Source organism: Galenea microaerophila (genome assembly GCF_054657255.1).
In genome coordinates, this window is the sequence record NZ_BAAHWZ010000001.1 from 1 (window position 1) to 230,686 (window position 230,686).

215 protein-coding genes, 6 tRNA genes, 3 rRNA genes, 1 other RNA gene and 1 riboswitch (1 of these 226 cut by a window edge) are annotated in these 230,686 nt (G+C 45.2%); of the genes, 155 read left to right on the forward strand and 70 right to left on the reverse strand.

Annotated features, from left to right (window positions below):
* The 6 genes from ACYQ05_RS00005 to ACYQ05_RS00030 form a co-directional block, all read left to right on the forward strand.
* Window positions 1–1,064: ribosomal RNA gene (locus ACYQ05_RS00005) — 16S ribosomal RNA — on the forward strand; the annotation flags it as partial.
* Between the two features lie 92 nt (window positions 1,065–1,156).
* Window positions 1,157–1,233: transfer RNA gene (locus ACYQ05_RS00010), tRNA-Ile, on the forward strand.
* A 1-nt stretch (window position 1,234) separates the two neighbouring features.
* Window positions 1,235–1,310, forward strand: a tRNA-Ala gene (locus tag ACYQ05_RS00015).
* Window positions 1,311–1,773: 463 nt separating this feature from the next.
* Window positions 1,774–4,629: ribosomal RNA gene (locus ACYQ05_RS00020) — 23S ribosomal RNA — on the forward strand.
* A 199-nt stretch (window positions 4,630–4,828) separates the two neighbouring features.
* Window positions 4,829–4,943: ribosomal RNA gene (rrf, locus tag ACYQ05_RS00025) — 5S ribosomal RNA — on the forward strand.
* A gap of 389 nt (window positions 4,944–5,332) precedes the next feature.
* Window positions 5,333–6,202, forward strand: a complete 870-nt coding sequence (locus ACYQ05_RS00030) for a GIY-YIG nuclease family protein (protein WP_459817381.1) — start codon at window positions 5,333–5,335, stop codon at window positions 6,200–6,202.
* Window positions 6,203–6,305: 103 nt separating this feature from the next.
* On the opposite strand, the gene metE is transcribed toward ACYQ05_RS00030, so the two are convergent.
* A complete protein-coding gene (gene metE, locus ACYQ05_RS00035) occupies window positions 6,306–8,621 on the reverse strand; it encodes a 5-methyltetrahydropteroyltriglutamate--homocysteine S-methyltransferase (protein ID WP_459817383.1) in 2,316 nt (771 codons plus the stop codon).
* A gap of 105 nt (window positions 8,622–8,726) precedes the next feature.
* On the opposite strand from metE, the gene ACYQ05_RS00040 reads away from it, so the two are divergent.
* Window positions 8,727–9,623 carry a LysR substrate-binding domain-containing protein gene (locus tag ACYQ05_RS00040; RefSeq protein WP_459817385.1) on the forward strand — a complete coding sequence of 299 codons (897 nt, stop codon included), beginning with the start codon at window positions 8,727–8,729 and terminating at the stop codon, window positions 9,621–9,623.
* On the opposite strand, the gene ACYQ05_RS00045 is transcribed toward ACYQ05_RS00040, so the two are convergent.
* Window positions 9,624–10,295: an NAD(P)H-dependent oxidoreductase gene (locus ACYQ05_RS00045; protein ID WP_459817387.1), complete on the reverse strand. Its 672-nt coding sequence runs from the start codon at window positions 10,293–10,295 to the stop codon at window positions 9,624–9,626.
* Complete coding sequence (locus ACYQ05_RS00050) at window positions 10,292–11,221, reverse strand: DMT family transporter (protein WP_459817389.1); 930 nt, start codon at window positions 11,219–11,221, stop codon at window positions 10,292–10,294. Before ACYQ05_RS00050 ends, ACYQ05_RS00045 begins: the two co-directional genes overlap by 4 nt.
* 33 nt (window positions 11,222–11,254) lie before the next feature.
* Here ACYQ05_RS00050 and ACYQ05_RS00055 point away from each other — a divergent pair, with 33 nt between their 5' ends.
* Window positions 11,255–11,779: a DUF3087 family protein gene (locus tag ACYQ05_RS00055; protein ID WP_459817391.1), complete on the forward strand. Its 525-nt coding sequence runs from the start codon at window positions 11,255–11,257 to the stop codon at window positions 11,777–11,779.
* Between the two features lie 12 nt (window positions 11,780–11,791).
* Here ACYQ05_RS00055 and queE read toward each other — a convergent pair whose 3' ends face one another.
* Window positions 11,792–12,433, reverse strand: a complete 642-nt coding sequence (gene queE / locus ACYQ05_RS00060; RefSeq protein WP_459817393.1) for a 7-carboxy-7-deazaguanine synthase — start codon at window positions 12,431–12,433, stop codon at window positions 11,792–11,794.
* A gap of 68 nt (window positions 12,434–12,501) precedes the next feature.
* Here queE and leuC point away from each other — a divergent pair, with 68 nt between their 5' ends.
* The 15 genes from leuC to ACYQ05_RS00135 all read left to right on the forward strand — a co-directional run bounded on the left by leuC (window position 12,502) and on the right by ACYQ05_RS00135 (window position 27,530).
* Window positions 12,502–13,923, forward strand: a complete 1,422-nt coding sequence (gene leuC / locus ACYQ05_RS00065) for a 3-isopropylmalate dehydratase large subunit (protein WP_459817395.1) — start codon at window positions 12,502–12,504, stop codon at window positions 13,921–13,923.
* Between the two features lies 1 nt (window position 13,924).
* Complete coding sequence (leuD, locus tag ACYQ05_RS00070; RefSeq protein WP_459817397.1) at window positions 13,925–14,578, forward strand: 3-isopropylmalate dehydratase small subunit; 654 nt, start codon at window positions 13,925–13,927, stop codon at window positions 14,576–14,578.
* Between the two features lie 2 nt (window positions 14,579–14,580).
* On the forward strand, window positions 14,581–15,654 hold the full coding sequence (gene leuB, locus ACYQ05_RS00075) for a 3-isopropylmalate dehydrogenase (protein WP_459817399.1): 1,074 nt from the start codon (window positions 14,581–14,583) through the stop codon (window positions 15,652–15,654).
* 28 nt (window positions 15,655–15,682) lie between these two features.
* Window positions 15,683–16,645: a M23 family metallopeptidase gene (locus ACYQ05_RS00080; RefSeq protein ID WP_459817401.1), complete on the forward strand. Its 963-nt coding sequence runs from the start codon at window positions 15,683–15,685 to the stop codon at window positions 16,643–16,645.
* Window positions 16,642–17,058: a polymer-forming cytoskeletal protein gene (locus ACYQ05_RS00085; RefSeq protein ID WP_459817403.1), complete on the forward strand. Its 417-nt coding sequence runs from the start codon at window positions 16,642–16,644 to the stop codon at window positions 17,056–17,058. Before ACYQ05_RS00080 ends, ACYQ05_RS00085 begins: the two co-directional genes overlap by 4 nt.
* A 20-nt stretch (window positions 17,059–17,078) precedes the next feature.
* A complete protein-coding gene (locus ACYQ05_RS00090; RefSeq protein WP_459817405.1) occupies window positions 17,079–18,101 on the forward strand; it encodes an aspartate-semialdehyde dehydrogenase in 1,023 nt (340 codons plus the stop codon).
* Window positions 18,102–18,169: 68 nt separating this feature from the next.
* Window positions 18,170–19,027 (forward strand): tRNA pseudouridine(38-40) synthase TruA, encoded by an 858-nt coding sequence (truA, locus tag ACYQ05_RS00095; RefSeq protein WP_459817407.1) that lies wholly within the window; start codon window positions 18,170–18,172, stop codon window positions 19,025–19,027.
* Window positions 19,012–19,689, forward strand: coding sequence for a phosphoribosylanthranilate isomerase (locus ACYQ05_RS00100; RefSeq protein ID WP_459817409.1), 678 nt, complete (start codon window positions 19,012–19,014; stop codon window positions 19,687–19,689). Before truA ends, ACYQ05_RS00100 begins: the two co-directional genes overlap by 16 nt.
* Before the next feature lie 24 nt (window positions 19,690–19,713).
* Window positions 19,714–20,919, forward strand: a complete 1,206-nt coding sequence (gene trpB, locus ACYQ05_RS00105) for a tryptophan synthase subunit beta (protein ID WP_459817411.1) — start codon at window positions 19,714–19,716, stop codon at window positions 20,917–20,919.
* A complete protein-coding gene (trpA, locus tag ACYQ05_RS00110; protein WP_459817413.1) occupies window positions 20,919–21,746 on the forward strand; it encodes a tryptophan synthase subunit alpha in 828 nt (275 codons plus the stop codon). Before trpB ends, trpA begins: the two co-directional genes overlap by 1 nt.
* Window position 21,747: 1 nt before the next feature.
* The gene (gene accD, locus ACYQ05_RS00115) at window positions 21,748–22,605 is read left to right on the forward strand and encodes an acetyl-CoA carboxylase, carboxyltransferase subunit beta (RefSeq protein WP_459817415.1); all 858 of its coding nucleotides are present in this window, start codon (window positions 21,748–21,750) and stop codon (window positions 22,603–22,605) included.
* Between the two features lie 21 nt (window positions 22,606–22,626).
* The gene (locus ACYQ05_RS00120; protein WP_459817417.1) at window positions 22,627–24,033 is read left to right on the forward strand and encodes a bifunctional folylpolyglutamate synthase/dihydrofolate synthase; all 1,407 of its coding nucleotides are present in this window, start codon (window positions 22,627–22,629) and stop codon (window positions 24,031–24,033) included.
* Window positions 24,026–24,712 carry an SPOR domain-containing protein gene (locus tag ACYQ05_RS00125; protein ID WP_459817419.1) on the forward strand — a complete coding sequence of 229 codons (687 nt, stop codon included), beginning with the start codon at window positions 24,026–24,028 and terminating at the stop codon, window positions 24,710–24,712. Before ACYQ05_RS00120 ends, ACYQ05_RS00125 begins: the two co-directional genes overlap by 8 nt.
* Window positions 24,713–24,792: 80 nt before the next feature.
* A complete protein-coding gene (gene purF, locus ACYQ05_RS00130; protein WP_459817421.1) occupies window positions 24,793–26,322 on the forward strand; it encodes an amidophosphoribosyltransferase in 1,530 nt (509 codons plus the stop codon).
* Entirely contained in the window at window positions 26,322–27,530 is a 1,209-nt protein-coding gene (locus tag ACYQ05_RS00135; RefSeq protein WP_459817422.1) for an O-succinylhomoserine sulfhydrylase, read from the forward strand. The genes purF and ACYQ05_RS00135 overlap by 1 nt, the downstream gene beginning before the upstream one ends.
* 17 nt (window positions 27,531–27,547) lie before the next feature.
* Here the strand turns inward: ACYQ05_RS00135 and yhbY are convergent, their stop codons facing one another.
* Entirely contained in the window at window positions 27,548–27,850 is a 303-nt protein-coding gene (gene yhbY / locus ACYQ05_RS00140) for a ribosome assembly RNA-binding protein YhbY (RefSeq protein WP_459817424.1), read from the reverse strand.
* A gap of 51 nt (window positions 27,851–27,901) precedes the next feature.
* On the opposite strand from yhbY, the gene rlmE reads away from it, so the two are divergent.
* The 32 genes from rlmE to glnE all read left to right on the forward strand — a co-directional run bounded on the left by rlmE (window position 27,902) and on the right by glnE (window position 62,840).
* Window positions 27,902–28,555, forward strand: coding sequence for a 23S rRNA (uridine(2552)-2'-O)-methyltransferase RlmE (rlmE, locus tag ACYQ05_RS00145; protein ID WP_459817426.1), 654 nt, complete (start codon window positions 27,902–27,904; stop codon window positions 28,553–28,555).
* An 87-nt stretch (window positions 28,556–28,642) separates the two neighbouring features.
* The gene (ftsH, locus tag ACYQ05_RS00150) at window positions 28,643–30,637 is read left to right on the forward strand and encodes an ATP-dependent zinc metalloprotease FtsH (RefSeq protein WP_459817428.1); all 1,995 of its coding nucleotides are present in this window, start codon (window positions 28,643–28,645) and stop codon (window positions 30,635–30,637) included.
* Window positions 30,638–30,698: 61 nt separating this feature from the next.
* Window positions 30,699–31,526 carry a dihydropteroate synthase gene (gene folP / locus ACYQ05_RS00155; RefSeq protein ID WP_459817429.1) on the forward strand — a complete coding sequence of 276 codons (828 nt, stop codon included), beginning with the start codon at window positions 30,699–30,701 and terminating at the stop codon, window positions 31,524–31,526.
* The gene (gene glmM, locus ACYQ05_RS00160; protein WP_459819012.1) at window positions 31,526–32,857 is read left to right on the forward strand and encodes a phosphoglucosamine mutase; all 1,332 of its coding nucleotides are present in this window, start codon (window positions 31,526–31,528) and stop codon (window positions 32,855–32,857) included. The genes folP and glmM overlap by 1 nt, the downstream gene beginning before the upstream one ends.
* Window positions 32,858–32,927: 70 nt before the next feature.
* Complete coding sequence (tpiA, locus tag ACYQ05_RS00165; protein WP_459817430.1) at window positions 32,928–33,692, forward strand: triose-phosphate isomerase; 765 nt, start codon at window positions 32,928–32,930, stop codon at window positions 33,690–33,692.
* A complete protein-coding gene (gene secG, locus ACYQ05_RS00170) occupies window positions 33,693–34,013 on the forward strand; it encodes a preprotein translocase subunit SecG (protein ID WP_459817431.1) in 321 nt (106 codons plus the stop codon).
* Window positions 34,014–34,028: 15 nt separating this feature from the next.
* Window positions 34,029–34,113, forward strand: a tRNA-Leu gene (locus tag ACYQ05_RS00175).
* A 58-nt stretch (window positions 34,114–34,171) separates the two neighbouring features.
* Window positions 34,172–34,528, forward strand: coding sequence for an NADH-quinone oxidoreductase subunit A (locus ACYQ05_RS00180; RefSeq protein WP_459817432.1), 357 nt, complete (start codon window positions 34,172–34,174; stop codon window positions 34,526–34,528).
* Window positions 34,519–34,995, forward strand: coding sequence for a NuoB/complex I 20 kDa subunit family protein (locus tag ACYQ05_RS00185; protein ID WP_459817433.1), 477 nt, complete (start codon window positions 34,519–34,521; stop codon window positions 34,993–34,995). The genes ACYQ05_RS00180 and ACYQ05_RS00185 overlap by 10 nt, the downstream gene beginning before the upstream one ends.
* Before the next feature lie 23 nt (window positions 34,996–35,018).
* Complete coding sequence (locus ACYQ05_RS00190; protein WP_459817434.1) at window positions 35,019–35,690, forward strand: NADH-quinone oxidoreductase subunit C; 672 nt, start codon at window positions 35,019–35,021, stop codon at window positions 35,688–35,690.
* Window positions 35,691–35,699: 9 nt separating this feature from the next.
* Window positions 35,700–36,953 (forward strand): NADH-quinone oxidoreductase subunit D, encoded by a 1,254-nt coding sequence (locus tag ACYQ05_RS00195; protein ID WP_459817435.1) that lies wholly within the window; start codon window positions 35,700–35,702, stop codon window positions 36,951–36,953.
* On the forward strand, window positions 36,950–37,450 hold the full coding sequence (locus ACYQ05_RS00200; RefSeq protein WP_459817436.1) for an NADH-quinone oxidoreductase subunit NuoE family protein: 501 nt from the start codon (window positions 36,950–36,952) through the stop codon (window positions 37,448–37,450). Before ACYQ05_RS00195 ends, ACYQ05_RS00200 begins: the two co-directional genes overlap by 4 nt.
* A 5-nt stretch (window positions 37,451–37,455) precedes the next feature.
* Window positions 37,456–38,736: an NADH-quinone oxidoreductase subunit NuoF gene (nuoF, locus tag ACYQ05_RS00205; RefSeq protein WP_459817437.1), complete on the forward strand. Its 1,281-nt coding sequence runs from the start codon at window positions 37,456–37,458 to the stop codon at window positions 38,734–38,736.
* Window positions 38,737–38,784: 48 nt separating this feature from the next.
* The gene (gene nuoG / locus ACYQ05_RS00210) at window positions 38,785–41,076 is read left to right on the forward strand and encodes an NADH-quinone oxidoreductase subunit NuoG (protein ID WP_459817438.1); all 2,292 of its coding nucleotides are present in this window, start codon (window positions 38,785–38,787) and stop codon (window positions 41,074–41,076) included.
* Between the two features lie 11 nt (window positions 41,077–41,087).
* The gene (gene nuoH / locus ACYQ05_RS00215) at window positions 41,088–42,149 is read left to right on the forward strand and encodes an NADH-quinone oxidoreductase subunit NuoH (protein WP_459817439.1); all 1,062 of its coding nucleotides are present in this window, start codon (window positions 41,088–41,090) and stop codon (window positions 42,147–42,149) included.
* A gap of 11 nt (window positions 42,150–42,160) precedes the next feature.
* Window positions 42,161–42,652 (forward strand): NADH-quinone oxidoreductase subunit NuoI, encoded by a 492-nt coding sequence (gene nuoI / locus ACYQ05_RS00220; protein WP_459817440.1) that lies wholly within the window; start codon window positions 42,161–42,163, stop codon window positions 42,650–42,652.
* A gap of 20 nt (window positions 42,653–42,672) precedes the next feature.
* Window positions 42,673–43,308, forward strand: a complete 636-nt coding sequence (locus ACYQ05_RS00225) for an NADH-quinone oxidoreductase subunit J (protein WP_459817441.1) — start codon at window positions 42,673–42,675, stop codon at window positions 43,306–43,308.
* Window positions 43,305–43,610: an NADH-quinone oxidoreductase subunit NuoK gene (nuoK, locus tag ACYQ05_RS00230; protein ID WP_459817442.1), complete on the forward strand. Its 306-nt coding sequence runs from the start codon at window positions 43,305–43,307 to the stop codon at window positions 43,608–43,610. Before ACYQ05_RS00225 ends, nuoK begins: the two co-directional genes overlap by 4 nt.
* Window positions 43,611–43,673: 63 nt before the next feature.
* A complete protein-coding gene (gene nuoL / locus ACYQ05_RS00235) occupies window positions 43,674–45,602 on the forward strand; it encodes an NADH-quinone oxidoreductase subunit L (RefSeq protein WP_459819014.1) in 1,929 nt (642 codons plus the stop codon).
* A gap of 32 nt (window positions 45,603–45,634) precedes the next feature.
* A complete protein-coding gene (locus ACYQ05_RS00240; RefSeq protein WP_459817443.1) occupies window positions 45,635–47,146 on the forward strand; it encodes an NADH-quinone oxidoreductase subunit M in 1,512 nt (503 codons plus the stop codon).
* A 31-nt stretch (window positions 47,147–47,177) separates the two neighbouring features.
* Window positions 47,178–48,614 carry an NADH-quinone oxidoreductase subunit NuoN gene (gene nuoN / locus ACYQ05_RS00245; protein WP_459817444.1) on the forward strand — a complete coding sequence of 479 codons (1,437 nt, stop codon included), beginning with the start codon at window positions 47,178–47,180 and terminating at the stop codon, window positions 48,612–48,614.
* An 8-nt stretch (window positions 48,615–48,622) separates the two neighbouring features.
* The gene (locus ACYQ05_RS00250; protein ID WP_459817445.1) at window positions 48,623–48,949 is read left to right on the forward strand and encodes a DUF2818 family protein; all 327 of its coding nucleotides are present in this window, start codon (window positions 48,623–48,625) and stop codon (window positions 48,947–48,949) included.
* 61 nt (window positions 48,950–49,010) lie between these two features.
* Window positions 49,011–49,087, forward strand: a tRNA-Met gene (locus ACYQ05_RS00255).
* Window positions 49,088–49,221: 134 nt separating this feature from the next.
* On the forward strand, window positions 49,222–50,631 hold the full coding sequence (locus ACYQ05_RS00260; protein ID WP_459817446.1) for an ExeA family protein: 1,410 nt from the start codon (window positions 49,222–49,224) through the stop codon (window positions 50,629–50,631).
* Window positions 50,632–50,696: 65 nt separating this feature from the next.
* Window positions 50,697–52,349, forward strand: a complete 1,653-nt coding sequence (gene mshL, locus ACYQ05_RS00265) for a pilus (MSHA type) biogenesis protein MshL (RefSeq protein ID WP_459817447.1) — start codon at window positions 50,697–50,699, stop codon at window positions 52,347–52,349.
* A gap of 8 nt (window positions 52,350–52,357) precedes the next feature.
* On the forward strand, window positions 52,358–54,370 hold the full coding sequence (locus tag ACYQ05_RS00270) for a tetratricopeptide repeat protein (RefSeq protein ID WP_459817448.1): 2,013 nt from the start codon (window positions 52,358–52,360) through the stop codon (window positions 54,368–54,370).
* On the forward strand, window positions 54,371–56,047 hold the full coding sequence (locus ACYQ05_RS00275) for a GspE/PulE family protein (protein ID WP_459817449.1): 1,677 nt from the start codon (window positions 54,371–54,373) through the stop codon (window positions 56,045–56,047).
* Window positions 56,047–57,246 (forward strand): type II secretion system F family protein, encoded by a 1,200-nt coding sequence (locus ACYQ05_RS00280; protein WP_459817450.1) that lies wholly within the window; start codon window positions 56,047–56,049, stop codon window positions 57,244–57,246. The genes ACYQ05_RS00275 and ACYQ05_RS00280 overlap by 1 nt, the downstream gene beginning before the upstream one ends.
* A complete protein-coding gene (locus ACYQ05_RS00285) occupies window positions 57,247–58,800 on the forward strand; it encodes a hypothetical protein (RefSeq protein ID WP_459817451.1) in 1,554 nt (517 codons plus the stop codon).
* Window positions 58,797–59,474 carry a hypothetical protein gene (locus ACYQ05_RS00290; RefSeq protein ID WP_459817452.1) on the forward strand — a complete coding sequence of 226 codons (678 nt, stop codon included), beginning with the start codon at window positions 58,797–58,799 and terminating at the stop codon, window positions 59,472–59,474. The genes ACYQ05_RS00285 and ACYQ05_RS00290 overlap by 4 nt, the downstream gene beginning before the upstream one ends.
* On the forward strand, window positions 59,471–60,025 hold the full coding sequence (locus ACYQ05_RS00295) for a hypothetical protein (RefSeq protein ID WP_459817453.1): 555 nt from the start codon (window positions 59,471–59,473) through the stop codon (window positions 60,023–60,025). The genes ACYQ05_RS00290 and ACYQ05_RS00295 overlap by 4 nt, the downstream gene beginning before the upstream one ends.
* A gap of 10 nt (window positions 60,026–60,035) precedes the next feature.
* Window positions 60,036–62,840 carry a bifunctional [glutamate--ammonia ligase]-adenylyl-L-tyrosine phosphorylase/[glutamate--ammonia-ligase] adenylyltransferase gene (gene glnE, locus ACYQ05_RS00300; RefSeq protein ID WP_459817454.1) on the forward strand — a complete coding sequence of 935 codons (2,805 nt, stop codon included), beginning with the start codon at window positions 60,036–60,038 and terminating at the stop codon, window positions 62,838–62,840.
* A gap of 62 nt (window positions 62,841–62,902) precedes the next feature.
* Here the strand turns inward: glnE and pstB are convergent, their stop codons facing one another.
* From pstB to glnA, 5 genes are all read right to left on the reverse strand, one after another.
* Window positions 62,903–63,688 (reverse strand): phosphate ABC transporter ATP-binding protein PstB, encoded by a 786-nt coding sequence (gene pstB / locus ACYQ05_RS00305; RefSeq protein WP_459817455.1) that lies wholly within the window; start codon window positions 63,686–63,688, stop codon window positions 62,903–62,905.
* The gene (pstA, locus tag ACYQ05_RS00310; protein WP_459817456.1) at window positions 63,689–64,501 is read right to left on the reverse strand and encodes a phosphate ABC transporter permease PstA; all 813 of its coding nucleotides are present in this window, start codon (window positions 64,499–64,501) and stop codon (window positions 63,689–63,691) included.
* Window positions 64,498–65,583, reverse strand: coding sequence for a phosphate ABC transporter permease subunit PstC (gene pstC, locus ACYQ05_RS00315; RefSeq protein ID WP_459817457.1), 1,086 nt, complete (start codon window positions 65,581–65,583; stop codon window positions 64,498–64,500). The genes pstA and pstC overlap by 4 nt, the downstream gene beginning before the upstream one ends.
* 212 nt (window positions 65,584–65,795) lie before the next feature.
* A complete protein-coding gene (pstS, locus tag ACYQ05_RS00320) occupies window positions 65,796–66,785 on the reverse strand; it encodes a phosphate ABC transporter substrate-binding protein PstS (protein ID WP_459817458.1) in 990 nt (329 codons plus the stop codon).
* A 331-nt stretch (window positions 66,786–67,116) separates the two neighbouring features.
* The gene (glnA, locus tag ACYQ05_RS00325; protein WP_459817459.1) at window positions 67,117–68,523 is read right to left on the reverse strand and encodes a type I glutamate--ammonia ligase; all 1,407 of its coding nucleotides are present in this window, start codon (window positions 68,521–68,523) and stop codon (window positions 67,117–67,119) included.
* Window positions 68,524–68,842: 319 nt separating this feature from the next.
* Here glnA and phoU point away from each other — a divergent pair, with 319 nt between their 5' ends.
* The 12 genes from phoU (at window position 68,843) to ACYQ05_RS00385 (ending at window position 81,546) form a co-directional block, all read left to right on the forward strand.
* On the forward strand, window positions 68,843–69,580 hold the full coding sequence (phoU, locus tag ACYQ05_RS00330; RefSeq protein WP_459817460.1) for a phosphate signaling complex protein PhoU: 738 nt from the start codon (window positions 68,843–68,845) through the stop codon (window positions 69,578–69,580).
* A gap of 15 nt (window positions 69,581–69,595) precedes the next feature.
* Window positions 69,596–70,330: a phosphate regulon transcriptional regulator PhoB gene (gene phoB / locus ACYQ05_RS00335; protein WP_459817461.1), complete on the forward strand. Its 735-nt coding sequence runs from the start codon at window positions 69,596–69,598 to the stop codon at window positions 70,328–70,330.
* A gap of 20 nt (window positions 70,331–70,350) precedes the next feature.
* Window positions 70,351–71,685 carry a phosphate regulon sensor histidine kinase PhoR gene (gene phoR / locus ACYQ05_RS00340; protein WP_459817462.1) on the forward strand — a complete coding sequence of 445 codons (1,335 nt, stop codon included), beginning with the start codon at window positions 70,351–70,353 and terminating at the stop codon, window positions 71,683–71,685.
* Window positions 71,686–71,758: 73 nt separating this feature from the next.
* Window positions 71,759–71,860: riboswitch (TPP riboswitch) on the forward strand.
* 42 nt (window positions 71,861–71,902) lie between these two features.
* Window positions 71,903–73,774, forward strand: a complete 1,872-nt coding sequence (gene thiC, locus ACYQ05_RS00345; RefSeq protein ID WP_459817463.1) for a phosphomethylpyrimidine synthase ThiC — start codon at window positions 71,903–71,905, stop codon at window positions 73,772–73,774.
* A gap of 156 nt (window positions 73,775–73,930) precedes the next feature.
* Window positions 73,931–75,862, forward strand: coding sequence for a threonine--tRNA ligase (gene thrS / locus ACYQ05_RS00350; protein WP_459817464.1), 1,932 nt, complete (start codon window positions 73,931–73,933; stop codon window positions 75,860–75,862).
* Between the two features lie 36 nt (window positions 75,863–75,898).
* Window positions 75,899–76,459 carry a translation initiation factor IF-3 gene (gene infC / locus ACYQ05_RS00355; protein WP_459819016.1) on the forward strand — a complete coding sequence of 187 codons (561 nt, stop codon included), beginning with the start codon at window positions 75,899–75,901 and terminating at the stop codon, window positions 76,457–76,459.
* A 182-nt stretch (window positions 76,460–76,641) separates the two neighbouring features.
* Complete coding sequence (gene rpmI, locus ACYQ05_RS00360) at window positions 76,642–76,839, forward strand: 50S ribosomal protein L35 (protein ID WP_459817465.1); 198 nt, start codon at window positions 76,642–76,644, stop codon at window positions 76,837–76,839.
* 15 nt (window positions 76,840–76,854) lie between these two features.
* A complete protein-coding gene (rplT, locus tag ACYQ05_RS00365) occupies window positions 76,855–77,211 on the forward strand; it encodes a 50S ribosomal protein L20 (protein ID WP_459817466.1) in 357 nt (118 codons plus the stop codon).
* A 291-nt stretch (window positions 77,212–77,502) separates the two neighbouring features.
* Complete coding sequence (pheS, locus tag ACYQ05_RS00370) at window positions 77,503–78,501, forward strand: phenylalanine--tRNA ligase subunit alpha (RefSeq protein ID WP_459817467.1); 999 nt, start codon at window positions 77,503–77,505, stop codon at window positions 78,499–78,501.
* Between the two features lie 9 nt (window positions 78,502–78,510).
* Window positions 78,511–80,883, forward strand: coding sequence for a phenylalanine--tRNA ligase subunit beta (gene pheT, locus ACYQ05_RS00375; RefSeq protein WP_459817468.1), 2,373 nt, complete (start codon window positions 78,511–78,513; stop codon window positions 80,881–80,883).
* Window positions 80,884–80,894: 11 nt separating this feature from the next.
* A complete protein-coding gene (locus tag ACYQ05_RS00380) occupies window positions 80,895–81,191 on the forward strand; it encodes an integration host factor subunit alpha (RefSeq protein WP_459817469.1) in 297 nt (98 codons plus the stop codon).
* Window positions 81,172–81,546, forward strand: a complete 375-nt coding sequence (locus ACYQ05_RS00385; protein ID WP_459817470.1) for a MerR family transcriptional regulator — start codon at window positions 81,172–81,174, stop codon at window positions 81,544–81,546. Before ACYQ05_RS00380 ends, ACYQ05_RS00385 begins: the two co-directional genes overlap by 20 nt.
* A 305-nt stretch (window positions 81,547–81,851) precedes the next feature.
* On the opposite strand, the gene soxA is transcribed toward ACYQ05_RS00385, so the two are convergent.
* The 5 genes from soxA to ACYQ05_RS00410 all read right to left on the reverse strand — a co-directional run bounded on the left by soxA (window position 81,852) and on the right by ACYQ05_RS00410 (window position 85,619).
* The gene (soxA, locus tag ACYQ05_RS00390; RefSeq protein ID WP_459817471.1) at window positions 81,852–82,679 is read right to left on the reverse strand and encodes a sulfur oxidation c-type cytochrome SoxA; all 828 of its coding nucleotides are present in this window, start codon (window positions 82,677–82,679) and stop codon (window positions 81,852–81,854) included.
* Between the two features lie 81 nt (window positions 82,680–82,760).
* Window positions 82,761–83,072: a thiosulfate oxidation carrier complex protein SoxZ gene (gene soxZ, locus ACYQ05_RS00395; protein ID WP_459817472.1), complete on the reverse strand. Its 312-nt coding sequence runs from the start codon at window positions 83,070–83,072 to the stop codon at window positions 82,761–82,763.
* Window positions 83,073–83,128: 56 nt separating this feature from the next.
* Entirely contained in the window at window positions 83,129–83,599 is a 471-nt protein-coding gene (soxY, locus tag ACYQ05_RS00400) for a thiosulfate oxidation carrier protein SoxY (RefSeq protein ID WP_459817473.1), read from the reverse strand.
* A 39-nt stretch (window positions 83,600–83,638) separates the two neighbouring features.
* A complete protein-coding gene (gene soxX / locus ACYQ05_RS00405) occupies window positions 83,639–84,025 on the reverse strand; it encodes a sulfur oxidation c-type cytochrome SoxX (RefSeq protein ID WP_459817474.1) in 387 nt (128 codons plus the stop codon).
* Between the two features lie 232 nt (window positions 84,026–84,257).
* Window positions 84,258–85,619 carry a M48 family metalloprotease gene (locus tag ACYQ05_RS00410; RefSeq protein ID WP_459817475.1) on the reverse strand — a complete coding sequence of 454 codons (1,362 nt, stop codon included), beginning with the start codon at window positions 85,617–85,619 and terminating at the stop codon, window positions 84,258–84,260.
* Window positions 85,620–85,741: 122 nt separating this feature from the next.
* Between ACYQ05_RS00410 and ACYQ05_RS00415 the strand changes: the two genes are divergently transcribed.
* From ACYQ05_RS00415 to rimI, 8 genes are all read left to right on the forward strand, one after another.
* Window positions 85,742–85,972 carry a sulfurtransferase TusA family protein gene (locus ACYQ05_RS00415; RefSeq protein WP_459817476.1) on the forward strand — a complete coding sequence of 77 codons (231 nt, stop codon included), beginning with the start codon at window positions 85,742–85,744 and terminating at the stop codon, window positions 85,970–85,972.
* Between the two features lie 34 nt (window positions 85,973–86,006).
* Complete coding sequence (gene galU / locus ACYQ05_RS00420; RefSeq protein ID WP_459817477.1) at window positions 86,007–86,882, forward strand: UTP--glucose-1-phosphate uridylyltransferase GalU; 876 nt, start codon at window positions 86,007–86,009, stop codon at window positions 86,880–86,882.
* 15 nt (window positions 86,883–86,897) lie between these two features.
* Window positions 86,898–88,562, forward strand: coding sequence for a glucose-6-phosphate isomerase (pgi, locus tag ACYQ05_RS00425; protein WP_459817478.1), 1,665 nt, complete (start codon window positions 86,898–86,900; stop codon window positions 88,560–88,562).
* Window positions 88,559–89,869, forward strand: coding sequence for a UDP-glucose dehydrogenase family protein (locus ACYQ05_RS00430; RefSeq protein ID WP_459817479.1), 1,311 nt, complete (start codon window positions 88,559–88,561; stop codon window positions 89,867–89,869). Before pgi ends, ACYQ05_RS00430 begins: the two co-directional genes overlap by 4 nt.
* Before the next feature lie 108 nt (window positions 89,870–89,977).
* On the forward strand, window positions 89,978–90,790 hold the full coding sequence (gene pssA / locus ACYQ05_RS00435; protein WP_459817480.1) for a CDP-diacylglycerol--serine O-phosphatidyltransferase: 813 nt from the start codon (window positions 89,978–89,980) through the stop codon (window positions 90,788–90,790).
* A complete protein-coding gene (locus ACYQ05_RS00440) occupies window positions 90,783–92,348 on the forward strand; it encodes a 2-isopropylmalate synthase (RefSeq protein ID WP_459817481.1) in 1,566 nt (521 codons plus the stop codon). Before pssA ends, ACYQ05_RS00440 begins: the two co-directional genes overlap by 8 nt.
* Before the next feature lie 9 nt (window positions 92,349–92,357).
* On the forward strand, window positions 92,358–93,074 hold the full coding sequence (locus ACYQ05_RS00445; RefSeq protein WP_459817482.1) for a hypothetical protein: 717 nt from the start codon (window positions 92,358–92,360) through the stop codon (window positions 93,072–93,074).
* Entirely contained in the window at window positions 93,074–93,526 is a 453-nt protein-coding gene (gene rimI / locus ACYQ05_RS00450) for a ribosomal protein S18-alanine N-acetyltransferase (protein ID WP_459817483.1), read from the forward strand. The genes ACYQ05_RS00445 and rimI overlap by 1 nt, the downstream gene beginning before the upstream one ends.
* A gap of 6 nt (window positions 93,527–93,532) precedes the next feature.
* Here rimI and ACYQ05_RS00455 read toward each other — a convergent pair whose 3' ends face one another.
* A complete protein-coding gene (locus tag ACYQ05_RS00455) occupies window positions 93,533–94,333 on the reverse strand; it encodes an inositol monophosphatase family protein (protein ID WP_459817484.1) in 801 nt (266 codons plus the stop codon).
* 61 nt (window positions 94,334–94,394) lie between these two features.
* On the opposite strand from ACYQ05_RS00455, the gene ACYQ05_RS00460 reads away from it, so the two are divergent.
* The 11 genes from ACYQ05_RS00460 to ACYQ05_RS00510 all read left to right on the forward strand — a co-directional run bounded on the left by ACYQ05_RS00460 (window position 94,395) and on the right by ACYQ05_RS00510 (window position 107,147).
* Entirely contained in the window at window positions 94,395–95,177 is a 783-nt protein-coding gene (locus tag ACYQ05_RS00460) for an RNA methyltransferase (RefSeq protein ID WP_459817485.1), read from the forward strand.
* Window positions 95,170–95,982, forward strand: coding sequence for a serine O-acetyltransferase (gene cysE / locus ACYQ05_RS00465; RefSeq protein ID WP_459817486.1), 813 nt, complete (start codon window positions 95,170–95,172; stop codon window positions 95,980–95,982). The genes ACYQ05_RS00460 and cysE overlap by 8 nt, the downstream gene beginning before the upstream one ends.
* Before the next feature lie 78 nt (window positions 95,983–96,060).
* Window positions 96,061–96,489, forward strand: coding sequence for an Rrf2 family transcriptional regulator (locus tag ACYQ05_RS00470; RefSeq protein WP_459817487.1), 429 nt, complete (start codon window positions 96,061–96,063; stop codon window positions 96,487–96,489).
* 9 nt (window positions 96,490–96,498) lie between these two features.
* Window positions 96,499–96,825: a HesB/IscA family protein gene (locus ACYQ05_RS00475; protein WP_459817488.1), complete on the forward strand. Its 327-nt coding sequence runs from the start codon at window positions 96,499–96,501 to the stop codon at window positions 96,823–96,825.
* Window positions 96,826–96,957: 132 nt separating this feature from the next.
* Window positions 96,958–97,386 (forward strand): nucleoside-diphosphate kinase, encoded by a 429-nt coding sequence (gene ndk, locus ACYQ05_RS00480; protein ID WP_459817489.1) that lies wholly within the window; start codon window positions 96,958–96,960, stop codon window positions 97,384–97,386.
* 9 nt (window positions 97,387–97,395) lie between these two features.
* Window positions 97,396–98,556 (forward strand): dual-specificity RNA methyltransferase RlmN, encoded by a 1,161-nt coding sequence (rlmN, locus tag ACYQ05_RS00485; protein WP_459817490.1) that lies wholly within the window; start codon window positions 97,396–97,398, stop codon window positions 98,554–98,556.
* Between the two features lie 21 nt (window positions 98,557–98,577).
* On the forward strand, window positions 98,578–99,864 hold the full coding sequence (gene hisS, locus ACYQ05_RS00490) for a histidine--tRNA ligase (protein ID WP_459817491.1): 1,287 nt from the start codon (window positions 98,578–98,580) through the stop codon (window positions 99,862–99,864).
* Entirely contained in the window at window positions 99,858–100,499 is a 642-nt protein-coding gene (locus tag ACYQ05_RS00495) for a YfgM family protein (protein WP_459817492.1), read from the forward strand. Before hisS ends, ACYQ05_RS00495 begins: the two co-directional genes overlap by 7 nt.
* A complete protein-coding gene (bamB, locus tag ACYQ05_RS00500; protein WP_459817493.1) occupies window positions 100,499–101,779 on the forward strand; it encodes an outer membrane protein assembly factor BamB in 1,281 nt (426 codons plus the stop codon). The genes ACYQ05_RS00495 and bamB overlap by 1 nt, the downstream gene beginning before the upstream one ends.
* The gene (gene der / locus ACYQ05_RS00505; protein ID WP_459817494.1) at window positions 101,772–103,220 is read left to right on the forward strand and encodes a ribosome biogenesis GTPase Der; all 1,449 of its coding nucleotides are present in this window, start codon (window positions 101,772–101,774) and stop codon (window positions 103,218–103,220) included. Before bamB ends, der begins: the two co-directional genes overlap by 8 nt.
* A gap of 75 nt (window positions 103,221–103,295) precedes the next feature.
* Window positions 103,296–107,147, forward strand: coding sequence for a DUF3683 domain-containing protein (locus tag ACYQ05_RS00510; RefSeq protein WP_459817495.1), 3,852 nt, complete (start codon window positions 103,296–103,298; stop codon window positions 107,145–107,147).
* A 69-nt stretch (window positions 107,148–107,216) separates the two neighbouring features.
* Here ACYQ05_RS00510 and argF read toward each other — a convergent pair whose 3' ends face one another.
* The gene (gene argF / locus ACYQ05_RS00515) at window positions 107,217–108,119 is read right to left on the reverse strand and encodes an ornithine carbamoyltransferase (protein ID WP_459817496.1); all 903 of its coding nucleotides are present in this window, start codon (window positions 108,117–108,119) and stop codon (window positions 107,217–107,219) included.
* Window positions 108,120–108,123: 4 nt separating this feature from the next.
* Window positions 108,124–109,299, reverse strand: a complete 1,176-nt coding sequence (locus ACYQ05_RS00520; protein WP_459817497.1) for an acetylornithine transaminase — start codon at window positions 109,297–109,299, stop codon at window positions 108,124–108,126.
* A 232-nt stretch (window positions 109,300–109,531) separates the two neighbouring features.
* On the opposite strand from ACYQ05_RS00520, the gene ACYQ05_RS00525 reads away from it, so the two are divergent.
* Both ACYQ05_RS00525 and ACYQ05_RS00530 read left to right on the forward strand, forming a co-directional pair.
* Window positions 109,532–110,461 carry a branched-chain amino acid transaminase gene (locus ACYQ05_RS00525; RefSeq protein WP_459817498.1) on the forward strand — a complete coding sequence of 310 codons (930 nt, stop codon included), beginning with the start codon at window positions 109,532–109,534 and terminating at the stop codon, window positions 110,459–110,461.
* 15 nt (window positions 110,462–110,476) lie between these two features.
* Entirely contained in the window at window positions 110,477–110,716 is a 240-nt protein-coding gene (locus ACYQ05_RS00530) for a zinc-finger domain-containing protein (RefSeq protein WP_459817499.1), read from the forward strand.
* Window positions 110,717–110,804: 88 nt separating this feature from the next.
* On the opposite strand, the gene ACYQ05_RS00535 is transcribed toward ACYQ05_RS00530, so the two are convergent.
* Genes ACYQ05_RS00535 through ACYQ05_RS00545 form a run of 3 tightly spaced genes read right to left on the reverse strand, consistent with a single transcriptional unit; the run spans window position 110,805 to window position 114,218 of the window.
* Window positions 110,805–111,812, reverse strand: coding sequence for a lysophospholipid acyltransferase family protein (locus ACYQ05_RS00535; protein ID WP_459817500.1), 1,008 nt, complete (start codon window positions 111,810–111,812; stop codon window positions 110,805–110,807).
* Window positions 111,813–111,814: 2 nt separating this feature from the next.
* Entirely contained in the window at window positions 111,815–113,554 is a 1,740-nt protein-coding gene (gene msbA, locus ACYQ05_RS00540) for a lipid A export permease/ATP-binding protein MsbA (RefSeq protein WP_459817501.1), read from the reverse strand.
* A 1-nt stretch (window position 113,555) separates the two neighbouring features.
* Complete coding sequence (locus ACYQ05_RS00545; RefSeq protein WP_459817502.1) at window positions 113,556–114,218, reverse strand: fused DSP-PTPase phosphatase/NAD kinase-like protein; 663 nt, start codon at window positions 114,216–114,218, stop codon at window positions 113,556–113,558.
* A gap of 246 nt (window positions 114,219–114,464) precedes the next feature.
* Here ACYQ05_RS00545 and rfaD point away from each other — a divergent pair, with 246 nt between their 5' ends.
* A complete protein-coding gene (gene rfaD, locus ACYQ05_RS00550) occupies window positions 114,465–115,433 on the forward strand; it encodes an ADP-glyceromanno-heptose 6-epimerase (RefSeq protein ID WP_459817503.1) in 969 nt (322 codons plus the stop codon).
* A gap of 108 nt (window positions 115,434–115,541) precedes the next feature.
* Here the strand turns inward: rfaD and ACYQ05_RS00555 are convergent, their stop codons facing one another.
* The 6 genes from ACYQ05_RS00555 to uvrA are packed head-to-tail and all read right to left on the reverse strand — an operon-like array spanning window position 115,542 to window position 122,908.
* Window positions 115,542–116,474, reverse strand: a complete 933-nt coding sequence (locus tag ACYQ05_RS00555) for a glycosyltransferase family 2 protein (RefSeq protein WP_459817504.1) — start codon at window positions 116,472–116,474, stop codon at window positions 115,542–115,544.
* The gene (locus tag ACYQ05_RS00560) at window positions 116,471–117,553 is read right to left on the reverse strand and encodes a polysialyltransferase family glycosyltransferase (RefSeq protein ID WP_459817505.1); all 1,083 of its coding nucleotides are present in this window, start codon (window positions 117,551–117,553) and stop codon (window positions 116,471–116,473) included. The genes ACYQ05_RS00555 and ACYQ05_RS00560 overlap by 4 nt, the downstream gene beginning before the upstream one ends.
* On the reverse strand, window positions 117,550–118,719 hold the full coding sequence (locus tag ACYQ05_RS00565) for a capsular polysaccharide export protein, LipB/KpsS family (protein WP_459817506.1): 1,170 nt from the start codon (window positions 118,717–118,719) through the stop codon (window positions 117,550–117,552). Before ACYQ05_RS00565 ends, ACYQ05_RS00560 begins: the two co-directional genes overlap by 4 nt.
* Window positions 118,712–119,605, reverse strand: a complete 894-nt coding sequence (locus ACYQ05_RS00570; RefSeq protein WP_459817507.1) for a DUF535 family protein — start codon at window positions 119,603–119,605, stop codon at window positions 118,712–118,714. Before ACYQ05_RS00570 ends, ACYQ05_RS00565 begins: the two co-directional genes overlap by 8 nt.
* 44 nt (window positions 119,606–119,649) lie before the next feature.
* Window positions 119,650–120,093 (reverse strand): HIRAN domain-containing protein, encoded by a 444-nt coding sequence (locus ACYQ05_RS00575; RefSeq protein WP_459817508.1) that lies wholly within the window; start codon window positions 120,091–120,093, stop codon window positions 119,650–119,652.
* The gene (uvrA, locus tag ACYQ05_RS00580; RefSeq protein WP_459817509.1) at window positions 120,074–122,908 is read right to left on the reverse strand and encodes an excinuclease ABC subunit UvrA; all 2,835 of its coding nucleotides are present in this window, start codon (window positions 122,906–122,908) and stop codon (window positions 120,074–120,076) included. The genes ACYQ05_RS00575 and uvrA overlap by 20 nt, the downstream gene beginning before the upstream one ends.
* A gap of 146 nt (window positions 122,909–123,054) precedes the next feature.
* Between uvrA and ACYQ05_RS00585 the strand changes: the two genes are divergently transcribed.
* The 3 genes from ACYQ05_RS00585 to ACYQ05_RS00595 are packed head-to-tail and all read left to right on the forward strand — an operon-like array spanning window position 123,055 to window position 126,003.
* Window positions 123,055–123,870: a hypothetical protein gene (locus ACYQ05_RS00585; protein ID WP_459817510.1), complete on the forward strand. Its 816-nt coding sequence runs from the start codon at window positions 123,055–123,057 to the stop codon at window positions 123,868–123,870.
* Window positions 123,870–124,766, forward strand: coding sequence for a type II secretion system protein (locus ACYQ05_RS00590; protein ID WP_459817511.1), 897 nt, complete (start codon window positions 123,870–123,872; stop codon window positions 124,764–124,766). Before ACYQ05_RS00585 ends, ACYQ05_RS00590 begins: the two co-directional genes overlap by 1 nt.
* 10 nt (window positions 124,767–124,776) lie before the next feature.
* On the forward strand, window positions 124,777–126,003 hold the full coding sequence (locus tag ACYQ05_RS00595) for a type II secretion system protein (protein WP_459817512.1): 1,227 nt from the start codon (window positions 124,777–124,779) through the stop codon (window positions 126,001–126,003).
* A 667-nt stretch (window positions 126,004–126,670) separates the two neighbouring features.
* Here ACYQ05_RS00595 and ACYQ05_RS00600 read toward each other — a convergent pair.
* The 3 genes from ACYQ05_RS00600 to ACYQ05_RS00610 form a co-directional block, all read right to left on the reverse strand.
* Window positions 126,671–127,240, reverse strand: coding sequence for a prepilin-type N-terminal cleavage/methylation domain-containing protein (locus ACYQ05_RS00600; RefSeq protein WP_459817513.1), 570 nt, complete (start codon window positions 127,238–127,240; stop codon window positions 126,671–126,673).
* A 100-nt stretch (window positions 127,241–127,340) separates the two neighbouring features.
* Window positions 127,341–128,417, reverse strand: coding sequence for an ATP-binding protein (locus ACYQ05_RS00605; protein ID WP_459817514.1), 1,077 nt, complete (start codon window positions 128,415–128,417; stop codon window positions 127,341–127,343).
* Complete coding sequence (locus ACYQ05_RS00610; RefSeq protein ID WP_459817515.1) at window positions 128,418–129,023, reverse strand: response regulator; 606 nt, start codon at window positions 129,021–129,023, stop codon at window positions 128,418–128,420.
* Between the two features lie 131 nt (window positions 129,024–129,154).
* On the opposite strand from ACYQ05_RS00610, the gene miaB reads away from it, so the two are divergent.
* Genes miaB through lnt form a run of 5 tightly spaced genes read left to right on the forward strand, consistent with a single transcriptional unit; the run spans window position 129,155 to window position 134,510 of the window.
* Window positions 129,155–130,570 carry a tRNA (N6-isopentenyl adenosine(37)-C2)-methylthiotransferase MiaB gene (gene miaB / locus ACYQ05_RS00615; protein WP_459817516.1) on the forward strand — a complete coding sequence of 472 codons (1,416 nt, stop codon included), beginning with the start codon at window positions 129,155–129,157 and terminating at the stop codon, window positions 130,568–130,570.
* Between the two features lie 14 nt (window positions 130,571–130,584).
* Window positions 130,585–131,601 carry a PhoH family protein gene (locus ACYQ05_RS00620; protein WP_459817517.1) on the forward strand — a complete coding sequence of 339 codons (1,017 nt, stop codon included), beginning with the start codon at window positions 130,585–130,587 and terminating at the stop codon, window positions 131,599–131,601.
* Window positions 131,598–132,083, forward strand: coding sequence for an rRNA maturation RNase YbeY (ybeY, locus tag ACYQ05_RS00625; protein WP_459817518.1), 486 nt, complete (start codon window positions 131,598–131,600; stop codon window positions 132,081–132,083). The genes ACYQ05_RS00620 and ybeY overlap by 4 nt, the downstream gene beginning before the upstream one ends.
* A complete protein-coding gene (locus tag ACYQ05_RS00630) occupies window positions 132,076–132,924 on the forward strand; it encodes a CorC family transporter (protein ID WP_459817519.1) in 849 nt (282 codons plus the stop codon). Before ybeY ends, ACYQ05_RS00630 begins: the two co-directional genes overlap by 8 nt.
* The gene (lnt, locus tag ACYQ05_RS00635; protein WP_459817520.1) at window positions 132,921–134,510 is read left to right on the forward strand and encodes an apolipoprotein N-acyltransferase; all 1,590 of its coding nucleotides are present in this window, start codon (window positions 132,921–132,923) and stop codon (window positions 134,508–134,510) included. The genes ACYQ05_RS00630 and lnt overlap by 4 nt, the downstream gene beginning before the upstream one ends.
* Before the next feature lie 66 nt (window positions 134,511–134,576).
* Here lnt and ACYQ05_RS00640 read toward each other — a convergent pair whose 3' ends face one another.
* Together ACYQ05_RS00640 and ACYQ05_RS00645 are read right to left on the reverse strand one after the other, a co-directional pair.
* Window positions 134,577–135,224: a protein-L-isoaspartate O-methyltransferase family protein gene (locus ACYQ05_RS00640; protein WP_459817521.1), complete on the reverse strand. Its 648-nt coding sequence runs from the start codon at window positions 135,222–135,224 to the stop codon at window positions 134,577–134,579.
* 42 nt (window positions 135,225–135,266) lie between these two features.
* Window positions 135,267–135,989 carry a VIT1/CCC1 transporter family protein gene (locus ACYQ05_RS00645; protein ID WP_459817522.1) on the reverse strand — a complete coding sequence of 241 codons (723 nt, stop codon included), beginning with the start codon at window positions 135,987–135,989 and terminating at the stop codon, window positions 135,267–135,269.
* A 61-nt stretch (window positions 135,990–136,050) separates the two neighbouring features.
* On the opposite strand from ACYQ05_RS00645, the gene ACYQ05_RS00650 reads away from it, so the two are divergent.
* A complete protein-coding gene (locus tag ACYQ05_RS00650) occupies window positions 136,051–138,918 on the forward strand; it encodes a PD-(D/E)XK nuclease family protein (protein ID WP_459817523.1) in 2,868 nt (955 codons plus the stop codon).
* A gap of 37 nt (window positions 138,919–138,955) precedes the next feature.
* Here the strand turns inward: ACYQ05_RS00650 and ACYQ05_RS00655 are convergent, their stop codons facing one another.
* Window positions 138,956–139,387: an Hsp20/alpha crystallin family protein gene (locus ACYQ05_RS00655; RefSeq protein ID WP_459817524.1), complete on the reverse strand. Its 432-nt coding sequence runs from the start codon at window positions 139,385–139,387 to the stop codon at window positions 138,956–138,958.
* Window positions 139,388–139,616: 229 nt separating this feature from the next.
* On the opposite strand from ACYQ05_RS00655, the gene ACYQ05_RS00660 reads away from it, so the two are divergent.
* From ACYQ05_RS00660 to ACYQ05_RS00700, 9 genes are all read left to right on the forward strand, one after another.
* Entirely contained in the window at window positions 139,617–140,261 is a 645-nt protein-coding gene (locus ACYQ05_RS00660) for a peroxiredoxin (protein ID WP_459817525.1), read from the forward strand.
* 127 nt (window positions 140,262–140,388) lie between these two features.
* Window positions 140,389–140,464 (forward strand) — tRNA-Asn (locus ACYQ05_RS00665).
* A 171-nt stretch (window positions 140,465–140,635) separates the two neighbouring features.
* Window positions 140,636–141,406, forward strand: a complete 771-nt coding sequence (gene modA, locus ACYQ05_RS00670) for a molybdate ABC transporter substrate-binding protein (RefSeq protein WP_459817526.1) — start codon at window positions 140,636–140,638, stop codon at window positions 141,404–141,406.
* Window positions 141,406–142,104, forward strand: coding sequence for a molybdate ABC transporter permease subunit (gene modB, locus ACYQ05_RS00675; RefSeq protein WP_459817527.1), 699 nt, complete (start codon window positions 141,406–141,408; stop codon window positions 142,102–142,104). The genes modA and modB overlap by 1 nt, the downstream gene beginning before the upstream one ends.
* On the forward strand, window positions 142,104–143,180 hold the full coding sequence (gene modC / locus ACYQ05_RS00680; RefSeq protein WP_459817528.1) for a molybdenum ABC transporter ATP-binding protein: 1,077 nt from the start codon (window positions 142,104–142,106) through the stop codon (window positions 143,178–143,180). Before modB ends, modC begins: the two co-directional genes overlap by 1 nt.
* A complete protein-coding gene (locus ACYQ05_RS00685; protein ID WP_459817529.1) occupies window positions 143,177–143,959 on the forward strand; it encodes a heme ABC transporter ATP-binding protein in 783 nt (260 codons plus the stop codon). The genes modC and ACYQ05_RS00685 overlap by 4 nt, the downstream gene beginning before the upstream one ends.
* Before the next feature lie 61 nt (window positions 143,960–144,020).
* The gene (locus ACYQ05_RS00690) at window positions 144,021–144,536 is read left to right on the forward strand and encodes a sigma-70 family RNA polymerase sigma factor (protein ID WP_459817530.1); all 516 of its coding nucleotides are present in this window, start codon (window positions 144,021–144,023) and stop codon (window positions 144,534–144,536) included.
* A gap of 1 nt (window position 144,537) precedes the next feature.
* Window positions 144,538–145,404 carry a DUF3379 family protein gene (locus ACYQ05_RS00695; protein WP_459817531.1) on the forward strand — a complete coding sequence of 289 codons (867 nt, stop codon included), beginning with the start codon at window positions 144,538–144,540 and terminating at the stop codon, window positions 145,402–145,404.
* Between the two features lie 78 nt (window positions 145,405–145,482).
* Complete coding sequence (locus ACYQ05_RS00700) at window positions 145,483–145,866, forward strand: rhodanese-like domain-containing protein (RefSeq protein WP_459817533.1); 384 nt, start codon at window positions 145,483–145,485, stop codon at window positions 145,864–145,866.
* 49 nt (window positions 145,867–145,915) lie between these two features.
* Here the strand turns inward: ACYQ05_RS00700 and ACYQ05_RS00705 are convergent, their stop codons facing one another.
* From ACYQ05_RS00705 to hslU, 8 genes are all read right to left on the reverse strand, one after another.
* The gene (locus tag ACYQ05_RS00705; RefSeq protein WP_459817534.1) at window positions 145,916–146,812 is read right to left on the reverse strand and encodes a GAK system ATP-grasp enzyme; all 897 of its coding nucleotides are present in this window, start codon (window positions 146,810–146,812) and stop codon (window positions 145,916–145,918) included.
* Window positions 146,813–146,816: 4 nt separating this feature from the next.
* The gene (locus ACYQ05_RS00710; RefSeq protein WP_459817535.1) at window positions 146,817–148,517 is read right to left on the reverse strand and encodes an aminoglycoside phosphotransferase family protein; all 1,701 of its coding nucleotides are present in this window, start codon (window positions 148,515–148,517) and stop codon (window positions 146,817–146,819) included.
* A 22-nt stretch (window positions 148,518–148,539) separates the two neighbouring features.
* On the reverse strand, window positions 148,540–149,673 hold the full coding sequence (nrdB, locus tag ACYQ05_RS00715) for a class Ia ribonucleoside-diphosphate reductase subunit beta (protein ID WP_459817536.1): 1,134 nt from the start codon (window positions 149,671–149,673) through the stop codon (window positions 148,540–148,542).
* Between the two features lie 129 nt (window positions 149,674–149,802).
* On the reverse strand, window positions 149,803–151,419 hold the full coding sequence (gene ubiB / locus ACYQ05_RS00720; protein WP_459817537.1) for a ubiquinone biosynthesis regulatory protein kinase UbiB: 1,617 nt from the start codon (window positions 151,417–151,419) through the stop codon (window positions 149,803–149,805).
* Window positions 151,420–151,428: 9 nt separating this feature from the next.
* Window positions 151,429–152,094 carry a ubiquinone biosynthesis accessory factor UbiJ gene (locus ACYQ05_RS00725; protein ID WP_459817538.1) on the reverse strand — a complete coding sequence of 222 codons (666 nt, stop codon included), beginning with the start codon at window positions 152,092–152,094 and terminating at the stop codon, window positions 151,429–151,431.
* A gap of 18 nt (window positions 152,095–152,112) precedes the next feature.
* A complete protein-coding gene (ubiE, locus tag ACYQ05_RS00730) occupies window positions 152,113–152,868 on the reverse strand; it encodes a bifunctional demethylmenaquinone methyltransferase/2-methoxy-6-polyprenyl-1,4-benzoquinol methylase UbiE (protein WP_459817539.1) in 756 nt (251 codons plus the stop codon).
* Window positions 152,865–153,221: a gamma-butyrobetaine hydroxylase family protein gene (locus ACYQ05_RS00735; protein ID WP_459817540.1), complete on the reverse strand. Its 357-nt coding sequence runs from the start codon at window positions 153,219–153,221 to the stop codon at window positions 152,865–152,867. The genes ubiE and ACYQ05_RS00735 overlap by 4 nt, the downstream gene beginning before the upstream one ends.
* 10 nt (window positions 153,222–153,231) lie before the next feature.
* Complete coding sequence (gene hslU / locus ACYQ05_RS00740; RefSeq protein ID WP_459819018.1) at window positions 153,232–154,551, reverse strand: ATP-dependent protease ATPase subunit HslU; 1,320 nt, start codon at window positions 154,549–154,551, stop codon at window positions 153,232–153,234.
* A gap of 75 nt (window positions 154,552–154,626) precedes the next feature.
* Between hslU and dapF the strand changes: the two genes are divergently transcribed.
* Together dapF and ACYQ05_RS00750 are read left to right on the forward strand one after the other, a co-directional pair.
* Window positions 154,627–155,463: a diaminopimelate epimerase gene (dapF, locus tag ACYQ05_RS00745; protein ID WP_459817541.1), complete on the forward strand. Its 837-nt coding sequence runs from the start codon at window positions 154,627–154,629 to the stop codon at window positions 155,461–155,463.
* Window positions 155,460–156,149 carry a DUF484 family protein gene (locus tag ACYQ05_RS00750; protein WP_459817542.1) on the forward strand — a complete coding sequence of 230 codons (690 nt, stop codon included), beginning with the start codon at window positions 155,460–155,462 and terminating at the stop codon, window positions 156,147–156,149. Before dapF ends, ACYQ05_RS00750 begins: the two co-directional genes overlap by 4 nt.
* A 53-nt stretch (window positions 156,150–156,202) precedes the next feature.
* On the opposite strand, the gene nrdA is transcribed toward ACYQ05_RS00750, so the two are convergent.
* The 5 genes from nrdA to ACYQ05_RS00775 form a co-directional block, all read right to left on the reverse strand.
* Window positions 156,203–158,470: a class 1a ribonucleoside-diphosphate reductase subunit alpha gene (gene nrdA / locus ACYQ05_RS00755; RefSeq protein ID WP_459817543.1), complete on the reverse strand. Its 2,268-nt coding sequence runs from the start codon at window positions 158,468–158,470 to the stop codon at window positions 156,203–156,205.
* 463 nt (window positions 158,471–158,933) lie between these two features.
* Window positions 158,934–159,794, reverse strand: a complete 861-nt coding sequence (locus tag ACYQ05_RS00760) for an SDR family oxidoreductase (protein ID WP_459817544.1) — start codon at window positions 159,792–159,794, stop codon at window positions 158,934–158,936.
* Window positions 159,795–159,918: 124 nt separating this feature from the next.
* Complete coding sequence (locus ACYQ05_RS00765; RefSeq protein ID WP_459817545.1) at window positions 159,919–161,211, reverse strand: OmpP1/FadL family transporter; 1,293 nt, start codon at window positions 161,209–161,211, stop codon at window positions 159,919–159,921.
* Between the two features lie 310 nt (window positions 161,212–161,521).
* Window positions 161,522–162,109, reverse strand: a complete 588-nt coding sequence (locus tag ACYQ05_RS00770; protein ID WP_459817546.1) for a DUF302 domain-containing protein — start codon at window positions 162,107–162,109, stop codon at window positions 161,522–161,524.
* Between the two features lie 164 nt (window positions 162,110–162,273).
* Window positions 162,274–163,407 (reverse strand): 4-phosphoerythronate dehydrogenase, encoded by a 1,134-nt coding sequence (locus ACYQ05_RS00775; RefSeq protein ID WP_459817547.1) that lies wholly within the window; start codon window positions 163,405–163,407, stop codon window positions 162,274–162,276.
* 48 nt (window positions 163,408–163,455) lie between these two features.
* Here ACYQ05_RS00775 and ACYQ05_RS00780 point away from each other — a divergent pair, with 48 nt between their 5' ends.
* The 7 genes from ACYQ05_RS00780 to ACYQ05_RS00810 all read left to right on the forward strand — a co-directional run bounded on the left by ACYQ05_RS00780 (window position 163,456) and on the right by ACYQ05_RS00810 (window position 172,277).
* Window positions 163,456–164,085, forward strand: a complete 630-nt coding sequence (locus tag ACYQ05_RS00780; protein WP_459817548.1) for an alpha/beta hydrolase — start codon at window positions 163,456–163,458, stop codon at window positions 164,083–164,085.
* A 132-nt stretch (window positions 164,086–164,217) separates the two neighbouring features.
* Complete coding sequence (locus ACYQ05_RS00785) at window positions 164,218–165,591, forward strand: TolC family protein (RefSeq protein ID WP_459817549.1); 1,374 nt, start codon at window positions 164,218–164,220, stop codon at window positions 165,589–165,591.
* A 15-nt stretch (window positions 165,592–165,606) separates the two neighbouring features.
* Window positions 165,607–166,722 carry an efflux RND transporter periplasmic adaptor subunit gene (locus tag ACYQ05_RS00790; protein WP_459817550.1) on the forward strand — a complete coding sequence of 372 codons (1,116 nt, stop codon included), beginning with the start codon at window positions 165,607–165,609 and terminating at the stop codon, window positions 166,720–166,722.
* A 12-nt stretch (window positions 166,723–166,734) separates the two neighbouring features.
* Window positions 166,735–170,037, forward strand: a complete 3,303-nt coding sequence (locus ACYQ05_RS00795; RefSeq protein ID WP_459817551.1) for an efflux RND transporter permease subunit — start codon at window positions 166,735–166,737, stop codon at window positions 170,035–170,037.
* Between the two features lie 53 nt (window positions 170,038–170,090).
* On the forward strand, window positions 170,091–171,107 hold the full coding sequence (locus ACYQ05_RS00800; RefSeq protein ID WP_459817552.1) for a tyrosine-type recombinase/integrase: 1,017 nt from the start codon (window positions 170,091–170,093) through the stop codon (window positions 171,105–171,107).
* Window positions 171,108–171,157: 50 nt separating this feature from the next.
* Window positions 171,158–171,691: an ATP-dependent protease subunit HslV gene (gene hslV / locus ACYQ05_RS00805; RefSeq protein WP_459817553.1), complete on the forward strand. Its 534-nt coding sequence runs from the start codon at window positions 171,158–171,160 to the stop codon at window positions 171,689–171,691.
* A 19-nt stretch (window positions 171,692–171,710) separates the two neighbouring features.
* Window positions 171,711–172,277 carry a YqhA family protein gene (locus ACYQ05_RS00810; RefSeq protein WP_459817554.1) on the forward strand — a complete coding sequence of 189 codons (567 nt, stop codon included), beginning with the start codon at window positions 171,711–171,713 and terminating at the stop codon, window positions 172,275–172,277.
* Window positions 172,278–172,374: 97 nt separating this feature from the next.
* Here ACYQ05_RS00810 and ACYQ05_RS00815 read toward each other — a convergent pair whose 3' ends face one another.
* Complete coding sequence (locus tag ACYQ05_RS00815) at window positions 172,375–173,217, reverse strand: YdcF family protein (RefSeq protein ID WP_459817555.1); 843 nt, start codon at window positions 173,215–173,217, stop codon at window positions 172,375–172,377.
* Window positions 173,218–173,335: 118 nt separating this feature from the next.
* On the opposite strand from ACYQ05_RS00815, the gene clpB reads away from it, so the two are divergent.
* Window positions 173,336–175,897 (forward strand): ATP-dependent chaperone ClpB, encoded by a 2,562-nt coding sequence (clpB, locus tag ACYQ05_RS00820; RefSeq protein WP_459817556.1) that lies wholly within the window; start codon window positions 173,336–173,338, stop codon window positions 175,895–175,897.
* 234 nt (window positions 175,898–176,131) lie between these two features.
* On the opposite strand, the gene yrfG is transcribed toward clpB, so the two are convergent.
* Complete coding sequence (gene yrfG, locus ACYQ05_RS00825; protein ID WP_459817557.1) at window positions 176,132–176,821, reverse strand: GMP/IMP nucleotidase; 690 nt, start codon at window positions 176,819–176,821, stop codon at window positions 176,132–176,134.
* A 142-nt stretch (window positions 176,822–176,963) separates the two neighbouring features.
* On the opposite strand from yrfG, the gene nudE reads away from it, so the two are divergent.
* Complete coding sequence (gene nudE, locus ACYQ05_RS00830; protein ID WP_459817558.1) at window positions 176,964–177,521, forward strand: ADP compounds hydrolase NudE; 558 nt, start codon at window positions 176,964–176,966, stop codon at window positions 177,519–177,521.
* Here nudE and ACYQ05_RS00835 read toward each other — a convergent pair.
* The 5 genes from ACYQ05_RS00835 to ACYQ05_RS00855 form a co-directional block, all read right to left on the reverse strand.
* Entirely contained in the window at window positions 177,518–177,766 is a 249-nt protein-coding gene (locus ACYQ05_RS00835; protein WP_459817559.1) for a hypothetical protein, read from the reverse strand. The genes nudE and ACYQ05_RS00835 overlap by 4 nt on opposite strands.
* A gap of 2 nt (window positions 177,767–177,768) precedes the next feature.
* Entirely contained in the window at window positions 177,769–178,521 is a 753-nt protein-coding gene (locus ACYQ05_RS00840) for a sulfite exporter TauE/SafE family protein (protein WP_459817560.1), read from the reverse strand.
* Between the two features lie 3 nt (window positions 178,522–178,524).
* A complete protein-coding gene (locus ACYQ05_RS00845; RefSeq protein ID WP_459817561.1) occupies window positions 178,525–178,890 on the reverse strand; it encodes a rhodanese-like domain-containing protein in 366 nt (121 codons plus the stop codon).
* 15 nt (window positions 178,891–178,905) lie between these two features.
* Window positions 178,906–179,289, reverse strand: a complete 384-nt coding sequence (locus tag ACYQ05_RS00850; RefSeq protein WP_459817562.1) for a rhodanese-like domain-containing protein — start codon at window positions 179,287–179,289, stop codon at window positions 178,906–178,908.
* Between the two features lie 165 nt (window positions 179,290–179,454).
* The gene (locus tag ACYQ05_RS00855) at window positions 179,455–180,648 is read right to left on the reverse strand and encodes a pyridoxal phosphate-dependent aminotransferase (RefSeq protein ID WP_459817563.1); all 1,194 of its coding nucleotides are present in this window, start codon (window positions 180,646–180,648) and stop codon (window positions 179,455–179,457) included.
* 91 nt (window positions 180,649–180,739) lie between these two features.
* On the opposite strand from ACYQ05_RS00855, the gene uvrB reads away from it, so the two are divergent.
* Complete coding sequence (gene uvrB / locus ACYQ05_RS00860) at window positions 180,740–182,767, forward strand: excinuclease ABC subunit UvrB (RefSeq protein WP_459817564.1); 2,028 nt, start codon at window positions 180,740–180,742, stop codon at window positions 182,765–182,767.
* A 3-nt stretch (window positions 182,768–182,770) separates the two neighbouring features.
* Here uvrB and ACYQ05_RS00865 read toward each other — a convergent pair whose 3' ends face one another.
* The 4 genes from ACYQ05_RS00865 to ACYQ05_RS00880 are packed head-to-tail and all read right to left on the reverse strand — an operon-like array spanning window position 182,771 to window position 186,937.
* A complete protein-coding gene (locus tag ACYQ05_RS00865) occupies window positions 182,771–183,925 on the reverse strand; it encodes a PilT/PilU family type 4a pilus ATPase (RefSeq protein ID WP_459817565.1) in 1,155 nt (384 codons plus the stop codon).
* Window positions 183,925–184,962, reverse strand: a complete 1,038-nt coding sequence (locus ACYQ05_RS00870) for a type IV pilus twitching motility protein PilT (protein WP_459817566.1) — start codon at window positions 184,960–184,962, stop codon at window positions 183,925–183,927. Before ACYQ05_RS00870 ends, ACYQ05_RS00865 begins: the two co-directional genes overlap by 1 nt.
* 11 nt (window positions 184,963–184,973) lie before the next feature.
* Window positions 184,974–185,426, reverse strand: a complete 453-nt coding sequence (locus ACYQ05_RS00875; protein ID WP_459817567.1) for a DNA polymerase III subunit chi — start codon at window positions 185,424–185,426, stop codon at window positions 184,974–184,976.
* A gap of 8 nt (window positions 185,427–185,434) precedes the next feature.
* Entirely contained in the window at window positions 185,435–186,937 is a 1,503-nt protein-coding gene (locus ACYQ05_RS00880) for a leucyl aminopeptidase (RefSeq protein ID WP_459817568.1), read from the reverse strand.
* A gap of 60 nt (window positions 186,938–186,997) precedes the next feature.
* Between ACYQ05_RS00880 and lptF the strand changes: the two genes are divergently transcribed.
* The 3 genes from lptF (at window position 186,998) to ACYQ05_RS00895 (ending at window position 190,968) form a co-directional block, all read left to right on the forward strand.
* Window positions 186,998–188,089, forward strand: a complete 1,092-nt coding sequence (gene lptF, locus ACYQ05_RS00885; protein WP_459817569.1) for an LPS export ABC transporter permease LptF — start codon at window positions 186,998–187,000, stop codon at window positions 188,087–188,089.
* Window positions 188,089–189,219: an LPS export ABC transporter permease LptG gene (lptG, locus tag ACYQ05_RS00890; RefSeq protein WP_459817570.1), complete on the forward strand. Its 1,131-nt coding sequence runs from the start codon at window positions 188,089–188,091 to the stop codon at window positions 189,217–189,219. Before lptF ends, lptG begins: the two co-directional genes overlap by 1 nt.
* A 66-nt stretch (window positions 189,220–189,285) precedes the next feature.
* The gene (locus ACYQ05_RS00895; protein ID WP_459817571.1) at window positions 189,286–190,968 is read left to right on the forward strand and encodes a putative bifunctional diguanylate cyclase/phosphodiesterase; all 1,683 of its coding nucleotides are present in this window, start codon (window positions 189,286–189,288) and stop codon (window positions 190,966–190,968) included.
* Here ACYQ05_RS00895 and ACYQ05_RS00900 read toward each other — a convergent pair.
* Window positions 190,969–191,044: transfer RNA gene (locus tag ACYQ05_RS00900), tRNA-Arg, on the reverse strand.
* Between the two features lie 59 nt (window positions 191,045–191,103).
* A complete protein-coding gene (locus ACYQ05_RS00905; RefSeq protein ID WP_459817572.1) occupies window positions 191,104–191,571 on the reverse strand; it encodes a thioredoxin family protein in 468 nt (155 codons plus the stop codon).
* A gap of 141 nt (window positions 191,572–191,712) precedes the next feature.
* Between ACYQ05_RS00905 and ACYQ05_RS00910 the strand changes: the two genes are divergently transcribed.
* The 4 genes from ACYQ05_RS00910 (at window position 191,713) to ACYQ05_RS00925 (ending at window position 195,986) form a co-directional block, all read left to right on the forward strand.
* A complete protein-coding gene (locus ACYQ05_RS00910; protein WP_459817573.1) occupies window positions 191,713–193,740 on the forward strand; it encodes a methyl-accepting chemotaxis protein in 2,028 nt (675 codons plus the stop codon).
* Between the two features lie 109 nt (window positions 193,741–193,849).
* Window positions 193,850–194,653, forward strand: coding sequence for a prolipoprotein diacylglyceryl transferase (gene lgt, locus ACYQ05_RS00915; RefSeq protein ID WP_459817574.1), 804 nt, complete (start codon window positions 193,850–193,852; stop codon window positions 194,651–194,653).
* Entirely contained in the window at window positions 194,650–195,483 is an 834-nt protein-coding gene (locus tag ACYQ05_RS00920) for a thymidylate synthase (RefSeq protein WP_459817575.1), read from the forward strand. Before lgt ends, ACYQ05_RS00920 begins: the two co-directional genes overlap by 4 nt.
* On the forward strand, window positions 195,483–195,986 hold the full coding sequence (locus tag ACYQ05_RS00925) for a dihydrofolate reductase (RefSeq protein ID WP_459817576.1): 504 nt from the start codon (window positions 195,483–195,485) through the stop codon (window positions 195,984–195,986). The genes ACYQ05_RS00920 and ACYQ05_RS00925 overlap by 1 nt, the downstream gene beginning before the upstream one ends.
* A 10-nt stretch (window positions 195,987–195,996) precedes the next feature.
* On the opposite strand, the gene ACYQ05_RS00930 is transcribed toward ACYQ05_RS00925, so the two are convergent.
* Both ACYQ05_RS00930 and ACYQ05_RS00935 read right to left on the reverse strand, forming a co-directional pair.
* Window positions 195,997–196,809, reverse strand: coding sequence for a metal ABC transporter permease (locus ACYQ05_RS00930; protein WP_459817577.1), 813 nt, complete (start codon window positions 196,807–196,809; stop codon window positions 195,997–195,999).
* An 11-nt stretch (window positions 196,810–196,820) separates the two neighbouring features.
* Window positions 196,821–197,612, reverse strand: coding sequence for a metal ABC transporter ATP-binding protein (locus ACYQ05_RS00935; protein ID WP_459817578.1), 792 nt, complete (start codon window positions 197,610–197,612; stop codon window positions 196,821–196,823).
* Window positions 197,613–197,638: 26 nt separating this feature from the next.
* Between ACYQ05_RS00935 and ACYQ05_RS00940 the strand changes: the two genes are divergently transcribed.
* The 11 genes from ACYQ05_RS00940 (at window position 197,639) to recR (ending at window position 207,683) form a co-directional block, all read left to right on the forward strand.
* A complete protein-coding gene (locus tag ACYQ05_RS00940; RefSeq protein WP_459817579.1) occupies window positions 197,639–198,553 on the forward strand; it encodes a zinc ABC transporter substrate-binding protein in 915 nt (304 codons plus the stop codon).
* A 40-nt stretch (window positions 198,554–198,593) separates the two neighbouring features.
* Window positions 198,594–199,412 carry a hypothetical protein gene (locus ACYQ05_RS00945; protein WP_459817580.1) on the forward strand — a complete coding sequence of 273 codons (819 nt, stop codon included), beginning with the start codon at window positions 198,594–198,596 and terminating at the stop codon, window positions 199,410–199,412.
* 47 nt (window positions 199,413–199,459) lie between these two features.
* Window positions 199,460–200,941, forward strand: coding sequence for a Fe-S cluster assembly protein SufB (gene sufB / locus ACYQ05_RS00950; RefSeq protein ID WP_459817581.1), 1,482 nt, complete (start codon window positions 199,460–199,462; stop codon window positions 200,939–200,941).
* A gap of 12 nt (window positions 200,942–200,953) precedes the next feature.
* On the forward strand, window positions 200,954–201,712 hold the full coding sequence (sufC, locus tag ACYQ05_RS00955) for a Fe-S cluster assembly ATPase SufC (RefSeq protein WP_459817582.1): 759 nt from the start codon (window positions 200,954–200,956) through the stop codon (window positions 201,710–201,712).
* A complete protein-coding gene (gene sufD / locus ACYQ05_RS00960; RefSeq protein WP_459817583.1) occupies window positions 201,678–203,039 on the forward strand; it encodes a Fe-S cluster assembly protein SufD in 1,362 nt (453 codons plus the stop codon). The genes sufC and sufD overlap by 35 nt, the downstream gene beginning before the upstream one ends.
* Before the next feature lie 26 nt (window positions 203,040–203,065).
* Window positions 203,066–204,307: an aminotransferase class V-fold PLP-dependent enzyme gene (locus ACYQ05_RS00965; protein ID WP_459819020.1), complete on the forward strand. Its 1,242-nt coding sequence runs from the start codon at window positions 203,066–203,068 to the stop codon at window positions 204,305–204,307.
* Window positions 204,308–204,361: 54 nt separating this feature from the next.
* The gene (locus tag ACYQ05_RS00970; protein ID WP_459817584.1) at window positions 204,362–204,523 is read left to right on the forward strand and encodes a hypothetical protein; all 162 of its coding nucleotides are present in this window, start codon (window positions 204,362–204,364) and stop codon (window positions 204,521–204,523) included.
* 115 nt (window positions 204,524–204,638) lie between these two features.
* Window positions 204,639–204,735, forward strand: an RNA gene (gene ffs / locus ACYQ05_RS00975) — signal recognition particle sRNA small type.
* A 99-nt stretch (window positions 204,736–204,834) separates the two neighbouring features.
* The gene (dnaX, locus tag ACYQ05_RS00980; protein ID WP_459817585.1) at window positions 204,835–206,724 is read left to right on the forward strand and encodes a DNA polymerase III subunit gamma/tau; all 1,890 of its coding nucleotides are present in this window, start codon (window positions 204,835–204,837) and stop codon (window positions 206,722–206,724) included.
* A gap of 10 nt (window positions 206,725–206,734) precedes the next feature.
* Window positions 206,735–207,064 carry a YbaB/EbfC family nucleoid-associated protein gene (locus ACYQ05_RS00985; RefSeq protein ID WP_459817586.1) on the forward strand — a complete coding sequence of 110 codons (330 nt, stop codon included), beginning with the start codon at window positions 206,735–206,737 and terminating at the stop codon, window positions 207,062–207,064.
* Between the two features lie 10 nt (window positions 207,065–207,074).
* Window positions 207,075–207,683 carry a recombination mediator RecR gene (gene recR, locus ACYQ05_RS00990; RefSeq protein ID WP_459817587.1) on the forward strand — a complete coding sequence of 203 codons (609 nt, stop codon included), beginning with the start codon at window positions 207,075–207,077 and terminating at the stop codon, window positions 207,681–207,683.
* A gap of 57 nt (window positions 207,684–207,740) precedes the next feature.
* Here the strand turns inward: recR and ACYQ05_RS00995 are convergent, their stop codons facing one another.
* The 4 genes from ACYQ05_RS00995 to ACYQ05_RS01010 form a co-directional block, all read right to left on the reverse strand.
* Window positions 207,741–208,037 (reverse strand): c-type cytochrome, encoded by a 297-nt coding sequence (locus ACYQ05_RS00995; RefSeq protein ID WP_459817588.1) that lies wholly within the window; start codon window positions 208,035–208,037, stop codon window positions 207,741–207,743.
* Between the two features lie 110 nt (window positions 208,038–208,147).
* Window positions 208,148–208,459 (reverse strand): c-type cytochrome, encoded by a 312-nt coding sequence (locus tag ACYQ05_RS01000; protein ID WP_459817589.1) that lies wholly within the window; start codon window positions 208,457–208,459, stop codon window positions 208,148–208,150.
* Window positions 208,460–208,651: 192 nt separating this feature from the next.
* Window positions 208,652–209,221, reverse strand: coding sequence for a DUF6691 family protein (locus tag ACYQ05_RS01005; protein WP_459817590.1), 570 nt, complete (start codon window positions 209,219–209,221; stop codon window positions 208,652–208,654).
* Between the two features lie 2 nt (window positions 209,222–209,223).
* Window positions 209,224–209,823: a YeeE/YedE thiosulfate transporter family protein gene (locus tag ACYQ05_RS01010; protein WP_459817591.1), complete on the reverse strand. Its 600-nt coding sequence runs from the start codon at window positions 209,821–209,823 to the stop codon at window positions 209,224–209,226.
* 114 nt (window positions 209,824–209,937) lie between these two features.
* Between ACYQ05_RS01010 and ACYQ05_RS01015 the strand changes: the two genes are divergently transcribed.
* A complete protein-coding gene (locus ACYQ05_RS01015) occupies window positions 209,938–210,120 on the forward strand; it encodes a hypothetical protein (RefSeq protein ID WP_459817592.1) in 183 nt (60 codons plus the stop codon).
* 3 nt (window positions 210,121–210,123) lie between these two features.
* On the opposite strand, the gene rsgA is transcribed toward ACYQ05_RS01015, so the two are convergent.
* The 3 genes from rsgA to ACYQ05_RS01030 are packed head-to-tail and all read right to left on the reverse strand — an operon-like array spanning window position 210,124 to window position 212,730.
* A complete protein-coding gene (gene rsgA / locus ACYQ05_RS01020) occupies window positions 210,124–211,104 on the reverse strand; it encodes a ribosome small subunit-dependent GTPase A (protein WP_459817593.1) in 981 nt (326 codons plus the stop codon).
* 2 nt (window positions 211,105–211,106) lie between these two features.
* Window positions 211,107–211,442 carry a 4a-hydroxytetrahydrobiopterin dehydratase gene (locus tag ACYQ05_RS01025; protein WP_459817594.1) on the reverse strand — a complete coding sequence of 112 codons (336 nt, stop codon included), beginning with the start codon at window positions 211,440–211,442 and terminating at the stop codon, window positions 211,107–211,109.
* Entirely contained in the window at window positions 211,435–212,730 is a 1,296-nt protein-coding gene (locus tag ACYQ05_RS01030; protein ID WP_459817595.1) for a M48 family metallopeptidase, read from the reverse strand. The genes ACYQ05_RS01025 and ACYQ05_RS01030 overlap by 8 nt, the downstream gene beginning before the upstream one ends.
* 66 nt (window positions 212,731–212,796) lie before the next feature.
* Between ACYQ05_RS01030 and orn the strand changes: the two genes are divergently transcribed.
* The 4 genes from orn to ilvC all read left to right on the forward strand — a co-directional run bounded on the left by orn (window position 212,797) and on the right by ilvC (window position 216,655).
* Window positions 212,797–213,357, forward strand: coding sequence for an oligoribonuclease (gene orn / locus ACYQ05_RS01035; RefSeq protein WP_459817596.1), 561 nt, complete (start codon window positions 212,797–212,799; stop codon window positions 213,355–213,357).
* Between the two features lie 74 nt (window positions 213,358–213,431).
* Window positions 213,432–215,129 carry an acetolactate synthase 3 large subunit gene (locus ACYQ05_RS01040; RefSeq protein WP_459817597.1) on the forward strand — a complete coding sequence of 566 codons (1,698 nt, stop codon included), beginning with the start codon at window positions 213,432–213,434 and terminating at the stop codon, window positions 215,127–215,129.
* A 4-nt stretch (window positions 215,130–215,133) separates the two neighbouring features.
* Window positions 215,134–215,628, forward strand: coding sequence for an acetolactate synthase small subunit (gene ilvN, locus ACYQ05_RS01045; RefSeq protein WP_459817598.1), 495 nt, complete (start codon window positions 215,134–215,136; stop codon window positions 215,626–215,628).
* Between the two features lie 10 nt (window positions 215,629–215,638).
* A complete protein-coding gene (gene ilvC, locus ACYQ05_RS01050) occupies window positions 215,639–216,655 on the forward strand; it encodes a ketol-acid reductoisomerase (protein WP_459817599.1) in 1,017 nt (338 codons plus the stop codon).
* A gap of 79 nt (window positions 216,656–216,734) precedes the next feature.
* On the opposite strand, the gene ACYQ05_RS01055 is transcribed toward ilvC, so the two are convergent.
* Window positions 216,735–217,139 (reverse strand): zinc ribbon-containing protein, encoded by a 405-nt coding sequence (locus ACYQ05_RS01055; RefSeq protein ID WP_459817600.1) that lies wholly within the window; start codon window positions 217,137–217,139, stop codon window positions 216,735–216,737.
* Between the two features lie 61 nt (window positions 217,140–217,200).
* Between ACYQ05_RS01055 and leuS the strand changes: the two genes are divergently transcribed.
* Genes leuS through ACYQ05_RS01085 form a run of 6 tightly spaced genes read left to right on the forward strand, consistent with a single transcriptional unit; the run spans window position 217,201 to window position 224,481 of the window.
* Window positions 217,201–219,669: a leucine--tRNA ligase gene (gene leuS / locus ACYQ05_RS01060; protein WP_459817601.1), complete on the forward strand. Its 2,469-nt coding sequence runs from the start codon at window positions 217,201–217,203 to the stop codon at window positions 219,667–219,669.
* Window positions 219,670–219,673: 4 nt separating this feature from the next.
* Window positions 219,674–220,252: an LPS-assembly lipoprotein LptE gene (locus tag ACYQ05_RS01065; RefSeq protein WP_459817602.1), complete on the forward strand. Its 579-nt coding sequence runs from the start codon at window positions 219,674–219,676 to the stop codon at window positions 220,250–220,252.
* Complete coding sequence (gene holA / locus ACYQ05_RS01070) at window positions 220,189–221,286, forward strand: DNA polymerase III subunit delta (protein ID WP_459817603.1); 1,098 nt, start codon at window positions 220,189–220,191, stop codon at window positions 221,284–221,286. Before ACYQ05_RS01065 ends, holA begins: the two co-directional genes overlap by 64 nt.
* Window positions 221,287–221,310: 24 nt before the next feature.
* Window positions 221,311–222,621: a DUF3422 family protein gene (locus ACYQ05_RS01075; protein WP_459817604.1), complete on the forward strand. Its 1,311-nt coding sequence runs from the start codon at window positions 221,311–221,313 to the stop codon at window positions 222,619–222,621.
* A 24-nt stretch (window positions 222,622–222,645) separates the two neighbouring features.
* Window positions 222,646–223,218: a PhnA domain-containing protein gene (locus ACYQ05_RS01080; RefSeq protein ID WP_459817605.1), complete on the forward strand. Its 573-nt coding sequence runs from the start codon at window positions 222,646–222,648 to the stop codon at window positions 223,216–223,218.
* 9 nt (window positions 223,219–223,227) lie between these two features.
* Window positions 223,228–224,481: a glutamate-5-semialdehyde dehydrogenase gene (locus ACYQ05_RS01085; RefSeq protein WP_459817606.1), complete on the forward strand. Its 1,254-nt coding sequence runs from the start codon at window positions 223,228–223,230 to the stop codon at window positions 224,479–224,481.
* On the opposite strand, the gene ACYQ05_RS01090 is transcribed toward ACYQ05_RS01085, so the two are convergent.
* Complete coding sequence (locus ACYQ05_RS01090; RefSeq protein ID WP_459817607.1) at window positions 224,475–225,128, reverse strand: DNA-J related domain-containing protein; 654 nt, start codon at window positions 225,126–225,128, stop codon at window positions 224,475–224,477. The two genes, ACYQ05_RS01085 and ACYQ05_RS01090, sit on opposite strands and share 7 nt — an antisense overlap.
* A gap of 56 nt (window positions 225,129–225,184) precedes the next feature.
* On the opposite strand from ACYQ05_RS01090, the gene nadD reads away from it, so the two are divergent.
* The 7 genes from nadD to ileS all read left to right on the forward strand — a co-directional run.
* Window positions 225,185–225,811, forward strand: a complete 627-nt coding sequence (gene nadD, locus ACYQ05_RS01095) for a nicotinate-nucleotide adenylyltransferase (protein WP_459817608.1) — start codon at window positions 225,185–225,187, stop codon at window positions 225,809–225,811.
* A 5-nt stretch (window positions 225,812–225,816) separates the two neighbouring features.
* A complete protein-coding gene (gene rsfS, locus ACYQ05_RS01100) occupies window positions 225,817–226,158 on the forward strand; it encodes a ribosome silencing factor (RefSeq protein ID WP_459817609.1) in 342 nt (113 codons plus the stop codon).
* Window positions 226,159–226,167: 9 nt separating this feature from the next.
* Window positions 226,168–226,638 carry a 23S rRNA (pseudouridine(1915)-N(3))-methyltransferase RlmH gene (gene rlmH, locus ACYQ05_RS01105; protein ID WP_459817610.1) on the forward strand — a complete coding sequence of 157 codons (471 nt, stop codon included), beginning with the start codon at window positions 226,168–226,170 and terminating at the stop codon, window positions 226,636–226,638.
* 415 nt (window positions 226,639–227,053) lie between these two features.
* Window positions 227,054–227,317: a 30S ribosomal protein S20 gene (gene rpsT / locus ACYQ05_RS01110; RefSeq protein WP_459817611.1), complete on the forward strand. Its 264-nt coding sequence runs from the start codon at window positions 227,054–227,056 to the stop codon at window positions 227,315–227,317.
* Window positions 227,318–227,423: 106 nt separating this feature from the next.
* A complete protein-coding gene (murJ, locus tag ACYQ05_RS01115; RefSeq protein ID WP_459817612.1) occupies window positions 227,424–228,962 on the forward strand; it encodes a murein biosynthesis integral membrane protein MurJ in 1,539 nt (512 codons plus the stop codon).
* A gap of 33 nt (window positions 228,963–228,995) precedes the next feature.
* A complete protein-coding gene (gene ribF, locus ACYQ05_RS01120; RefSeq protein WP_459817613.1) occupies window positions 228,996–229,976 on the forward strand; it encodes a bifunctional riboflavin kinase/FAD synthetase in 981 nt (326 codons plus the stop codon).
* Window positions 229,977–230,042: 66 nt separating this feature from the next.
* Window positions 230,043–230,686, forward strand: partial view of an isoleucine--tRNA ligase gene (ileS, locus tag ACYQ05_RS01125; protein ID WP_459817614.1) — the beginning only. Its footprint extends 2,185 nt past the window's final position; 644 of the gene's 2,829 nt are visible here — the first part of the coding sequence; the start codon lies at window positions 230,043–230,045; the stop codon falls past the right edge of the window.

Sequence of the window (230,686 nt, forward strand, 5' to 3'; positions counted from 1 at the left end):
TTGACGTTACCCACAGAAGAAGCACCGGCTAACTCTGTGCCAGCAGCCGCGGTAATACAGAGGGTGCAAGCGTTATTCGGAATTACTGGGCGTAAAGCGCGCGTAGGCGGAATGTTAAGTCAGTTGTGAAATCCCCGGGCTCAACCTGGGAACTGCATCTGATACTGGCATTCTAGAGTTTAGTAGAGGGAAGTGGAATTCCAGGTGTAGCAGTGAAATGCGTAGATATCTGGAGGAACACCAGTGGCGAAGGCGACTTCCTGGACTAAAACTGACGCTGAGGTGCGAAAGCGTGGGGAGCGAACGGGATTAGATACCCCGGTAGTCCACGCCGTAAACGATGTCAACTAGCTGTTGGCCCTATTAAAAGGGTTAGTAGCGAAGCTAACGCGATAAGTTGACCGCCTGGGGAGTACGGTCGCAAGATTAAAACTCAAAGGAATTGACGGGGGCCCGCACAAGCGGTGGAGCATGTGGTTTAATTCGATGCAACGCGAAGAACCTTACCCTCCCTTGACATCCTGCGAAGGCGCCAGAGATGGCGCTGTGCCTTCGGGAACGCAGTGACAGGTGCTGCATGGCTGTCGTCAGCTCGTGTCGTGAGATGTTGGGTTAAGTCCCGCAACGAGCGCAACCCTTATCATTAGTTGCTACCATTTAGTTGAGAACTCTAATGAGACTGCCGGTGATAAACCGGAGGAAGGCGGGGACGACGTCAAGTCATCATGGCCCTTATGGGAGGGGCTACACACGTGCTACAATGGGAAGTACAAAGAGCAGCCAACTGGCGACAGTGCGCAAATCTCAAAAAACTTCTCGTAGTCCGGATTGGAGTCTGCAACTCGACTCCATGAAGTCGGAATCGCTAGTAATCGCGAATCAGAATGTCGCGGTGAATACGTTCCCGGGCCTTGTACACACCGCCCGTCACACCATGGGAGTGGGCTGCACCAGAAGTGGCTAGGCTAACCTTCGGGAGGCCGGTCACCACGGTGTGGTTCATGACTGGGGTGAAGTCGTAACAAGGTAGCCGTAGGGGAACCTGCGGCTGGATCACCTCCTTTAAGATAAAAAAGAAAGCGAGCTTAAGGCAGCTTCCACATAAATTCTCTCTGAATTACCGAAGACACGAAAGTGTTGTAGAAGGAAAAGAACCGGGTCTGTAGCTCAGTTGGTTAGAGCGCACCCCTGATAAGGGTGAGGTCGGTGGTTCAAATCCACCCAGACCCACCATGGGGCTATAGCTCAGCTGGGAGAGCGCCTGCCTTGCACGCAGGAGGTCTGCGGTTCGATCCCGCATAGCTCCACCAATAACAACCGCTTATAAGTTCTTGTATCAAAGCAAAGAATCTATAAGCGGTTCTTATTGAGAACAAGAAGTGTGAATGCTATAATTCCTCTTCTCAGTTCATTAAGACTGAAAGCAAAGTGATCAAAGCCTTTAAGCTTTGAAAACAAAAAGCTCTTTAACAATTTGGAATAGATTCACCCAGATGAAAATCAAAGACAACAGTCCGAGACAACCATCTGAGTGAAGTGCTTAAATACCGACATATTTAAGCATGTAAAGTCGCATATCATCTGCTCCAACGGATGATATGCAGTAAAGATATAGGTAACAATGTATCTTACAGAGTTCAAAACAATCAAGTAAGAACATGTCAGCGAAACTTTTAATCACAGCAACCTCAAAAAACAAAGCATGATTGAGCGCAAGCTCAACACAAAAGGTCATGCCAGCCAAGCGCAAGCAAGGTTATTTTTGAGTTGTATAGTTAAGTGATTAAGCGTACACGGTGGATGCCTAGGCGGTAGAAGGCGATGAAGGACGTGGTAGCCTGCGATAAGCCTCGGTAAGGTGGCAAACAACCTATGACCCGAGGATTTCCGAATGGGAAAACCCAACCAGCACCAGCTGGTTATCCCCTAGTGGGAGGCAAACCCGGAGAACTGAAACATCTAAGTACCCGGAGGAAAAGAAATCAACCGAGATTCCCTAAGTAGCGGCGAGCGAACGGGGACTAGCCCTTAAGCCGATAATAAGTTAGTAGAATGGTCTGGAAAGTCCAACGATACAGGGTGATAGTCCCGTATACGAAAACTTATTATGGGTGAAAACGAGTAGGACGGGACACGAGAAATCCTGTCTGAAGATGGGGGGACCACCCTCCAAGGCTAAATACTCTCTACCGACCGATAGTGAACCAGTACCGTGAGGGAAAGGCGAAAAGAACCCCTGGAGGGGAGTGAAATAGAACCTGAAACCGTGTACGTACAAGCAGTGGGAGCCCCTCGGGGTGACTGCGTACCTTTTGTATAATGGGTCAGCGACTTACTCTATGTTGCGAGGTTAACCGAATAGGGGAGCCGTAGGGAAACCGAGTCTTAACTGGGCGCAAGTAGCATGGAGTAGACCCGAAACCGGGCGATCTATCCATGGCCAGGCTGAAGGTTGGGTAACACCAACTGGAGGGCCGAACCCACGTATGTTGAAAAATGCGGGGATGAGCTGTGGATCGGAGTGAAAGGCTAATCAAGCTCGGAGATAGCTGGTTCTCCTCGAAAACTATTTAGGTAGTGCCTCATGTCTCACTGTTGGGGGTAGAGCACTGTTATGGTCTAGCGGGCCGTCAAGGCTTAGCAGCCCATGGCAAACTCCGAATACCAACAAGTGCAATCATGGGAGACAGACTGCGGGTGCTAACGTCCGTAGTCAAGAGGGAAACAACCCAGACCGCCAGCTAAGGTCCCTAAACACTACTCAGTGGGAAAGGATGTGGGAAGGCTTAGACAGTCAGGAGGTTGGCTTAGAAGCAGCCACCCTTTAAAGAAAGCGTAATAGCTCACTGATCGAGTCGGCCTGCGCCGAAGATTTAACGGGGCTAAGTAGTGTACCGAAGCTGCGGATGCCGTAAGGCATGGTAGAGGAGCGTTGTGTAAGTCTGCGAAGGTAAATCGAAAGGTTTACTGGAGATATCACAAGTGCGAATGCTGACATAAGTAGCGATAAAGGGAGTGAAAAGCTCCCTCGCCGAAAGACCAAGGGTTCCTACGCAACGTTAATCGACGTAGGGTTAGTCGGCCCCTAAGGCGAGGCCGAAAGGCGTAGTCGATGGGAAACAGGCTAATATTCCTGTACTTCTATATACCGCGATGGAGGGACGGAGAAGGCTAGATCATCCTGGTGATGGTTATCCAGGTTCAAGCCAGTAGGGAGATTCGCTAGGCAAATCCGGCGAATCAATCCTCAGAGGTGATGACGAGCCCATTATGGGCGAAGTGATTGATGCCATGCTTCCAAGAAAAGCTTCTAAGCTTCAAGTATATAGAAACCGTACCCCAAACCAACACAGGTGGTCAGGATGAGAATTCCAAGGCGCTTGAGAGAACTCGGGTGAAGGAACTAGGCAAAATGACACCGTAACTTCGGGAGAAGGTGTGCCTAAAGTAGGTGAAGCCCCTTGCGGGTGGAGCCGAACTAGGTTGCAGAGACCAGGTGGCTGCAACTGTTTACTAAAAACACAGCACTCTGCAAACTCGAAAGAGGAAGTATAGGGTGTGACGCCTGCCCGGTGCCGGAAGGTTAAGTGATGGGGTGCAAGCTCCTGATCGAAGCCCCGGTAAACGGCGGCCGTAACTATAACGGTCCTAAGGTAGCGAAATTCCTTGTCGGGTAAGTTCCGACCTGCACGAATGGCGTAATGATGGCCACACTGTCTCCACCCGAGACTCAGCGAAATTGAACTCGCAGTTAAGATGCTGCGTACCCGCGGCTAGACGGAAAGACCCCGTGAACCTTTACTACAGCTTTGCACTGGACTTTGACACGACCTGTGTAGGATAGGTGGGAGCCTGAGAAACCGAGACGCCAGTCTCGGCGGAGGCGTCCTTGAAATACCACCCTGGTCGTGTTGAGGTTCTAACCTAGATCAGTGAATCCTGGTCAGGGACAGTGTATGGTGGGTAGTTTGACTGGGGCGGTCTCCTCCCAAAGAGTAACGGAGGAGCGCGAAGGTACCCTCAGCACGGTCGGACATCGTGCAATGAGCGCAAGAGTAGAAGGGTGCTTGACTGCGAGACAGACACGTCGAGCAGGTGCGAAAGCAGGTTCTAGTGATCCGGTGGTTCTGTGTGGAAGGGCCATCGCTCAACGGATAAAAGGTACTCCGGGGATAACAGGCTGATACCGCCCAAGAGTTCATATCGACGGCGGTGTTTGGCACCTCGATGTCGGCTCATCACATCCTGGGGCTGAAGTCGGTCCCAAGGGTATGGCTGTTCGCCATTTAAAGTGGTACGCGAGCTGGGTTTAGAACGTCGTGAGACAGTTCGGTCCCTATCTGCCGTGGGCGTTGGAGAATTGAGGGGGGCTGCTCCTAGTACGAGAGGACCGGAGTGGACGAACCTCTGGTGTTCCGGTTGTCACGCCAGTGGCATTGCCGGGTAGCTAAGTTCGGAAGAGATAACCGCTGAAAGCATCTAAGCGGGAAACTTGCCCCAAGATGAGTTCTCCCTGAGACTTTAAGTCTCCTGAAGAGCCGTTCAAGACTAGGACGTTGATAGGCCAGGTGTGGAAGCTCAGTAATGGGTGAAGCTAACTGGTACTAATTACTCGTGAGGCTTAACTATACAACTCAAAAGTAACCTTAAGCAGTGGGCTTAAGCGAAGGTTGAGTGATTAAAAGAAGATGACAAGTTCTAAAGATTGAATAAAACTTGTAAGGACATTGACCTGACGTTACAACTTTACAAAAGACTTAAAAGTGAATCTATTCCGAATTCAGTGCAGTGTGCATTTAGCATTTACACACTGTACATAACCCAATTGCTTGGGGACCATAGCGAGATGGAACCACCTGATCCCATTCCGAACTCAGAAGTGAAACGTCTCAGCGCCGATGGTAGTGTGGCAGGTGCCATGTGAGAGTAGGTCATCCCCAAGCTTATCTATTCCAAAAACCCAGCTGGCTGATGTCGGTTGGGTTTTTTTATATTTAGAATTCCTAAGCATTTATATCATTTCCCTAAATCGATTTGTAATACCGCTTTGTTTAAGGGCTGTGCAATAGGCGCTTCTGTCGGTTATAAATTATGTAACCAAATCTTGGCCTATCTTAAAAAACTATTCATCTATGATTGAATAGGATACTAAGTTTTCTGTCTTAAGTGAGATGAGATGTTCGTTTTAAACCCTAAATTATCTGAGTTCCATTAAAGGTTATAATTATTAAGGTTAGCTAATGATCGTGCTGACCTGAGTTATTAGGGCGATTTAGATTTATATAATGGAAAAAACTACAACCTTTTTAAAGCTTTTTATGAAGGCCATTAAATGACTTCTCCGAAAACAATCCAAATTTTCTTGCCTGATGGGGATCCAACAGGCATTCGCATTGCGGAAATGACAACCAGTATTATGCAACTGATTGAGTTTCCAAGAGTTCAGTTTTCCCAATTTTGTCAGATGCCTGCGTCTTCTCAAGTGGGTATCTACTTTCTATTTGGTCAAGATGAGGAGACAGGAGAAGAACTGCTTTATATTGGGCAGTCAGGTGAGTTAAAAAAACGGCTGACAAATCATGCTAAGAAAAAAGAATTTTGGACAAAGGCTGCTGTTGCAGTGTCATTAACGCAGAACTTGACACAAACTCATGCACTTTACCTTGAGTGGCTGGCCATTCAGAAAGCGAATGAGGCTGAGCGTTATCACCTTCATAATGAAAACAGTGGTTCTAAACCTCATGTGCCGCCTCCATTAGAGGCAGATTGTCATGAGATATTTTCTATTTTAACAACTTTGCTGGGCACTTTAGGGCATCCAGTATTTCGAAAAATTTCCACCTATGCAGAAGATACACATTCTGATAATGTCAATTCAACTCAGCCAGAATACTTTTATCTGAATCGCGGACATGCTGAGGCAAAAGGGGTGATGACTAACGAAGGGTTTCTTGTATTGGCGGGTTCAAAGGCGCCTTATGATAATACATATAAATATAAAAGGCGTACTAAACATAGAGATGCTTTGATTAACCAAGGTGTGGCCAAGATTGAAAATGGAGATTTTATCCTGCTTAAGGATCATCTATTTAAAAGTCCATCAGGTGCTGCGGCGACAATTGTAAATATGTCGATTAATGGCTGGACAGATTGGAAAAATGAGAAAGGTCAATCTTTGGATGAGGTTTACCGAACGGAATAAAAGCTATTGATTCTTATTTCAATATGATGTCCATTTGACTGTTTACGGAAGGCAAACGATTGAGTGAAATGTCCCCCGATTTGAATCGGGAGACAGTTAGGGTTTATGATTGATATTTTTCGCGGAGGGTTTTAGCGGCTTTAACCATATTTTCTAATGAAGGAATGGTTTCTGCCCAGGCACGTGTTTTCAGTCCGCAGTCTGGATTGACCCATAGTCTTTCGACTGGAATCGATTCTGCCGCTTTTTCTAGAAGTGTCACCATCTGCTCGACCGTTGGAATATTGGGCGAGTGAATGTCATACACACCAGGTCCAATTTCATTAGGATAGTTAAAGTCCACAAAGGCTTTCAGCAATTCCATATGAGACTTTGAGGTCTCAATGGTGATAACATCAGCATCCATCGCAGCGATATCTTCAATAATGTCATTGAATTCTGAATAGCACATATGGGTGTGAATTTGAGTGCTGTCTTGAACGCTGGAGGTACAAAGACGGAAGGTATTCACCGCCCAGTCTAAATACTCACGCCATTGAGATTTTTTCAGTGGCAACCCTTCGCGTAAGGCAGGTTCATCAATTTGGATAACGGTAATCCCTGCTGCTTCAAGGTCTTGAACTTCGTCTAAGAGTGCAAGCGCAATTTGTTCGCAAGTGGTTTGACGAGGTTGGTCATCACGCACGAAAGACCATTGCAACATGGTAACAGGCCCGGTAAGCATCCCTTTCATTGGGCGCTCTGTTAGGCTTTGTGCATAAGTGGACCAGAAAACGGTCATCGCTTTGGGTCGTGCGACATCACCATAAATAATGGGTGGTTTTACGCAGCGAGATCCATAGGATTGAACCCAGCCAAATTGGGTAAAGGCGTAGCCATCCATCTGCTCTCCAAAGTACTCAACCATATCGTTACGTTCTGGCTCACCATGGACCAGTACATCAATATCCAGTGCTTCCTGCTGTTCAACAACATAGGCGATCTCTTTTTTCATCGCTTCAATATAGGTCGCCTCATCAATATCGCCATTTTTAAACGCACGGCGAGTTTGACGTATTTCTTGTGTTTGTGGGAAAGAGCCAATGGTGGTCGTCGGTAGCAGTTTTTGCTGATGTTTTTCATGCTGCAGTGGTGCACGTTCGGCATAAGGAGTAGCACGGCGGTTAGGAACCGTATCGATTTTAGCCATGCGTTCAGCGACAGCCGGATTGTGAATCAGCGTTGAGTTTTTACGCGCTTCGATACAAGCAGCCTGCGCATCCAATTTCGCTTCAACGGCTTGTCCAGCGAGTGCTTTTTGCAATAAGGCAACTTCATTGAGCTTCTGCTTGGCAAAGCTTAAGTAAGATTTGATTTCCGTATTCAGTTTTTCTTCGGAATCCAGATCGACGGGCACATGCAAGAGGGAGCAGCTGGGTGCAAGCCATAGGTTTTCGCCGCGTTTCTCGGCGACGGGTTTTAAGATGTCTAAGGCAGCATTAAGATCTGTTTTCCAGATATTTCGACCTTCAACCAAACCAAGTGAAAGAACTTTGTCTTCAGGATATTGCGCAATGACTTCTTGAAGTTGTGCGGCACCTCTGACGCCATCATAATGAAGGCCGGCAACTGGGAGCTGTTTGACCAGCACAAGATTTTCCCCTAAGGTGTCAAAGTAGGTGGCTAAAAGTAGCTTAACTGGAGACTCTGCAAGCTGTTGATAAGCGGTGTTGAAGCCAGCTTGCCATGCATTGTCGAGTTCAAGGGTTAAAATGGGCTCATCAATTTGTACCCATTCAATGCCTAATTGAGCCAATTTCCCCAGAATCTGTTGATAGACGGGCAATAATTTAGGCAGTAAATCGAGTTTTTGGCCTTCATAACCGAATTTTTTCCCAAGATAGAGGTAGGTTAAAGGTCCAATAAGGACGGGTTTCAGTTGAACTTCGCCTTGCGTATCTAGGGCTTGCGCTTCTAAGATTTCATCAAAAAGTCGCGTGTCGGTTATTTTAAATTCGGTATCGGCTTCAAATTCAGGCACAATATAGTGATAGTTGGTGTCAAACCATTTTTTCATGGTGCACGCTGAGCTATCTTGATGGCCGCCGCTACAGCAGTGTTGTTCATCATCACTCGGTGCTTGACCACGTGCCATGCGGAAGGCTATGTCTAGATCATAGGTGTCTTGACGAAAACGGCTGGGAATACAGCCAAGAAGGGTGCTCATATTGAGCATTTGATCATAATAAGCAAAATCATTCACAGGGAGCAGTTCAATGCCCGCTTCCAGTTGGGTTTGCCAGTTTTGTTGGCGTAAGTTTTTGGCGGTTGCATCTAATTCAGCACGTGAAATTTCTTTACGCCAGTATTTTTCGAGTTGGAATTTGAGTTCCCGTTTCGCCCCGATTCTGGGGTAGCCAAGGTTATGTAAGGTTGTCATGATGTGTTCCTTTTGTGGGTTAAATCTAAATTTGACAGCATTATCATAGTGGGGCTTTAATATGAAAACAAACGAATTAAATTCAACTAAATATGAGAAAAATTAATGATAGAGTTGAAACATCTACAAGCTTTGCAAGCCATAGAAAATTATGGCTCGGTGAATCGTGCAGCAGAAGCGCTGTTTATGACGCAATCGGCTCTGTCGCACCAGTTGAAGCAGCTGGAATCGCAGTTGACGTTAAAATTATTTGAGCGTAAAACGCAGCCGGTTCAATGGACGCCGGCGGGTGAAGAGCTTTTACAGCTGGCGGAACAAGTTTTGCCGCAAGTGGTACAGGCAGAGAACAATCTGCAACGCCTCCGCACGGGTCATCTGGGAAGGCTTTGGTTAGGCGTGGAGTGTCACACCTGTTTTGAGTGGTTACTGCCGGTTTTACGACGTTATCAGCAGCAATTTCCAGATGTTGAAGTCGATATCGTGGCGCAACTGGTGCGTCCGAGTTTGGATGCATTGAAAAAACATGAAATTGATTTGGTGATCACTTCGGAAACAACAGAGGCGCTTGAAGTTGAGTTTATTGCGTTATTTGAATATGAAGTGGTGCTGGTGGTAAGTCCAGAACATGCACTCGCGGCAAAATCTTTTTGTCAGCCACAAGACTTGGCGAATGAGACCTTATTAACCTATCCCGTTAATTATAATAAATTGGATATTTTTAAAGATTTTCTCTGGCCGGCGAAGGTGCAGCCCAAAGCGATTCGTCACTCAGAGATGAGTTTGATGCTGTTACAGTGGGTGGAAGCGAATAAAGGCGTGGCGGCGTTACCGGTTTGGTTGTTGGACTCTCAGCCTGAATTTAATCACCTTAAACGCCTGCGTTTGGGAGAAGCGGGTGTCAAAGCGAAGCTTTTTGCAGCCATTCGCGAAAGCGAACAGCCACAACCCTATTTACAAGCGTTTATTCAACAGGTCAAACAGTTAATGGAGGTTTCACCTTAGCTATTTCCATTCGACAATGTCAGCTAAAGGTTGGCGTGTTTTCGGTTTGGGTTCATAGACGCGATAACCAAAGGCACACATCACACTGATTTGAAAGAGTTCCGTGTCTACCCCTAGATCCTCGGCTAGAAATTGATTGGTTTCCTGCATTTTAAAGCCTTCGATGGCACAGCTATCAATGCCCAGGCTGGCAGCCAAGGTCATCATATTGGCCAGCAAAATATAGGTTTGTTTGCTTGCCCAATCAAACATCGCACGGTCAGATTCCAGAAGGTTAAAATCTGATTCCTGAAAAGTGCGATAGAACGCTTGGCGTTTCACCCTATGTTCTTCCGGTAAATGGTGAATATCGCGCATCATATGCTCAATATAGTCGCTGTCATAGCGCATGGATTTGGCAGTGCGAGATAAAATAAGGATAAAGTGACTGGCGGTATCGAGCGTTTTTTGTGCGCCCCAAGTGATTGGCTTTAGCTTTTGCCTCAACTCTGGGTCTTGCAGCACGATCAGTTTCCAAGGCTCATAGCCAAAGGAGCTGGGGCTTAATCTGGCCACTTCAAGCAGGGTTTGAAAGGTGGTATCAGGAATTTTTTTATCCGCATCCATCACCTTGCAGGCATGACGTTCATTCATCACCTCTAAAACTTGTTGTTCTGTACAGATGGTTTTCATGGTTTCTCCTCAGTTTGGTTGGCTGACAAACGTATTTTAGCAGAAGCTTGGCGTGTCAGAAGCAGGCTGCCGAGAATAATAGGAACGGCACCTAAAATTTGTGAATGCGTTGGTGGGGTACCTAATAGCCAATAAGAGAGTAGCAGGGTTAAGGCCGGTGCAAATGCATAGAGCGCGTTCACCTTGGTAATTGGCAGCAGGCGAATCGCTTCAATCCACCATACTTTGCCGACCACAAAAGCCAATCCTCCGATGAGCAGTAACCATATGCCTTGTTGTTGAATGGCGTGCCAGCTGGGTGTGGGCTCAAGCAGCGTAGCCAGTAGATAGAGAAAGGGCAGGGCGATGGCTGAGCGCACAAAAAGAATGGTCAAGCTACTCACCTGCTGACGTGCTCGCTTTTGATAAAGGTTGGCGAAGGGCGCAATCAGTGCCGCCATCAGCACCCATAAATCCCCTTTATTGATTTGTAAGTCTTCGGGAAAAAGAATAATGACGGCGCCTAAGCTCATTAACATCACGCCCCATTTATGCATGGATGAGAGCTGTTCTTCAGGCTGTCGTCCAAAAAATAGATAGGCAAACAGCACCTGTAAAAAGAGAATCAGCGCGACATGGTTGGGGGAAGTGGTGCGTAAAGCTAAAAATACCAAAATATACAGAGAAGTGATCGTCAAGCTGACCATAAACAGATTCCACCACGCCTTGCGCAGTTTGAGTTCCGTCACTTTACCCTGTTGCCAGAGCAGAAGGCCTAAGAGAGTGGCTGCGATGACTAAGCTATAAAAGTAGGTGTGAATCGCGCCTAAAGCGGTGACACAATAGAGCGCCAAAATGGGAAACCAAGCATCAATAAAGGTTAAACTGATGGCGTAGAGCTCGCCTTTGGTCGAGTTTTTTAACTGCAGGACTGGGACTTTTGGCATAATTGTCGCAATAATTGAGTGTGGAGTTAAAGTATGATTTTCCAGTTACAAACGGTAGATATTAAGCATCATAATCAAATGGCGCGCAAGGCACTTTTTCGGATTATGGGACTTTTCTTTTTGATTGGCTTGTCAATGTCGATGGGATTTACGGCGCTGTTTGGTCAGTATTTTGATAATCATTATATCTCAGATTTTATTGGCGCCTTTATTGGCTTGGTGATCACCATGACCTTGGTGTACACGGTGTTCAAAGAGAAGGATTGGGTCAAGCCGCTGCTCTATAGTTGGGCTTTGAAGCGGGCGGTGATGAAAGTGTATAACCGTTTGCAGCGCATTGAACGCTTAGCGGAAGAAGGAGATGCGTCTGCTTTGGAAGTGATGGCGTTTTATTTTAATGCCTTAGAGCAGATGCACCAGCTGGAAGGCAATAGCCATGAGCTGTTGGAAATTCAAGGTAAAAAACGCGAATGGCGTGAGCGCTTTGAGCAAGCCGGCATTGATCCGGATTTACGGGTGTTGGATTTGGATAAAATTGAGCAGTTTAATCCAGTTTGAGACCTTTGCTGTTTAATCAATCTCCAATAGTTTATGGGTTTGCAAACTCAGCCGCCATTGCGGGTGTTGTAAGCAGTAGTTGAGCGTTTGTTGCAAATACTTTTGATTCAATTCCGTCTCACTGACTGCCATCGGTTGTAAATAAAACAAATCAAATGCTAGGTCGGCCACTTGGTGGGGCATCAGGTCGGCTTGGGGGTAAACCAATTTAAGTTCATTACCTTCGGTGAGTTTCAATGGAGCGCCGGCTTTAGGGCTGACGCAAATCCAGTCAATATCAGCGGGAGGCAAATAGGTCCCATTGGTTTCCACGGCGATTTCAAACCCAAAGGTATGCAAGGTATCCACCAAAACTTGATCCACCTGCATCAGCGGCTCCCCACCGGTCAGAACGACAAAAGGGGGCACTGGATCATCCGGCCAAAAAGTGCGCAGATGGAGAGCTAACGCTTCGGCGCTGGCAAATCGTCCGCCATTTTGACCATCTGTGCCGACAAAGTCGGTATCACAAAAGGGACATACCGCTTTGGCACGATCTGCTTCACGTCCTGTCCACAGATTGCACTGACTAAAACGACAGAAAATTGCTGGACGGCCGCTGTGAAAACCTTCGCCTTGCAAAGAGTAAAACACTTCTTTTATTTGGTAGCTCATTTTTCCTTTTTCGCTGCGGGGTAAAACGCTATAATTTACTATTAAATTTATAAAACAGGATTATAGCAATGTCCAAGACCTTGTATGATAAATTGTGGGAACAGCATGTGGTGCGCCAGGAAGAAGATGGCACGGCTTTGATCTATATTGATCGCCATTTGTTGCATGAAGTGACCTCTCCGCAAGCGTTTGAAGGTCTGCGGTTAGCCGGGCGTAAACCTTGGCGAGTGGATGCCAATCTGGCAACGCCTGATCACAATGTGCCCACTACGGAATATCACAGCATTGAAGATATTCAAGATCCCATCTCTCGTATTCAAGTGCAGACTTTGGATAACAATGCCAAGGCATTTGGCATTACGGAGTTTGGCATTGGGGATATTCGTCAAGGGATTGTACATGTGGTGGGACCAGAAGAGGGCGCTACGCTCCCTGGGATGACAGTGGTTTGTGGCGACTCACATACGTCCACCCATGGGGCTTTGGGGGCTCTGGCACACGGGATTGGGACCTCAGAAGTGGAGCATGTGCTCGCGACCCAGTGTTTGATTCAGAAAAAAATGAAAAATATGCTGATCAAAGTGGATGGTGAGCTCCACCCCGGCGTGACCCCAAAAGATGTGATTCTGGCAATTATTGGTGAAATTGGAACTGCAGGCGGCACAGGTTATGCCATTGAGTTTGGTGGCGAAGTGTTCCGCAATATGTCTATTGAAGGTCGGATGACAGTCTGTAATATGGCGATTGAAGCCGGTGCGCGAGCAGGAATGGTCGCGGTGGATGAGAAAACCATTGAATATGTTAAAGGGCGTCCATTTGCGCCAAAAGGTGAGTTGTGGGCGCAAGCTGTGGAGGCTTGGCAGGATTTGAAATCGGATCCAGATGCGCATTTTGATCGTGTTGTGGAGATAGATGGCAGTCAAATTCAGCCGCAAGTGACTTGGGGCACTTCCCCAGAAATGGTGGCGCCGATTGAGGGCAAGGTACCAAATCCAGCGCATGAATCTGATCCTGTGAAGGCCGATAGCATTCAACGCGCATTAGATTATATGGGACTTGAGCCCGATATTGCGATGACAGAAATTCCGGTGGATTATGTCTTTATTGGTTCCTGTACCAATTCACGCATTGAAGATTTGCGCGCTGCGGCCAAAGTCTTAGAGGGTCGCAAGATCGCAGACAGCGTCGAACAGGCTTTAGTTGTACCAGGTTCCGGTTTGGTGAAAAAACAAGCGGAAGAGGAAGGGTTGGATAAAATCTTTATCGAAGCCGGTTTTGAATGGCGTAACCCAGGATGTTCCATGTGTTTGGCGATGAATGCGGATAAGCTCCCGGCGGGTAAACATTGCGCCTCCACCTCCAATCGTAACTTTGAAGGGCGGCAAGGCGCTGGCGGACGGACGCATTTGGTGAGTCCTGAGATGGCAGCTGCCGCTGCGGTTGCAGGGCATTTTGTGGATGTTAGAGAAATGTTGGCGCAGGAGGCTTAAGATGGAAAAGTTTGAAAAGTTAACGGCCATAGTGGCGCCATTGGATCGTGCCAATGTTGATACTGATGCCATTATTCCTAAGCAGTTTTTAAAATCGATTAAGCGTACAGGATTTGGTCCTAATCTGTTTGATGAGTGGCGTTATTTAGATGTGGGTGAGCCTGGACAAGATTGTTCTCAACGGCCGTTGAGCCCTGAGTTTGTGCTAAACCAACCACGTTATCAAGGGGCTAAAATTTTATTGGCACGCGAAAACTTCGGTTGTGGATCCAGTCGTGAGCACGCGCCCTGGGCCTTAAAAGATTATGGCTTTGATGTCATTATTGCCCCCAGTTTTGCAGAGATTTTCTTTAACAACAGCTTTAAAAATGGCATTCTGCCCATTACGCTGGATGAGAACATTGTAGATGAGCTGTTTAAGGAGGTTGAGGCCAATGAAGGTTATCAACTGACAGTGGATTTAGAAGCGCAGCAGATTGTGAAGCCCAATGGTGAAACCATTCATTTTGAAGTGGACAGTTTCCGTCGTCACTGTTTGCTCAACGGTTTGGATGATATCGGGTTGACCCTGCAACATGCAGATGAGATTCGTGCCTATGAAGCGCGACGTAAACAAGAAGCCCCTTGGTTATTTACCCATTTAGAGGAAGCATAAGTATGACAAAACAAGTGTTGGTCTTGCCCGGAGATGGCATCGGTCCTGAAATTACTGCTGAAGCGGTTAAGGTATTAGAAGCGCTGAAGCAATCGGATCATTTAGATATTGAGATGACAGAAGATTTGGTGGGCGGTGCAGCCTATGATGCGCATGGGGTGCCGTTGGCCGATAGCACCATGGCCAAGGCTAAGATGGCGGATGCGATTCTTTTAGGCGCTGTCGGTGGTTATAAATGGGAATCTTTGGACATCTCTGTGCGTCCGGAAAAAGGGTTGTTGCGCTTACGTTCGGAGTTAGAATTGTTTGCTAACTTACGTCCAGCTTATCTGTTCCCTCAATTGGCCGATGCCTCAACGCTTAAGCCAGAAGTGGTGGCAGGTTTAGATATTTTGATTGTGCGAGAACTGACAGGGGGGATTTATTTCGGTCAACCACGCGGTATTCGCACTTTGGAAAATGGTGAACGTCAAGGTTTTAATACCTATGTCTATTCTGAATCAGAAATTAAACGCATTGCTCGTGTGGCTTTTGAAGCGGCGATGAAGCGTAATAAAAAACTGTGTTCAGTGGATAAGGCGAATGTACTCGAAGTGACTGAGTTATGGCGCGAATTGGTCGATGAGATGGCTAAAGATTATCCTGAAGTCGAAGTGCAGCATATGTATGTGGATAATGCCGCCATGCAGCTGATTCGAAATCCGAAGCAGTTTGACGTGATGGTGACCGGCAATATGTTTGGGGATATTTTGTCAGATGAGGCCTCAATGCTGACAGGTTCAATTGGTATGTTGGCCTCTGCTTCACTCGATGCCAATAATAAAGGCATGTATGAACCTTCACATGGCTCTGCGCCCGATATTGCCGGACAAAATATTGCGAACCCCATTGCTACGATTCTTTCCGCCGCGATGATGCTGCGCTATAGTTTAGAACGTGAAGATTTGGCAGACAAAATTGAGCAGGCGGTCAGTCGTGTGCTTGATCAGGGTTACCGTACTGTGGATATTATGCAGGAGGGCATGAAACAGGTCTCCACCTCTGAAATGGGGGATGCGATTGTGGCTGCGCTGTAAGCATACTGGCAAGGCTGAGCGAGTTTAAATGCGCAATAAATTTACCCTCACCATTAGTGATGTTCATGGGGTTAAAGAGTACTCTTTTAACCAGTTTGTGCGTCGCTTTGCGTGGATGTTTGTGTTGTTTTTGCTGTTAACCCTGTCCATTGGCGGAACAACTATTTGGTGGCTCTCGAAAGAGGTCAAACAGCTTGAAGCGAAGCGTGCCGCTGAAGAGTTGCACTATGCACAAACAGTGAAACAAAATCAGGAAGAATTTTTGCGCTTACAGGCTGAGCGTCGTGCCATTCAGAATGAGCTGCTGGATAAAACAAAACAGCTGAGCTTTCTTAACCAAACGCTGGAAGGATTGGAAGAGCTGGTTGGCGTTCAACCAGAAGAAGCGCTCTCAATTGAGGAGCGGGTTAAAAAGGTTCAGCTGACCACCCTTGAAAAAAAGTTTATGCTCTCGGAATATCCCAGTGGACGGCCGGTTCAGTTCTTTAAAGGGGTTACCAGTGGCTATGGTTGGCGAATTCATCCGATCACAGGAAAAAAAGAGTTCCATCGAGGTATAGATTACCGTGGGGAAGAGGGCGATCCTGTGATTTCAACGGCAGATGGCGTGATTGAATATGCCGGCTATTTAAAAACAAGCGGTTTTGGTAATTTGATCTTAATTGATCATGGAAATGGTTTTCGCACGCTCTATGGGCACCTCTCCAAAACCTTAGTGAAAACCGGTCAGGTGGTTAAAAAGGGGCAGATTATCGGTCAGATAGGTTCTACTGGCATCTCTTCAGGGCCTCATCTGCATTATGCTGTTTCATTTGTACAACGAAAACTGGATCCAACGCCTTTTGTGCAATGGCGATTGGATAACTTCGATGAGATACAAACTAAGGTGAAGGGGGTACCATGGGGTTCTTTAGCTCAAGTGATCAAAAATCGCGTCCACCAGGTGGAAAAACAATTATTGCTGCGGGGTGTCGCCTCCGAGGAGAAGTGAGCCGCATTGAAGGCGATATTTTGTTCGAGGGGGAATTTGAAGGGGTGATCGAATCTGACTATGACCTAGCAGTTGCTTCTAAAGGCTTGGTCAAAGGGTTGATTAAGTCGAAGCATATTGTGGTGTCGGGTGTGCTAGAAGGTAAAGTGATTTGCGACCATCTTGAGGTGCTCAATGGAGGAAAGTTTATTGGTGAAATTGTCGCAGAAAATATTTCCATCGAAAAAGGCGGTAAATTTATTGGTCAAAGTCATGAAATGACAGAAACAGGCACCGCAATTGCCTTTAATGAGGCTGAAAAAAGAGCAGTGACTGAGGCGCCTGAAACGATCGCGCAGCTAGAGATCGATCAAGTGGTGGAGATGGTTGTAATTAAACCTGAAAAAAATGAGCAAGTACAAAATTTAAAATAAAATTAAATTGAGAGTCAAAAATGTCAAAACAGTATGATGTTGCCGTAGTGGGCGCCACAGGTGCCGTGGGTGAAACCATTTTAAAAGTGTTACAAGAGCGTCACTTTCCGGTGCGCAATCTCTATCCTTTGGCCAGTAGTCGTTCTGCAGGGAAAAAAGTGGAGTTTAATGGTGAGTGGGTAGAAGTGTTGGATTTGGAAACTTTTGATTTTTCCAAAGCACAGATTGGACTCTTCTCGCCCGGCGCCAGTGTTTCGCGCGTCTATGCCCCCAAGGCCGCTGAAGCTGGCTGTGTGGTGGTGGATAATACTTCGCAGTTCCGCTATGACGATGACATTCCATTGGTGGTGCCAGAAGTGAATCCCGGTGCCGTCGCTGGCTACACAAATCGTGGCATTATTGCCAATCCAAACTGCTCCACCATTCAGATGTTAGTGGCACTTAAACCGATTTATGATGCGGTCGGCATTCGTCGTATCAATGTGGCTACTTATCAAGCGGTCTCCGGATCGGGGAAAGCGGCCATTGATGAATTGGCCACGCAAACGGCTAATCTGCTCAATATGAAGCCGATTGAATGCAATGTTTATCCCAAGCAGATCGCATTTAATGTGATTCCACAAATTGACGTCTTTATGGATAACGGCTACACCAAAGAAGAGATGAAGATGGTGTGGGAAACGAAAAAGATTATGGGGGATGAGACACTTTTAGTGAATCCGACTTGTGTGCGTGTGCCAGTGTTTTATGGTCACAGTGAAGCGGTGCATATTGAAACGGATCGCAAAATCACTGCATCAGAAGCGAAACAGCTGTTTGAAGAGGCTGAAGGGATTGTGCTGATTGATGAGCATGTGGATGGTGGTTATCCTACAGCGGTCACCGATGCCGCCGATACAGATCCGGTCTATGTGGGCCGCGTGCGGGAAGACATTTCCGTAGAAAATGGCTTAAACCTTTGGGTGGTGGCAGATAATGTCCGTAAAGGCGCAGCGACCAATACGGTGCAAATAGCCGAGTTGTTGATTCGGGATTACATTTAGGGTGAAAGTGTTGATTAAGGTTGAGCCGCCCCTATGACTTGGTCACTGTTGCGCACGGTTTACCCAGCATGTCAGACATGATTTACCGGATTGCGCTAAAGATAGAGTATCAAGGCACGGCTTATTGCGGCTGGCAGTATCAGCCGCATTGTGATTCCGTTCAGGGGCAGTTGCAGCGGGCTTTAACGCAGATTGCCAACGAGCCAATAGAGTTGGCGTGTGCGGGACGGACCGATACCGGCGTACATGCGATCGGTCAGGTGGTGCATTTTGATACCCAAGCTGTACGCCCGCTGAAGGCTTGGATTCAGGGGGTGAATACCCAACTGCCTAAAGATATTCGAGTGGTCTGGGCGCAGCAGATGGCGGCTTTAACCCCCGAGCAGTGGCAAATGGAACAGGCCAAATCTGTTAAAGAGAGCGCACTGTTTCATGCGCGTTTTTCAGCGATAGCACGTCAGTATCGTTATGTGATTTATAATCGAGCGGTGCATTCAGCGGTGTTGGCAGATCGCGTGACTTGGGAGTCGATGCCCTTAGATGAGCAAGCCATGCACCGAGCGGCGCAGGCGCTCATTGGGGAAAATGACTTTTCCTCCTTTCGAGCAGCCGCCTGTCAGGCAGAGCATGCTCGACGTGAAGTGCAGGCCATTGGCGTGCAGCGCCAAGGTGACTTTGTCTTGATAGATATTCAGGCCAATGCTTTTTTACACCATATGGTGCGCAATATTGCTGGGACCTTGCTGCAAGTGGGGCGAGGTGAGAAGGCTGAAAGTTGGGTGGCAACATTATTGGCACTGCAGGATCGCACGCAAGCGGGGATGACGGCGCCTGCCAGTGGTTTGTATTTTGTGAATGCGTTCTATCCGCAACATTGGGGCATTCCGAGAACCCCTTTAAATGAGGTGTTATGGCAGTGTCATTAGTGATTGATAGCGATCAACCTTTACGCACACGGGTTAAAATGTGTGGCATTACCTCTATCGAAGCGATGCAGCAAGCGGTGATGGCTGGCGCCGATGCGATTGGGTTGGTGTTTTATGAAAAAAGCCCGCGCCATGTCAGCTTGGATCAAGCACGCGAGATTGTGGCCGCCATGCCGGCTTTTGTTACCTCTGTGGCTCTGTTTGTGGATGCGTCTGCCAACTTTGTCGAGGAAGTGATCAAGGTAACCGGCGTGGATTTATTGCAGTTCCACGGTCAAGAGTCAGCGGATTTTTGTCAAAACTTTCAGCGCCCTTATATTAAAGCGGTGCGGATGCAGGCAGAGACCGATTTAAAAGCGTTGGCGCAAACCTATGCATCCTCGCAAGGTCTGTTATTGGATGCCTATAAAAAAGGGGTGCCAGGCGGAACCGGCGAGACCTTTAATTGGCAGTGGATTACCCCGCAAATGCGTGGTGAGTTCCCCTTACCGATTATTTTGGCAGGGGGGTTAAATCCTGGTAATATTGTGCAAGCGATAAAAACCGTTCAGCCTTGGGCAGTAGATGTGAGCGGCGGAATAGAGCGTGCTCCGGGTCAAAAGTCGGTTGAAAAAATACATCAATTTATGCAAGCTGTGCAGAGTACAGCGTTGAGACAGTAAGCGAAATAAAGGAAGCATAACGGAATGAAAATGGATTTTTCTCAATACCCGGATGAGAAGGGGCACTTTGGTATTTATGGCGGGGTGTTTGCGCCAGAGACCTTAATGGCGGCTATTGAACAGCTGACTGAACAGTATAACGCCTTAAAAAATGACCCAGACTTTTTAGCGGAGTTGAATGCAGATTATCAAGATTATGTTGGACGCCCTTCACCGCTGTATTATGCCAAGCGCTGGTCGGAGCATCTGGGCGGTGCCAAAATTTACCTAAAACGGGAAGACCTTAATCACACCGGCGCACATAAAATTAATAACACGATTGGCCAAGCGCTCTTGGCAAAACGGTTAGGTAAAACACGGATTATTGCTGAGACAGGCGCGGGACAGCACGGGGTCGCCAGTGCGACGGTTGCTGCTCGACTAGGATTGGAATGCGTGGTCTATATGGGGGCGGAAGATGTGCAACGCCAAGCCCCGAATGTGGCACGAATGAAAATGCTGGGTGCCGAGGTGGTCGCAGTAGAGTCAGGCACGCGAACGCTTAAAGATGCATTAAATGAGGCGATGCGTGATTGGGTGACCAATGTAGATGACACCTTCTATATTATTGGTACAGTGGCTGGCCCCCATCCTTATCCCATGATGGTGCGCGATTTTCAAGCGGTGATTGGGCGTGAGGCAAAACAGCAGATTTTACAAAAAGAGGGGCGTTTGCCAGATGCTTTGGTCGCATGCGTCGGTGGGGGCTCTAATGCCATCGGGCTGTTTTATGACTTTTTGGGTGAGAGCGAGGTGAAGCTGTTTGGTGTCGAACCCGCTGGTCATGGATTGGAAACCGGTGAGCATGCTGCTTCCTTGGTGGCTGGCCAGCCTGGGGTTTTGCATGGCAATCGTACTTATCTATTACAAGATGAAAATGGGCAAATCTTGCCAACCCATTCGATTTCAGCCGGTTTAGATTATCCCGGCGTGGGACCAGAACATGCGTGGCTAAAAGATACAGGGCGAGCTCAATATGTGACGGTGACGGATGAAGAAGCGTTGCAAGGCTTTAGAGATCTAACCCGCTTTGAAGGCATTATCCCCGCATTGGAAACCAGTCATGCGCTGGCCTATACAACGAAATTGGCACCGACCATGCGTCCGGATCAGATTTTGATTGTCAATCTTTCGGGACGTGGGGATAAGGATATGGATACTATTGCCAATATTGAGGGGTTTGAATTTTAATGAAGATTAGTAAAACATTTACGGATTTAGCCTACCAGGGACGCACAGCGTTAATCCCTTATCTGACGGCAGGTGATCCCCATCCTGAGTGGACCGTGCCCTTAATGCACAAATTGGTGGAAAGTGGGGCGGATATCATTGAACTGGGCGTCCCTTTTTCTGATCCGATGGCCGATGGGCCAGTGATTCAAAAAGCGGTAGAGCGTGCTTTAGCTCATCAAGTGAGTCTGCACCAAGTATTACAGATGGTGGCGGACTTTCGTCAAGAGAATACCAAGACCCCCATTGTCTTGATGGGTTACCTCAATCCGATTGAGGCGATGGGCTATGATGTGTTTGCTCGAGAAGCGGCTGCAGCCGGTGTGCAGGGCGTGTTAACCGTCGATATGCCGCCGGAAGAGAGCGAGGCATATGCCAAGGATCTGGAAGCACAAGGCTTGGAGGCCATTTTCTTGGTATCGCCCACCACCCCTGAAAATCGCTTACAGGCGGTCAATCAAAGAGGGCGTGGTTTTGTCTATTATGTATCGCTGAAAGGGGTGACTGGCTCAAAAGCGCTGGATGTAGAAGATGTCCGGCAGCAGGTGAGCCATCTTCGCGGTAAAGTCGATTTACCCGTGGGCATTGGATTTGGGATTCGAGACGCAGAGGCCGCTTATCAAATGGCCAAGCTCGGCGATGGTGTGATTGTCGGTTCAGCACTGGTTTCAGTGATTGAAGAAAATCCAACGGCCGATTTTGAGTCATTGGCGGCTAAGATTCAACAAAAGATGACAATGTTCCGTCAAGCGATTGATAAAGCAGACGCGGAAGTAGCAGGAGCGTAAAATGAACTGGTTTGAAAAAATATTGCCGAGCATAAAACAAGTGACCAATCGTAAAAAATCCGTACCAGAAGGGCTGTGGACCAAATGTCCAAAATGTGAAGCGACGCTCTATCGAGCTGAAGTGAAGCGCAATCAAGAGGTGTGCCCGAAATGTGACTATCATATGCGTATTGGCGCGCGTGAGCGGTTGCATCATTTTTTGGATGAAGGCACACCCCAAGAGCTATTTGCCAATATTATGCCTGTGGATCGCTTAAAGTTTAAGGATCTAAAAACCTATAAAGCGCGTCTGGCACAAGCGCAAAAGGTGACGGGTGAAAAAGATGCGTTGGTTGTGATGGCGGGCGAAATTGATGGTTTAGAAGTAGTGGCAGGCGCTTTTGAGTTTAAGTTTATGGGCGGCTCCATGGGCTCTGTTGTCGGCGAGAAGTTTGTCCGTGCGGTAAATGAGGCGATCGAGCGTCAATGTCCGTTAATTGTGTTCTCGGCCAGTGGTGGTGCGCGTATGCAAGAAGCGCTGTTTTCTCTAATGCAGATGGCCAAAACCTCAGCGGCTTTGGGACGTTTGCGCGCCAAAGGCTTGCCCTTTATTTCTGTGATGACAGACCCCACCATGGGGGGCGTTTCAGCCAGTTTTGCCAGTTTAGGGGATTTAAATATTGGCGAGCCACAAGCTTTGATCGGTTTTGCGGGGCCTCGCGTGATTGAACAAACGGTGCGAGAAAAGTTACCGGAAGGCTTCCAACGCAGTGAGTTTTTGTTGGAACATGGAGCCTTAGATCAAATTATCCACCGCCACCATTTAAAATCTGAGTTGGCGTCCATCTGTCGTATGCTGCTGAAAAAACCTGCAGCCTAATCCATTCGTCAATTGGTGAAGATGCGTAAGCCGACCGTTCAACAGCCACTCAATGATTGGATTGAGTGGCTGTTGCAGTTGCATCCCACAGAAATCGATTTGGGCTTGGAACGGGTTCGAGCCGTCGCTGAAGCGATGCAGCTGCTGCCCGCTACACAACTGGCGAAAAAAATCATCACGGTTGCCGGCACCAATGGTAAAGGCTCAAGTGTCGCCATGTTGTCAGCCATCTATCAGGTGGCCGGCTATCAAGTGGGCAGCTATACTTCACCGCATCTGCTGCGTTTTAATGAGCGCATCCAGATAAATGGGATGCCGGTTTCTGATGCGACCATTATTCAAGCCTTTGAGGCCATTGAACAGGCCAGAGCGCAGTTGAACCTAAAGCTGACCTATTTTGAATTTTCCACTTTGGCTGCTTTAAAGATTTTTCAACAAGCTGAATTGGATGTCGCTGTGCTAGAAGTCGGTCTAGGAGGTCGCCTAGATGTGGTCAATATAGTGGATGCGGATGTTGCTTTGATTACCGCCATTAGTGTGGATCATACCGATTGGCTCGGCAGTGACCGTGCGCAAATTGCTTTAGAAAAAGCAGGGATTTTACGTTCCCATCAATGGGCGATCTGTTCTGACCCACAGCCGCCGCAAAGTTTAAGAGCGCATGCGCAAACACTTGGCACACAATACTTTCAATTAGATCAAGATTTTAAAATTCTCGTTGAAGAGGTCAAAAAAGTTCAAAATCCCCAGTCCTGCCAGGGCGAAAAAGCGCCAGATGGCGAGGCAGGACTGGGAAAACTGACCAAAAGTTGGGATTTTGTGGCGTTAAAACCAAAATTGCAAAGCTATGAAGCGTTGCCGTTGCCGGCATTGGCGGGCGGATTTCAAATACAAAATGCTGCGGGCGTATTGGCGGCTGTACAAGGGCTTCAGAGCGATTTGCCGCTGTCGAAATCGGCAATTGTTCAGGGATTGCAGCAGGTGAAACACCCCGGTCGTTTGCAGTGGCTGTCGGTAGCTCTGCCCGAAAGAGAGAGGCAGCAGTGGTTACTCGATGTGGCGCATAATCCCCAGTCGGCACAAGTGTTGGCAGACTATTTGCAGCAACAGGCGTTGGTTTTTCCGCAAGCGGTTTTTTCCGTCTTAGCCGACAAGGATGCATTGCCAATGGTAAAATTATTGAGCCCCTTTATTAAAACTTGGCATATTGCACCGATAACGCAACCGCGAGCCATGTCTTTGGCGGATTTAAAACAGTTGTTGCAGCGAGCCGAGGTGGCTGAAGCACAGATTGTGAGTCATGCCACGATAGAGGAAGCGGTCAGCCACTGTCTGCAAACGGAAGCTAAAACTTTAGTTTGGGGCTCTTTTTTTACCATTGCCCCAGTGATGTCCTTATTAGCAAGTTTACCAGAGCGTCATGACTAAACCGACAGCGGAAACAGAAAAAGCACTTTCAAATACAGAAATCCTGGGTAGTCTTGATGTGCATGCGCGCCGCCGTTTAATTGGCGCAGTCATTTGGTTTGCCGTGTTGATTATCTGGGTGCCTACTTGGTATGAGCACCCCGTGAATTTTCAACCCGAAAAGCAAACATCTACAAAACTCACGCCGAGCAAAACAGAAAATAAACCCATTGCGGATAAGGTCTATCGTTTGCCGGCACCGTCTGTTCAACAAGCGGCAAAGTCATCTGAGCCTGTGAAGCCTGCAGTTCAGCCGCAACCCTCCGTGAAGGCCACCGAAAAACAAAAACCTACCCAACCAGTTGTTCAGGCTAAAACCGTAGAAATAACAGAAAAACCTGTAGCCGCTTCTAAAGCCTCTCCTAAAGCGGTAGCGGATACCAGCCAGCTTATTGCAGAGGATTTAATGGTGGCCAAAGGGTGGTTTGTTCGCTTGGCAGCATTTAAAAAAATGGCCACAGCCAATGAACTTTTGGGCGCGCTGCAAGAGGCGGGCTATGATGGGTATGTTAAGCCGTTGCAGAAAAATCATTTTTTTGTGGTGGTGATCGGTCCTTATCCATCTAAGCAAGCGGCGCTAAAGGTTAAACAGAAAGTCGATGCGCGTTATCATGTGCAATCGCAAATTTTCCATCGATAGCATCATCGGTAAAGTGGATTTCAGGTAAAATATCCAAAATTTGATTTGTCTTAATTGATCTTAATAAGTGAGTAAATTCGATGTGTGGAATTGTTGGCATTGTTTCAACTTCAACCCCTGTGAATCAGGAAATTTATGATGCGTTGACCATCTTGCAGCATCGTGGTCAGGATGCTGCGGGGATTGTGACCTGTGATCAGGGGCGTTTCTATCAACGAAAAGACAATGGTTTAGTTAAAGATGTGTTCCGCACACGGCATATGCGTGATTTGGTTGGCAAAATGGGGATTGGCCATGTGCGCTATCCGACAGCTGGCTCTTCTTCCAGTGCAGAGGCTCAGCCCTTTTATGTCAATGCCCCCTATGGGATTGCGATGGGGCATAACGGTAATTTGACCAATTCAGAAACCTTACGCAAAGAGATTTATGCGCAGGATTTACGCCATCTGAATACGAACTCTGATTCAGAAGTGCTGCTCAATGTATTTGCCCATGAGCTGATGAAGCAGAAAAAATTGACGGTATCGCCCGACGATATTTTTACCGCGGTTCGAGGCTTGCATCAACGGGTCAAAGGCGGTTACGCGGCGGTAGGGATGATGCCGAATTTAGGCGTTTTTGCCTTTAGAGATCCTTATGCATTGCGTCCAGCGGTGGTTGGCAAACGGGTCACCGAAAGCGGTACAGATTATATGGTGGCCTCAGAGAGCGTCGCTTTGGATGCGTTAGGCTTTGAATTAATGCGCGATATTCGTCCAGGTGAGGCGGTTGTGATCACTGAGCAGGGGGAGATTTTCTTTGAGCAGTGTCATGATCACCCACAATATTCACCCTGTATTTTTGAGTTTGTCTATTTTGCACGTCCCGATTCGATGATTGATGACATTTCGGTGTATAAATCGCGTCTGCGGATGGGTGAGATGTTGGCGAAAAAAATAGAGAGAGAATGGGCAGATATTTTAGATGAGATCGATGTGGTGATGCCGATTCCTGACACCAGTCGCACATCGGCTTTAGAGATGGCCGAAAAGTTGGGTAAACCTTATCGAGAAGGCTTTATTAAAAACCGCTATATTGGACGCACCTTTATTATGCCTGGACAGAAGCTGCGTAAAAAATCGGTGCGGCAGAAGCTTAATCCGATTCGTCTGGAGTTTGAAGGTAAAAATGTATTGCTGGTCGATGACTCCATTGTGCGCGGCACCACTTCCGGTGAAATTGTCAAAATGGCGCGTGATATGGGGGCGAAAAAAGTCTATTTTGCTTCCGCAGCGCCTGCAGTGCGTTACCCCTATGTGTATGGAATTGATATGCCCAGTGCGTCAGAGCTGGTGGCCAATGGACGAACGACCGAAGAAGTGGCGGAATTTATTGGGGCAGACCGCTTGATCTATCAAGATTTGGATGATTTGATTCAGGCCGTGGGCGCGGGTAATCGTTCGATTGCCTGTTTTGATACCTCTTGTTTCAGCGGGGAATATATCACGGGTGACATTACTGAGGCCTATTTGCAGTCGATTGATGAAAATCGCAATGATGAAGCCAAAGCCAAGCAAGCGCAATCGGTTCCAGAAACCGTTGGCCTGCACAATGAAAAAGGGGAAGTGTAATGGTGTATCCTGAAGACGAACAAACGCATCATCAAGACTATGATTTAGCCACTTTGGCGATTCGAGCCGGCTATCAGATGACGCCGGAACAGGAGAACAGTGAGGCAATTTTCCCCACTTCCAGTTATCGTTATCAATCGGCACAACAGGCAGCTGACCGCTTCAGTGGTGCAGAAAAGGGCAATATCTATTCGCGTTTTACCAATCCGACTGTACGCACTTTTGAGCAGCGACTGGCCGCTTTGGAAGGGGGAGAAGCCTGTGTAGGAACCGCTTCCGGGATGTCGGCTATTTTGTCTACCTTTATGGCTCTGTTGCAAGCTGGGGATCATATTGTCTCCTCCCGCAGCATTTTTGGCACCACCAAAGTGCTGTTCACCAAATATTTAATGAAGTTTGGGATTGAGGTGACATTTGTTTCTCAAACCGATCTCAATGAATGGCAGGCGGCCATTCAACCCAACACTCGGGCACTGTTTTTGGAAACGCCGTCCAATCCGCTGACTGAAATTGCAGATTTAAGTGCTTTGGCGGAGTTGGCTCATGCCCATGAAGCGCTGTTGGTGGTGGACAACTGTTTTTGCACGCCGATTTTGCAACGACCTATTGCGTTTGGTGCAGACATTGTGATTCATTCGGCGACCAAATTTATTGATGGACAAGGGCGTGCCGTTGGTGGCGCTGTGGTGGGGGCTGAAGCCTTGATGGAAGAGTCTGTGCGCGGCTTTATGCGCACCGCTGGCCCTTCAATGAGTCCTTTTAATGCCTGGATATTTTTAAAAGGTCTGGAAACCTTACCGATCAGAATGCGAGCGCATAGCGAAAATGCGCTCGCGTTGGCAGAGTGGTTGCAACAACAGCCGGTGGTGGAGAAGGTGTTTTATCCTGGTTTACCTTCTCATCCACAATATGCATTGGCACAGCGACAGATGTCAGCAGGCGGGGGCTTGGTCACCTTTACCATTAAAGGGGGGCAAGAAGCTGCTTGGAAAGTGGTGGATGCGACGCAGTTGATGTCAATCACCGCCAATTTAGGGGATGTGAAAACCAGCATCACCCATCCGGCGACAACAACGCATAGCCGAGTGACGCCAGAAGAGCGATTGGCTGCCGGCGTTACAGATAATTTGCTGCGGGTATCGGTGGGCTTGGAATCGATTGAGGATCTTAAGCGCGATTTACAGCGTGGTTTTGATTTGTTGTCATAAAAGCCTCGTGTTGACGACTATTTTTTAGGCAGTTCCAGCTCAGGCGGTTGTGCAGCGCGGTAAAGCACCACTGTTTTACCGATGGCCTGCACCAAAGAGGCACCGCTGTTTTGAATTAAATAGTCGATAACCACTTTGCGATCTTCGCGCTCACCCGCAGCAATCTTGACCTTGAGCAGTTCATGATGCGCTAAAGAGCGATCCAGCTCCGCGAGCACCGATTCTGTCACGCCATTATTACCAATGGTGACAATCGGATTGAGACCATGTGCCAATCCGCGTAGATATTTGATTTGAGTAGGGGATAGTTTTTTTGACATTTCAGTTCTCCTGTTGAGAGCGGTATTTTATAGGAAAACCTAGCAATAAGTATGGCAAAGTCTAAAACAAAATCGGCAAAATCAGTAAAATCGAAATCCAGTGCCGCTTGGCTAAAAGAGCATTTTGACGACTACTATGTCAATAAGGCGAAGCAAGAGGGTTGGCGCTCACGTGCGGTTTATAAATTACAAGAAATCGATGAGAAAGATCAATTATTTAAGCCTGGCATGACGGTTGTCGATTTGGGCGCTGCACCAGGCGGCTGGTCGCAGTGGACCACGCATCGCGTGGGAGAAACCGGTCATGTTTTTGCCTTGGATATTCTGCCCGTTGAGCCCTTTGCTGGCGTTACCTTTATACAAGGAGATTTTCGTGAGGATGCGGTTTACCAAAACTTGCTCGATCAGTTGGCTGGACGAGAGGTCGATGTGGTGATGTCAGATATGGCCCCTAATATGAGTGGTAATAAAGGGGTGGATATTCCGCGCGCCATGTATCTGGTCGAGTTGGCGATTGAATTGGCCGACCAAGTGCTGCGTCCAGGAGGCGATCTCTTAATGAAGGTTTTTCAGGGAGAAGGTTATGAAGCCTTGCTACAAGATTTACGTGGTAAATACCAGAAGGTGGTGACCCGAAAACCCAAAGCATCTCGTCCGCGGAGTAAGGAAATTTATCTTTTGGCGCGTGGGAAGCGCGCGTCCTGATAAGCATCTCTAGATATTTATAAGTATAATTTATAAAGTTTTGTGGTAAAGTAATTCGAATAGAAAAAATTAGGAAAAGCCAGTTCTATGAAAAATGATATGTTGAAAAACATCTTAATTTGGACCGTGGTTGCCACCATTATGTTGAGTATTTTTAACCATTTTGGTCAACAGCAAATGGCTGGAAGCGGTCGTTTAGACTATTCTGACTTTATTGAAAAAGTGCATGAAGGTCAGGTCAGTGCGGTGATGATAGAAGGCTCGACGATTAAAGGGGTCTTTAAGGATGGTCGCGCCTTTGTCACTTATAATCCGGGTGATCCAGGGTTGATGGGTGACTTATTGAAATATCATGTCAAAATTAAAGCACGTCCACCTGAACAGCAAAGTCTGTTGATGCAGATTTTTATCTCATGGTTCCCCATGATTCTGTTGATTGCGGTGTGGATCTACTTTATGCGCACAGCTGGTGGCGGTATGGGTGGTAAGGGGGGGCCCTTCTCATTCGGCAAAAGTAAAGCCAAAATGCTCTCTTCAGATGAGGTTAAGGTGACTTTTGATGACGTCGCTGGGGCGGATGAAGCGAAAGAGGAGGTCGCAGAGATTGTAGACTTTCTGAAGGATCCGGAAAAATATCGTAATCTCGGCGGGCGCATTCCAAAAGGGATCTTGTTGGTCGGACCGCCAGGGACAGGTAAGACACTTTTGGCTAAAGCGATTGCCGGGGAAGCGGGTGTCCCATTCTTTAGTATTTCCGGTTCAGACTTTGTTGAAATGTTTGTTGGCGTTGGGGCCTCTCGAGTTAGAGATCTGTTTGAACAGGCTAAGGCCAATGCACCCTGTATTATCTTTATTGATGAAATCGATGCCGTCGGTCGTAAGCGCGGTAGCGGCATGGGCGGCGGAAATGATGAGCGTGAGCAGACCTTAAACCAGTTACTGGTAGAGATGGATGGTTTTGAGGGGTCTGAAGGCATTATTGTGATTGCTGCCACCAACCGTGCAGATGTATTGGATCCGGCTTTATTGCGTCCAGGGCGTTTCGACCGTCAAGTGACGGTGGGCTTGCCAGATGTTCGTGGCCGTGAACAGATTCTAAAGGTGCATATGCGTAAAGTGCCCGTTGCCGATGATGTAGATCCCTCTTTGATTGCGCGCGGTACTCCAGGTTTTTCAGGGGCAGATTTGGCAAACTTGGTGAATGAGGCTGCGCTGATGGCTGCGCGCGAAAATTCTAAAGTGGTCACGATGAAGCACTTTGAGAAAGCCAAAGATAAGATTCTGATGGGCGTTGAGCGTAAGAGCATGGTCATGAGTGAGGAAGAGAAGAAGCTCACGGCCTACCATGAATCCGGTCATGCCATTGTCGGTTGGTTGGTGCCTGAGCACGATCCTGTGTATAAAGTGAGTATTATGCCGCGAGGCCGTGCTTTAGGGGTGACCATGTATCTACCTGAAGAGGATTCCTATAGTTACAGTAAGCGAAAGCTTGAAAGTCAACTATCCAGTTTGTATGGTGGCCGCGTTGCGGAAGAGTTGATCTTTGGTGAAGATGCAGTGACGACCGGTGCCAGCAATGATATTGAGCGCGCGACACAAATTGCGCGCAATATGGTGACAAAATGGGGCTTGTCAAAATTAGGTCCCATTCTGTTTGAGGAAGAGGATGAAGGCGGCTTTATGATGCCGAGTAAGAACAACTTGATCTCTGATGAGTTGGCTAAGCAGATCGATGATGAGATTCAAGCCATTATTGAACGTAACTATCAGCGGGCGGAACGAATCCTCAAGGAGAATGAGGATAAGTTGCACGCGATGGCAGAAGCCTTGATGGAGTTTGAAACCATTGATCGCGAGCAGGTTGAGCGGATTATGAAAGGAGAACCTGCAGGCAAGCCTAAGGACTGGCGTGATGAAGAGTCAGGGGCGTCTTCAGCCACCTCAAACTCAAATCCAGATACGGACGAAGAGGCGTCGGTCACTTTGAGTGAAGAAGGTAAAGCTTCAGCTAAAACATCCGATCAGGCCTCAGAGTCTTCTGGTTGGAAGACACCTTCAAAAGATGAAGATAAAGACGCTTAGCGATGGTTGAAGCGTTGGTTTAACCCCCATTAGATTGGGGGTTTTTTATGGGAAAGCTTAAATGAACCGATGGCAGCAGTTTTTAGACGTTCTCTCTTTAGAGGCGCCTTTAGTGATGGGGATTTTAAATGTGACGCCAGACTCTTTCTCTGATGGCGGCCATTTTCAGCAATTAGAAGCGGCAAAGAGGCAAGCAGAAAAGATGTTGATGGCGGGTGCCGATTTAATTGATGTGGGCGGAGAATCTACGCGTCCAGGTGCGCGCCCAGTTCCGCTGCAAGCAGAGTTGGATCGGGTGATGCCGGTGATTGAGATGCTAAAGCAAGAATTTGGTGCGGTGGTCTCTGTCGATACCTATAAGCCTGCTGTGATGCAAGCTGCGATTGAACTGGGTGTGGATATGATTAATGATGTCAATGCCTTGCAGGCGCCAGGGGCGGTAGAAGTGGTGGTGCAGAATCAAAAGCCCGTTTGTTTAATGCATAAACAGGGGTCGCCCGAACAGATGCAGCAGGCACCGCACTATGAATCAGTTGTGGAGGAGGTCATTGCGTTTTTGCAGCAGCGGGCAGAGGTCTGTCAGCAAGCCGGATTAGACAAAAGCAAAATTATGCTCGATCCAGGCTTTGGCTTTGGAAAAACCTTGGCGCACAATATTGAATTGTTTGAAGAGTTAGATCAATTGATCATGTTAAAATACCCAGTCCTGGTGGGTGTTTCTCGCAAATCGATGATAGGTCAATTGATGGGAGAGGTGCTACCAGATCAACGAATGATTGGCAGTGTCACGGCAGCGGTGCTGGCTGCACTTAAAGGGGCAAAATTATTGCGTGTGCATGATGTTAAGGAAACCAAACAAGCTTTAGATGTGGCTTTAGCGTTAGTGTAATTGAGATGACAAAAAAATATTTTGGAACAGATGGGATTCGTGATCGCGTCGGCAGTGGCTTGATTCGCCCAGATAATGTATTGAAGTTGGGATGGGCAACTGGCAAGGTGCTTAAGGCACATGGTGAATCCAAGGTGCTGATTGGTAAGGATACCCGCATCTCTGGCTATATGTTTGAGTCGGCTTTAGAGGCTGGATTGATTTCGGCGGGGATTGATGTGTTTTTGCTGGGGCCTATGCCAACCCCTGCTGTGGCCTATTTGACGCAAACCTTTCATGCAGATGCCGGGATTGTGATCAGCGCTTCCCATAATCCTCATTATGATAATGGGATTAAGTTCTTTGGTGCTCAGGGTCATAAAATCAGTGATGCCATTGAAAAAGAGATTGAGGCTGCCTATGATTCAGAAATTGAGACGGTGGCTTCAGAGCAGTTAGGGAAAGCTAAGCGCATCGCAGATGCGGCGGGTCGTTATATTGAGTTTTGTAAAAGTACCTATGATGCGCCTGAAAAATTAGAGGGGCTGAAGGTGGTATTAGATTGCGCCAATGGGGCGACCTATCATATTGCGCCTCATGTATTCGAAGAGTTGGGTGCTGAGGTACACGTCATTGGAGACTCACCCAATGGATTAAATATCAATCAAAATTGCGGTGCCACCGATCTCACAGCGCTTAAGCAGTCTGTGATTCAGCACAATGCGGATATGGGGATTGCTTTTGATGGAGATGGTGATCGCGTGATGATGGTGGATCGGTTTGGTCGAGAAGTTGATGGCGATTTGATGCTTTATATTTTGGCCGATTATTATGCAGAACAAGGTTCTGGTGTTGTGGGCACCGTTATGTCGAATTTGGGGTTGGAAAATGCCCTGAAAGGACGAGGCATTGAGTTTCAGCGTGCACAAGTCGGGGATCGTCATGTCATGGAGCAGTTGGTTGAAAAAGGCTGGTTGCTAGGGGCTGAGCCTTCAGGACATGTGCTCTGTTTGGATAAGCATTCTACGGGAGACGGAATTATTGCGGCCTTACAAGTCATTGCGCAATTGAAGCGGCAAAATCGAACATTAGAACACTATGTCGATGAATTTATACGCTATCCACAAGTACTAAAAAATGTGCCGATTAAGCAACGCAAAGATTTGGAAGCCTCAGAAGCTTTACAGCGAGAAATTGCGACAGTGGAAGCGATATTAGGGCCGTCTGGACGAACATTGATTCGCATGTCGGGGACAGAGCCTATTATTCGCGTTATGGTCGAAGGGGAAGATGCGGAATTGGTGGAGCAGTGTGTGCAACGTTTGGTGGACACAGTTGTAACGGAATTTTAATAAATTTGTCAAGATTGTAATTTAAAGAATAAACAGCTAATATAAGAGAACTTTGGTATGGAGAGTGCAAATGAGTGTTAAAAGAAAGCCATTTGTGGCAGGCAACTGGAAAATGCATGGTGATAAAGCCAGTATTTTGACATTGATGACAGGTTTAAAAGCAAAAATTGATGATGTCAATGGTGTTGATGTTGCTGTTTGTCCACCTGCGCTTTATATTGACTATGTCAGCTCAGTCAATGGTGGAGCGCTCTCCATTGGGGCTCAAAATATGGCTGAAGTGCCTGACCAAGGTGCGTTCACTGGCGAAATCTCCAGTGCGATGCTGAAAGATTTAGCGTGCGACTATGTTATTCTAGGCCATTCAGAGCGCCGAGATATTTTTGGCGAAAGCAATGAATTGGTGGCGAACAAGGTAGCGGTGGCGTTGAAGGCGGGATTGACGCCAATTCTTTGTGTAGGTGAGCACTTAGAAGAGCGTGAGTCGGGTCAAGCAGAAGCGGTGATTGGTTCACAGTTGAACGCTGTGATAGATAAGGTGGGGATTGAGGCCTTTGAGAAGATTGTGATTGCCTATGAGCCAGTGTGGGCGATCGGAACAGGAAAAACCGCTTCTCCAGAACAAGCCCAAGAGATACATGCATTTATTCGTGGCAGATTGGCGGAACTAAATCCCCAGATTGCGGAGAAAGTGATTATTCAATATGGCGGCAGTGTCAAACCAGACAATGCCAAAGAATTATTTGGACAACCCGATATTGATGGCGGCCTGATTGGTGGTGCGTCTCTCAATGCGGATGATTTTATTGCAATTTGCAAAGCAGCAGAGGTATAAATGTTTTCTATTGTGTTGGCGATTCACTTGATCACTGCGTTTATTTTGATCGTGCTGGTGCTCCTTCAGCAAGGAAAAGGAGCGGATGCGGGTGCCAATTTTGGAGGTGGCAGTGCGCAGTCGGTTTTTGGTAGCAGTGGTTCTGGTGGTTTTTTGCTGCGGGTGACAGCAGTCGTAGCGACACTGTTTTTTATCACCAGTATCACCTTAGCCTATTTAGGGGCTAAGCAGGTGAAAGGGTATCAGAGTGTGACGGAAAAGGTCGCAACTCAGCCGGCAGAAGAAAAAAATGTGCCTGTCGCACCGATAATACCGAAATAGAATTTTGAAAAATTTGCCGATGTGGTGGAATTGGTAGACACGCTATCTTGAGGGGGTAGTGGCGTAAGCCGTGCCGGTTCGACTCCGGCCATCGGCACCATTATTGAGTATGCAGCCATTTATTTGGCTGTTTTTTTAATGAACTTGAGGCGATTCTCATGTTAGAAAACTATCTGCCCATTGTGGTCTTTATTGTGCTCGGGATCTTGTTTGGCGTTGGCCCCATTCTTATAGGGTTTATCCTTGCGCCTTTTAAGCCGGATACAGAAAAAACCTCTCCCTATGAGTGTGGTTTTGAAGCCTTTGAAGATGCACGGATGAAATTTGATGTGCGTTTCTATTTGGTCGCCATCCTCTTTATTATTTTTGATCTGGAAATTGCCTTTCTGTTTCCGTGGGCCATTGCGCTCGATGAATTAGGGACCTTTGGCCTAGTCGCAATGGGCGTGTTTCTATTAATTTTGGTGGTTGGCTTTATCTATGAGTGGAGAAAAGGAGCGCTAGAATGGGAATAGAGGGCGTTTTAAAAGAAGGGATTGTCACCACTTCTGCAGATAAACTGATTAACTGGGCGAGAACGGGTTCTTTATGGCCAATGACATTTGGGTTGGCTTGCTGTGCGGTAGAGATGATGCATGCAGGGGCGTCACGCTATGATTTGGACCGTTTTGGCATTATTTTTCGTCCCAGTCCGCGGCAGTCAGATGTCATGATTGTGGCAGGGACACTGGTTAATAAAATGGCGCCGGCCTTGCGTAAGGTTTATGATCAGATGGCAGAGCCCCGTTGGGTGATTTCCATGGGATCTTGTGCCAATGGGGGTGGGTATTACCACTATTCCTATTCAGTGGTGCGCGGCTGTGATCGCATTGTACCGGTTGATGTCTATGTACCTGGCTGTCCTCCTACTGCTGAGGCGTTGCTTTATGGCATCGTTCAATTGCAAAACAAAATTAAACGCACCAATACCATTGCTCGTTAAGAGCCTATATTGAGAGAGAGGTCATGAAACAATCAGTATTGGATTTAAAAAACGAGCTAGAGGGTTTGTTGGGCAGTGCTCAAAGATCATCAGAGATCAAATTTAATGAGTTAACGGTTGAACTTGAGCCCAACATGGCATATGACGCTTTTTTAAAGTTGCGTGATGACGCAAAGTTTGATCAATTGATCGATATATGCGGCGTTGACTATTTAACTTATGGTGAAGTGAACTGGGAAAAGCAAAATGCCGCGAATACGGGCTTTAGCCGTGGGGTGTTTGATTTTGCGGTAGAAGAGCAGGATGAAAAGTTGACCATGCCTCGCCGTTTTGCCGTGGTTTATCACTTACTCTCTGTCGAAAGAAATCTTAGAGTCAGAGTGAAAGTCTATCCACAGGATGTTGCGATGCCTAAAGTGGCTTCTGTTGTCGACATCTGGAACAGTGCGAATTGGTTTGAGCGTGAGGCATTTGATTTATTTGGTATTCTGTTTGAAGGGCATCCAGACTTACGTCGAATTTTGACAGATTATGGCTTTGTGGGTCATCCGCTTCGTAAAGACTTCCCCCTGACTGGCCATGTTGAGATGCGTTATGATGTCGAGCAAGAGCGTTGTGTGTATGAGCCCGTCACCATCGAAAATCGTGTAAATGTCCCTCGAGTGATTCGTGACATTGAAGTGTCCAACGACTAGGAAAAGATTATGTCTGAAATTCGCAATTACACCCTCAATTTTGGTCCGCAACATCCCTCAGCGCACGGCGTGCTTCGTTTGGTTTTGGAATTGGATGGTGAAACCATTGTCCGCTCTGATCCTCATATTGGCTTACTTCATCGCGGTACAGAAAAGCTAGCAGAATACAAGCCTTATAATCAATCTATTGGCTACATGGATCGTTTAGATTATGTCTCCATGATGGCGAATGAGCATGGCTATGTGCTTGCAATTGAGAAAATGTTGGGCATTGAGGTACCTGAGCGTGCACAGTATATTCGAGTGATGTTTGATGAGATTACGCGTATTTTGAACCACTTGATGTGGTTAGGCGCGCATGCGCTAGATATTGGTGCGATGACTGTTTTCCTTTATGCTTTCCGTGAGCGTGAAGATTTGATGGATTGTTACGAGGCCGTTTCTGGGGCCCGTATGCATGCAACTTACTACCGTCCTGGTGGAGTCTATCGGGATTTGCCCGATAGTATGCCAAAATACCAAGAATCTAAATGGCATAAGGGAGAAGATCTCAAGCGTTTGAATGAAACCCGAGAAGGGTCTCTGCTTGATTTTATCGAAGCCTTTACTGAACGCTTTCCAGGTTATGTGGATGAATATGAAACGTTGTTAACCGATAATCGTATCTGGAAGCAACGGACCGTTGATATCGGGATTGTCTCTCCTGAAAGAGCCTTACAATTAGGCTTTACGGGTCCTATGTTGCGCGGTTCGGGGATTGCATGGGACTTGCGCAAAAAACAACCTTATGAGGTGTATGATCGTTTAGATTTTGATATCCCAGTGGGTAAAACAGGGGATACCTATGACCGTTATCTGGTGCGTGTCGCCGAGATGCGTGAGTCTAATAAGATCATCAAACAGTGTGTAGAGTGGTTAAAGAAAAACCCAGGTCCTGTGATGACCGATAACCATAAAGTGGCACCGCCGAGCCGAGTGGAATCTAAAAGCAGTATGGAAGCGTTGATTCACCACTTTAAACACTTTAGTGAAGGCTATTGTGTGCCTGAAGGGGAAGCTTATGCGGCGGTTGAGCATCCAAAAGGTGAGTTTGGGATCTATCTGGTATCAGATGGTGCCAATAAACCTTATCGTCTAAAAGTGAGAGCGCCAGGTTTTGCACATTTGGCAGCACTGGATGAAATGGCGAAAGGGCATATGATTGCTGATGTGGTGGCCATTATTGGAACGCAAGATATTGTATTTGGAGAGATTGACCGATGAGCACAGTAACTTCGAAAACGCCCATGATTACCGGCGATATTAAAGCGCGCATTGATCGTTGGATCTCTCAATACCCAGCAGATCAGAAACAGTCTGCGGTGATGCCCGCTTTGCGTATTGTCCAAGAAGCAAATGGCGGTTATTTAACAACCGAATTAATGGATGAAGTGGCAGAATATTTAGACATGCCACCTATCGCGGTGTATGAAGTGGCGACTTTCTACTCTATGTATGAACACCATCCAGTCGGCGAGCATAAAATCTGTGTGTGCACAAATATTTCTTGTATGTTGCGTGGTGCAGACGAAGTGGTACGCAAGCTGGAAGAGAAATTGGGAATAAGCGTTGGAGAAGTCACGCCAGATGGGAAGTTCTCGATTAAAAAAGTGGAGTGCTTAGGTGCTTGCGGTGGTGCCCCTGTGATTATGGAAGGTAAGCAATACCATGAAAATATCACAGCGGATAAGGTTGACGAATTTTTAAGCGGACTGGAGTAAAACAGATGGTGCCTTTAAATGAATGTTGTTACCGCTTAAACCACCTCGAGAATTCTTGGGATATTGACACCTATATCGCCAATGGTGGTTATGAAGTTTGGAAAAAGGTGTTGGCTGGAGAAATTACGCCGCAAGAGATTATTGAAGAGGTCAAAACCTCAAATATTCGTGGCCGAGGGGGGGCTGGTTTCCCGACAGGTTTGAAGTGGAGCTTTATGAACCGTAACGCCCCTGGTCCTAAATATATTCTATGTAACTCCGACGAAGGGGAACCAGGGACCTTTAAAGACCGAGATATTTTGCGATATAACCCGCACCAACTGGTCGAAGGGATGATGATTGCGGGCTATGTTATTGGTGCTAACTCCGGCTATAACTACATTCGTGGCGAGTTCTGGGAGCCTTATGAACGTTTTAATAATGCGATTCAGCAAGCCAGAGAAGCCGGTTTATTAGGAAAAAATATTTTGGGCTCAGGCTATGACTTTGACCTCTATGTTCATCTGGGTGCAGGGGCTTATATCTGTGGTGAAGAAACGGCGCTGATTGAATCCATCGAAGGGAAAAAAGGGCAGCCGCGTTTTAAACCCCCTTTCCCTGCCAGTTACGGACTTTATGGAAGACCGACGACCATTAACAATACAGAAACTTTGGCCTCTATTCCGATGATTGTTGCCAAAGGTGGGCAGTGGTTTGCTGATTTGGGCGTACAGAATGCTGGCGGAACAAAATGTTACTCAGTCTCTGGGCATGTAGAAAAGCCTGGAAATTTTGAAGTGCGGATGGGAACGCCATTTAAAGACCTATTAGCACTTGCCGGAGGCGTTTGGAAAGGCCGACAATTGAAGGCGGTGATTCCCGGCGGCTCTTCTACGGCGGTATTACCGGCAGAGAAGGCGATGGCAATGAATATGGATTATGACTCCATTGCGAAAGTGGGTTCATTCCTCGGGGCAGGCTCGGTGATTATTATGGATGATCAAACCGATATGGTCAAAGCACTAGAGCGGTTGACTTGGTTCTATCATGAAGAGTCTTGTGGACAATGTACGCCTTGCCGTGAGGGAACAGGCTGGATGTATCGTGTCGTGCACCGTATTGTACAAGGTAAAGGAAAACCTGAAGATATAGAGCTATTAAAAGATGTTTCAGGCAAAATTATGGGTCGCGTGATTTGTGGGTTAGGGGATGCGGCTGCGATTCCTGTTGCCAGTTTCCTAGAACACTATGAACATGAGTTCCGTCATTATATAGATCATGGATGCAGTATTTACGATCGTCAATAAGGTAGATAAGGGGTGATCCCCTATCAGTCAAATTTAGGTTAATGAATTATGATTAAAATCGAAATCAACGGACAAGTCGTAGAAGCCCATGAGGGCGATATGTTGATCGATGTTGCAGATAGCGCTGCGATTCCGATCCCCCGTTTTTGCTACCATAAAAAACTCTCGATTGCTGCAAACTGCCGGATGTGCTTGGTCGAAGTGGAAGGGGCGCCCAAACCGCTACCCGCTTGTTCGACACCTGTCACAGATGGAATGAAAGTTTATACCAAATCTAAAAAGGCCAGAGATGCTCAAAAGAGTGTGATGGAGTTTTTGTTGATCAACCATCCACTTGACTGCCCGATTTGTGACCAGGGGGGTGAGTGTGAGCTACAGGATGTGGCTTTAGAGTATGGTGACGATGTCTCAAAGTACTCAGAAAGCAAACGGGTTGTTGCCGATAAAGATATTGGTCCGCTGATTCAAACTGACATGACGCGTTGCATTCACTGCACGCGCTGCGTGCGTTTCGGTCAAGAGGTGGCCGGCATGATGGAGCTTGGTGCGACAGGACGGAGTGAATGGATGCAGATTGGTACCTATGTCGCCAAATCCGTCTCTTCCGAACTTTCCGGAAATATGATTGACCTCTGTCCAGTTGGAGCGTTAACTTCTAAACCCTTCCGATATTCTGCGCGTCCTTGGGAGCTGACCGCTCATCCATCCATTGCGCCGCATGACAGCTTAGGTTCAAATATTTTGATTCACGCAAAAGGGCAAACCGTTAAGCGGGTGGTGCCTAATGAAAACGAAGCCATTAATGAAGTGTGGTTGTCTGACCGTGACCGTTTTGCTTATGAAGCCTTAAACTCTGAAGAGCGTTTGACACAGCCTATGATTAAGGTGAATGGGAAATGGCAAGTCGTCGATTGGCAAACAGCGCTCGATTTTACCGCTGAAAAATTGAAACAGTATGCAGAAAACCCTAAACAGGTGGGCGTTTTGGCTTCTGCCAACAGTACGGTCGAGGAGCTCTATTTACTCCAGAAACTAATGCGTGGATTGGGTGTGCATAATATTGATACCCGATTGAAACAGATGGATTTCCGTTTAGACAATGTTGGATTGGTGGAAACCGGTTTAAGCCGTTCATTGGAAGAGGTTGAACAACTGAAAACAATTGTTTTAATCGGCAGTTATCTGCGAAAAGAGTTGCCCATTTTGAACCTTCGTGTGCGTAAAGCGCAATTGGCTGGAGCAAAAGTGATGACGCTCAATCCAGCAGATTTTGATTTTAATTTTCGTGTCGATGCTTCATTGAATGCAGATCCCATTACTTTATTGAATACTCTAGCGGGTGCCGTTGTTTATCTACTGTCAGAAGATGGGCAAGCAGTCCCTGAAGACCTTGAATTTGTCACAGTTTCTTTAGCTGCGGAAAATTTAGCAAAAGCGCTTAAGTCTGCAGAGGCAGAAAACAGTGTCTTATGGATAGGTCAAATTGCACAGATGGATAGCAACTATTCACAGTTTGTGAAGTTGGCCATGCATTTGAGTCAATTAACCGGTATTCAACTGGATATATTGCCAATGGCTGCAAATGAAGTCGGGGTGAATTGGGTCAATGCAACGCCTGAATTTGGTGGGGTTTCGGTTGAAGGTATGATTTCAGTACCGATGAAAGCCTATGTGAATTATGGTGTTGAGCCTGAATTGGATTGTCAAGAAGGATTGAAGGCCTTAGAAGCCATGCAAGCGGCTGACTTTGTCATCAACTTTACGCTCTTTGCCAGTGATCAACAAAAACAATATGCAGATGTCATGTTGCCGATCGCTGCTTGGGCGGAAACGGCGGGGACGTTTGTCAATGCAATGGGTGAAAAGCAGTCATTTAAAATGGCTGTTGAACCACCGGGTGAAGCCAAAGCGGGTTGGAAAGTATTGCGTGTTCTCGGGAACCTGTGTGAAATTGAAGGCTTTGACTATACGCATAGCAATGAGGTGTTAGCCGATATTCCGGAGATTGACATTAAACGCTCTTTAGATTTCAGTCAGTTGGCATTTGAGTTGCACAATACGGATTGTGAAACCTATTGTGTACCGATACTTCCACTTTATGGCAGTGATCCGATTGTCCGTCGCTCACCCTCTTTGCAGGCTGCCCATGATGCGCCTAAAGTTGAGGCGGGGGTTCATGCACTCGACTCTGATGAGGTGATGGTGTTCCAGGATGGTATGGAAGTGACCTTAGCAGCGCGTATCGATGAAGGGGTTCCTGAACAGGTGGTTCTGATTGATAAAGGTTTGATTTCAACAGCTGGCTTGCATAGTGGTTGTGCAACGGTTAAACCGGTATAAGGAGAGCATAGATGTTTAATGCGTTACAAAATTGGCTGTCTTCGTTTCTCTATGACTGGTTGGCCATTTTAATCACTTTACTCCTGCAGGCGATTGTGGTGATTCTGCCAGTGATGTTAGCGGTGGCTTGGTTGACCTATGCGGAGCGGAAAGTGATTGGTTATATGCAGGTGCGGATGGGGCCAAACCGAGTTGGGCCAGGAGGTTGGTTACAACCCATTGCCGATGCCTTGAAGCTGATTATGAAAGAGATTGTGTTGCCCGCACAGTCTAATATTTACCTTTTTGTGATCGCACCCGTATTGGCGATTGCACCCGCAGTGGCAGCATGGGCCGTGATTCCATTTGATCAAGGGATGGTGGTCGCTGATATTGATGCGGGCGTACTGTATGTACTCGCGGTCTCTTCTATTGCTGTTTATGGGGTGATTGTTTCGGGTTGGGCGTCAAACTCTAAATATGCCTTTTTAGGCGCTTTGCGCGCTTCCGCACAAAAGATCTCTTATGAGATCGCCATGGGCTTTGCGTTAGTGACAGTTCTTATGGTTGCTGGCAGCATGAATTTAACCCAGATTGTTGAAGGCCAACAAGGCGGCATTTGGCACTGGTATTGGATACCTTTATTGCCCATGTTCTTTGTCTATTTTATTTCCGGTGTTGCTGAGACCAACCGTGCACCTTTTGATGTGGCGGAAGGGGAATCTGAAATCGTAGCAGGGTTCCATGTTGAGTACTCAGGCATGGCGTTTGCTGTCTTTTTCTTGGCTGAATATGCCATGATGATTTTGATCTCATTTATGACCGCCATTATGTTTATGGGTGGTTGGCTTTCTCCATTTGAAGGGATTCCAGGATTAGAAGCCCTTTTTGCTTGGGTGCCTGGTATTGTGTGGATTTCATTGAAAGTAGCGATTCTGCTTTTCTTATTCTTATGGTTTCGAGCGACTTTCCCGCGTTATCGTTATGATCAAATTATGCGCTTAGGTTGGAAGGTACTTATTCCACTGACAATTGTTTGGGTTTTTGTGGTTGGCTTTATGCAATACATTAAACTCGGCCCCTGGTTTAGTTAAAGAGGTTCCTTATGATTCAATTTATTAAACATCAAATTAAAACCTTTGGACTAACGGAGCTATTTCGAGGGCTTGCGGTCACCGGACGCTATCTATTTAAACCTAAGATTACCGTGCGTTATCCTGAAGAGAAGACCCCTTTGTCCCCTCGTTTTCGTGGGCACCATGCATTGCGTCGCTATGAAAATGGGGAAGAGCGGTGCATTGCTTGCAAATTATGCGAAGCGGTCTGTCCGGCTAATGCCATTACCATTGAATCAGAAGAGCGAGAAGATGGCACGCGTCGTACAACGCAATATGATATTGATATGTTTAAGTGCATCTATTGTGGCTTTTGTGAAGAGGCGTGTCCGGTGGATGCCATTGTGGAGACGCGTATTTTTGAATATGAGTTTCAAGAGCGGGGGCCTCACATTATGACCAAAGAGAAATTATTGGCATTTGGGGACAAGCATGAAGCCCAGATTGCGCAAGATAGAGCTGCTGATGCCAAATACCGTTAATAACAAGCGAGTGAACTGAAATGACTTTTGAACTGTTTATTTTTTATCTTTTAGGTTTCATCGCTACGATTTCTGGTTTGATGATGATCTCAGTCAAAAACCCTGTTAAAGCGGCTTTATGGTTGGTTTTGGCCTTTATTTCAACCGCAGGACTGTGGATTTTGGCACAGGCTGAATTTTTAGGCTTAGTTTTGATTTTGGTCTATGTGGGGGCGGTGATGGTGCTGTTCCTATTTGTGGTGATGATGCTGGATATCAATTTAGTGGTATTGAAAGAAGGGTTTACACGTTATCTACCTATTGGTGTACTCACCGCCTTGGCCACTTTTATCTTGTTGTATCTGGTTGTAGGCCCTGACCGTTTTGGTTTGCAGGCTTTCCCTGCCCCAGCATCGATGCCAGCGGATGCCAGTAATACTAAGCAGATTGCAGTCCCCCTTTATACTGTTCATGTTTATGCCTTTATCTTAGCAGCGGTTTTGCTATTGGTGGGGATAGTGGCGGCCATTTCGTTGACCTTGCGCCGTCGTCCACCGAAAGAGGTGAAATATCAAGATATTGATGCACAGGTGAAGGTGCAAGCCAAAGATCGTTTGGAAATGGTGAAAATGGCGCCAGTTGTGGAAAAAGAATTAAAAGAGGAGAAAGAAGAATGATTGCATTATCCGATTATCTGGTCTTTGGGGCCGTCCTCTTTACCATTAGTATGGCGGGCATTTTCCTCAATAGAAAAAACATTATTGTGTTATTAATGTCTATCGAGTTGCTGTTGTTAGCAGTCAATACCAATTTGGTGGCCTTTTCAACCTATTTGAATGATGTGACTGGGCAAATCTTTGTCTTTTTCATTTTAACGGTGGCAGCGGCTGAAGCTGCGATTGGTTTGGCGATTATTGTTCTGGTGTTCCGGAATCGTAAAAGCATCAATGTTGACGATCTTAACTCACTTAAAGGATAGGAGAATACAGCTTTGTTACATACGATTTTAACTGTTCTTTTAGTTTCTCCTCTCATAGGCTCAATGATTGCAGGCCTGTTTGGTCGGCAGATCGGTCGCAAAGGAGCGCACACAGTCACCATTGCGGGTGTCTTGATTTCAACGGTGCTTGCTGCTTATGTGTTTAAGCTGTTTGTATTGGACGGTCATGCGCCTTATAACGCTTCTCTTTACACTTGGTTTGAAACGGATGGGATGAAGTTTGAATTGGGCTATTTGATTGATAGCCTGTCAGCCACGATGATGCTAGTGGTCACCTTTGTCTCTTTAATGGTGCATATTTACACTATTGGGTATATGGATCATGATGAAGATTATGATCAAGAAAACCCCTATTATCAGCGCTTCTTTAGTTACATTTCTCTGTTTACCTTCTCCATGTTGTCATTAGTGATGGCCAATAACTTCTTGCAACTTTTCTTTGGTTGGGAAGCGGTTGGTTTGGTCTCCTATCTTTTGATCGGTTTCTATATGAAACGGGAATCCGCGATCCAAGCAAACTTAAAAGCTTTTTTAGTAAACCGTGTGGGGGATTTTGGTTTTATTCTAGGGATAGCTGTCGTCTTTATGTACTTTGGGACCATGGACTATCAAGAGTTTTTTGCCAAGCTACCCGATCATGCCAATGAAACCATTAGTTTCTTACCGGGGACAGAGTGGTCCATGATTACAGTGATGGTGTTGCTTCTTTTTGTGGGGGCGATGGGTAAATCGGCACAAATTCCTTTGCATGTTTGGTTGCCGGAGTCAATGGAAGGTCCAACGCCCATTTCTGCATTGATTCACGCCGCTACTATGGTGACTGCAGGGATCTTCATGGTTGCACGCCTTTCACCTGCTTATGAACTCTCTGAAGTGGCATTAAGCGTTATTCTGATTATTGGCGCATTGACGGCCTTTTTAATGGGACTTCTAGGGATTATCCAGAATGACATTAAACGTGTCGTTGCCTACTCGACGCTTTCACAGTTAGGCTATATGACGGCCGCTTTAGGGGCATCGGCCTATGCCGCTGGGATGTTCCATGTGTTGACGCATGCTTTCTTTAAAGCTCTGTTGTTCTTGGCTGCAGGTTCTGTCATTGTGGCGCTCCACCATAATCAAGATATTCGAAAAATGGGTGGATTGAAGAAGTATATGCCAATTACTTATATGGCGATGCTGATCGGTTCTTTGGCACTCATCGGTTTCCCTGGATTTTCAGGTTTTTATTCCAAAGATTCAATTCTGTTAGCTGTCCATGAAACGAATATTTGGGGGTCAGGTTTTGCCTATCTTTTATTGTTAGCGGGTGTGTTTGTGACCGCCTTTTACACTTTCCGTATGTTCTTTATTGTTTTCCATGGAGAAGAGAGTGACTATGTGAAGAATCATCACATTAAAGAGTCGCCTTGGGTGATCACCTTACCTTTGATTATGCTCAGTATTCCAGCTCTATTGATAGGTATTCCTTTAGCGGGACCTATTATTTCAGGTGAATATTTTGCAGATGCCATTCGCGTGTTTGAGCAGCACAATGTTTTACATGAAATTTATCTGCACCATTTTGCAGAAGGTGGCGCGCTTGGAATGGCGTTACATGGCTTTATCACCTTGCCGGTTTTCTTAGCCCTATCGGGTGTTTTTGTGGCTTGGTATTTATATATCAAAAATCCAGAAATACCCGCTAAAATCCAAGCGGCTTGTCCTCGTGGTTACAAGATTTTGGAAAATGGCTACGGCTTTGATAAATTTAATGAAATCGTATTTGTTCGAGGGGCAATTAAGTTAGGTCAATTCTTCTGGCAGAAGATTGATATGAAATTGATTGATACTGGATTGGTCACCAACACCTTTATGAGCGTTTATCATGCCGCTCGTAGCTTACGGACCATGCAGACAGGGTACATTTACCATTATGCCTTTGTAATGATCTTTGGCTTATTGGGAATGTTGATCTGGGTTTTGTGGTAATTGAAAAAGAATAATAAAGGATAAATTTAGATATGTTTGGTTTTCCAATTTTAAGCACCTTAGTTTGGTTACCCATTATCGGAGGTCTGCTGGTCTTATTTATCGGTCGCGATCGTCCGGCATTGGCCAAATGGTTTTCTTTAGCAGTGGTGGTGCTGACTTTTATTTTATCCCTCCCTTTATGGACAGATTTTGATATCACCACAGCACAAATGCAATTTGTGGAAAAAGTGGATTGGATACCGGCCTTTAATATTCATTATCACTTGGGGGTAGATGGTCTATCGATGCCATTAGTTTTATTGACCACTTTTACCCAAGTATTGGTTGTTGCTTCAGCATGGGACGTGATTAAAGAGCGTGTCGAGCAGTATATGGGGGCCTTCTTAATTATGGAAGGGATGATGATAGGGGTGTTTGTTGCGCTTGATGCGGCACTCTTCTATGTGTTTTGGGAAGCCCTTTTGATTCCAATGTTTATTGTGATTGGTAAGTGGGGGGGGCCTCGTCGTGTTTATGCGACCTTAAAGTTCTTCCTTTATACCTTCTTCGGTTCCGTTTTTATGTTGGTGGCTTTTATCTATATGTATTACAAAGGTGGGAGCTTCTCTATTTTAGATTTTCAGTCTATGCATCTTGGGATGACCGCACAAATTCTGATTTTCCTAGCCTTCTTAATTGCATTTGCGGTGAAAATCCCGATGTTTCCTGTCCACACATGGTTGCCAGATGCGCACGTGGAAGCGCCTACGGCAGGTTCAGTGGTGCTGGCGGCCATTATGTTGAAGATGGGGGGCTATGGGTTTGTGCGTTTTAGTTTGCCAATTACACCGGATGCTTCGATGGCACTGGATTGGTTGGTGATTACCTTGTCTTTGATTGCCATTGTCTATATCGGTTTTGTTGCTCTAGTCCAATCTGATATGAAGAAATTGGTGGCTTATTCTTCTATTTCTCATATGGGCTTTGTGACTCTTGGAATGTTCTTGGTTTATAGCATTTATGCGCATACAGGTGATACCCAAGGCTCAATAATCGGTATGCAAGGGGCTATGGTGCAAATGATTTCCCATGGTTTTATTTCCGGTGCGATGTTCCTAGCGATTGGTGTGCTGTATGACCGATTGCATACCCGTGAAATCAAAGCTTATGGTGGGGTGGTGAATGTGATGCCTTGGTTTGGTTTCTTTGCGGTGCTATTTGCGATGGCTAATGTCGGTTTGCCAGGAACTTCAGGATTTGTTGGGGAATTTATGGTGATTATCGCTTCTTTTAAAGCCAATGTTTGGTATGGGACCTTAGCGGCCTTGACATTGGTCATTGGCGCAGCCTACACCTTGTGGATGGTTAAACGAGTCTTTTTTGGTCCTGTTGCTAATGAGAATGTGGCTGCAATGAGTGATTTGAATAAGCGAGAGTTTGCCATTATGACCGCATTAGCGATTGCAGTGGTTGGGCTTGGGGTTTACCCAGCCCCCTTGATCGAGGTGATGAACCAATCCATTGGTCATTTAATCATCCAAGCAACCACATCAAAATTATAAAAATAGGTGAGTCGATAATATGAATTTTGTGATGCCAAATTTAGTCCCTGCAATTCCTGAAATTGTGCTATTGATTCTAACCTCAATGATATTGATTGGGGATACAGTGTGGCGCCAACGTTGTGAGAATGCGACCTATTTTGCGACTCAACTTTCTTTATTGATTGTGGGATGGTTGATTGTCGACAGCTTTACGACTCACCAGATCGTGACCTTTGATGGCAGCTTTGTCCGTGATGCCGTAGCAGATGTCCTTAAGATCTTTGTCATCTTGATCGCGCTGGGTGTTTTCCTTTTCGCTAAAACCTCGATGGCTGAGAAAAAATACGGCAGCGGTGAGTTTTATGTGCTCGGACTGTTCGCCATCTTAGGGATGTTTGTGATGATCTCAGCTTATAATCTCATTACCCTTTATTTAGGATTGGAGATTATGTCACTCAGTCTATATGCAATCATTGCTTTGCACCGTAACTCAGGTGTGGCAGTGGAAGCAGCCTCTAAATACTTTGTGTTGGGTGCTTTAGCAACGGGTATGTTACTTTATGGATTTTCAATGATTTATGGCGCAACAGGCCACATTAACTTTAATCAGATTGCGCAAGTGGTGGCTAGCGGTGAAGCTGACCAAACGGTTTTGGCTTTCGGTCTGGTTTTTGTTGTCATTGGGTTGATTTTTAAAATGGGTGGGGCGCCGTTCCACATGTGGGTGCCCGATGTTTATCAAGGCGCTCCCACCGCAGTGACTTTGTTGTTAGGAACCATTCCTAAGATTGCTGCTTTCGCCATGGTGTATCGTTTGATGGTAGAAGCCACACCAGGTCTTTTAAAAGATTGGCAGCAGCTTTTGATCATTGTTTCTGTGCTGTCATTGATTGTCGGCTCATTTGTGGCGATCGTTCAAGATAATCTGAAGCGTATGTTGGCCTATTCAGGCATTGGTCATGTAGGTTTTATTTTGCTGGGCTTTATCGCGGGTACCGATGATGGATTAGCCTCAGCGATGTATTATGTCATTGTTTATGCGGTCACTGGTTTAGTGGGCTTTGGGATGATGATCGTATTAGGAAAAGGTCAGCGGGAATTTGACCGTATTGATGACTTTAAAGGCCTAAATGCTCGGAATCCTTGGCTAGCATTAATGATGCTGTTTGCTATGTTCTCTATGGCTGGGGTTCCCCCTTTCATCGGCTTCTTTGCTAAGTTGTTGGTGATTGAAGAGGTGGTTAAAGCAGGTTTTGTATGGCTCGCTGTTGTGGCGGTGATTACCGCTGTGATCAGTGCCTTCTACTATTTACGAGTGGTGAAGGTCATGTATTTTGATGTGCCTGAGGACAGTACGCCTATAGAAGGGGTGAACAAAGTGAGTACTTGGACAGTGAGTTTAGTAGCCATTGCTTTATTACTCTTTGGTTTATTCCCTTCAGCATTGATTGACCTTTGTTATAATGCGGTAGCGATCACACACTAGGAAATCCCATGAATCTTGAACTCGCAGTGAATATATTACTGATTACGGCCATTGTATTGGCCAATATCCCCTTCATAGTAAAGGATAAACTGTTTTTGTTGGTGCCGGTCAGCAACAAATCAATTTGGCTTACCTTAACCGAATGGTTCATTTATTATTTTTTAATGGGGGTTTTTGCTTATCTACTTGAATTAAAAGCCATGGGCAATGTTCATCCTCAGGGCTGGGAATTTTATACTGTGACTCTATTTATGTTCATGATTTTTGCTTTTCCTGGGTTTATCTACCGCTATAATTTAACGAGTTTTATCAGTCGTCACAAAACGAACAGTTAAAAGCTTCAAAATCCCCTTGCATTTTTCGAAAAATTCTCTATAATACGCTTTATCAAATTGACGCGGGGTGGAGCAGCTTGGTAGCTCGTCGGGCTCATAACCCGAAGGTCGTTGGTTCAAATCCAGCCCCCGCTACCAGATTTTTAATTAATGCAATTCAGCCTTAATTTATCAAGTCTAAAAAGCCTCTTTATGAGGTTTTTTTTACTTTCTCTTGCAATTAATTCTCAATTCAGCCATAATCTTAAAAAATATGCGGCTGGGTCTCATAAATGTACGAACGTTTTTTTGGCTTAAAAAAAGCCCCTTTCAAACTTTCCTTCGATTTAGAATTGTTCTTTGAATATGGTGATCGTAATCAAGTCGTAGATGCTTTGGTCTATTCCATTCAACGCGGCGATCCAATTGTTAAGGTGATCGGAGATGTGGGTTGTGGGAAAACCACTATTTTACGTAAAGTACTCAAACTCATTTCCAATTCAAAATTTCATATTATTCACATCTATTTTCCTAGTTTATCAACTAAAGATTTACTTTTTCTTCTTTGTAAAGAATTAAATATTTCTTTAAATGAGCATGCTGAAAAATATCAGGTGATAGATTTAATTGAGCAAAAGTTGCTTCAGTTCAATCTAGAAGGCCATAGAGTGCTGCTTATGATTGATGAAGCCCAAGTAATGCCTGTGGATACCTTAGAAGAATTAAGAATGCTTTCAAATTTAGAAACCGATACAGATAAGTTGCTGCAAATAGTCTTATTTGGGCAGCCTGAATTTGATAAGACACTAGAAATTCCCCAGTTGAGACAATTTCAAAGTCGCATATCCTATGAAATTTATCTCAAACCACTGGATTGTCAAGAGGTATGGCATTATTTAAATTATAGAATGCAGCGAGCAGGTTATGTGGGTGAACCTGTATTTTCCAAACAGATTGCCTGTAAAATTCAGAAACTGACCGGTGGGCTTCCTCGACAAATTAATCTGTTGGCAGATAAGTTGTTGATGAGTGCATTTAATCATCATGACAAAGTCATTAAAAATAAACACCTTAAAGAAGTTTTGCCTAGCGGAAAAGTTCATTTTAAATATTTGGCTGTAACAGTCTTTTTGATACTGGTTATTGGGAGTACCGCTTATTTTTCTGTTGATAAATTTGATTTATTAGCACAAGAACCACAGCCTCAACTAAAAGATGTACAAGAACCTAACCAATTAGAAAATAGTCAAAAAGATGAAACTAATTCAGTTATTGAAGAAAAAAAGAATATCGAGCTCAAAAATACGAAATTTGAAATATTTGCTCAGGCTTTAGGGGTGACGATTGATCAAGCAAAGCCCATTGTTAAGCTTCTGCAGCAAACGGATCAAAAAATTAAACAGATGACGAAGTATCAGTATACCATTCAACTCATGGTCGGGCCGATTGATGCACTGGATAAAGCTTATCAACGAACTCAAAAATTACTTCCGAAACAGTATAAAGATTTATTAATCCCTTTAATAGATATTGAAAAAAAACGTTTTATTTTATTATTAAGCTACAATGATGATATCTCAAAATTAAAAAATATTATTAATCATCTCCCTCGTGAATTGATTAAATCTGGTCCATTTGTTATGCCAATATCTAAATATCAGAAGATATATCAACAATCAGGACAGGTGTTGAATAAGTATTAATTATTTCACAGAGTTATGACAGAAGTGTGTTAAAATTAATTTATCAAATGGAATTGAGTTTATTTATGAAATTGAAGTTTTTAAGCAGAGTAGTTGGCGTCATCATTTTAACGTTACTTCTCATTTCGTGTGCTTCTCAGCCGAAAACAAAATTGGACGGTGCTCATCTTCATCAAGAAGAGACGCCAGAAGAAAAGGGGTTAAAATTTGCTCCTCCACCGAAACCCGTTTCGTTTCGGCCTATTTTGCCGAAACCGATAAAGTTGAAAAAGCAGAAGTTGTATAGTGTTTCAGCCATTAATGTACCTGTTAAAAAACTTTTATATAAATTGGCAGCGGATGCGAACCGTCAATTAAGCCTTTCACAAGAGGTTCAGGGTAATGTCACCCTTATTGTGAAGGATAAGTCGTTAGATTTTATTGTTAAACATATTGCTGAACAGGTTGGTGCCAACTATCAAGTCACCCCTCAAATAATAAAAATCTATCCTGATCGCCCTTATTGGCAAACCTATCGCGTAGATTATGTGAATTTGTTAAAGAAAACTCAGGATGACAGCCTTTTGAATATGTCAATTGGAAAGCTTGATATTGCCAGTGGTTCGGATTCAATTAGTCAAGGGAATCAATCATCCGTATCCGTGGAGACTTTAAATGATTTTTGGGGGACTTTGCACAAAAATATTAAAGTTTTGTTAGGGACTGAAGAGAATTCTAAATCCTCTCAGCCATCAGACAACACTGATAGTGGGCAGAATGCAACGGCCGGCCAGGTTGATCAATCTGTTGTTAGCCATGTACTCATCAATAAGGAGGCAGGTCTGCTGAGCGTTTACGCAACAACTAAAAAGCAGGCGCAGATTAAGCGTTTTTTAGATCAGGTTTTTACACGAGCGAATAAGCAGGTTCTGATTGAGGCTACGGTGGTAGAGGTTGAGTTATCTGATCGTTATCAAGCAGGGATTGATTGGTCATTATTAAATAGCTTGACTCATGGAGAGCTAAGAGATGCGAGTTTTGTTGGAACAAACTTATCGACAGATCCTTTATTTTCCATTAACTTAGTCAGTAAAAATGGCGGTTTTAACTTTAATTTGGGGTTAAAGATGCTTCAACAATTTGGTAAAACTAAAGTGTTGTCTAGCCCTAAAATTATGACCATGAATAACCAAATGGCACTGTTAAAGGTGGTTGATAATGAAGTCTATTTTACTATTCAAGCAGAAGTGTCTGAGGATACCACGAGTACTGGCGGTACGACATCGACCACCACTTATACCAGTGAAGTGCATACGGTTCCCGTTGGCTTTATGATGAGCGTGATACCCTTTGTGTCTGATAATGATTCTATTTCTTTAAATATTCGGCCGACACTTTCGAGAATTCTACGTTATGTGGATGACCCCAACCCAGACTTAGGAAATGTCCCGAGTAAAATACCAGTGATTCAAGAAAGAGAGATGTCTTCTGTTTTGCGATTGCAAGATAAGCAGACGGCGATTATTGGTGGTTTAATCCAGAATTCAACTGATAAAAATAATTCTGGTGTGCCATTGTTAAAAGATATCCCAGGGATAGGGAATCTATTTAAATATCGGGATGATACGACAAGTAAGACTGAGCTCGTTGTTTTTATTCGACCTCGAATTATCCGCAATCCAGATGTCAATTTTGGTGATTTAAATTCATTAAAACGTTTTTTGCCTAAAGCTGAGTAGGTTGTTGGATGAGTAATTTATTAGAGGCTTTAAAAAAAGCACAAGCAGAAAAGCTATCCTTCAATGGGGATGAAGATCAATCTCCACAACAAGAAAAGCAAACAAAAACATCAACGATTGCAGAAGAAGACTTGGTGTTATTGTTAAATAAAACAGATGAGGCAAAAATAAATAAGACCGTATCGTTAGATGATTCTGAGCCAAAATTAACGCAAAAAACGGACATTGAACGCTCAATGGAAGCAACTTCCAATCCTGAACGTGATCTAAATCGTGATGAATTAAACAATCAAGCGCAGACTGAAGATGAGATAACTAATTTGACCTTTGATCAAAATACCCCCTCTTTTTCATTGAGTTTTTTGGAAGAAGGTCCAGCTGGGAAAAATGACCAAGATTCTTCCATCGAAGTGTCTGAATTAGAAAAGCCTTCTTCTATGGAGGAACTTCATTTAACCTCTTTAGCAGATGAAGTTTTGGACGAATCTGCGATGGAAACGACAGAACCGACAGCAAAGTCAAAAAAAACATCTCATCAAGGACTGGAAACGCCAGAGCTCCAGTTAAAGGCTGAAGAAAATCTGGAGACAGCTCCTGTTGATCAGACTGAGGAAGTACCACAAAAAGAAGTTGAAGAAGCTGAAAAAGAAGATGTAAAAAAAGTTGAAAATATCGCTCAACAGCTAGATCTGTCAACAGATGAACCAGTAAAAGAAGAGCGTTTAAATGCTCATAATAAAGAATCTATGGATAATGAGCAAAAAACAACGCAAACATCAAATCAAACAAATAAACAAGAATCAGACTCTAGCTATGATTGGAGCTTAAGTCAAATTCCAGGTTTTGAAATGGAGACCAAAAGCTCAAATTCAGATAATAATCAGAATAATAAAGATAATAAAAATAATGAATCTGAAGAGAGTAAAAATTATGTTTCATTGCTGCAAAAAAGTCAGCAAATGAAGCCGGGAAAAAAACGTGGTCCTTTAAACAAGGCGCTTTTATTTCTATTGTTTGCGATAACAATTCTCCTGATGGTAGCTTATTTTGTATGGGAATATCTTAAAAATATTCAAACACAAACTAATTTAGAGGTGATGACCTATCAAAATAAATTAAATGAGATTGCATCTGAAACAAAAGTTAAGGCACCTGTAGCGATGCCCAACAATCAAAAAACAAATGTTTCAGCTTCAACCCCTTTACAGGAAGCTACCCCAACTAAAAAAGTCATCCCTTCTCAACAGCAGGCAAAAGGAAAAAGCACACCTGAAAAACCTAAAGTGATAAAGAACAAAAAGATAGAGTCAAAGGCAAAGATAATAAAACAAGAACCCTTATCAAAAACGCCTCAGATCAAAAAAGAGAATCAAAAAACAACGAAAAATCTTTCAAATGCTCAAGAACAAGTGCAGATTCAATCAAAAACGGAGAAAGATTTAAGGCTCCAAGCCTATGAGGCCTTTCAACAGGGAGATTATGCGCAATCACAACAACTTTATCGCAAAGCCGCTTTAAAGTATCCGAGGGATATTAATGTTTGGTTAGGCTTGGGCGCCACTAGTTTAGCACTGGGTGAAAATGAAGCGGCCCTTAAGTATTATCAGCAAGCCTTGAAGTTGGGTTCAACGAACTTCGATGCAAACAAAGCGGTGGCGATGTTAACCTCTCAGAAAGATCAAAATTGGTTAATGCAAGTTAAGAATCTATGGCTGAGTGCCCCCAATGATCCTGATATTAATTTTATGTTGGGAAGCTACTATGCTCAGAAGGAAGATTGGTTACAGGCTAAAAAATACTTTAAGGCTGCTGCGTCCATCTCCCCAAACGCACCGGAGATTGTATTAAATTATGCGGTCGCTTTAGATCATCTTGGAGATTATGTAGAGGCAATCCGCTATTATCAAAAAGCACTGGCATTAAAAAGTTACCAAGATTCACTTATTAGTCAAGAAAGTATTAAAAAACGCATTCAATTATTACAGCAGTTTTTAGCAAAAACGTCGAAAGAGAGTCAATAGATGCGTTTAGGTGATCGATTAGTTCATGAAGGTTATATTACTCAAGATGAGTTAAGAATTGCCCTGACGGAACAGCGCCGTACCGGTAAGAAATTAGGCGAAGTCTTAATTGAGCTGGGCTTCATGGATGAAGAAACGGCGCGTAAAGTTATCGGAGATGTTGTTGGTTACTCCTCGGTTTCTTTACGCGGGATTGTACCTGATCCAAAAGCTTTAGCCTTAATTCCAGAGCCTTTTGCTCGAGCAAATTTGGTGTTACCGATTAGCCTAATTGATAATGTGCTTAAGGTCGCAATGTCAAATCCCGACGATATTATCTTATTGGATAAAATTCGTCGTCAGATTCAATCTTCTGCCATTCAAATTCAACCACTTTTAGCCACTGAAAATGAAATTTTAGAAGCTATTGACCGTTATTATGGGTATGAGTTATCCATTGAAGGGATTTTAAAAGAGTTAGAAACGGGTGAAATAGATTTACGTGCTATTTCGAATGAAAATGAATATTCCCAGCCTATTGTTCGCTTAGTGGATGGGCTCTTAACCGAAGCCGTGAAAATGGGGGCTTCTGATGTTCACTTTGAGCCGGAAGAAAAGTTTTTTCGGGTGCGCTATCGGGTTGATGGTATTTTAAAACAAGTCCATCTATTTCATAAGATGATTTGGCCAGGTGTACTGGTGCGCCTAAAGGTCCTCTCAAATTTAGACCTCACTGAACAAAGAAAACCACAAGATGGTCGTATGGATCTGATTGTTCATGGTCGTCAAATTAATTTTCGGGTTTCCTCATTGCCTTGTACCCATGGAGAAAACTTTGTTCTTCGTATCTTAGACAAAGAGAAGGGCATTATTCCTTTAGATCAATTGGGGTTAGATTCACATAGTCTGCGTGAACTTCGTCTAATGATGGCACGTCCTGTTGGCATTCTTTTGGTGACGGGGCCTACGGGTTCTGGGAAAACTACTACGCTCTACTCTATGTTAAATGAGTTGAATGAAGAGTCGGTCAATATTATGACACTGGAAGACCCTGTGGAATATCCCATGGGTTTAATACGCCAAACGGCGGTTAACGAAGAGGTTGGCTTAACTTTTGCTTCGGGAATAAGGTCTTTATTACGTCAGGATCCAGATATTATTTTGGTGGGGGAGATTCGAGATGGAGAAACGGCAGAAATGGCTTTTCGAGCCTCTATGACAGGTCATCAGGTGTTTTCGACCTTGCATGCCAACTCTGCTTTAGGGGCTTTACCGCGGTTATTAGATATTGGCATTTCCCGATCGATTCTTAGTGGTAATATCATTGGTATTGTTGCACAACGCCTGGCAAGAAGATTGTGTGTTCATTGTAAGCAGCCTTATGAGGCAAGCGGCCTTGAAAAGAAAGTGCTTGGTATTCCTCCAGAACAGCCGTTGACACTATATAAAGCAGTCGGTTGTGAGGTGTGTAACGGTCAAGGTTACAAAGGACGATTAGCCATCTTGGAGACCTTACGAATGACAGAGAAACTGGATGAACTGATTTTAAATGGCGCTTCTATGCATGAAATTCAGGAGGAAGCCATAAAAGAAGGTTTCTCTACAATGTTACAAAGTGCTTTAAGATGGGTAAAACAGGGCGAAACCACCTTGGATGCAATCAGCCGAGTGGTGGATTTAACAGAATTGGTTAGGTAATGGAAAAATATGTTTATACAGGCATCAACCAGTTTGGAAGGCGCATACAAGGGGAGATGCCAGCGGCTAATCCAAGAGATTTAGAGCAGCGCTTATTGTCTAACAAAATTGAATTAATCACTTATAAGCTTCAAAAAAAAGGATTTAAATTAACCAGAACGTCGATTAAAACACAAGACCTCATTACCTTAACCAGTGAGTTGAGAATGTTGCTAGAAGCGGGCGTTCCTTTAATGTCAGTGATTGATGATGAACGGCAAAACTATCCAAATGATGCTGTTCGGGAAATGATGGCTTCAGTATATGAAAGTATGGAAGGGGGTGAGAGCTTTTCCCAGGCATTGGAGCCTTATCGGGCTTTATTTGGTGATGTGTATCTCTCTTTGGTGAGCGTTGGTGAAAAAACCGGTCAGCTTGATAAGGTTTTAGCAGATTTAGAGTCCATGATGACTTGGCAACAAGCCCTGATCTCAAAGGCCAAAAAGATCATGATCTATCCCTCTATTGTCGGGGTTGTGATCATATTGGTGATCATTTTAATGATGGTTTTTGTTGTTCCCCAAATTATAAGTTTTGTTAAAGAGATGCAAGGGGAGCTGGGGTTTGCAACGAAGTCTTTGATTGCCACTTCGAATTTTGTTCAACATCACATTGTGGAAATTCTTTTGACACCGATTTTGTTATTTTTCGGCGTGAAATGGGCTAAACAAAAAATCCCTAGTTTTAGTCGTTGGTTGGATGAACATTTACTCAAAATAAAACTAATTGGCCCCATTATTTATAAACTCAAGTTGGCACGTATGGCAAACACTTTAGCGACAATGAGTCGGGCAGGGGTCGGTTTTCTAGATTCATTGGAGTTGAGTAAAAAAGTTGTAAACAATGACTTTATGGAAAATCAAATTACAGTGTCACGGCAATTAATTGCAGATGGTCGTCATATTTATGAGGCTTTTACGGTGACAGAATTAATGCCGGCCATGGCCTTACGTATTATTAAGGCGGGAGAAGAAAGCGGTAAAATGGATCAAGCTTTAGAAAACATCAGTCGAATTTATGATAAGCAGGCAAAAGATTTGATAGAAAAAATTGAACCAGCTATAGAACCTGCATTAACGGTCATTATGGCTGTTTTAGTCGGTTGGGTCATGATCGCCGTATTGGGTCCTGTGTATGATACGATTTCGAAGGTTCAATAAATGAAACGAACTCTCTATATTCATGATGAAGGGGTTTTTCTTTATGACCCTAAACTCAATTCTACTGATAAAACGCCTTTTTTTTCTTGGGCGCATTTTGAAGCGCTGAAGCAGCTCTTAGCTGAGGTGGATAAATCAGATCCGCTCTTTTTGATTCTGGATGTGGTGGATGAAGATCTAAGTACAGAATGGAAGCCTAAACTATTTCCTTGGGAGAAAAAGAGGTATTTACAGTTAGAGCAACAAAGAGCAAGTCGTGAAGGTGTATTTTTAGCACACTTTGAGTGGATGGGTATCACGCGCAAGAATAATTATGACGTGAAAGAAGAGTTGCTTTTTAAATCGGTCATTTTTAAAAATGAACGTATTATGGCGTTACTGGAGCTCATTGAGTCATTAGAATTACCTCTGAGAAAAATTTATTCTATTTCCTATCTTATTGATGTATGGTTTAAAAGAAATCTGTATTCGAAAATTAACTTATCTAAGCATCAATTAAAGAAGCCTTTCTTTTTGTTGGTTCGTCTTTCTAAGCACCGTTTTCGACAGCTTTTTTATCTAAATGGGGTTTTAAGAATAAGTCGGGCTTTAACGGTGGATAGTCAGCTTGAATCAGAAACCGCTATTCAAGCTGCAGTGATGCAAGAAAGTAGTGCGGCTTTAAAATATCTCTATAATAAAAAAATTGTTCCATACAATAGTTCGGTTTCTATGGTGATTGTAGAGGATTTTCAAGGGGAGGAAGATAAGCAAGCTAAATGGGAATGTTTTTATAAAGAGTTCTATGTGAATTCTACTTGGGAAGAGAAAGAATGGTTTCTTCGAGTATATAACTTTTTATTGAAAAAAAATAAAACAATCCCCAATGATCAAACTGGACAATGGGTATTCGTCCAATTTGCGATTAGAAGTGCACAGCCGACTTATTATCATTACCCCTATCTAGAGCAGGTTTTGAATAATAGACGTATGACCTACGGCGTCTATGGAAGCTTAGTCAGTGTATTATCTTTTATTTTATTCTATGGCTTGTATCAAGGTATTACGTTTTATGTTACCCAGCAAAAAATAATCAGCTATCAGCAGCAAATTGTTGCTTATCAGAAGGTAAAAAATCTACTACAAAATCAATTTCGACTCCCTTATGATTCAAGGGACTTGAAAGCCGTCGCTGATTTTTCTCAAGCCTTTTTACATCTTAAGAAAAATCAAAATGCTGGCATCAATTGGCTGCCGATTATGCAAGTCTTGGACAATGCCCCACACATTAAACTGCAAGGGGTCGCTTGGCGGGTCAAAGGAAAAATCGATAGTGACGTATACGAAGTTAAGCTCTTAGGTTTGGTTTTCCCTTTTAAGGAGCGTTTTGAGTTACCGACGCAATGGGTGGATCAATTTGTGCAAGCATTAAAAGCAGTGCCAAATATGGTAGAGGTTAAACTTGTAAAAGAGCCTTTAAATCGTAATTTAAAGGAGCCACTCACTATAAAGAGAGATGAAGGCAGAGAAGTTCAGGCGCTACCATTTGTGGTTTTATTACAGGTTAAGCGATGAAGAGTGAAGAATACTTTAAAAAAAATCTTAAAAAACCGGCTTTGCTGACGTTGATTTTGTTTCTGCTGGCGGGCTTAGAATTTTATGCTTTCTCTAAAGTTAAACAGCAGCAGAGTCAACAGTTTATGCAAACAAAACAAAAGTTAGATGGCCTAGTGCGTCAATTGGAGTATTTGCGAGAGCAATATACGCTTTATCATAAATATGGTCCACAATACCAGAAGTTAGTTAAACAAGGCATGACGCAGAAACAAGATCGGGTTTTGTGGACAGATATTTTATTGCAAGCATCCGAACGTTATGTGATCAATAAGTGGATGGTGCAATTTGAACCGCAAAAAGAAATTAAACAGGCTGAGCTTCAGCAGCTTAAGCTGACTTCCCCTGTTTTTTACCAAACAAGAGTGAATATGGTAGGAGGCGCTCAGTCTGATTTAGATATTTTTGCCATACTTGAGGATATTTCACGTCAGATTTCTCCATTTTATTTATTAAAAGAGTGTCAGATTGAAAGGATAAATGGTGGCCGTAATCAAGAAACAGAACCGTTAGTCTTTAGTCTTGAACGATCGAATTTTAATTTTCGTTGTGCATTAATTTTTGTAAATGCTCAACCTAAACCCTATCAAGCCGAGTCTCAGTCAAAGCAGAAGATTGAAAGGGATATCCCGTGAAGCGCTCTGAATTTTTTTTGAATATAAGATCGTCTCTCATTAAACAAGTGGGTTTGATGTTCATTGTGGGCTTTATCTGTTTGTGGAGCATGATTGTTTCAGCGGAGACGAACATTAATGAGGGCGCCTTAATCCTTGAAAAAATGTCATCGCATAAATGGCTATTATTACCTGAGCAGCGGCAAAAGATAGAACACGAACGAGAAAAGCATTTAAAGTCACTATTGAAATCAGAAAATGAAGTAACAACAACTGCTTCGGTAAAGAAAAAAATACATCATAAGCCAGTTCGCTATTTTTTGCGTTCAGTCATTATAGATTCTGATGGAAAAGCGCAGATTCAGTTAAATAGTCGTTGGTACAAATCAGAAAATTCCCCTATCCCTTTTAAGATTGATCCCACTCATCCTGCACTGATACAAGTGACGATAGGAAACCGGATATGGAAAGTACCTGTCGGAAGCACACTTATACTAGATAAACATTTGGGAGGGCTTCTCATTCAACCGCTTTCAAAGGTCGATATTAAGACTTCCACTCAATCACCATAGGTTCTCTGTCATGCCTGAAGTTGTCATTTCTCCTTTTATTGAGCGTATTCAGCAACGATATTTTGAATTGTTAACGCCTTCACAACTGCAAAAGCCACTTCCTGCAGCAGATTTGATTAAAACAGACGTGGAAGATGCAGTACATTCTGCAACATCGATAACAGAATTGAAAAAAAAATTACGCCAACAGAGAAATCTATATTTAGCAAAAATTGCTTATCAGGATTTAACCGGTACTACTGCAACGCCAACAATTTTAAAAGCGTTATCTGCCCTAGCGGATGCGTTAATTCAAGCAGCTTATCAGTGGCTGTATGAAAATTTTTCCCAACGTTATGGGATCCCAATGGGAGAGGAAAGCGGTGAACCCCAGCAATTGATTATTTTAGGCATGGGAAAGTTAGGCGGGCAAGAGCTCAATTTTTCTTCTGATATTGACCTCATTTTTGTCTATCCTGAGACAGGATCGACAGCGGGAAAAAATGCGATCAGCAATGAACTGTTTTTCACGCGCTTAGGTCAGGCTTTTAATCAAGTAATGACAGAAGTGACCGAAGATGGATTTGTCTATCGTGTTGATATGCGCCTACGTCCCTTTGGGCAAACGGGACCCTTAGTCTCAAGTTTTAATGCTTTAGAAATATATTATCAGCGTCATGGTCGTGCATGGGAGCGTTATGCCGCTTTAAAGGCGCGCCCCATTACCGGAGATAGCGCATCCATTGATCAGCTTTTTCGGCAAATTATCCAGCCCTTTGTCTATCGCCGATATACTGATTTCTCGGCGATTGAAGCGATTCGAGAACTCAAGCGATTGATTCGGCAAGATGTTCAAAAAAAAGGGCGCGATCAAAATATTAAACTCGGAGAAGGGGGGATTCGCGAAGCAGAATTTGTGGTGCAAGCTTTTCAACTGATCTATGGTGGGCGCATGCCCCGCTTACAAACGCAATCCTTTTTGCAAGCGTTGCAAGCCATTCTTGTGGAAGGTTTTATGGATGAAGAAGATGGTGCTCTTTTTAGAGAAGCGTATCTCTATCTGCGGAGAGTTGAAAACCTTTTGCAAGAATGGAATGATCAACAGACACAAATTTTGCCTACAGATGCACAGCAACAACAATTTCTAGCTGAAAGGATGGGACATTCTGATTATGCCAGCTTTTTACTTGAATTGGGGTTGCAAAGAAGCGTGGTGCAGCAACAATTTTCGCTGGTATTTGAAGATACGGATTCGTCAGCCACCCAAAATACGGATCAGGCCGATCAATCTACCTTTTTGTGGATTGAACAACTATTATCGGACGTTGATCAGGATGATGAGGATGACCTAGAAGCTGTAGAACAAGGTTTGGCGGCTCTGGGATGGCAAGCAGCGGATAGAGATAAGGCGATTGAGGTTTTAAACCGGTTTAAACAAAGCCGGGCTTTTAAGTATGCCAGTGCTGAATCAATTGAACGTTTAAAAGTGGTTTTGCCTCAACTGCTGCAAAAAGTGGTTGAACAATCACAGCCTATTGTTTCATTAGAGCGGGTATTAAGTGTTTTAGAAACCATTTTACAGCGCAGTATCTATCTGGTGTTAATGCAGGAGAATCCACAGACCATTCAGAATTTAGTAGTTGTCTGTGCGGCCAGTCCATGGCTCACACAACAGTTGGCCAAAACGCCGGCCTTATTAGATCAGTTGATTGAAGCTGAAACTTTGGCGCAATTGCCAAATGCGCAAGTGTTAAAACAGGAAGCGATGGAGATTGCCCTTCACGCGATCCATGACGAGGCTGGTTCGGTTGCTTTAGATGAAGAACTTTTTATGAATCAAATTCGTCTGTGGAAACATCGGCAGGTCTTTAAGGTGGCCGTTGCTGATATAGAGCAACTCGTGCCGGTGATGCAGGTTAGTGATCATCTGACTTGGATTGCCGAAGCGGCGTTGAATGCTTGTGTTCATTTTGCTTCAGTCTGGATGCGGCAAAGATCTGGGCTGCCTGGTGGCTTAACTGATCCAGACTTTAATCCCTTTATGGTCATCGGCTATGGCAAACTGGGGGGCATAGAGTTGGGCTATGGCTCGGATTTAGATCTGGTGATGCTCTATCACGGTGTGTCGCCTTCTGAACGCTCAACGGGTGCTCAGGCATTGGAAAATAGCCTTTATTTTTTACGGCTTGGGCAAAAATTGATTGCCTTAATGACCACATTGATGCCTACCGGTAAGCTCTATGAGGTGGATACGCGTTTACGACCCAATGGCAAAAGTGGTTTAATGGTGACGGACTTTGACAGTTATCAAGCCTATATTGAAAAAAAAGCTTGGGTATGGGAGCATCAAGCATTAGTTCGTGCACGTCCGGTTTGGGGTGTGTGCAGCAATAATCAAGCATTTAACCAGTTTAGGGCGCAGTTTTTACAGCAACCACGAGATAAAGAGACGATCCGTCAAGCCGTGACAGAAATGCTGAATAAGATGCGTAAAGCCTTGGATAAGAGTGACGCACAGCAGTTGGACTTAAAATATGGTGAAGGGGGGATCGTTGAGATTGAGTTTCTGGTGCAATATCTTGTTTTGGTTAATGCGCATACCTGCCCAAGTCTCACCTTATGGACAGATAATATACGCTTAATGCAGGAAATGGAACAAAATTCGGTACTGTCTGGGAATGCTGTCAAAGTACTCAGAGAGGCTTATCAACGCTATCGAGAATGTTATCATCGTAAAGCATTACAGAATGCAAAAACCATTGTGCCTAAGCAGGATTTTATGCAGGAGACGCAAGCCGTGCATGAGATCTGGATTAAAATTATGGGAAATGGATAGGAAGATTGTCAGAAGAGATGAGGCTTTGCCTGAATAGGCAAAGCGAGGATGTTAAGAAAACCTTAACCAAATTTACCGGTAATATAGTCTTCAGTCTGTTTTTCTGATGGATTGGTAAAGATGGTATCTGTGGTGTCATATTCAATTAATTCACCTAGATACATAAAGGCTGTGTAGTCAGAAATTCGAGAAGCTTGTTGCATATTATGAGTCACAATGGTAATGGTGTAATGCTCTTTGAGTTCAAAAATCATCTCTTCAATCGCCAAGGTGGAAAGTGGATCCAGCGCAGAAGTGGGCTCATCAAAGAGGATGACTTCAGGTTTCAGCGCGACCACGCGTGCAATACAGAGACGTTGTTGCTGTCCACCGGAAAGTCCACGCGCATCATCATTTAACCGATCTTTAACCTCATCCCACAAGGCTACATCTTTAAGGGATTTCTCCACTTTTTCTTGAAGCACGGTTTTATTCTTTTCACCCTGAAGACGAAGGCCATAAGCAATATTTTCAAATATGGTCATTGGAAAAGGGGTGGGTTTTTGAAATACCATGCCAACGGTTTGCCGTAGCCAAATGAATTCATTTTCTTTTTTCAGTTTCAAAATGTCAGTTGATCCCTTTTCAGGCGTATTGAGAAGGATTTTTCCTTCATATTTATTGCCAGGATAAAGGTCGTGAATTCGGTTCATGCTGCGTAAAAGGGTAGATTTTCCACAGCCACTGGGGCCGATTAGAGCGGTGACTTTTTTCGTTTCAATCGGCAAATTGATATGACGAAGAGAGGGCTCTGGCGCACCTCTATAGGTGAAGCTAAAGTCCTGAATGTCCATTTTTAACTGATTCATTTATTTTACCTTTTTTTCCTTAATCAAAAAACGGCCTAAGAGATTAAGTCCTAATACCATTAATGTGAGTACCAGTGCAGCAGCCCAAGCTAAAGAGACCAGCTTAGCGTCTGGCATGGTGGCTAAATTATAGATGGAGACCGTCATAGAGGGATAAGTTTCATTGAGATTCGTTACCATATAAATGGTTGAACCACTGGTGTAGAGTAGGGGGGCGGTTTCACCCACAATACGAGCAAAGGCAAGGATGAGTCCTGTCATAATCCCTACCTTTGCTGCACGGATAATAATATGCATGGTGACATGATATTTTGAAGCACCGATCGCCATCCCCGCTTCTCTTAATTCAGTCGGGACGAGGCTGAGCATATCATCAGTGGTGCGGACCACAATGGGTAACATCATGACAAAGAGCGCAGCGACACCTGCCCACCCGAAGGTATGCCCCATGGGGATAACCATAATAGCGTAGATAAAGGTTCCGATGACAATGGAGGGTGCAGACATCATCACATCACTCAGGTCACGGATAAAATCTGCAAATTTGGTATGGTTGCCATACTCTTGTAAATAAATCCCAGCTAAAACGCCAATTGGAATCCCAAAAAGGGTCGCTAATCCGGCTAAGACAAATTGTCCCCAAATCAAATTGCGAATGCCATTTTCGACCAAATCATGCGTGAATATATAGGGGGTTAAGGATTCAGAACCTTTTCCAATCAGAGTGACCAGTATCCAACCTAGAAAGAAGAGGCCTAATAAACCGGTAAAAGTTGAAAGGAGTATGAAAATTTTGTTGATTAAGAGCCTCATAATTTTTGTCTCCGTAAGAAGTAGCGTTTAGCCGCAAAAATAATAATAAAGCTCACTACAAATAAGAGCAAAGCCAGATAGAACAGAGCATTTAAACTGAGCCCGCTTGATTCAGAAAAGTTATTTGCTAATACCACAGGAATAGAGTTTGTCGGATCCGTAATTGAATGGGCAAATTCAAAGACGCCACCAATCACGAAGGCAACAGCCATAGTCTCACCTAAGGCACGCCCGAGAGAAATGATCATAGAACCTAAAATCCCTGCTTTGGCATAGGGGAAGATAATGTCTTTAGTCACTTCAAATTTCGTAGCGCCTATCGCATAGGCTGATTCTTTAAGTACATCGGGTGTGGTGTTAATCGCATCTCGGCTGAGCGCTGCCATAAAGGGGATAATCATGACCCCTAATGTCAGTCCTGCCACCAATAAAGAAACGCTGTGGCCACCAAAAATAGAGGCGATAAAAGGGCCAAAATAAAACAGTGCCCACATGCCATAAATGATACTGGGAATCGCAGCCAGCAACTCTACTGCTATGCCGATGGGACCCACAAGTTTTTCATGTGCAATTTCTGATAGGAAGACGGCGATCCCCATGGCGATTGGAATGGCAAATAGCATTGCGATGGCGGTACTGAAAATGGTTCCGACAATGGGAACGGCGCCACCATAAACGGTTTCTGTATGGCCTTTTGTTGGATGGTAATTGGTATCTGTACTCCCATGTTCATCTTCCATGGGAATATTATCTTCATTGTCCATAGGAATGTAATCTTCACCGTCCATTGGAATACCTTCATCCATGTAAACATCATCGACAGCGGGGACAGAGCTTTCATCCAGGGACTCTTTAGATGTCTCTGTTTTGTCTGTAGTTTGGGATAAAGTATCTGGTTTTTTAACCGGCTCAGGCGCGTCAACTTGTACTTCAACATTCCAGCGAGGGTCGATAATAAAATAGGCGCCAAATTTTTCGATCGCTGGCTTAGCCGTAAGATAGAGAACGGTCACGATCGCTATCAAGACAATCAGTAAGAAGGTCGCACTTGATAGAGAGAGAAATCTAAATATTTTTTCCATGGGTTCTACAACTTTTAGGTTAAATAATCATTAGTTTATATAAGGTGTCTCAACGTAATTGAGCGCAATTATGATAGAGACGCATTATATAAAATAATGCGGCATTTAACCGATTTGTATACTCAAAAAGGTTAATTGCCGCTACAAGCATTAGTGCAGATAACCTCAGTTCACTCTCAGAGGAGTGAACTGAAGATCCTTAAGAAAAAGGCTTATTTTAGACCTTTTTCAGCCCAGTATTTTTCAATTTTTGCGACAACAGGCTTAGGAAGTGGAACATATCCTAATTTAGCCGCAGTTTCTGGATGCTTGTATGCAAAGTCATAGAACTCTGCAACATGCTTTTTGTTGGCTTTATCTTTCGGCACTAGGACAAAAGTTGCTGTCATAATTGGATATCCTTTTTTAGGATATTGAATGTTTGCATAGAAGTCTTTTTTAGGATCTAGATCAGCATACTGTGCACCGATTGCAAAAGATTTAGGGGTAGGGGCAACAAATTTATGCTCTTTGTTTTCAATAATAGCCATATCTAGGTTGTTTGAAACAGCATCAGCATAATCAACATACCCTATAGAGTATGGGTTAGTTTTGATGGCAGTTGAAACACCGAAGTTACCTTTACCCGCGATACGGTTTGGAGCAGGCCAGTTAAGGGCTTTTTTAGCGCCATAGTGTGTACGCCAAACAGAGTTCATTTTAGAGAGGTAATAAGTGAAGCCAAAAGTGGTTCCTGACTTATCTGAACGGTGGACAAAAAGAACTTTTTTATGTGGAAGGTTCGCATCAGGGTTGACTTCTTTTAATGCAGGGGCATCCCAATATTGGATGTTGCCTAGCACAATACCTGAAATGGCACGCTCTGAAAGTTTAAGGTTTTTAACACCAGGAACATTGTAGGCAAAAGTAATGGCACCAATTGCAATTGGGAATTGAGTTAATTTATATTTTGCTAAGGTACGAGGTGTCAGTGGTTTGTCTGTACCACCAAAGTCAACTTGATGCAGTTTAGCCGCCTTGATTCCAGCACCAGAACCAGTTGGTGAATAGTTTACTTTGTTTCCAGTCTTTTCATAAAAATCTTTTGCCCATGCTTTGTTAGCAGGGTATTGGAAAGATGAACCTGTCCCTTCAATTGTCCAAGCCATCGCTGAAGTTGAAACTGCAGCGGTCACAAGACCAGCAATCAGTGTTTTTTTCATGAGTCGTATCTCCTAAGATAAAAAAATTGGAAGTTCCTTATTGAACTCAAAGGTTATTGTAGGGAGGAAATATGACAACTTTGTTAAAAAGAGACCTTTGCACGAGATGGTTCTACGGCTAAAAATGGCTAAAATTTCCCAAATCGTTGTTGGAAAACTTGGCAATAGCTGGCTATTCCCTGCGTTTCCCGCCTAGATATGGATATGGGAAATTTTTTCTCATTTTTAGCTCGCATCCCACTCATACAAAGGTCTCTAAAAGAAAAACCCATAGCAGTAAATGCTATGGGCTTTAGGAAAAGTCAGTCAAGCAAAAGCTTGGCTGAAACGTTTAGGCTGAATAATAAAGTTCAAACTCTAATGGGTGGGTTGTGGCACGGAATTGAGTCACATGATCCATTTTTAAATCGATATAGGCATCAATCATAGCGTCGGTAAAGACCCCGCCTGCTTTTAAGAATTCACGATCTTTGTCCAATTCAGCCAATGCTTCTTCAAGTGAAGCGCAAACTGTGTTGTAGCTGGCTTCCTCTTCTGGCTCTAGATCATAAAGATCTTTTTCTGCAGGTTCGCCTGGGTCAATTTTGTTCATAATGCCATCTAGTCCAGCCATTAGGCAGGCAGAGAAGGCTAAATATGGATTGGCCGTTGGATCAGGGAAACGCAGTTCTACGCGACGCGATTTTTCACTTGGCGCATAAGGAATGCGGATCGAAGCGGAACGGTTGCGACCAGAATAAGCCAATAGTAGAGGGGCTTCAAAGCCGGGAACCAAACGTTTATAAGAGTTGGTACCTGGGTTTGTGAACGCATTTAAAGCGCGTGCATGCTTAATGAGACCGCCAATATACCAAAGGGCTTCTTGTGAAAGTCCAGAATAGACGTCGCCAGCGAAAATGTTTTTGCCATCTTTGGAAAGTGATTGGTTAATGTGCATGCCATTACCATTATCGCCTACAATTGGCTTAGGCATGAAAGTAGCCGTTTTACCAAGGGCATGACAAGTATTGTGCACTGCATATTTAAGGATTTGTACTTCGTCTGCTTTAGCGGTCAAAGTGTTCCCTGCAACTGCGATTTCACATTGTCCACCTGTAGCCACTTCGTGGTGATGTGCTTCAAGTTTAAGCCCCATTGCTTCAGCCATGGCACAAATATCGGCACGTACTTCATGCAGTTGATCGACAGGGGGAACAGGGAAGTAGCCGCCTTTAACACTTGGACGATGTCCCATATTGCCTTCTTCATACTCTTTGGCACTGTTCCAAGAAGATTCAGTGGAATCAATCTTGACGAAAGAGCCTGACATATCGAGTCCCCAACGGACATCATCAAAAATGAAAAACTCAGGCTCTGGACCAAAGAAGGCGGAATCTGCAATGCCTGTAGATTTCAAATAGGCTTCCGCTTTTTTAGCGACGGCACGAGGATCTTTTTCATAACCTTCCATTGTGCTAGGCTCAATAATCATGCAGCGTACGACAAGGGTCGGGTCATTGGTGAAAGGATCAATAAAATAGCCGTCAGTTTGAGGCATTAAAATCATATCGGAATCATTGATCCCTTTCCAACCTGCAACGGATGAACCGTCAAAGGTTTCACCATCAACAAAAGTGTTTTCATCAACTGAGGAAGCAGGCACTGTTACATGTTGCTCTTTACCATGGGTGTCGGTAAAGCGATAATCCACCCATTTAATATCGTTTTCTTTGATCGTATCAAGAATTGCTTGAGGCATTTTGATTCCGTCCTTATTTAAGTTAAAAGAAGATAAAATTTCATTAGTAAATGATAGCGGGATTCGTGCCAGGATGCTAATCTTTTTTTGGTTGCCGTAACAGTTTGTTTTAACTGGATTCTTGGCAGATTTTGATTTTTTTAGAGTTTTTCCTTGCACGGCTAAAGATCTAGTTTGGTGCAAATGTGCACATAGTTGGACATTTATTCTGGGTTAATGGATATCGTTTCAAGGGTTGAATGCAATATAGTTGTCATAAAGATTCTGTATGATTTATCATCACGATTAATTTGATGATAAAAAGTGGAAAGGTGTAAACATGGATCGTAAAGATTTTACCAGTCATATTTCAGGTGCCCTCAACCAGAGTTTAGAAGAGGTTTTTGATCACATTTTAAAAATGGGGGGCATGGTTGAGAAGCAGATTGATTGCGCCATAGAGGCTTTGCAAAAGAGTGATAAAACTTTAGCCAATGAAGTGCTGAATTTAGATAAGGAAGTCAACAAACAAGAAATTGATGTGGATATTCTGTGTGCTAGGATCCTTGCTCGTCAGCAGCCTACGGCTTTGGATTTGCGCTTAGTGTTGTCTGCGATTCGGATGGCAGTAGATTTAGAGCGCATGGGAGATGAAGCGGTCAAGATTGCCAAGTTTGTGTTAAAAATGGTGGAGAGAGACTTAAGCTGTAATCAGTTGCCAGGTTTGTCTCATTTAATAGAGATCTCTTTACGCTCTTCTAAGATGTTACGTGCTGTTTTGGATGGTTTTGCGCGTTTAAATATAGAGGATGCTGCGAAAACCATCCAAGAAGAAGAAGTGTTAGATGAAGTTTATAAAAATGCTTTGCAAGTGCTAGAACAAGATGTGGTGACGGTAGAGGGTGAGCAAAAGGTGTGTGTTTTAGAGCTCATTTTTGCTTTACGCGCTTCAGAACGTATGTCTGATCATGCAAGAAATATCGCAGAGTCGATCATCTATCTTGTCACCGGGCGTGATGTGCGTGATATGAAAGAAGAGGAAATTTTTGCATTTTTGAAAGAATTTGAGGCTAAGTAACGATCGGGAAGGCGTATGAGTGAACAGGTGGCAACCGTTTTAGTGGTGGAAGATGAGATGGCGATTCGTAACCTTCTACGTTTGGCCTTGCAAAGTGCTGGCTTTCAGGTTGTTGAGGTGGCGAATGCTGAGGCTGCTTGGCAAACTTTGCGATCCAGTTCTGATGAGTCGTCAACCATTGATTGCGTGCTGTTAGATTGGATGCTGCCTGGCATGGATGGTTTGGCTTTATTGAAACGCATTCGACAGCATGATAAGTTTCGTCGGTTACCTGTGATGATGTTGACCGCTAAAGGCGCTGAACAAGATCAAGTCGAAGGTTTTGAAGTTGGAGCAGATGATTATGTGGTGAAGCCTTTTTCCCCTAAAGCACTGGTGGCGAGGCTTAAGGCACTCTTACGTCGAACTCAAAAAATGGCTATGCAAGTGCCAATGCAAGAGGGGCTTCAATTTGGTGATTTAAAACTGGATTTTGATAGCCATCGTTTTTGGGTAGGAGATCAAGAGCTGCATTTAGGTCCTACAGAGTTTCGTCTGGTCAGTTTTTTTCTTGAAAACCCCGATAAAGTGTTCAGTCGCCATCAATTGTTAGATCAGGTATGGGGTGAAAGCGTGGTGGTGGAAGAGCGTACCGTGGATGTGCATATTCGTCGTCTCCGTAAACAGCTAGAGCCTTTAAAAGCAGCAGATTATATTCAAACTGTCCGGGGTACAGGTTACCGTCTATCTCAGCCCCAAAAAACCGTGTAACAAAGTGATCTAGAGACGAAATGACTCCCCAAACAAAACACGCGCTTCAATGGTTGTTTAAAGAGCTAAAGTGGGTGTCAGGACTGGGGATTTTGGCATTTTTTCAGGGATTGCTGTTTCAAAATTGGGTGCTCGGTTTAAGCTTTCTTTTAATTGCACTTCTCTTTTACTATATTGCTAATTTTTTCTTTTTTATTCGTTGGTTGTTGCAGGATGTGAGTACGCCGCCGCCCAACCTTTTAGGTGGCTGGTATCCTTTGGCGTTGCATCTTTATCGCCATGCAAAAACTCAACAGCGTAAACTGAAAAAATCGATGGAGCATGCGGATTTGTACCATGCTGCGTTGATGGCGCAGCCGGAAGGTTTGATTGGACTGTCCGAAGATTTTAAGATCCAATGGCTGAACCCCTCTTCAGAAAAGTTGTTGGGGTTGAAGGTTTGGGATAAGGGCAAGCCGATAGAGGCTTTTATTCGCACGCCGGAATTTATCCATTATCTTAAGGAGCGTAGCTTTAATCGCTCCTTGCAAACTTACGCTTCGATTGATTCTCATCGCATTTTGGATATTCAACTGGCGGCTTACCGTCAAGGTCATTACCTATTGGTGGTGCGAGACATTACAGAAATGTATCGTATTGCAGAGGTGCGTAAAGATTTTGTGGCCAATGCTTCGCATGAATTACGCACCCCTTTAACGGTTTTGGCGGGTTATCTTGAGTTAATGGTGGATGCAGTGGAAGTGGATCTTTCCTTGCAAGGTTGGCAGCAACCGATTGATGAGATGCAAGCGCAATCTGAGCGGATGCGGCAAATTATAGAGGATTTGCTGACGCTTTCCGCTTTGGAGACAGAGGGGGTGTCTCAATCCTATGAAACGGTTCATGTACCTGAACTCTTGCATCAGTTAGAAAAAGAAGTGAGGCAGTTAAGTGGTGGGCGCCATCAAATTCAGTTTTTAATTGAATCGCCCACTTGCGGCTTGCGGGCACATGCCCATTTGGTGCGCAGTGTTTTGATTAATCTCCTTTCAAATGCCGTACGTTATACGCCTGAAGGGGGGCGAATTACAGCTGTTTGGCGCTGCAGTGAAGCGGGTGCGGTTTTTAGTGTAAAGGATACTGGAGTGGGGATTCCTCGAGAAGCCATCCCTCGCATTACCGAACGGTTTTATCGAGTGGATACAGCTCGATCTCGAGAGAGTGGTGGAACAGGGTTGGGTCTGTCGATTGTGAAACACATTTTGGAAAAATATGAGGCAGAGCTTAAAGTTGAAAGTATCTATCGTATGGGCTCAACTTTTACCGTGATTTTTCCAGAGCAGCAGAGGGTGCAACTTGATGCTGAAGGTACTTAAGTGATCCCGGCTCAAAGATCGCTTCTTGAATTCCGCCTTTATCACTGTCTAAATTCCGTTATAATCTATAGATTCAACTCTTTTGAGGTGCTGGGTATACAAAAACTCGGCTGAGAGAGAACTCATTGAACCTGATGCCGGTAATGCGGACGCAGGGAAATAAAGAGCTGTGGCCTGTCATCATTATCAGGCTACGCACGGGCGACAAGGAGAAAATATGAGCGCAGTGTTAGAAAATTTGGAAGAGGTGAATGAATCTTACGTGGAGCCTTTTCCAAGTTCACACAAAATTTATGTCAAGGGCTCACGTCCTGATATTCAAGTCCCGATGCGGGAAATTACTTTAAGCGATACCCCTTTAGCAGATGGGTCTTTTGAACCTAATCCACCTTTAACGGTTTACGATACTTCTGGTGTCTATACCGATCCGAACGAAAAAATTGATTTTCATCAAGGCATTAAAAAAGTTCGCAGTGCTTGGATTGAAGAACGCGGTGATACGGAAATTTTATCGGACTTTACTTCAAAATATTTCCATGAGCGCCATGAAAATGAAAAATTAGAAGCGGTGCGTTTTCCGAATATTCCTAAGCCGCGTAAAGCGAAAGCGGGGAAAAACGTGACGCAAATGCACTATGCGCGTCAAGGGATTATTACGCCAGAGATGGAGTATGTTGCCATTCGAGAGAATTGTAAATTACAGGAAGCTCGTGAACTTGGCTTGCTTAAGCAGCATAAAGGGAACCCTTTTGGTGCCAATATTCCTGAAGAGTATACACCTGAATTTGTCCGTCAAGAGATTGCAGCCGGACGTGCGATTATTCCTGCTAATATTAACCACCCTGAAATTGAGCCGATGATTATTGGGCGCAATTTTCGCGTCAAAATTAATGCCAATATTGGGAACTCGGCGACCACTTCGTCCATTGAGGAAGAGGTGGAAAAGATGGTGTGGGCGACTCGCTGGGGCGGGGATACCGTAATGGATCTCTCCACTGGGAAAAATATTCATGAAACCCGTGAGTGGATTATTCGTAACTCTCCCGTGCCAATTGGTACAGTGCCAATTTATCAAGCGCTGGAGAAGGTCAACGGCATTGCAGAAAACCTCACGTGGGAGGTATTTAAAGATACGCTGATTGAGCAGGCAGAGCAAGGTGTAGACTATTTCACCATTCATGCCGGGGTTTTATTGCGTTATATTCCTATGACGGCAGATCGTGTGACCGGTATCGTCTCGCGCGGCGGCTCAATTATCGCGAAATGGTGTCTGCATCACCATAAAGAAAATTTCCTCTATACGCATTTTGAAGAAATCTGCGAAATTATGAAAGCCTATGATGTCTCCTTCTCCTTAGGGGATGGTTTGCGTCCAGGTTCGATTGCAGATGCTAATGATGCGGCTCAATTTGGTGAGTTGGAAACTTTAGGAGAGTTGACCAAGATTGCTTGGGAACATGATGTGCAGGTGATGATCGAAGGGCCTGGCCATGTGCCGATGCAGATGATTAAAGAGAATATGGATAAGGAGCTGCATGATTGTTACGAGGCGCCTTTCTATACATTAGGGCCTTTGGTCACCGATATTGCGCCTGGGTATGACCATATTACTTCTGGTATTGGGGCTGCGCAAATCGGTTGGTATGGTACAGCCATGCTCTGCTATGTGACCCCAAAAGAGCATTTAGGTCTTCCCAATAAAGAGGATGTGAAAGAGGGTATTATTACCTACAAAATTGCAGCCCATGCGGCGGATTTGGCTAAAGGCTTGCCGGGTGCACAGATTCGAGATAATGCATTGTCGAAAGCGCGTTTTGAATTCCGCTGGTATGATCAATTTAATATTGGCTTAGATCCAGATCGAGCGCGAGAATATCACGATGAAACCTTGCCGAGAGAATCTGCTAAGGTCGCGCATTTCTGCTCAATGTGTGGCCCTAAATTCTGCTCAATGAAGATTACGCAGGATGTTCGGGATTATGCCGCTAAGAAGGGCATAAAAGATTTGGATGTCGCCATTGAAGTGGGGATGAGAGAAAAGTCCAAAGACTTTGATGAGAAAGGGGGCGAAATTTATTTGGAGACCTAGTCTCGGAGTCGCCTCTTTTAACCGCGAAACTTGTTTTAAAAGGCCCGCCTTTAGAGCGGGTTTTTTTATTTTTATATTTAAAAAAGTTATGAAAAAAAAATGCTATAATCTATCGTTTACGTAAATTCTTCAATTCAAAATAGATAGAGGGTGACAATGCCAGTTATTACTTTACCAGATGGTTCTCAACGCAGCTATGATGAAGCTGTGTCTGTGATTCAAGTGGCACAAGATATTGGTGAAGGGCTTGCTAAGGCGACGATTGCAGGTCGTGTGAATGGTGAGTTGGTGGATGCGTGCGATTTGATTACCGAAGATGCCACCTTGGAAATTGTCACTCTGAAAGATGAAGATGGCTTATATATCATGCGTCACTCTTGTGCGCATTTATTTGGTCATGCGCTTAAACAGCTCTATCCCAATGCGCAAATGGCGATTGGCCCAGTCATTGAAAATGGCTTTTACTATGACTTTGATTTAGAAGAGAAGATCGGGCCAGAAGAGTTGAAGCAGATCGAAAAGCGCATGCAAGAGTTGGCTAAGACCAAATACCCAGTGATTAAAAAACGATTGCCACGTGAAGAGGTGATCAAGATTTTTGAAGAACGCAATGAGCCCTATAAATTAGAATTGATTGCAGATATGCCGGAAGAAAAAGCCTTCAACCTCTACTTCCATCAAGAGTATGTGGATATGTGTCGAGGCCCTCATGTGCCGCATATGGGTTTTATCAAAGCTTTTAAATTGACACATGTTGCCGGTGCCTATTGGCGAGGTGATTCGAAAAATAAAATGCTGCAACGCGCCTATGGCGTCGCCTTCCGCACCAAGCCAGAATTGAAAGAATATCTAAAAATGATGGAAGAGGCTGAAAAGCGTGACCATCGTAAACTGGGTAAACAGTTGGATCTATTCCATGTGCAAGAGATTGCACCAGGTATGGCTTTTTGGCATCCAAAAGGTACGGTTTTGTTTCGCGTAGTAGAAGACTATATGCGTCAACAGCTGCAAGAGAATGGGTATGATGAAATTCGCACCCCTCTGATTATGGATCGCTCTTTGTGGGAAAAATCAGGGCATTGGGATAAGTTTAAAGACAATATGTTTACCACAGAGACGGATAATCGGGATTATGCGGTCAAACCGATGAACTGTCCTGGCCATATTCAAGTTTATAACCAACATCTACATAGTTATCGAGACTTGCCGATTCGTTTGGCTGAATTTGGTTTGGTTCACCGTAATGAACCCTCAGGTACCTTACATGGTTTGATGCGTGTGCGTTCTTTTACGCAAGATGATGCACATATTTTCTGCACAGAGGCGCAAATTGAACAAGAAGTGCAAGCTTGTATTGATCTGGTCTTTAAAACCTATGCCGACTTTGGGTTTGACAATATTGCGGTGAAGTTTTCAACGCGTCCAGAACAGAGGGTGGGCAGTGATGCCGTTTGGGATCTTGCTGAGAATGCCTTGGAAAAAACATTAAAAAAAGCCGGTTTGGAATATAAATTGCAACCTGGAGAAGGGGCTTTTTATGGTCCTAAAATTGAATTTCAGCTGACAGACTGCATTGGCCGTGTTTGGCAGTGTGGCACCATTCAATTAGATTTTTCCATGACGCAAGCAGAACGTTTAGATGCGGTCTATGTGGGTGCGGATAATGAAAAACATCATCCAGTGATGATTCACCGGGCGATATTAGGTTCATTAGAACGCTTTGTGGGCATTTTGATCGAGCATTATGAAGGTAAATTCCCAACTTGGTTGGCGCCGGTACAGGTAGTGATTGCTTCAATTTCTGAAGTTCACAATGAATATGTCGCCGATTTTGCTAAAAAATTGCAAAAACATGGGTTTAGAGTTGAATCAGACTTGAGAAATGAGAAAGTAGGGTTTAAAATTCGCGAACACACTTTACAACGCGTTCCCTATATTTTGGTCGTAGGTGATCAAGAGATGGCAAATGGAACGGTAAATGTGCGTGCTCGAAGTGGTGAAAACCTTGGCAGCTACACCTTAGAAGAGATGGTTGAGTTGCTGGCAACCGATGTTGCAAACTTAGGCCGCACAGTCGAAGCAGATTAAAGAAATCAATAAGTTAACAAACTGGAGGATATAACCATCGCAGTAAGAAGAGGTCGTGGGAAACCACAACAAACTGAAGCCCCAAAAGATGCTATCAATGAACAAATTAAAGCGAGAGAAGTTCGATTAATCGGACCAGAAGGCGAGCAACTTGGGGTCGTATCCATTCAAGAGGCCCGTGAGCGCGCGGAAGAAGAAGGGTTGGATCTGGTTGAGATTACTGCCAAAGCAAATCCTCCGGTTTGCAAAATCATGGATTATGGTAAATACCTTTACCAGAAACAGAAAAAAGCGCACGAAGCTAAGAAAAAACAGAAGCAAGTGCAGGTTAAAGAAGTTAAGTTTCGCCCAGGAACTGAGGAAGGAGACTATCAGGTCAAGCTACGCAACCTGATGCGTTTTCTTGAGAACGGAGATCGGGTCAAGGTAACCATTTGGTTCCGAGGCCGTGAAATTACCCATAAGGAACTGGGATTGAAAATGCTGGAGCGCATTCGCGATGATATCCAGGATGTGGCGACTGTTGAACAGATGCCCAAAATGGAAGGTCGTCAAATGCAAATGATGGTCGCGCCAGCAAAAAAAGCAGCTAAATAATTTTAGCTGAATACAACAATCGGGGTGGTGGTTGGATTTTATCCTCACCGTTTCTGGTGCAGCTCCCTCAGTGCTGTTCGTTGTTCCGTTTGTTTAAGCAATGATGCTTAAACAGTTAATTAAAACCAGGTGTTAGAAGACATTTGAAGTCTCTAATATCTCAAATGCGGAGTAATTTTAGAATGCCTAAGATTAAAACAAACCGTGGCGCTGCAAAGCGTTTTAAAAAAACTGGCTCTGGCCGTTTTAAATGTAAACACTCTCACCTTCGTCATATTTTGACCAAGAAGTCGACTAAGCGTAAGCGTAAGTTGCGTGCTGCCTGTATGATTCATGATTCAGATGTGGCAATGCTTCGTCGCATGCTACCATATGTGTAAAGGGAGAGTTTAAACATGGCAAGAGTAAAACGTGGCGTCATTGCACGCAAAAGACACAAAAAAGTATTAAAACAAGCTAAAGGTTATTATGGTGCACGCCGTAAGGTGTTCCGTGTTGCTAAGCAAGCGGTCACTAAAGCGGGTCAATATGCATACCGTGACCGTCGTCAACGCAAGCGTCAATTCCGTCGTCTTTGGATTGCGCGTATTAACGCAGCGGCACGTCTAAATGGTTTAACCTATAGCCGTTTTATTAATGGCTTAAATAAAGCAGGTATTGAAGTTGACCGTAAGGTACTTTCAGATATTGCGGTTCATGATGCAGAAGCCTTTAGTGCGATTGCAGAAAAAGCCAAAGCTGCTTTAGCTTAAGAAAACAGTGGGCTAATCGCCTAATCAAAAGGGGACTTAGGTCCCCTTTTTTCTTCCAACAGTGGATAAGAGTATAGAGATAAGTAAAAAGAGACCTTTGCATGAGATGGATCTACGGCTAAAAATGGCTAAAATTTCCCCTATCGTTGTTGGAAAACTTGGCAATAGTTGGCTATTGCCTGCGTTTCCCGCCTAGATATGAAAAATTTTTCCTCATTTTTAGCTCGCATCCCACTCATGCAAAGGTCTCAAAAAATTTATCTCTATACTTTTTAGATAAGGCAGGCAATTATGCAACAAAAACTGCAAGCGATTCTTTCTAGGGCTGAAGAAGCCATTCAATCCGTTGCCAACCATGCAGATTTGGATGCGTTGCGCGTACAATTTTTAGGTAAAAAAGGGGAGTTGACTGCCTTGATGAAATCAATGGGTCAGCTTTCTCCAGAAGAGCGTCCTAAAGTCGGGCAGTGGATTAATGAAGCCAAACAGCAGGTTCAACAGCTTCTCGGCAGTAAAAAACAGCAATTGGATGATGAAAAGCTGGCTAAACAGCTTGCGGAAGAGTCAGTAGACATCACCCTTCCTGGCCGTCGAGTGGATGTTGGTGGGCTGCATCCGGTGACGCGCACATTGAAGCGGATCGAATTGATTTTTTCCAAAGCGGGCTTCGATATTGAGACCGGGCCCGAAATCGAAGATGATTGGCACAATTTTGAAGCCTTGAATATCCCTGAAACGCACCCTGCACGTGCAATGCACGATACTTTTTATTTTGATGCTCAAACTGTTTTGCGGACGCATACTTCAGGGGTGCAGATTCGGACAATGGAAAAACGCAAAGCGCCGTTACGCATTATTGCGCCAGGTCGCGTCTATCGTTGTGATTCAGATCAGACCCATACACCGATGTTTCATCAGGTGGAAGGGCTTGTGATTGAAGAAAATGCGTCTTTTGCTCAGCTTCGAACGTTATTGACCCAGTTTTTGCGCCAATTTTTTGAAGATGAGCACCTTAAAACCCGTTTTCGCCCCTCTTATTTTCCCTTTACCGAGCCTTCTGCAGAAGTCGATATTGCCACCGATCTGTTTGGGGATGGGCGTTGGATTGAGGTTCTAGGTTGTGGCATGGTTCACCCCAATGTATTGAAAAATGTGGGGGTGGACAGTGATAAATACACAGGACTCGCATTTGGGTTGGGCGTTGAACGTTTAGCCATGTTGCGTTATGGCGTCAAAGATTTGCGTCAATTCTTCGAAAATGACTTGAGATTTTTAAAACAGTTTAAGTAGGCCGACAAAATGAAAGTAAGTGAAAATTGGTTAAGAACTTGGGTCAACCCCAGTTGGGACAGTGAAACCCTGGCAGAAGAGTTAAGTCTGGCCGGTCTGGAAGTGGATGAGATTGCACCCGTCGCCCCAGAATTCAGCAAGGTCGTTGTGGGGTTGGTGCTCAGCGTTGAGAAGCATCCGGATGCGGATAAACTGAATATTTGCCAAGTCGATGTGGGAGAAGAGACGCCACTACAGATTGTTTGCGGCGCGAAAAATGTCCGTGCCGGGATGAAGGCGCCGACGGCTTTGGTCGGTGCAGTTTTACCGGGTGGCTTTAAGATTAAAAAGGCCAAATTACGTGGTGTGCCTTCAGCGGGGATGCTTTGTGCAGCCCAAGAGCTGGGACTTTCTCCTGAAACAGAAGGCTTGATGGAGCTTGCTGCTGATGCGCCTGTGGGGATGGATCTTCGCGCCTACTTAGATTTAGATGACTGTATTATTGATGTGGATTTAACGCCTAATCGTGCAGATTGTTTAAGTGTTGAAGGTTTGGCGCGCGATATTGCCGCCTATGGTAATTTTCCATTGCAACAGCCCTTTACAGAAAAATCCGTCAGCAAACAGGGATCCCTAGGTCAAGACATTGTGATCACCGATACGACGGCCTGTCCGAAATATTTAGCGTGTAAAGTTTTAGGTTTTGATCGTGAAGCGAAAACGCCCTTATGGATGCAGAATCGCCTGCAACGTGGGGGGATTTCTCCAAAGCACCTGATTGTCGATATCACCAACTATGTGATGCTGGAGTTGGGGCAGCCGATGCATGCTTTTGATGCAGAGAAGCTGCAAGGCGATCTTCAAGTGCGTTTCGCTCAGGATGGCGAGACGATTGAGACCTTAGAAGAGAAAAGCGTTACCCTCAAATCTGATACCTTAGTGATTGCGGATGACTCTGGTGCCATCGCTTTAGCGGGCATTATGGGCGGTAAATCAACAGCAGTCAGCGAAACCGCACAAACGGTTTTATTCGAATGTGCCCACTTTGCACCGAAGGTGATCAGTGGTAAAGCACGTCAATATGGGATGCATACAGATTCCTCTCATCGTTTTGAGCGTGGCGTTGATCCACAATTGCCAGAGCGGGCTTTAGAACGTGCTTTAGCTTTGTTGACCGAGATTGCAGGTGGCGAAGTCTCTGAGGTGGAAGCGAAAGTCGATGCGGATCAGCTTCCTCAGCCACACCCCATTTTACTGCGTCGAGAACGCATTGAAAAATTGCTAGGCGTGGCATTAGCAGATGAAACCGTCGAAGCCATTTTTCAGCGTCTGAATTTTAAAATTGAAAAAGTGGCAGAGGGTTGGCTGCTTACGGCACCGAGTTATCGCTTTGATATGGCAATTGAGGCCGATTTAGTTGAAGAGGTGGGACGGATTTATGGTTATAACCATTTGCCTGAAATGCCTTTAGAAGCCCCAATTCGTTTGCCAGCACTGCCTGAAACAGAAGTTGAGATGGATTTGGTGCGTCATGCATTGGTGCAACGTGGTTATCATGAGGTCATTACCTATAGTTTTGTGGAAGAGACTCAGCTTAAAGCGCTTTCTCACCAGCCCTATATTAACTTACAAAATCCCATCTCAGAAGAGATGAAGGCGATGCGTAATACGCTGTTTGCTGGGTTATTGAATACCGTTGCTTATAATCAAAAGCGTCAGCAGAATCGTGTGCGTATTTTTGAATCAGGACTGGTCTTTATCGGGGATCAAGTTAAAGAGATGCAACAGATTCCCATGTTAGGCGGCGCAATTGTGGGGCCTGCAGAACCTGAAAGTTGGATGGGCGAGTCTCGTAATGTCGACTTTTATGATCTAAAAGGGGATGTTGAAACCCTGTTAAAAATGGCACATCAAACCGTATGTTTTGAGCCGACTGAACACCCTGCTTTGCACCCTGGACAATCGGCACAATTAGTGAAAGAAGGACAGGTTGTGGGGCATTTAGGTCAGCTGCATCCTAAGTTAGCGAAACAGATGGCAGTCAATGGTAAGGTTTATCTGTTTGAGATTCAGCAAGCTTTGGTTGCGGAAACTGAGCTGCCCAAAGCAGAAACCCTTTCAAAATTCCCTGAAGTGCAGCGGGATTTAGCATTTGTAGTGGATGAGCAACTTCCGGCTCAAGCCTTACTCGATGCTTTAGCCAGTATAGAGGCCGACATAGTTAAATCCATCGAGTTGTTTGACGTCTATCAAGGTGAAGGTTTGCCAGAGGGCAAGAAGAGTCTGGCCATCACGATTAAATTCCAGCATCAGGATCGAACCTTACAGGATGAAGAAGTCGATGCGGTGATTCAACAAATGATTGAAGCGGCAAAAAAAAAGGTTTCAGCTTCTTTAAGATAGGGATAAAATAAATGGCATTAACGAAAGCAGAAATTGCCCAACGCTTAACGGAAACTTTGGGCTTTAATAAACGCGAATCCAAAGAGATTGTTGAACAGTTTTACACGGAAATCAGTGAAGTGCTGGTGCGTGGTGAGTTTGTTAAAATCTCTGGGTTTGGTAATTTTGAATTGCGTGACAAAAACCCCCGTCCTGGACGTAATCCACGAACTGGGGAAGATGTACCGATTGCCGCACGTCGTGTGGTGACCTTTAAACCTGGGCAGAAATTAAGAGCCACAATTGACAATGCCGACATCACAGAATAGTACACAACAACTATTACTGAACCTTCCCGAAAAAAAATATTTTACGATCGGGGAGGTGAGTCAACTGTGCGAGCTTAAACCACACGTCCTGCGTTATTGGGAACAGGTTTTTACTCAACTTGAACCGAGTAAACGGCAAGGGCGACGTTATTATCAACGCAAAGATGTTGAGTTAGTGTTAGAGATTAAAAGTCTGCTCTATGAGCAAGGCTTTACGATCTCAGGTGCGAAAACACAATTGTCTAAAAAAAATAGCGAACAGAATCCTCTTGAGGCAGAAGGTTGTGTGCAGAAGCTTCTGCAGATGCGTCAAGAGCTGAAACAATTCCAATCCTATCTGCTTGAGCGCTATTAAAATGATCGCTTAGGCACTTTAAGCTTTATTCTGAATACCTCTTCTTTGAATTCCACTGAATAACTTTTGCATTCACTCTTTCCGGCTTGTTTTGACACTTCTATGAGCGATTGATTAGGCTTGAACAAAAAAAGAAAAGAGCTGAATTGGGTTGAAGATTGATGTAAGCGAAGGTTTAATGCGTGCATTTGTAGATGAGAGAAGCCGGGCGTATTGAATAAGTGCCTAGCAAGGATAAAGTGTTTAGTCTTTAAAAGAAAAAACCCGGTTAAACCGGGTTTTAAATAGGCCTTACATACCGTAAATTATTCGCGATAGCTTGGTCCGTCAATTTCTAAGCCATTTGAAATGTAAGCTTCATAGAATTCCAAATTACGGTATTCATTACTTTGTGCTTTAAATGGTTTCAAACGCATATTTTTATGACAGCCACCATAGCGACGGTGCAAAGTTCCTAATTCTTGCCACTTGGCACGGAAAACTGGGAAGCCAGTGGTATGCCCTAAGTTAGGTGAAAGGATATTCGCACGTGCACGACGTCCGGCGTTGTAAGTATGGCATTTGGCACAAGAAAGGTTCAGCTGTCCCATTGGCGTGATGTACATCTTACGACCGGCTTCATAAGCCTTTTTCGCCCCTTCGCTATTAATAACGACATGAATTTTTTGACCTCTGGCTTTATCTGCATAGAAAGCACTGAGTTGCGCAATGGGCCCTTTTTTCCATTTAAAAGGTTTTAGGCCAGCATTCGTACGACATTCATTGATCGCACTTTCAAGGGTTTCAACGCGTTGTTTAGCTTCATCATAATAAGGGTATTTAACACGAACCTTAGTGACGTCAGAACCAAAGCATTTGTCATAAACCGCTTTATCTTTTTCATACAGCGCTTCACCAGCATCAATGGCATCCAGATAGGGAGGAAACTCCATCACATCTTTGTATTGTGCCAGTTTATCTTTTGAGTAGTTGTAAGCCCCTAAACGATAATCTTCAAATTTAATGTTAGGGTTTTTTTTCATAAAGAAATTAACCAGTTCTTTACGATCTTGTTCGGGATCGATTGCAGCATAACTATTTGTAGCTGCAGTCGCTGTAACACCTAATAAGGTGATAAGCAGTGCCTTTTTCATTTCCATCCTCCATCCGAGAGCTCTTAGATATTATATTTTTAGAGGGACCCGCTCAATTGAGCGGGCTGGTGTATCAAGAACTTATCTCAATTTATATTTCTTAGTCCCTGTTTCACCAGTGTTGTCATGAACGGTCAGGACGACTTCATCTCCCTTGTTGGCTTTTACTTTTACAGCCATATAAGGGTTTGCAGACACAGCACCAGACCATTGGCCTTCAACAGCTTTTGTGCCATTAACGGTGAGTTCAACTAGGTCGATAAACTTAGCAGGATAGTTTTTACCTGTTTTTTTGTTTTTACGACGACCAGATTCCATAGGGTGCTTAATCAATGCTTTAATATCAGCAACACCGTTACGAACTTTTCCACGCATTCTAATTCTAATTGACATGATAATTCCTTCTTAATTTCTTTGTGTAATGAATCCAAGTTAATGAGCGTTACGGATTAACCGCCACATCCACCGATCGTTACTTTAACTTGTTGTTGTGTTTTAAGAAGCTTGCCGCCTGCTTTAACCACTGCGATCACATTCATGGTTTTACCCATTTTAATACGGGTTGCAATAAAACCTAGTGCTGGACCAGAGAAGTTGTGAACTGCAGCAAGTGCAGTTGGGTTTTTATCGGCTAAGATCGCAATCGATTCAACGCCAGAAATACCTGTTGCATCAACAGTAACAGGCGTTACCGCACCGTTTTCTGCAATAGCAGGCGCTTTAAGTTTAACGTCGCCAGAATCTGTCATATTTGCTGAACCATAAAGGGTTTTAATGGCATCTTCAACAGAAGCTGCATCAAAAGCGGCTTTGTTCCATTCTGCAGCTAAAACGGTGCTAGGCACTAAAAGACCAGCATTCACTGCAATAGCAGCTGCACCAGTGGCTAGGGTACCTTTAAGGAAAGATCTACGTTTCATAAGGTGATTACTCCCGATTGTAGGTTGTTATAAAATTGACTATAAAGTGTAGATATAATCTACAATTTTTTGGATTTGTTCATCAGATAAAATCGCGTGTGTGCCAAAAGGGGGCATCATACTGATGTCTTTTGGAACGCGAGCAACTTTTCCGTAAACAATATCATAAAGCTCTTGTTTGCCTTTAGCGCCAGGGAAACGTGCTTTCATCGCGATCAAAGCGGGTCCAATATTCCCAGGGAGGTTACCCCCTTTCATGGCGTGACAAGCTAGGCAGTTCCCTTTGGAACGGTTAAAAGCAAGTGCTTTGCCTTCTTCAAGTGCTTTGGCGCTTGGTTCTGCCGCCATTGAGGTGACAGGTGCTGCCAAAAGAGCAGTTGAAATGGCCAAAGCCGTGCAAACATGCTTTACTTTAAACTTTAACATTTTTCTCCTCCTAAAGAGTCTTACGACATTCCCTGTTTAGTTCTTATTTGGGATGATGTTGTGATTGGAGCGTTTAATTTGCCCTTGTGTGTAAGCTTACTCACCTTTAGATAAAACGCAAGTTTTTTGAATGAAGGTTGCAATAGAAATATTTATGGAGGCGATTTATTTTTTTATGATTATGGTGTACAAACAACCTATAGGGCCTTGTTACTGATTGAAATTCTTTATTTTATTCTCTAGATGCGTTATGAGTTTCTTTAATGGTATTTATTTCGCGTTGTATTTCAAGTTTCAATTTTGTGTCTTCAGGCGGCATTTTTTTTTGCGCTTGTCGTAATAAGTATTGATAGCGCTTGTGGTCACCAATTGTCTGATAGGCTTTGGCTTGGTAATAGTCCGCATAGCCCATTTGATTTTGCATCGCATAGAGTTGACTTAGGGTTTGATAGAGCAAGTAAGGGTTGTCTGAAGAAGAGTCGGACAAGGCGGATTTTAAAATATGGATCGCTTTGTTCGGCGCATGAGTTTCTGCTAGAAATTGGCTGTAGAGGTGGATTAAAGCACTGTTGTGTGGGTATAGATTATAAAGTAAAGCGTATTGTTTTTGAGCAAGCTGAAGGTGTTCTAACTGAGTGAGGATTTGTGCATAAAGCAATCTTAAATAAAGGTGTTGAGGGTTGTCTTTGATTGATTTTTTTAGACAGTTAAGGTCAGGATGCGTCCTTTTGAGGTCGTTTGTTATGTGCCATTGTACATTTTTTAGATAGCACTGAGCACTGGGTGAAAGTTCAGCGGTGGAAACAGGAGGGGTTGTGCGCGTGAGCGTGTGCAATCGAATTTTTAGGATCTCAAAATCGAGTGATTTGTGTTCAGGGTGGGCGGGAAGTTGGCTGGCGCGGTTTTCTGCTTCAGCCAGTCGATTTTGGGTCACTGGGTGAGTGAGCAAAATTTCAGGCGGTGCAGATTGGTTGAACTGCGCCTCTTGACTGAGCTTAGCAAAGAAATTGGCCATGGCGTGAGGATCATAACCCGCGCGGCTTAAGTAGTGCATGCCAATGTTGTCCGCTTCTTTTTCATGCAACCTCGAGTTTTTAAGTTGTTGTTGTAGGTTCAGACCGGTGCTGCCCAGGTAGGCGGCAAAGCCGGCAGAGGGGTCTTGGGTGCCAATGAGAATGGCCGCTAATAGGCTGGCAAAACTGGTGAGAGCGATTTGGGGTTGCTGATTTAAGTTACGAGCCAAATGTTGCTGGGTGACATGCGCCATTTCATGCGCCATCACTGCGGCGAGTTCATCTTCGGTGTTAGCCTTGAGAATGAGTCCTGTATTGATACCAATAATGCCATTTGGACCGGCAAAGGCATTAATTTCGGGAGACTGGATGAGATAAAAAGTAAAGGTTCGAGGCGGTGAAACTTGCTGGCTCAAGGTCACGCCAATGTGACGTAGAATACTTAAAGACTCAGGGTCGTCCAGTAGTGGGTATTGGTTATGAAGGACAGTTGAGAAGGCTTCCCCTAATTTTTTTTCTGTTTGAGTGTCATAGGAGGCAAGATCAGGCGTGCCTAAGTCTGGCAGGGTGGCAAAGGCCATCTGTGTCAGATTTAAGCAAAAGAACAAAATAAGTGCTAGTGGGCGGTGAAAGAGCAGTTTAAAATACATTGACAGTGATAGCATAGTTGTTATTTTTAAATCATAACCGAAGTGACTGTTTTATGAATGAAGAAATCTTGAATGTGACCAATTTTCCGTGCCCCATGCCGATTATTAAGTTAAAGCAGAAAATGGCACAATGGCAGCAAATAGGTGTGCATGGACGAATTCGCTTGTTAGTGCGGGATCAGGGCGCAATCAAAGATATTCCAGCTTTTTGTCAGCAGCAAGGATTACAGTTGGTCTCTATGGATACCGAGCAGGAACCGATGCAGTTTGTCATTGAAATTTAAAATTTAATATTTAAGTAAAGAGTATAGTGATCTTATGTCTATGAAACCTCTAACCAAAGCCATTTTACCTGTCGCCGGGTTGGGTACGCGTTTTTTACCTGCCACCAAGGCGATTCCCAAAGAGATGTTGACCGTGGTAGATAAGCCTTTAATTCAATATATTGTGCAAGAGGCGGCTGAAGCGGGCATTACCGATATTATTTTGGTGACCCATTCGAGCAAAGGTGCAATCGAAAATCACTTTGATAAGAATTATGAATTGGAGATGGAGCTGAAGCTGCGGGGCAAAGAGGAGCGTCTAAAGCCTTTGCGAGAGATTATTCCCGACGGTGTTAGATTAGTCAGTGTGCGTCAACCGGAAGCCTTAGGCTTGGGGCACGCTATTTTATGTGCCGCCTCAATTATTCAAGAGGATGAGCCCTTTGCTGTTTTACTGCCCGATGTGTTGATGTATCACCCAGTGAGGGGGTGTCTGGCGCAAATGGTGGAAGCTTATCAGCGTTTACATACCAGTGTGGTGGCCTTAGAAGCGGTGGCACCCGAAGAAGTGGAAAAGTATGGGATTGCTGAAGCCTGTGGAGAAGATTTAAGAATTAGACGCCTGGTGGAAAAGCCACCCATGGATGAGGCGCCCTCTAATTTAGCAGTCGTTGGACGCTATATTTTTACCCCACGCTTGATGGAGTTGCTTGAACAGACCCCTCCGGGTGCGGGTGGAGAAATTCAACTGACAGATGCGATGGATCGTTTGCTGGAAGAGGAAGTGATGTTTGGTTTTGAATTTAAAGGTGGTAAGAGTTACGATTGTGGGGATAAGTTGGGTTATCTTGAGGCAAATGTCGAATATGCCTTGCGAGATCCAAAGTTAGGTGAGCCATTTAAACAGTATTTGCAGCAGCTAAATCCTTAGAAGGAAGGGGGCACAATGGGGGTGGACACAAGCCAGGCTTGGCAAGCATTAACTGCACACGCGCAACGGATGCAAAAGGTGCATATGAGTCAGCTTTTCGCCGATTTGCCGACGAGAGCAAAAGATTTTTCCTTGTCGATTGATGAGGAATTTTTTGTCGATTTTTCAAAAAATCGCATTACTCAGGAAACAGTGCAGTTGTTGTTGGATCTTGCAGAGCAACAGCAGATGCGCCAGTGGATTGAACGCTTGCTGACAGGCGAAGAGGTCAATTATACGGAGCATCGTCCTGCGCTCCATACCGCTTTGCGTGCCTTAGGCGAAGATGTGCAAGGTTATGCGGCTAAGGTGCAGCCCGACATTGAACGTCAGCTGCAAAAAATGGCGCAGATTGTGCAAAAACTTCGACAACATCAGTGGCGTGGCTTTTCGGGTAAACCCATTACCGATGTGGTCAATATTGGGGTCGGGGGATCAGACTTAGGGCCATTGATGGTCACGCACACCTTACAAGATGTTCAGTCTCCTATTCAGTTGCATTTTGTCTCTTCGATTGATGGTTCGCAGGTGGCGAATTTATTAAATACTTTAAATCCTGAAACCACTTTATTTATCCTGGCTTCCAAATCGTTTACCACCATTGATACCTTATCCAATGCAGAGACGGCCATGGAGTGGCTAAGAGAGACCGGTGCGCCTGATGAGATTTTGTATCAGCAGCATTGGATTGGTGTCTCCTCGAAAGCAGATAAAATGAGCGAGTGGGGCATTCGTAAAGAAAATCAACTGCTGTTTTGGGATTGGGTGGGTGGACGCTACTCCCTATGGTCGACCATCGGTTTGCCCATAGCGTTGCATATTGGCATGGAGGGGTTTAAATCGTTTTTACGAGGTGGAAAGGCGGTAGATCAGCATTTTGCCACTCAGCCCTTAGCGAAAAATCTGCCCGTCCTATTGGGGTTGATTGATGTCTGGCATAATAATTTTTTGGGGTATCACGCAAAGGCAATTTTGCCCTATGATGCTCGTATGAAATACTTTCCTTCCTACTGTGAGCAGCTGGTGATGGAGAGTAATGGGAAATCGGTCAATCGTCAAGGTGAGCGCGTCAACTATGAGACCTGCCCAGTTTTATGGGGAGAAGTGGGGCCTAATGCACAGCATGCCTTTTATCAACTGTTGCATCAAGGCACACAAAAGGTGATGTGTGATTTTATTGCCCCTATCCATCGGCATGAGCATCTTGAGGCGTTCTGTAAAGATGCGACGGCCGAAGACTCTGATTCTGAACGCGAAGAGAGCTTACAAAAACAGCATGAGTTGGCGTTGGCTAACTGTTTTGCGCAGTCTCGCGTCTTGATGTTGGGGGATGAAGCGATTCCACCGGAGCTGAAACCACAATTTGACTCCCCTTTTAAGCACTATCCGGGGAATCAACCCTCCAATACGATTGTCTTGAGCTGCTTGTCGCCGAAAACACTGGGGATGTTGATCGCATTTTATGAACATAAGACTTTTGTAGAGAGTGTGATCTGGGAGATTAACCCTTTTGATCAATGGGGGGTTGAGCTGGGCAAACAGATCGCTAAAGCGGCCTATACAGCGCTCCATCAACCGGAAAAGCTGGCTGCATTTGATGCCTCAACGGTACAGTTAATTCAGAAGGTTCAACAACAATGAAAATAACGATTTTTGGATGTGAACTCACCGGGTTGGTGACGGCAGGCGCTTTGGCTTCAACGGGGAATGAGGTACTGGCGGTCTCTGTAGGGATCGTGAACCCTGAAAGTTTAAAGCAAGGCATTGTGCCACGAGAAGAGCCGGGATTGCCTGAGTTGATTCAAACTCAGGTTGAATCGGGACGATTAAAGTTTACAGATGATTGGCAAGCGGGTCTCGAACACGGAGAAGTGGTCTTTTTAAGCATGCCGTCTTGGTGGTCGGATAAAACAGAAGAGGTGATTGAGCTGATAGGTCAAACGGTTGATAAGCCTATCTTGATAGTTATCCAAGTGACTTTGCCGGTTGGCACAGCTGATCGATTTGAGCAGCAGTTGCAAGCCGATTTTCGTCGGAGAGGCATTGATTGCCCTGTTAGAGTAGTGGTGATGCCGGAATTTATCAGTGAAGGCTCTGCCATTGCCAATTTTACTCGGCCTGATCGCATTGTCATTGGGGCGCATGATCCTGAGGCGATTGAGACTTTGAAAGATTTGATGCGCCCATTTAATCGAATGACCGATCAAATCAAGGTCATGTCCACGCGTTCGGCAGAATACACTAAGTATGCAGTGAATGCCGTGTTGGCTACGCGCATCAGTTTATTGAATGAGTTGGCCAATAATGCTGAAAAACTCAATGTCGATATTGAAGAGGTGCGTCAAGGGGTCGGTTCGGATCATCGAATTGGGTTCAGCTATCTTTATCCAGGTTGCGGTTTTGGCGGACAGAGCTTTGCGTCAGATGTCCAGGCACTGATGCGTTCACTCAAGGCGTATGGTTCAGAGGCAGACTTATTGGAAACGGCGCTAGAGATGAATGAAGCGCAAAAAGAGGTGATGTTCCGTAAGGCTTGGCGCTTCTTTCAGGCAGATTTAACAGGGAAAAAGATTGCTATTTGGGGACTGGCTTTTAAGCCTAATACCGATACCATTGTGAATGCGCCGAGCTTAAAAACGGTTGAAGCTTTTGTCGCTCAGGGCGCGGAAGTCTATGCGCATGATCCGAAGGCGAACGCTAATTTTGCACAGTGGTGGGGAGATCGTCCGGGCGTTCATTTAGAAGCGGATCTCTACGCGCCTCTAGAAGAAGCGGATGCACTGGTGATTCTTACAGAGTGGAAGCACTTTTGGAATCCAGATTTTGAACGCATGAAAGCTATGATGCGTCAGCCGGTCATCTTTGATGGGCGCAATTTATTTGAACCTAAGCGTATACAGGAAAAAGGGTTCCGTTATTTTGGTGTGGGGCGCGGCGAAAAGATTTAGCCGCGGCTTAAGTCCCATTTAAACAGTTGGCATAGGGGGGCTTTGATTGCATCCTTAATCATGACTCGATAGAATAGGTCCTTTCCATAATTTTTGAGACCGTAAGCTATGAAACCGTTTGAGCGGGGGATTTATCTTTTACCCAATTTGATGACCACAGCGGCTCTGTTTTCAGGGTTTTATGCGGTGATCGCGGGGATGAATGGTCAATTTGAAGCGGGTGCCATCGCCATTTTTGTGGCCATGGTGTTTGATGGGTTAGATGGGCGTGTGGCACGCATGACGAATTCGTGCAGCGCTTTTGGTGCCGAATATGATAGTTTGGCGGATATGATCTCTTTTGGCTTGGCGCCCGCTTTGCTGATGTATCAATGGGCTTTGCACGACTTTGGCAAGGTAGGATGGTTAATCGCTTTTATTTACACCGCTGGGGCGGCTTTGCGGCTAGCACGCTTTAATACGCAAGTCGGTACCGCGGATAAACGCTTTTTTCAAGGATTGCCCAGCCCAGCGGCAGCGGCCTTATTAGCGGGCTTAGTTTGGGTGGTGGAAACCAATCATATTTCAACCGGGATGGAGCCTTTTATTGCACTGATTTTAACGCTCTTTTCAGGGTTGATGATGGTCAGCAATGTGCGCTTTCACTCGTTTAAGGAATTGAATTTAAAAGATAAGGTGCCTTTTGTCACCTTGTTGTTGATGGTGTTGGGGTTTGTGGTGATCACCCTGAAGCCGGCTATGATTCTGTTTTTACTCTTTTTAGGCTATGCCATATCGGGCCCAGTTTTGACTCTGATCTCTCTGAATAAGAAACGACTGCTGCGTCGGCAGACGCGAAGAAAAAAAGCAGAAGCACAAACGACAGCTGAATCAACTAAGTCTACGGAATTAAATGAATTGAGAGAAGAGCATCATGAGTAAGCAAAATAAAAATAATAAAGAAAAATTAGTCATTTTTGATACCACCTTGCGCGATGGTGAGCAGAGTCCTGGCGCCTCTATGACCAAAGAAGAGAAGGTGCGCATTGCCAAACAGTTAGAAAAATTGCAGGTGGATGTGCTCGAAGCGGGCTTTCCAGCAGCCAGTGAAGGAGATTTTGAAGCAGTGAAAGCGGTAGCTTCAGCCGTTGAAGATGTGACCGTTTGTGGTTTAGCGCGTGCACTGGAAAATGATATTGTCAAAGCTGGGGAAGCGATAAAACCCGCCAATTCTGGACGCATCCATACCTTTATTGCCACTTCGCCCATTCATATGGAGATGAAGTTGCGAATGACACCAGATCAAGTGGTGGAACGTGCCGTTTGGGCGGTGAAACGGGCGAGAGATTTCACCGATAATGTCGAGTTTTCTCCAGAAGATGCTGGGCGCTCCGATATTGATTTTTTATGTCGGGTGATTGAAGCGGTGATTGATGCAGGTGCGACAACGATCAATATTCCGGATACAGTGGGCTATAATCTTCCTGAGCAGTTTGGCGAGCTTTTTCATCAATTGTTAACGCGCATTCCGAATTCAGATAAGGCGATTTTTTCCGCTCACTGTCATAATGACTTAGGATTGGCGACGGCCAACTCTTTAGCTGCAGTTAAAGCGGGTGCCCGTCAAGTTGAGTGCACCATTAATGGGTTGGGTGAGCGTGCTGGGAATACCGCTTTAGAAGAGGTGGTGATGGCTGTTAGAACGCGTCAGGACTATTTTGATGTGGATACGCGAATCAATACCCGAGAAATCTTAGCCACTTCACGTCTGGTGTCGAACATTACCGGTTTTATGGTGCAACCCAATAAGGCGATTGTTGGTGCCAATGCGTTTGCGCATGAGTCTGGGATTCATCAAGACGGCGTCCTTAAACATCGTGAAACCTACGAAATTATGCGCGCACAAGATGTGGGCTGGCATGACAACAAGATGGTGTTAGGGAAGCACTCGGGTCGTAGTGCCTTCAAAGCGCGCTTAAAAGAGTTGGGGATTGAGCTTGAGACGGAAGAGGCGCTCAATGATGCGTTCCGCCGTTTTAAAGAGTTGGCGGATCGTAAGCATGAGATCTATGATGAAGATTTGCAAGCTTTGATTACCGACGCCAATAACCAACGGGTGGAGAATGACTATTACCGTTTGGTGGCATTAGAGGTAGGTACCGGCACTGGAGAGCGCCCTCACGCGAAAGTGACGCTATGGATTAATGGTCAAGAGCAGACCGCAGAGGCGGAAGGGGGCGGCGTGGTTGATGCCACTTTTAAAACCATTGAGAAAATTGTCGACTCGGGTGCCTCACTTGAGCTTTACTCTGTTAGCAATGTTACCAATGGAACGGATTCCATTGGAGAGACCACCGTTCGATTGGAAAAAGGGGGGCGCATTGTCAATGGTCAAGGTTCCGATACCGATATTGTTTTAGCGTCGGCCAAAGCTTATATCAATGCACTGAATAAGTTGGTGGATGAAGACGAAAAAGCGCATCCTCAAGCACATCTATAATGCTGAAAGATGACCAAAATTAAAACGGTTTTTACTGAATCGCTGTTCACCCAGTTGGGATTGCCGGTTTATCAGCCGGTTAAGACCGCTGGGTTTTTTGTGTCGTTTGACAATGGGAGGCTTGAGCATAAGATGACTGAAGAAAAAACGGATGCGCAGATCGCTGCTGAGCAAGCCGCCAAGATCCCAACTCCTGAAAAACCTCAGCCTAAACCCATTGCCGGGGCATTAAATACTTCACAAGCTGTGGCAGAATTTTTACAAAAAAATGGCAAAATCCCCAGTCCTGAGGATGAGGGCGCTTTACCCACTGCAGATGAAGTGGCTTTTGAGGTGCCAGAAAAACCCGAAAATAGCTCTGAATCCGCCGTTCAGTGGATTTGGGTGGAAGAAGGGCTTCAGTCGATTTGGCAGAATGCCTCTGCACCCGCATGGCAATTGTGGCTGAATATTTTAAAAGCGTTTCATTTGCAGCCAGAACAGACACAGTTTTTTGATCCTTTGCAGTTAAACAGTGAAGCGCACTTTGAACACTGTGTTGAACAGGTGATTGCTGGCGGTGTTGAACACATTTGGGTCAGTGAAGAGGCATTGTCATCCCCATTGGTTGAGTGGTTGGCTGAAGGGGTTGAAGTGGTGTCGGTGCCCAGTCTGCATCGCATGTTAGAAGAGGGACAGGCCAAACAACAGTTTTTTGAAACGGTTTGTCGATTGGAAACGGTTTAATGTCAGAAGTTTGGAGTCACCTACGGGTGATGGATCAAGAAGATTTGCCGTGGGTGGTGGCGACCGAGCAGCAAGCTTATGCTTTTCCTTGGCGGAAACAGGGGTTTGAAAGTGCGTTGAACCAGGGCGTTAACTTTGTCTTCTGTCAAGCGGATGAATCGCGCTTCGGTTACGCCTGTTTACTGCCCATTGTCGATGAATTGGAGTTGTTGAATTTCTGTATTCATCCTCAATATCAAGGAAAAGGGGCGGGCAATTGGGCTTTACAGCGAGTCATTGAACGCTTTACCGGCACACATTATCAGGCGATTCATCTTGAAGTGCGCATTTCCAACCAGTCAGCGATCTCTCTGTATCAAAAGTTTGGTTTTGAGAAGGTTGGGTTGCGTCCTAATTATTATCGAAGTGCGCAGGGCAAAGAAGATGCCCTGCTGATGACTTTGATTTTATAGCGAAACCTATTTGCGGAAGGGTTCGGAAATGGTTTGACCAATGACGTGCGCCATCTCTTTATAGAGTTTGGGGTTGGCCGTGAGAATATTGCCACTGTCTAGATAGTCTTCTCCGCCTTTAAAGTCAGTGACCAAACCGCCGGCCTCTTTGACAATGATGACGCCTGCGGCTATATCCCAAGGCTTGAGATTAAACTCCCAGTAACCATCGACGCGACCACAAGCGACATAGGCTAAATCCAAAGCAGCTGAGCCCGCACGACGTAAGCCGGCTGTTTGAGTCATAAAGCTGCGGAAGCTTTGCAAATAATCTTCACTAAACGCAAATTCTGTATAAGGAAAACCTGTCGCCAGTAAGGCATCTTCTAATGTTTTTTGTTCACTGACACGAATGCGAAAATTATTGAGGCGTGCCCCTTCACCTTTAGTCGCGGTGAACATTTCATCGCGATGGGGATCATAGATGGCCCCATGCATCAGTTTGCCATTTTCCAGAACGCCAATGGAGACTGCATAGTGTGGAAAACCGTGTAAAAAGTTGGTGGTGCCGTCCAGAGGATCAATCACCCATTCAAAGCGAGAAGGGGTTTTATGCACGCCGCTCTCTTCTGCGCGCAAATTATGATCTGGGTAATATTTGCGGATGGTATCGATAATGATTTTTTCAGCCGTGAAATCGACGTGGGAAACATAGTCATGGCGACCTTTTTTTTCGATGGTTATCCGTTCTAGGTTTTGCGATTGTTGCAAAATATATTCACCGGCAAGACGCGCCGCTTCTGTGGCAACATTGAGGATTGGATGCATAGTGATTCCTTAAAATGCGATAATAATGCCCACTATTATAAACGAAGCAAGATGGAGTTTAATGTCTATACAAGATTATTGCCAGCATCCCGCATTGCAGAAAATTCGAGTGGTGTTAATTGAAACCTCTCATCCGGGAAATATTGGTGCAGTCGCCAGAGCCATGAAAAATATGGGCTTATCTAAGTTGGTTTTGGTGAAGCCCAAACATTTCCCCAGTGTGGAAGCTTCGACACGCGCATCCAGTGCCGCTGACCTATTGGCCAATGCCCGGGTCGTTGAGGATTTAGAGTCGGCAATCGCGGGTGCGACGCGTGTGTTTGGTGCCAGTGCGCGTTTGCGTAAGGTCTGTTGGCCGCAAATGTCGGTACGAGAAACAGGGCAGATGGCAGTGCAACAAGCGATGCAGGGCGATGAAGTCGCTTTGGTGTTTGGGCGGGAAAGCAGTGGTTTGAGTAATGCAGAAATGGACAAATGCCACTTTTTAAGCCATATTCCGACCAACCCGGCTTATAGTTCCTTAAATCTTGCGCAAGCCGTGCAGGTGTTTGCTTATGAGTGTTTGATGGCGACCGATTTGGTAGAAGATTCACCGTTTGCACAAGCTGAGGTCACAGCGCCACAGAGAAAATTGGCTTCGACAGAGCAGTTGGAAGGCTTTTATCAACATTTACATCAAGCTTTGCAAGATATTGAATTTTTAGATCCGGCCAAAAATGACCGATTTATGCGTCGTATGCGTCGGCTCTATCACCGAGCGCAGTTGGATGAGAAAGAGATTGATATCTTGCGAGGGATTTTGACCGCGGCACAGCGGAAGGCGGAGAAAGCAAAAAATGTTTAAACGAATTAAATCCGATATCCAATGCGTGTTTGAGCGAGATCCTGCCGCACGCAATACTTTTGAAGTGTTGACCACTTACCCCGGGTTGCACGCCATTTTATGGTATCGATTGGCGCATAAACTTTGGCAGTGGAATTGGAAATGGTTGGCTAGGTGGCTGTCCACCTTGGCACGCTGGTTGACGGGGATCGAAATCCATCCCGCGGCTAAAATTGGCGAGCGCTTTTTTATTGATCATGGCATGGGGGTGGTGATCGGAGAAACTGCAGAAATTGGAGATGATTGTACGCTTTATCATGGCGTGACTTTAGGTGGAACCAGTTGGCAGGCCGGTAAGCGCCACCCGACGCTCGGCAATGGCGTTGTGGTCGGTGCAGGGGCAAAAGTTTTAGGGCCGATTACGGTGGGAGATGATGCGCGTATCGGCTCTAATGCGGTGGTGTTGAAAACAGTACCGCCTGGACGCACGGTGGTTGGCGTACCAGGGCGCATTGTCGTAAGAAATCAAGATGAAAAAATGCGTCGTCGAAAACAGATGGCTGAAAAAATAGGATTTGATGCCTATGGTGTTGGGCAAGAGGTGGAGGATCCTGTAGAAAAAGCGATCTATAGTTTATTGGAGCATGTACAGAGTCAGGATGAAAAGCTTGCGGCCTTAAGTGAGCAAGTGAAGGCGTTAGGCGGAGAGCCCGTGAATATGGATCTCCCTGACTTAGAAGGTGCGGTGTTAGAACCAGATGATCCAGAGCAGGCAGCCCATCTTCATAAAAAGCAAAAGCAGGCAACAGAGCAATCAGATGCCTAGTTTGCATGAAGGTAATTCTTGAGTAAAGTATAAGGTTATTGTAAAATGCGTTTTAAATTTAACGGATAACATGAAATTATGAAACTTACCTCAAGAGGGCGCTATGCGGTGACAGCAATGTTAGATATTGCTGTGAACCAATGCAATGGTGCGATTACATTAGCGGTCATTTCTGAACGGCAAGGGATCTCGCTCTCTTATCTAGAGCAGATTTTTTCAAAACTTAAAAAAGCGGGACTGGTGGTCAGTGCGCGGGGACCCGGGGGGGGCTATCGTTTAAGTCGTGACGCCTCGCAAATTTTTATCAATCAAATCATTCATGCGGTCAATGAAGATATGGACCCTCGCAGATGTAAAGGCAAGGGGAATTGTGATGGCGGTGCCCAGTGCGCTTCTCATGTGTTATGGGATGAGTTAAGTCAGATGATAGACGGTTTTTTAGGTACCATCTCCATCCAACACTTGATGGATCAAGCGGAACAGAAAACGGTCAAATTAAAAATTTAAGAGGTTATTATGGCAGTCACTTTAACGCCTGCTGCGGCAGAACGGGTCAAAAAAATGATCGAAAAACGGGGAAAAGGCTTAGGTATCCGTGTGGGGACTAAGGTCAGTGGATGTGCCGGTTTTTCCTATGTTGTGGATTATGCCGATGAAATCCATGAAGATGATGCGGTCTTTGAAAGCCATGGCGTTAAGGTGGTGGTCGACCCAGCCAGCCTTGAGCGGATTGATGGCATGGTGTTAGATTACCAAAAAGAGAGCCTATTGAATGAAGGCTTTGTATTCAATAATCCGAATGTTAAAGACAGCTGCGGTTGCGGAGAGTCTTTTAGCATTTAGTCGCGCGCGTTTTTCTATTTTAACCACCTTGTGATGAGTTTTTTCCATCACAAGGCTTTTGCCGTTTTTTCCCTAAATTAACCAATGTTTGTTAGAATATCTGTCCATTTATTTTAGTCTTAGGAACCCAACATGATTGAGCGTACCTTTTCCATTATTAAACCCGATGCGGTCAAGCGCAACTTAATTGGCGAGATTACCCAAATTTTTGAGCAAAACGGTTTAAAAGTGGTCGCTTCAAAAATGATTCATATGGGCACACGAGAAGTGGAAGGCTTTTATGCAGAGCATATTGGCAAGCCATTTTTTGAAAATTTGGTTGAAAATATGACCGCGGGTCCTTGCATAGTGCAAGTGTTAGAGGGAGAAAATGCCATTCAGCATAATCGTGAACTGATGGGGGCGACAGATCCTGAAAAAGCCGCGCCAGGTACCATTAGAAAACGCTATGCAGTCAGCATGCAGCAGAACTCAGTGCATGGTTCCGATTCGCCTGAGAGTGCGGCGCGTGAGATTGGCTTTTTCTTTAGTGAAGTGGAAATCCACTCACCACAATCATAAAGGGTGCGCATGAATCAAACTGCAGTCAAAGCTCGACCTTTCGATATTAAACAAGTGGCCGTTGAGGTGGTGGAGCCAGAGATTCCCCGCGCCGACAAAAAAGTTGACTTGCTCGGAATGGATAAGGCCGCTTTAGAGGCCTTTTTTGTTTCTATTGGTGAAAAGCCCTTCCGTGCGGGCCAGTTGATGAAATGGATTCATCAGCAAGGGGTGAGCGATTTCGATGAGATGAGTAATCTCAGTAAAGCTTTGCGTCAAAAGTTAAAAGAGGTCGCGGTGATTCGCACGCCTAAAGTGGTGGCGGAACAGAAATCCAGCGACGGCACCATTAAATGGTTGCTGGAAGTGGATCAGCAAAATAGTGTTGAAGCAGTGTTTATTCCAGAAGACAATCGTGGCACCCTTTGCATCTCATCGCAAGTCGGCTGTGCCTTGGATTGTGCTTTTTGTGCGACCGGAAAGCAAGGCTTTAACCGCAATTTGTCCAATTGGGAAATTGTCGCGCAGATGTGGGTGGCAAATAAGGCGCTGGGCTGTAAACCGAAAGACGAACGCAAAATTTCCAATGTGGTGTTTATGGGCATGGGTGAACCCTTATTAAATACCACCCACGTTTTCCCTGCAGCGCGGATTTTAATGGATGATTTTGCCTATGGCTTGTCCAAGCGCCGTGTAACCATTAGTACGGCCGGGATTGTGCCAGCGATAGACCGCATTAAATCAGAATTGGATGTGAGCCTGGCCATTTCCCTGCATGCGCCCAATAATGCCTTGCGGGATGAGTTGGTGCCGGTGAATCAAAAATATCCTTTAGAAATGTTGATGCCTGCTTTGCATCGATTTGTGGAAGGCGGGCACAGCAAAAAACATGTGACCGTAGAGTATGTGATGCTCGATCAAATCAATGATCGGCCGGAGCATGCAGAACAGCTGATTGAACTGCTGGGAGATTTACCGTGCAAAGTGAATTTAATTCCTTTTAACCCCTTTCCCAATACAGATTATCAACGCAGTTCGAATAATACCCTCCACCGCTTTCAGCGCCGGTTAATGGAGGCTGGCGTCAATTGCACGATTCGCCGGACGCGGGGGGATGATATTGATGCGGCTTGTGGTCAATTGGCAGGCAAGGTTAAAGATCGAACGAAACGCACACAACAGAAAGCTTAATAGAGAAAGATAGAGAAAATCATGACACAAAAGATTACCGCTGTTCGCGGCATGAACGATATTTTTGGTGAGCAAGCTGCCGCTTTTGATTGGATTGTGCACAATGCAGAGCAGGTGATGCAGCAGTATGCTTATCAACCCATTCGCCTTCCTGTCGTGGAGAAAACCCAGCTATTTGCTCGTGCCATTGGTGAAGTGACCGATATTGTGGAAAAAGAGATGTATACCTTTGAGGATCGCAATGGCGACAGCTTAACGCTGCGACCAGAGGGTACGGCGGGTTGTGTCCGTGCGATGATCGAAAATGGTTGGCTGCATAATCAGGTGCAAAAGGTGTATTACCATGGCCCTATGTTCCGCCATGAACGGCCGCAAAAGGGGCGTTATCGTCAGTTTCATCAGTTTGGTGTCGAAGTTTTTGGCTTAAGCGATGCGGAGATAGATGCGGAACTGATTATTTTGTCCGCGCGTTTATGGAGCCTATTGGGGCTTGAGAATTTAACGCTGCAAATCAATTCACTGGGCTCTGCCGAAGCGCGTGCCGCCTATCGTGAGAAGTTGGTGATCTATCTGTCAGAACATGCAGATCAGTTAGATGAAGACAGCAAACGCCGTCTGCACACCAATCCGTTGCGGATTTTGGACAGCAAAAATCCAGAAATGGCTGAAATTATCGCGAATGCCCCTAAATTGATTGACCATCTGGATGCGTCATCTCAAGTGCATTTTGAACAGCTACAGCGCCATTTGCAAGATGTGGGCATTGCGTTTGAGATTAATCCCAACTTGGTGCGCGGATTGGATTACTATAACCAAACGGTTTTTGAATGGGTGACCACTGAATTGGGGGCGCAAGGCACCGTTTGTGCGGGCGGCCGTTATGATGGATTGGTAGAACAAATTGGCGGCAAGCCTACGCCAGCGGTGGGGTTTGCTTTAGGGATTGAACGTCTGATGGCGTTAATTTTGGATAAGGGCTTGCTGCCCGCGCATCCACAAGCAGATATCTATATCGTATTGGTAGGAGAAGGGGTGCAACAGCCCGGATTGGTGATTGCCGAACAGATTCGTGATACTTTTCCACAGCTCAAAGTGCAGATGCACAGCGGGGGTGGTAGTTTTAAGAGTCAATTTAAAAAGGCGGATAAATCCGGTGCAGCCTATGCCATTGTGCTCGGTGAGCAAGAAGTAGAAAAGCAGACGGCGATTATTAAGCCGCTGCGGGAAGAGGCTGAACAGGTGGAAGTGGAATGGCCCGTTTTAATGGAAGCATTAGGTCAACGCATTAAAGAGGAAGCAAAATGTTAAATCGTTATGAAACTGAAGAAGAACAAGTCGATGCCATTAAGCAGTGGTGGCAGAAGAATGGTACGCAACTGCTGTTAGGGATTTTGTTGATTGTGCTGGCCTATAGCGGTTGGCAGTATTGGCAAAATAAACAGTATGCAGAAGCCGCTTATGCCTCTTCAGTCTTTGAAGCTTTGCAAGTGCGGGCAGCAGAAGGGAAATTGGGGGATGTGGCACGAGATGGCCTCAAACTGATGGATGAGCAGCCAGACAGCCCTTATGCAACGGGCGTTGCATTGATTTTAGCCAAGTTTTATATGGAAAAAGGTGAAAATCAACAAGCAGAAAACAATTTCCAATGGGCGATCCAGCATGCACCCGATCAGGCATTGAAAACCGTTGCGCAACTCCGTTTAGCGCGTTTTTATGCAGATCAGAAGCAGTGGGATAAAGCACAAAACATGCTTGCGCAAGTGAAGACTCAGTCGTTAGTTGATGAAGAAAAAGCAAACTATGATTATGTCTCTGCTGAGGTGGCATTGTTACAACATAAAACGGCTGAAGCCAAAGCGGGCTTTGCTAAAGTGGTCGCGAATGAAAAAGCGGATAAAAGTTTAAAAGCGGTAGCACAGCTGCAATTGGATGACTTAGGTTAATGAAGCGTAATGATTTTGTTCTTTTAAAGAACAGTTGGATACAAAAAATGCAAAAAAATGCCAAAATCCCCAGTCCTGCCATAAAGCGGACAGCTTTCATGGCGCTCTTATTCACTCTGGTGATTGAGGTGACAGGGTGTAGTCATACGGCTTCGGTTCATCCGCCGACGCCTTTGCCGCAGATGACACAAACCGCTGAATTGGAACGACAGTGGCAGCTGTTACTGGGGCGGACGACAGATGCGGAAGCCGTGGGTCTACGCATTGCGTTGGATGAAAATAGAGTCTATAGCGCAGCCACAGAAGGTTGGCTGAGCGCGATGTGGCAGTCGCCCAAAGATCGTTGGACAGATCAGGTGATTTGGCAGAAGAAGTTGAACGAATTGGTGACAGCCGGTCCGGTGATTCATCAGCAAACACTCTATTTTGGCACCAATAAAGGCAGCTTGTATGCGCTGGATAAGGTGTCTGGTCGTCTGTTATGGCAAAAGCAGCTCAGCAGTGAAGTGATCGCACCGCCAGTGATTCATCAGGGTCGTCTATTTACCCGCACGGTGGATGGCAAACTCTACGCTTTGAATGCGCAAACGGGGGCGCAGATTTGGGAAGTGGAACATTTGCTGCCCAATCTCTCACTACGTGGCGCAGCGCCTGTGACCGTGACAAATGATCGTCTGTTTATTGGTTGGGAGAGTGGCGAAGTGGAAGCGTTTTCCCCAGCAAGTGGTGCACGTTTATGGACGCAACGGATTTTAACGCCACAGGGACGTACGGACCTTGAACGCATGGTGGATCTGCAAGCGAAGCTGGTGTTGCATCAAGGGCGGCTCATTGTTTTGGGGTATCACGGTAAATTGGAAGCCCTAAACCCTAAAACCGGTCTGCCTTATTGGGTTAAAAATGTTTCCGGCTATCGTTCGCCTTTGGTGAATGATCAAGGGATTTTTTTGGTGACGGATCAAGATATCGTGCAGTCTTACGACCTGCAAACGGGCGCATTGCGCTGGCAGCAGAAACAGTTGCGCTATCGTCATTTATCGGAATTGGCATTTTTTAAAGATCAGATTCTAATCGGGGATGGCTATGGCACCATTGAGCGCCTTGATCCCATTGATGGCACTTTATTAGGGTATTTTACCCATGAAAAGGACACCGCAATTGTGGGGTTAATGCCGGCACAAGAAGAACAAGTACTCTATGTGCAAGATGCCGATGGCTATATTACGCGCTATCAAATAAACCCTACTGATTTTGCAACGCAAAAAGGTCATCATGAGTAAACCTGTACTCGCCCTAGTGGGGCGACCGAATGTGGGAAAATCGACTCTTTTTAATCGCCTAACGCGTACGCGAGATGCGATTGTGGCAGATTATCCAGGGTTAACACGTGATCGTCAGTATGGCAGCGGTCGTGTCGGCAATCGTCCCTATATTGTGGTCGATACAGGCGGTTTAAGCGGTGAAGCGGAAGGTGTAGATCCCTTAATGGCATCGCAAGTGACAGCGGCCATTGAAGAGGCGGATGCCATTCTGTTTTTGGTCGATGGTCGTTCTGGTTTAACGCCTGCGGATGAAGAGATTGCGCGTTTTATTCGTCAGTTTGATAAGCCGGTCTATCTGTTAGTGAATAAAACAGAAGGGTTTGATAAAACGTTAGCCGCTTCCGATTTTTATCAACTGGGGCTCGGGGATCCTTATTCCATTGCCGCTGCCCATGGTGACAATATTCAGCCGGTTATTGCGCAGGTGTTAAGCGAAATTCCGACAAAACCGGATGAAGCGGATGCGGTCGATTTGGATGCGCATCCAGGGATTCGGGTTGCGGTTATTGGTCGTCCCAATGTTGGAAAATCCACGCTGATTAACCGCATGATTGGTGAAGAGCGTGTGGTGGCTTTTGATATGCCCGGCACGACACGTGACAGTATTTATGTGCCTTTTGAGCGGGACGGTCAGTTTTATACGTTGATTGATACGGCAGGGGTTCGCAAGCGGAAAAAAGTCTCCGAAGCCATTGAAAAATTCAGTGTGATTAAAGCGATCGAAGCGATGGCGAATGCGCATGTGGTGATTTTAGTGGTGGATGCTTCGGAAGGGATTACCGATCAAGATTTAACGCTGTTGGGACATGCGCTGGAATCAGGGCGCGGTTTGGTGATTGCATTAAATAAATGGGATAACTTGAGCTCTGAACAGCGAGAAAAGGTTAAGCATGAGCTGGAATACAAGCTGCAATTTGTGGATTATGCCAAAAAACATCTCATTTCGGCGCTGCATGGTACGGGCGTGGGAGATCTATTTAAAACCGTACGTCAAGTGTATGACGCGGCGATGCGTCGGGTGTCCACGTCCGCACTGAATCGCGTGTTAGAACAAGCGGTGCAAGACCATCAACCGCCTTTAATCAGTGGTCGAAGAGTTAAGTTACGTTATGCGCATTTGGGCGGTTTGAATCCACCCCGCATTGTGATTCATGGCAATCAGGTGGATAAGCTGCCGCAAGCCTATACCAAATATTTGATGAATGTTTTCCGTAAGGCCTTTAAGTGGGAAGGTACGCCCATTTCAATTGAGTATAAGGTGACTGAAAACCCCTTTGAAGGGCGTAAAAATCGCTTTGCTGAGCGTAAATTAAGTGCGGCGAAAACTCAAAAACGTGAGGTGAAAGCGCAAAAGCAGAAGCTGAAGAAAAAGAAACAGCAGAAGCGGCGCACGCATTAAAGCCTCAATTTTGGTTCAAAGAATTTTAAAATTGCCTGCACTGCTTGCAGGCTTTCATTTTTTACAAGGTGTGATATGAAAACTCAAATTCGTGAAATCCCCTACAACTATACCTCTTTTTCTGACCGAGAAATCGTTCTTCGATTTTTAGGGCAACAAGGTTGGGAGACGATTGAAGCACTGCGCAGTTCTCGAGGCACGGGGCGTTCGGCGCGTATGCTGTTTGAGGTGATGGGGGATATGTGGGTTGTGACACGCAACCCCTATATTCAAGATGATTTGATTGAAAACCATAAACGCCGTGATGCCTTAATTCAAGCCTTGAAGCACCGACTTAAACAGGTGGAGTCGCGCTTAAATGGCAATACCATGGCTGAAAAGTTGGTGCAGCAAGTGCATGCTGCGGTGGCTGAATTTGCCGCTTGGTTTCCACAGCAAGAAGCTTTACGCCAGCAGGTGCTGAAAAAGCTGAAAAAGGTGACGCGAGAAGATAATATCGATTTTAGTGGCTTGGCGCGTGTTTCCCATGCCACAGATGCCACAGATTGGCGTGTAGAGCTGCCTTTGGTGGTGGTGAGCCCCGATACCGAACAAGAGGTGATCGAGGTCGTGGATGCCTGTATTCAACTCGGATTGGTGATGATTCCTCGTGGGGGCGGTACAGGTTACACAGGGGGCGCAATTCCGTTGGTGGAAAATTCGGTGGTGATTAATACCGAGAAGTTGGAATATCTTAGCCTGGTAGAACAGGTTGAGCTGCCTGAAATCGGTAAGGTACCCACCATTAAAACGGGTGCCGGTGTGGTGACGCGTCGCGTGACTGAACAGGCCGAAGCGTTTGGTTATGTATTTGCCGTAGATCCGACTTCCCATGATGCTTCCTGTATTGGGGGGAATATTGCGATGAACGCTGGTGGGAAAAAGGCGGTGTTATGGGGAACCACGCTGGATAATCTAGCCTCTTGGCGCATGGTGATGCCCGATGCTAAGTGGTTGGAAGTTGAACGCTTAAATCACAATCTGGGCAAGTTGCAAGACCAAGCTTTGGTGCGTTTTCGTATCACCCGCTATGAAAAAGATGGTCAAACCCCTGTCGGCGAACCGGAAATTTTAGAAATGCCGGGTTCTGCGTTCCGTAAAGCGGGCTTAGGTAAAGATGTGACCGATAAGTTCTTAAGCGGTCTGCCAGGGGTTCAGAAAGAGGGGTGTGATGGCATTATCACTTCTGCGCGTTTTGTGCTGCACCGTATGCCTTCTCATATTCGCACCGTCTGCTTGGAGTTTTTTGGCACCGATTTAAGTCTGGCAGTGCCCGCCATTGTGGAAGTAATCGATTATGTCGAATCCAAAAAAGCGGAAGGCATACTGCTGGCAGGCTTGGAACATTTGGATGAACGCTATATTAAGGCAGTGAAATACAATACCAAAGCGGAGCGCAAAGAGCTGCCCAAAATGATTTTGCTGGCTGATATTGCGGGTGAAAATGGTTTTGAGGTGGCGAAAACCTGTCAAGAGATCGTTGAACGAGCGAAAAGGCGTGATGCCGAAGGCTTTATTGCCGTGAGTGAAGAGGCGCGCAAACGTTTCTGGGCAGACCGCTCACGCACTGCAGCCATCTCTGCGCATACCAATGCCTTTAAAATCAATGAAGATGTGGTGATTCCACTGCCACGTTTGAATGAGTACAACACAGAAATTGAGACTATCAATATTGAGTACTCGATTAAAAATAAGCTGGAGATTTTACAGGCGGTTGAGGATTACTTTAAGGGTGATGTCAAAGAGGTAGAGCACCCAGAAGAATTTGAGGATGAGAACGGACACACCAATATTTTCCGTACCAAATTAGACCACACCTATCAGCATATTGCTAAGGTGCGTCATCGTTGGGCTGGGGTTTTGGCACACCTGTATGAACCGGCGGAAGCGCATCTGGATCTGTTGACCGAGGCGACTCGACAGAAGGTGCAGACAGGAGATCGCATTTTAGATCTATTGTTACGGCGAGACATGGTCATCTCCTATAAACAGGAAGTGGTGAGTTTTCTACAGGCGGAGTTTATTGGCCATGACTTTGAGGCGATGCATGAAAAGTTGAAGGAAATTCACTTTAAGATTCGTAATGCGCGCCTGTTTGTCGCCCTGCACATGCATGCCGGCGATGGCAATATTCATACCAATATCCCAGTGCATTCTGATAACTATGAGATGATTCATCAAGCAGAACAGATTGTGGATCGAGTGATGAAAATTGCCATTGAGTTGGGAGGAGTCATTTCTGGTGAGCATGGGATTGGTTTGACCAAGATTCAGTATTTGGAACCCTATAAGATTCAAAAGTTTGTTGAGTATAAAAAACAGGTAGATCCGCAACAGCTGTTCAATCGCGGTAAACTCATGCCGGGTTCTGGGTTGGACAATGCTTATACGCCGTCTTTACAGTTGGTGCAGGAAGAAGCGCTGATTTTAGAAGCGAGCGAATTAGATGAGCTCAATAATGACATTAAAGACTGTTTGCGTTGCGGTAAATGTAAGCCGGTCTGTCAAACGCATATTCCGCGTGCCAATTTGCTGTACTCTCCGCGTAATAAGATTCTGGCAACTGGGCAACTGATAGAAGCCTTCCTTTATGAAGAGCAGACGCGACGCGGCATCTCTTTACATCACTTTGATGCAATGAATGATGTGGCGGATCATTGTACGACTTGCCATAAATGTGAAGCACCTTGTCCTGTGGACATTGATTTTGGAGATGTGTCGATTCGCATGCGGCAGATTTTGACCAATATGGGGCAGAAGCGTAACAGCATTATGGTGAAATTAGCGCTTTATTTCCTCAATGCCAAAGATCCGTTGACCATTAATGTACTGCGTAAAACGATGATCGGCTGGGGGGCAACCGCCATTACGATTGGACATAAGCTGTTTAAAGCTTTAGGCTTGGTTGAACGTAAAAACGAGTTGCCACCGGTTACCAATCATCCACCTAAAGTGACGCAGCAGGTGATTCACTTTGTGCGCAAGCCATTAAATACCGGACCGAATCAACCCTCCTATCGTAAAGTCTTGGGATTGGAAGAGCCGACTCAGGTGCCCATTATTCGCGATCCAGCACGGACCAGTGATGACACCGAAGCGGTGTTCTATTTCCCAGGCTGTGGTTCCGAACGCTTGTTCAGTGATATTGGATTGGCGACCATTGCCTCACTCTATGAGGCAGGTGTGCAGACCATTTTGCCTCCAGGTTATCTCTGCTGTGGTTATCCGCAAGCGGCAGCTGGACAGGAACGCATCAGCCAACAGATTACCACTGAGAACCGCGCGCTGTTCCATCGCGTGGCGAATACATTGAATTATCTTGATGTGACCACAGTGATTGTCTCTTGTGGGACCTGTATGGATCAGCTGCTGAAATATGAGTTTAGCAAAATCTTCCCAGGTTGTGAGCTATTGGATATCCATGAGTTCTTGCAACGACGTGGGGTTAAGTTGGACGAAAGTAGCGGTCGTAAATATCTTTACCATACGCCTTGTCATGACCCGATGAAGCAGTCGGACGGGACAGAAGTGGCTAAGGATTTGTTGAAATCTGAAGTGGTCTTTTCCGATCGCTGCTGCGCCGAGGCGGGCACCTTGGCATCCGCGCGCCCCGATATCGCCTATCAGTTGCAGTTCCGTAAGGAAGAGGAGCTGCATAAAGGCATTGTAGAGCTCACGGGCGAGGATAAGAAAATCCAAAATGAAGAGGTCAAAATCCTAACATCTTGTCCTGCTTGTCAGCAAGGGTTGGGTCGTTACGAAGAGAATACCGGTCTCAAAACCGACTATATTGTGGTTGAGCTGATGAAAACGCGCTATGGTGAAAACTGGAAGCGAGAGTTTGTGGCTAAGCTTGAGCAGGGCGGTGTAGAGAAGGTGTTGCTGTAAGCGATTACGGTTCGCCCATTGATAAACGCCTGATCAATGAGTTGATCAGGCGTTTTTTTTGCGGATCGATTATTGATCGGCCATTAAGAACTCGAGCAGCGCTTTTTGCGCATGCAGGCGATTTTCAGCTTCTTGAAATACGACACTTTGAGGGCCGTCAATCACCTCAGCTGTGACTTCTTCACCACGGTGTGCAGGAAGGCAGTGCATAAAGAGTGCATCGGGTTTGGCTTGCGCCATAACGGTTTGATTGACTTGGAAGTTGGCAAAAGCCGCTTCGCGTTTTTTCTGCTCCTCTTCTTGACCCATACTGGCCCAAACATCGGTGACCACTAAGTCGACATCTTTAGCAGCGGCGACGGGATCACGGAAGATTTCGACTCGGTCTGCATGTGCTTCTAGCAGACGCTGCATGGGTTCATAGCCTTCAGGACACGCGATCCGTAGATTAAAATCATACTGTTTTGCGGCATTGATATAAGAATTACACATATTATTGCCATCCCCAACCCAAAGCACGGTTTTGCCTTGAATGCTGCCGCGCACTTCATAATAGGTTTGCATATCGGCCAGCAGTTGGCAAGGGTGATACTCATCCGTTAAGGCATTAATCACCGGCACGGATGAATAGGTTGCAAATTTTTCTACAATTTCATGTCCAAAGGTGCGAATCATAATGCCATCGGCCATGCTGGAGATGACACGGGCACTGTCTTCTAGGGGTTCGCCGCGTCCCAATTGAGAAACATCTGGCGAGAGAAAGAGGCCGTGTCCACCCAACTGCGTCATCCCGATTTCAAAAGAGAGACGGGTTCGGGTAGACGCTTTCTCGAAAATCATGACCAATGTTTTATTTTTCAGCGGCTCATAGATTTCACCCGCTTTGGTTTTAGCTTTGAGCTCAATGCCTCTGTGTAGAAGTGTGTGTAATTCTTCGGAGGTGAGGTCATTCAGCGTTAAAAAATGTCTCATAGTTTCAGTTCTTTTGGTTAGAAAAATCGTTGATTAAAGTAGTTAAAGTCTCGGTGACTTGAGCCAGTTCTTGATCGGTGATCACAAACGGTGGGAGTAGGCGAATGGTATCTTCGCGGGTGACATTAATCAGCACCCCTTTTTCTAGTGCTTGGGCCACCAGCTGCCCACAGGGCTGATGAAGTTGAATCCCAAACATAAACCCTCGACCACGAATTTGCTTGACCATCGGATGATGACCAAGCGCTTGTTGTAGTTGCTCTAAATACGCTTGCCCTCTTTGTGCAATGGTTTCGATCCAATTTTCTTGCTCAAGAGTCTCAATGACAGCCAGTGCTGCAGCACACGCTAAGGGATTGCCGCCGAAAGTGGTGCCATGTGTGCCGGGGACAAGCACATCTGCTGCTTGCCCGCGAGCGAGACAAGCGCCAATGGGCACCCCATTGCCGAGCGCCTTGGCGCTGGTCATTACATCGGGCACAATGGCTTCGTGCTGATAGGCAAACCATTGGCCAGTTCGACCGATACCCGTCTGCACTTCATCAACCATCAGTAGCCACTGTTGCTGCTCGCATAGTTTTTTCAGAGCGCTCAGATAGCCCGGTTGTGGGACGTGAATACCGCCTTCCCCTTGAATCGGTTCAACGAGAATCGCGACAATCTCAGGGTTGTCTTTCACTGCTTCAATGACTGCAATATCATCAAAGGGCACACGCACAAAACCTTCCACCAAAGGCTCAAAGCCGGCATGGACTTTAGGATTGCCTGTGGCCGAAAGGGTGGCAAGGGTGCGCCCATGAAAACTGTTGTCCATCACAATGACTTTGGGCCGATCAATCCCTTTTTGATGTCCATATTTGCGGGCAATTTTTAAGGCAGTCTCATTGGCTTCTGCACCGGAATTGCAGAAAAAGACTTTTTCCATCCCGGAGAGTTGAGTCAATTTATCTGCCAGCTGCTGTTGATTGGCAACGCCATAGAGGTTGGAGGTATGGACCAAGGTTTGACTCTGTTTGCACACCGCTTGTGCCACGGCAGGATGGGCATGACCGAGACTACAGACGGCAATGCCGCTGAGTGCATCCAGGTAGCGACGGTTTTCTTGATCAATGAGCCAACTGCCTTCCCCTTTGATAAAGGTCACGGGCAGTCGAGCGTAGGTATTCATTAAGGTTGACATAATAGATTAAGTCTCTTGCTAAAAACAAAAAAGCAATCGTAAATCGAGACTTACGATTGCTTTTTTAAATGAATTCCTTTTTTTGAATCCATTTAAAAGAATGATTTTATGGATATTTGATCAAATATCAAGTTTTTCTGAAAGTGATGAGGGATTGATCGGAAAAATTTTTATGAAAATTCGTTGTATCGGCTAAAATAAACGATTTAAATGGTAGTTTAAGGAGCAGACAATGCAATCGATGGCGGATAGAGATGGCCTGATCTGGATGGATGGCGAAATGGTGGCATGGCGAGAAGCCAAAACCCATGTCCTGACGCACACCTTACATTATGGAATGGGGGTTTTTGAAGGGGTACGTGCTTATGAAGCTGAACAGGGAACCTCTATTTTTCGTTTGCAAGCGCATACTGACCGTCTGTTTAATTCGGCCAAAATTATGAATATGCCGATGCCTTTCAGCAAAGCAGAGTTAAATGAAGCGCAGCGCGCTGCTGTGCGTGAGAATGGCTTAAAGTCTGCCTATATCCGTCCGATGGTTTACTATGGCTCTGAAGGGATGGGGTTACGTGCGGATAACTTGAAAACCCATGTGATTGTCGCTGCTTGGGAGTGGGGCGCCTATATGGGGGAAGAGAATTTAAAACGCGGGATTAAAATTGCCACCTCTTCCTATACGCGTCACCACCCGAATATTACCATGACGAAAGCCAAATCTAATGGCAACTACATTAATTCGATGCTGGCTTTGCAAGAAGCCATTAGTCATGGATGCGATGAAGCCTTACTGTTAGATCCTGAAGGTTATGTGGCGGAAGGCTCCGGCGAAAACTTCTTTATGGTGAAGGATGGGGTGATTTATACGCCTGAACTCACTTCCGCCTTAGATGGCATTACGCGTCGAACAATTATGCAATTAGCGGATGAAATGGGATATCGAGTAGAGGAAACCCGAATCAGTCGCGATGCGGTCTATATTGCAGATGAGGCGTTTTTTACCGGTACCGCAGCCGAAGTTACCCCCATTCGAGAGTTGGATGGACGTGTGATTGGAGAAGGGTGTCGTGGACCGATTACAGAAGCGTTGCAGAGCAAATATTTTGATTTGGTGCATGGCCGTGTGCCAGAGCATTTAGATTGGTTGACGCCAGTTGCCGGTTAATATAAGGAGAGAGGCATGACACAGTCTGCTAAAATTTTACAGGATGAGAACTGTTGTACACATTGTTGTAATCTAAAACAGATAGAAGTTACTTACGATGATTTACCGTTGCACTGCCCAACAGATGAGATGAGTTTGTGGAATGGACATCCTCAGGTCTTTTTGCCAATAGAGGCGACAGGAAAAGCCAAATGCCCCTATTGTGGTACAGAGTATGTTTTAAAAGATTGGGATCCAAACCATAGCGCGCATTAACCACTCATTTGACAAAGAAAACATTCTAAAATTCCCAGTCCTGCAAGATTTATATCAATGAATTTTGTGTTTCAGGACTGGGAATTTTTTATGGATGAGAGGGTGTTTCTTCCTTGGGAGAAGGCGCTTCACTCGGGGGCAGATAGTCTTTGGGCTTATTTTTTAAATTCCACCGATCGTGTACCCAGAGATATTGCGGGATATTTTGGCGAATTTCACTTTCATAAAGGTGATGCAAGCGTAAGGTGTCTTGATAGTCATCCCCACTGGGGAAGTGGTCAAGGGCAGGCAGGAAAGTGACGGTATAGTGTCCTGTTTCATCCCGACGGGTAAAACAGGGAACGACAAGCGCGTTTGTCATTTTTGCCAGCTTAGAGGTTGCAGGATTGCTGGGTGCGAGGTGATTAAAAAAGGGCACATCAAGGTGACCTTTGGCGGTATATTTTTGATCGGGGAGGAAGAAAAATGCTTCTCCTTTGCGTAAAGCTCTTAGCATGGTGCGCGTATCGCGATTGGAAATTGGCTGGACGGCGCGTTCCGATTCCTGAGCGACTGTTCGTCCCTTTTTAATAAAATATTCCATGACAGGGTTGTCATGAGGTCGATAGATCGGTCGACAGTCGACCACAAAAGAGATAAACAGGCCTGTGAGGTCGATATGGGTGAAATGGGGGACAAGCAGTAGAATGCCTCGGTTGGTTGCTTGCGCTGCCTTGAGGTTTTCCAAGCCTTGAAAGGTGACCAGTTGGCGCTCAAAACAGTTTTTCCCGTGTTTTCGATGATCGCCCCACCAGACAATTAAGGTTTCCATGAAGCCAATTCCCAGAGATTCAAAGTGCTGGCGATTAAGGGCTTCAATTTCAGTGGATGACTTATCTGGAAAGGCCAGGGTTAAATTGCGCTGGCTGAAGGCTCGTCGATCTCGCCCAAATTGATATAACAATCTTCCAATCCATTTTCCCAGTTTGCGTTTACTGCTGTAGGGTAAATAGGCCAATAGGCGTGCGAGGCCAATCCCAAGCCAAACCCCCCAATATTTTGGACAGAGAAAGCGGGCTTGAAATTGAGGCAGTTCAGAATTGACGGGTTTATCCATGGTTAACTTTCAATATTTGAAGATTGATAAAGTTGTGCATAATAGCCATTTTTTGCCATTAGGCTCTGATGGTCACCCAGCTCAACCAGTTGCCCCTTCTCCATCACCGCAATTTGGTCGGCATTGACCACGGTGCTTAAACGGTGGGCGATGATAATGACGGTTCGGTTCTGTTTCAAGGTTTCCATCGCCTTCTGAATTTTAGCTTCAGATTGATTATCCAGTGCGGAGGTCGCTTCGTCAAAAATTAAAATCGGTGCGTTTTTCAAAAAAGCGCGCGCAATGGCAATACGCTGCCGTTGTCCGCCTGAAAGTAAACTGCCATTGTTACCGATCGGTGTATCGAGCCCTTGTGGCAGTTTTTCGATAAATTCCCAAGCATGTGCCGCTTTGGCCGCTGCAATAATCTTATCACGGTCAAATGTCTGCTGACCATAAGCGATATTGGCTGCAACGGTGTCATTAAACAGGACGACATGTTGGCTGACAAAGGCAATTTGACTTCTTAAATAATTGAGGTCAATGTCAGGTAGCGGCACGCCGTCTAGGGTGATTTGTCCCTTTTGAGGATCATAGAAGCGGGCAATTAGGTTCACCAAAGTCGATTTACCGCTGCCTGATTGTCCAACGAGGGCGGTGGTTTGATGCGCGGGAATGCGCAAACTGAAATCTTTTAAAGCAGGGGTGTCACTATTAGGGTAAGTGAAAGTGACTTGATGAAACACAATTTCACCTTGAATCGGTGCGGGTTTGAGGTGGCCTGAGTTGGGTTCCTCAGGGAGGTCTAATAATTCAAAAATACTCTGTGCGGCCGCCATCCCTTTTTGGACGGTTTCATTAATATTTGTGATGCGGCGTATGGGCTCAAAAGTGAGCGCCATAGCGGTGACATAAGCCAGTAGCTCACCTGGGGTAAAAACGCCTTGTGCAGACAGCTGCATCGCAATATAGACAATAATCGATAGCGCTATAGCGGCTAAAACCTGTACAAGGGGAACGTTGGCCGCTGAGACTTTGGTGACTTGCAAGGTATTATTGAACAGTTCGCTGGCCGTTTGCTGAAAGCGTTGCTCTTCATAGTTCTCGGCGCCGTAGATTTTAATGTCGCGATGGCCGGTTAACCCTTCTTCCATCTGATGGGTCAGCTGTCCCATATTGTTTTGCATTTTTCTACTCGAATCTCGCATCAGTTTGCTGGCTTTGTCGATAATCCAGGCGACAATTGGTCCAATAACCGCCATCAGCAGCGTCAGCTGCCAAGAGATATAGAGCAGATAACCGAGTAAGGCCAAAATGGTGAGGCTGTCTCGAATAATGACCACCCAGGCAGTCGATAAGGCATTGCTCGCTTGCTGCACATCATAGGTAATTTTGGCCATCAGCTTTCCAGTGCTGTAGCGGTCATATTGTTCTAGCGGCAGATATTGCATTTTGTGGTACATGTCAGCCCGAATATCCAGAATCGCCTTTTCAGCCAGCCAAGTACTGGAGACTTTGCTCGCATATTCTGCAAGCCCCTTAATAATAAAAACGCCCGCCAACATTAAAGGCACTTGTACAAAAGAGGCAGGATCTTTTTCAATCAGGCTGCGATCCACCAGCTCTTTTAGAATGGCCGCGGTGATAGGCTCCATGGCGGCAATAATGAGCAGCATCAAAAGTGTGAGGGCAATCACTTTTTTATAAGGCTTGATATACCCCAATAAGCGCCGGTAGAGCTTGAGCGTTTTTTTATCTAGCATCTTATTCCCGATGTAAAATTTTATTCACAACAATATTGGCCCACCCTTTGGCGTGGAATTGTTGATTCAAAGCTTGTTTATCATAGTGATGTTTGACCCAGTCTTCAAAAGTGACTTCGGGATGCGCCTTTTCAAATTTTAAAAATTCATCAAAAAAAACATCGAGTTTACCGGTATCTGCCCAGCGAAAATGACCATACTTCATACTTAACTGCTTTACCGCTTCACGAATGGGTTCACCTTCAACAAAATGTTTATAGAAGACACTCATCAGTCCCGCTCGGTCCGCGCCAGACTTACAGTGAATTAGGAGAGGGGTTTTTGCCGTTTGTAAAATTTTTTTGGCTTCAAGCACATCTTCCGCATCTGGAAATGAGCGAGAAGACATTTTATGATTGATCAATTGAATGCCTAATTGCTCACACGCTTCTTTTTCCAGCTGATATTGCCCAGTTTTATCCGCAGCTCGCATACTGATAATGGTTTTAAGACCATATTTTTTATGCAGTTTGCGAATAAATCGCGGAGAAGGGTGGTTGCTGCGAAAAGCTTGATCAGAAAGTTTGAAAAAGTTGCGATAAAAAACGCGTAAGATCTCGTGGTCAATCAGCCACGCTTCGAGGTGTGCTATAATTCGTCCAGTTTTCGTATTGATTTTATTCACAAGTATGCAAGCTTTTTGGTTCAAAATAAGTACATGAGGCCTTTACACGAGATGGTTCTACGACTAAAAATGGCTAAAATTTCCCCTATCGTTGTTGGAAAACTTGGCAATAGCTGGCTATTGTCTGCGTTTCCCGCCTAGATATGAAAAATTTTTTCTCATTTTTAGCTCGCATCCCACTCATGCAAAGTCTCACATATTTTACTGGTTTCTAGGGATAATTTTTGAGAGATTGAAGGAAAAGCGATGATAGTGGTCACAGGCGGTGCAGGGTTTATTGGTTCAAATATTGTTAAGGCTTTAAATGAACAAGGTCGAACAGATATTTTAGTCGTGGATAACCTTAAAAATGGGAAAAAATTCATCAACTTGCAAGACTGTGATTTTGCTGACTATTTAGATAAAGAAGATTTTCAAGCGCGCATTTTTGCCGAAGAAGGGTTGCCTGAAATAGAGTGTGTATTTCATGAAGGCGCTTGCTCTGCAACCACCGAGTGGGATGGTAAGTTTATGATGGATAATAATTATGAATATTCCAAAGACTTACTCAACTACTGCCTGAATCGAAATATTCCTTTTTTATATGCTTCATCCGCGTCTGTCTATGGTGATGGCCCTATTTTTATTGAAGAGCGGCAGTATGAAAAACCTCTTAATGTTTACGGCTTTTCTAAGTTCCAATTCGATCAATATGTGCGTCAAATTTTGCCTAAGGCGCAGAGCCAAGTCGTTGGATTTCGCTATTTTAATGTATATGGTCCTCGTGAGCAGCATAAAGGCGATATGGCTTCAGTGGCCTTTAAACTGCATCGTGCTCTGCTGAAAGGAGAGACTTTAAAATTATTTGGTGCCTATGATGGCTATGATGCAGGGATGCAAACCCGAGATTTTGTCTATATTGAAGATGTGGTTAAGGTGAATCTTTGGTTTATGCAGCACCCTGAAAAATCTGGGATTTTCAATTTAGGGCCTGCCAAGGCAGAGCCTTTTAAAAATATTGCCGAAGCGGTGATTCAATTTCATGGTAAAGGGGAGATTGAATATATTGAATTCCCAGAACACCTGAAAGGTGCTTACCAAAGCTATACACAAGCCGATAACTCTAAATTAAGAGCCGCTGGCTATGATGCCCCTTTTCATACCGTCGCAGAAGGGGTCGAAAAATATCTGACCTGGCTGTCTGAACACCCTTATGTATTAGAGTTTGCGAAGTAAAAGAAGTAAAAAAGGTTTATTTTGATAATGCATTTTCTGGTTGCGAGGATTGCATTTGATTGATGCTGTGAATAAGCAAAGTCATAATTGTAAAGAAGGTGGTTCCTTCTATTGTTCGCGTTTTATTTGCACAAAGCGCTCAAATAATTTTTTAGGTTGATTATCTTCTTTCATGATGCCAAATCTTAATAAGGCTTCTTTTTGTTGGGCATTGATGATAAAGCCTTTAAATTCATCATAAAGTTTTCCTTCATCCAGTAGTTTTACCCAACGCCGATAGTGATTGCCCATGCGGACATTGCCTTTTTTCAGCAGCTGTTTTCGATGCTGAATATTGGCTTCAAATTGTGCCCATGAGCGGATGGGGTAGTGATAAACCCTAATTCCGGGTTCCTGCCGTGCAGTCAACCATTTTGCAATATGTTTAGCTCGATGATTGCCACCACTGATTTTAATAAAGCCTTTAGGGTTAACAATCACTTTAGGGCTGATATTAGCAAAAAACATAGAAATAGATTTATCCTCCAATTCAGCTTGTTTGTCATAGCAGATGGGATAACCTACGCGATATTTTGCCTGGGTAAAATGGTAACTCGGGGCTAGAGCGGCTTCGGTAAGCAGCATATTACTCCGTTTAATGGTGATCACAGAGTCTTTATGGCTCAGGTAATCTTTTAAACTTTTCCCCGCTTCTTGTGGAATCCAAAACTCATCGGCATCATTACTAATCACCCATGAAGCGCCTAGGGTGTCACGTGCTTGAATGGCAAGCTGTTTCATCCATTTGGCTTGTTGATAGACGCCTGATTCATCAATCACTGTTAATTCAAATTCTGCTTTTAAAGCTTCAAGCTTTTCGCGAGTGCCGTCTGTTGAGCCATTATCCATGACCAGAAAAGCATCCACGCCGAGCGCGCTGTGTAAACGAATATTATATTCAATAATGTCCACTTCATTGCGGCATAAGATTGTCATCACCAAGCGATCAGAAGCTTGAGTTGGACGGGTCATTTTTAGGAAATAGTTTAAATGATGCATCATGGTATCAGCGTTTTAATGGATTGAATGACATGAATGTCCATCTTTTGCATGAGTTGGATGAACTTCTGTTGAAAGGGGTCAGCTTCTGAAAGTAGAGAATAGACTTGCAGTTCAGGACGGATCCATTTTGCGGTGAGCAGGGCGGTTCCCACATCTCCCACAATAAGGCACTCCTGTTTAAGCGCAGGCAGTATAAATTCCGAAGCCAGTTGTGAAGGGATAATCTTCTGAATCCCGAGTTTTTTGAGTGAAAAATAATCTTCCTCTTCCATACGTGGATGGTATTTTACGGCTACTTTGCTCCCTTGGCGACATAAGGCGTTCACTAATTGTATTAACCCTTTCTCATAGCCTTGCATTTTAGAGATATTGTTGGGATGCGGGATAAAGATCACAATGTCGATATCGTTTAAGGGAGCTGCATCAAAATGAAAGGTGGCTAAAACTTGGGACGAGAACTGCTTTAAAACGGGGGACTGAAACCAGGAGGGAGCTATTTTGTGGAGGGCGCTTTTTTGAGTGATGGCACTGACGGCATTTTGAGGCTGGAAGAGCCAAGCTTCATCAATCCAAGGTGAAGCGCCCACCGTGGGCGGTTCTTGCCACCAAAAGCCATAAGCGATTTTTTTTAAGAGGGCATTGATCGCATCTTTGTACCACTTATAAGGGCGTCCTGCATAAGAATAAAGGCCATCATCCAAATAGATGCCTTTAATGTCGGGGCGTCCTAAAGTTTCTGATAGACGGTGCATGACATATTGGAATTCCACTCTTCGATCACTGCCGACAGCAACTTGGTGAGGTAAAAAAGTGTGTAGCTGTTGATTGAGTTGCCGAAAGAGCTGTTTTCGATGGGTATATTTGTTGTGCCCTTTCGACGCTTGATAACTTATTTCTACCTGTTCAAAGGGGGAGTCATGCCAGGTTTTTAGGGCTTCTAGGTAAGGGGCTGCACTCGGTTTTTGATCGATCAGCCAGAGTTGAGCAGTCTGTTGAGTCTTAAAGTGCAGAGCATGGGCGACACTGACCAATAAATTCAAGGGGGTGGAAGGCATGTAGAGCGTTTTTTGCATCATCATAGACCAATCGCTTGATAAGGACGTCCTTCTAGGCAGAGCGTCAGTTTTTTAGCAAGTACTTTCCAGTGTTCCGTCGATGGCGCGCGCATAGCATCCCCTGGAATGGCGTAGTCTTGTTGCAAATAACACAGAAAATGATCAATGGCTGCTTCATCTAATGACCACTCATTGAGCGATTTTAAGGCCGAGACAAGCTGTGCTCGATTGGTCACGGGTTGTGTTAAACCTTCAAATCCATAGATGGCCTGCCCTAAAACAATCACCTTTTTATGAGCAATTAACGCTTCCATGCCGACCGTTGAGTTGACGGTGATGACCGCATCTGCATGTTGCACCAACTCTGTTGTGGGGTGATTCAACAAAAAATGAATCTGTGGGTGATTTTTATGCATCAAGTCAGAGTAATCTTCAGGGCAAGCGGGGTGTGGCTTAATCACAAAGTGTTGCTGTGGAAACTGCTCAGCAAGCGCCTCAATTTCAGCATATAAAGCGCGCATGTCTTTAATCCAAGGGGAGTGTAAATAGATATTACTATCTTCCACTACTTGAAAAGGAATGAAAATATAGTGGTCCGGTAGATCCTTGGTTTTGGGTAGGGGGGTAAAATGAATCCGGTCGGTTTGGCTGAGGTGGCATGGATAATTTTTATAGAAATCAATCTCTCTTGGGATGGCCGCATAAAAATCGACGCCCTCAGGATCGACAACTGAATAACCGGGAAGCGGGCCGGTTTCAAAATAAATCATCGGTGTACGCTGTTCTTGAGCGGCAATCACTAAAATGGCTTGGCGAAATTTTTTACCATTCCAAATGCCTAACAGCGTATCTGGCTTGTCCGCTAGCCATTGAGAATAACGAATATAGAGATATTTGGCGCGAATAGATTCGATTGCAGTAAACAGCTTCCAAAACCAAAACGGCTTATTTTGTCCTTTTTGACTGGCTTGTTTTCGATTTCGTAAGATGTCGACTTGTTGTTGTAAAGCGGTTTTTACATGAGTGGGTAAAGGTGATAGAAGTTTAATCATCGATAGCAAGGCACCAGGAATTTTTGAATATTTAATGACTGATATCTCTTTTCCAGGAAGATGAACGTGACGAGCGACGTCTTCAAAATAATTGAGTTGATCTCGGCTGGCGGCAAATAATATTAATTGATTAGCCATGGTGTACAAAATTCCGTATGCCGTTCTCTAATTCATCCATAAAAGGGTATCGCTTTTTCAGTTTACCTCTTTTTTTGGCATTGACTTCTGATAAGTCTTTTCTTTTGAGCGGCAAGGCCACTTTAAACCAATAGTCATCAAAAGGTTCTGCTTCAATTAACTCTTGCCAAAAAGCATTGTAATTAAACTTTTCCAACTTATATTTGGTTTTTTCTTCACCTTGAAACACATGCTTTTCATGGCGAATGCCAAAAATTTCTTTCATCCCCCATGCATCCATTAAGGCGGCAAGCGCAATAAAGAGGTATTTATGGGGTGGGATGCCTTGTGTCTTTTGGGTAAATGTGCGTGCGAGTGCTAGCGTGTCTTTGCCCCCTTGTACACCTGCGATATAGACGGCATTTTGATCCAAAAGAAAATTCATATAGTAAAGAGGCGTATGATTCATATAGAGTGCAATCGTCGTTAAGCCTTCTCTACGATTTCGATGAATATTTAAGAGTTTGACTTCAACTTTAAGATTTTCGTCCCACTGGGTTTGAAAGAGGCAAATGCCTCCTCGCGTTAATTGATGGATATTTTCAGAAGTGAGATGCTCATTAAGTAAGCGGTAATGTTCAACAATACTGGGAATAAGACTATGGTTATCCGTATCAATTAAAATTTGACGGGAGTCTTTATGCATAAAAACATACATGCGTTTAAAGATAAAATATAAGTATCCGTGGTCTTTTAAAGATTGCAGATTGCCCTGTTGTTCAAAGGCGACATGCAGTGCTTTGACCCAGCGATATTTTTTAGCCAGCCAAAAGAGACTTTTTAATTTGTCTTTCTGTGTGGAGACCGGATCTTTCCACATAGCAATCACTGCATCAATATAAATCATCTGTTTCCTTATAACTTTTTAGCGACTATGCAAGCATACAAAATTTAGGGTTTGTTTTCTAGTTGTCGATTTTCATCATACCGATTAACTTTAAGCTGCTTATGTTGCGGATGAAAATATTTCCAGATGGGAAAGTAGCCTTTTAACCACCAGGGAAAGTGGTAGTGGATTTGGAGATCAAGGTGGTAGGGGGGCTCGCCCTTAATTTTTTTGAATGTAATTAGTTGTATTTGTTTATGTAACAGCAGAAATTGGAATCGAGCAGCTTCTGTTCTAGGGAGATAGCCCATCAGCACTTGGATGGGATCTCCTTTTTCATGATAGGTTTGCAAAAAAACCATGACCGCGTAGCGATCATAAGGGTTGTCCGGCTCGGCTTCAATCTGAAGAGGGCTCTGTAGGTTGATTTTCCCTTCTTCCCATAAGGCGCGACCGCTATAAAAAGCCCAACCTTTTAAAGGTAAGACTTCAGTCAATATTTTCGCCATATTGCGCTTTTTCTAGAATCGGTTTGAGGTAACGCCCTGTATGAGAAATGGGGTTTTGACTGACCGCTTCAGGTGTGCCGGTGGCAATAATCTCACCGCCACCAGAGCCGCCTTCAGGGCCTAAGTCCACAATCCAATCTGCGGTTTTAATCACATCTAAATTATGTTCAATAATCACAATGGTATTGCCTTGGTCTCGCAGGTGCCGAATCACTTTCAGTAGCAGGTCAATATCATGAAAATGCAGACCGGTGGTGGGTTCATCTAAAATATAGAGGGTGTTACCAGTGTCTTTTTTTGAAAGCTCTTTGGCCAGCTTAATGCGCTGCGCCTCCCCCCCGGAAAGGGTGGTGGCACTTTGTCCCAATTTGATATAGCCCAGGCCGACATCGATTAAAGTTTGCAGTTTACGGGCAATTACTGGAATGGCATCAAAGAAGGCGCGTGCATCTTCCACGGTCATTTCCAAGATTTCATGAATATTTTTGCCTTTATACTGCACTTGTAGGGTTTCTCGATTGTAACGCGCACCTTTGCAGACATCACAAGGAACATAAATATCCGGCAAGAAATGCATCTCTACCTTCACCACGCCATCCCCTTTGCAGGCTTCACATCGTCCGCCTTTTACATTAAAGCTAAAGCGCCCTGGGGTATAGCCCCTTGATCTCGCTTCAGGGGTGGCGGCCATCAGTTCACGGATGGGGGTAAAAAGCCCCGTGTAAGTGGCTGGATTGGAACGTGGTGTGCGGCCGATGGCACTTTGATCAATATTGACCGCTTTATCAAAATGTTCTAAACCGGTGACTTTTTGATAAGGGGCAGGGGTTTGTTCAGCGCCATTGAGTGCATTGGCCGCCACTTTGGAAAGGGTGGCATTAATTAAGGTGGATTTGCCTGAGCCAGAGACGCCAGTCACACAAGTTAAGAGGCCGGCAGGAATCTCTAGCGTCACATTTTTTAAATTATTACCCGATGCACCGATAATTTTCAGCCACTTGTCGGATGGTTTGAGCCGTTTTTGCGGAATGGGAATGGTGCGCTGACCGCTGATATATTGTCCCGTTAAAGATTTGGGGTTAGCTGCGACTTCGTCTGGGGTGCCTGCCGCCATAACCCGACCACCGTGAACGCCTGCACCGGGTCCAATATCCAGTACAAAGTCGGCGGCACGAATCGCATCTTCATCATGTTCTACGACAATGACTGTATTGCCTAAATCCCGCAAATGGGTGAGTGTGCTCAGTAAGCGATCATTATCGCGTTGGTGCAGGCCAATGGAAGGTTCATCTAACACATACATCACGCCCACCAACCCCGCACCAATTTGCGAAGCGAGCCGAATGCGCTGCGCCTCACCCCCGGAAAGGGTGTCCGCACTGCGATCTAAAGTGAGGTAATTTAAACCCACATTGACCAAAAAGCTTAAGCGCTGATGAATCTCTTTAATGATTTTTTCAGCAATTTTGCCTTTAGCGCCCGTTAATTGTAATTGACTGAAAAATTGGTGTAGCGTCCCCACCGGCAGATGGGTTAATTCTGGCAGACTTTTATCGGCAACAAAAACATTGCGTGCAGCTTCATTGAGCCGAGTGCCCTCACAGCTCTGGCACACTTGGGTGATGCGATATTTATCCAGTTCATCGCGTACCGTTTTGCTGTCGGTTTCCGCATAGCGGCGTTCCATATTGGGCAAAATGCCTTCAAAACGGCGAATATCTGCATAGCGGCCATGCGGCAACGGCAGTTTTTCATTTCCAGAGCCAAACAGAATAATTTTTTGGTATTTCGGATCCAATTGCGCCCAAGGAGTTTCCATATCAAAGCCATAATGGTCGGCCACCGCTTTGAGAATGTCATAATAATATTTATGGCGACGATCCCAGCCGCGAATCGCACCGCCTGCGAGGCTGAGTTCAGGATGAACCACCACTTTGTTTGGCTCAAAAGTCTCTTTGATGCCCAATCCATCACAAGCAGGGCAAGCGCCTTGAGGGTTATTAAAGGAGAAAATACGCGGCTCGAGTTCACTGATGCTGTAACCGCATTGCGGGCAGGCAAACTTTTCTGAAAACAGCAGTTCAAAGTGGTCCGATTCATCCATGGGGATGACTTTGGCAATGCCGGAAGCTAAGTTTAGTGCGGTTTCGAAGGATTCGGCAAGTCGCTGCTTTAAATCCGCGCGGACTTTAAAGCGATCGACCACCACCTCGATGGTATGTTTCCGATTTTTATCTAGCTCAATGGCTTGATCCAGCTCTTGCAACTCGCCATCAATGCGCGCCCGTAAAAAGCCTTGTGCTTGCAACTCTTGTAGGAGTGTTTGATGCGTGCCTTTTTTGTCTTGCACAATTGGTGCAACCAATAAAGCTTTGGTGCCTTCAGGCAGCTCCAAGGTTCGATCGACCATTTCGCTGACCGTTTGAGCTTTTAAATCTGTACCGTGCGTTGGGCAGCGGGGGGTGCCGGTGCGGGCAAAAAGCAGGCGTAAATAGTCATAAATCTCAGTGACTGTCCCTACAGTGGAGCGTGGGTTGTGAGAAGTGGATTTTTGTTCAATAGAGATCGCAGGTGAAAGCCCTTCAATATGATCCACATCAGGCTTTTCCATCACCGAAAGGAATTGGCGTGCATAGGCGGACAAAGATTCGACATAGCGACGCTGTCCTTCAGCATAGATGGTGTCAAAGGCTAAAGAGGATTTCCCAGAGCCGGAAAGCCCGGTGATCACAATCAGTTTATCGCGCGGTAGGGTGACATCAATGTTTTTTAAATTATGCGTTCGGGCTCCGCGAATAACAATCTCTTCAAGCATAAGCATCTCTTGGATAGGAAAAGGAGATTATACCATTATTCATTTTTTTACAGGCCATGCATAAAGAGTAAATTGATTTTACTCTTTAGTTTTTGTCACGAGCGCATATAATTGGTTTTATTTGCGATAACAGTGAGATTTACGAGATGGCGCGACGGGCAGAACGACAAAATGGGTATATCTTGATGGTCACGCTGATTCTTCTGGTGGTCGGCGCGGCCGTTTGGTTCTCATCGGGTTCGGTCAATTTGAATGCCAGAAGGGCGCATGCGGTTATGCAAGACCGTTTGGGGCAGATGGAGAAGATCAAAAAGACGCTGTTAATCTATGCGACAATGACGCCGACCATTATGCAAGCTAAAAACAAAAAAAGTCCTCCGCCATTGAATCCTGTAGAAAAGGTACCGGGACCAGGTTATCTCCCCTGTTGGGATACAGTTGGAGATGGCGAAATACACTGTAGTTTTACCGCTGGAGATTATCATCCGCACTATTTGCCGCAGCATATTTCCAACCGTCATTTTTATTTTGGAGAGCGCGCAAAACAGTACTATTTTGTTTTAGATCAGCGTTTTGCCATACAAAACAGCAGTTACAATAATAGTACAACAAAACGCTACGCGCCGCTCAATCCCGCAATCACGCCTGCGCCAAGCCTGCACTTAAATCAAGATGGAAAAAATTATGTGGCTTTAATTATCTATGCGCCAGATGGACTGGATGCGGATAATAATGATGGCGATACCGACTTTTTTTCTAAGACTGACGCTAATCCAGGCATCAATGACTTGATTGTTGGCATTACAGCAAGTGAATGGGCGAATATCGTGCAACGGCATGTTGAAAACTTAAAACCAGATCTTTGTAATACGGATGCATCCGAGAAATTTTGGTTTAATGATTATGATGCTGCAAATAATCCGACCGGCAGTAGTTGGCGTAGCTATTTGGGAGGATGCTGATGAATAAGATAAAAGGCTTTACCTTAATTGAGGTTGCGATTGCGCTGGTAATTATTGGATTGCTGATATCAGGGGGCACGTATTTATATGGTCAGCAATATACGCTTGGCAAAGTGAATAAAACACGTGAACAACTGGATCACATTCATGAGGTGATGCTGACTTTTGTCAAATCCAACGGTTTTTTGCCTTGCCCTGATACAGATGGGGATGGTTTGGAAAATCGCAACTCTGATGGTGCCTGTCGCTCAAGACAGGGGCGTCTGCCAGCGCGCACTTTGGGGATTGATGGTGAAGATGCATGGGGATCTCCTTTCTACTATCGAGTCAATGCACGTGCCGAAGATCGCGACCGAGTGACAGATATTTGTCAATCGGCCAGTGTATTTGGTGCGATTACTGCCAGTGGCGTGCCGCGTACCAAAGATTCAGATTTTGCCATGTGTCCAGATACCCACCTTTACTATTGCCGTGGATGTAGTGATGTGTGTGGTAGCTTATGTGATGTTCCTGAGGATCCAAATGATCCAGCTTCGCAACCGGATCCGAGACCGAATCTAAACGCGCCCCCTTATTTTCATACGAGTACCAGACCGGTTTCGTCAGAAAACGATGGCTTTAAAAATTTAACTATTAAGAGTCCTCAAGGCGATACGCTGCAAGAGGTAGTGGTCGCGGTTGTCGTCTCTTTTGGGAGGAATGGTTTGATGACATGGGGGAGCGTGAATGCGAACACACCCAGTTGCCCATTGAGTTTAACGTCTGATGAACGAGAGAATTGTGATAACAATACAACCTTTATCGATGGGCATAAAGCGATTGATGATTATTTAGTCGGCATTACATTAAGAGAAGTTAAACAAGCGGCCATTGAAGCGGGTTATCCCAAATATTAAGAGGTAAGGCATGAAACGGTTAGAGAAAGGGTTTACTTTAGTCGAAATCGCAGTGGTATTGGTGATTATAGGGCTATTTATCGGGGCTTCAATGATAACGCTTTCAGAGCAGAGAAAGAGCGTTAAGCTTAAAGAAAGTCAGGAAAAACTGATAAGTATTAAAGAAGCTTTATTAAACTTTGTTGTGGTCAATGGGTATTTGCCTTGTGCCGATGGCGATCATGATGGTCGGGAAGATAGAGATAGCACAAACCCTAAAAAATGTTTAACCGTTGTGGGTGAGGTCCCTTTTGAGAATATCGGACTCAGTTTGGCGAATGTGACCGATAGTTATCACAATAAAATTCGTTATGCGATTAATACTGAGACAACGGATGCGCAAAAAATATGTTATGACAATGATCCAACGGGGGAGAGTCAGCATTCAGCAAACTATTTCTGTGCTGTCAATGCGCCTAACTTTACGCTGCAAACACCGCCTACCGCTTCAGCGCCTAGCACTGGGGATTATACCATTTGTGATGATGTGGATGATTGCAGTTCAGGTTTAAATGTGGCTTTAGATCAAGCTTCTGTTGTTTTGGTCGCCTTTAATCAGGATGGTTATCAGCAGATTCATAACTGTAATAGCATTAGTGGTGCAAAAGAGAAGCAAAACTGTGATACCAATCAATATTATGTCAAAGGCACTTACCATGGTGAAGTGACAAACTTTTTTGATGATGAGATTGTTGGCATCACTGGTTATGAAATTAAACAAAAAGCGATTGCTTCAGGTGTGAGTTTATCTAACGGTTTCGAAAGCTCGAATGGGGGGACAGGCGGAGACAACAACGGAGACAATGGTAAGAACTGCGATGATTTGAGCAACTGGAGCAGCTGGAGCGATTGGCGGCGCAACTGTAATAAGTGGTGGAACAACGGAAACCACGGAAACCACGGAAATAATGGAAACAACGGAAACAACGGAAACAACGGAAACAACGGAAACAACGGAAACAACGGAAACAACGGAAACAACGGAAACAACGGAAACAACGGAAACAACGGAAACAACGGAAACAACGGAAACAACGGAAATAACGGAAATAACGGAAATAACGGAAATAACGGAAATAACGGAAATAACGGAAATAACGGAAATAACGGAAATAACGGAAATAACGGAAATAACGGAAATGACGGAAATGACGGAAATGACGGAAATGACTGGTGGTATAACTGGTGGCATAACTGAGGCACCTGAAAGCTTTATTTCCCTTTTGGTTTCCACTCCCATTAAATAACTGTTTAATCTTAAATTATACACCCAGCTTGGACGCTTAAGGTTCAAGCTGGCTTTCCGCTAAAGGGTTAAAATGATCCAAGCCATCTTTTAATAATACTTGTCTAGAAATATTATCGAGTCTGTTATTGCGCAAACGCTAGCCTTTCTTGACTGTACACGCCACACCGCTAACATTTATCGCACCTATACACATCCGTAGCGACAGTGGGGAGACTGCCTAGTATTACAAGCAAATGCTTAATAGGCCAGAGCTGACTGACACAATAAAGTGTCATCACTTTTTTATGCCTAGACCTTTCTCTTTAGTTTTCGCCAATTCTTTTCTCAACGGTTCAAATTTTTCTGGAGTGATATAGGCTTGCTGTAAGGAATTTTGTGGTTGTAGTCGCCGATCTATGACTACGGCACTGACCAGATAAGCCGATTCTTGATCGGTTTTGACTTTTTATGGCCATAGGAAGTGTGGTATGCGAGACCTGTTTTCTAACCAAAATCTAATATTGGAAGTTTTATAGAGCATCGCACCTTTTCACATTTACGGCGGTTACTTGTGTTTGGAAAGAAATAAAAAACCACCCCGAAGGGTGGTTTTGAAAGCATTTGCTTATTTTATGAATTAGCTAGCAGAAACACAGATCCAAGAGTTACCAGCTGTTGTTGGGTAATCTGTTTGATCATCTCTTCTCATAGAACCTGTGGCTCCATTGCCATCATCTCGTTTTTGATCGATTTCTCTGGCAACTTCATTAGGAAGAAGTGTGCAAACCACCGTGCCAGATAGCCCAGCAAAATTGGTTCTGACATATGTTTGCATGCCATATTTATTTAATAAACGACCATTAGGGGCTGCTTGATATCCACCTAATAGCCCAGCTGCCGCCATATGTTCCCAAATATATTGATTACCTTCAGCATTGCTAAAGGTGCCATTTCCATTACCATCATGATTGGGGTCTGTACCTAAACGATTGCTAGCTCCTGGATCATCTCCAGGTAGATAGCCAAAACGATCTTGATAAGTATTAATCGCGGCAGTAATGCCATCTATTTGTTGCATCTCTGACTTAACTTTTGCACTCTTAATCAACTCTTGACCTTTAAGCACACCGCCCAAAAGTAACCCAATAATGACCAATACAATGGCAATTTCGACCAAGGTAAACCCTTTTTGTTTTTGTATAGACATCTTTCGATCCTCCATTTCATTGACTGAATTGTTCAGGCCACCCCGAACGTTCAATTATTATTATAGGGAGGGGATTTTGAATAAAAAGAGTAAAAATTTTTTACAACGAGATTTTTTTCGGTATTTGGATTTGAAACCCTTGCATTGAGCCTTGAGTGATGAATTCGATTGAGCCATTAATTTTTTTCAAAGATTCTCGGGCAATAAAAAGCCCCAGTCCTAAACCACTCTCGCTGGTGGTCCAGAAGGGTTGAAACATTCTAAAGGATTCCACTTTTTGCGTGAAGGGTTGGTTTTGCATGAATTTAATCAAAACTTGCCCTTCTGTTGACTCAATTTCAATATTGACGGTAGGATTTTGCGTGTGTCGTTTAAAATTATCGAGCACATTTTGAAAAACGACTTCCAGCAGCTCTTTGGGCGCTTGAAGATGAATGTCGCCTTTGATTTGACACTCTAGCTCGAGTGCCTGGCAATGGTGTTGAATAAAATCAGCGAGCGCTATGGGGGTTTGTTGGAGCAGATGGGCGCCTGTTGAGCGCACAGGCGAGGTAATGCGTTGGGCACGATGCAGTATGGCAGGAAGCATGTTTTTCAGGCGTTCAACCAGTTTGATTTTAGCTGAATCGGTGTCTGCATTTTTGACCAGTGATGAGAGGAGTTCAATAAACTGCGCAAGATTTTTGGTGTCGTGTTGAATAAAGAGTTGATAATCTTCTAAACGCTTTTGGCTGAGGAGGACTTGGGCCACTTGAGCGCTGATATTGGATTGGATAATCATTTGCAGCGTCTGCACCACGGTTTCGGCGCATAATTTTTCTTCATTGCGAAGCGGTGCGGTTGTTAGGGTGATGTCACCCTGAATGGCGCCCTCTTTGAGGGGGATATGATAAGTTTGTGGGCCGTTTTCGCCAAAATGTTGATGATAGGGTTCATCATACCAACTGAGATCGATGGTGAGGCTTTTAAAGCCATATTTCTGTAATATCGGCCACACTTGATTTAAAAAGGTTAAGGCGTCATGGCTCGCTTGCTGATTGAGTTGATAGAGTTCGTTTAAAATTTTTTTCAGTTTTTGCGCTTGGTGTCGTTGATAGAGTGCGGCAAAAAAAAGCGTGATGCCCAAAAGCACAAAGCCAATGGGGAGCAGTTCTTTCCATTCAAGGTTAGCGAGCACTTATTCCTCCTCGCGTTGAATATGGTATTTTTTGATTAAATAGTAGACGTTTTCTCGCTTAAGATTGAGGCGTCTTGCCGCTTCATGCACATTGAATTGGGTGTCATTGAGCACCTGTTTGAGCAACTTATATTCAGCTTGATTGCGGGCAGATTTGACCCCTTCGCCTAAGGGTAAATCGAGCGCGACTTTTTGAATGCCTTCTTGCTGTTTGAGTTTTTGGGTTTGTTGGTAGAAGAGTTCTGCGCGTTTGACAGCAGCCAGGAGTTGGTCAGCGGTAATGGGTTTGGATAGGAAGTCAAAAGCGCCATGTTTGATGGCTTGGTAGGCGGTGGTTTCAGCCTCTTGGCCTGTTAATACGATGACTTTGCACGCTAAGGCCGCTTCCGTTATTTTATCTAAAACTTTTAAGCCTTCTTCAGGGGTATGTTCATGCGGTGGCATGCCCATATCTAGTATGACGACTGTGATGTCTGTTGCGTGATGGATGAGCTGTTGAATGGCCTCTTGTGCATTGGAAGCGGTGAGTACCGAGTAGTCGTGGGATTCTAAGGTTAAAGCTAAGGTTTCACGAATGGAGGCATCATCATCAATGACCAAAATCATAAATCGCTCCGAACTATTGGGCTCAAGCCATTTAACTATAACTGTTTTAGAAAGTAAAGTGCGTTGTTGCAGAAGTGTTGAATGAGCTTTGATATAATAGTGACTTAATTTTGAAATGGATTCAATTGGATATGAGTGCAGTATTTGACGGTGGTCTGATCATGAAAACCTATGGTTGTCAGATGAATGAATATGATTCTGACAAGATGGTGCAGTTACTGAAAAGAACCCATGGTTTAAATCTGGTGGAGATGCCAGAGGAAGCGGATGTATTAATTTTGAACACTTGCTCTATACGCGAAAAGGCGCAGGAAAAGGTGTTTGATGAATTAGGACGCTGGAAAAAGTGGAAAGCGGAAAAGCCCAATCGTATTATTGCTGTAGGCGGATGTGTGGCTTCGCAAGAGGGGGAAGAGATTCGTAAACGGGCACCGGTGGTCGATGTGATTTTTGGCCCACAAACACTGCACCGTCTGCCCGCTCTGATTGATGAAGCTTTAGATTTGCGCCACCAAAATAGTGAAGATAAAAAAATCAAAAAACGGGCGGTGATGGATATTTCGTTCCCAGAAATTGAAAAGTTTGATCGTTTACCCCCGGCGGAATCCAATGGCGTCTCGGCGTTTGTTTCAATTATGGAAGGGTGCTCTAAATACTGCACTTTTTGTGTGGTGCCCTATACACGTGGAGAGGAGTTCAGTCGTCCCTTTGAAGATGTGATGCAAGAGGTGAAACAGCTGGCGGCGCAAGGGGTGCGGGAAATTAACCTGTTGGGGCAGAATGTGAACGCTTATCGGGGTGAAATGGCAGATGGAGACATCGCAGATTTGGCGGTGTTATTACATGCGGTGGCCGCTGTGGAAGGCATTGATCGCATTCGTTTTACCACTTCACACCCCATGGAGATGACGCAAAGCATTATCGACTGCTATGCTGAGATTCCTGAGTTGGCTTCTCATCTACACTTGCCGATTCAATCTGGGTCTGACCGCATTTTGGCGTTGATGAAACGTAACCATATGGTGGTGGAATATAAATCCATTATTCGTAAAATTCGGGCTCTGCGCCCCAATTTACGCCTGTCGGGAGATTTTATTGTTGGTTTTCCCGGGGAGACGTGTGATGATTTTAATCAGACGCTGGCACTGGTGGAGGAGTTGGAATACGACCGTTCATTTAGTTTTATTTACAGTCCTCGCCCTGGCACCCCAGCGGCCAGTTTGCCGGATGATGTGGATGCGCATAAGAAGAAGCGCCGCTTGCATCGATTGCAGCAGCTGTTGAACGAGCAGACTCAGGCCATTAGTCGCTCTTTGGTTGGAACCACGCAAAAAGTTTTGGTGGAAAGACTGTCGCGCAATGATTTTGAAGAGGTTTCAGGGCGCACTGAGTGTAATCGTGTGGTGAACTTTAAAGGCGCTCCGGATTTAATTGGTCAGTTTGTGGAGGTTGAGATTACAGACGCTTATACTAATTCATTAAAAGGTAAACTGGTCGCCACGCCTGAGGCAGACCGTTTTGCCCCTCGTCAATATTACGCCGTTTAGGAGAATTGTTTTCTTTGACTACGCTGCATCGTATCCACTTTAAACTCACGCCAGAGAATAATGAAGCCTTACAGAATCTGTGTGGTTGGCACAATGAGCATCTGTCTCAATTAGAGCTTCGGCTTGGAGTCGAAATCAATAATTTGGGCTTTGACTTTCATGTGACCGGCTTGGCAGAGCGCTTGGTCACCGCTGAACAGGTGCTGTTGGATCTGTATCAAATGGCGCAACAAGAAACCTTGACGCCTGACCAGGTGCATCTTAGATTGCATACCTTGGGATTTGATGAAGCGCTACCGGCCTCGCAGCAGCAGAAAATACTTAAGCTGCGCCGTAAGGTATTAAAAACGCGCAACCCTAATCAATCTCAATATATTGAAACCATTCAAAAGCATGACATCAATTTTGGCATTGGACCTGCCGGAACGGGGAAAACCTATCTGGCAGTGGCGTGTGCGGTGCAAGCATTGGAAAATGAAACCGTGCGGCGCATTATTTTGACCCGCCCTGCAGTGGAAGCGGGGGAAAAGTTGGGCTTTTTACCTGGAGACCTCAGTCAAAAAGTGGATCCTTATCTACGGCCGCTGTTTGATGCGCTATTTGAGATGCTGGGATTTGAAAATGTGGAGCGTTTGATTGAGAAAAATGTGATTGAAATCGCGCCTCTAGCCTTTATGCGCGGACGCACGCTAAATGAATCTTTTGTGTTGTTGGATGAGGCGCAAAATACCACCACAGAACAGATGAAAATGTTCTTAACCCGTATCGGTTTTGGGTCAAAAGCGGTGATTACGGGGGATATTACGCAGTGCGATCTTCCCAGGCAGCAAAAGTCAGGTTTGCGGCATGCAATTGAAGTGCTGGAAGGGGTGCCAGATATCGGCTTTACTTTTTTCCAAGCAAAAGATGTGGTTCGCCATTCATTGGTACAGAAGATTGTGCAAGCGTATGATGCGTTTGATAAAAGAGCGGCTCAAGATCGGCAAAAACGTTATGAAAGTCACGTCCAGCAGACAGGGAACAGTGAATGATTGAACTGGAAATGCAGTGGGCGATTGAGCCACAACCCATCCCCACTTTTGAGCAAGCACAGCAATGGGGGCAGGCCGCACTCTTACCTGAAAATCAACCATCGGATTGGCAAGTGACGCTCAGAATTGTCGATCCGAATGAAATTCAAACTTTGAATCGCACCTATCGACAAAAAGACCGTCCCACCAATGTGCTCTCTTTTCCTTTTGAGCAGCCTGTCGGGTTGGCAGAGCCAGTACCTTATTTAGGGGATTTGGTGGTCTGCGCCGAGGTGGTGGCGCAAGAAGCGCACAGTCAACAGAAATCTTTAACCGCCCATTGGGCGCATATGGTGGTGCATGGCATGCTCCATCTGCAAGAGCTGGATCATATGACAGAAGCGGAAGCCGAACAGATGGAAGCACTGGAAATACAGATCTTATCTCAGCTCGGTTTTGAAAATCCCTATTTACTCAAAGGAGCGTCTACCCCCCATGAGTGACGAAAAAAGTCGCCTAAACTGGTTGCAAAAAATCTGTAAAAAATTTTCAGGCAGGCCTAAGTGTCTCCAAGATTTGATTGAGATATTAAAAACCGCAGAAGTCGATCAGGTCATTGATCGGGATGCGCTCCAGATGATTGAAGGGGTATTGGAAGTTTCACAAACACGCGTGCGTGAGGTGATGGTTTCCCGAGCGCAGATGGTGTTTTTAGAGGAATCCCAGCCGCTGGATGAGGTGTTGGCAGTGATGTTGGACAGTTCTCATTCTCGGTATCCAGTGTTAAACGAAGCACGGGATGAAGTGGTGGGCGTTCTGTTGGCCAAAGATGTGTTGCGAGCGGTCGTGAAAAATACCTTGCAGAGCGAAGAAGATTTAAAAGCCATTTATCGCGCGCCGATGCTCGTACCTGAAAGTAAACGCTTGAATGTTTTACTCAGAGAGTTTAAAGCGAGCCGGAATCATATGGCCATTGTGGTGGATGAGTATGGCGCAGTGGCGGGTCTAGTGACGATTGAAGATGTGTTAGAGCAGATTGTCGGTGAAATTGAAGATGAGCACGATGATGAAAATGAATATATTCAGAGATATCATCAAGGGGGCTATCAGGTGCAAGCGACGACCCCTTTAGAGGTGTTTAATGCGTTCTTTCATGTGCAATTAAAAGATGAACATGTCGAAACACTGGGCGGATGGGTGGCCAAGCAGTTAGGACATATTCCACAAAAAGGTGAACAGCTCAAGCTAGCGCAATTTAATATTGAAGTCCTCAAAGCGGATCAAAGACGGGCAGAGCTGTTTAAAGTACAGCCTCTAGAAACCCAGCCTGAGGCGCAATCGTGAACCTTCCTGCAGAACGACTGCGTCAAAGACGTCCCTCGAAAGACAAGCGCGGAGGGTTAAGCCGTTTTTTTTCCCTGTTTAATCCCAAGCGCGCAGAAGGGAAAGCTTTTGCCTTAGGGGGCTTTGCGGTCCTTGCCTTTGCACCCTTTGAATTTGCGCCCGCAGCGTTACTCAGTTTGATTGGACTGTTTTGGTTGTGGGGGCAAGCTGAGACGGCGAAACAGGCGTTTAAAATTGGGTTATGGTTTGGCTTGGGACTGTTCGGTTTGGGTGTCAGTTGGCTCTTTTCGAGCATCTATATTTATTCGCATGTCGCTTTGCCTTTAGCGATTTTAGCGACACTGATTTTTATTCTTTTTCTCTCGCTTTATATGGGTTTGGCAGGCGCTTTAGCCAGGGCGTTTTATCATCCTAGATTGACCAGTATTTCTTATGTGGTGCTGTTTCCTGCAGTTTGGGTTTTAGTTGAGTGGTTGCGCTCTACGCTGTTTGGGGGGTTCCCTTTTTTAATTTTTGGGACGTCTCATGTGGGCACCTGGTTGGATGGCTATGCCCCAGTTTTTGGTGTGCTGGGTGTCAGCTGGGTGTTGGCGATCTCTGCGGGGGCAATTTTGTGGATGATCACACGTCAGGCCTGGACTGGCGCGAGCTTGATTATGGCCGTTATTTGGCTGGGGGGCTCGGCTTTGCAAGAGGTGCAGTGGGTGAAGCCGAAAGGCGAACCGATCAAAGTGGCTTTGGTTCAGGGCAATATTCCACAAGACCAAAAGTGGGAGAACCAGGCCTTTTTCCCAACCTTAAAAAAGTATGTGACAGCCACTAAACAGAATTTGGATGCCGATATTGTCGTTTGGCCGGAGACCGCCGTGCCGGCTTATTATGATGTGGTGGCCAAGGGGGCGTTGAAACAGTTTATTCAAGATGCGCAGCTGTTGGAGACCGATATTATTGCTGGCATTATTACCCGAGAAGCGGATCATATTCATTACTATAATGCCATTGTGAATTTTCATCATCCAGCACAAGAGTACCGTAAGCACCATCTGGTTCCCTTTAGTGAATACTTTCCCCTGAGTGACGCCTTTTATGCCTTAACTCAGCTGTTTGATATTCCCTTTTCTCAATTTACCAAAGGGGCTTATCCGCCGAAGACGATGAAGTTGGCAGGCCATGAAGTCGGGTTGTCGATCTGTTACGAAACAGCTTTTGGAGAGGAGTTGGCGGAATTAATCCCCCCAGCGGAATTGATGATTACCATCAGCAATGATGCCTGGTTTGCGCACACTTTAGAACCTGCGCAGCAGTTGCAAGAGGTGCAGATGCGGGCTTTGGAATTGGGACGCGAATTTGCGCGAGCCACGAATACCGGTCTTACGGCGATAGTGGATATTAAAGGTCAGATTAAACAGCAAATACCTCCCTATCAATTTGGCGTTTTAAAAGGTCAAGTTCAGCCTTATGAAGGTGAAACTTTCTTTGCCAAATGGAAACAGCTGCCAATTTTGATGGTGTTGTTAAGTATTTTTGGGGCTTATTTTGCCCTGCGTTTTATTGCGTTTGGGAAAATGGGGCGCATAAAACAATAGCATTAGGTCGGGTATCAGTCCTGCTAAAATTTTAGCAGGACACAACAATCTTGACACAATGTCTCTTTAAAAGATAAAGGTCTCTTTGGGCTCTGCATCTATAAGAGGAGTCATCACGGTTTCAAATAGGTCCTCTTGATCCCATTCATCATAACTGATTCGAGTATAGAGTTGGGAGGTCATAATGGGCTCTGCCCCAGTGGTCACCACTAGGCGCCCGCCTAAATTCAGCTTTTCTAAATAACGTTGAGGCACTTCAGCAACGGAACCGGTAAGGATAATGGCATCGTATTGCTGTCCATCATTCCAATCTTTAATCGCATTGCCGATATGATAATCGATATTCGCAAAGTGCTCTAATCGCTGTTTGGCGGTGGCTTGTAGCTCTGGATAGAGCTCAACAGTGGTGACCGTTTTCGCTAGGCTGGCTAAGAGGGCCGTGCCAAAGCCGCTACCGGTACCAATTTCCAAAACAGATTCTTCCTCATCAATATCCAAAGCTTGTAGCATCCGCGCCTCCACTTTGGGATGGAGCATATTTTGTCCATGAGGCAGAGGGAGTTCAATATCCGAGTAAGCAAGGTTAATCTGGTCTTCCGCAACAAAGTCGTGTCGAGGAATGGCGTGAAATAAATCTAATACTTTGGGGTCTAACACTTCCCAAGGCCGAATTTGCTGTTCAACCATAAAAAACCGCGCTTGCTCTAAATCCATTATCCGTTCCTTACAAAGTTTAAAATAAATAAGACATTATACTCAAAGCGGTACATGAAACAAAGAGCCGACATAGGCGGTGACGGCCATGGCCGCTGCGCCCCAGAAGCCAACACGAAGGGCACCTTTAATCATACTTGACCCACCGACTTTGGCCGCCATTGCGCCCAGTAAGGAAAGTAATAGCACTGCAATCGCAGAAATGATAAAGCCCGATTCAGCCAGTGTCATTTTGTCTAAGGGTAATAAAACCACCAGAATAACAGGGAGTATGGCCCCAATCGAAAAAGAAGCGGCAGAAGCTAAGGCGGCTTGAATGGGGTTAGCGCTATTGGTTTCGGTGATGCCAAGTTCATCTCGGGCGTGCGCTTCAAGGGGATCTTTTTCCATTAACTGTTTAGCCACTTCCATCGCCAGCGCTTCACTTAAGCCGCGTTGTTGATAAATCAAAGCCAACTCTTCTAATTCATGTTCCCAATTATGTTCAAATTCATATTGTTCTCGGGCTAAGTCTGCTTGCTCACTGTCAGCTTGTGAGCTGACCGAGACATATTCACCTGCTGCCATCGACATCGCACCGGCTACGGCAGCGGCGACACCTGCGACTAAAATATCATGGGTGCTGGCACCTGAAGCAATGACCCCAGCGATCACACTGGTGGTGGAGATAATGCCATCATTGGCGCCCAAGACGGCAGCGCGCAACCAACCCATACGGTGCACATAGTGTTCTTCCATATGCAAATCGAGTTCTTCTTGATTCATGAGGTTTCCTTTTTGCAATATTGTTTTTACAATAAAAACTATTCTACTTGAGTTGCAGCAGATGACCAATCAAAAAATCTATCTTACCCCCAATAGCCGTCTCAGCCAGCAGTTAAAACAGCAGTGGGCGCTTGAACAGGGGGCACAGCCGTCGGTGGTCACATTGCCGATGGTGACCAGTTTGTCTCAATGGTGGCAGCAGCTCTACCAAACGCTGTTGTTTTTGCCAACGGAGCAACCGCTATTTGAGGCTTTACCGAAACGGATTCTGTCTGATTTTGAGGCGGTTTTGTTGTGGGAGAAGGCGCTGGAGGCAGAGTGTCAACGTCAAGAGGTGGTATTGATGAATACCGCGGCCACGGCGAAGCAGCTATACGAGGCGTGGCAGTTATGGGCCGAGTGGTGTTTGACGGAACTTCCAGAAAATCAAACGCCATTAGAGGCGGTCAAGGCTTTTGAAATTGGTTATGCAACACCTGAATGGCAGCTGTTCCAGCGAACCTTATTTGCCTATTTGGAAACCTTACAACAGCAAAACCTTTGGGATGGCACGATACAAAAACTGGAAATCCTTGCAGCGTTAAAAAAATGGCAAAAAATGCCAGAATCCCCAGTCCTGCCAGGGATTCCAATGGAAAATTGGGTGTTGGTCGGTTTTGATGAGCGGACACCTTTCCTCAACAAATTGTTGGATTGGTTTGAGGCGCAGGGGGGACAACTACAGCAGCAAAACCCAAGTGTTGAACCTCAGCAGATAGCAATTTATGCGGCGACCGATCCGCTGAACGAAATTCAGCAGGCAGCGGTATGGAGCGTACAACAGTTGATTGAAGCCCTTTCAGATGCGCAAGCCACGTTGCCGAAAATCACCTTGGTGGCGCCACAGGTTTCAGAGTATGCAAGTGGGTTTATCAGTGCCTTGGAAGCGGTGATCTTACAGTTGCCGGATGAGACTCGGCAACAACTCAAACAGCAGTGGGATTTAGATCACCCAGCGACTTTTTATAATATTTCGTTGGGGGAGCCGATGACGGCGCTGCCACTGATTCAGAACGCTTTAGATACGTTGCAGCTGTTTTTATTGCCCTGGCAGTCGGTGGATTACACCTTATGGAGTCGCTGGTTGACTTCACCCTTTACCGGTTTGGGCTCAGCCGAGCGCGGCGCGCGTCATCAGCTGGATGTGGCTTTGCGTGAAAAGCAGTGGCCGCATTTTAAATGGCCGAAACTCCTCAAGGCCGCTGAAAAGCAGTTTGCAACCTTTACCCCCGAATTAAAAACCGCATTACAACAACAGCTGAAAGCGCGCGCGCCGCAAGCGCCCATTTCTGCTAAAACCTTTGTGGAACGGGTGCATGACACCTTAGCTCAGAGTGGTTGGGGTCAGGGGCGCAGTCTGGATACGGTTGCTTTTCAGCAGAAGCAGAAGTTTGAAGCGGTGCTGCAACAGTTTGCACGACTGTATGATGTAGGCAGTGACGGGCAGGCGGGACGATCGGTTCAAGCGTGGTTGCGTTTATTGCATCGACAGTTGTCAGAAACCCTATTTCAGGTGGAAACGCTTGGTCAGCCACCGATTCAATTAATGGGTATGTTGGAAGCGGGCGGACAGACTTTTGATGCGCTGTGGGTATTGGGGATGCAGGATGAAGTCTGGCCACGCCCAGCCAATCCAAATCCGTTTTTGCCGATGGCGATACAGAGACAGCACCACCTGCCGCGCAGCACGGCGCAAAAAGAGCATGAATATGCGCTACAGGTGACAGAGCGCTTACTTAACAGTGCCCCGTGTTCGGTTTGGAGTTATGCCAAGCAGATTGGCTCGGCAGAATATTTAATTTCCCCGCTTTTAGCGCGTGGGGCTTTTACCGAGGCATCTGTTTACTCGCCACAAGATTATCAAACCCTATTGATTCGTCAACAGCAGCAAGCGGTGCCGTTAGATTATGTGGTTGATGATCAAGCGCCTGAAATGGCAATGGGATCGCTTGTCTCTGGCGGAACCGGTATTCTGGATGCCCACCGTAAATGCCCATTGATGGCGTTATTGGACTATCGCCTGGGGGCACGTTATGGTTTGCGGGCGGTGGAAGAGGGAATTCAAGCCAATTTTCAGGGCGAAATTGTGCATGAGGTACTGGAAAAGTTCTGGGCAAAATATCGAACACAGGGTGCTTTATTCAGTTTGACAGTAGAAGCATTGCAAGAAGCCGTGGTAGCGTTATTGGATAAGGCTTTGGCGCCTTATCAGGATTATTTTGCGACGCATTATTTGCAGATTGAGCGAGCGCGTCTTTTACAGTTGATCATGGAGTGGCTGCAGTTGGAAAAAACACGGCCAAGCTTTGAGGTCCTGCAGACAGAACAAGGTAAAGAGGTGGAGATCGCCGGGTTGCGGTTTCGCATTAAGGTGGATCGCGTCGATCAGGTAATGGGAGAGACGTTATTGCTGGATTACAAAACTGGACGACCATCGATTAAAGATCTGCTAGGGGAGACGCTGCAAGCGCCGCAATTGGCCACTTATCTATTTCCCGATATGGATGAAGATCCCAGTGAAGTGCTGGAAAAGGTGGCTGGACTCGGCTTTGGACAGCTGCATGCCGAAGGGGTTAAATTTGAAGCGGTCGTCAAAGAAGAGGGGCTATTGCCCGAAAAGCCATCCGTTAAAGTTTTTAGTAAAGAAATCGAAAAGTTGGCACAAAAAGAAGAAAAAGCTCGACAGGCGGGAGAGCATTTTGCGGCTCAGTATCCTTTAGGTTGCAACCGCTGGGCGGATTACTTAGAAGCGCTTAAACAGGGTGTCGAAGCTTTAGCCGCTGAAATTAGACAAGGTCAGGCACCTATGCAGTATGAAAAGGTGGCGGATTTACACTATGCGTCTGCACAGTTGGCCTTGAGAGTGCCTGAAGCGGAAAGACAAAAATAAAAAAGCGGCACTTAGGCCGCTTTTAATGGGATTGAAATTATTTGATTTCGATGCGTTTTGAAACGTCAGGCTCATTCACTTTTGGAATGACGATTTCCACAACACCATTCTCTTCTTTTGCCTCAATGTGTTCTGCATCAACATTTTCAGGCAGAGTGAAAGTGCGTTGGAATTTACCAAAAGTGCTTTCCACTAGATAGTAATCCTCTTTTTTCACCTCTTCTTTGTGTTTACGTTCACCAGAAACCGTTAATTTATTGTCATTTAATTCGACATTAATGTCTTCTTTCTTCACGCCTGGCAAGTCAATTTCAATATAGTAATTTTTATCATCTTCACGTGTATTCACTGCTGGCACAAAGCTGGTGACATTGGTATCACTCGCTAAGGCGGGTTGCCATTGTGCAAAACGCTGTTCAAGTTCACGTAACTCTTTAAATGGGTCAAAATTCTTAACAACTAAGCTCATCATGTACCTCCTTCTTCTTTTTAAAATCAATTGTTTCCTGCATTTCCTTATTTGGTGATGTTCTTGTTTTTTTCAAGTGGAAAAGTGAAAAATTTTGACAATTTTCTCAATAGAAAAAAACAATTAACAAACTCAATTTGATAGGTTGAAAATAATATTTACAGCGCCATAATAGAGAGGTCGAATAGACATTCACCCTGAGTTTAATCAAGAGAAAGGAGCGTACAAGATGGAAAATCAAGTTGCTGGACTACCTAGAATTCATGAGCCTGCCCCACACTTTGAAGCGGTTACCACCCATGGAGTCAAAAAATTGGAAGATTATCGTGGCAAGTGGTTGATCTTATTTTCACACCCTGCCGATTTTACACCTGTCTGCACGACAGAGTTTATGGCATTCCAGAATCATAAAGCACAGTTTGATGCACTCAATTGTGAATTATTGGGACTCTCAATTGATTCAGTGCATTCGCATAATGCTTGGATTCTTAATATTAAACAGCACTTTGGGGTTGACATTGAGTTCCCAATTATTGCCGATCTTGATATGAAAGTGGCGAATGCTTATGGCATGATTCATCCTGGCGCAGCGGATACTTCAGCCGTACGTGCCACTTTCATTATTGACCCTGAAGGTATATTGCGCGCAATGGTTTATTATCCAATGAGCAATGGCCGTTCAATTGATGAGTTTGTGCGTCTATTGACAGCGATTCAAACTGCAGATGAGAACGGCGTGGCCACACCAGAAAATTGGCAGCCTGGAGAGAAAGTCATTGTTCCTCCACCTGCTACGACTGAAGAAGCAAAAGCACGCTTAGAGTCAGATGAATATGAGTGTGCAGATTTTTACTTCTGTAAAAAGTCTATATAAGCCGGATCGTTTGAGGAAGGGATAAGACAGTTTGAAATGAGGGTGTAATTTTTTTAAAAAAAAGTTGCACCCCATAAAAATTTCCCTATAATACCCACTCATCAAGCGATACAGCTGAAAACACTAATCCCCAATAGTTCAGTTGGTAGAACACCGGACTGTTAATCCGTATGTCGCTGGTTCGAGTCCAGCTTGGGGAGCCAAATTCTAAAAAGCCCGTTTTTCAACGGGTTTTTTATTCTCTAAATAAAACGTCTGCGCTTCTAAAAACCTGCCCAACCCCGCCTTGATTTCTATTTTGGGATACAATAGAAAGACTTCGGATTGCTTTGTACTGAGTGAGTGCGATGACGCATTTGAGGTAATGCTTTTAAATGGGAGATTTTAGCGTGCAGGACGATCGAAAAATTATCGCCGCTCTATTGGGGCTTATCATCAGTTTTTCCGCTCAAGCAGGCAGTTTGACGATTGCGGCCGCTTCCGATTTGAAGTTTGCCATGTCTGATATTCGCCAGCTGTTTTTACAGCAGTTTCCCGGCAATAGGTTGAATATGGTGTATGGTTCATCGGGAAAATTTGCGCAGCAGATTGAGAATGGTGCGCCTTATGATCTCTATTTTTCTGCTTCCATTGAATATCCGCAAAGATTAGTGAAAAAAGGTTTGGCTGCAACTGAGCCTAAGCTTTATGCCATGGGTAAGATTGTGCTTTGGAGTCGGGAAGTGGATGCGTCAAAGGTCTCTTTAAAAGCGCTGGCCACGCCTCAGTTTCGACGTATCGCGATTGCCAATCCGAAACATGCCCCTTACGGTTTGAGAGCGAAACAAGCGCTTCAGGCAGTCGGGGTTTGGCAAGCAGTGAAGCCTAAATTAGTGATGGGAGAAAATATTGCTCAAACCGCGCAGATGATTGAGATGGGAGGCGCGAAGATTGGGATCATTGCTTTGTCTTTGGCCTTAAGTCCTCAACTTTCGCGACAAGGACACTATGGATTGATTCCACAAAATTTGTATCAGCCACTCAAGCAGGCTTATATTGTGACCCAGCACGGTAAATACAACCCCTTGGCTTTTCAGTTTGCGCAATTTATGCAAACCGAGAAGGTTAAAAGGGTGATGAAAAAATATGGATTTGAAGTGCAGTAATGGATGGATTGGGACTGAGTCATGATGAGTGGCAGAGTATTGTCCTCACCTTAAAGTTGGCGACCTATACCAGTGGCATTCTTCTGTTTTTAGGCTTTCCATTAGCGTGGTGGTTGGCGTTTTCGCACTCTCGATGGTCAACTTTGGTCTCAGCCGTGGTGGCTTTACCCTTGGTGCTTCCGCCGGCGGTATTAGGATTTTATCTGTTGATCGCATTAGGGCCTCATGGTTGGGTCGGTCAAACCCTTCAGGACTGGGGATTTCATCATTTGGCTTTTAGTTTTGAAGGAATTTTAATCGGTTCTATTCTCTATTCACTGCCTTTTGCTGTTCAGCCTCTGCGGGATGCTTTAGCGACCATGCCAAAAACACCGATTCAGGCTGCGGCCACTTTAGGCGCCGGTCCGATCGATCGTTTTTTTACCGTGATTTTGCCTTTAATTCGTACTGGCGTTTTGTCGGCATTGGTGATCGTGTTTGCCCACACGCTGGGTGAATTTGGGGTGGTTATTATGTTGGGCGGTTCCATTCCTGGAGAGACGAAGGTGGTCTCGATTGCCATATATGATTATACACAAGAGCTCAATTATGAAGCGGCTCACCGTTTATCAGCCATCTTATTGGGGTTCTCTTTCCTGATTTTGGCGCTGTTTTATGCGATTAACCATCGATTTATGGCGCCCTCAAGGCCACGTTGATGATGCTCAGTTTCAATTTATCGCTACACTATCAGGATTTTCAACTGCATACCGGCCAGGTATCTCTACCGTTATCGGGGGTGACGGCCATTTTTGGTCCCTCTGGGTGCGGAAAATCGAGTTTGATGCGGGCGATTGCTGGTTTGGAAAAAGCCGAAGGTGAAGTTCGGTTTGGGGAAGAGGTTTGGCAGCAGGCGGGGTTTTTTAAACCGGTGCATTTGCGACGGATTGGCATGGTGTTTCAAGATGGTGGACTGCTACCGCACTTAACTGTACAACAAAATCTCGCCTATGCCATTAAACGTGCAAAAGCCATTTCATCACCTGTAGAAGCTTGGATTGAGCGCTTTCAGCTTCAGCCTTTATTACACCAGTATCCTCACACCTTATCTGGGGGCCAGGTTCAAAGAGTGGCGATGGCTCGGGCACTGCTGGCTAAGGCCAAAATTTTGATGTTAGATGAACCCATGTCGGCGTTGGATTGGCAGAGTAAAAATGCGCTCATTCCTCTAATTAAGCAGGTGGCAGAGGAAGATAAGATTCCGATTTTATTGATTACGCACTCTCCAGATGAGGTCTTGCGGTTGGCCGATCACCTGTTGATGATGAACGCCGGTCGGGTGGAAAAAATGTGTCGCTTGCAGGAAGCCTTGTCGGATCCTGATTCACCTTTATTTGACCATCAAGGCGCCGTCTCTGTTTTGCAGGGTCAATGGCAGAGCCATCCTGGTCAGTCATTACCCGGTATGCAGGCGGTGCAGGTGGGCCAGCAATGTCTTTGGCTGCCCAGTAGCGATCGAAGCAAAACGCAAACACAAACCGTTCGCCTGCAAATTTTCGCTAAAGATGTGGGGGTGGCATTGGTTGAACCGCAGGCATTAAGTATTGTGAATCACTTACAAGCAAAAATTGAGGCATTGATTCCGCAACCGGAGCATAAGGTGTGGGTGAAGCTTATATTGCCGGATCAGCAAATATTTTATGCAGAAATCTCCGCTTATTCTTGTGAACGGTTGCAATTGAAAGTTGGCCAGTCGGTGTTTGCCTTAATTAAGTCGGTGAGTGTGGGGATATGACCGCTTCTGCGAATGGCTTTGTCGTTAATCATCTAGGCGTTAAGGTGGCGGATCAACGCTTGTTACAAGGGATTGATTATGCTTTTCAACCCGGCAGGATTACGGCAATTATTGGAACCAATGGTGCCGGAAAAAGTACCCTATTACACTGTTTAAGTGGTGATTTGTTGCCATCGGAAGGGGAGGTGTGCTTTCAAGGACGACCGTTGACTCAATGGCCCATTCCAGAGTTGGCCGAATATCGAGCGGTATTAACGCAGGGCGTCGATTTCGCCTTTCCCTTTACGGTATCAGAGGTGGTGGCTTTGGGGTTGGAAAGCGGGAACCTTTCCAATTCACAACGCGAACAACGTTTACAGGCACTATTGGACGATTTTGATTTAGGCGCATTAAAAGATCATAGTTACCTAACGCTTTCTGGGGGTGAAAAGCAGCGGGTACAGTTGGCACGGGTGTTTGCCCAGCTCTCTCCTGAACAATTTGATCAAAGTTGGCTGTTATTAGATGAGTGGTCTGAAGGGTTGGATTTAAAACATCAAAAACAGGTTGGACAGCAGATTCGGCAGCTTGCGGATAGAGGGGTTGGGGTGGTGATGATTCTGCACGATTTGCATCTGGTCAGTCAGTGGGCAGATGAATGCTTGGGCTTGCAAAGGGGGCGTCTGCTGGCCAAAGGTTCGGTGCCAGAAGTGTTGCAGAGTGAAACCTTAAGCCAGCTGTTTGAAGTACCGATTGAGGTCTCTTATCCCCATGGTAGAATCTGTATTCAAGTGAAATAAAAATTGGATGTGACGGTCTATTACACGACTCCCTTAATTGATTTAATCAGAGGCGTGCAAGATGCAAGATAAACGCAAATTTTTTGAACAATTGGTGCGCACCTATAGTACCGATTTGTATCGTTATGCCTTTTGGTTAAGTAAAAACCAGACGATTGCAGAAGATTTGGTGCAAGAGTCTTTTTTACGCGCTTGGCGCTCAATTGATCAGCTGCAAGAGGATAAATCGGCCAAAGCTTGGCTGTTGACCATTGTTCGAAGAGAAAATGCACGGCGATTTGAGAAATATTCACCAGTCGTTTTGGAATTGGAGGAAGCTTTGGCTGAAGAGGGCGTTGAACGAGGCCCATTGGAAAATTTAGAACAGCAGCAACTGTATCAAGCGGTGATGCGGTTGGAAGAAAAGTATAAAGAACCACTCTTGCTGCAGTTAATTATGGGGTTGACCAATACGGAAATTGCACAACAGCTTGGAGAATCCCAAGCAACCATTAATACGCGACTGTTTCGTGCACGTCAGAAAGTGAAACAAGCTTTTAAAACCTCCCCTGAAGATAAAGTGGTAAGAGAAAAGTAAAATGCATGCTGAAGAGAAACAGAATAGAACTCAAGATTCTTCTTCCATAGAAGCCCTTGATACCTTTACCTTTCATCAGAGGTTAATGCAGGATCCTGAACAGTTGGATGAGGCGCTATTGGCGTATTTAATGGCGCATCCAGAACAAAAACAGAAGGTACAAAAAGCCCGAAAAATGAACCAGCAGCTTAAAGAGACACTAAACAGTGTGCCTGTGCCGGAAAGGCTAGCAGATAAAATTTTATTGCAAACCGTACCGTCTGAAAATACGGTTATCGGATGCTTAAAAACAGTGGTTACGCTCAGTTGGCATAATCTACAAAAAGCGATACAAGGCATCCAGTCCAAGCTTGCAAGAGAAAAAGTCTATTGGGTGGCGGGCAGCGCCCTAGCGTCTTTTATCTTGATAGTGGTGCTGATGCCTCAATCTCTCTCATTGAACGATCACCAGAAGCGAGTCGAAATTGAGCAAGCGGTGGTGACTCATGTCCAGAGACATCCGGAGCTGATTCACGCCTCACAAAAGGTGAGTGAAAAGCAATTACGGGCAGAATTATCTGCCTATGGTGCCAGTTTAGCGCAGCCGATGGATTTTGTGACCCATGTCTCCGAATGCCGTATTGGGGGGATTAAAGGATTGCATTTGGTCATTCAAAGTTTCAGTGGACCGGTGACGGTGATTATGTTGCCAAAGGTGACGGTTTCAGAGATGGAGGCTTTTAAACAGTCTGGTTTCCAAGGCGCCTTAGTGCCGGTTAAAGGCGCAACCCTTGCAATCGTTGGCAATAACCTCACCCAAATTGGGTGGGCGCAGATGGTTATGCTAGATCATATTCATTTTGGGGTGAAAGCAAAATCTTCTCTTTAGCGCATTGAATTTTAGGGCCGGTATCCCTATATTTAATAAAGCAGTTAAGTTAATTTAAAAATCGAAAAGGAGAGAAAAATGGCTACAGAAAATTTAGCAACCATTATTGAAAATGATGTGCAAAAAGACAATTTGGGTATGGTTGATCTGCATAAAACGCGCGAGCTGTTAATGGATGTAGGCGCGATTCTTTTGGATGTACGTCCAGAGTCAAAAGTGAGCGGTGAAAATGCGCAAGAAGCGGGAATTATGAATGCTTTTTATACCCCTTATACGCAATTTGCAGATTATTTGGATCTTTTACCTGAAGATAAGACGTCACCAATTGTTGTAGGTTGCCTCAAGGCTTGGTTTGCCAACCGAGTGATGGGGTACTTAGAGATGATGGGATATAGCAATGTATTTGTTATGCAAGACAACATCGAAGCCTTAATTGAAGTGCATCACGCGCACGCCGACTAAGCGGAATTTTTAGATTCCCATGCGATAGCATGGGAATCAACAACTGTTGTTAATCTTTCATTTTCTCAATGACATAATCCGCATAAGCTTGAGCCATATCGAGGCTCAACCCTTCCTTTGCACCTCTAAAGCCGCCAAAAGCGGAGACCTCAAAACAGACAAATCCAGATTCTGTTTCGGCCATATCCACTGTGGTAAAGTCGAGTCCAAACAGTTTGCAGGCTTTGCTGGCTGCAGCAATCATCTCATCGGATGGCTGTGCAGGTGCATATTTGCCACCGGCTTGAATGGTGGTATTCCAACTTTTCCCCCCTGAAAGGCGAGCGTAAGCGCCTTGATATTCACCGCCTAAAAAGATAAGCGCCAAATCGTGACCGGGCAGTTTCAGGCGTTTCTGAATGTAGAAATAACCGTGTTGCTTTTTAAAGTTTTTGAGCTGTTGACGTAAGATTTTACTCGAATTTTTGGCATTAAGAACCGTCATGCCTTGTGCTTTGGTGGAAAACATCGGTTTTAAAATCGCCTGTTGATAGGTCTCTACGGCTTTCAGTGCCGCATCGATATTTTCGGTCAGGGTCGTGGGGGGCATGGGGATTTTCCCGCTCATCAGTGTGATGGTACCGCTTAATCGATTAACCGTTCGGTAAATATTCTCAGGTTTGGAAAAGACACGCACGCCACAACTTTCCACAAAACGTAATATTTCAATGCGATCCATCATAGTGGGGCAGTAATGTGACGAGATTTTTTTAACAATAATGGCGTCTAATTCGCAGAGATTGTGTTTTTTATAATGTACCTTTTGCGTGGTTAGCTCTGTCGTAACTCTTTGAATATCAATCACTAACCGAAAGCCAGTGCGCTTTTCAATTGCATCCGCCAATACTTCGGTGGACCATTTTCCTGGTATGCCCACGATGCCAATTTTTAAGGGGGAAGTCGCCATAGGCCTAACCTTCTAAAAATTGTGGAGGAATTTGGTACTGTTTGCGTTGATGTTTGTCTAAGTGAACAATTTGATCCAGCAGATTTAAGCCACGCTGGAACATCTCAGTGGCATGGGTTTCATCGAGCACAAATCGAGTCGAGGTGAGGTAATTGCGCGCTAATCCCAATGCCATGCGAATGGCATAGGTGCTGTCATCTGTCTGTTTGGCATATTCTGCGCCAAATTGATAGGTCTGTTGCATCAGTTCTCCAATCAGTTGTCGCACTTTGGGATGGAAATTCATGATTCGATAGGCAGAGACAATGAGCTTGCTGAGGTCTTGCACATAGTCTGCATAACGGCTGCGGTGGAGATCGATAAAACTCACTTTATTTTCTACTGGATCATAGAGAATATTATCCACATTAAAATCCCCATGAATATAGACCGCGGGTGGCTGTTTGATGCGAATTTCTAACTTTTCAGCGCGTTTAATTAAGGTTTCGATGGGTGTTTGGCTATCTGCAGATTGCCAGTTTTTGAACGCTGGATGGACATGGAAAATGGCATTTAGCCGGCGTCGCAGTTGGCGCATGGCAAACATGGGGCGAGGCTCATCAATCTGAGTTTCTTGCCAGATTTCCGTCAGCAAGGAAAAGAGTGTTTGTAGACCTTGGTTGAGCTGTCTGCCCTTTCGGTGTTGGATATAGTATTCAAAAGTTTCACCGGACAGGTATTCAAACAGCAGTGCCGCCTTGCTGCCTTTTTTATGGTAAGAAAGGAGTTGGGGGGCAATCCCTGGAAATTTTTTATGCCACGCTTCTACCCCTGCCTTTTCTTCTTCTAATTTTTGACGACTGCCTTCTTTGAAGATGGCTTGAATTTGGGGAGGCTCTGAAGGAGTTTCAGGTAGCATGACACCGGAAATGGTGCAGCCCGACTTGGTTTCTGAGATCGGGGTAACGGTTGGGGAGACAGATTGCGTTTCGTTAAATTCATCCAATTGGTCAAGCAATTCAGCGAGGGTTTGAATTTGCTCAAATTGCAGCGGCTGCCCTAATTGTAGGGAGAGAATCTCTTCACCGATGCGAAGTAAGACCGTGCTGGCTTCATCTAAATGATCGACGATCAACATTAAGCGTAAGGTGTTAATGAGTTTAAGACTCTGTTTTTTAGCATCGGTGGTATGGCATTTTTTAGCCTGTTGATGCAGTTTTTGCGTTAATTTTTTTTCGGTCTGTTTGCTCAGGTAGGCAATTCGTAATCGCAAGCGGCAGATATTAGTGGCCATTTTACGGTCTTGCATTTCCAAGGCCGGTAAAATGAGGTTCAGTCCGATTTTCAGCAGATTTAAAGTTTCAGCGATGCCTTTTTTTTGTAAAGGTTTTATTTTGGGGAGGGCTTGAATCTCACGCGTAATTTGCGCCAGCTTAAGGGAGAAAGCTTGTAAATGAAATCCAATTTTTTGATAGGTCTGAATCTCTTCGGGCGACAGCTTTTGTTGATCATTCTCTTGTTGAAAGAGCGCTAAGCAACGTTGTTGCAAGCTAATGGTATGATTGTTGATATAGTCGAGTGTTTGTAAACTGGCCTTTAGAAGGGGTTTTTCACCACTTCTGATAGCCTGTTCTAAAAGCAACAGCTGTTTGCTCACTTCCAAGTTGAGAAACTTTAGTGCATTCTGCAGTTCAGCCTCTGGCGTGTGGGCCGTTTGCGTAGTCAATTAAAGGCACCTTAGTTGAAAGTTATAGGGAGATATCACTAAAGTCATCGGTTTCCACATGGCTATCGACTTGCCCGACAAGGTATGAGCTGATTTCCGACTCTTGCGGAGCAACCTGTACATTATCACTGACCAGCCAGTTATTCATCCAGGGGAGAGGGTTACTGCGCGCAGGGAATAACGGCGCAAGGTGCAGCGCCTTCATGCGGATATTGGTGATATATTCCACATATTCTTTAAGAATCGAGGCATTGAGTCCAATCATAGAGCCATCTTTAAACAGGTAATCGGCCCAACGCTTCTCTTGATCAGCCGCTTGACGGAAGATCTCTTTGACTTTCTCTTCCTGCTCTTGTGCAATGGCGACAAATTCTGGGTCATCCTTGCCCTCTTTTAAGAGGTTAAGCATATGCTGAGTGCCGGAGAGGTGCAGCGCTTCATCACGTGCAATCAGGCGAATCACTTTGGCATTGCCTTCCATTAAAGAGCGTTCGGCAAAAGCGAAGCTACAGGCAAAAGAGACGTAGAAACGAATCGCTTCGAGCACATTCACTGACATGAGCGTTAAATAAAGCGCGGTTTTAATCTGCTTACGGAAATCGTCGTCTTTGTCCAAATCAATTTTATTGGCATACATCTGATTGGTGAGGAAAATCAATTCATCATAATATTCTGTAACGCTCACCGTACGTTCTACAATCTCATCATTATTAACAATGTCTTCAAAAACCTCAGAGGGGTTGGTCACAATATTGCGAATAATATGGGTGTAAGATCGGCTATGAATGGTTTCCGAAAAGGACCAAGTTTCAATCCAGGTTTCGAGTTCGGGAATGGAGACCAGCGGGAGCAGTGCCACATTGGGGGAGCGACCTTGAACGGAGTCGAGCAGCGTTTGATACTTGATATTGCTGATAAAGATATGTTTCTCGTTTTCGGGTAGGCGCGCATAGTCCGCACGATCCGTGGCTAAGTCTACTTCTTCAGGTCGCCAAAAAAAACTCAATTGCTTTTCAATTAAGTTTTCAAAAATCGGATATTTTTGTTGGTCATAGCGTGCCACATTCACATTTTGTCCAAAAAACATGGGTTCTTTAAGTGCATCATTGACGCTTCGGCAAAAAGTGGAATAGGTGTGTTTATCTTGACAGCTCATGGTTGTTTATATCCTTCAAATAATTTGCCCAACATATGTCCGGCGAAGATTCATTTGATTTATTTTAGTGCGCGCACGCGCGCTTGTCACCTTTTTCAGTACCTTTAAAATAGAGGCGACAAGTCACATTTATTTTTTAACTAAGAAATAGAGACCGGCAGCATAGAAGACCCATTGATATTGCATGTAGTCATAGTTGTTGGAGAGGGCAACTCCGACTAAAATGCTGAGCCAGCCTAGATTACGGTAACGAATGAGGCGATTCTGTTTTTCAATGGCCTTTTTCAATTCAGCCACTTCAGGGTTGTGCAGCTGCAGCTCTCCGTGGGCGGCTTTATTGAGTGTATTATAAATCAGATCCGGCATTTGCGGCGCTTTTTCAATCCAATAGGGGAGATTGGCTTGGGTGCTTTTAATCAAGCTCTTTAAGCCAACGCGCTCATGCATCCAATCTTCTAAAAAAGGTTTGGCAGTCTCCCAAAGATCCAGTTCATCATCCAGTTGTCGTCCCAGACCCTCTATATTGAGCAAGGTCTTTTGTAAGAGTACCAGTTGTGGCTGCACTTCCATACCAAAACGGCGGGCAGTTTGAAATAGACGCATTAAGAAGAGACCGAAAGAGATCTCTTTAAGGGGTCGATCCCAGATGGGTTCACAAACGGCGCGAATGGCTGACTCCAGTTCATTCACACGCGTTTCTCGAGGTACCCATTCCGATTCGATATGTAGTTCTGCCACGCGCAGATAGTCTCGATTAAAAAAGGCGAGGAAGTTTTCGGCAAGATAGCGTTGATCTTCGGGGGTGAGGGTGCCCATAATGCCAAAATCAATTGCGGCATAGCGACCATCCGGCAGTACAAAAATATTCCCCGGGTGCATATCCGCATGGAAAAAGTTGTGTTTAAACACCTGGGTAAAGAAGATGGTCACCCCTTTGGCGGACAATTCGGTCAGATCAATGCCTTGTGCTTTTAATTGATCCACTTCGCTGATGCGTGTGCCATAGATGCGTTCCATGGTCATCACATTGTCGTAGGTATGACTCCAATAGACTTCAGGGACATAGAGCAGATCAGAGCCTTCAAAGTTGCGCCGGAGCTGAGAGGCGTTTGCCGCCTCTTTCATCATATCCATCTCATCTAGCAATGTTTTTTCAAACTCTTCGACCACTTCGACCGGATGTAAGCGCCGAGACTCTTTAATGGCCAGCTCTAGTCCTTTTGCTAAGGTGTACATCAGTGCAATGTCTTGTTCAATGACCGGCTGAATATCGGGACGCACCACTTTGACCACCACATCGGTGCCATCGTGCAGTTTGGCGGCGTGTACTTGGGCAATAGAGGCGGAAGCCATCGGCTCGGTTTCAAATTGAGCATAGGCCTCTGATACAGGCTTTTTCAGAGCAGTTTCAATTAATTGAATGGATTGTGCCGCATCAAAAGGGGGACAGTCGTCTTGTAGTTTAGCCAACTCGGTTGCGATGTCTTCAGGGAGTAAGTCTTTCCGCGTGGAAAGGGCTTGACCAAATTTGATGAAAATGGGGCCAAGTGCTTCAAATGCTTGACGAATCCGCACGCCACGAGGGTCATTCGATTTTTTGCGCCAGTTCCAAAAAAAGAGGCGATTGAACCAGATAAGCCAGGCATATCGGGTGTCGGAGAGCACCATTTCATCCAGACCATAGTAGGTGAGGACTTGATTAATTTTGATAATACGACGAATCTTACGAATGAGTTTTATGGGCATAAGGTTTCTTTAGCGTCTCTTTTCAGTCGATAAAAGGGTTTCTAAGGTTTTCACCCTGAGTTCCAGCGTGTCCACCGCGTGTGCGGTATCCTCGACTTGCTGTTGCCAATGTTGAACTTGTAGGCGGGTGGGCAACAATTGGGTTTCATAATGCAGATATTCGGCGATCATTTCGCTCAGATATTGCTGCTGTTTTTCGCTGAATGTTTTGAATTGACGGAAGAAATGGGTGATTTGCAGTGCGAGAAAATCGCCACAATAATGACTCATAGCCTCTTCCCAATCCGGCTCTAAGCGTACAAACTGCTCAATCAACTGCTCTGCCAGAGCGACATCTCCAGAGAGGGTCATGCGCATTAGGCCGTGATGAGATTTTAAGTGTTGCAGACTATAGAGGTCAGTTTCAATGGTTGCATCCGGCGTGCCTTGTAGTTGGGTTTGTACGGCAATTTGATTTTGCGAAAAAATCAGAAAAAATTCGCCAAAATTGTCAGTTTTCCCAGTCCTGGCATGATCATGATCAACAAAGTCGGTCAAAATAATACGAAAGACCTTGCCATTAAAGGCGTCAAATGAATGAAATGGATCCAATTGAATTAAGCCATTGAGCGTTTTCTCTATAGCGGTGATCAATAAGGCTTGTATTGGGCTTGGCAGGACTGGGGATTCTGTCATTTTGGTCACCTTTTGCGTTTAAAACTTCCAACCTCTGTGTAAAGCGACAATCCCTTCGGACAGATTGAGGTATTCTGCCTGATCAAAACCATTTTCCAGCATCATCTGTTTCAGCGTTTCTTGGTCAGGGTGCATGCGAATCGATTCAGCGAGATATTGGTAGCTGGCTTCATCATCGGCAATCACTTTACCCATTTTCGGCAGGATATTAAAGGAGTAGAAGTCATACAGTTTGGCCAGCATTGGCTGGGTCACTTTGGAAAACTCCAAAATCAGAGCTTGCCCACCCGGTTTCAATACGCGTGCCATTTCTGCCAAAGCTTGCGCCTTATCGGTCACATTCCGCAGCCCAAAGGCGATGGTGATGACATCAAATGTATTATCGGGGAAATTTAAGGCCTCTGCATTGGAAATGGTATAGACTACATTGTCGCCGACACCGGCATTAATCAGCCGGTCGCGTCCAACACGCACCATGTTTTCATTAATATCTGCCAAGACGACTTTGCCCGTCGGTCCCACACGTTTCGCATAGGCTCTGCTGAAATCCCCAGTTCCGCCTGCCAAGTCTAAAACAGTCATCCCTGGACGCACAGCAGCTAATTCAATGGTTTGCCGTTTCCATAAGCGATGGATGCCTAAGGACATGACATCATTCATCAGGTCATATTTGTCAGCCACAGAGTCAAAGACGCCTTTGACTTTTTTCACCTTTTCATCCACAGGGACTTTACTGAATCCAAAGTCGATGGTCTGTTTGTTTTGTTCGCTCATTGGGCGTTCCTTTGGTGCCCGGCTTGTGCCAAGCGGTTTAAATAATGTTGCCAATAGGTCTCTTGGTTTTTGCCCAGCTCATAGAGCCGTTCCCAAGTGTAGATACCGGTATCATGGCCATCGTCAAATTCGAGACGAACCCCATAGTTGCCGACGGGGACAATGGCATTTATATTGACCGCCTCTTTACCGACTTGCAGCACTTCTTGGCCGGGGGCATGACCGGTGACTTCGGCCGATTGGGAATAGACCCGCAGGTATTCACACGGCAATTCGAAACGCTGGCCATCGTCAAAAGCGATCTCCAGCACTTTGGATTTTTGATGAAGTTTGATTTCAGTCGGGTTAGGCATAGTCGGCACTTTATAAAATATATTGCGATAGGTCTTGATCTTTGGCCAATTCGCCCAGGCGCTCATCCACCAAGGCTTGGTCAATCACTACGGTTTCTCCTGCTTTATCTGGTGCATGGAAAGAGATCTCTTCTAATAATTTTTCCATCACCGTATGCAGGCGGCGCGCGCCGATATTTTCGGTGCTTTTATTGACCTCATGCGCAATCTCTGCAATGCGTTGGATGCCATCATGAGTGAATTCGATGGTTACACCTTCGGTGGCCAGCAGTGCTTTGGCTTGTTTAATTAAGGAGGCTTTAGGTTCGGTCAGAATATGCACAAAATCGATCACAGATAGGGACTGTAGTTCGACGCGAATCGGTAGGCGGCCTTGCAGTTCTGGAATGAGGTCAGAGGGTTTGGTTAAATGGAAAGCCCCAGAGGCAATAAACAGAATATGATCGGTTTTGACCATACCATATTTGGTGGAGACAGTATTGCCTTCAATTAAGGGCAGTAGATCGCGTTGCACCCCTTCACGGGAGACATCACCGCCACTGGTTTCTTGGCGTTTGGCGACCTTATCAATTTCATCCAAAAAGACAATCCCATTTTGTTCAACCGCTTCTAACGCTTTGGCTTTAATCTCTTCTTGATTAATCAAGCGATGCGCTTCTTCTTCTGTCAACTGCTTTAAAGCTTCTTTTATGGTCAGGCGCTGTTTCTGTTTTTTGCCTTTATTTAAGTTTTCAAACAGACCTTGCAGTTGTTGCGTCATCTCTTCCATGCCAGGCATGCCCATAATTTCAACTTGTGGCATGGGCGCTTGGAGGTCGATTTCAATCTCTTTATCGTCCAGTTGTCCTTCGCGCAGTTTTTTTCGAAATTTTTGACGGGTATCGGCCATATTGTCATGGCTTTGTTCTTCAAAGCCGCGTGCAGGTGGTAACAGCGTATCTAGAATGCGCTCTTCTGCATTGGCTTCGGCTTTGGTTTGTACGGCCTTCATCGCTTTATCGCGCTGCATTTTAATTGCGGTTTCAACGAGATCGCGAATAATGGAATCTACATCGCGACCCACATAGCCTACTTCGGTAAATTTCGTGGCTTCAATCTTTAAAAAGGGGGCGTCGGCCAACTTAGCGAGACGACGGGCGATTTCCGTTTTCCCGACACCAGTGGGCCCAATCATGAGGATATTTTTCGGTGTGACTTCTTGGCGCAGCTCTTCAGGCAATTGACTCCGGCGCCAGCGATTACGCAGGGCGATGGCCACCGCTTTTTTGGCCTCTGCTTGTCCAACAATAAACTGGTCTAACGCATGTACAATCTCTTTTGGCGTCATCATTTTGCTTGTTATTTCCATTTATTTGAAATCTACCATTATAATGGAAAAAAGCATTGAAAATAGAGGAGAGAACAGATGGGACTTAAATTTAGCAAAATGCACGGTTTGGGCAATGATTTTATGGTGATTGATGGCATTCACCAATCGTTTACAGCAGACAGTACCCAGATTGCGCAATGGGCGGATCGTCATTTTGGTGTTGGCTTTGACCAGTTGTTAGTGGTGGAATCGGCAACGCAGCCGGATGTGGATTTTAAATACCGTATCTTTAATGCCGACGGTTCAGAAGTGCAGCAGTGTGGTAATGGCGCACGCTGTTTTGCCAAGTTTGTTTATGAGCAAGGGTTGACGGATAAAAAAGAGATTACGGTAGAGACCGCTTCAGGCATCATTGTGCTCTACATTGAGGACTCTGGCTGGGTGCGCGTTAATATGGGGGTGCCCAATTTTTCACCGGCTGCACTGCCATTTGAAGCGCCAACGGAATCTGACCAGTATGAATTGGAAGTGTTGGGCGAGACATTTGAAATTGGGGCGGTTTCGATGGGAAATCCGCATGTCGTGTTGCGGGTGAGTAATGTGGAAGAGGTGCCAGTGGACAAGTGGGGTGCGGCGATTGCAAGTCATTCACGTTTTCCAGAAAGAGTGAATGTGGGGTTTGCAGAGTGGGTGGATCGACAGCATATTAAGCTGCGCGTTTATGAACGCGGAGCCGCAGAGACCTTGGCTTGCGGCACCGGTGCTTGTGCGGCAATGGTGGTGTTTCGCAAAAGAGGGGAGGTGGACGATGAAGTGACGGTGACCTTGCCAGGCGGTGATCTAAAAATTGCATGGAATGGCGATCCGCAATCTCCGGTCTGGATGTCCGGTCCAGCGGTGATGGTGTTTAATGGGGAGTTGGTTGAGGCATGAACATGCGCACCACCGTCGAGCTTAAGGCCGAAGAGGTGATTGAGTATCTTTATCAAAATCCTCTGTTTTTTCATGCAGTGCCCGAATTGTTGAATGAAATGCGGGTGCCTCATCCGACAACGGGGCATGAAATCTCTTTATTGGAGCGTCAAGTGCTCAGTTTACGACAGCAAAAAGAGACCTTAGAGACGGAAATCGAAATGTTGACCCATATTGCAGGTGAGAATGTCCACTTATTGCAAAAAGTGCGTGCGTTTATTGCTGAATTAATGCGGGCGCAGGATGAACAGCAGGCAGTAGAGGTGATTTATCAGCAAATGACCACTGAATTTGCGGTACCGCATGTGGCGTTGTTTAGCTGGGAAATGCCGCAACAGCAGATTGCAGGGATTCATCAACTGGGCATGAGTCCACAGTGGTTGAGCACTTTAAAAGAGATTTTACAGCCGAAAAGGCCTGTTTGCGGTGGGGTGGAAGCGCAGTGGCAGAAAGGGTTGTTTCCCCAGGTGCAACAGCCGATTGCTTCAACTTGTTTGATTCCTTTGGGAGAAGATCGAGTGTGGGGCGTGTTAGCGCTGGGCAGTGAGGAAAATCGTTTTGCGGAAGATCAAGGCACCTATTTCCTAGCGATGATGGGAGAGATGATCACGGCTCGCTTAGAACGATTGTTTACTCCGATAAAATAATAAACGCCCTGAATGGCGGGCGTTTGTTAAAGGACGTCTAGAGCGCACGGCTTTTAGAGTTTACAAGCGCCGCCTGCGCATCCATCATCTTCTTGCAAGTCCTCAGCGCCATCACGGGTGTTATGATAATAAAGTGTTTTAAGTCCCATTTTGTAAGCATAAAGAATGTCTTTTAAGATGGCTTTAATGGGCACCTTATGGTCTTCAAACTTGCTTGGATCATAGTTGGTATTGGCCGAAATTGCCTGGTCAACAAACTTCTGCATAATCCCCACCAGCTCAATATAGCCTTTGTTATTCGGGATTTGCCATAGTAGTTCATAATTCTCTTTATAGTCTTTATAGCCAGGCACCACCTGTTTCAGAATACCATCTTTGGAGGCTTTAACTGACACATAGCCACGAGGCGGCTCAATGCCATTGGTGGAGTTGGTGATTTGCGAAGAGGTTTCGCACGGCATCAAAGCCGTTAGGGTTGAGTTGCGTAAACCATATTGACGGATCTCTTCCCGCAGCGCTTCCCAATCCAAATGTAAAGGCTCATGACAAATTTCATCCAAGTCTTTTTTATAGGTATCAATGGGCAGAATACCTTCAGCATATTTAGTGTCTTCAAAATAGTCACACTGACCTTGCTCTTTTGCCAGGTTGACAGAGGCCTTAAGTAGATGATATTGAATCGCTTCAAAGGTACGATGCACCAGTGGGTTGGCAGAGCCATCTGAATATTTCACGCCATTTTTCGCCAAATAATAGGCTAAGTTGGTGACGCCCACCCCCAGTGTACGGCGTCCAAGGCTTGAATGTTTGGCCGCTGGCACAGGGTAGTCTTGATAGTCTAATAGGCTATCTAAGGCGCGGACAATCAAATCCGACAGTTCAGCCAATTCGTCCAGATTTTCCAATTCGCCCAAGTTAAAGGCAGAGAGGGTACAGAGGGCAATTTCTCCATTAGGATCATTGACCTCATTCAACGGTTTGGTCGGTAGTGTGATTTCTAAGCAGAGATTCGATTGGTGAATCGGCGCTTTTTCAGGATCAAAGGCGCTGTGAGTATTGGAGTGATCCACATTTTGCACATAGATGCGGCCCGTTTGCGCGCGCTCTTGTGCCAACTGAGTAAAGAGGTCAATCGCCTTAACCGTTTTTTTGCGAATGCTGTCGTCCGCTTCATAGATTTGATAGAGGCGTTCAAACTCATCTTGATCGGCAAAAAAGGCTTCATAGAGGCCTGGCACATCACTTGGACTGAAAAGCGTGATATTACCGCCGGTAATCATGCGTTGATACATCAAACGGTTGATTTGCACGCCATAATCAAGATGACGCGCGCGGTTTTCTTCTACGCCGCGGTTATTTTTCAGCACCAAAAGAGATTCCACCTCTAAATGCCAGATGGGGTAAAAGAGGGTGGCGGCCCCACCACGAACGCCGCCTTGAGAACAGGATTTCACTGCGGTTTGGAAGTATTTAATAAATGGAATCAGACCTGTATGGAAGGCTTCTCCCCCGCGAATCGGGGAACCCAATGCTCGAATACGTCCAATATTAACCCCAATCCCTGCGCGTTGCGAGACATATTTCACAATTGAGGAGGCCGTGGCATTAATGGAGTCGAGTGAATCACCACACTCAATTAAGACACAAGAGCTGAATTGACGCGTCGGGGTGCGCACACCAGACATAATGGGCGTAGGCAAAGAGAGCTTGAAGCCAGAAGTGGCATCATAAAAGCGCTTAATATAATCTAACCGCGTCTCTTTAGGATAATTGGCAAACAGACACATCGGGATCAGCATATAGATAAACTGTGGGCTTTCATAGATTTCGCCCGTCACGCGGTTTTGCACCAGATATTTACCTTCCAGCTGTTTGACAGCAGCAAAACTAAAGTTTAGATCTCGGCTGTGATCAATATATTGATCTAATTCATCAAATTCCGCTTCGGTGTAATCCTCAATAATCTGTTTGTCATATAACCCTTTTTCCACCATTTTACGCACATGGTCGAAAAGGTGAGGGGGTTTAAATTGACCAAAAGCTTTTTTGCGTAGATGGAAAATGGCTAAACGGGCGGCTAAATATTGATAATCGGGCGCTTCTTCAGAAATTAGATCCGCAGCAGATTTAATGATGGTCTCATGAATATCAGAGGTGGACATGCCATCGTAAAATTGAATATGAGAGCGAAGTTCCACTTCTGAGACGGAGACATTTTCTAAGCCTTCTGCGGCCCATGAGATGACGCGGTGAATCTTTTCTAAATCAAGTGGTTCCGTGTTGCCATTGCGTTTGGTGATGTTAATTGTGGGTTGTGACATAGGACTGATTGACCTTGTGAATAAGTGTTAATACTTGATAAAAAATAGGCACTCTCTCATGCCCTCTATAGCTGACTGTACGATCAATATACAAATCATACAGTTAGCCAAATAGAGTTATAAATTTAGTTTAACTTCTGTTGATATTCTATTGTGGCTAAACCGATGCGAGCCACTATATGTAGTTGGTTTAAGTTATCTTAAGTACGAAATATAGTGGATTTTGTCCTAAAGTGCAATAGTAAAAATTTAAAGAAAATGTCAATTTTTGTAGGCGTTGGAGAGAGACTGTGGGTGGCTTAAAGATGTGGATAACAATCGTTAAGATCGATTTTTAGTGGGGGTTAGGGTTGTGGATAACTTTGTGAATGTGTGCATGAAAACGGGCGAAAACGAGCGGTTTTTATCAGTAAATATTTTGATTGAATTTTTTAATGTGTGGATACAAAAATTCGGATCTCTATCATTGATCGGATTGCGTCAGCATCTGTTGAATCAGTTCGCTATAGCCTGATTGATAATTGGGATATTGGAATTGATAGCCGGTTTCTTTAATTTTGGCATTGCTTAGGCGTTTGTTGCTGCGTAGTTGACGGCTTGTTTCTGTCGGCTCTTGATGTGTCAACTCCCCAACATTCAATTGTTCCGCGAGCCAATCAAAAACTTCGCAAGTGAGCGTGGGTTGATCATCGACAGCGATATAGAGAGAATCAATGATGTGATCTTGTTCGACTAACTGCATTAGATGGAGCAAAATACCGACGGCATCCGTACTGTGAATGCGATTGCTGTAAATTCCCTCCATACAGCGCGCCTTGCCCGCTTTAACCAAATCAATTAAATGGGTGCGTCCTGGACCATAGATCCCCCCAAAACGCACAATGGTGAAAGGCAGATCACTGTCGCGTAACAGCTGTTCACCTTGAAGCAGACGTCTTGCAGAAAAGCTGCTGTCTGTAGTGGGAGAATCTTCGGTCACCCATTCCCCGTCACTTTGACCAAATACCGAAGTGCTAGATGTGAAAAAAAGATGTTTGGGTGGCGCTTCTTTCAACGCATGGATTAAATTTTTTAAGCCTAGTACATAGGCTTGATAGTAAGCGCTGTCTTTATACTGGGGTGCAGAGGCGGTATAGAAAACATAGTCAAAATAAGGGAGGTCATTAGGAAAGGGCTGAGTTAAGTCATGTTGAATAGGGGAGATGTCTTTTGGAATCTGTCCAACCTGACGACGCATCGCTGAGACTGAATGTCCAAGCTGAGTGAGTGTTTGTCCAAGTTGACAGCCAATATCGCCGCAACCGGCAATAAGAATCTTTGCCATTGCTGTTTTCCCAATGATGAACGATTGATGGAAAACAGTATGCCGGAAAATGAGAAAAAATACAGCAAAAAAACCGCTCAAAGGAGCGGTTTTTTATAGGGTTGAAAGTTTCTAATTTTTTAAATTAGAAATTCATGCGAAGTGACAGTGTATAGCCTACTTGAGAGTGAGTTGTTTTATGGTAGGTTTGAGTCGCTGGTAGTGATTGTCCAGTTAATGCGCCAGTTACTTTACCAGTGTAAACTTTCTTTTTGACTTCAGGGGCGTAAACAATCGCACCATCCAGAGCAAGGTTTTTAGTTAAGCTATACCCACCCCCTACAGTAAAGTGAGACGTTACAATAGCTGGGAAGAAATGGTTGTTAAACAGATCCGTAGCTTGACCTTGGTATGTGTCATCATCAATTTTTTTAATTGGGTCATCTCCATAGTTATAGCCTATCCCTGCCCAGTATCCTTGGCCGTTATATTTGGCGCCGACTGCAAATACATCTTGATCTTGCCAGTTAAAGTCTTTATAGCCTTTGGCTGAAGCCCATGAAATTTTCTTATAGTCTGCAGTTAGCGCGATATTTCCCATGTCATAAGCGATCCCCGCTTTAATTTCAGCGGGCTGCTCTAAATCATCAGAGAATGAAAGCCCCAGTCCGCTAGCTGCGTTACTAATCTGATCTTTATATTTCATGGAAATAGGCGACTGGTAGGCTAAACCAATGGTGAGCGCATTGGTTACATTAAAATAACCCCCTACATTATATCCATAACCAATATCGGAAGACATGCCAGAGCCTACTGTTTTCTGGTTATCATTTCCATTATTTGGGTTGTTATCACTATCTGTTGTATAGTTGATATCAAGTGCTCCGTATTGAATAACGGGAGCAAAACCGATTCCAAAATTTGAACCGTTATAGGATAATGAAGGAGCAAATTTCATAACTTGAAGGGTGGACTGAGCATTAAACAGTTCATTTCCGTTAGTGTTTTGCCCTGTCCCTCCGGTCGCAATATTGTCCTCTCGGTAGTCAACCCCCATCCCTGCTGAGCCAAAGATCCCTAACCCGAATGTCAGGTGAGAGTTAATGCGACTCGATAAAGAAACTTCAGGAATAATATTGGTGTCCGCTGAACTTGTTTTTGAAGCCTTGGTTCCAGGTTGGGATCCTACATTGGATTTTGCTTTTACAGAAGGCATAAACAAGGTGCCGCCAATCGTAAATTCAGTGCCTTGTGATTTACCTAATAATGCTGGGTTGGTTAAAGCATTTTCTGACCCCATAAATAAAGCAGTTCCCGTTCCCCCTAAGGCTCGAGCTTGCGCGCCCAGTCCAATTAGGGTGTCCCCATTGGTGGCCATAGCAGGCGTAGCTGCGATCATTGAAGCGGTGATGGCTAAAGCAATACTTGTTTTTCTCATTTGAATGTTCTCTTTTTTACGCGTTTGTAAATTTAGCACCATGATGTGTTTATGGTGCTTTGCTCAGGTAAATACTATGCATGAGAAAAGTGAAGTTGGCTAATCAAAATTTTTTTATTAGCAATTAATAGGATTGATTGAATAGGATTAAAAAATTCGATTATATTTTTAAAATATTAAGGGAAAGATAATTTTATATTAACATAGAGTTGGTTTATGAAAGATTAAGTCGTTTTTAAAGGTTTTTTTAGACAATAAAAAACCGCAACCTTTTGCAAGGTTACGGTTTTGAACTTTAAAAAACCTGGGTTTAGAATTCGCCTCTTGAGCCTTTGTCAAGCATTTCCCAAATAGTGTTACGCACTTTCATAGCGGCTTTTTTAAGATCTGGTGGAAGTTTTTTACCCATTTTCACCATCATGTCCATATTCATAGAGTAAAGGGTTAAACGCTCTTTCCCGGTTTTGGGATCGGTTTTGCCCACGATGGTCACACGACAGGGTAAAAAGCCGCCCATTGCTGGAGAGAAATCAAGCATTTTGCGAGCCGTTTCGGGATTACAGAAGGACATGACATAGACGGTGTCTGATTTAATGCCACGTGCTTCAAGCTCTTTAGAGAGCGGCAGTTCTCCCACATTTTTAAGGTTGTTGTTTGTGCTGACAGAGTTAATGGCATCAATGACATCTTCTAATTCAATGCCCTCTTCAACTTGTTTTTCCCACATGGTGGCGTAGGCAATGTCCCCTTCGCTCTCGACCCAGCGATCCCAAACTTGATTAAAAGTATCCCAAGCGCCATCTTCTAGATTGCTAGCAGCTTTAATGGTTCCACAGCCCGAAAGGGTGGCGATTGCACCGGCGACCAGTGCAGCTTTGGCTAAAGTGATGAGTTTCATTATCGGTTTTCTCCGTATCGTTATAACTTTAAGGTGAAGGTTTTTTTACCTTCTCGTATCAAGCAATAAGGTTAACGATTTGAGATGTAAAAAGGAAATCAAATTTTTTGCGCCTTGATAACTTTATTTTATGAGGATAAGTTTAGATTAATATTGTTTTATTATTATTTTCTAATATCCTCTTGAAATCCTAGGGCTTTTAACAAAGGGAGGGGGTATGTGCTTTGGTAGGTATGAAGCGACCATTCTCGGCGAATAGGATAGTGGCGGCGGTAAGTTTCAAAGAGCTGCCAGGTTTGTTCGATGTGGGGTTGTTGTAATGCTTGGTGATCTTGCCAAATAGGGTAGGCGCTTAAGAGAGCTTGATGAACTTGATTTTGAAGGGACTGGCCTGAAAGCATTTGGATCGGTTCAGGTATGGGGGGCAATAAGGATTTCCACTCTGTTTTCGGTGTTTGCTGGCTGAATTGACATAAGGCTTGATAGACCATTTCACTGCCAGCTACTTTGGCCTCTAGGCTGTGGCCTGCAATGTGAGGGGTGGCGATATCCGCATGTGAATAGAGTTGGGGATGGATATTAGGTTCATTTTCCCAGCAATCAATCATATTGGCGCGTGTCTGTGCTTTGAGCCAAGCGGTTTCATCAATAATGCCACCGCGGGCAGCATTAATTAGCGTTTGATGCGGTAAAAGGTTGCTGAGGTGTTGTTGATTGATCAGGTGGTGGGTGGCAAATTCACCTTCGAAGGTGAGTGGGGTATGAACACTGATAAAGTCTGCTTGTAAGGCGGTTTTTAAATCCACAAAATCTTGACAACCTACCGGATCGGCTTGTTGGCGCGGAGGATCATTGAGTAAGGTTTTCCAACCAAGAATTTCAGCTTTCTGTTGCAGCTTTTGCCCGACATGCCCGACGCCAATAATGCCTAAAGTGGGGGGCGTTTGGGTTTCTAACAGAGGGATGTGCTGTTTTTCTGCTAGGGCAAAAATGGCTGTGATTACATATTCGGCCACAGAGTTGGCATTGCACCCTTGCGCAGAGTAAAAATAAATCCCTTGTTGGGCAAGATAGTCTTGGTCAATATGGTCAAGTCCTACCACCGTGCTTCCCACAAATTTAACCGGTGTATTGTCAAGTAATTGTGCATTGACTTGGGTGCGGGAACGAATAATTAAGGCATCTATGTTTTTAAGGTGCTGATTTTGAATGGCTCGTCCTGGCATCAGAGTGACTTTGCCTAAAGAGGAGAAAATTGCTTCCGCATAGGGGACAGCATCATCAATTAATAGATTCATTTATATATAATGCATCTTGTGTTGTTGGTTTAGGTAAAGGATAGAGAAATGCGTCAAAAAGCGCAAGTGGCATGGATTGAGGGCGGTGCCGGAAAACTTGAAGTACGGCACTTTGGTTTGGCTGATTTGAATGTACCCGCCTTAGCAGTTATTTGTCATCCACATACCTTATATGGTGGCACGATGGATAATAAAGTGGTGGTGACCCTTGAGCGGGCATTGCAAGAGCAGGGGTTGGCCACCGTCTGTTTTAATTTTCGCGGCGCGGGTAATAGTGAAGGGGCTTATGATGAAGGCAAAGGTGAGCAGCAAGATTTAGCTGTGGTGGTACAGTGGGCACAGTCGCAAATGCCTCAACCGAAACCTCTGGTGTTAGGAGGGTTCTCTTTTGGCAGTTATGTCAGTTTACAAGCACAAGCATTTTTAACGCCGGATTTTGTGATCGCTGTCGCTCCGCCAGTCAGCCTCTATGATTTTTCACCGATTGAAGTCAAAATGCCTTGGATGGTGATTCAGGGTGGGGAGGATGAAGTGGTCGAAGCGCAAGCGGTGATTGACTGGGTGCGTCAACAGCAGAATATGCCAGATTTGTATTGGCGAGCAGAGGCGAGTCACTTTTTTCACCGTCAACTGGTTTGGTTAAAAGGCGCGGTAACGGTTGGGGTGCCAAACTTTTAGTGCTCAGGGTTTACATATTAGAATTTTCTTATATAATTTCTGACTATTTAAATTTTTTTATACGATTATCGATTTGAGTTATTATTCAAAGTTGGGCACGATTAACGAAGACGATTATTTGGGGATGGATCAATGAGAATGAAACCTTTGGCTGTTATGTTGTTGGGTGTTTTACCGAGTTTTGCCTTGCCGGTTTGGGCAGAGACTTTAGATTTTAAAAATTGTGTAGAAGCTACCTTGGCGGATAACCCTAATATGGCAGTGAGTCAAGCAAGAATCGCGCAGGCTCAGCACGCGCTGAAGGCAGCGAAGTTGAGTCGATTGCCGCAAATTATCGGTTCTATTTCTGCAGTACGCTCAGATAATGCATTGAATGTTTTTGGCATGAAGTTGCAGCAAAGAAAAGCGACTACGAGTGATTTTGGTTTTGATCAGAATTTTAATTTTCATAAGAGGGATTTAAATTATCCGGGCGCTTACAATGATTTTGATGCGCGTCTAGAAGTTCGTGTTCCGGTTTGGAATGGGGGCAAAATCAGTGCGATGCAAAACCAAGCCAAAGCGATGGTGATGGCGGCAAAGCAGGGGGATACCGCAACTAAACAGTTCCTGATCTACAATGTTTATCAAGCGTATGAAGGGGTGCATACGGCTCGCGCTTATATCTCGGTGGCGAAAAAAGCCCTGCAAGCTGCGGACGCTTATGTGAAAACCACACAGAATTTAGTAGAACAGGGCATTGTGGTGCGCAGTGAGCTACTGAATGCCAAAGTTCACCGGGCGGCAGCGATGACGGCTTTGGAAAGAGCTAAGTCTCAGGAGCAGATCGCTCTTGATAGTTTGAAAATGTTGATGAATAAACAGAACGGTAAAGATTTAGATGTGGGACAGCGTATCGCCATGAATCTGCCTTTTGAGAGCGTCAATGAGATGCTGGAAATGGCCTATCAAAATAATCCTGAATTAGCCGCTATGCGTAAGCAGGTAGCGGCAAAGCAAGCGGCTGTCCGTACAGAAAAAGCCGCACTCTATCCAAGTTTTAATGTGATGGCGCGTAATGATTGGAATAATGACAGCTTGGGGATCGGTGAAAGCTCTTATACCCTTGCTGGGGTGGCGAAATGGCAGTTAACCGATTTTGGTGTGACCTCTCATACTGTGGACAGAGCGCAAGCTGCGGCCAATGAAATAAAGGCAAAATTACAGTCTAAACAGAATGAGGTGCGTTTGAAGGTTTTGACTGCTTGGCGTAATTTACAAGTGGCTGAGAAACAGCGTGATATGAATTTGGTGTCTGTTGCGCAAGCAGAAGAAGCGCAAAGGTTAATTATGAAGCGTTATAAAAATGGCGTTTCGACGATGACGGAAGTTTTGACAACGCAAGCACAACTGGATAAGGCGCGAGCAGATTTGGTGAAATCCGTTTATGAGGTGAATGTAAAAAAAGCGCAGTTGCGTCTATTGACGGGCACCATGAATTTATCATCTTTGGAAGAAATTAAATAATAGAGGATCGTAACCATGCAATTGAATAAGTTGGGTAGTGTGATGTTAGTAGCGGCCGCTTTGGTGCTGGCAGCAGGATGTGAGCAAAAAAGTGAAGCGCCGAAAGAGACAACTGTAGGTAATCAAGCGAAACCTCAAGTGATTGAAGCGCATGTCGCAAAAGTCTCTTTGGGGACCATTCCCATGACGGTGGTGGTACCGGGAGTGGTGGTATCCGATAAGCGTGCGAATATTGCTTCTCGCATTATGGGATACATTAAATCTATTAAGGTCGATGTCGGACAAAAGGTCAAAGCGGGAGATTTACTGTTTACGATTGATCCGACTGATATCAAATCTAAAATTGCCCAAGCTGAAGCGGCTTATCAACAAGCCAAAGCCGCATTGGATGATGCTAAATTAGATTATGATCGCTTTACTAAACTGTATAAAGAGGATTCTGTCTCTCGTCAGCAGTATGACAAGGTGCGTTTGCAGTATACCGTTGCGCAGCAGAATCTAGCAGCGGCTAAGTCGGCTTTGGAGCAGGCTAAAGCTCAATTAAAGTATGTGAATGTTAAAGCGCCTTTTGATGGTGTTGTGGTTCAGAAGCTTGCTTCAGTCGGGGATTTGGCTGCACCGGGGCATCCTATTTTGGTGTTGGAAAATCGTTCTTCACTGAGTGTGAAGACACAAGTTTCTAATGATCTCTTTGCTCGACTTCATATTGGAGATAAAGCGCTTGTGAAGATTGAAGGCATGAGTCAACCCGTTGAGGGCACTATCTATGCCTTGGTGAGTGCTGCAGACCCTAAAACACGGACGCATACGGTCAAACTGAGCTTAAAAGATGTTAAAAATGTGAACTCTGGAACCTTTGCGCGCGTGATTTTCAATCGCGGCAATCGTCAAGCGATTGTGGTGCCTCAGTCGGCAATCGTTAATCGCTCAGGTATTCAAGGAGTTTTTGTTTTAGATGATCAAAATCACGCCTATTTCCGTATGATTCGCCCTGGTTTAACCATTGGAAATAACGTTGAAGTCCAAGCTGGGTTGAGCTTGGGAGAGCGCATTGTGATAGACAATAATCAAAGCCTATTGAATGGCGACATTGTGAAGCCGATTCCTGTTCAATCAGCTGAGCAGAAGTAGCAAGGAGCGGATATGTCGAATCAAACAGAGAAACAGCTGAACATCGCTGGTAAGATTGCGCAAGCCTTTATCCATTCCAAAATTACAATGATGATTGTCATTGCCATTGTTTTGGCTGGGATGTTGGCTTATGTGGTAACGCCTCGAGAATATAATCCCAAAATTGTGGTTCCCGCTGCCAATATTATTGTGCCGAAAGGGGGCGCTACGCCTCAAGAGGTGGAGAATATGGTGGTCAAACCCTTAGAGTCCATTATGAATGCGTTGCCTGGGGTCGATCACACTTTTGGTTATGCGGCCAATGACTTTGGGGTGGTGACTGTTCAATTTAAGGTGGGTGAAGACCAAATTAGCAGTTTGGTAAATCTGTATAACCAGATCATGCAGAATATGGATAAGATGCCACCGGAAACACAGCAACCAATTGTGCGACCGATCAATGTAGATGATGTGCCGATTATGACATTGGCCGTCACTTCCGATAAGCTTTCTCCGATGGAACTGCGTGATGTTTCCTTGAAGTTGTTGGAAAATCTACGCAATATTCCAGGTGTGTCGTTTACCGATGTTGTGGGTGGACAGAAGCGAGCCATTAATGTGTGGCTGGATGCGCAAAAAATTGCGCCAACCGGGTTAACTTTGGATCAAATTAGCAAAATGTTAAAAGGCAGCAATGTCTCTATACCTGTTGGATCCTTAGTTAACAATAATAAAAGTCATTTGGTTCGAGTTAATGGTTTCTTAGGGAACGCGAAGGAAGTCGGCGATATTATTATTGGTATTGTACAAGGGCGTCCTATTTACCTTAAAGATATTGCGCGTATAGAAGATGGTCCACTGGAAGAAGAAAAATATACGCGGATTGGGTTTGGGCCTAATGGCAGTATCCATACTAAAGGTGAGCAGCCCGCTGTGACCATTACCATTGCCAAAAAGGCAGGAACCAATGCGGTGACTGTAGCCAATGCGGTATTGGACAAGCTAGCGTTTCTTAAGAAATCCATTTTGCCAGCCGACGTTCAGGTAGCGGTGACGCGTAATGATGGTGAAAAAGCCAATGCTGCGGTTAACCTGTTAATGGAGCATTTAGGGATTGCTGTTGGCTCGGTGCTGATTATCTTAATCTTATTTTTGGGCTGGCGTGAAGCGGGTATTGTGACCTTAACCGTCCCACTCATCTTATTTGTGGTCTTGTTTGTCGGCTATGTGTCAGGACAGAGCATTAACCGAATCACACTATTTGCCTTAATTCTTTCATTGGGGCTGTTGGTGGATGCTGCTATTGTGGTGATCGAGAATGTGCATCGTCATATTCACAATGGCTTTGATCCCAAAAACTTTGATAAGGTGTTGGTACAAGCCACCAATGAGATTGGGAATCCAACGAATGTCGCGACCATTGCCGTTATTTTGGCGTTTATCCCAATGTTGTTTGTCACCGGGATGATGGGGCCTTTTATGGCACCGATTCCGTTTAATGTGCCAGTGGCCATGTTAGCCTCTCTCTTAGTGGCTTATCTATTGGTACCCTACCTTTCTTATCACATTTTGGGTAAAAATGCGATTAAGGAGATGCAGGAACGAGAAAGTTTGGAAGAGCCTCATCCGCATAAAGAAGACTGGATGCAAAAGCTTTATGTAAAGGCGATGACGCCTTTATTGGAGAGCAAAACCAAAGCCTCTATTTTCTTGTTTGTGGTGTTGGGACTTTTATTCCTAGCGTTGACTCAGCCCGCATTACAGTTTTTGCGTGATGATGGCATGAATAATCCACTGCACCCATTAGGGGTAGAAGTGAAAATGTTGCCATACGATAACACCAGTACCTTTTTGGTACAGGTAGATATGCCTGAAGGTACTGCTTTAGAAGCGACAGATCAGGTGGTGACAGAGGTGAATAAGATTTTGAAAAATACACCTTTTGTGACCAACTACAGTACTTTCTTAGGTACGCATGCGCCAGTTGATTTTGCGGCTTTAGTTCGTGGAGATTTGATTAAAGAGGGTGAAAATTTTGCTCAAATTCGTGTGAATTTGGTAAGTAAGCATGAACGAGAAAAGTCCTCACATCAAATTGTCTCGGATTTAAATGAGGCTTTAAACCAGGTACGTGAACAATTCCCGAAAGCGAATATTAAGCTTTATGAAACACCACCTGGACCTCCAGTGACGCATCAGATTTTGGCAGAACTTTATGGTCCGAATTATGAGACTCTGCGCAAAGCGGCTCAAGAAGTAGATGCCAAATTTAAAAACATCTATGGCATGATTAATGTCGACGATTCAGTCACGGCAGACATGAAGAGCTATCAGATCAATATTGATCGTGTACAGGCCAATCTGTTGGGTGTGGTACCGGCAGAAGTAGGTAAAATGCTGCATGATTATATCAGTGGTTTTAAATTAGGTTATATGCACTTAGATAATGTGCGTGAACCGGTCAATATTGTGGTGCGTCTGCCTAAAGCGGAGCGTACTGTGCCAGAGCAGCTGATGTCTCTGCGCGTTGAGTCGCGCTCCGGTGCTTCGGTGCCCCTCGCCTCCATTGCTACAATTAAAGAGGTGATTCATGCGAAACCGATTGTTGATAAAGATCAGCATAAGGTGGTCATGGTTGGCGGTGAGTTGTTGCAATCTAGCCCAGTTTATGCAGTTTTGTCTTTGGATAAGATGTTAGATGGTGTGAAACTGCCTGAAAGTGGAGTGACTTTCCATACGAGTAACCTCGGTTTTGTGCAGGCACAACCGAAAGATGTTATGGACTATACGCTATTGTGGGGCGGTGAAATGCGTCTAACGCTGGATGTGTTCCGCGATATGGGAAGTGCCTTTATCGTCGCCTTAATCTTTATCTATCTGATTTTGGTGGCCTATTATAAGTCCTTTATGATGCCCGTTATCGTAATGGGGGCGATTCCGCTGACCATGATTGGGGTATTCCCAGGTCACTGGTTGACCGATCAATCCTTTACCGCGACTTCTATGATTGGGGTCATTGCACTCGCAGGGATTGTGGTGCGGAACTCCCTGTTATTGATTGACTTTATCTTAGATTACCGGAAAGAAGGTCAATCATTGAAGGATGCGGTGATCGAAGCTGGGAAAGTGCGTTTCCGTCCCATCTTGTTGACAGCATTAGCCATTATGTTTGGATCGATGATTATGATTACCGATCCAGTGTTTGGTGGATTAGCGGTCTCCTTGATTTTCGGAACCTTCTCTTCAACACTGTTGACGCTATTGGTGATTCCGTTGCTCTACTTTATTTGGCAGTATTATCAGTTGCCAGAGCATGAGCGGCCTAAGGTCAACTAAAGGTCATCTTTTCATTAACGGAGCTTCGGCTCCGTTTTTTGTACAATAGGATTATGAAATCTGAACTTGATGCTTTTATTGATTCGCTGAACAGTCGTAATTTTTCCTCGCATACATTGGCTAATTACCGTCGTGATATTGAAGGATTTAGCATTTTTTTTCTGCAAAATTTTGCAGATTTGGAAGCACTTTGGTATCCAACCAAACGCAGCCAAAAGCTACTAACGGCGAGCTCAGGTGAGGCGTTGCGAAAAGGAAAGTTAGACAAAATGCCTTGGCAGTGTATCAGTGAGCAGGCGGTGCAAGATTTTTTGGCTTTTCGTCTACAAGCAGGTATTGGCGCGAATACGCTACGTCGTCAACTTTCTGCATTGCGTAGTTTTTATCAATTTTTACTGGAACGAAGCTTTGTAAAGCACAATCCGACTTTGGGTATCAAACCGCCTAAGCAACCCAAACCCTTGCCCAAGAGCCTCTCTGCAGACATGACACAACAATTGCTTGAGCAAACACCTAAAAACCAGCAGTCTGATTGGTTGGCACTAAGGGATCAGACAATGTTTGAACTGCTTTATTCTTCTGGTTTGCGGGTCGCTGAGCTGTCAGGCTTAAATATGTCTCCAGCCTTGGATAATTTAGAACAGGGATGGATTTTTATTCAACAAGGGAAAGGCCAAAAAGATCGTCAAGTGCCGATTGGTCGAGAAGCGGAAAAGTGGCTGCAGCAGTGGCTATCCGTGCGGGAAGCTCATGTGCAAGCCGATGAAAATGCCGTTTTTATTAACCGTTTTGGTAGACGATTAAGCATTCGCAGCATTCAAAAAGCATTAAATCAGCGTGCTCAACAAGTGGGGTTGCCAGTGAAGGTCTCTCCCCATCGATTACGTCATGCGTGCGCCACCCATTTATTGGAATCTAGTGGCGATCTGCGCGCTGTGCAAGAATTATTAGGGCATAAAAACCTTTCAACCACCCAAATTTATACCAAATTGGACTTACAACATTTAGCGCAAGTCTATGATCAAGCGCATCCGAGAGCGAGTCATCAAAAGAAGGATAAAAAAGTCTAAATAGATGGGTTGAATCGGTAAAATATAGAGACTAATTTTTGGAGAGTGAAATGTCATTTAGAGGAACCACAATTTTATGTGCTAAGCGCAATGGACAGATGGTTATTGGCGGAGACGGTCAGGTTACACTAGGCCATGTGGTGATGAAAGGCAATGCACGTAAGGTGCGCCGTTTATATAACGATCAGGTGATTGCCGGTTTTGCTGGGGCGACCGCTGATGCATTTACTTTGTTTGAGCGGTTTGAGGGGCGTTTGCAAACTCATAATGGTCAGTTGATGCGCGCGGCGGTTGAGATGGCGAAAGATTGGCGTACCGATCGTGCTTTACGTAAATTGGAAGCGATGATGATTGTGGCAGATCAAGAGACGATGCTATTGATTTCGGGTACAGGAGATGTGATTGAGCCGCAAGAGGATTTTATCGCAATTGGTTCAGGAGGGAATTATGCGCATGCAGCTGCGCAGGCTTTAATGCATAATACTGAGCTATCTGCCAAAGAGATTGTGGAAAGAGCGCTCACCATTGCAGCAGACCTTTGTATTTATACCAATCATAATTTTACAATTGAAACTTTAGAATAAATCTTAAAAAGGAAAGGAAATGCATCAAGAAAATTCAAAGCCTGTAGAGTGTGAAAATACCAATGGTAAGCTTGAACACTTTTTCGAAAGTTTCTTATGGAACAGTCGTTTGGTGGTTTTTGTTGCCGTCATTGGCAGTTTAGCAACCGCTTTTGGGATGTTTTATTTAACGTTTGTCGATGTTTATTACACTTTGGTCCATCTGTTGGATTACGCCAGTTTGGATGCGGCTGGACGCGCCACCCTCAAAGGGGAAACCGTTGCCCATATTGTCAGTGCGGTCGATGGGTTTTTATTAGGCACCATTATGCTAATTTTTGCTTTAGGGTTATATGAGCTCTTTATTTCTAAAATTGATGTGGCTGAAAATTCACAAGGGGCGAGTAAAATTCTGTTTATTCGTTCACTGGATGATTTAAAAGACCGCTTGGCTAAAGTGATTGTGATGATTTTAATTGTGATGTTCTTTGAGCAAGCGATCTTTCTGAAACCGACTCAGCCTTTAGAACTGCTTTATTATGCTTTAGCCATTATGTTGATTGCCGCTGCGATCTATTTTGCGCATAAGGCTTATGATCACTCATAATTAAGTATGCAAATGCCTGTTTGACTTAATAACCGGTATTTCAAATCCTTTCGAAGGGCGCTCTATCGCGATAGAGCGCCTTTTTTATCTCATTCATTTATATTAAGTTGTCAATACGATCTTTTTCACTCTCTTCGCCTGGAAACCAGCGACTGGTTTTTCCAGTGAAATAATAAACCGTGAGCCCTATCCATTCCCGTACAGATTTCTGCAAAGTATGTAGATGGTCATAGCCGTTAAAATCAAAATGGCGATGCACAGGGTCATAGCTTAAAAAATCGGTTGGGTAGGGGATGACATCAATGCCTTGTTGACGGGCAATGCCCACAGAGCGCGGCATGTGATAGGCAGAAGTGATGAGTAGATAGGTGCCATTGGGTTTGGGGAGTCGCGGCTTAATAAATTTAAAATTCTCATAGGTATTGCGCGATTTAGATTCAATGATCCAGCGGCTAGCGGGGATATTGAGTTGTTTAAATAAACCCTTAGCGATCCATCCTTCTCCTAAACTGTTTTGCGTAAAAGGATCACCGCTGCCGCCGGTAAAAATGACAGGTACCTCAGGATAGTGTACAGATAGATATTTTGCTGCAATATAGCGATCACCGCCTAAACCAACTTGAGGCACTTTCCAACTCAAGCTGCGTCCCAGTTCTTCACCGCCTCCAAGAATAATAATCCCGTCCACTTTTTGTGGCAGAGTTTTTTCCGTCAAAATGGGAAAGCGCTTTTCTAAAGGTTGAATAAAAAAATCCCCTACTGGATAAGCGATGATCGTAATGGCAAATAGAGAGCCTATGAAAAAGAGTCGCCTTCCTAATTTCTGCCAGGTGTGGGTGCGCCACAATAGTCCGCCCAAAATTAAAGCGAGTAGAATAAAACTAATGGGACTTAAAAACATCCACGTAATTTTTGACAGTAAAAAGAAAAAAGTATCCATCTAATCCCTCTTAGTGGTTATGATCAGTCCATGCGTATTGAAATTGTACTGTATCCACTTGAAAAAAAATTAAATAACGCCATATATCTCTCAGTTAGGAATTTTATGGAGTTAAGTCATGATTGATAAATTTACAAATCAGTTTCAGAAGGCTTTGGCAGATGCTCAAGCTTTGGCGATGAATCATAGCAATCAATTTATTGAGCCATTGCATATTTTGGCAGCCTTGATAGAGCCTCAAGGGGCTTTATTGAAATTAGCCGGAATCGATATTGCCCAGCTGAAGCAAGCAGTTAACGAAAAGTTAGAGACTTTGCCAAAGGTGAGTGGGGCTGGAGATGTACATATCTCACAGCAAACTAACCGAATTTTAATGGCCATGGATAAACTTGCGCAAGAAAAAGGAGATACCTATATTGCGAGTGAGTTGTTTTTCTTGGCCTTATTAGACACCAATGATGTCGCCGCAGATGTCTTAAAAGCAGCTGGCGCATCGAAAGAAAATTTAGAACAAGCAATTGAAAAAGTAAGAGGAGGTGAGACCGTGCAAGAGCAAAATGCAGAAGATACTCGGCAAGCGTTAGAAAAATATACATTAGATTTAACCAAGCGTGCTGAAGAAGGGAAGTTAGATCCTGTTATCGGACGGGATGATGAGATTCGTCGTGCGATTCAGGTGCTACAACGTCGTACTAAGAACAATCCCGTACTGATTGGTGAACCAGGGGTGGGTAAAACCGCCATTGTAGAAGGTTTGGCGCAACGAATTGTGAATGGAGAAGTTCCAGAAGGATTGCGTGAAAAGCGGGTCCTTTCATTAGACTTGGCAGCCCTTTTAGCAGGTGCTAAATATCGCGGGGAATTTGAAGAGCGCCTTAAAGCACTCTTAAATGAGGTGGCGAAAGAAGAAGGACGCGTTATTCTCTTTATTGATGAAATCCATACGATGGTCGGCGCCGGTGGTGGCGGTGATGGTGCAATGGATGCAGGGAATATGCTCAAGCCTGCTTTGGCGCGTGGCGAACTGCACTGTATCGGTGCGACCACTTTGAATGAATATCGTGAGTATATTGAAAAGGATTCTGCGCTTGAACGTCGTTTCCAAAAAGTGTTGGTGGATGAACCGAGCGAAGAGGATACCATTGCGATTTTGCGTGGTTTAAAAGAGCGTTATGAAGTGCATCATGGGGTGACCATTACGGATTCAGCCATTATTGCTGCAGCGCATCTCTCTCAACGCTATATTACCGATCGTCAGTTACCGGATAAAGCGATTGATTTGATTGATGAAGCGGCTTCGCGTATTCGTATGGAGATCGATTCCAAGCCAGAAGAGTTGGATAAACTTGAACGACGTTTGATTCAACTTAAAATCGAACGCGAAGCACTGAAAAAAGAGAAAGATGAGGCGGCTAAAAAGCGTCTACAACTGCTCGAAGAAGAGATTGCAGATCTTGAGAAACAGTATTCAGAACTCGAAGAGATCTGGAAGCGCGATAAAGCCTTGCTAGAAGGCGCTAAAGAGTTGAAAGAACAGCTTGAAAAAGCGCGTATTGAATTGGAAGCGGCTCAGCGTGAAGGCAACTTACAAAAAATGTCTGAAATCCAATATGGTGTGATTCCAGAATTAGAGCGTAAGATTGCTGAAGCTGAAAAAGCAGAGTTAGGTGAAGATAATCAGCCTCACTTATTGAAAAATAAAGTCACGGATGAAGAGATTGCGGAAGTGGTTTCTCGTTGGACCGGTATTCCTGTTTCGAAAATGCTTCAAAGTGAGCGTGAAAAACTGTTGAAGATGGAAGAAGTGCTGCAAAAAAGCGTGGTTGGCCAAGAGGAAGCGGTTAAAGCGGTCTCTAATGCGATTAGACGTTCACGTGCGGGATTATCAGATCCTAACCGTCCAATTGGCTCTTTCCTCTTCTTAGGGCCTACAGGGGTTGGTAAGACAGAGCTCACAAAAGCATTGGCTGATTACCTGTTTGATACGCGGGATGCGATTGTACGTATCGATATGTCCGAGTTCATGGAGAAGCATTCAGTTGCAAGATTGATTGGTGCACCTCCAGGGTATGTCGGCTATGAGCAAGGTGGTTATTTAACAGAGGCGGTGCGTCGTAAACCTTATTCGGTAATTTTGTTGGATGAGGTCGAGAAAGCACACCCTGATGTCTTTAACATCTTGCTGCAAGTATTAGACGATGGTCGTTTGACCGATGGGCAAGGTCGTACCGTAGACTTTAAGAACACGGTCATTATTATGACCTCAAACTTAGGTTCACATGTGATTCAAGAGAAGCAGCATGAGCCTTATGAAGAGATGAAAAATGCGGTGATGGAAATTGTGGGCGGACATTTCCGACCTGAATTTATTAACCGTATTGATGATATTGTGGTCTTCCACCCACTTGGACGTGAAGAGATTCGTAAGATTGTTGAAATTCAACTTCAACGTCTCCATGAGCGTCTGGAAGAAAACGAGTTAGATCTAGAAATCAGCGACGAAGCGCTTGATTTCTTAGGTGAAATTGGATTTGATCCACTATTTGGTGCAAGACCATTGAAACGTGCGATTCAAGAGTATATCGAGAATCCTTTGGCAGAACGGATTCTGAAAGGTGATTTCTTGCCTGGACAGACAGTTTATGTCAAAGAAAAGCATGGTAAGATTATTTTTGAATAATCGCTAACACTTAATTCTAGGTGTTTTAAAGCCGCAATCTGGTAACAGGTTGCGGCTTTTTTGTTTTTATGACCGTGCGGGTAATGATTGCAGCGAGACCTTTGCATGAGTGGGATGCGAGCTAAAAATGAGAAAAAATTTTCCATATCTAGGCGGGAAACGCAGGCAATAGCCAGCTATTGCCAAGTTTTCCAACGACGATAGGGGAAATTTTAGCCATTTTTAGCCGTAGAATCATCTCGTGCAAAGGTCTCGCAATAAGGTCTTAAAATCTATAAAGGCGGGAAAGCCTTTACAATCAATTTTATCTAATTTGGGGCTGACAAATTGTGCGCATAGAAGGTATTGAATGCCATATTGTTGCGCCGATTGTAGGGCTTGCGTATTATCATCGATAAGCAGCGTGGTTTTAGGATTGTAAGGCACAACCGATCGGATTTTGTCCCAAATTTCAACTGCCTCTTTTGGCAGTCCAAAATCGTGGGCTGAGATGAGGTAATCAAAATAGGGGCCAATTTCGGTCTCTTCCAGCTTGAGCGCTAAGCTGTCTCGGTGAGCATTCGTCACCATCACAATGGTTTTACCTGCTGATTTTAAAGCTTGTAAAAACTGAATCACATCGGGATGAACTTGAATCAGGTATTTCACCTCTTTTTTTAATTCAGCAACCGGCAGTTGTAGGGTTTGCGTCCAGTAGTCCAAGCAGTACCAATTGAGTGTGCCGGCTTGAGAGTGGATTTTCTGATGAATGATTTGATTCGCTTCTTCCAGCGTTAAATGATTTTTTTCTGCATAGACTTGAGGGAGAAATTCCAACCAAAAGTGGTAATCAAAATGGAGATCCAGCAAAGTCCCATCCATATCTAGCAAGACCGTCTCAATGGCTTTCCAAGGAAGATTGGGCGTGTTATGCTTATCACTCATATAAAAGACCTTTGCACGAGATGGCTCAAATTTGACAAGAGTGGGTTATATTACCTGCATTTGCTGTTTAGATTTAGATAAATTTTATCTTCTGTTATCGCGCATGTCCCACTTATGCAAAGTGCTCAATAAGGATTTTATTATGTCTCAAGATCATCCATTACCTGAAATTTTATCCGAATCGATTGTTGCGCAGACACGTCTTTTTACCGTGCAAGCGCAGCAGCTTAGATTTCAAAATGGGGTAGAAGTGGTTTATGAACGTATGATGAGTTCAACGACAGGTGCTGTATTGATTTTGCCCATGTTGGACAGCGAGACGCTACTTTTAATTAAAGAGTATGCCTGTGGTATGCGCCATTATGAACTGGGATTTCCTAAGGGTAAGATTGATCCAGGTGAAGTATGGGCTGAGGCTGCGGTGCGGGAGACAATGGAAGAGGTGGGCTACCGGCCACAGGAAGTGAGCTTGTTAGACAAAGTGAGTTTGGCAGCGGGTTATATGACCCATCAAACCCATTTGGTGTTGGCGGAAGGATTGGTGCCGGCACAAGCAGAAGGCGATGAGCCGGAACCTTTAGAAGTGATTCCTTGGAAACTGGACGATTGGCAAGCGCTTATCGCTCATCCGCACTTTACGGAAGGACGAGCCTATGCGGCTTTGCTGAGGCTATTACAAGAGAAGAAACGCATCGGCTAAGATTTTTGAGGAATCTCACATTTTTTCTGACGAATAGCTTCGATTTCTTTCACTTTCCGATCTAACTCTTCAAGCATCTGATACTGTTCAGAATCGGTGTTTCCTTCTTCAGCCATGTGCTTTTTCCGTTCTTCAATTGTTTTTAACCAATCCTCAATAATTTCATTGGGAACACTACAGTCGGTGGCGGCATTTTTTTCATGGTCAATGACCCAATCCGCAATTTTTTGTAGAATATGAATCACAGTTATCCTCCTAAGAGTTGATAAATCATTTTAGCCGCCAACAGAAGCAAGATGACAGCGATCAGTTTTTTCACCTGTGCCGCACTAAAGCGATAGTGCATGATAAAATCCCCTAAATAACCGCCAATAATGGCTGCAAGGGTGACCACACCAAGCAAGACCCAGTCCATCTCGACAAAAGAGAGATAGGTGGCAAAGGCGCCTAATGAAGAGAAAGGTATTACGAAACTAATCGCATAAGCGGTTTTTTTCGCATCAAAGCCGAGGAGAATGAGTAGGGGCATCATTAAAGCCCCACCCCCAACACCGATGAGGCCAGAGATCACTCCAACGCTACCTCCAATCAAAAAGAGAATCCAAGGTTTATCATAGACGACTTTGGTTTCTCGCTTGCTAAATAGGAGCAGCAGAGCACTGACAATCAAAAAAGCCACCAATATCCATTCTACAATCTCTTTACGGATATATTGACTCAGCCAAGCGCCAATAGGGGTCGCAATGAGAATGGCAATAATGAGGGGCACAGCAAATTTGATATCTAATACACCGCGGAAGAAGTTCATGATTGAAGCGGTGATTGTAGAAGCGGAGTTGATAAATAACCCCGTAGCTTTGGCCAAATTAAGTGGCATGCCCATCATAGAAAAGATGGGCACTAAGCCGATGGCTGAGCCAACCCCTCCCATGGCAAATAGGGTAGAAAAGACCACTGTGAGGAAGAAATAAAGCGCGTAATGTAAAAGCCCTGCATCCATGAATTAAAGTCTCTTAATTTTTTGGGCATTGCCACCTTTCAGATGGTCCATGAGTCCGAGTAATCCGCCCATCAAATACTTCGCCTCAAAACCTTGTGCAGCCAGCCAAGTGCGTGTCATATTTGAGCGATCAGTTTGTGGACATGCCACAACAATGAGTTTATCTTTTGGCAATTCATCTAGGCGTTCAGGGAGTTCCGGTGCTGGAATCTTTAAACCAAAATTCAGCTGCCAAATATCCGTCTCCATGGGTACACGAATATCGACTAATTCACATTTCCCTTCATTGTAGAGGGCAATAAAATCTTCAATGCTAATGCGCATGGTTGCCATTTCACTTGGGATCACATTTTTAATGAATGATTCCACCTGTCGAGTCTCCATTTATTGATTAAGTTTGGCCATATAGTCTTTTGCAATATCTCCACGAAGATAATTGACAATGCCCAGCATGCCATCAGTTAAGTAACGAGCGTTATAGCCTTTTAGTCTTAAAAAAAGTCTGGCAATTTCTGCTCGGTCATAGTGAGGGCAGATAGTGACAATGGTTTTTGTGGGATCAACTTCATCTAAACGATCGGGCAATTCATTCAAAGGGATATGGTCGCCAAATCCTAAGTGCCAAGCCTCATACTCTTCCCGAAAGCGAATATCAATGATCTGAGCTTCCCCTTTTTTATAAAGCGCCAACATTTCCGGTAGCTGAATTTTCATCGCCTGTCTTTCGTGATAGTCAAATGCGTTTAAATAATCAGCAAAATTTTCCATTTCAGTCTCCTTGTTTGAATGGCCATTGAAATATAGCATAAATTTACTTATAAGTGAACAGTTATATACGGATATACAAATTTTATAAGCAAATTCATTGACTGACCTCTGACAGCCTTAAAGGGCGGCATCAGAGGTTTTTAAACATAAGGGCGCAAAGCGTTTTTACTTTTTCATAAAACGCTCAATGCGATTGAGCGCTTCTTTAAGATTGTCTAAACTGGTGGCAAAGCTAATGCGGATGTGTTGTTCAGCGCCGAAAGCAGAACCAGGTACGACGGCGACCTCGACTTCCTCTAAAATAGCGGCGGCAAAGTCGGCATCGTTTTCAAATCCTTTTTGTACCATCGCTTCGCTCACATCGATAAAGGCATAAAAGGCCCCTTGCGCAGGGATGCATTTAAAGCCAGGGATTTGATTAATGCGCTCAACGACAAATTGATGACGTTCTTTAAAGGCCGCAAGCATGGTTTGAATACAGTCTTGAGGGCCATTAAGGGCTTCTGTCGCTGCATATTGCGAGATGGAACAGGGGTTGGAGGTGCTTTGTGATTGTACCTTGCGCATACCGGCAATCAAATCTTTAGGACCGCCAGCATAGCCAATGCGCCAGCCAGTCATGGAGTAAGCTTTAGAAACGCCATTCATCACCACAGTACGATCCTTCAGTTCGGGGGCGACCTGCAGGATATTGGTGAAGGGGGTGTCGCCTAAAATAATATGTTCATACATATCATCAGAAGCAATAATCACCTGAGGATAAGCTTTTAAGACATCGGCTAATGCCCGTAATTCTTCTCGTGTATAAACCGCACCGGTGGGGTTGCTGGGACTATTTAAAATAAATAGACGTGTTTTTTCGCTGAGTGCATTTTCGAGTTGCTCTGGCGTGATTTTAAATCCTTGTTCGATGCCGGCTTGAACAATGACCGGCTTGCCGCCGGCTAGGAGGGCCATATCGGGATAGGAGACCCAGTAAGGGGCTGGGATAATAACTTCATCGCCATCATTCAATGCGGCTTGGCAAAGATTATAAAAACTCTGTTTGCCACCCGATGAGACCAAAATCTCATCCATAGCATAATCCAGTTCATTGTCCCGCTTAAATTTGGCTTGAATGGCGGCTTTCAGTTCAGGAATGCCATCTACTGCAGTGTAGCGAGTTTTTCCTTCCTCAATGGCTCGAATGCCCGCCTGCTTGATATGATCAGGCGTCTCAAAATCGGGTTCACCTGCGCCAAGACTGACAATATCTCTGCCTTGACGACGTAACTCTGCGGCTTTGGCGGTAATGATTAGGGTCAAAGAGGGTTGGACACGATTCACTCGGTCGGATAAACGGTTGGCATCTTGGCTCATGGCTGCTCTCTTTTTATTTTATCAGTATTAATCTTGATTATAATATCGAGTTCCTTATTTTGGTAGTCAATCAGCATCTTATCGAGGATTTATGGCAAAAAAATTTGAATTGGTTTCTCCTTATGACCCAGCAGGCGATCAGCCTACAGCCATTGCGCAGCTTGTGGAGGGGCTAAATGATGGCGAAGCGTTTCAGACGCTATTGGGGGTGACCGGTTCTGGGAAGACATTTAGCATCGCCAATGTGATTCAAGAGGTGCAGCGGCCGACGATTATTATGGCGCACAATAAAACCTTAGCGGCACAATTGTATGGTGAGATGAAAGGCTTTTTTCCGAATAATGCGGTGGAGTATTTTGTCTCTTACTACGATTACTACCAGCCGGAAGCTTATGTACCCGCATCCGATACCTATATTGCTAAAGATTCTTCAGTCAATGAGCAGATTGAGCAGCTGCGTCTTTCCGCGACTAAGGCTTTGATGGAACGGCAAGATGTGATTTTGGTGGCGACGGTGTCTGCCATCTATGGGTTGGGCGATCCGGATCAGTATCTGAAAATGATTTTACAGTTGCGCTTGGGAGATGAAATCAGTCAAAGAGAGATTTTGCAGCAGCTGACGACCATGCAATATACGCGCAACGATATTGAACTATGGCGCGGTACCTTTCGCGTTCGAGGTGAGGTGATTGATATTTTTCCTGCGGAAGCCGAGCAGTATGCCGTGCGCATTGAACTGTTTGATGATGAAGTGGAAAAAATTAGCTGGTTTGATCCTTTGACGGGGGAAGTGGTTAGCCGACCATCACGCGTGACTGTTTATCCAAAATCGCATTATGTGACGCCTAGAGAGCGTATCTTAAGTACCATTGAGCAGGTGAAGGTGGATTTAAAAATTCGCCTTGAAGAATTGCGCGCACAAAATAAATTGGTTGAAGCGCAACGGCTAGAAGAGCGCACCAAATTGGATTTGGAGATGATGCAAGAACTTGGTTATTGCTCCGGCATTGAAAACTATTCGCGCTATCTCTCTGGTCGTCCAGAAGGCGCACCGCCCCCGACACTACTGGATTATCTGCCAAACAATGCCTTAATGGTGATTGATGAAAGCCATGTCACCATTCCGCAAATAGGCGGCATGTATAAAGGGGATCGTTCACGTAAGGAAAATTTGGTCACCTATGGTTTTCGCTTGCCCTCAGCGATGGACAATCGCCCCTTGAAATTTGAAGAGTTTGAACGCTTAATGCCGCAAACCATTTTTGTGTCCGCCACCCCCGGCAACTATGAGGCTGAGAAGGGCGCTAAAATTGTGGAGCAGGTGGTGCGGCCGACAGGCTTGTTAGACCCTGAAATTGAAGTGCGGCCAGCCTTGACTCAAGTGGATGATTTATTAGGTGAAATCAAATTGCGTACAGAGGTGAATGAGCGAGTATTGGTCACGGTATTAACCAAACGCATGGCGGAAAATTTGACCGAATATCTGGAAGAACACAATATTCGCGTGCGCTATCTGCATTCGGATATCGATACCGTGGAGCGCATTGAAATTATTCGTGATTTGCGTTTAGGGGAATTTGATGTATTAGTGGGGATTAACCTATTGCGAGAAGGGCTGGATATCCCCGAAGTCTCTTTGGTGGCGATTTTGGATGCGGATAAAGAGGGCTTTTTGCGTTCAGAGCGCTCACTGATTCAGACCATTGGGCGTGCAGCTCGGAATGTGCATGGAAAGGCAATATTGTATGCCGATAAAATCACCGATTCCATGCAGAAAGCCATTGGCGAAACCGAAAGGCGTCGAGCGAAGCAAAAAGCTTTTAATGAAGAAAAAGGGATTACCCCACAGAAACTTAATAAAAAGGTAACGGATATTTTAGAGGATTCGCCTTATGCGATTAAGCCGCGAGGCAGCGGGCAGAAAGTCGCAGAACCGGTTGTCAACTATGACAGTGCCTCCCCCTATGCGCAAATGAAACCTTCTGAACTGGCTGCGCAGATTAAAAAGTTGGAAAAGCAAATGTATGCGGCGGCCAAGTCATTAGAGTTTGAAAAGGCCGCGCAGCTTCGGGATGAAATTCAACAAGCTAAGGCGTTTATGGTGGGGATTGGTGATTGAGCGCTAATCGTCTTTAATGCTAAACTGCGGGACCTCATCCTTGAGGGTGTTATTTTCACCCTGCTCTTGTTTAAAGCGTTGGCTGTTGAGTTTGATTTTCAGACGGAGGTCATTGACCGCATCCGCATTGCGTAACGCATCTTCATAGCGAATGTCACCTTTTTCATAAAGGTTAAATAGCGCTTGGTCAAAGGTTTGCATGCCTTGATCTCTGGAAGCGGTAATCGCTTCTTTTAATTCATGCACTTGACCTTTAAAAATCAAATCGGAAATGCGCGGTGTATTGATTAAAATTTCAAAGGCGGCAATGCGTCCACCCCCGATTTTAGGAATCAGTCGTTGAGAAACAATCGCTTTCAGATTCAACGAGAGATCCATGAGCAGCTGGTCGCGCCGTTCTTCTGGGAAAAAGTTAATGATGCGGTCCAAAGCTTGGTTGGTATTATTGGCATGCAAGGTAGAGAGGCAGAGGTGACCCGTTTCGGCAAAAGCAATGGCATGATTCATGGTTTCTTGTGCACGAATTTCGCCAATTAAAATCACATCAGGAGCTTGGCGTAAGGTGTTTTTTAAGGCGGTTTCATAGGATTCGGTATCGGTGCCGACTTCGCGTTGGGTCACAATACATCCCTTATTGGGATGCAGGAACTCAATCGGATCTTCGATGGTAATGATGTGACCATGTGAATGTTCATTACGATGCCCTACCAGAGCCGCCAAAGAGGTGGATTTTCCTGACCCAGTGGCGCCTACAAAAAGCATTAAGCCACGTTTCGCCATCACGAGATCTTTCAGAATGGGGGGTAAATTGAGGTCATCGGCATGGGGTATGACTGTCTTAATCATGCGGATGACCAGCCCAGGCTCACCTCGCTGCATAAAGGCATTGACCCGGAAACGTGCGATCTTGGGAAGACGATAGGCAAAATTGCATTCATGATGGGTGTCAAACTCTGCTTTTTGCTGATCATTCATTAAGCCATAGACCAGCTGTCGAGCCATTTCGGGGGTTAAAGCCTCTTTGGTGAGCGCTTTAAGCTCGCCATTCACTTTAATCGAGACCGGGGCGCCGACGGTCACAAAAAGATCCGAGCCTTTTTGCGCCACGAAAGCTTTTAAAATCGCATGCAGTTGTGCTTGAATGGCTGTTTGCGTCATTATAGAAACGCCTCTTTTTTTACTGCTTTCAGGCGCGCTTCTGCTTTATCCACAATGCCCGCATCGACTAAGCGTCGCAGATCTTGATCTAAGGTCTGCATGCCTTTTTTATTGGAGATCTCTATGGTTGAGTAGAGTTGTGGAATTTTATCTTCTCGGATTAAATTACGAACAGCGCTGTTGGAGATCATAATTTCATGTGCTGCAACCCGTCCGCCGCCAATCTTTTTCAGTAAAGTTTGTGCAATCACGGCTCGTAAGGATTCGGAGAGCATGCTGCGCACTAAATCTTTTTCTCCAGCGGGAAAAACATCAATAATCCGGTCCACTGTTTTGGCGGCTGAGCTGGTGTGGAGCGTACCAAGCACAAGGTGGCCCGTTTCTGCTGCGGTGAGGGCTAAACGAATGGTTTCTAAATCTCGGAGCTCCCCTACTAAAATCACATCCGGGTCTTCCCGCAAGGCGGAACGCAACGCATTGTTAAAACTTTTGGTATCTCGATGCACTTCACGTTGGTTGATTAGACAGCGTTTTGAATGGTGAACAAATTCAATCGGGTCTTCAATGGTGAGAATATGGACATGGTGGTTTTGATTGATATAGTCTACCATGGCGGCCAGCGTAGTCGATTTCCCCGAACCGGTTGGACCGGTCACCAGCACAATACCTCGAGGGGAGAGGGCAATATCTTTAAAGATTTCAGGGGCATTGAGCTCTTCAAGTGTGAGCACCTTTTCTGGGATGGTCCGCATGACGGCGGCAATGCCTCGATTTTGCATAAAGACATTGACACGAAAGCGGGCGACATGTGGCAGTTCAAATGAGAAATCCAGCTCTAAATGTTCTTCAAACTCTTTGCGATGCGCATCATTCATGACATCATAAATCATGCTATGAGCGGTTTTTTCATCCAAAGGGGGAATATCAATCTTACGGATATCACCATCAATGCGAATGAGAGGCGGCAGTCCAGATGAGATGTGCAGGTCTGAGGCATGTTCTTGCACGCTAAAGGTGAGTAGCTGGGTGATATCCATCAATGAGTCTCCTATTTTTGGCCTATTTTATGCACAATCGGTTCGAAGCCCGCTTGTTTATACTGTCTCCAGCGTTGTCTGCCGCGTTCAATCAGGGCTGCACTTTGGTCTAACACTTCTATGGTGCGTTGATATTGGGGGTGCAGGACTGGGAAATCTGGATGTAAATTGAGCAAAACATCTTTTTTCGGTTGCGTAATTTTTTCTGTCCACAACTGAATCGGGGCAGGGCACTGGTTTTGTATGCTATGAGGAAGAAAGCTTTCGGGTTTGAATGCCCATAAAGAGCGATTGAGCCGCTCCATGGTCATCTCGTCCGCTAATCGAATGTCACACTGTCGTTGTTCAGACAAGATTTTTTGACAGAGTTTTGCGATAAATTGATCCAGCGTATGGGGATCATCGCTGTTCAAGACATAGAACACGACATCCTGCTCAGCGACTTGTCTGTTTGAGGTTTGCATCTTTAGCGTTATTGCGCTTGATTGAGTAGAAATTCAACCATAGCGGGGACAGGACGACCTGTGGCCCCCTTATTTTCGCCACTTACCCAAGCGGTTCCAGCAATATCACAGTGCGCCCAAGGCACTTTTTTGATAAAGCGTTGTAGGAACTGGCCCGCAGTAATCGTCCCTGCAGCGCGCCCCCCAATATTCGCCATATCGGCAAAATTGGATTTTAGCTGTTCATCATACTCTTCGCTTAAGGGGAGCTGCCAGAAGCGGTCATAGGTACGGTTACCTGCTGCTAAAATGGCTTGAGCCAAATCTTCATCATTACTCATGAGTCCTGAAATGTGATGACCAAGGGCAATAATACAAGCACCGGTTAAGGTGGCGATATCGATGACTTTGCTCGGTTTAAAGGTCTGTTGGGCATAGGTGAGGGCATCACAGAGAATTAAACGTCCTTCCGCATCGGTATTCAGGACTTCAATGGTTTGGCCTGACATGGAGCGAATCACATCGCCTGGTTTGAGTGCTTTGCCGGAGGGCATATTTTCAGTAGCCGGAATGACCCCGACCACATTGAGATTGGGTTTGAGTTCCCCCAGCGCTTTGAATACGCCCAAAACGGCTGCGCCGCCTGCCATATCGTATTTCATTTCATCCATTGCCGCGCCGGGTTTAATGGAAATGCCGCCGGTATCAAAGGTGATGCCTTTCCCTACAAGGGCAATGGGCGCCTCATTTTGTTTACCGCCTTGATAGCTTAATGTGATGAATTTGGCAGGTGTTTCACTGCCTTGCGCTACCGCTAAAAAAGCGCCCATGTCTAATTTTTCGCAATCAGCTTCTTCAAGAATATTGACCGTAATCTCTTGATGTTGCTCTGCCAGCATCGCGGCGGTTTCGGCTAAAAAGAGGGGGGTGCAATAATTACTGGGCATATTCGCCAAATCACGGGTTAAGATCATGCCTTCTGCAGTGGCTTGTGCTTGGGCTAAGACGGCCTCAAGTTTTTGTTTCTCTTTAGGCACAAGATAAGTGACGGCTTCCAGTTTTGGATCCCGGCAACGTGGCTTTTGACCACGGCTTTCATGTTCATAGTCATAAAAGCTATTCTGCAGGGTCAATGCATTTTGATAGACGGCCCAAGCGGTTTTTTCGCTCTCAGGCACGACATGGGTTAGAGCGCTGAAAGCTTTTTGGGCGCCACTGTGGTCAATGGCTTTGGCGGCAGCTTGCAAAGCCGATAGCACAGGTTTAACCGTCAAATTTTTCTTTTTGCCAAACCCAACCCAGAGCACTCTTTTTGTGGGCAAGTTAGGGTTATGACTCATCAGTAAGGTCTGGCCGTTTTCACCACTAAAATCGCCACTGTCCATTAATTGCGTTAAGGTCTCTTTTAAACCCAGTTCTGCAATCACTTCTGGCTGTTTGCTGCCCTGAAATGCAGGCAGCACCAAAGTATCAAATGCGTCGTTAAGTTTTTTAGGCAGTTGATCAAGGAGTGAGAACTGAATTTTTTTCATGGTGGATTCCTTATAATATGTTTAATTAATATTTTTATTTTACTCATATTGGAGTAGGTTTTGCGAATTCTTGACCATTACATTCTAAAAGAGCTGTGGACTACGTTTGTAGCAGTGCTGCTGGTGTTGTTGCTGATCACATTTGGCACGGAGGCTTCAAAACTATTGGCCATGGCGGTGAGCGGTCAGTTACCTTCAAATATCGTGTCGCAAGTATTGTTATTGAAAATTCCCCCCGCTTTAGAGGTGATTTTGCCGTTGGTGGCTTTATTGAGTGTGATGCTGGCATTTGGTCGCTTCTATCAAGATCAAGAGATGGTGGTCCTCAACAGCTGCGGGATTGGTCCGCGCTATTTTCAAAAACAGGTGTTGATTTTCTTACTGCCGATTGCCCTTTTGACCGCTTGGATCACACTCTGGGTGACCCCATGGGCCTATCAAACAGAACGTACGCTGATTCAACAAGCCAAGGCCCAAACGCCTGTGGCTGGATTGGTCGCAGGGAAATTTAACGCCCTGCCTAATGGTCAAGGTGTGTTTTACGCGCAACAGATTTCTCAGGAAGGGCATTTTACGCACGCTTGGATTAAGCTGAAGCAAGCGGATCAAACTTTGATTATGATGGCGCCTAAAGGGCATTTTGAGTGGCGGGATGATGCGCTGATGTTGGTTTTAGAAAAGGGTCAATCTTATGAAGGGTTGGGGCAGCAGATGGCTCAAAAAGAGAGGCAGCCCATTGTGGTGCAGAAGTTTGACCGATTTGAAGGCGTCTTGCCACAGATCCAAATTGCTCCCTCTAAGCCTACAAAATGGTCAAAATCGACGGCAGAGTTGTGGCATTCTGAGGATCCTTCTTTACAAGCGTTATTGGCTTGGCGATTGGTGGTGCCTGTGGGGGTGATGGTTTTAGGGTTGTTAGGGCTAAAGCTGAGCAAAACTGGCCCGAGAGAGGGGCGCTTTGCCAAGCTATTTATCGCCATAGTGCTGTATGTGATCTATAACCAACTGTTGGTCACAGGTCGAGATTTGATTGCAGAGGGGGTGTTGGGTTGGCGATGGGGGCTATGGCCGGTGCCGCTGGCATTTTTGTTTTTTGCACTCTATCAACCCCCCGCTAAAAAACGGTTGTCTCGATTGAAGGGGGCGGTGTAATGGCTGGGTTGAAATGGAATATTATCGAACGCTATTTGGCGAAAACCGTCATTGCGCATACTTTGATTGTGTGGTTGGTACTGTTGGTCATTATGGGCTTTTCCGAATTTATGATTCAACTGGGAAAGATTTCACCCTCTTATACGTTTAATCAAGCCACGCTTTATACGGTATTAAAGCTACCGGTCTATGGCTATGAACTCTTCCCCATTGCTTTATTAATCGGCGCCTTAATCGGGCTGGGTGGCTTAGCCAATCACTCTGAACTAACCATTTTACGCGTTACGGGCTGGTCGGTGAGTCGAATCTTCTGGGCGGTCATGAAAGGGGTGTTTGTACTCTGGTTGGTGGTGACCCTGTTGGGAGAATCGATTGCGCCCAAAAGTGAAGCCTATGCGAAAAAAATGCGGGATGAAGCGTTGCACCGCAGTTTTTCGATCAATGGACAAGAGGGGTTTTGGTTAAAAGAGCAGATAGGGACAAAAAGTCGTTATATTGAAGTTGGACATTTTGTGAATGACCATCTGTTGGCGCCTGTGACGGTGTATCAATTTGAAAATCATCGTCTTAAAGAGATTCTCTGGGCAAAGCAGGCGGTTTATCAGCAAGGGCATTGGGTGTTAAAGCAGGTTCGCGTGCAAAAATTAAGTTTTCAACCTTCTCATCAACCTTTTATGCAGCAGTTACATCAGCCGCAATTGCAGTTTCAAACAGAGACCCTATCCGCACTGCCAACCACTTTGCCACTGACTTCAGAGCTGTTAAAGAGTTTAAATGTAGAGATTCGCTATATGAGTATATTGGATCTCTATCGTTACATTCAGTTTTTACAGCTGAATGGATTGGATGCGGCGCCTTATGAACTGGCCTTTTGGCGAAAATTGGCCAGCCCTTTGGTGATTATCGGCATGCTGGCTCTGGTATTTCCACTGATTTTTGGTTCTCAGCGGCAGGTGAGCATGGGGCAGCGCATTTTTGTTGGGATTTTAATTGGGATGGGCTTTACGCTACTTAATCAAATTTTTGGCAATTTAAGTGTGGTTTACCATTGGCCGGTGATAGTGGGCGCATTTATGCCTTCTGTGCTTCTTATTCTGCTGGCTTGGGCTTTAATGCGCCGAACAGGGTAAATTTGTCAATGCGTATATCCTTATGTATAATGTGGTATATCTTCTTCTATTTTTTTAGGGAAAATAATGGTCGCTTCTAGTTCACTTAGTCAAACCCGAGAGATGGAATGGCTCAATCATTGGATGGGTTCGGGTCCCATTGTATTTTTTGAATGGGAAGCGACTGATGGTGGCTTGATTCATTATGTTTCTCAAAACGTAAAGTCCGTTTTAGGGCTTTCGCTTGGGTCGATAAAAGCTCTTGGGATGAAGTTTATGCATTTGATTCATCCTGATGACCGTCAGCCAGTGCAAGAGGAAATCTCGCAACAGTTGGCCAATAAAGTTTTACACTTTGAATTGAAATATCGGTTGTTGGATGATGCACAACAAGTCCGCTGGGTCAAGAATTATGTGGCGGTTCAGTATGGTAAAGAGGGTCAAGCATTAAAACTGAAAGGGTGTGTGTTAGATTGTACACATGAAAAGAAGGCTGAAGATACCCTCCATTATTTAACCTATAGTAATTCATTAACGGGGTTGCCGAATCGAAATCAGCTGTTGCAAGACATTCAGGCGCATCAGCCTTGCGCTTGTGCACGGATTAACATTACTGCTTTATGGGAAATCAATTATTTTTTTGGCGTAGATGTTGGCGATAAGGTCTTACAAAAGCTAGGGGCTTTGGCTCAGACCTTGCCTTATAAAGTGTATCGAAATGACGGGGATGAGTTCGTTATTCTATTTTATGAGCCATGCACGCAAGAGGCTTTGCAACTGATTATTCAACAGATTTTAGATCAGTTTCAAAACATTCATATTGAGGTAGAAAGGGAAGTCATTTTATTAACGTTTTCCGCTGGTGTTGCATTAGGGACAGAGCATTTATTGTGTCGAGCGGATATTGCTTTACATATCGCTAAGGAAGGTTCGAATCAGATTGAATTTTATGATGAAAAGCGCGCTGAAGAGGCCACCAAAAAGCTTAAACAAAATTTAAAATATGCGCGAGCGCTGCGCGAAGCGCTCGATCATCATCGAGTGATTTGTCTCTATCAACCTATTTTCAATTTACAGACGGGAACCATTGACGGATTTGAAGCTCTGGTGCGCTTAATCGATTCAGAGGGTCATATGATTCCCCCTGATCAATTTTTACCTATTGCTAAGCGTATGTCTCTCTTTGATAAAGTGACCCGGCGTGTGATTGAGCAATCTTGTTATGATTTTAAAGATCGTAAAGAGAAGGTCTCAATCAATTTGTCGATGGAAGATCTACTGAATACAGAGCTGCATGCGTTTATTATTCAACAGCTGGAAGCCACCCACACGAAACTGCAGATTATTTTTGAGGTATTAGAGACCGAAAACATAGAAGACTATGAGAACATTAAAAAATTTATTGATAAATTTAAAGCCTTAGGGGTGGAAATTTCCATAGATGATTTTGGAAGTGGTTATTCAAACTTACAAAGAGTTGTCGGTTTGGACTTTGACTATCTCAAACTTGATGGTTCTTTGGTAAAAGAAGTGTTGAAAAATCCCAAAGTTGAGCTGTTATTGCAGACCATAGTGGACTTTGCCCATCGATTGGGTGCAAAGGTGGTTGCAGAATTTGTTGAGGATGAAGCAATTTGTCGTCTTATGTCGTCACTGGGTGTTGACTATGTTCAAGGATATTGGGTGAGTAAACCTGTCCCTTCTGAGCAGTTAGACCAAGTGAAAAAACACGCAGAGCGGTTACAAAAGGCATTAAAATCAAGAAAATAGTGGTCCGCCTAGCAGGACTCGAACCTGCAGCAGCCGCTTAGGAGGCGGCAGTTTTATCCTGTTAAACTATAGGCGGATAGCAAATCAATGCGCCTTATTTTACTGCTAAATTCACGCATTGTTAATGCATATGCGTTAATCAATTTTGATTCGTTTTGGGTTCCCAAGTTTTTTTAAGCTGTCATTAATGCCTTGCTGTAGGTAAAAGGGGTAGTACTCTTCTAGCGTTAAGCCCACAATGCGTTCCGCAATCTCTTGTCCATTTCTCGGGTCTAGAAACAGCGTGGTCGGTGTAAACTCAGCCTTTAGATTTTTTGCAAAGGTTTCCATATCGGTTAAATGGCCTTGAAAATCCTTGAGGTGCCAGTGATGCTTATCCAAGATCACTTCTCTAAATTCGGCATAGTTTTCCATTTGGGTGTGTTTGATTAAAGGTTCTAGAATATTGGCTTTTAATCGATGGCAGTAATGGCACCAACTTGCTGTGATAAAAAGCACAATGGGGACTTTATGGTCTCGGGCGACTTTGGCTGTTTTTTGGAGGTCAACTACCAGGGGAATGGGACCTTCGACTTGAGTGGAAAGTGTTGTAGATTTTGGCATTTTTGAGCCCTTTTTAAAAATGATTCATCTAGAATTATACTGTTATTAAATCCATCTGCATTTAATTTGCTGCAAAACTATAAGTGGCATCAATATTGCTAAAAAGAGCGCAAGTTGAACATATATAAGAAAGCGAGAATTATGCGTTATTTATCAATCAAGCAGAAGCTTATCTTGGGGTTTAGTCTAGTGGCGGGGGTCATTTTGATTTTATCAGCCTTTTCCATTTGGGATTTAAACCGGATACAGAAGCAGATGAAAAACTTTGTCCAAGTGGAACAGCCGTTGTCTATAGGTGCTCAAGATGTCAATTTACTTTTGCAAAAGAGTATGAATAACTTAAACCTATTCTTATTGACAGGCAATCAGGTCGCAGTGAAAAAGCACCAGATTGAAATGGCGCAAGTAAAGGCAAAACTTGCCGCATTGAAGTTTCGCTTAAATAAATGGCCAACGGCCTCTATCCAGCAACAGATTCAGCAGATTGATAAGATACTCCAGACATTGGATAAAGCTTTGCCTTATATTAAACAGGTTTCAGATTTGCAGCTGGATCGCAATAAAAAATTTCCAGTTTTTGCTTTTGTGGCTAAGAATCTGCAACCAGCAGCTGCTCAAATTCAACAGCAGCTTAATTTAATGATAGGTTCAGAATTAAATGACTTGTCTCCGGAGCGGGCGGTAATTGTCGATACATTAGTTCAAATGCAGAAGACTTGGCTTAATGTCATGAGTAGTGTGAGAGGCTATGTTGCTTTTAGAACCGAAAAAATGGCTAAGGAGACAGAGCTTTATTTAGAACAATTTGATCGCTCATTAAATAAACTTAAAGGATTCGCAGATTCTGATCTAGAACTGACCATTGAAGAAGAAGATGGAGTGTCCCAAATTGAAAAGGCCTTTAAAACCTATCGTGAGAACTTTAAACAGGCGCAAAAAATTCATCAAGGGCCTAAATGGCGGATGGATATTTGGTTAATGAAAACACAAGTCGAGCCCCTGTTTAAACAGGCTGAAAATACGTTAGACAAATTTGCAGGTGAAATTCGTACCCAAACCCTTCGTGGCTCACAGCAAACCATTCAATTGGCTGATATAGGGTTAGAGCTACAATGGATCTTCTCAATAAGTGGCATTTTATTGGCCATTATTTTGGCGCAATTAATTGCACGCTCTGTGGTAAAACCCATTGAGCAAGCGATGAATGCAATGAAAGACATTGCAGAAGGGGAAGGAGATCTCACACAGCGTTTACAGGCAAAAGGTCGGGATGAAGTAGCAACCATGGCTCACTACTTTAATCAATTTGTCTCTAAGGTGCAGCAAGTGGTGGCTGAGGTGGGCAATCAAGTCACCCATCTAGAGCAATCATCAGATGCGTTACTGCAGGCCACCCAATCTTCCAGTGCGTCGGTGACCAATCAGTTGGCGGCGACTGAAGAGCTCAAACACTCTATGCAAAAGATGGCGCAACAAGCAAAAGTGGTGGAAGGTCATGCCAGTAATACCACAAAGTCCACCTATGAAGTGGTTGAAAAATTGCAGGTGAGCGGTCAAGTTGCTCGCTCTTCAGCGGAAGAGATAAAGAAACTGTCACGTAGTATGGAGGAAATCTCCGCCTCTGTTGAAAAGCTGAGTCAAGATGGAGAAACCATTGGTTCTGTCGTGAATGTGATTAAGGAAATTGCTGAGCAAACCAATTTATTGGCGCTCAATGCGGCCATTGAGGCTGCTCGAGCAGGGGAGCATGGTCGTGGCTTTGCAGTGGTGGCGGATGAGGTGCGTGGTTTAGCGCAACGCACGCAAGAGTCGACCGCACAGATTGAGAAGATTATTGAGAATATTTTCAAAGCGACCCAAAAAACGGTTAGAGATGTTGAAAAAGGCCAAGAAGAGACAGAGCACAGTATTCAAGCCGTTTTGCATACGGAAGAGGTGTTACTGCCCATTATTTCTTTGGTGGAAGAGGTACGGAAAATGAACGAGCAAATGAGGCAAGCGGCACAGACACAAAATCAATTAGTATCTGGTGTGAATACGCAACTTGAACAGATTGTTGAAGTGTCTGATGAGGTCGCGAAAAGCGCCGAGAAAACAGGAAAGTCTGGTCATATTCTGCAAACCATCTCACAAAAGTTACAGAAATTAATCCATCAGTTTAAGTTTTAACCGCTTCTCTTTTTATTCACCCAGCATACTATGTGTGCTGGGTTTTTTATGTTTGAATTTCAAGAATCCGCTAAAATAGCCTTTTAGAATTCAACAATAAGGGATGGCTATGTGGCATTATCCACACATTAACCCGATTGCCTTAGATTTAGGGCCCTTGCAGGTGCATTGGTATGGCTTAATGTACCTATTTGGCTTTTTGGCGTTTTGGCTGTATGGAACCTGGAAGGCGAAAACGGATCCGCATTGGAACAGTGAAATGGTCAGTGACTTTCTCTTTTATGGCGCCTTGGGTGTCATTTTAGGGGGAAGAGTGGGCTATATCTTATTTTATGATTTTTCACATTATTTAGCGCATCCTGAAGATATGATCGCGGTTTGGCAAGGTGGCATGTCTTTTCATGGTGGGCTGATCGGAGTGGCCATTGCGATGTGGCTCTTTGCTCGTAAGGTGAAGCTGCCATTATTAGAGATCTCCGATTTTGTGTCGCCTATTGTGCCGGTGGGTTTGTTCTTTGGCCGTATTGGAAACTTTATAAATGGCGAGCTTTGGGGCAAAATCACAGATTCGCCTTTGGGAATGTGGGTGTATGATCCTCAACTGCAAAAAGAGGTGCAAAAGTACCCCACTCAACTGTTCGAAGCATTTTTAGAAGGCCTTGTGCTTTTACTGATTCTGTTTATATATAGTCGAAAACCGCGTCCGAGAGGGGCTGTGACTGGACTGTTTTTAGCCTGCTATGGGGCTTTTCGTTTCTTTGTGGAACTTTTCCGCATGCCAGACCCGCAATTGGGTTACCTCGCTTGGGGATGGCTTACCATGGGTCAGGTGCTTTCTTTACCTATGATTCTGTTGGGCGTAGGACTCATCTACTGGGCTTATCATCAATCAGCCAAGGAAAAAAACGCATGAAACCCTATTTAGAACTGTTACAACACATTATGGATAATGGCGTGCAAAAAGGCGACCGTACAGGGACAGGGACAAGGTCTGTCTTTGGCTATCAGATGCGGTTTGATCTGCAACAAGGGTTTCCTTTGGTCACGACGAAAAAACTGCATTTAAAGTCGATTATCTATGAACTGCTGTGGTTTTTGCGTGGGGAAACCAATATTCGTTACCTAAAAGAGCACGGCGTTTCCATCTGGGATGAATGGGCGACGGAAGAGGGGGAGCTTGGACCGATTTATGGCAAGCAATGGGTCGCTTGGGAGACGCCTAAAGGGGAGCAGATTAATCAGATTCAACAAATTGTGGATACCTTAAAAACCAATCCCAATAGTCGCCGTATGATGGTTTCCGCTTGGAATCCTGCCGACCTACCGGATGAATCGATCAGCCCGCAAGAGAATGTTAAGCAAGGACGGATGGCTTTAGCAACTTGTCATGCGTTTTTTCAATTTTATGTGGCCGAAGGTAAACTCTCTTGTCAGCTTTACCAACGCTCAGCAGATACCTTTTTAGGCGTGCCTTTTAATATTGCCTCCTATGCGCTTTTATTGCATATGATGGCACAACAGACAGATTTAGAAGTGGGCGAGTTTATCTGGACAGGTGGGGATGTGCATCTCTATAACAATACGCTGGAGCAAGCAAAATGTCAGGTCGCTCGAAAGCCCTATCCATTACCGAAATTGAACATCAAACGCAAGCCTGAGACTATTTTTGATTATCAATATGAAGACTTTGAGATTGAAGGCTATCAATGCCATCCGCATATTAAAGCGGAGGTGTCTGTGTAATGGCTGCCCCCATTATTAGTCTGATTGCTGCAGTTGATCGCAATCTCGCGATAGGTCGAGACAATGCCATGCCTTGGCATCTACCGGATGACTTTAAATATTTTAAACAGCAAACGCTGGGTAAGCCAGTGGTGATGGGACGGAAGACCTTTGAGTCAATAGGGGGTCGTCCTTTACCAGGGCGGCGCAATTATATTTTAAGCCGGCAAACGAACCTGCAGTTATCAGGGGTAGAAGTGTTTCATGAGATGGCGTCGCTTTTGCAAGCATTACAGACGGAAGAAGAGGTGATGATTATGGGCGGTGAGCAGATTTACCGACAGTTTTTACCCCTCGCACACCGTCTCTATTTAACCGAGGTGGCGACGGAAATTGATGCAGATGCGCATTTCCCGTCTTTTGATCAAACAGAATGGCAAGAGATCAGTCGACAGCCGCATCCTAAAGATGCGCGTCACGCTTTTGATTTTGACTTTGTGCAATATCAACGCCAAATGTCATGAGTCGCGTCATTTAAGCTTTAGAGTTACGCAGATTTTTGAATTGGGTTAACAAAAAGAGCACGCTTGCGGCGAAGACAATGGCTGGTCCGGTTGGGAGATCCCAATAAAAAGCGCTCGCCATGCCAATAAACAGAGAGAGAAGGCTGATCAGCAGGGTGAATTTGAGCATCTGCTCGGGTGATCGACTGAATGGACGCGCCGCGGCGGCGGGGATAATCAGTAGTGCGGTGATCAATAAAATCCCTACAATTTTCATAGAGAGGGCGATCAACACCGCAAGCAATAAGGTGAAGTAGAGTTGTACCCGCTTTACCGCGACCCCTTCCACTTCGGCTAAACTGGGATTAAGGGTGATATTAAGCAGGTCTTGCCAGTGTTTAATAAAAAATGCCAACACGATTAAGGTGGTGAGGGCGATAAGCCCTAAATCCTGTTCAGAAACGGTCAAAATATCCCCAAAGAGAAAACTCATCACGTCCACCTGAATGGTGTCCGCTAAACTGATCAAAATCAAGCCGACCGCTAAGCCACTATGTGCCAAAATCCCTAATAAGGTATCACTTGATAGTTGTGTATGGTGATTCAGCCAATGAATGCTTAGGGCAATCAGAATGGCCACAATGATCACGCTGAGAGTGAGATTCCACTGCATCAGCAGGGCGATGGCAACCCCCAGCAAGGCACTATGCGCGATGGTGGCGCCAAAATAGGATTGGCGCTGCCAGACGACGAAAACCCCTAAAGGCGCAGCCGCTAATGCGATCAAAAGTCCGGTGAAAAAAGCGAGCCAAATAAAATTGGGCAGGGTCGTGAATGTTTGCATGAAAGTCATCATTAAGGGTTACACTTAGATTCTTTCAAGGTTGAGGCACCTTGTTGGAGACAGGCATCATTATGATGGTGCTCATAGAGGGCAAGTTCTTGGGCAGCCTCGCCAAAAATTTTCGCATAGATCGGGTTTTCAATTACTGTTTTAGGTTGACCTTCACAGCATAGATGCTGGTTGATACAGAGGACCTTATCTGTGCTCCGCATTACAAGTTGAAGATCGTGGCTCACCATAATAATGGCGCAATGGTAACGGTCGCGCACTTCTGTTAAATAGTGATAAAGTTCATTTTGACCATAGATGTCAACGCCTTGTGCGGGTTCATCTAACACCAAAAGGTTGGGTTGACGCATTAAAGCTCTGGCCAGTAACACACGCTGCATCTCTCCACCAGAAAGGCTTTGTAAGGGTTGTGAGAGAAAAGAAGTGATTTTTAATTCCGTGCAGATCTGTTGCATATGGGCTTCAAAATCCTCTATAGGCAAATGGCGAGGTTTCCCAAGCGTTAAAAAACGGTGAACAGTAATGGGAAAGGTGGCGTCAATATTCATTTTTTGTGGCATATAGCCTACCACCAGTGAAGGTGCGCGCTCGACGCGCCCTTCAGTCGGAGAGATCAGTCCGAGTAAAATTTTAATCAGCGTTGTTTTGCCCGCGCCATTAGGGCCAATAAGGGTTATAATTTCGCCGGCATCTATTTCTAAACTGATGTTGCGCAATGCCCATTTCGCTCCATAACGGTGGGAGACATTTTGTGCGCGAATTAAATAGTGGGACGGATCAGTCTTTGTATGCATTAACGGTTAATTCATAGAGGTGAAAAATGAAAACATTATGGCAGATTTTAGTCGCTTTGTGCACCCTGCAATGGGGAACTGTAGTTTTAGCCTTAGAAACGCGTCATGTGCTGCCGAAGCTGGTCGTCACCAGTATTGCCCCGATTGAAGGGATGGTTAAACCCATTTTTCCGGAGCAGACAAAGATAAAGGTCTTATTAAGAGCGGGAGAGGAACCGCACACTTATCAGTTAAGACCTTCACAAATGTTGGCCATTCAGCAGGCAGAGGCAGTTTTGGGGGTAGGCACAGAGGCCGATTTATGGCTGCAAAAAGCGGTTCAGCACAAGTCAAGTCAGCAGGTGTTGTGGATGAAAGATGTGCCGGGGGTGGTTTTTTATCCTACACGCGGCAAGCATGGTCATCATCATGTGCATCATCCAGAAGCCTTCCAGGGTCATAAGGATCATGCAGGGCTTGACCCAACCTTAGATCCGCATATCTGGCTTTCACCACAAAATGCACAGGCTTTTGTGCAAGCGGTCGCCCAGAGATGGTCTTTACCCCAGCAGAAAGTTAAAGCATGGCAGATGCAGTTACAGCAGGCGGATCAAGCAGTTGCTAAGCGTCTAAAACCCGTGCAAAAAGTTCCCTTTGTTGTGCTGCATGACGCTTTCCAGTATTTTGAACGTCATTACGGTTTAAATAATGTCGGTGTCATTCAAGTGAATGACAGTGTGAAACCGAGCATACGCCGAGTACTGAAAATACGTAAATTGATTCAGCAAAAAGGGGTGAAGTGTGTTATTACAGAGCCACAATTTCCGCAACGCCAGTTGCGTGCTGTGACAGAAGGGTTAAATGTTAAGGTGGTCGGGGTGGATCCTTTAAACAGTCAGCATCTGCCTTATGATCAATTTTTACGTCAGATCGCTCACGATTTTAAAGGGTGCCTACAATAAGCATGGGTTCAAGCAATCTGATGACTGAAAGCGTTTTAAAATGGTTTCACAAACGGTGACTATCCAACTTCTAGGTTTGCCTGGGGCAGGTAAAAAACGTCTAAAACAGGCTTTGCAAGCCTATATTGACCGCAGGACTGGGGATTTTGAACAGAAAATTGATATTTCGGTGCCAGAATTTTCAGCACTCGCTTCTGGAACGCCTTTAGAAGGCCGTTATGATTTAAATTGGCTGGTGATTGATAGTCGCAGTTTTATAGAAGCAACAGATGCGCAACAGCAAAAAGCTTTGGCATATCTTGAGCAGCTGCTAGGCCATTGTGATGCGGTGGTGTGGATGTTTGCCGAGTCCAGTGAGCTAACTGTCCAGAGTCAATGGCGTCAGTGGTTTAGACAATGGTCATTAACGCAGCAAACAGTGCTGCCCAGCGTTCAATGTTTTTCTCAAACGTTTAAATTCCCGCATCAAGGGATTGAGGCGTTATTACAGTGCGCTCCGTCCTCTTTGCGGCAACCTTTACCGCCATTGTCCACTTTTCACTCGTTCCATTTTCAGTTGCCTAAAGTCAGCCTGGAACATCTGCTATTTGTTTTGGACAGCAGTCGACAAAATTTACAGATGGATTTGTGGCGCGTGAAAGGCAGTGTGATGACCCAAGAGTATGTTAATCCGGTGGCAATTGAAGGGACGATCAACCGCTGGGATACCTATGCCAGTGAGCTTCCAGAAAATGCGCCCGAAATGGGTCACCTGATTATTGAAGGCCTTAATTTAGATGGAGACCTTTTGCAGTCGCTGTTACAGGCGGCTATTGCCCAAGGTGAGTCAAATTCAGTGCGCTTGGTAGACAAGCGCTGAAAAACCTACTAAAATAGTCGGAAATTAATAGAAGGCAGAGAAACGCGATGTCAGAGACTCCGCAATATGAAGAAATTACGGATTTATTAAGCAAAAAAAGTGGCTATAAAGAGGGCTTTTATACGCAAACAGAGGTGGAAACCTTTGAAAAAGGCATTAATGAAGACGTGATTCGAGCCATTTCGGCGAAAAAGAATGAGCCGGATTGGATGTTGGATTTCCGCTTGAAGGCTTTTCGTCATTGGCAGACACTGGAAGAACCGCATTGGGCTAAAGCGGTGTATGAGCCTCTTGATTACCAAGACTACAGCTATTATTCGGCGCCGACCTGTGCTGCTTGTTCTGTGGATGAGGAAGCAGAAAAAGAAGTGACTGAGATGGATGAAGCGGTCGCCAAAGCCTTTGCTGAACTGGGTGTGCCGGTTAAGGGGAATGAAACGGCAGAGAAAGCGGACATTGCCGTAGATGCGATTTTTGATTCTGTCTCAGTTTCGACGACGAAACGAGAGAATCTAGAGAAGCTGGGGATTATTTTCTGCTCTTTCTCAGAAGCGGTGCAAAAGTATCCCGAGTTGGTGAAAAAGTATTTAGGGACGGTTGTTCCCTATCATGATAACTTTTTTGCCGCTTTAAATTCAGCAGTCGCTTCAGATGGCACCTTTGTTTACATTCCCGAAGGCGTGCGCTGTCCGATTGAGCTTTCCACCTATTTCCGGATTAATGAAGCCAAAACTGGGCAGTTTGAACGTACCATTTTGATTGCAGATAAAGGCAGTTATGTGAGCTATCTGGAAGGCTGTTCTGCACCGGTGCGTGACAGCTACCAGCTGCATGCGGCGGTGGTAGAAGTGATTGTGCATGAAGATGCGGAAGTGAAATATTCCACCGTGCAAAATTGGTATCCTGGCGACGAAGAGTGTGAAGGTGGGATTTTGAATTTTGTGACCAAGCGCGGTATATGTGAAGGGCGCAATGCCAAGCTTTCTTGGACGCAAGCGGAGACGGGTTCGGCGATTACGTGGAAATATCCGAGTTGCATATTGAAAGGGGATAACTCCATTGGAGAGTTTTACTCGGTGGCTTTGACCAATCGTCGCCAGCAGGCAGATACGGGAACCAAAATGATTCATATCGGCAAAAATACCAAGAGCACCATTATTTCTAAAGGGCTCTCTGCCGGTAAAAGTGACAACAGTTATCGTGGTTTGGTCAAAATTTTGCCCACTGCAGAAGGGGCGCGCAACTTTACCCAATGTGATTCAATGTTGATTGGCAACCAGTGTGGTGCCCATACTTTCCCTTATATTGAGGTGGAGAATCCCAGTGCTCAAATTGAACACGAAGCGACCACTTCTCGGATTGGAGAAGATCAGCTTTTTTACATGCAGCAACGCGGTATCAGTGAGCAAGATGCGATTTCTATGATTGTGAATGGTTACTGTAAAGAGGTGTTTAAAGAGTTGCCATTAGAGTTTGCGCAAGAAGCAGAAGAACTATTAGCCATCAGCCTTGAAGGCTCAGTGGGATAAGAGGAAGCAAAAATGTTATTAGAAGTGAAAGATCTACATGCACAGGTGGATGATAAAGAGATTTTAAAAGGGCTGAACCTTGAAGTTAAAAAAGGAGAGGTGCACGCCATTATGGGGCCTAATGGCGCAGGGAAAAGCACCTTTGCCAATGTGTTAGCCGGGCGTCCAGAGTATGAGGTCACAAAAGGGTGTGCTTGTTTAGAAGGTGAAGATTTATTGGAACTGGATCCTGAAGAACGCGCACGTAAAGGGCTGTTTTTAGCGTTCCAATATCCCGTGGAGATTCCGGGTGTTAGCAATAAGCTATTTATGCAAACAGCGGTGAATGCTGTGCGAGAAGAGCGTGGATTACCGCCTTTGGATATGTTTGATTTTGATGCCTATGCGCAAGAGAAGATTGAGATGCTCAATATGCCGAAAGATCTGTTGGATCGTTCGGTCAATGTCGGCTTCTCTGGTGGTGAGAAAAAACGCAATGATATTTTGCAGATGGCGCTGTTAGAACCGAAATTGGCGATTTTGGATGAAACCGATTCGGGCTTGGACATTGATGCTTTGAAAGTGGTGGCCAATGGGGTCAACAGCATGCGCAGTGATGAGCGCGGTTTTATTGTGGTGACGCACTATCAGCGACTACTCGATTACATTAAACCGGATGTTGTCCATGTATTTTATGATGGCCGCATTGTGAAAACAGGCGGCTTTGAATTGGTGCACGAGTTGGAGGAGAAGGGCTATGACGACATTATCCAGCAGCACCAAGCACAGTAATTTATTGAAAGGTGACGTGCAGCCGGTCAAAATGAGTCCGGTGGCACAAGCGGCGGTTGAGCGCGTGTTGCAGATGAGTGAAGCGGTCAATCCTTTACTGGACAAACAGACCGCTTTATACCAGAAGGCAAAAGCGCGGTTTGCAGCTTTAGGTTTTCCGACGCAAAAATGGGAAGACTGGAAATACACCCGTTTAACCCAATTTTTGCAGCAGACCTTTGCATTGCCAATGGCCAAAATCACGCTGTCGATTAATGATATTGAACCTTTTTTACCGGATTTTTCTGTCTATAGTTTGGTGTTTGTCGATGGGCAGTTTGCCGACACCTTATCGGATGACTTGCCAGAAGGGGTTACCTTCAAATTAATGTCACCGACGGCGTCGCCGGAGCAGGATTGGCTGGCAGATGCAGAGGACTTTTTGGCGGAACCTTTTTCCGCATTGAATCTGTTGTTGGCTCAATCGGGGGTGCAGCTAGAGGTGGCGCCCAATACCCAAGTGGATTTGCCTATTTTCATTTTGCATGTGCAAACCCAAGCGGAGAGCAGTGTTCAACTCCACCATCAACTGCGTGTAGGGCATGGCGCTGAAGTGCAGTGGATGCAAGAGACGGTCGCTTTAGCTGAGGCGCAATCGGTTTGGACCAATGTGGTCAGTGAAATTGAAATAGGCGAAAATGCACACGCGCATCAGTTGATTTTGCAGCAGTTACCTGAAAGCCACTATTACTTTGAAACGCAATATATTGCCCAAGCAAAACAGAGTCATTTTAGAACCCATTATGTCGCCACAGGCGCGGCGCTGTCTCGTCACCAAAACCATCTATTAATGGCGGAGACTTCAGCAGAGACCATTCAAAACAGCGCCTGCATTGCCAGTGGTCAGCAGCTCATGGACAGCCGTACCGATACCATTCATGGCAGTTCCCACGGTTTAAGTCGTCAGTTGCATAAATATGTGTTGGCAGGCGAATCGACTGGTGTCTTTGATGGCATGATTTATGTAGATCGAGGGGCGATGAAAACCGACGGCCAGATGGACAATAAAAATTTAATTTTATCCAATGCGGCGAAAATGGATGCCAAGCCTAAATTGGAAATCTATGAGGATGATGTGAAGTGTTCGCATGGTTCCGCAACGGGGCAGATGGATAAGGATCAGATCTTTTATCTGCAAGCGCGTGGCATTAAACGCCCAGAGGCGATAGCCTTAATTACCCAAGCCTTTGCCATGGAGCCTCTGGAAGATGTTCAGGCGCTAGAGATGAAACAGTTGGCTCAAAATGCGATCCAGCAAAAGTTACAAACATTGGATGGGTTAGGTTAATGGCGGGAGCAGATTTGCAGCAGACAATGGATCCTCAAACATTAGAGTTGGAAGCAGAATTTGAGTCTTGGCGTGAACAGTTTCCTATTCTACAGCAAACGGAAAATGGTCAGCCACTGGTCTACTTAGATAGCGGCGCTACCTCACAAAAACCGCTATCGGTGATTGATGCCATTACGCGTTACTACACCGAGCAAAATGCCAATGTGCACCGCGGCGTTTACGGGCTCAGTGAACGTGCCACCACGCTTTATGAAGGGGCTCGGGAGACTGCACGCCAATTTATTAATGCAAGCTCGACAAAAGAGATCGTCTTTGTGCGTGGGACGACCGAAGCGATTAATCTCGTTGCTTTCTCATGGGCCAGAACGTTTCTTGAAGCGGGTGATGAGGTGTTGATTACGGAAATGGAGCACCACTCTAATATTGTGCCTTGGCAGCTTTTGCGTGATCAGTTTGGTATTCACCTCAAGGTGCTGCCAATGAATGATCGAGGAGAAGTGTGCATTGAAGCGATGAAAGGGATGATGACGCCTCGTACCAAACTGGTCTCAGTAGTGCATATGTCTAATGCACTAGGGACGATTAATCCAGTGAAAGAGATGGCGGAAGTGGCTCATCAATTTGGCGCCAAAATTTTGGTCGATGGCGCGCAATCTGTGCCGCATATGCCGATTGATGTGCAGCAGATGGACTGCGACTTTTTTGCCTTTTCCGGGCACAAAATGTATGGGCCGACCGGTATTGGTGTACTTTATGCTAAAGAAGCGATTTTAGAGTCTATGCCGCCTTATCAAGGGGGTGGAGATATGATCTATTCCGTCACGTTTGATAAGACCGAATACAATGTTTTGCCCTACAAGTTTGAAGCGGGTACGCCAAATATTGCGGGCGCGATTGGCTTAGCGGCGGCTATGGAGTTTATGAATCAAGTCGGACGAGAACGTATTGCCGTTTATGAACAGGCCTTACTGGATTATGCCACTCAAAAATTAAGTGCGATCGAAGGGTTACGCATCATCGGTGAAGCTGAGCAGAAAGGGGGGGTCATCTCTTTTGTGATTGAAGGCGCGCACCCGCACGATTTGGCCACACTGATGGATCAAGATGGCATTGCGGTGCGAGCCAGTCACCACTGCGCCATGCCGGTCATGCAGCATTTCAATGTGCCTGCAACCGTTCGCGCATCTCTTGGTCTCTATAATAATCGACAAGACATTGATCGCATGGTGGAAGCTATTGAAGAAGCGTTGGAAATGCTGCAGTAATCGACCCAAGTGAGCGTAAATTCCGTGATCCAAAAGTCCAAAAGGAAGGGTGAGATGCTTTGGAAAGAGAAGGTCATAGAGCGTTGGAATTGGTTAGAGTCCTATCAAAAATGGTTTCTGATCATTGTGAGCATTCTTTTTCCTTTAGGATTGATTTACCCCCCTATCATGGATCTGCTTAAAATCCCTTTTGCCTTGATCGCTTGTCCTGCTTAGAGAAAATTTAAAATTGGGCAAGTTGCCTAAAACTTTTGCCACATCTTTTTATTGGATTGATGGCTTATCTCTAGACTTGCACTAGGGATTCCTCTATAATGCCATTTGGTAGCGCTATCCGTCCCCTTGCGACGATAGGCTGGGAACCCCGCCAGGTCCGGAAGGAAGCAACGGTACCAGCTGATTCGTGCGCCAAGGTCAGGCGGGTAGAGCTGCCTCCTTTTCCTATTTTATACAGCCCATTTCCTTCCCCTATCGTTTGCTAAAATCCGTTACAATAAGGACTCTTTAATCAATCTGTGGTATCCGGCGTGAGCTATATTGCACTGGCCAGAAAGTGGCGACCTAAAAATTTCTCTGAATTGGTCGGACAGACCCATGTGATGCAGGCTTTAGCAAATGCATTGGATCAGAATCGTTTGCACCATGCCTATCTGTTTACCGGCACTCGCGGCGTGGGGAAAACCACCATTGCACGGATATTTGCCAAAGCTTTAAATTGTGAACAAGGGGTCAGTTCTCATCCATGTGGGGAATGTCGTACCTGTCGCTCTATTGATGAAGGGCGGTTTGTCGACTTAATCGAGGTGGATGCTGCTTCGCGCACCAAGGTCGAGGACACGCGTGAAATTTTGGACAATGTGCAGTATGCCCCGACGCAAGGGCGCTATAAAGTCTATCTGATTGATGAAGTACATATGCTCTCCAAAAGCAGCTTTAATGCCTTGCTGAAAACATTGGAAGAGCCCCCCGAGCATGTGAAATTTCTATTGGCCACCACCGATCCGCATAAGTTGCCAGTCACGGTACTTTCCCGTTGTTTGCAGTTTAATTTAATGCGTCTGACCGTGCCGCAGATTCAGCAACATTTAGCCAATGTTCTACAGCAAGAGCAGATTCCCTTTGAAGCGCCCGCATTGGCCATGATTGCCAAAAGTGCCGATGGCTCCATTCGAGACAGTTTAAGTCTTTTGGATCAGGCCATTGCCTATGGTGGGGGTACAGTGAAGCGTGAAGCCGTTCAGGCGATGCTGGGTTTGGTAAGTCAAGATACGCTCCATCAGATTTTACAGGTGTTCGTTGCGCGTGATGCGCAGCAGGTCAGTGATTTAATGGTGGATTTAAGTCTGCGCGGGGTGAATTATGAACAACTTTTGGCAGAGCTGATTGAAGCGTTGTATGAAATTAGCCGCATTCAAGTTTTAGGGCACAGCACATCTGAAAATTCATCGCAGAGTCTTCAATCCTTTGCGCAACAGTTACCGCCGCAAAATGTTCAGATGCTTTATCAAATGGCACTCTTGGCGCGGCAAGACTTAAAATGGGCGCCGGATGCGCGGATTGGCTTTGAAATGGCGATGTTACGCATGGTGGCTTTTGAACTGCCGGAATATTCAACAAACCCAATACAGCAAACTATTTCTGTCGAAAATGCCAAAATTCCCAGTCCTGCGGTCAAGGTGACAAAGACGCCTACGCAACCAAAGGCAGAGGATTCCCATTCGGGCGCAACGGTCGAAGCAGACGTTGCAGATTTACCGGGAATGGCGGCCATGCAGCAATTGCAGGCGATAAAAGCAAAACAGAAAGATAAAGAAGAAGCGGCTGAGCCGCACTCTTCCAGACAAAACAGAGCGCCTCAACAGGCAGAACCTGCAGATGAGCGTAGAGAGGTGGCTGCACAACCTGTGGGAAAGTCTTTTGAAACCGTTGAAAAAGCGCGTGTAGCATCTCCTGAAGCGGCCCCTTTTTCAGCGCCAATGCCGGATAGCGTAGATGCGTTGTGTCAAACCCTGTCACCCCAACCAGTTCAACAATGGCTCTCCTTAATTGAGCGCGCGCAATTGGAGGGCATGGCAGCGGAATTGGCGCGTCAAAGTTTGTTGCTCAAACTGGATCTTGAGCAGAAACAGCTCTTTTTGTCTGTGCAGCAGTCTGAAGCGAAAACGGAACTCGCCCAAGCACGGTTAGAAGAAGGGTTAAATGCGTATTTGATGCAAACTTATGGAGAGGCTTTTCAAATTATTTTTTGTGAAGCGAAAACGGGAGATGTAGGACTCACTCCCGCCCAATGGCAGGCGCAACAGCAGCAAAATAAGCAAGAAGCAGCAAAACAAGCTTTTTTACAGGACCCTTTTGTGCAGCAGTTTCAACAGCTGTTTGCGGCAAAAGTGATTGAAAGTTCGATACAAGCAAAATAAAGGAGACAGTATGTTTGGTGGAAAAGGTGGATTGGGCAATTTAATGAAGCAAGCCCAAGAGATGCAGAAAAATTTAAAAGCGGCCCAAGATGAGATTGCCAAAATGGAAGTGACCGGTGAAGCGGGCGGCGGTCTGGTCAAGGTGACCATGACCGGTAAACATGAGCTGGTAAAAGTCGAGATTGATGACAGCTTAATGGATGATAAAGAGATGCTAGAAGATTTGATAGCGGCGGCTGTTAACAGTGCAGTGCGCAAGGTGGAAGAAGTTTCGGCTGAAAAAATGGGTGGACTTGGAGAAGGATTGAATCTACCTGGTGGAATGAAGCTGCCATTTTAAGTTGTCTTCAATGGAACAGAGTCCTTTAGTTCAACAGTTAATTGAGGCATTTTCTGCCTTACCTGGGATTGGCCCAAAGTCTGCTCAACGGATCAGCTATGCGCTGCTTGAGCGTAATCGTACAGCAGGCTTGCAACTGGCGCAAGCCTTAGAGCAGGCGATGAAGCAGGTCGGTCATTGTGAACAGTGTCGGACCTTTTCTGAAGCGCCACTGTGTACGATTTGCCAAAACCCTAAGCGTCAGAATGGTCAGCTCTGTATTGTGGAAAGCCCAGCCGATATTTTAGCCATTGAACAGTCAGGAAGCTATCAGGGACAATACTTTGTGTTAATGGGACATCTATCGCCCATCGACGGTATTGGTCCTGAGGCACTAGGACTGGATAAATTAGAGCACCGCCTACAACAAGCATCCGCCGATGAGGCGATAGAAGAGCTCATACTGGCGACGAATCCAACGGTAGAGGGGGAAGTGACCGCACACTATATTCATCAAATGGCGCAACGATTACAGTTGACCGTCACCCGTTTGGCCCAAGGGATACCGATGGGCGGCGAACTGGAATATGTTGACAGCGGCACCCTTTCACAAGCCTTTGCAGGGCGTAAGCCGTTATAAGCATGCTTTTAATAAAGAGTTGCGCTAGGTAACTATCTGTTGCTCGCCGCTTTGACTTTATTGAGCCTTTTGTTGGCTAAAATAAATGGCTAAATCATGAATTTCCTGATCGCTTAGACCTTTTGAGAAGCTACGCATGACTGGATCAGGCCGTAAGCCACTGCGGAAATCTTTCAGCTGTTTTTCTAGATATTGGGCGTGTTGTCCAGCCAGTTTAGGGTAGGTAGGGACTAGGCTGTTACCATCTTGTCCATGGCAGCCGATACATAAATTTAGTTTGGCAGGTGTTTCTGAAGCAACGACGGGCGCCGAAAGCACGCTGCTGGCAAGGGCAATAAGGAGTAATTTTTTCATAGGGTTATCCTCTTAATCAACTGTTACATTAAATCTTAAAAATTTAATCAGGTCAATAAAAAAACCGCCAGCAGGCGGTTTTCTCTTACACTGAATGCGATAATAATCGATTAGTTAAGTGTCGCAACATAAGCTGCGATGTTTTCAATGTCTGCGTCAGATAGACCCGCAGCCATTGGAGCCATCATAGAGGTCATAGGCCCAACTTGTTTACCTGCTTTGTAATCGTGAAGCTTTTGAGCGATATCCGCAGCAGGTTGTCCCGCAAGCTTAGGACCAACACCACCTTCACCATTTGCCCCATGACATCCAACACAAGTAGATGAGTAGGTTGCTTGGCCAGCAGCGGCATCTCCTGCATTCGCAGCAGAACCGAAAGAAATTAAAGCAGTTGCAGACATTGCAATTAGTAGTTTTTTCATTTTGTACTCTCCTAGCACGTTTAAAAAAAGTAAATCAATTTTTCATCGACCTAGGTAAGATTACACTCAATTTGCCGATCAAGATCAAGCATAGATGATGAAGTAATACTTACATGGTCGTTTATTTTATGAAGAAATTATGACAATGCAAAGCTTTAATTATCATAATTTCCTTTAAAAGGATTTAATACCTTATCGTAGCCGCTCTGGTAGCTTTTTGGCTAGATAGATAAAGAGTAATCCTATGATTAACGCAGTGACCGTTCCAGGTAAGAAAGTGACCAGATGATGGTACTCGTTTCCATGACGTGTCACGCCAGCAGCAAGGGTGGTTTTCCCGCCTAAAATAGCCATCTTATATAAGATGGTGTCTTTGAGACTGTCAAAGCTGAGTGCAAACAGGTATGCGCCGACTAACCCGCCAAGGACATACACGATGGCGTCTTTTCGACCTTCACCCATGGCGGCCACAGAAGTCCCTGGACAAAGTCCACCTATGGCAAAACCGAGTCCAAAAATCAGACCGCCGACAAACACGCCTAAATAGGCAGCTTTGACGCTAAAATGGGCTTGACCTGGGAAAATGGCATTGTAAAGAAAGACGATAATGGTGGCGACGCCAATGGCAAGTAAAATTTCTTTGGCCAGTTTGAGATCGGTCAGTGTGAGCATATCAATAATGCGAGTCGGGTTGGTGGCGCCGATGCGTTGTAATACATATCCAAAGCTCCCACCTAAAAGAATGGCTAAGATAATTTCCATGATTATTCTCCTTGATCCTTTTTATTAGAAGTGCCATAAAGAAAAATGGCTGTGGGAATGGCAGCAGCAAAGACACCAATGGCAAAAATGTAACCGCTGACAGCAGTTTGTAACATACCGCTAATCATATGGCCAGAAGTACAACCGCCGGCGAGGCGCGCACCATAGAGGGCTAACACGCCGCCGATAAAGGCAAAAGCAAAACGTAATGCGGGCTTATAGCCATATTTACGGCGAAAAGCTTCGGGGACGATCTTGTCTTCTTTGCTGGTACGAGGGCCGCCAGTGATGGAGGCGATTAAGGCACCAATAATCATAGACAGCACAAAGACATAGCTATAATTGATAGGATTTTCTGCACTGCGAGCATAGCTTGCACGGGCTTTATTAATATAGCCATTGGGGCTGGTCAGTACTTTTTTGCCATCGACCACTTTTTCTTGAACGATATCTGGATCCAAGGCTTTCCAAATGATGGTGTCGGTGACGACGAACTGAGTTGAAACCCCAATCGGTTTGACTAAAATAACGGCTAAAGCAGCAAGTATTCCTAAAAATAATCCGCCCTTTAGCCAACTAAACTCACCGGCTTTATCTGCCATGATATCCTCCTTTCTAAGGGTTTGAGACTTTTAAAGGTCTCCGAAATTTTATAACTCATTCATTATATAGGAATATACTGATACATTATATTGAATATTTAGAGGAAGTAATAAATGATTTTTATTAGATTATGGATTTTAGTTTTGGTCGCCTCAGCCGTGAGTTGGTTGGTGTTGCGGGTGATGAATAAACCACGCCCTTTTCTTTATATCTTGCTGTTCTGGATGTTGTTGATCTTTGGCTCGATGGGAATTGTCTATGGTGTTTCGATTTGGTATACCTCAGGGCAGACCTAAGGCTTAGGGGGCGTCAGCAAAAGCTTGGCGCAGTCTTTGGAAACTGCGGTAGCGGCTTTCTGCAATTTCTCCATTTTCTACTGCTTGGCGAATGGCACATCCCGGTTCCACAGTATGCGTGCAGTTATGAAACTTGCATTGTCTTAAAAAAGGATGAAAGTCCGGATAGGCCTGTTCCAAGGCTTCTAAACTGCAAGGGTGGGGGGTGAATTCACGCACACCTGGGGTATCAATGAGATTGCCCCCTTCAGGTAGGTGGTAGAGAATGCTGTGGGTGGTGGTGTGTTTGCCCAGTCCTGACTTTTCAGACAACTCATTGATTTTAACTTCAATATCTGGAATCAAGGCTTGGATTAAAGAAGATTTGCCTGCGCCGGAAAGGCCGACAAAGACGCTGTTTTTTTGTTTCATGGCCTCAGCAAGAGAAGGCATGCCTTCGCCAGTCAGCGTGGACACTGGAAAGATAGGGATTTCTAATTCATCATAAGGCAGCAGTAATTCGGCCACCGCTTCCCAGTCAGCTTCAGATTGCAGCAGATCAATCTTATTCAGAATAATAAAGGCAGGCAAGTCGAGTTGATGTGCCGCGACTAAGTAACGGTCAATCATATCCGGATGGACGCCGGGCTCCACAGGGGTAACAATGCCGATTTGGTCGATATTGGCGGCCACCATGCGTGTTTGCCCACGAAAACCGGGACGGCTCAATTCATGTCGTCTAGGTTGGAGTTTAACCACTACGCCGGTATTCGGTTCAATATCGGGCTGCCAAAATACCTCATCACCCGCCACCAGCTTGCCTAGATGTTGGCGAACGGCACAGTTGTGAAGCTGTCCATCCCGGTCCTCTACGAGTACCCGCTTACCGAAGTTGGTGATGACCAGTCCCGGTTGGAGTTGGGAGGCATCCAGTGTGCGATCGGTGGCAATGCGATGCGACTGAACACGCGCTTGCTGCTGTTTAGAGAGTTTGCGTTTGCCCAAAATTATGCCTCAAGCAGTGTATCAATTTTAGCGGCCATAATGAGGTCATTCATTGAGAGCCCCTTGATGTCGTGAGTTGTCAGAGTGACTTTGCATTGATTGTAGCCAAAGCAGATTTCAGGGTGGTGATCCTCTTTATGTGCCACCCAGGTGATTGCATTGACAAAAGCGACGGTTTGATAATAGTTTTTAAATTGAAAAGTTTTTTCAAGAGACTGATAGTTTAAAGGTACTTCCCAACCCTTAAGCACACTCATATAGCTCTCAATGGTGGGGATAATTAAGGGTTTATCTTTAGGGTTGATAGGTTCACATTTTGCAGAGAGTAAATCAATCATTATCCTTAGCTCCTTTTTGCGCTTCTTTTTCTGCGTCTTGTGTCATCGATTTTAAATGGTCAATACGAATTTTAGCGGGCGGATGGCTGTCATGCCAAGCTGAGTACCAAGGATCAGGTGTCAGCGTACTGGCATTGTCTCGATACATTTTGAGCAATGCTGAAGTTAAAGCATCGGCACTGGCATGTTTGGCAGCAAAAGCATCCGCTTCGAATTCATTTTGGCGGCTTTTAATAGCAAAAAACGGGGCTAAAAAGAAGAAAAGTACAGGGACTGCAGTCATAAAGAGCAGCAGTGCGGCGGCTGGGGTCTCTGTCGTCATGCCCAAGCCTTCAAAAAAAGCGGGCTGATGGGCCAACCAGTTTAAGAGATAAAAACCAATTAAACTAATAATTGCAGAAAGCAGCAACTGTTTGCGGATATGGCCATGTTTAAAGTGGCCAAGTTCGTGTGCGAGCACAGCTTCCACCTCTTCAGGCGTTAGGCTTTCAAGCAGTGTGTCATAGAAGACAATGCGCTTATTTTTGCCCATACCGGTAAAGTAGGCATTCCCATGACCTGATCTCGAAGAGCCATCCATCACATAAATACCATTGGATTTGAAGCCAGTGCGTTGCAGAAGCTTTTCAATACGCTGCTTCATTTCCCCCTCTTCTAATGGCGTGAATTTATTGAAGAGAGGTGCGATCCATTTTGGGTAGGCCCAAAGGATAAATAGGTTAAAGGCCATCCATACGAGCCAAGTATAAAACCACCAGCCGCTGTCAAAATAGGCATTCATCAAGGTTAGAATCACCCACAGCAGCGGAACGCCTAGCACCAGCATGAGCGCCCAACTTTTCAGTAGGTCGCTGACCATTTTCATGGGCGTCATTTTGTTAAAGCCATAGGTCTCTTCAATTTTAAAAGTGGAAATAATCGAGAAGGGCAGCTGTAGGAGTGAAAGGAACCACAACGAGGAGATAATAAAGCCGATATCTTGCCAAATGGGGGCAAGTGTTGTTTGTCGCCAGAAATTATAGATCTCTTGGAAACCGCCGCTAAGGGTCATTAAGACTAATATCGCAGCATCAAAAAAGAGGGCGTAGCGGGCGAGTCGCAGTTTGTCTCTTGAGTAGTCTGCTGCTTTTTGGTGCGCTTCTAAAGAGATGGATTGTGCAAATTCTTCCGGCACTTGATGGCGATGCAGGCCAATATGGAATTGGTTTTTGATATTTAGGAACACCTCAATTCCAAGGTTAAGGAAGAGGGCAGTTAGAAAAAGGGTAGTCATCAGTTCAGGCGTCATATTTTTTGAGCTTCTCGTTATTTCAGGTTTAGAATAGGCATATTGTAGATGAATTAGGAGGATAAGATGAAGTCTGAGAACCATTTAATTTGGATTGACTTGGAAATGACCGGTTTGGATCCCAAAGCGGACTCCATTATTGAGATAGCGACAGTGGTGACCGATTCTGAACTGAATATCGTTGCAGAAGGCCCCGTGATCGCCATTCAAACGCCACAAGAGAAGCTGGATGCGATGGATGAGTGGAACCAACAACATCATAGTCGTTCAGGATTAATTGAGCGCATCCAAAAAAGCACCATTTCTATGGCAGAAGCGGAACAGCAGACGTTGGATTTTTTAGCGCAGTATGTGCCAAAAGGAAAATCACCGATGTGCGGTAATAGCATCTGTCAAGACCGTCGCTTTTTGGTTGAAGAGATGCCAACTTTAGAAGCGTTTTTTCATTACCGAAATCTGGATGTGAGTACCTTAAAAGAGTTGGCGCGACGTTGGGCGCCTGAAGTCTATAGTGGCCATACTAAGAAAGGCGCGCATTTGGCGCTGGATGACATTTTAGAGTCGATTGATGAATTGAAATATTATCGTCAGCATCTGTTTGCAGAAAAGTATCACGCCAAAGCGTAAATTCTAAATTTATTAATCTAATTTGGACTATAATAAGAAGCTTTCTTTTTTATTAAATATGGAGGACCATTGTTGTGGAATTAACTGGTGCCCAAATCCTAATTAAGTATCTAGAGGATGAGGGTGTAGAGCACATTTGGGGGTATCCTGGAGGCGCTGTTTTGCCCATCTATGATGCCCTAGATACTGACGCTAAGCATCTGAAGCACATCTTAGTCCGTCATGAGCAAGCTGCTGTGCATGCAGCAGATGGTTATGCTCGCTCTACAGGTAAGCCAGGAGTGGTGCTTGTAACTTCCGGTCCAGGTGCGACCAATGCTGTCACAGGCATTGCAACCGCCTATATGGACTCTATTCCTATGGTGGTGATTACCGGTCAGGTGCCTGTACCTATGATCGGTTTGGACGCCTTCCAAGAGATTGATACCGTCGGAATTACAAGACCCATTGTTAAACACAACTTCTTGGTCAAGGATGTTGATGATCTCGCATTGACGCTCAAAAAAGCGTTTTATATTGCGACCACGGGTAGACCCGGCCCAGTGGTGATTGACATTCCTAAAGATATCCAAAACGCCAAAAGCACTTACGAATATCCACAAGAAGTGACGTTACGCTCCTATCAGCCTGTAACAAAAGGACACAGTGGACAGATCAAAAAAGCCGTGGAGTTGATGAAAACTGCTGAACGCCCCATCTTATATACCGGCGGCGGTGTGGTGCTGGGAGATGCCTCGGAAGAGTTGGTGCAATTAACGCGTAAACTCGGATTTCCGATTACCAATACCTTGATGGGATTGGGTGCTTATCCCGCCACCGATAAACAGTTTGTGGGGATGTTGGGGATGCACGGTACCTATGAAGCCAACTTGGCGATGCATCACAGCGATTTGATTATTGCAATTGGCGCGCGTTTTGATGATCGTGTGACGGGGAATTTGGAAAAATTCTGCCCAGATGCGAAAGTCATTCATGTGGACGTTGATCCGGCTTCTATTTCTAAAAATGTTCAAGTGGATGTCCCGATTGTGGGGCCGGTGAAGCAGGTGCTCGCCGAGATGAATCAGTTGGTGGACAGCGGTTTTGAAATGGACCACCCTGAAGCACTGGAGGCATGGTGGGAGAAAATCGAAACTTGGCGTGCAACCGACTGTTTAAAATATGACACCTTAGGTAAAAAGATTAAGCCACAAGCTGCCGTTGAAGCCGTTTATGAAGTGACAAATGGTGAGGCTTATGTGTCATCAGATGTGGGGCAACATCAGATGTATGCCGCTCAGTACTATAAATTTGATAAGCCGCGCCGCTGGATTAATTCTGGTGGCCTAGGGACTATGGGCTTTGGTTTGCCGGCGGCAATGGGTGCACAGATGGCACATCCGGATGCCACCGTTGTTTGCATTACTGGTGAAGGCTCTATTCAGATGAATATTCAAGAGCTTTCCACTTGTTTGCAGTACGGGTTGCCGGTGAAAGTGGTCTGTTTAAATAATGGTTATTTAGGCATGGTGCGTCAATGGCAGGAGTTCTTCTATGATCGCCGTTACTCCATGTCCTATATGGACTCTCTGCCCGATTTTGTTAAGTTGGCAGAAGCTTATGGCCATATTGGGGTGCGCATTGAAGATCCAGCAAAACTGAAAGAACAGTTGGCAGAAGCTTTCTCGCATAAGGATCGCTTTGTGTTTATTGATATTATGACCGACCAGATGGAAAATGTTTACCCCATGGTTCCAGCCGGCGCGGGCTTAGATGAAATGATTTTGGTGTAACAAGATGAAACATGTAATTTCAATGCTAATGGAAAATGAATCCGGTGCGCTTTCAAGAGTGGCCGGGCTATTTTCTGCGCGGGGCTATAATATTCATGCGCTCACCGTCGCACCGACTGAGGATGACTCTATGTCACGCCTCACGCTGGTCACTTCTGGCTCTAAACAGCAGATTGAGCAGATTGTGAAGCACTTAAATCGCCTTATTGATGTGATCAAGGTGTTGGATCTTTCAGAAGGTCGTCATATTGAGCGTGAATTGATGCTGATTAAGTTGGCGGCGACAGGCGCTAATCGAGAAGAATTTAAGCGCTTAGTGGATATTTTCCGCGGCACGATTGTGGATGTGACGCCAACAATCTATACGGTGCAGATGGTCGGTGAGAGCACAAAATTAGATGCTTTTATTGATGCGATTGACCCTGCGTTGATTTTAGAAACGGTCCGTTCAGGCACAGTGGGTGTCTTACGCGGTGAAAAATGTTTAACATTAAACTAAGGAAAAAAAGATGAACGTTTATTACGATAAAGATTGCGATCTTTCCATTATTCAAGGCAAGAAAGTCGCCGTTATTGGTTTTGGTTCTCAAGGACATGCCCATGCTGCAAACCTACAAGATTCAGGTGTCGATGTGACGGTGGGCTTGCGTCCAGGTTCTGCTTCGATTAAAAAAGCAGAAGGCTATGGCTTGAAAACAGCCGATGTTGCCACCGCTGTTCAAGGTGCTGATGTGGTGATGATTTTGACGCCAGATGAGTTCCAATCAACGCTTTACAAAGCAGAAATTGAGCCCAATATCAAAGAAGGGGCGGCTTTGGCATTTGCACATGGTTTTGCCATTATCTATAACCAAATCGTTCCACGTAAAGATTTAGATGTCATTATGATTGCGCCTAAAGCGCCAGGACACACTGTGCGTTCAGAATTTGTGCGCGGCGGTGGGATTCCTGATTTAATCGCCGTTGAGCGAGACGCTTCCGGTCAAGCTTTGGAAATTGCCAAATCTTATGCGTCAGCCATTGGCGGTGGTCGTACTGGGATTATTGAAACCACCTTCCGTGAAGAGTGTGAAACAGATCTCTTTGGTGAGCAAGCAGTGCTTTGTGGAGGCGCGGTTGAGTTGGTGAAAGCAGGCTTTGAAACTTTGGTTGAAGCCGGTTATGCACCAGAGATGGCCTATTTTGAGTGTTTGCACGAGCTGAAGTTGATTGTGGACCTTATGTTCGAAGGCGGTATTGCCAATATGAACTACTCCATCTCAAACAATGCTGAGTATGGGGAATATGTCACCGGTCCTAAGGTTATCAATGAAGAGTCACGTCGTGCGATGCGTGAAGCTTTGGCCAATATTCAATCCGGTGAATATGCGAAGCAGTTCATTTTAGAAGGTCAAGCTGGCTATCCATCCATGACTGCACGTCGTCGTCAAAATGCGGAACATGGCATTGAAGTGGTGGGCGAAAAATTGCGTGCAATGATGCCTTGGATTACTGAAAATAAAATCGTCGATCAAGAAAAGAACTAAGCGTTTTGTGTCTTGATTGACAAAAAAGCCCTGCCAATTTTGGCAGGGCTTTTTTTATGTTTGGATGGCTAGCCGGTATTTACTGTTTGCTTTGCTTCTCTTTCTGTTTGCGATGCTTTTTCGCCTCTTCCATGGCTGCGGTCAGCCGTAATCGAAGAATGGCTAACTGGGTAGGATCTGCCAAGCTTAACGCCTTCTCTTCTAAATACTTTTCAAGGACAGGAATGTCCATCTCTAAGAATTCATGAATGCCTTGGTTTACATCATTTAAATATTGCGCTAACTCTTGAATGTCTGCTTTTAAGTCATTACGTACTTGAGCCAGCTCTTCTTCGGTCAATTCGCCTAGAGTTGAGGCTTTATATTCCACTTTATCAATCAGCTTGACCAGCTCATCCCAGCTTTTATGTTCAAGTGTTTCCAGTTCTTGTTTTGCCTTATGCAAAATTTGGCTATAGGCATGCATGAGTTTATTCTCGGCCATTTTTTCACCTGCTATATAATATAATGATTTAATTTAAACCTGATGGAATCATTGTACTACCATGACCAACGAATACCAACCTAAAACCATTGAAAGTGAAATCCAGCAAATCTGGGAAGAAAACAAAGTTTTTGAAGTCAAAGAAGATCCAGATAAAGAGAAGTTTTACTGCCTTTCCATGTTCCCTTACCCGAGCGGTAAACTGCATATGGGGCATGTGCGTAATTACACCATTGGCGATGTCATCAGCCGTTATCAACGAATGCAGGGCAAAAATGTCTTGCAGCCAATGGGGTGGGATGCTTTTGGATTGCCTGCAGAAAATGCCGCCATGCAACATAAAGTGGCGCCTGCTAAATGGACTTATGAAAATATTGCCTATATGCGTAACCAGCTCAAGGAGTTGGGATTAGGCTATGATTGGAGCCGCGAGATTGCCACCTGCCATCCAGATTACTATAAATGGGAGCAGTGGTTGTTTACCCGTTTAATGGCCAAAGGCTTGGTCTATCGCAAAATGTCAGTGGTGAACTGGGATCCCGTCGATCAAACGGTTTTGGCTAATGAGCAAGTCATTGACGGCAAAGGGTGGCGTTCCGGTGCACCTGTTGAGCGTAAAGAGATTGCGCAGTGGTTCTTAAAAATTACCGATTATGCAGAAGAGCTGCTACAAGATTTAGACAAATTAGAGGGCTGGCCTGAGCAGGTCAAAACCATGCAGAAAAACTGGATCGGCAAATCGACCGGTTTGCAGATCGCCTTCCCGGTTGCCAAAGGCATCACTTCAGAAGAACCGCTAAAAGTCTATACCACGCGTCCTGATACCTTGATGGGTGTGACCTATGTGGCGATTGCAGCCGAGCACCCTTGGGCGAAAAAAGCGGCCGTGGACAATGAGCCTTTAGCGCAGTTTATTGAAGAATGCTCGCATATTTCCACCGCAGAAGCGGATATGGAAAAGATGGAGAAAAAAGGGGTCGATACCGGCATTCGCGTCAAACATCCGATCACCGGTGAAGAGATTCCCGTGTGGGCAGCCAACTTTGTGTTAATGGGCTATGGAACCGGGGCGGTGATGTCGGTACCTGCCCATGATGAACGCGATTGGGCGTTTGCGCGCAAATATGGTTTGCCGATGAAAGTAGTTATTGCCCCTTCAGGAACAGAAATCCCTGATGTTTCAGAACAAGCCTATACGGAAAAAGGCATTCTCGTCAATTCGGGGGAATTTAATGGCCTGCGTTCGGAAGAGGCGCTAGAGGCGTTTGCGAAAAAATTGGGTGAACTGGGCTTGGGTGAGAAGCAGGTGAACTACCGACTGCGTGACTGGGGCGTCTCTCGCCAACGCTATTGGGGCTGCCCAATTCCGGTCATCTACTGCCCGGCTTGTGGCGCGCTCCCCGTTCCTGAAAAAGATCTGCCCGTCAAATTACCTGAAGATGTCATTCCAGATGGCAGTGGTTCACCTTTAGCCAAAATGGATAGTTTTAAAAATTGTACGTGTCCCCAATGTGGTGGCCCAGCGAAGCGGGAAACAGATACCTTTGATACCTTCGTTGAATCGAGCTGGTACTATGCGCGCTATACTTCAAAAGACAATGATCAAGCGATGTTAGATGAGCGGGCGGATTACTGGCTGCCGGTGGATCAATATATTGGTGGGATTGAACATGCGATTTTGCATCTGCTCTATGCGCGATTCTTCCATAAATTGATGCGAGACGAAGGGTTGGTGCACTGTGATGAACCCTTTGAGAACCTGTTGACCCAAGGGATGGTGTTATTGGATGGCGCTAAAATGTCCAAATCCAAAGGCAATGTGGTGGATCCGCAAGCGCTGATTGAACAGTATGGCGCCGATACCGTTCGTCTCTTTATTATGTTCGCAGCCCCTCCAGAGCAGAGTTTAGAGTGGTCCGATAAAGGGGTTGAAGGGGCACATCGCTTCTTGAATCGTGTGTGGCGTCAGGTGCAAGAGCATGTGGCACAAGGAGCCGTATCAGCGTGTCAAACGCAGGAAGGGTTGGAAAAAGCAGCCAAAGCGCTGCGTCTCAAAGTGCATCAAACATTACAGAAAGTGACAGACGATATGGGACGCCGCATGCACTTTAATACAGCAATTGCGGCCTGTATGGAGCTGATGAATGAGATCGGTAAGTTTAAGCCACAATCAGAGCTGGACCGCCAAGTGATGCAAGAAGCGTTGGAGATGTTGGTATTGATGCTTTCGCCGATGGTGCCTCATATCACCCAGAAATTATGGGAAGCCTTAGGCAAACAGGGCTTAATTTTGGATCACGCTTGGCCGCAGGTGGATGCGTCAGCGCTGGTGCAGGAGGATATGGAACTGATGGTGCAGGTGAACGGCAAACTGCGAGGCAAAATTCAAGTGCCGGTGGATGCAGAGAAAGCGGACATTTTGGCTGCGGCGAAGGCGGCAGAAGGGGTGCAGAAATACACCGAAGGCAAAGAGATTGTCAAAGAGATTGTTGTGCCTGGTCGTTTGGTCAATTTAGTGGTGAAAGGCTAATCGTATGCAACAAACGCTGAGAGCAGGCATCGTGATTGGGCTTTTTTTGACGCTGGCTGCCTGTGGGTTTCACTTGAGGGGGCTCGATCAAAATGGACAGATTCGACCCTTAGCCTTTTCAACACTGAAAATCGAAGCGACGGAAGCGGTCGATGGCCGTTTATTGCAGCAGTTCAAACAGCGTCTGGTCGCCCAAGGGGTGCAACTGGTCGCCTCAGAGGCACAAGCCCAAGCGGTATTGAAACTCTCAGCGACGCAGTTTCAACGAATCACCACGGCTAAAGATGGCAATGGGGATGTCACCGCAGAGCTGTTAAAGTTGCAACAGCCTTTTGCTTTGATTGCAGTCGCCTCTGGCAAAACCGTGGTTCAAGGCGCAGCAGTCAGCTATCGTGACCGCAGTATTGATCCCAATGCATTACTGGCGGCAGAACGAGAGTTGGCTTCACAAAAAACTTTAATGCGGCAGGAAGTGGTGCAGCAGATTTTACAAAGATTGAGTGAAATCACACCGCAAAAATGGCAAAAAATGTCAGAATCCCCAGTCCTGCCTGCCAACCAATCGACCACACCAGCGCAATGATTCAAGCGCCCGCTTTTATTCAGCAACTCCAATCAGGTCAGCACCGACCGCTGGCCATCTACTTGCTGTTTGGGGAAGAGCCGTTGTATCAAAGGGATGCGAAAGATGCCCTTTGGCAATTTTTGCAGCAGCAGGGTTATCTTCAGCGGGAACGATTTGAGGTGGATGCGCAATTTGATTGGCAGGGGCTACAGATGGAAACCCAGGCAGGCAACCTCTTTTCCAATCAGCGCGTGATTGAGTTAGAAATGCCTAAAGGCACGCCCGGCAAGGCGGGTACGCAATTTATCCAGCAGTGGTGCGAACAACATCGACAGGACGAGCCGCCTGAAATCGTAATGCTGATTCGCTGCGAAAGATTGGATGGTCGGCAGCTAAAATCCAAATGGGTGCAGGCGATAGAGGCCGCTGGTTTAGCGGTGCAAGCCAAGCCTATCGAGGCACGACAACTGCCAAATTGGTGCCGTCAACGCGCCGAGCATTATGGACTCACGCTTTCCTATGATGCGGCCATGGCGCTCGCTCAGCGCGTGGAAGGGAATCTATTGGCAGCAGATCAAGCATTGCAAAAGCTGCAATTGCAGTTTGGTGAAGGCGCAACGCTCAATGATGTGCAAATTGAAGAGAGCGTGGCGGATCAAGCGCATTATCAGCTGTTTGCACTGTCGGATGCCCTGCTGCAAGGACGACAATCGGAGGCGATGCAAATTCTACACCGCCTAAAGCAAGAGGGCATTGAAGCACCTGTGGTTTTGTGGCTCTTGGCGAAAGAGATTCGGCTTTTATACAGTTTGGCGCAAGCACAACAGCAACAAGGTGCTGCGGGCATGGCGCAGTTGTTTAAACAGCATCGAATTTGGCAATCTAAACAGCAAGCCTATCGACAAACGCTACAGCGACATCCAGCAACGCTTTGGGCGCAATTGTTGAGTTTGGCTTTACAAGCCGATTTACAGATCAAAGGCGTGCAATCGGCGCAACCCGAAGCCGTTTGGTTAATTTTACAGAAAATGGTTGCACAGATGAGTGCATAACTTAATAACGTTAAAGGTGGTTTTATGTTAGTGGTTCCCTTGCCTAAGCAGCAACAGTCTATGGAGCAGATTGAAAAAATCATCCACAGCCATGCCTATGAGGCAATTGAAAAAGGCGAAGTGGTTTCGGTTTTGGTGATGCGTACCTATCCTTCACAACGCCCAGATGAAGAGGCGCATTTTGATGTATTGGCCAAATCTTTTCCGGAAAACCCGAGCCATGATAAACAGTTGACCAGCCATCTGATCATTTTTCAGGATTTTAAAATCAAAATGAATCAGTTTGATGAGTTGACCGTTTATGAAATCATCGGCCCTAAGGCTAAGGCAGAAGAGCAAGGGCAAGTGATTCCGCCGCTCTCGCTTTTGCCTGCGCATTGGGTGAAAGAGATTCCGGGCGTGTTGATCAGTGCATTTTTTATCGATATTCGCCATTGTGAATGTAATACCCAAGAGATTCCCGTCGAAGAGTATTGTCACTATTTAGCCGCGAAGCGTCAGTTTGGTGGCTTTTATGGTAAAAATAAATTGATGATGGTGACCAGTTTAAGGCGGGATGAAACCGGCACCATTCCTTTTATTGTTGCGGTAGGTGAAAATGTTTCTACGCTTGAATTAGGGCGTTTTATCAACCGTTTGGTGATGCTGAATGCCTTCTATATGGCCGCCTTGACTTTTTTAACTGAACGAAAAAATCTAATGGCGAAGGTAGATTACTTTGATGCTGAGTTGCGTAAAGTTTCCTTAGAACTGGAAGATCAGCTGGAAAAATATAGCGATGAGTCGATTTATAAGCGGCTGACAGAACTTTCGGTACAGATTGAAAATTTAGATACTCAATCTCACCGATTGTTGCATACAACACGAGAATATATTTCATTGGTTAAAGGCCTATTCAAATTGATTCAAGAAGAGCGCTTAGCAGAAGTTGAATCCTTCCAAAATTTTGTTTTAACCATGCTAGAGCCCATTGACCGTTCAAATCAACTCTTAATGAGTTTGATCAGCTCATTAAATAAAAAAGTGTTTCAGCAGAATGAGTTGGTGCGCTCAAGAATTGATATTCGCTTAGAACAGCAGAACCAAGAAATTTTTAATGAGTTAAAATATCAGGCGAAAAAGCAGATTCAGTTACAAGAGACGGTGGAAGGATTTTCCGTCGCCGCGATCTCATACTACAGCGTCAGCCTGCTCGGCTATGGCTTAAAATCCTTGCCGCATGAGTTTTTGCTGGGGCTTTCGGTAGATGTGTGGAAAGGGATTGCCGTACCTATTGTGGTCATCGCCACTTTCTGGAGTATGCAAAAAATTAAAAGAAAATTTGGTTTAGATTAGTTTAGATTACAAAAAGGAAAGCAAATGTCCGTTGAACAACAATTACAAGAACGCAGTGGTCACAAATGTGAATTGTGTGGTGCCGAAGACAATTTAAGTGTCTATGCAGTCAGCCCTTCTGATGGCAGTGCAGAGCAGTCTATTTTGGTGTGTGAGACGTGTCGTGACCAAATTGAAAATCCAGACAAAATGGATCCAAACCACTGGCGCTGTTTAAATGATTCTATGTGGAGCCAAGAGCCCGCCGTGCAAGTGATGGCTTATCGTTTATTGCACCGAATTGCGTCAGAAGGTTGGCCTCAAGACCTTTTAGATATGATGTATCTAGAAGAAGAGGTGAAAAATTGGGCGGAAGCGGGTATGGAAACAGAAGAAGAGGATGATCGCGAACCGACCCGAGACAGCAATGGCACCATTCTGCAAGAAGGGGATAATGTGACCTTGATTAAAGATTTGGATGTCAAAGGGGCAGGCTTTACTGCCAAGCGTGGCACCATGGTGCGCGGGATTCATTTGACCGATGACCCCAAACATATCGAAGGGAAAATCAACGGCGTTCAGCTGGTTCTAGTGGCTGAATATATGAAAAAAGCGTAAGGAGGACAGATGTCTGTTCAAGACTACATGATCCAACTGGGCAAGCAGGCACGTGCGGCGTCTCGTCAATTGCTTAAGGCGCAAACGGCGCAAAAAAACCAAGCCCTCTTGGCGATTGCAGATGCCATTGAAGCGCAAAAAGCGCAGCTGCAAGCTGAGAATCAAAAAGATTTGGACGCAGGCAAAGCCAACGGGCTCAGTGATGCGATGTTAGACCGCTTGGCGCTCTCTGATAAAGTGATTCAAAGCATGGTCGAAGGGTTGGCGCAAATCGCTGCCTTGCCGGATCCGGTCGGACAGGTTTCAGAGATGGCCTATCGTCCTTCAGGCATTCAGGTTGGTAAAATGCGGGTGCCTTTAGGGGTGGTGGGCATTATTTATGAATCACGCCCCAATGTGACAGTCGATGCTGCCGCTTTGTGCTTAAAATCGGGGAATGCCGCCATTTTGCGTGGCGGTTCAGAAGCGATTCACTCCAATCAAGCCCTAGCGCACTGTATTCAAGCCGGCCTGAAAGCCGCCAACCTACCCGAAACCTGTGTACAAGTGGTGAAAACCACTGACCGCGAAGCAGTGGGGCAGTTGATTGCGATGCCGGAATATGTGGATGTGATTATTCCACGCGGCGGTAAAGGGCTAATTCAACGCATTTCTGAAGGCGCACGGGTGCCGGTGATTAAACATCTGGATGGTATCTGTCATGTCTATATTGATGTAGATGCCGATCCTGAGAAAGCGATTAAGGTGGCGGACAATGCGAAAACCCACCGCTATGGGGTCTGCAATGCCATGGAGACCTTACTGGTAGCAGAAGCCAAAGCCGCAGAAGTGTTGCCACCTTTAGCGGAAATTTATCAGCAAAAAGGGGTCGAGTTGCGCGGGTGTGACAAAACACGTGCTATTATTGAGGCCAAGCCGGCGATAGACGAGGATTGGGCCACTGAGTATCTTGCCCCCATCTTATCGATCCGAGTGGTTGAGGATGTGCAAGCGGCGATGGATCATATCGCGCAATACAGTTCGGGTCATACTGAGTCGATTGTCACCGAAAACTTCACCACCGCACGTCAGTTTTTGGCAGAAGTCGATTCCAGCTCCGTGATGGTGAATGCCTCTACCCGTTTTGCAGATGGCTTTGAATACGGCTTGGGCGCAGAGATTGGCATCAGTACCGATAAGTTTCATGCACGCGGGCCGGTCGGGCTAGAAGGGCTCACCTCGCAAAAATGGATTGTGCTGGGGGACGGCACCATTCGTCAGTAAGTCTGCAGCACCTCATAGGCTTCTAAGACTTGCTGAAATGCGGCGGCAGATCCGCCCTTATCGGGATGGGTCTGCTGGCGCAATTGGCGAAAGCGCTGTTTAAGGGTCTGCTGATCAAAATCCGGCTCTAGTGCAAACAGTGTAAGTGCTTGTTGATAAGCCATGCCTTTTTGACGACGCAGTGATGGCCGATGCATAAAGGTACGCCAAAAGTCTTCCAGCAACGACTTCACCTCATCGCTTTGTGTTTGATAGTAGGCCGAAAAGTCTAAATAGTAGGCTTTTAAAGGGTCAAAAGCGCTGAGATCGGCATCTGTTGAGAGCAGGACTGGGGATTTTGACACATTTTCGCCTGTTTTAAAGCAATCGAAATGAATGTCCAAAACATGAATATGCAGCTGTCCTTTGCCTTGCTCAGCCCAGCGGTTTTGCAGGCGATAGAGCAGATGAAACAGCATAAAATGGGCTTGAAACAGCGTCAGTTCATCCTGACCCAAATCAAACTGAGCATAGCCGGCTTGTGATAAAGTTTTTAACAGGTCATACTCCTTGAGCGGGTGAGCGCTTTGTGTAATGGTTTGCCAAATCAATTGCTCAAGTTCGGTGGAAATATGAGGTTCTGTCAAAGATTCCGTTTGAAGCGTCATTATTCTGTCCAAATTATGTTATTAAATAGCAAAGGCAAAACAGAGGCCAAATATCAATGGCAAAAATTGGGATAAATGGCGGCAGTTTTGACCCGATCCATTTCGGGCATTTACGTCCAGCACTGGAAGTACTGCATGCGCTTCAGCTAGATGAAATGCGCTTTATGCCTGCGTATCAGACCGTGCATAAAACGCAGCCCATGGTTTCCGCTGAGCAGCGCTGCGAGATGGTGCAAAGGGCGATTGCGCCTATTGCCCAGTTTACATTAGAGCGCTTGGAAATTGAACGCGGTGGCCCCTCTTATATGGTCGATAGTTTGACGCAGCTTCAGCAGTCAGCCCCGCAAAACCAATGGGTGCTGATGATGGGCATGGATGCCTTTGAGCAGTTTGACCAGTGGCACCGCTATCAAGATATTCTGCAACTGGCCAATCTGGTGGTCACCTTTAGGCCTGGCGCGAAGCTGCAACCCAACAGTGCTGTGCAAAAGCTACTGGCCGAACGACAGGTGTCCACTTTGCATCAACCCAGTGGACAAATTCTATTACAGCTGGTGACCCAACTGGACATTAGCTCAACCGCCATTCGTCAGAAAATTCAGCAAAATGAACCTTTGAATTTTCTAATGCCTGAGAGCGTGATAGACTATATCGAACACAATCAACTATACAGGACTCGATAACATTTATGGATCTACAGCAGACAATTGATTTAGTCACGCAAACCTTAGAAGACGGCAAGGCCAAAAATATTGAAACATTAGATGTGGCCAAAAATTGTAGTTTTGCCGATGCCATGGTGATCGCCACAGGCACCTCGACCACGCATGTCAAAGCCTTAGGAGAAGGCGTAGCGCAAGCCTTTAAAGATGCAGGTGAGCCGCCTTTGGGGGTAGAATCCGGCCCTGAACCCGATTGGTTATTGGTCGATTTAGGGGATGTGGTGGTGCATGTGATGACCGAATCCGCGCGTGCGCATTATGCCTTAGAAAAACTCTGGTCAGTGGTGCCCTCCGATAAACAGGCCTAATCTCCGTTTATGATCATTAATTTTATTGTCGTGGGGCAAAAAATGCCGCAATGGGTGGTGCAAGGCTATGAAGAATATGCCAAACGCCTCCCTAAGAGCTGTGCATTAAAGTTAATCGAGCTGCCAATGGCGCCGCGTAGCAAAAACAGCTCTGTGGAAAAGCTCAAAGCAGAAGAGGCCAAACGCATTCAAGCAGCCATCCCCAAAGGGGCTCAGTTAATCGTATTGGATGAGCATGGCCAGCAACCCACCACGCTAAAATTGGCGCATAAACTTGAAGATTGGCTGGGCAGTGGACAGGATATCGCTTTAGTGGTGGGCGGGCCGGATGGGCTGGATGCCAGGCTACTGCAACAAGCGCAATGGAAATGGTCACTCTCCAATTTAACGCTGCCGCACCCCTTAGTGCGCATTGTTGTCGCCGAACAACTCTATCGCGCCTGGTCAGTCATTCAAAATCATCCCTATCACCGAGAGTAAGGCTACGCGTTAGTTTCTTGCTAATTTTTCACTTAAATGTTTCAATAACTATTTGAAAATAAAAAGAAAAGTAACTTTTTGCACACTTAAATTTCGTGGTATTTTTTAGTCATGACTTAAACTCAAAAGTGTAAGTTCTAGAACTCCCTAGCCACCACCCGCAGGGTGGATGCTTGGTTTTCTCTCTCTTGAAACGCGCTTTTGCAGTCAAAAGTCTGGATCACCATTTTTGTCGTTATTTAAGGCGTGCGTAAAAGTTGACAAGCGCGGTAGAAATCGGCATAATTCCGCAATCCTTTCAAACATATAGATAGATGTAGAGGCTTTACAGAGTGATTTAGCCCGCTCGAGTGTAAAGCTGAGCCGATGCGTATCGGTGACTCACTATTTGAAATTACAGAATTCGGAGACAACTATGGCAAATACAGCACAAGCTGCAAAAAGAGCAAGACAAGCAAATAAGCGTCGTTTACATAACCATTCGATGCGTTCTTCAATGCGTACGGCAATCAAAAAAGTATTGCATGCGATTGAAGCGGGTGAAAAAGAGCAAGCAAACGAACTTTTCCGCGTTGCTCAATCTAAATTAGATGGTTATGCGCGTAAAGGATTGATTGCGAAAAACAAAGCGGCTCGTACGAAAAGTCGTTTAAATGCGCGCATCAAAGCGATGGCTTAAGCTAAAAACTTAATCGAAATCGATAAAACCCGCTACGGCGGGTTTTTTATTGTCTAAAATCCATTAAGATAAGTGCTATAAACGATTTAATAAAGTTAAAACAACCATGAGACAAATCCTAAAAGCCACTGCCACGGTGGGCAGTATGACCATGCTTTCCCGTATTTTGGGCTTTGTGCGCGATATGGTGATTGCGCGCTATTTTGGGGCGAGCATGGGGGCTGATGCGTTTTTTGTTGCCTTTAAGATCCCCAATTTCTTTCGTCGTTTATTTGCCGAAGGGGCGTTTTCTCAAGCTTTTGTGCCGGTATTGGCCGAAACTAAGGAGAAACAGGGCAAAGCGGCAGTTAAGCATTTAGTGGGCGCGATTCTGTTTCGGTTGGGGGCGATCCTTTTAGCCTTAACCGCTTTTGGAGTATTGGGGGCTGGCCTGTGGATGATGGTGTTTGCCCCAGGGTTTGTGGCGTCGCCGCAAAAGTTTGCGTTGGCAACAGAGATGCTGCGCATCACTTTTCCTTATCTAATGCTCATCTCTCTGGTGGCGCTCTCATCAGCGATTATGAATACCTATAATCAGTTTGCGGTGCCGGCCTTAACGCCTGTTTTACTGAATTTATCGCTGATCGCTTCGGCCATTTGGTTGGCGCCGCTGTTGGATATCCCTGTAATGGCTTTGGCTTGGGGGGTGTTGATTGCTGGGATCGCACAATTGTTGCTTCATCTGCCGTTTTTATGGCGATTGGGGTTGTTGCCGAAACCGATTCCTTCTAAAGATCCGGGGGTCAATGAGGTGAAGCGGTTGATGCTGCCGGCGCTTTTTGGGGTTTCAGTGGCGCAACTGAATTTGCTGGTGGATACTATTCTGGCCTCTTTTTTGGTGACTGGGAGCATCTCTTGGCTCTACTACTCCGACCGTTTAATGGAGTTTCCATTGGGGGTGTTTGGCGTGGCTTTGGCAACTGTGGTGTTGCCCGGATTATCGAAAAAAGCGGCAAAATCTGACTGGCGCGGCTTTCAGCAGGATTTGGATTATGCGTTAAAGCTGGTGGCGCTGATTGCGTTGCCGGCGATGTTGGGTTTATTGCTATTGGCGCAGCCTTTAATCGCCACGCTGTTTTATTACGGGAATTTTACTGCTGAAGATGTGATGCGCTCTAGTTGGAGTTTAATGGCGTATTCGCTTGGCTTGGTCGGCTTTATTCTGGTGAAGGTGTTGGCGCCAGCCTTTTATGCGCGCAAGGAGATGAAAACGCCGGTGCGGATTGCGGTGATCGCTTTGGTGAGCAATACGGTACTCAATTTAATTTTGATTTGGCCATTGGCGCATGTCGGTTTGGCTTTGGCAACCTCTATTTCTGCCTTTATTAATGCCGGACTGCTCTATTTAGCGTTACGCAAACAGCAGGTATTTGCATTGCAAAGCGCTTGGAAAGTGTTTTTATGGCAGTTATTAGGGGGTTGTGTTGCCTTGGGCGCATGGCTTTGGTGGGCGACACCGGCAGCCGAGATGTGGTTGCAGTTTTCCGCTTGGCAAAGAGTGGGGTGGTTGACCGGTTTAATTCTCTCTGCGATGGCGGTCTATTTTGGGATACTCTTTATTTTAGGGTTCCGCCCCCGCGACTTTGCCAAGCAGATTAAGGTATAATGGGGCTTTTGATTAGGATAGGCCCATCCGCAGATGCAATTGATTCGAGGGTTACATAATTTACCCCGCTGTCAAGCGGCGTTTGCACAAGGCAGTGTATTAACCATTGGCAATTTTGATGGCGTGCATTGCGGTCATCGTCAAGTATTGCAACAGTTGAAACGGGAGTCGGAACGCCTAGGATTACCTTCGGTGGTGATGGTATTTGAGCCTTTACCCATGGAGTTTTTTACCCCTGACAAGGCACCTGTGCGTTTAATGAATCTGCGAGAGAAGGTGCAGGCCTTTGAGCACTTGGGCATTGATTTTGTGTTGATCTGCCGTTTTAATCGGTCATTAGCGCAAATGACGGCAGAGGACTTTAGTCAGCGGGTGCTGGTTGAAGGCTTGAACGTTCGGCATTTAATGATTGGGGATGACTTTCACTTTGGTCGCCAGCGCGAAGGCAATTTTAAAACCTTGCAAGCCGCGGGTCAGGAGTATGGTTTTTATGTTTCAGCTATGCCCAGTTTTACCGTTGATGGTGAGCGCGTCAGTAGCACTTTGATTCGTCAAGCGTTGACCCAGCAGCCGCCAGATTTAAAGCGGGCAGAAAAGTTGCTGGGTCACCCTTTTTGCTTTCAGGGTCGTGTGATCCATGGTAAAAAGTTGGGACGCAAGATAGGCTTTCGCACTTTAAACCTCAACCCTAAACGGCTACAGATGCCGGTGCAAGGGGTGTTTGCGGTGACGGTAGAAGGCATTGCCGAACGTCCGTGGGAAGGGGTTGCCAATATCGGCATTCGACCAACAGTCAGTGGTCTGCAACCCTCCATAGAGGTGCATCTGTTTGACTGGCAGAAAGAGATTTATGGGGCGCATGTGCAGGTGTGTTTACAGCACTTTATTCGCCCAGAGATGAAGTTTGAGAACCTGGAGGCTTTGGTCGCACAAATTCAACAAGATGTGGCAGAAGCCAAACAATTTTTTGAGGAAACCTTTGCTCGAGAGGGTTCTACGGCTAAAAATGGCTAAAATTTTTAGATCGCATCCCACTCATGCAAAGGTCTCTTGAGATAAGAAACTTTTTACGAGAAGAATATGACTGATTATAAATCCACTTTAAACCTTCCAGAAACCGATTTTCCGATGCGGGGCAATCTGCCTAACCGCGAGCCTAAGCAAGTTGAGAAGTGGCGCTCAGAGGACCTTTATGGCACTGTGCGTGAAGCGATGGCGGGACGCCCTAAGTTTATTCTGCATGATGGCCCCCCTTATGCCAATGGCAATATTCATATCGGGCATGCGGTGAATAAGGTGCTTAAGGATATGATTGTGAAATCAAAAGGGTTAAGTGGATTTGATGCGCCCTTTGTGCCGGGTTGGGATTGTCATGGTCTGCCGATTGAGCTGAATGTAGAGAAGAAAAAAGGCAAGGTGGGGCAAAAGATTGATGCCAAAGCGTTCCGCCAAGCATGCCGCGATTATGCGCAGAGCCAAGTGGAAGGGCAGATGGCCGATTTTCAGCGTTTGGGCGTGCTGGCAGACTGGCAGAACCCTTATCTGACCAAAGATTTTAAATATGAAGCGGATGAAGTACGGGCACTGGCCAAAATCATTGAAGCCGGCCATCTGGTCAAGGGGACAAAACCGGTCTATTGGAGTATTGGTGGGCATTCCGCCTTGGCCGAAGCGGAAGTGGAGTATGAAGATAAACGCTCTCATGCCATTGATGTGCGCTTTGC

Coding starts and splice junctions, on each gene's coding strand:
- ACYQ05_RS00030 (WP_459817381.1), top strand. CDS start 5,333: ATGACTTCTCCGAAAACAATCCAAATTTTCTTGCCTGATGGGGATCCA.
- metE (WP_459817383.1), bottom strand. CDS start 8,621: ATGACAACCTTACATAACCTTGGCTACCCCAGAATCGGGGCGAAACGG.
- ACYQ05_RS00040 (WP_459817385.1), top strand. CDS start 8,727: ATGATAGAGTTGAAACATCTACAAGCTTTGCAAGCCATAGAAAATTAT.
- ACYQ05_RS00045 (WP_459817387.1), bottom strand. CDS start 10,295: ATGAAAACCATCTGTACAGAACAACAAGTTTTAGAGGTGATGAATGAA.
- ACYQ05_RS00050 (WP_459817389.1), bottom strand. CDS start 11,221: ATGCCAAAAGTCCCAGTCCTGCAGTTAAAAAACTCGACCAAAGGCGAG.
- ACYQ05_RS00055 (WP_459817391.1), top strand. CDS start 11,255: ATGATTTTCCAGTTACAAACGGTAGATATTAAGCATCATAATCAAATG.
- queE (WP_459817393.1), bottom strand. CDS start 12,433: ATGAGCTACCAAATAAAAGAAGTGTTTTACTCTTTGCAAGGCGAAGGT.
- leuC (WP_459817395.1), top strand. CDS start 12,502: ATGTCCAAGACCTTGTATGATAAATTGTGGGAACAGCATGTGGTGCGC.
- leuD (WP_459817397.1), top strand. CDS start 13,925: ATGGAAAAGTTTGAAAAGTTAACGGCCATAGTGGCGCCATTGGATCGT.
- leuB (WP_459817399.1), top strand. CDS start 14,581: ATGACAAAACAAGTGTTGGTCTTGCCCGGAGATGGCATCGGTCCTGAA.
- ACYQ05_RS00080 (WP_459817401.1), top strand. CDS start 15,683: ATGCGCAATAAATTTACCCTCACCATTAGTGATGTTCATGGGGTTAAA.
- ACYQ05_RS00090 (WP_459817405.1), top strand. CDS start 17,079: ATGTCAAAACAGTATGATGTTGCCGTAGTGGGCGCCACAGGTGCCGTG.
- truA (WP_459817407.1), top strand. CDS start 18,170: ATGTCAGACATGATTTACCGGATTGCGCTAAAGATAGAGTATCAAGGC.
- ACYQ05_RS00100 (WP_459817409.1), top strand. CDS start 19,012: ATGGCAGTGTCATTAGTGATTGATAGCGATCAACCTTTACGCACACGG.
- trpB (WP_459817411.1), top strand. CDS start 19,714: ATGAAAATGGATTTTTCTCAATACCCGGATGAGAAGGGGCACTTTGGT.
- trpA (WP_459817413.1), top strand. CDS start 20,919: ATGAAGATTAGTAAAACATTTACGGATTTAGCCTACCAGGGACGCACA.
- accD (WP_459817415.1), top strand. CDS start 21,748: ATGAACTGGTTTGAAAAAATATTGCCGAGCATAAAACAAGTGACCAAT.
- ACYQ05_RS00120 (WP_459817417.1), top strand. CDS start 22,627: ATGCGTAAGCCGACCGTTCAACAGCCACTCAATGATTGGATTGAGTGG.
- ACYQ05_RS00125 (WP_459817419.1), top strand. CDS start 24,026: ATGACTAAACCGACAGCGGAAACAGAAAAAGCACTTTCAAATACAGAA.
- purF (WP_459817421.1), top strand. CDS start 24,793: ATGTGTGGAATTGTTGGCATTGTTTCAACTTCAACCCCTGTGAATCAG.
- ACYQ05_RS00135 (WP_459817422.1), top strand. CDS start 26,322: ATGGTGTATCCTGAAGACGAACAAACGCATCATCAAGACTATGATTTA.
- yhbY (WP_459817424.1), bottom strand. CDS start 27,850: ATGTCAAAAAAACTATCCCCTACTCAAATCAAATATCTACGCGGATTG.
- rlmE (WP_459817426.1), top strand. CDS start 27,902: ATGGCAAAGTCTAAAACAAAATCGGCAAAATCAGTAAAATCGAAATCC.
- ftsH (WP_459817428.1), top strand. CDS start 28,643: ATGAAAAATGATATGTTGAAAAACATCTTAATTTGGACCGTGGTTGCC.
- folP (WP_459817429.1), top strand. CDS start 30,699: ATGAACCGATGGCAGCAGTTTTTAGACGTTCTCTCTTTAGAGGCGCCT.
- tpiA (WP_459817430.1), top strand. CDS start 32,928: ATGAGTGTTAAAAGAAAGCCATTTGTGGCAGGCAACTGGAAAATGCAT.
- secG (WP_459817431.1), top strand. CDS start 33,693: ATGTTTTCTATTGTGTTGGCGATTCACTTGATCACTGCGTTTATTTTG.
- ACYQ05_RS00180 (WP_459817432.1), top strand. CDS start 34,172: ATGTTAGAAAACTATCTGCCCATTGTGGTCTTTATTGTGCTCGGGATC.
- ACYQ05_RS00185 (WP_459817433.1), top strand. CDS start 34,519: ATGGGAATAGAGGGCGTTTTAAAAGAAGGGATTGTCACCACTTCTGCA.
- ACYQ05_RS00190 (WP_459817434.1), top strand. CDS start 35,019: ATGAAACAATCAGTATTGGATTTAAAAAACGAGCTAGAGGGTTTGTTG.
- ACYQ05_RS00195 (WP_459817435.1), top strand. CDS start 35,700: ATGTCTGAAATTCGCAATTACACCCTCAATTTTGGTCCGCAACATCCC.
- ACYQ05_RS00200 (WP_459817436.1), top strand. CDS start 36,950: ATGAGCACAGTAACTTCGAAAACGCCCATGATTACCGGCGATATTAAA.
- nuoF (WP_459817437.1), top strand. CDS start 37,456: ATGGTGCCTTTAAATGAATGTTGTTACCGCTTAAACCACCTCGAGAAT.
- nuoG (WP_459817438.1), top strand. CDS start 38,785: ATGATTAAAATCGAAATCAACGGACAAGTCGTAGAAGCCCATGAGGGC.
- nuoH (WP_459817439.1), top strand. CDS start 41,088: ATGTTTAATGCGTTACAAAATTGGCTGTCTTCGTTTCTCTATGACTGG.
- nuoI (WP_459817440.1), top strand. CDS start 42,161: ATGATTCAATTTATTAAACATCAAATTAAAACCTTTGGACTAACGGAG.
- ACYQ05_RS00225 (WP_459817441.1), top strand. CDS start 42,673: ATGACTTTTGAACTGTTTATTTTTTATCTTTTAGGTTTCATCGCTACG.
- nuoK (WP_459817442.1), top strand. CDS start 43,305: ATGATTGCATTATCCGATTATCTGGTCTTTGGGGCCGTCCTCTTTACC.
- nuoL (WP_459819014.1), top strand. CDS start 43,674: ATGATTGCAGGCCTGTTTGGTCGGCAGATCGGTCGCAAAGGAGCGCAC.
- ACYQ05_RS00240 (WP_459817443.1), top strand. CDS start 45,635: ATGTTTGGTTTTCCAATTTTAAGCACCTTAGTTTGGTTACCCATTATC.
- nuoN (WP_459817444.1), top strand. CDS start 47,178: ATGCCAAATTTAGTCCCTGCAATTCCTGAAATTGTGCTATTGATTCTA.
- ACYQ05_RS00250 (WP_459817445.1), top strand. CDS start 48,623: ATGAATCTTGAACTCGCAGTGAATATATTACTGATTACGGCCATTGTA.
- ACYQ05_RS00260 (WP_459817446.1), top strand. CDS start 49,222: ATGTACGAACGTTTTTTTGGCTTAAAAAAAGCCCCTTTCAAACTTTCC.
- mshL (WP_459817447.1), top strand. CDS start 50,697: ATGAAATTGAAGTTTTTAAGCAGAGTAGTTGGCGTCATCATTTTAACG.
- ACYQ05_RS00270 (WP_459817448.1), top strand. CDS start 52,358: ATGAGTAATTTATTAGAGGCTTTAAAAAAAGCACAAGCAGAAAAGCTA.
- ACYQ05_RS00275 (WP_459817449.1), top strand. CDS start 54,371: ATGCGTTTAGGTGATCGATTAGTTCATGAAGGTTATATTACTCAAGAT.
- ACYQ05_RS00280 (WP_459817450.1), top strand. CDS start 56,047: ATGGAAAAATATGTTTATACAGGCATCAACCAGTTTGGAAGGCGCATA.
- ACYQ05_RS00285 (WP_459817451.1), top strand. CDS start 57,247: ATGAAACGAACTCTCTATATTCATGATGAAGGGGTTTTTCTTTATGAC.
- ACYQ05_RS00290 (WP_459817452.1), top strand. CDS start 58,797: ATGAAGAGTGAAGAATACTTTAAAAAAAATCTTAAAAAACCGGCTTTG.
- glnE (WP_459817454.1), top strand. CDS start 60,036: ATGCCTGAAGTTGTCATTTCTCCTTTTATTGAGCGTATTCAGCAACGA.
- pstB (WP_459817455.1), bottom strand. CDS start 63,688: ATGAATCAGTTAAAAATGGACATTCAGGACTTTAGCTTCACCTATAGA.
- pstA (WP_459817456.1), bottom strand. CDS start 64,501: ATGAGGCTCTTAATCAACAAAATTTTCATACTCCTTTCAACTTTTACC.
- pstC (WP_459817457.1), bottom strand. CDS start 65,583: ATGGAAAAAATATTTAGATTTCTCTCTCTATCAAGTGCGACCTTCTTA.
- pstS (WP_459817458.1), bottom strand. CDS start 66,785: ATGAAAAAAACACTGATTGCTGGTCTTGTGACCGCTGCAGTTTCAACT.
- glnA (WP_459817459.1), bottom strand. CDS start 68,523: ATGCCTCAAGCAATTCTTGATACGATCAAAGAAAACGATATTAAATGG.
- phoU (WP_459817460.1), top strand. CDS start 68,843: ATGGATCGTAAAGATTTTACCAGTCATATTTCAGGTGCCCTCAACCAG.
- phoB (WP_459817461.1), top strand. CDS start 69,596: ATGAGTGAACAGGTGGCAACCGTTTTAGTGGTGGAAGATGAGATGGCG.
- phoR (WP_459817462.1), top strand. CDS start 70,351: ATGACTCCCCAAACAAAACACGCGCTTCAATGGTTGTTTAAAGAGCTA.
- thiC (WP_459817463.1), top strand. CDS start 71,903: ATGAGCGCAGTGTTAGAAAATTTGGAAGAGGTGAATGAATCTTACGTG.
- thrS (WP_459817464.1), top strand. CDS start 73,931: ATGCCAGTTATTACTTTACCAGATGGTTCTCAACGCAGCTATGATGAA.
- rpmI (WP_459817465.1), top strand. CDS start 76,642: ATGCCTAAGATTAAAACAAACCGTGGCGCTGCAAAGCGTTTTAAAAAA.
- rplT (WP_459817466.1), top strand. CDS start 76,855: ATGGCAAGAGTAAAACGTGGCGTCATTGCACGCAAAAGACACAAAAAA.
- pheS (WP_459817467.1), top strand. CDS start 77,503: ATGCAACAAAAACTGCAAGCGATTCTTTCTAGGGCTGAAGAAGCCATT.
- pheT (WP_459817468.1), top strand. CDS start 78,511: ATGAAAGTAAGTGAAAATTGGTTAAGAACTTGGGTCAACCCCAGTTGG.
- ACYQ05_RS00380 (WP_459817469.1), top strand. CDS start 80,895: ATGGCATTAACGAAAGCAGAAATTGCCCAACGCTTAACGGAAACTTTG.
- ACYQ05_RS00385 (WP_459817470.1), top strand. CDS start 81,172: ATGCCGACATCACAGAATAGTACACAACAACTATTACTGAACCTTCCC.
- soxA (WP_459817471.1), bottom strand. CDS start 82,679: ATGAAAAAGGCACTGCTTATCACCTTATTAGGTGTTACAGCGACTGCA.
- soxZ (WP_459817472.1), bottom strand. CDS start 83,072: ATGTCAATTAGAATTAGAATGCGTGGAAAAGTTCGTAACGGTGTTGCT.
- soxY (WP_459817473.1), bottom strand. CDS start 83,599: ATGAAACGTAGATCTTTCCTTAAAGGTACCCTAGCCACTGGTGCAGCT.
- soxX (WP_459817474.1), bottom strand. CDS start 84,025: ATGTTAAAGTTTAAAGTAAAGCATGTTTGCACGGCTTTGGCCATTTCA.
- ACYQ05_RS00410 (WP_459817475.1), bottom strand. CDS start 85,619: ATGGCCTTTGCCACCCTGCCAGACTTAGGCACGCCTGATCTTGCCTCC.
- ACYQ05_RS00415 (WP_459817476.1), top strand. CDS start 85,742: ATGAATGAAGAAATCTTGAATGTGACCAATTTTCCGTGCCCCATGCCG.
- galU (WP_459817477.1), top strand. CDS start 86,007: ATGTCTATGAAACCTCTAACCAAAGCCATTTTACCTGTCGCCGGGTTG.
- pgi (WP_459817478.1), top strand. CDS start 86,898: ATGGGGGTGGACACAAGCCAGGCTTGGCAAGCATTAACTGCACACGCG.
- ACYQ05_RS00430 (WP_459817479.1), top strand. CDS start 88,559: ATGAAAATAACGATTTTTGGATGTGAACTCACCGGGTTGGTGACGGCA.
- pssA (WP_459817480.1), top strand. CDS start 89,978: ATGAAACCGTTTGAGCGGGGGATTTATCTTTTACCCAATTTGATGACC.
- ACYQ05_RS00440 (WP_459817481.1), top strand. CDS start 90,783: ATGAGTAAGCAAAATAAAAATAATAAAGAAAAATTAGTCATTTTTGAT.
- ACYQ05_RS00445 (WP_459817482.1), top strand. CDS start 92,358: ATGACCAAAATTAAAACGGTTTTTACTGAATCGCTGTTCACCCAGTTG.
- rimI (WP_459817483.1), top strand. CDS start 93,074: ATGTCAGAAGTTTGGAGTCACCTACGGGTGATGGATCAAGAAGATTTG.
- ACYQ05_RS00455 (WP_459817484.1), bottom strand. CDS start 94,333: ATGCATCCAATCCTCAATGTTGCCACAGAAGCGGCGCGTCTTGCCGGT.
- ACYQ05_RS00460 (WP_459817485.1), top strand. CDS start 94,395: ATGTCTATACAAGATTATTGCCAGCATCCCGCATTGCAGAAAATTCGA.
- cysE (WP_459817486.1), top strand. CDS start 95,170: ATGTTTAAACGAATTAAATCCGATATCCAATGCGTGTTTGAGCGAGAT.
- ACYQ05_RS00470 (WP_459817487.1), top strand. CDS start 96,061: ATGAAACTTACCTCAAGAGGGCGCTATGCGGTGACAGCAATGTTAGAT.
- ACYQ05_RS00475 (WP_459817488.1), top strand. CDS start 96,499: ATGGCAGTCACTTTAACGCCTGCTGCGGCAGAACGGGTCAAAAAAATG.
- ndk (WP_459817489.1), top strand. CDS start 96,958: ATGATTGAGCGTACCTTTTCCATTATTAAACCCGATGCGGTCAAGCGC.
- rlmN (WP_459817490.1), top strand. CDS start 97,396: ATGAATCAAACTGCAGTCAAAGCTCGACCTTTCGATATTAAACAAGTG.
- hisS (WP_459817491.1), top strand. CDS start 98,578: ATGACACAAAAGATTACCGCTGTTCGCGGCATGAACGATATTTTTGGT.
- ACYQ05_RS00495 (WP_459817492.1), top strand. CDS start 99,858: ATGTTAAATCGTTATGAAACTGAAGAAGAACAAGTCGATGCCATTAAG.
- bamB (WP_459817493.1), top strand. CDS start 100,499: ATGAAGCGTAATGATTTTGTTCTTTTAAAGAACAGTTGGATACAAAAA.
- der (WP_459817494.1), top strand. CDS start 101,772: ATGAGTAAACCTGTACTCGCCCTAGTGGGGCGACCGAATGTGGGAAAA.
- ACYQ05_RS00510 (WP_459817495.1), top strand. CDS start 103,296: ATGAAAACTCAAATTCGTGAAATCCCCTACAACTATACCTCTTTTTCT.
- argF (WP_459817496.1), bottom strand. CDS start 108,119: ATGAGACATTTTTTAACGCTGAATGACCTCACCTCCGAAGAATTACAC.
- ACYQ05_RS00520 (WP_459817497.1), bottom strand. CDS start 109,299: ATGTCAACCTTAATGAATACCTACGCTCGACTGCCCGTGACCTTTATC.
- ACYQ05_RS00525 (WP_459817498.1), top strand. CDS start 109,532: ATGCAATCGATGGCGGATAGAGATGGCCTGATCTGGATGGATGGCGAA.
- ACYQ05_RS00530 (WP_459817499.1), top strand. CDS start 110,477: ATGACACAGTCTGCTAAAATTTTACAGGATGAGAACTGTTGTACACAT.
- ACYQ05_RS00535 (WP_459817500.1), bottom strand. CDS start 111,812: ATGGATAAACCCGTCAATTCTGAACTGCCTCAATTTCAAGCCCGCTTT.
- msbA (WP_459817501.1), bottom strand. CDS start 113,554: ATGCTAGATAAAAAAACGCTCAAGCTCTACCGGCGCTTATTGGGGTAT.
- rfaD (WP_459817503.1), top strand. CDS start 114,465: ATGATAGTGGTCACAGGCGGTGCAGGGTTTATTGGTTCAAATATTGTT.
- ACYQ05_RS00555 (WP_459817504.1), bottom strand. CDS start 116,474: ATGATGCATCATTTAAACTATTTCCTAAAAATGACCCGTCCAACTCAA.
- ACYQ05_RS00560 (WP_459817505.1), bottom strand. CDS start 117,553: ATGATGATGCAAAAAACGCTCTACATGCCTTCCACCCCCTTGAATTTA.
- ACYQ05_RS00565 (WP_459817506.1), bottom strand. CDS start 118,719: ATGGCTAATCAATTAATATTATTTGCCGCCAGCCGAGATCAACTCAAT.
- ACYQ05_RS00570 (WP_459817507.1), bottom strand. CDS start 119,605: ATGATTTATATTGATGCAGTGATTGCTATGTGGAAAGATCCGGTCTCC.
- ACYQ05_RS00575 (WP_459817508.1), bottom strand. CDS start 120,093: ATGGCGAAAATATTGACTGAAGTCTTACCTTTAAAAGGTTGGGCTTTT.
- uvrA (WP_459817509.1), bottom strand. CDS start 122,908: ATGCTTGAAGAGATTGTTATTCGCGGAGCCCGAACGCATAATTTAAAA.
- ACYQ05_RS00585 (WP_459817510.1), top strand. CDS start 123,055: ATGGCGCGACGGGCAGAACGACAAAATGGGTATATCTTGATGGTCACG.
- ACYQ05_RS00590 (WP_459817511.1), top strand. CDS start 123,870: ATGAATAAGATAAAAGGCTTTACCTTAATTGAGGTTGCGATTGCGCTG.
- ACYQ05_RS00595 (WP_459817512.1), top strand. CDS start 124,777: ATGAAACGGTTAGAGAAAGGGTTTACTTTAGTCGAAATCGCAGTGGTA.
- ACYQ05_RS00600 (WP_459817513.1), bottom strand. CDS start 127,240: ATGTCTATACAAAAACAAAAAGGGTTTACCTTGGTCGAAATTGCCATT.
- ACYQ05_RS00610 (WP_459817515.1), bottom strand. CDS start 129,023: ATGATTTTGGTCATTGATGATGATGCCTCCATTCGTGAAACCTTAGCT.
- miaB (WP_459817516.1), top strand. CDS start 129,155: ATGAGTGCAGTATTTGACGGTGGTCTGATCATGAAAACCTATGGTTGT.
- ybeY (WP_459817518.1), top strand. CDS start 131,598: ATGATTGAACTGGAAATGCAGTGGGCGATTGAGCCACAACCCATCCCC.
- ACYQ05_RS00630 (WP_459817519.1), top strand. CDS start 132,076: ATGAGTGACGAAAAAAGTCGCCTAAACTGGTTGCAAAAAATCTGTAAA.
- ACYQ05_RS00640 (WP_459817521.1), bottom strand. CDS start 135,224: ATGGATTTAGAGCAAGCGCGGTTTTTTATGGTTGAACAGCAAATTCGG.
- ACYQ05_RS00645 (WP_459817522.1), bottom strand. CDS start 135,989: ATGAATCAAGAAGAACTCGATTTGCATATGGAAGAACACTATGTGCAC.
- ACYQ05_RS00650 (WP_459817523.1), top strand. CDS start 136,051: ATGACCAATCAAAAAATCTATCTTACCCCCAATAGCCGTCTCAGCCAG.
- ACYQ05_RS00655 (WP_459817524.1), bottom strand. CDS start 139,387: ATGAGCTTAGTTGTTAAGAATTTTGACCCATTTAAAGAGTTACGTGAA.
- ACYQ05_RS00660 (WP_459817525.1), top strand. CDS start 139,617: ATGGAAAATCAAGTTGCTGGACTACCTAGAATTCATGAGCCTGCCCCA.
- modA (WP_459817526.1), top strand. CDS start 140,636: ATGGGAGATTTTAGCGTGCAGGACGATCGAAAAATTATCGCCGCTCTA.
- modB (WP_459817527.1), top strand. CDS start 141,406: ATGGATGGATTGGGACTGAGTCATGATGAGTGGCAGAGTATTGTCCTC.
- modC (WP_459817528.1), top strand. CDS start 142,104: ATGATGCTCAGTTTCAATTTATCGCTACACTATCAGGATTTTCAACTG.
- ACYQ05_RS00685 (WP_459817529.1), top strand. CDS start 143,177: ATGACCGCTTCTGCGAATGGCTTTGTCGTTAATCATCTAGGCGTTAAG.
- ACYQ05_RS00690 (WP_459817530.1), top strand. CDS start 144,021: ATGCAAGATAAACGCAAATTTTTTGAACAATTGGTGCGCACCTATAGT.
- ACYQ05_RS00695 (WP_459817531.1), top strand. CDS start 144,538: ATGCATGCTGAAGAGAAACAGAATAGAACTCAAGATTCTTCTTCCATA.
- ACYQ05_RS00700 (WP_459817533.1), top strand. CDS start 145,483: ATGGCTACAGAAAATTTAGCAACCATTATTGAAAATGATGTGCAAAAA.
- ACYQ05_RS00705 (WP_459817534.1), bottom strand. CDS start 146,812: ATGGCGACTTCCCCCTTAAAAATTGGCATCGTGGGCATACCAGGAAAA.
- nrdB (WP_459817536.1), bottom strand. CDS start 149,673: ATGAGCTGTCAAGATAAACACACCTATTCCACTTTTTGCCGAAGCGTC.
- ubiB (WP_459817537.1), bottom strand. CDS start 151,419: ATGCCCATAAAACTCATTCGTAAGATTCGTCGTATTATCAAAATTAAT.
- ACYQ05_RS00725 (WP_459817538.1), bottom strand. CDS start 152,094: ATGACAGAATCCCCAGTCCTGCCAAGCCCAATACAAGCCTTATTGATC.
- ubiE (WP_459817539.1), bottom strand. CDS start 152,868: ATGAGCGAACAAAACAAACAGACCATCGACTTTGGATTCAGTAAAGTC.
- ACYQ05_RS00735 (WP_459817540.1), bottom strand. CDS start 153,221: ATGCCTAACCCGACTGAAATCAAACTTCATCAAAAATCCAAAGTGCTG.
- hslU (WP_459819018.1), bottom strand. CDS start 154,551: ATGATGACGCCAAAAGAGATTGTACATGCGTTAGACCAGTTTATTGTT.
- dapF (WP_459817541.1), top strand. CDS start 154,627: ATGGGACTTAAATTTAGCAAAATGCACGGTTTGGGCAATGATTTTATG.
- ACYQ05_RS00750 (WP_459817542.1), top strand. CDS start 155,460: ATGAACATGCGCACCACCGTCGAGCTTAAGGCCGAAGAGGTGATTGAG.
- nrdA (WP_459817543.1), bottom strand. CDS start 158,470: ATGTCACAACCCACAATTAACATCACCAAACGCAATGGCAACACGGAA.
- ACYQ05_RS00760 (WP_459817544.1), bottom strand. CDS start 159,794: ATGGCAAAGATTCTTATTGCCGGTTGCGGCGATATTGGCTGTCAACTT.
- ACYQ05_RS00765 (WP_459817545.1), bottom strand. CDS start 161,211: ATGAGAAAAACAAGTATTGCTTTAGCCATCACCGCTTCAATGATCGCA.
- ACYQ05_RS00770 (WP_459817546.1), bottom strand. CDS start 162,109: ATGAAACTCATCACTTTAGCCAAAGCTGCACTGGTCGCCGGTGCAATC.
- ACYQ05_RS00775 (WP_459817547.1), bottom strand. CDS start 163,407: ATGAATCTATTAATTGATGATGCTGTCCCCTATGCGGAAGCAATTTTC.
- ACYQ05_RS00780 (WP_459817548.1), top strand. CDS start 163,456: ATGCGTCAAAAAGCGCAAGTGGCATGGATTGAGGGCGGTGCCGGAAAA.
- ACYQ05_RS00785 (WP_459817549.1), top strand. CDS start 164,218: ATGAGAATGAAACCTTTGGCTGTTATGTTGTTGGGTGTTTTACCGAGT.
- ACYQ05_RS00790 (WP_459817550.1), top strand. CDS start 165,607: ATGCAATTGAATAAGTTGGGTAGTGTGATGTTAGTAGCGGCCGCTTTG.
- ACYQ05_RS00795 (WP_459817551.1), top strand. CDS start 166,735: ATGTCGAATCAAACAGAGAAACAGCTGAACATCGCTGGTAAGATTGCG.
- ACYQ05_RS00800 (WP_459817552.1), top strand. CDS start 170,091: ATGAAATCTGAACTTGATGCTTTTATTGATTCGCTGAACAGTCGTAAT.
- hslV (WP_459817553.1), top strand. CDS start 171,158: ATGTCATTTAGAGGAACCACAATTTTATGTGCTAAGCGCAATGGACAG.
- ACYQ05_RS00810 (WP_459817554.1), top strand. CDS start 171,711: ATGCATCAAGAAAATTCAAAGCCTGTAGAGTGTGAAAATACCAATGGT.
- ACYQ05_RS00815 (WP_459817555.1), bottom strand. CDS start 173,217: ATGGATACTTTTTTCTTTTTACTGTCAAAAATTACGTGGATGTTTTTA.
- clpB (WP_459817556.1), top strand. CDS start 173,336: ATGATTGATAAATTTACAAATCAGTTTCAGAAGGCTTTGGCAGATGCT.
- yrfG (WP_459817557.1), bottom strand. CDS start 176,821: ATGAGTGATAAGCATAACACGCCCAATCTTCCTTGGAAAGCCATTGAG.
- nudE (WP_459817558.1), top strand. CDS start 176,964: ATGTCTCAAGATCATCCATTACCTGAAATTTTATCCGAATCGATTGTT.
- ACYQ05_RS00840 (WP_459817560.1), bottom strand. CDS start 178,521: ATGGATGCAGGGCTTTTACATTACGCGCTTTATTTCTTCCTCACAGTG.
- ACYQ05_RS00850 (WP_459817562.1), bottom strand. CDS start 179,289: ATGGAAAATTTTGCTGATTATTTAAACGCATTTGACTATCACGAAAGA.
- ACYQ05_RS00855 (WP_459817563.1), bottom strand. CDS start 180,648: ATGAGCCAAGATGCCAACCGTTTATCCGACCGAGTGAATCGTGTCCAA.
- uvrB (WP_459817564.1), top strand. CDS start 180,740: ATGGCAAAAAAATTTGAATTGGTTTCTCCTTATGACCCAGCAGGCGAT.
- ACYQ05_RS00865 (WP_459817565.1), bottom strand. CDS start 183,925: ATGACGCAAACAGCCATTCAAGCACAACTGCATGCGATTTTAAAAGCT.
- ACYQ05_RS00870 (WP_459817566.1), bottom strand. CDS start 184,962: ATGGATATCACCCAGCTACTCACCTTTAGCGTGCAAGAACATGCCTCA.
- ACYQ05_RS00875 (WP_459817567.1), bottom strand. CDS start 185,426: ATGCAAACCTCAAACAGACAAGTCGCTGAGCAGGATGTCGTGTTCTAT.
- ACYQ05_RS00880 (WP_459817568.1), bottom strand. CDS start 186,937: ATGAAAAAAATTCAGTTCTCACTCCTTGATCAACTGCCTAAAAAACTT.
- lptG (WP_459817570.1), top strand. CDS start 188,089: ATGGCTGGGTTGAAATGGAATATTATCGAACGCTATTTGGCGAAAACC.
- ACYQ05_RS00895 (WP_459817571.1), top strand. CDS start 189,286: ATGGTCGCTTCTAGTTCACTTAGTCAAACCCGAGAGATGGAATGGCTC.
- ACYQ05_RS00905 (WP_459817572.1), bottom strand. CDS start 191,571: ATGCCAAAATCTACAACACTTTCCACTCAAGTCGAAGGTCCCATTCCC.
- ACYQ05_RS00910 (WP_459817573.1), top strand. CDS start 191,713: ATGCGTTATTTATCAATCAAGCAGAAGCTTATCTTGGGGTTTAGTCTA.
- lgt (WP_459817574.1), top strand. CDS start 193,850: ATGTGGCATTATCCACACATTAACCCGATTGCCTTAGATTTAGGGCCC.
- ACYQ05_RS00920 (WP_459817575.1), top strand. CDS start 194,650: ATGAAACCCTATTTAGAACTGTTACAACACATTATGGATAATGGCGTG.
- ACYQ05_RS00925 (WP_459817576.1), top strand. CDS start 195,483: ATGGCTGCCCCCATTATTAGTCTGATTGCTGCAGTTGATCGCAATCTC.
- ACYQ05_RS00930 (WP_459817577.1), bottom strand. CDS start 196,809: ATGCAAACATTCACGACCCTGCCCAATTTTATTTGGCTCGCTTTTTTC.
- ACYQ05_RS00935 (WP_459817578.1), bottom strand. CDS start 197,612: ATGCATACAAAGACTGATCCGTCCCACTATTTAATTCGCGCACAAAAT.
- ACYQ05_RS00940 (WP_459817579.1), top strand. CDS start 197,639: ATGAAAACATTATGGCAGATTTTAGTCGCTTTGTGCACCCTGCAATGG.
- ACYQ05_RS00945 (WP_459817580.1), top strand. CDS start 198,594: ATGGTTTCACAAACGGTGACTATCCAACTTCTAGGTTTGCCTGGGGCA.
- sufB (WP_459817581.1), top strand. CDS start 199,460: ATGTCAGAGACTCCGCAATATGAAGAAATTACGGATTTATTAAGCAAA.
- sufC (WP_459817582.1), top strand. CDS start 200,954: ATGTTATTAGAAGTGAAAGATCTACATGCACAGGTGGATGATAAAGAG.
- sufD (WP_459817583.1), top strand. CDS start 201,678: ATGACGACATTATCCAGCAGCACCAAGCACAGTAATTTATTGAAAGGT.
- ACYQ05_RS00965 (WP_459819020.1), top strand. CDS start 203,066: ATGGATCCTCAAACATTAGAGTTGGAAGCAGAATTTGAGTCTTGGCGT.
- ACYQ05_RS00970 (WP_459817584.1), top strand. CDS start 204,362: ATGCTTTGGAAAGAGAAGGTCATAGAGCGTTGGAATTGGTTAGAGTCC.
- ACYQ05_RS00985 (WP_459817586.1), top strand. CDS start 206,735: ATGTTTGGTGGAAAAGGTGGATTGGGCAATTTAATGAAGCAAGCCCAA.
- recR (WP_459817587.1), top strand. CDS start 207,075: ATGGAACAGAGTCCTTTAGTTCAACAGTTAATTGAGGCATTTTCTGCC.
- ACYQ05_RS00995 (WP_459817588.1), bottom strand. CDS start 208,037: ATGAAAAAATTACTCCTTATTGCCCTTGCCAGCAGCGTGCTTTCGGCG.
- ACYQ05_RS01000 (WP_459817589.1), bottom strand. CDS start 208,459: ATGAAAAAACTACTAATTGCAATGTCTGCAACTGCTTTAATTTCTTTC.
- ACYQ05_RS01005 (WP_459817590.1), bottom strand. CDS start 209,221: ATGGAAATTATCTTAGCCATTCTTTTAGGTGGGAGCTTTGGATATGTA.
- ACYQ05_RS01010 (WP_459817591.1), bottom strand. CDS start 209,823: ATGGCAGATAAAGCCGGTGAGTTTAGTTGGCTAAAGGGCGGATTATTT.
- ACYQ05_RS01015 (WP_459817592.1), top strand. CDS start 209,938: ATGATTTTTATTAGATTATGGATTTTAGTTTTGGTCGCCTCAGCCGTG.
- ACYQ05_RS01025 (WP_459817594.1), bottom strand. CDS start 211,442: ATGATTGATTTACTCTCTGCAAAATGTGAACCTATCAACCCTAAAGAT.
- ACYQ05_RS01030 (WP_459817595.1), bottom strand. CDS start 212,730: ATGACGCCTGAACTGATGACTACCCTTTTTCTAACTGCCCTCTTCCTT.
- orn (WP_459817596.1), top strand. CDS start 212,797: ATGAAGTCTGAGAACCATTTAATTTGGATTGACTTGGAAATGACCGGT.
- ilvN (WP_459817598.1), top strand. CDS start 215,134: ATGAAACATGTAATTTCAATGCTAATGGAAAATGAATCCGGTGCGCTT.
- ilvC (WP_459817599.1), top strand. CDS start 215,639: ATGAACGTTTATTACGATAAAGATTGCGATCTTTCCATTATTCAAGGC.
- ACYQ05_RS01055 (WP_459817600.1), bottom strand. CDS start 217,139: ATGGCCGAGAATAAACTCATGCATGCCTATAGCCAAATTTTGCATAAG.
- leuS (WP_459817601.1), top strand. CDS start 217,201: ATGACCAACGAATACCAACCTAAAACCATTGAAAGTGAAATCCAGCAA.
- ACYQ05_RS01065 (WP_459817602.1), top strand. CDS start 219,674: ATGCAACAAACGCTGAGAGCAGGCATCGTGATTGGGCTTTTTTTGACG.
- holA (WP_459817603.1), top strand. CDS start 220,189: ATGGCAAAAAATGTCAGAATCCCCAGTCCTGCCTGCCAACCAATCGAC.
- ACYQ05_RS01075 (WP_459817604.1), top strand. CDS start 221,311: ATGTTAGTGGTTCCCTTGCCTAAGCAGCAACAGTCTATGGAGCAGATT.
- ACYQ05_RS01080 (WP_459817605.1), top strand. CDS start 222,646: ATGTCCGTTGAACAACAATTACAAGAACGCAGTGGTCACAAATGTGAA.
- ACYQ05_RS01085 (WP_459817606.1), top strand. CDS start 223,228: ATGTCTGTTCAAGACTACATGATCCAACTGGGCAAGCAGGCACGTGCG.
- ACYQ05_RS01090 (WP_459817607.1), bottom strand. CDS start 225,128: ATGACGCTTCAAACGGAATCTTTGACAGAACCTCATATTTCCACCGAA.
- nadD (WP_459817608.1), top strand. CDS start 225,185: ATGGCAAAAATTGGGATAAATGGCGGCAGTTTTGACCCGATCCATTTC.
- rsfS (WP_459817609.1), top strand. CDS start 225,817: ATGGATCTACAGCAGACAATTGATTTAGTCACGCAAACCTTAGAAGAC.
- rlmH (WP_459817610.1), top strand. CDS start 226,168: ATGATCATTAATTTTATTGTCGTGGGGCAAAAAATGCCGCAATGGGTG.
- rpsT (WP_459817611.1), top strand. CDS start 227,054: ATGGCAAATACAGCACAAGCTGCAAAAAGAGCAAGACAAGCAAATAAG.
- murJ (WP_459817612.1), top strand. CDS start 227,424: ATGAGACAAATCCTAAAAGCCACTGCCACGGTGGGCAGTATGACCATG.
- ribF (WP_459817613.1), top strand. CDS start 228,996: ATGCAATTGATTCGAGGGTTACATAATTTACCCCGCTGTCAAGCGGCG.